150 protein-coding genes and 1 pseudogene (1 of these 151 only partly in view) are annotated in these 165,083 nt (G+C 69.9%); 87 read left to right on the top strand and 64 right to left on the bottom strand.

The window, feature by feature from the left end:
- Positions 1-53: 53 nt before the first annotated feature.
- Positions 54-970: pseudogene (locus AB0B91_RS49215) on the bottom strand (IS5 family transposase).
- 160 nt (positions 971-1,130) lie between these two features.
- On the opposite strand from AB0B91_RS49215, the gene AB0B91_RS49210 reads away from it, so the two are divergent.
- Together AB0B91_RS49210 and AB0B91_RS49205 are read left to right on the top strand one after the other, a co-directional pair.
- Positions 1,131-3,053, top strand: coding sequence for a heparinase II/III family protein (locus AB0B91_RS49210; protein WP_358336604.1), 1,923 nt, complete (start codon positions 1,131-1,133; stop codon positions 3,051-3,053).
- A gap of 2 nt (positions 3,054-3,055) precedes the next feature.
- Complete coding sequence (locus AB0B91_RS49205) at positions 3,056-4,198, top strand: substrate-binding domain-containing protein (protein WP_358336601.1); 1,143 nt, start codon at positions 3,056-3,058, stop codon at positions 4,196-4,198.
- A gap of 146 nt (positions 4,199-4,344) precedes the next feature.
- Here AB0B91_RS49205 and AB0B91_RS49200 read toward each other — a convergent pair whose 3' ends face one another.
- Entirely contained in the window at positions 4,345-6,330 is a 1,986-nt protein-coding gene (locus AB0B91_RS49200) for a DUF2264 domain-containing protein (RefSeq protein ID WP_358336598.1), read from the bottom strand.
- A gap of 198 nt (positions 6,331-6,528) precedes the next feature.
- Between AB0B91_RS49200 and AB0B91_RS49195 the strand changes: the two genes are divergently transcribed.
- From AB0B91_RS49195 to AB0B91_RS49170, 6 genes are all read left to right on the top strand, one after another.
- Complete coding sequence (locus AB0B91_RS49195) at positions 6,529-7,536, top strand: hydroxyacid dehydrogenase (RefSeq protein WP_358336595.1); 1,008 nt, start codon at positions 6,529-6,531, stop codon at positions 7,534-7,536.
- 37 nt (positions 7,537-7,573) lie between these two features.
- Positions 7,574-8,878 carry a sugar ABC transporter substrate-binding protein gene (locus tag AB0B91_RS49190; protein WP_358336592.1) on the top strand — a complete coding sequence of 435 codons (1,305 nt, stop codon included), beginning with the start codon at positions 7,574-7,576 and terminating at the stop codon, positions 8,876-8,878.
- Positions 8,879-8,944: 66 nt separating this feature from the next.
- Positions 8,945-9,865 (top strand): sugar ABC transporter permease, encoded by a 921-nt coding sequence (locus AB0B91_RS49185; protein WP_358336588.1) that lies wholly within the window; start codon positions 8,945-8,947, stop codon positions 9,863-9,865.
- Entirely contained in the window at positions 9,862-10,758 is an 897-nt protein-coding gene (locus AB0B91_RS49180) for a carbohydrate ABC transporter permease (protein WP_358336585.1), read from the top strand. The genes AB0B91_RS49185 and AB0B91_RS49180 overlap by 4 nt, the downstream gene beginning before the upstream one ends.
- Positions 10,758-11,435 (top strand): hypothetical protein, encoded by a 678-nt coding sequence (locus AB0B91_RS49175; protein ID WP_358336582.1) that lies wholly within the window; start codon positions 10,758-10,760, stop codon positions 11,433-11,435. Before AB0B91_RS49180 ends, AB0B91_RS49175 begins: the two co-directional genes overlap by 1 nt.
- Positions 11,436-11,489: 54 nt before the next feature.
- The gene (locus tag AB0B91_RS49170) at positions 11,490-12,305 is read left to right on the top strand and encodes a trypsin-like serine protease (RefSeq protein WP_358336628.1); all 816 of its coding nucleotides are present in this window, start codon (positions 11,490-11,492) and stop codon (positions 12,303-12,305) included.
- Between the two features lie 12 nt (positions 12,306-12,317).
- Here the strand turns inward: AB0B91_RS49170 and AB0B91_RS49165 are convergent, their stop codons facing one another.
- Genes AB0B91_RS49165 through AB0B91_RS49155 form a run of 3 tightly spaced genes read right to left on the bottom strand, consistent with a single transcriptional unit; the run spans position 12,318 to position 14,469 of the window.
- Entirely contained in the window at positions 12,318-13,205 is an 888-nt protein-coding gene (locus AB0B91_RS49165) for a Gfo/Idh/MocA family oxidoreductase (RefSeq protein WP_358336579.1), read from the bottom strand.
- A complete protein-coding gene (locus AB0B91_RS49160) occupies positions 13,202-14,113 on the bottom strand; it encodes an NAD-dependent epimerase/dehydratase family protein (protein ID WP_358336576.1) in 912 nt (303 codons plus the stop codon). The genes AB0B91_RS49165 and AB0B91_RS49160 overlap by 4 nt, the downstream gene beginning before the upstream one ends.
- A gap of 2 nt (positions 14,114-14,115) precedes the next feature.
- Positions 14,116-14,469 (bottom strand): YrdB family protein, encoded by a 354-nt coding sequence (locus AB0B91_RS49155; RefSeq protein WP_358336573.1) that lies wholly within the window; start codon positions 14,467-14,469, stop codon positions 14,116-14,118.
- Between the two features lie 115 nt (positions 14,470-14,584).
- On the opposite strand from AB0B91_RS49155, the gene AB0B91_RS49150 reads away from it, so the two are divergent.
- The 3 genes from AB0B91_RS49150 (at position 14,585) to AB0B91_RS49140 (ending at position 18,305) form a co-directional block, all read left to right on the top strand.
- Positions 14,585-15,286: a TetR/AcrR family transcriptional regulator gene (locus AB0B91_RS49150; protein ID WP_358336570.1), complete on the top strand. Its 702-nt coding sequence runs from the start codon at positions 14,585-14,587 to the stop codon at positions 15,284-15,286.
- A gap of 80 nt (positions 15,287-15,366) precedes the next feature.
- Positions 15,367-16,857, top strand: a complete 1,491-nt coding sequence (locus AB0B91_RS49145) for a serine/threonine-protein kinase (RefSeq protein WP_358336567.1) — start codon at positions 15,367-15,369, stop codon at positions 16,855-16,857.
- On the top strand, positions 16,857-18,305 hold the full coding sequence (locus tag AB0B91_RS49140) for a serine/threonine-protein kinase (protein WP_358336564.1): 1,449 nt from the start codon (positions 16,857-16,859) through the stop codon (positions 18,303-18,305). Before AB0B91_RS49145 ends, AB0B91_RS49140 begins: the two co-directional genes overlap by 1 nt.
- Here AB0B91_RS49140 and AB0B91_RS49135 read toward each other — a convergent pair.
- Positions 18,302-19,216, bottom strand: coding sequence for a LysR family transcriptional regulator (locus AB0B91_RS49135; protein WP_358336561.1), 915 nt, complete (start codon positions 19,214-19,216; stop codon positions 18,302-18,304). The genes AB0B91_RS49140 and AB0B91_RS49135 overlap by 4 nt on opposite strands.
- A gap of 160 nt (positions 19,217-19,376) precedes the next feature.
- Here AB0B91_RS49135 and AB0B91_RS49130 point away from each other — a divergent pair, with 160 nt between their 5' ends.
- Positions 19,377-19,994 carry a TMEM175 family protein gene (locus tag AB0B91_RS49130; RefSeq protein WP_358336558.1) on the top strand — a complete coding sequence of 206 codons (618 nt, stop codon included), beginning with the start codon at positions 19,377-19,379 and terminating at the stop codon, positions 19,992-19,994.
- Positions 19,991-20,851, top strand: a complete 861-nt coding sequence (locus AB0B91_RS49125) for an aminoglycoside phosphotransferase family protein (protein WP_358336555.1) — start codon at positions 19,991-19,993, stop codon at positions 20,849-20,851. The genes AB0B91_RS49130 and AB0B91_RS49125 overlap by 4 nt, the downstream gene beginning before the upstream one ends.
- A 116-nt stretch (positions 20,852-20,967) precedes the next feature.
- Here AB0B91_RS49125 and AB0B91_RS49120 read toward each other — a convergent pair whose 3' ends face one another.
- The 3 genes from AB0B91_RS49120 to AB0B91_RS49110 form a co-directional block, all read right to left on the bottom strand.
- Complete coding sequence (locus AB0B91_RS49120; protein ID WP_358336552.1) at positions 20,968-21,348, bottom strand: GntR family transcriptional regulator; 381 nt, start codon at positions 21,346-21,348, stop codon at positions 20,968-20,970.
- A complete protein-coding gene (locus tag AB0B91_RS49115) occupies positions 21,345-22,172 on the bottom strand; it encodes a hypothetical protein (RefSeq protein ID WP_358336549.1) in 828 nt (275 codons plus the stop codon). Before AB0B91_RS49115 ends, AB0B91_RS49120 begins: the two co-directional genes overlap by 4 nt.
- A gap of 442 nt (positions 22,173-22,614) precedes the next feature.
- On the bottom strand, positions 22,615-23,106 hold the full coding sequence (locus AB0B91_RS49110; protein WP_358336547.1) for an ATP-binding protein: 492 nt from the start codon (positions 23,104-23,106) through the stop codon (positions 22,615-22,617).
- A gap of 150 nt (positions 23,107-23,256) precedes the next feature.
- Here AB0B91_RS49110 and AB0B91_RS49105 point away from each other — a divergent pair, with 150 nt between their 5' ends.
- Positions 23,257-24,084 (top strand): helix-turn-helix transcriptional regulator, encoded by an 828-nt coding sequence (locus tag AB0B91_RS49105; RefSeq protein ID WP_358336544.1) that lies wholly within the window; start codon positions 23,257-23,259, stop codon positions 24,082-24,084.
- Positions 24,072-24,284, top strand: a complete 213-nt coding sequence (locus AB0B91_RS49100; protein WP_358336541.1) for a DUF397 domain-containing protein — start codon at positions 24,072-24,074, stop codon at positions 24,282-24,284. Before AB0B91_RS49105 ends, AB0B91_RS49100 begins: the two co-directional genes overlap by 13 nt.
- Before the next feature lie 93 nt (positions 24,285-24,377).
- On the opposite strand, the gene AB0B91_RS49095 is transcribed toward AB0B91_RS49100, so the two are convergent.
- Positions 24,378-24,656, bottom strand: a complete 279-nt coding sequence (locus AB0B91_RS49095) for a hypothetical protein (RefSeq protein WP_358336538.1) — start codon at positions 24,654-24,656, stop codon at positions 24,378-24,380.
- Between the two features lie 578 nt (positions 24,657-25,234).
- Between AB0B91_RS49095 and AB0B91_RS49090 the strand changes: the two genes are divergently transcribed.
- The 6 genes from AB0B91_RS49090 to AB0B91_RS49065 all read left to right on the top strand — a co-directional run bounded on the left by AB0B91_RS49090 (position 25,235) and on the right by AB0B91_RS49065 (position 31,053).
- The gene (locus AB0B91_RS49090) at positions 25,235-25,735 is read left to right on the top strand and encodes a SigE family RNA polymerase sigma factor (RefSeq protein ID WP_358336535.1); all 501 of its coding nucleotides are present in this window, start codon (positions 25,235-25,237) and stop codon (positions 25,733-25,735) included.
- Complete coding sequence (locus tag AB0B91_RS49085) at positions 25,732-26,916, top strand: hypothetical protein (protein ID WP_358336532.1); 1,185 nt, start codon at positions 25,732-25,734, stop codon at positions 26,914-26,916. The genes AB0B91_RS49090 and AB0B91_RS49085 overlap by 4 nt, the downstream gene beginning before the upstream one ends.
- 463 nt (positions 26,917-27,379) lie before the next feature.
- Positions 27,380-27,622 (top strand): hypothetical protein, encoded by a 243-nt coding sequence (locus tag AB0B91_RS49080; RefSeq protein ID WP_358336529.1) that lies wholly within the window; start codon positions 27,380-27,382, stop codon positions 27,620-27,622.
- A complete protein-coding gene (locus AB0B91_RS49075; protein WP_358336526.1) occupies positions 27,619-29,826 on the top strand; it encodes a hypothetical protein in 2,208 nt (735 codons plus the stop codon). Before AB0B91_RS49080 ends, AB0B91_RS49075 begins: the two co-directional genes overlap by 4 nt.
- 284 nt (positions 29,827-30,110) lie before the next feature.
- The gene (locus AB0B91_RS49070) at positions 30,111-30,413 is read left to right on the top strand and encodes a hypothetical protein (RefSeq protein ID WP_358336524.1); all 303 of its coding nucleotides are present in this window, start codon (positions 30,111-30,113) and stop codon (positions 30,411-30,413) included.
- A 433-nt stretch (positions 30,414-30,846) separates the two neighbouring features.
- Positions 30,847-31,053 carry a hypothetical protein gene (locus AB0B91_RS49065; protein WP_358336521.1) on the top strand — a complete coding sequence of 69 codons (207 nt, stop codon included), beginning with the start codon at positions 30,847-30,849 and terminating at the stop codon, positions 31,051-31,053.
- A 57-nt stretch (positions 31,054-31,110) separates the two neighbouring features.
- On the opposite strand, the gene leuA is transcribed toward AB0B91_RS49065, so the two are convergent.
- Positions 31,111-32,817 (bottom strand): 2-isopropylmalate synthase, encoded by a 1,707-nt coding sequence (gene leuA / locus AB0B91_RS49060; RefSeq protein WP_358336518.1) that lies wholly within the window; start codon positions 32,815-32,817, stop codon positions 31,111-31,113.
- A gap of 161 nt (positions 32,818-32,978) precedes the next feature.
- Entirely contained in the window at positions 32,979-33,722 is a 744-nt protein-coding gene (ddaH, locus tag AB0B91_RS49055; protein WP_358336516.1) for a dimethylargininase, read from the bottom strand.
- Between the two features lie 38 nt (positions 33,723-33,760).
- Here ddaH and AB0B91_RS49050 point away from each other — a divergent pair, with 38 nt between their 5' ends.
- The 4 genes from AB0B91_RS49050 to AB0B91_RS49035 all read left to right on the top strand — a co-directional run bounded on the left by AB0B91_RS49050 (position 33,761) and on the right by AB0B91_RS49035 (position 37,474).
- Positions 33,761-34,006, top strand: coding sequence for a DUF2630 family protein (locus tag AB0B91_RS49050; RefSeq protein WP_358336514.1), 246 nt, complete (start codon positions 33,761-33,763; stop codon positions 34,004-34,006).
- A 136-nt stretch (positions 34,007-34,142) separates the two neighbouring features.
- The gene (locus tag AB0B91_RS49045) at positions 34,143-35,465 is read left to right on the top strand and encodes an MFS transporter (RefSeq protein WP_358336511.1); all 1,323 of its coding nucleotides are present in this window, start codon (positions 34,143-34,145) and stop codon (positions 35,463-35,465) included.
- 9 nt (positions 35,466-35,474) lie between these two features.
- Entirely contained in the window at positions 35,475-36,140 is a 666-nt protein-coding gene (locus AB0B91_RS49040) for a response regulator transcription factor (RefSeq protein ID WP_214638399.1), read from the top strand.
- Positions 36,137-37,474, top strand: a complete 1,338-nt coding sequence (locus AB0B91_RS49035; RefSeq protein ID WP_358336508.1) for a HAMP domain-containing sensor histidine kinase — start codon at positions 36,137-36,139, stop codon at positions 37,472-37,474. The genes AB0B91_RS49040 and AB0B91_RS49035 overlap by 4 nt, the downstream gene beginning before the upstream one ends.
- Here the strand turns inward: AB0B91_RS49035 and AB0B91_RS49030 are convergent.
- Positions 37,453-38,352: a TAXI family TRAP transporter solute-binding subunit gene (locus AB0B91_RS49030; protein ID WP_358336505.1), complete on the bottom strand. Its 900-nt coding sequence runs from the start codon at positions 38,350-38,352 to the stop codon at positions 37,453-37,455. The two genes, AB0B91_RS49035 and AB0B91_RS49030, sit on opposite strands and share 22 nt — an antisense overlap.
- A 32-nt stretch (positions 38,353-38,384) precedes the next feature.
- Between AB0B91_RS49030 and AB0B91_RS49025 the strand changes: the two genes are divergently transcribed.
- On the top strand, positions 38,385-39,116 hold the full coding sequence (locus AB0B91_RS49025) for a Mut7-C RNAse domain-containing protein (protein WP_358336503.1): 732 nt from the start codon (positions 38,385-38,387) through the stop codon (positions 39,114-39,116).
- Between the two features lie 440 nt (positions 39,117-39,556).
- On the opposite strand, the gene AB0B91_RS49020 is transcribed toward AB0B91_RS49025, so the two are convergent.
- Positions 39,557-42,994 (bottom strand): serine/threonine-protein kinase, encoded by a 3,438-nt coding sequence (locus AB0B91_RS49020; protein ID WP_358336625.1) that lies wholly within the window; start codon positions 42,992-42,994, stop codon positions 39,557-39,559.
- Between the two features lie 46 nt (positions 42,995-43,040).
- On the opposite strand from AB0B91_RS49020, the gene AB0B91_RS49015 reads away from it, so the two are divergent.
- The 8 genes from AB0B91_RS49015 to AB0B91_RS48980 all read left to right on the top strand — a co-directional run bounded on the left by AB0B91_RS49015 (position 43,041) and on the right by AB0B91_RS48980 (position 51,188).
- The gene (locus AB0B91_RS49015) at positions 43,041-45,602 is read left to right on the top strand and encodes a BTAD domain-containing putative transcriptional regulator (protein ID WP_358336500.1); all 2,562 of its coding nucleotides are present in this window, start codon (positions 43,041-43,043) and stop codon (positions 45,600-45,602) included.
- Positions 45,603-45,683: 81 nt separating this feature from the next.
- Positions 45,684-45,986, top strand: a complete 303-nt coding sequence (locus AB0B91_RS49010; RefSeq protein WP_219527543.1) for an urease subunit gamma — start codon at positions 45,684-45,686, stop codon at positions 45,984-45,986.
- Positions 45,987-46,015: 29 nt separating this feature from the next.
- Positions 46,016-46,327, top strand: a complete 312-nt coding sequence (locus AB0B91_RS49005; RefSeq protein WP_358336622.1) for an urease subunit beta — start codon at positions 46,016-46,018, stop codon at positions 46,325-46,327.
- Entirely contained in the window at positions 46,320-48,026 is a 1,707-nt protein-coding gene (locus AB0B91_RS49000) for an urease subunit alpha (RefSeq protein ID WP_358336497.1), read from the top strand. Before AB0B91_RS49005 ends, AB0B91_RS49000 begins: the two co-directional genes overlap by 8 nt.
- A 2-nt stretch (positions 48,027-48,028) precedes the next feature.
- Positions 48,029-49,012 (top strand): urease accessory UreF family protein, encoded by a 984-nt coding sequence (locus AB0B91_RS48995; RefSeq protein WP_358336495.1) that lies wholly within the window; start codon positions 48,029-48,031, stop codon positions 49,010-49,012.
- A 12-nt stretch (positions 49,013-49,024) separates the two neighbouring features.
- Positions 49,025-49,696, top strand: coding sequence for an urease accessory protein UreG (ureG, locus tag AB0B91_RS48990; RefSeq protein ID WP_358336492.1), 672 nt, complete (start codon positions 49,025-49,027; stop codon positions 49,694-49,696).
- 13 nt (positions 49,697-49,709) lie between these two features.
- Positions 49,710-50,708, top strand: a complete 999-nt coding sequence (locus AB0B91_RS48985) for an urease accessory protein UreD (RefSeq protein ID WP_358336489.1) — start codon at positions 49,710-49,712, stop codon at positions 50,706-50,708.
- A 9-nt stretch (positions 50,709-50,717) separates the two neighbouring features.
- The gene (locus AB0B91_RS48980) at positions 50,718-51,188 is read left to right on the top strand and encodes a hypothetical protein (RefSeq protein WP_358336486.1); all 471 of its coding nucleotides are present in this window, start codon (positions 50,718-50,720) and stop codon (positions 51,186-51,188) included.
- 4 nt (positions 51,189-51,192) lie between these two features.
- Here the strand turns inward: AB0B91_RS48980 and era are convergent, their stop codons facing one another.
- From era to AB0B91_RS48930, 10 genes are all read right to left on the bottom strand, one after another.
- Positions 51,193-52,101, bottom strand: a complete 909-nt coding sequence (gene era, locus AB0B91_RS48975; protein ID WP_358336483.1) for a GTPase Era — start codon at positions 52,099-52,101, stop codon at positions 51,193-51,195.
- 18 nt (positions 52,102-52,119) lie between these two features.
- The gene (locus tag AB0B91_RS48970; RefSeq protein WP_358336480.1) at positions 52,120-52,596 is read right to left on the bottom strand and encodes an NUDIX domain-containing protein; all 477 of its coding nucleotides are present in this window, start codon (positions 52,594-52,596) and stop codon (positions 52,120-52,122) included.
- A 1-nt stretch (position 52,597) separates the two neighbouring features.
- Positions 52,598-52,918 carry a cytidine deaminase gene (locus tag AB0B91_RS48965; RefSeq protein ID WP_358336477.1) on the bottom strand — a complete coding sequence of 107 codons (321 nt, stop codon included), beginning with the start codon at positions 52,916-52,918 and terminating at the stop codon, positions 52,598-52,600.
- Between the two features lie 10 nt (positions 52,919-52,928).
- Complete coding sequence (locus tag AB0B91_RS48960) at positions 52,929-53,552, bottom strand: hypothetical protein (protein WP_358336474.1); 624 nt, start codon at positions 53,550-53,552, stop codon at positions 52,929-52,931.
- A gap of 319 nt (positions 53,553-53,871) precedes the next feature.
- Positions 53,872-55,167 carry a hemolysin family protein gene (locus AB0B91_RS48955; RefSeq protein WP_358336471.1) on the bottom strand — a complete coding sequence of 432 codons (1,296 nt, stop codon included), beginning with the start codon at positions 55,165-55,167 and terminating at the stop codon, positions 53,872-53,874.
- A complete protein-coding gene (gene ybeY, locus AB0B91_RS48950; protein ID WP_358336468.1) occupies positions 55,164-55,640 on the bottom strand; it encodes an rRNA maturation RNase YbeY in 477 nt (158 codons plus the stop codon). The genes AB0B91_RS48955 and ybeY overlap by 4 nt, the downstream gene beginning before the upstream one ends.
- A complete protein-coding gene (locus AB0B91_RS48945) occupies positions 55,637-56,665 on the bottom strand; it encodes a PhoH family protein (protein WP_219527553.1) in 1,029 nt (342 codons plus the stop codon). Before AB0B91_RS48945 ends, ybeY begins: the two co-directional genes overlap by 4 nt.
- 104 nt (positions 56,666-56,769) lie before the next feature.
- Complete coding sequence (locus AB0B91_RS48940) at positions 56,770-57,120, bottom strand: histidine triad nucleotide-binding protein (RefSeq protein WP_358336619.1); 351 nt, start codon at positions 57,118-57,120, stop codon at positions 56,770-56,772.
- Positions 57,121-57,124: 4 nt separating this feature from the next.
- Positions 57,125-58,438: an extracellular solute-binding protein gene (locus AB0B91_RS48935; protein WP_358336466.1), complete on the bottom strand. Its 1,314-nt coding sequence runs from the start codon at positions 58,436-58,438 to the stop codon at positions 57,125-57,127.
- Positions 58,420-60,456, bottom strand: a complete 2,037-nt coding sequence (locus tag AB0B91_RS48930) for a vWA domain-containing protein (protein WP_358336464.1) — start codon at positions 60,454-60,456, stop codon at positions 58,420-58,422. Before AB0B91_RS48930 ends, AB0B91_RS48935 begins: the two co-directional genes overlap by 19 nt.
- 294 nt (positions 60,457-60,750) lie before the next feature.
- Here AB0B91_RS48930 and AB0B91_RS48925 point away from each other — a divergent pair, with 294 nt between their 5' ends.
- Positions 60,751-61,230, top strand: a complete 480-nt coding sequence (locus tag AB0B91_RS48925; protein ID WP_214638568.1) for a SigE family RNA polymerase sigma factor — start codon at positions 60,751-60,753, stop codon at positions 61,228-61,230.
- Entirely contained in the window at positions 61,227-61,883 is a 657-nt protein-coding gene (locus AB0B91_RS48920; RefSeq protein WP_358336461.1) for a hypothetical protein, read from the top strand. The genes AB0B91_RS48925 and AB0B91_RS48920 overlap by 4 nt, the downstream gene beginning before the upstream one ends.
- 16 nt (positions 61,884-61,899) lie before the next feature.
- Here the strand turns inward: AB0B91_RS48920 and AB0B91_RS48915 are convergent, their stop codons facing one another.
- Positions 61,900-62,634 carry a 16S rRNA (uracil(1498)-N(3))-methyltransferase gene (locus tag AB0B91_RS48915; protein ID WP_358336459.1) on the bottom strand — a complete coding sequence of 245 codons (735 nt, stop codon included), beginning with the start codon at positions 62,632-62,634 and terminating at the stop codon, positions 61,900-61,902.
- A gap of 348 nt (positions 62,635-62,982) precedes the next feature.
- Here AB0B91_RS48915 and iscB point away from each other — a divergent pair, with 348 nt between their 5' ends.
- On the top strand, positions 62,983-63,567 hold the full coding sequence (iscB, locus tag AB0B91_RS48910) for an RNA-guided endonuclease IscB (protein WP_358336456.1): 585 nt from the start codon (positions 62,983-62,985) through the stop codon (positions 63,565-63,567).
- Positions 63,568-63,603: 36 nt separating this feature from the next.
- The gene (locus AB0B91_RS48905) at positions 63,604-64,257 is read left to right on the top strand and encodes an ATP-binding protein (RefSeq protein ID WP_358336453.1); all 654 of its coding nucleotides are present in this window, start codon (positions 63,604-63,606) and stop codon (positions 64,255-64,257) included.
- On the opposite strand, the gene dnaJ is transcribed toward AB0B91_RS48905, so the two are convergent.
- Both dnaJ and hrcA read right to left on the bottom strand, forming a co-directional pair.
- Positions 64,244-65,383 carry a molecular chaperone DnaJ gene (dnaJ, locus tag AB0B91_RS48900; RefSeq protein WP_358336451.1) on the bottom strand — a complete coding sequence of 380 codons (1,140 nt, stop codon included), beginning with the start codon at positions 65,381-65,383 and terminating at the stop codon, positions 64,244-64,246. The genes AB0B91_RS48905 and dnaJ overlap by 14 nt on opposite strands.
- Positions 65,384-65,394: 11 nt before the next feature.
- Positions 65,395-66,408, bottom strand: a complete 1,014-nt coding sequence (hrcA, locus tag AB0B91_RS48895) for a heat-inducible transcriptional repressor HrcA (RefSeq protein ID WP_214638424.1) — start codon at positions 66,406-66,408, stop codon at positions 65,395-65,397.
- A gap of 366 nt (positions 66,409-66,774) precedes the next feature.
- On the opposite strand from hrcA, the gene AB0B91_RS48890 reads away from it, so the two are divergent.
- The 3 genes from AB0B91_RS48890 to AB0B91_RS48880 are packed head-to-tail and all read left to right on the top strand — an operon-like array spanning position 66,775 to position 68,881.
- Positions 66,775-67,359 (top strand): hypothetical protein, encoded by a 585-nt coding sequence (locus AB0B91_RS48890; protein WP_358336448.1) that lies wholly within the window; start codon positions 66,775-66,777, stop codon positions 67,357-67,359.
- Positions 67,360-67,376: 17 nt separating this feature from the next.
- Positions 67,377-68,186 carry a DUF3097 domain-containing protein gene (locus tag AB0B91_RS48885; RefSeq protein ID WP_358336445.1) on the top strand — a complete coding sequence of 270 codons (810 nt, stop codon included), beginning with the start codon at positions 67,377-67,379 and terminating at the stop codon, positions 68,184-68,186.
- Positions 68,183-68,881 carry a DUF4870 domain-containing protein gene (locus tag AB0B91_RS48880; RefSeq protein WP_358336443.1) on the top strand — a complete coding sequence of 233 codons (699 nt, stop codon included), beginning with the start codon at positions 68,183-68,185 and terminating at the stop codon, positions 68,879-68,881. Before AB0B91_RS48885 ends, AB0B91_RS48880 begins: the two co-directional genes overlap by 4 nt.
- Here AB0B91_RS48880 and hemW read toward each other — a convergent pair.
- Positions 68,874-70,094, bottom strand: a complete 1,221-nt coding sequence (gene hemW, locus AB0B91_RS48875) for a radical SAM family heme chaperone HemW (RefSeq protein ID WP_358336440.1) — start codon at positions 70,092-70,094, stop codon at positions 68,874-68,876. The genes AB0B91_RS48880 and hemW overlap by 8 nt on opposite strands.
- Positions 70,095-70,187: 93 nt before the next feature.
- On the opposite strand from hemW, the gene AB0B91_RS48870 reads away from it, so the two are divergent.
- The 4 genes from AB0B91_RS48870 (at position 70,188) to AB0B91_RS48855 (ending at position 74,496) form a co-directional block, all read left to right on the top strand.
- A complete protein-coding gene (locus AB0B91_RS48870; protein ID WP_358336437.1) occupies positions 70,188-71,435 on the top strand; it encodes a glycoside hydrolase family 18 protein in 1,248 nt (415 codons plus the stop codon).
- A gap of 268 nt (positions 71,436-71,703) precedes the next feature.
- A complete protein-coding gene (locus tag AB0B91_RS48865; RefSeq protein ID WP_358336434.1) occupies positions 71,704-72,192 on the top strand; it encodes a hypothetical protein in 489 nt (162 codons plus the stop codon).
- A 254-nt stretch (positions 72,193-72,446) separates the two neighbouring features.
- Complete coding sequence (locus AB0B91_RS48860) at positions 72,447-73,547, top strand: sensor histidine kinase (RefSeq protein WP_358336431.1); 1,101 nt, start codon at positions 72,447-72,449, stop codon at positions 73,545-73,547.
- 100 nt (positions 73,548-73,647) lie between these two features.
- Positions 73,648-74,496, top strand: a complete 849-nt coding sequence (locus AB0B91_RS48855; RefSeq protein ID WP_358336428.1) for a response regulator transcription factor — start codon at positions 73,648-73,650, stop codon at positions 74,494-74,496.
- Here the strand turns inward: AB0B91_RS48855 and AB0B91_RS48850 are convergent.
- Together AB0B91_RS48850 and AB0B91_RS48845 are read right to left on the bottom strand one after the other, a co-directional pair.
- A complete protein-coding gene (locus AB0B91_RS48850; protein WP_358336425.1) occupies positions 74,453-74,788 on the bottom strand; it encodes a hypothetical protein in 336 nt (111 codons plus the stop codon). The genes AB0B91_RS48855 and AB0B91_RS48850 overlap by 44 nt on opposite strands.
- A gap of 115 nt (positions 74,789-74,903) precedes the next feature.
- A complete protein-coding gene (locus AB0B91_RS48845; protein WP_358336422.1) occupies positions 74,904-75,989 on the bottom strand; it encodes a helix-turn-helix domain-containing protein in 1,086 nt (361 codons plus the stop codon).
- Positions 75,990-76,088: 99 nt separating this feature from the next.
- Between AB0B91_RS48845 and AB0B91_RS48840 the strand changes: the two genes are divergently transcribed.
- The gene (locus tag AB0B91_RS48840) at positions 76,089-77,333 is read left to right on the top strand and encodes an MFS transporter (protein WP_358336419.1); all 1,245 of its coding nucleotides are present in this window, start codon (positions 76,089-76,091) and stop codon (positions 77,331-77,333) included.
- On the opposite strand, the gene AB0B91_RS48835 is transcribed toward AB0B91_RS48840, so the two are convergent.
- Entirely contained in the window at positions 77,296-77,475 is a 180-nt protein-coding gene (locus AB0B91_RS48835; protein ID WP_358336416.1) for a hypothetical protein, read from the bottom strand. The genes AB0B91_RS48840 and AB0B91_RS48835 overlap by 38 nt on opposite strands.
- A gap of 197 nt (positions 77,476-77,672) precedes the next feature.
- On the opposite strand from AB0B91_RS48835, the gene AB0B91_RS48830 reads away from it, so the two are divergent.
- Positions 77,673-77,987 (top strand): hypothetical protein, encoded by a 315-nt coding sequence (locus AB0B91_RS48830; protein ID WP_358336414.1) that lies wholly within the window; start codon positions 77,673-77,675, stop codon positions 77,985-77,987.
- 18 nt (positions 77,988-78,005) lie between these two features.
- Here AB0B91_RS48830 and AB0B91_RS48825 read toward each other — a convergent pair whose 3' ends face one another.
- Entirely contained in the window at positions 78,006-78,536 is a 531-nt protein-coding gene (locus AB0B91_RS48825) for a hypothetical protein (RefSeq protein WP_358336411.1), read from the bottom strand.
- A gap of 137 nt (positions 78,537-78,673) precedes the next feature.
- Between AB0B91_RS48825 and AB0B91_RS48820 the strand changes: the two genes are divergently transcribed.
- Both AB0B91_RS48820 and AB0B91_RS48815 read left to right on the top strand, forming a co-directional pair.
- Entirely contained in the window at positions 78,674-78,967 is a 294-nt protein-coding gene (locus tag AB0B91_RS48820; RefSeq protein WP_358336408.1) for a hypothetical protein, read from the top strand.
- A complete protein-coding gene (locus AB0B91_RS48815; RefSeq protein WP_358336406.1) occupies positions 78,964-79,380 on the top strand; it encodes an acyl-CoA thioesterase in 417 nt (138 codons plus the stop codon). Before AB0B91_RS48820 ends, AB0B91_RS48815 begins: the two co-directional genes overlap by 4 nt.
- Positions 79,381-79,595: 215 nt before the next feature.
- Here AB0B91_RS48815 and AB0B91_RS48810 read toward each other — a convergent pair whose 3' ends face one another.
- Positions 79,596-79,826 (bottom strand): DUF397 domain-containing protein, encoded by a 231-nt coding sequence (locus tag AB0B91_RS48810; RefSeq protein ID WP_358336616.1) that lies wholly within the window; start codon positions 79,824-79,826, stop codon positions 79,596-79,598.
- Between the two features lie 26 nt (positions 79,827-79,852).
- Between AB0B91_RS48810 and AB0B91_RS48805 the strand changes: the two genes are divergently transcribed.
- The 3 genes from AB0B91_RS48805 to AB0B91_RS48795 all read left to right on the top strand — a co-directional run bounded on the left by AB0B91_RS48805 (position 79,853) and on the right by AB0B91_RS48795 (position 84,022).
- Positions 79,853-81,151 carry a hypothetical protein gene (locus AB0B91_RS48805; protein ID WP_358336404.1) on the top strand — a complete coding sequence of 433 codons (1,299 nt, stop codon included), beginning with the start codon at positions 79,853-79,855 and terminating at the stop codon, positions 81,149-81,151.
- Positions 81,152-81,180: 29 nt separating this feature from the next.
- On the top strand, positions 81,181-81,594 hold the full coding sequence (locus AB0B91_RS48800) for a DUF4259 domain-containing protein (RefSeq protein WP_358336401.1): 414 nt from the start codon (positions 81,181-81,183) through the stop codon (positions 81,592-81,594).
- 655 nt (positions 81,595-82,249) lie between these two features.
- Entirely contained in the window at positions 82,250-84,022 is a 1,773-nt protein-coding gene (locus AB0B91_RS48795) for a hypothetical protein (protein WP_358336399.1), read from the top strand.
- 364 nt (positions 84,023-84,386) lie between these two features.
- On the opposite strand, the gene AB0B91_RS48790 is transcribed toward AB0B91_RS48795, so the two are convergent.
- On the bottom strand, positions 84,387-84,902 hold the full coding sequence (locus tag AB0B91_RS48790; protein WP_358336396.1) for a DUF3841 domain-containing protein: 516 nt from the start codon (positions 84,900-84,902) through the stop codon (positions 84,387-84,389).
- A gap of 450 nt (positions 84,903-85,352) precedes the next feature.
- A complete protein-coding gene (gene lepA, locus AB0B91_RS48785; protein WP_358336393.1) occupies positions 85,353-87,182 on the bottom strand; it encodes a translation elongation factor 4 in 1,830 nt (609 codons plus the stop codon).
- Positions 87,183-87,237: 55 nt separating this feature from the next.
- Here lepA and AB0B91_RS48780 point away from each other — a divergent pair, with 55 nt between their 5' ends.
- The 6 genes from AB0B91_RS48780 (at position 87,238) to AB0B91_RS48755 (ending at position 96,082) form a co-directional block, all read left to right on the top strand.
- Entirely contained in the window at positions 87,238-88,227 is a 990-nt protein-coding gene (locus AB0B91_RS48780) for a glycosyl hydrolase family 18 protein (protein ID WP_358336390.1), read from the top strand.
- A 149-nt stretch (positions 88,228-88,376) separates the two neighbouring features.
- Positions 88,377-88,646: a 30S ribosomal protein S20 gene (gene rpsT / locus AB0B91_RS48775; RefSeq protein ID WP_358034663.1), complete on the top strand. Its 270-nt coding sequence runs from the start codon at positions 88,377-88,379 to the stop codon at positions 88,644-88,646.
- 171 nt (positions 88,647-88,817) lie between these two features.
- Positions 88,818-91,862, top strand: coding sequence for an FtsX-like permease family protein (locus tag AB0B91_RS48770; RefSeq protein ID WP_358336387.1), 3,045 nt, complete (start codon positions 88,818-88,820; stop codon positions 91,860-91,862).
- Complete coding sequence (locus AB0B91_RS48765; protein ID WP_358336384.1) at positions 91,859-94,459, top strand: FtsX-like permease family protein; 2,601 nt, start codon at positions 91,859-91,861, stop codon at positions 94,457-94,459. The genes AB0B91_RS48770 and AB0B91_RS48765 overlap by 4 nt, the downstream gene beginning before the upstream one ends.
- Positions 94,456-95,364, top strand: coding sequence for an ABC transporter ATP-binding protein (locus AB0B91_RS48760; RefSeq protein WP_358336382.1), 909 nt, complete (start codon positions 94,456-94,458; stop codon positions 95,362-95,364). Before AB0B91_RS48765 ends, AB0B91_RS48760 begins: the two co-directional genes overlap by 4 nt.
- Positions 95,354-96,082 (top strand): ABC transporter ATP-binding protein, encoded by a 729-nt coding sequence (locus AB0B91_RS48755; RefSeq protein ID WP_358336379.1) that lies wholly within the window; start codon positions 95,354-95,356, stop codon positions 96,080-96,082. The genes AB0B91_RS48760 and AB0B91_RS48755 overlap by 11 nt, the downstream gene beginning before the upstream one ends.
- Here AB0B91_RS48755 and AB0B91_RS48750 read toward each other — a convergent pair.
- Positions 96,009-97,208, bottom strand: coding sequence for an MFS transporter (locus AB0B91_RS48750; protein ID WP_358336376.1), 1,200 nt, complete (start codon positions 97,206-97,208; stop codon positions 96,009-96,011). The two genes, AB0B91_RS48755 and AB0B91_RS48750, sit on opposite strands and share 74 nt — an antisense overlap.
- 76 nt (positions 97,209-97,284) lie before the next feature.
- Between AB0B91_RS48750 and AB0B91_RS48745 the strand changes: the two genes are divergently transcribed.
- The gene (locus AB0B91_RS48745) at positions 97,285-97,785 is read left to right on the top strand and encodes a MarR family transcriptional regulator (protein WP_358336613.1); all 501 of its coding nucleotides are present in this window, start codon (positions 97,285-97,287) and stop codon (positions 97,783-97,785) included.
- Here the strand turns inward: AB0B91_RS48745 and AB0B91_RS48740 are convergent.
- Positions 97,748-100,585 (bottom strand): BTAD domain-containing putative transcriptional regulator, encoded by a 2,838-nt coding sequence (locus AB0B91_RS48740; protein WP_358336373.1) that lies wholly within the window; start codon positions 100,583-100,585, stop codon positions 97,748-97,750. The genes AB0B91_RS48745 and AB0B91_RS48740 overlap by 38 nt on opposite strands.
- A 61-nt stretch (positions 100,586-100,646) precedes the next feature.
- Complete coding sequence (locus AB0B91_RS48735) at positions 100,647-101,432, bottom strand: acetoacetate decarboxylase family protein (protein ID WP_358336370.1); 786 nt, start codon at positions 101,430-101,432, stop codon at positions 100,647-100,649.
- A 90-nt stretch (positions 101,433-101,522) separates the two neighbouring features.
- Between AB0B91_RS48735 and AB0B91_RS48730 the strand changes: the two genes are divergently transcribed.
- Positions 101,523-102,110: a TetR/AcrR family transcriptional regulator gene (locus AB0B91_RS48730; RefSeq protein WP_358336368.1), complete on the top strand. Its 588-nt coding sequence runs from the start codon at positions 101,523-101,525 to the stop codon at positions 102,108-102,110.
- Positions 102,111-102,273: 163 nt separating this feature from the next.
- Here the strand turns inward: AB0B91_RS48730 and AB0B91_RS48725 are convergent, their stop codons facing one another.
- From AB0B91_RS48725 to AB0B91_RS48705, 5 genes are all read right to left on the bottom strand, one after another.
- On the bottom strand, positions 102,274-103,413 hold the full coding sequence (locus tag AB0B91_RS48725; RefSeq protein ID WP_358336365.1) for an epoxide hydrolase family protein: 1,140 nt from the start codon (positions 103,411-103,413) through the stop codon (positions 102,274-102,276).
- A 28-nt stretch (positions 103,414-103,441) separates the two neighbouring features.
- Entirely contained in the window at positions 103,442-104,425 is a 984-nt protein-coding gene (holA, locus tag AB0B91_RS48720) for a DNA polymerase III subunit delta (RefSeq protein ID WP_358336610.1), read from the bottom strand.
- A 79-nt stretch (positions 104,426-104,504) separates the two neighbouring features.
- A complete protein-coding gene (locus AB0B91_RS48715) occupies positions 104,505-105,284 on the bottom strand; it encodes a class I SAM-dependent methyltransferase (RefSeq protein WP_358336362.1) in 780 nt (259 codons plus the stop codon).
- A gap of 190 nt (positions 105,285-105,474) precedes the next feature.
- Complete coding sequence (locus AB0B91_RS48710) at positions 105,475-106,671, bottom strand: cytochrome P450 (protein WP_358336359.1); 1,197 nt, start codon at positions 106,669-106,671, stop codon at positions 105,475-105,477.
- 1,074 nt (positions 106,672-107,745) lie between these two features.
- On the bottom strand, positions 107,746-107,874 hold the full coding sequence (locus tag AB0B91_RS48705; RefSeq protein WP_358336356.1) for a hypothetical protein: 129 nt from the start codon (positions 107,872-107,874) through the stop codon (positions 107,746-107,748).
- 39 nt (positions 107,875-107,913) lie between these two features.
- Here AB0B91_RS48705 and AB0B91_RS48700 point away from each other — a divergent pair, with 39 nt between their 5' ends.
- From AB0B91_RS48700 to AB0B91_RS48675, 6 genes are all read left to right on the top strand, one after another.
- Positions 107,914-108,042, top strand: a complete 129-nt coding sequence (locus tag AB0B91_RS48700) for a hypothetical protein (protein WP_358336353.1) — start codon at positions 107,914-107,916, stop codon at positions 108,040-108,042.
- Between the two features lie 302 nt (positions 108,043-108,344).
- Positions 108,345-113,228: an amino acid adenylation domain-containing protein gene (locus tag AB0B91_RS48695; protein WP_358336350.1), complete on the top strand. Its 4,884-nt coding sequence runs from the start codon at positions 108,345-108,347 to the stop codon at positions 113,226-113,228.
- On the top strand, positions 113,225-118,585 hold the full coding sequence (locus AB0B91_RS48690) for an amino acid adenylation domain-containing protein (protein WP_358336347.1): 5,361 nt from the start codon (positions 113,225-113,227) through the stop codon (positions 118,583-118,585). The genes AB0B91_RS48695 and AB0B91_RS48690 overlap by 4 nt, the downstream gene beginning before the upstream one ends.
- 292 nt (positions 118,586-118,877) lie before the next feature.
- The gene (locus AB0B91_RS48685; protein ID WP_358336344.1) at positions 118,878-119,738 is read left to right on the top strand and encodes a helix-turn-helix transcriptional regulator; all 861 of its coding nucleotides are present in this window, start codon (positions 118,878-118,880) and stop codon (positions 119,736-119,738) included.
- A gap of 368 nt (positions 119,739-120,106) precedes the next feature.
- Positions 120,107-120,568 (top strand): hypothetical protein, encoded by a 462-nt coding sequence (locus AB0B91_RS48680; RefSeq protein ID WP_358336341.1) that lies wholly within the window; start codon positions 120,107-120,109, stop codon positions 120,566-120,568.
- A 2-nt stretch (positions 120,569-120,570) separates the two neighbouring features.
- A complete protein-coding gene (locus AB0B91_RS48675; RefSeq protein ID WP_358336338.1) occupies positions 120,571-121,461 on the top strand; it encodes a phosphotransferase in 891 nt (296 codons plus the stop codon).
- Positions 121,462-121,885: 424 nt separating this feature from the next.
- Here the strand turns inward: AB0B91_RS48675 and AB0B91_RS48670 are convergent, their stop codons facing one another.
- From AB0B91_RS48670 to AB0B91_RS48645, 6 genes are all read right to left on the bottom strand, one after another.
- Entirely contained in the window at positions 121,886-124,531 is a 2,646-nt protein-coding gene (locus AB0B91_RS48670; RefSeq protein WP_358336335.1) for a ComEC/Rec2 family competence protein, read from the bottom strand.
- 484 nt (positions 124,532-125,015) lie between these two features.
- The gene (locus tag AB0B91_RS48665; protein ID WP_358336332.1) at positions 125,016-125,507 is read right to left on the bottom strand and encodes a ComEA family DNA-binding protein; all 492 of its coding nucleotides are present in this window, start codon (positions 125,505-125,507) and stop codon (positions 125,016-125,018) included.
- Between the two features lie 561 nt (positions 125,508-126,068).
- Complete coding sequence (locus tag AB0B91_RS48660) at positions 126,069-126,881, bottom strand: DegV family protein (protein ID WP_358336329.1); 813 nt, start codon at positions 126,879-126,881, stop codon at positions 126,069-126,071.
- A 13-nt stretch (positions 126,882-126,894) separates the two neighbouring features.
- Positions 126,895-128,103, bottom strand: a complete 1,209-nt coding sequence (hutI, locus tag AB0B91_RS48655) for an imidazolonepropionase (protein WP_219527611.1) — start codon at positions 128,101-128,103, stop codon at positions 126,895-126,897.
- A 428-nt stretch (positions 128,104-128,531) separates the two neighbouring features.
- Positions 128,532-129,944 carry a GTPase HflX gene (gene hflX, locus AB0B91_RS48650; protein ID WP_358336607.1) on the bottom strand — a complete coding sequence of 471 codons (1,413 nt, stop codon included), beginning with the start codon at positions 129,942-129,944 and terminating at the stop codon, positions 128,532-128,534.
- Positions 129,945-130,027: 83 nt separating this feature from the next.
- Complete coding sequence (locus AB0B91_RS48645) at positions 130,028-130,717, bottom strand: DUF4097 family beta strand repeat-containing protein (RefSeq protein ID WP_358336326.1); 690 nt, start codon at positions 130,715-130,717, stop codon at positions 130,028-130,030.
- A 156-nt stretch (positions 130,718-130,873) separates the two neighbouring features.
- Here AB0B91_RS48645 and aceB point away from each other — a divergent pair, with 156 nt between their 5' ends.
- The 5 genes from aceB to AB0B91_RS48620 are packed head-to-tail and all read left to right on the top strand — an operon-like array spanning position 130,874 to position 137,104.
- On the top strand, positions 130,874-132,451 hold the full coding sequence (aceB, locus tag AB0B91_RS48640; protein ID WP_358336323.1) for a malate synthase A: 1,578 nt from the start codon (positions 130,874-130,876) through the stop codon (positions 132,449-132,451).
- A 26-nt stretch (positions 132,452-132,477) separates the two neighbouring features.
- On the top strand, positions 132,478-133,929 hold the full coding sequence (locus AB0B91_RS48635; protein WP_358336320.1) for an FAD-linked oxidase C-terminal domain-containing protein: 1,452 nt from the start codon (positions 132,478-132,480) through the stop codon (positions 133,927-133,929).
- Positions 133,929-135,116, top strand: a complete 1,188-nt coding sequence (locus tag AB0B91_RS48630) for an FAD-binding oxidoreductase (protein ID WP_358336317.1) — start codon at positions 133,929-133,931, stop codon at positions 135,114-135,116. Before AB0B91_RS48635 ends, AB0B91_RS48630 begins: the two co-directional genes overlap by 1 nt.
- Position 135,117: 1 nt before the next feature.
- Positions 135,118-136,332 (top strand): heterodisulfide reductase-related iron-sulfur binding cluster, encoded by a 1,215-nt coding sequence (locus AB0B91_RS48625; RefSeq protein WP_358336314.1) that lies wholly within the window; start codon positions 135,118-135,120, stop codon positions 136,330-136,332.
- Between the two features lie 19 nt (positions 136,333-136,351).
- Entirely contained in the window at positions 136,352-137,104 is a 753-nt protein-coding gene (locus AB0B91_RS48620; RefSeq protein ID WP_358336312.1) for an IclR family transcriptional regulator, read from the top strand.
- On the opposite strand, the gene AB0B91_RS48615 is transcribed toward AB0B91_RS48620, so the two are convergent.
- Entirely contained in the window at positions 137,079-137,816 is a 738-nt protein-coding gene (locus tag AB0B91_RS48615; RefSeq protein WP_358336309.1) for a VOC family protein, read from the bottom strand. The two genes, AB0B91_RS48620 and AB0B91_RS48615, sit on opposite strands and share 26 nt — an antisense overlap.
- A gap of 68 nt (positions 137,817-137,884) precedes the next feature.
- Between AB0B91_RS48615 and AB0B91_RS48610 the strand changes: the two genes are divergently transcribed.
- Both AB0B91_RS48610 and AB0B91_RS48605 read left to right on the top strand, forming a co-directional pair.
- Positions 137,885-138,097: a DUF2277 domain-containing protein gene (locus AB0B91_RS48610; protein ID WP_214638472.1), complete on the top strand. Its 213-nt coding sequence runs from the start codon at positions 137,885-137,887 to the stop codon at positions 138,095-138,097.
- Positions 138,098-138,159: 62 nt separating this feature from the next.
- Complete coding sequence (locus tag AB0B91_RS48605) at positions 138,160-140,073, top strand: hypothetical protein (protein WP_358336306.1); 1,914 nt, start codon at positions 138,160-138,162, stop codon at positions 140,071-140,073.
- On the opposite strand, the gene AB0B91_RS48600 is transcribed toward AB0B91_RS48605, so the two are convergent.
- A complete protein-coding gene (locus tag AB0B91_RS48600) occupies positions 140,057-140,497 on the bottom strand; it encodes a hypothetical protein (RefSeq protein WP_358336304.1) in 441 nt (146 codons plus the stop codon). The genes AB0B91_RS48605 and AB0B91_RS48600 overlap by 17 nt on opposite strands.
- 93 nt (positions 140,498-140,590) lie before the next feature.
- On the opposite strand from AB0B91_RS48600, the gene AB0B91_RS48595 reads away from it, so the two are divergent.
- From AB0B91_RS48595 to AB0B91_RS48585, 3 genes are read left to right on the top strand one after another with little or no spacing between them, the layout of a single operon-like run.
- Positions 140,591-141,268: a response regulator transcription factor gene (locus tag AB0B91_RS48595; protein WP_358336302.1), complete on the top strand. Its 678-nt coding sequence runs from the start codon at positions 140,591-140,593 to the stop codon at positions 141,266-141,268.
- On the top strand, positions 141,265-142,503 hold the full coding sequence (locus AB0B91_RS48590) for a HAMP domain-containing sensor histidine kinase (protein WP_358336299.1): 1,239 nt from the start codon (positions 141,265-141,267) through the stop codon (positions 142,501-142,503). Before AB0B91_RS48595 ends, AB0B91_RS48590 begins: the two co-directional genes overlap by 4 nt.
- A gap of 35 nt (positions 142,504-142,538) precedes the next feature.
- A complete protein-coding gene (locus AB0B91_RS48585; RefSeq protein WP_358336296.1) occupies positions 142,539-142,862 on the top strand; it encodes a PepSY domain-containing protein in 324 nt (107 codons plus the stop codon).
- Positions 142,863-142,926: 64 nt separating this feature from the next.
- Here AB0B91_RS48585 and AB0B91_RS48580 read toward each other — a convergent pair whose 3' ends face one another.
- From AB0B91_RS48580 to AB0B91_RS48545, 8 genes are all read right to left on the bottom strand, one after another.
- Positions 142,927-143,595 (bottom strand): HNH endonuclease family protein, encoded by a 669-nt coding sequence (locus AB0B91_RS48580; RefSeq protein WP_358336293.1) that lies wholly within the window; start codon positions 143,593-143,595, stop codon positions 142,927-142,929.
- A 200-nt stretch (positions 143,596-143,795) separates the two neighbouring features.
- Positions 143,796-144,158, bottom strand: a complete 363-nt coding sequence (locus AB0B91_RS48575) for a phosphomannose isomerase type II C-terminal cupin domain (protein ID WP_214638474.1) — start codon at positions 144,156-144,158, stop codon at positions 143,796-143,798.
- 130 nt (positions 144,159-144,288) lie between these two features.
- Positions 144,289-145,047: a glucose 1-dehydrogenase gene (locus AB0B91_RS48570; protein WP_358336290.1), complete on the bottom strand. Its 759-nt coding sequence runs from the start codon at positions 145,045-145,047 to the stop codon at positions 144,289-144,291.
- 1 nt (position 145,048) lies between these two features.
- Positions 145,049-147,325 (bottom strand): tetratricopeptide repeat protein, encoded by a 2,277-nt coding sequence (locus tag AB0B91_RS48565; RefSeq protein WP_358336287.1) that lies wholly within the window; start codon positions 147,323-147,325, stop codon positions 145,049-145,051.
- 19 nt (positions 147,326-147,344) lie between these two features.
- A complete protein-coding gene (locus AB0B91_RS48560) occupies positions 147,345-148,097 on the bottom strand; it encodes a hypothetical protein (RefSeq protein ID WP_358336284.1) in 753 nt (250 codons plus the stop codon).
- Between the two features lie 50 nt (positions 148,098-148,147).
- On the bottom strand, positions 148,148-148,960 hold the full coding sequence (gene dapF / locus AB0B91_RS48555; protein ID WP_358336281.1) for a diaminopimelate epimerase: 813 nt from the start codon (positions 148,958-148,960) through the stop codon (positions 148,148-148,150).
- Between the two features lie 9 nt (positions 148,961-148,969).
- Positions 148,970-149,875 carry a tRNA (adenosine(37)-N6)-dimethylallyltransferase MiaA gene (gene miaA / locus AB0B91_RS48550; protein WP_358336278.1) on the bottom strand — a complete coding sequence of 302 codons (906 nt, stop codon included), beginning with the start codon at positions 149,873-149,875 and terminating at the stop codon, positions 148,970-148,972.
- A 40-nt stretch (positions 149,876-149,915) separates the two neighbouring features.
- On the bottom strand, positions 149,916-150,431 hold the full coding sequence (locus tag AB0B91_RS48545; RefSeq protein WP_358336275.1) for a methylated-DNA--[protein]-cysteine S-methyltransferase: 516 nt from the start codon (positions 150,429-150,431) through the stop codon (positions 149,916-149,918).
- 108 nt (positions 150,432-150,539) lie between these two features.
- On the opposite strand from AB0B91_RS48545, the gene AB0B91_RS48540 reads away from it, so the two are divergent.
- A complete protein-coding gene (locus tag AB0B91_RS48540; RefSeq protein WP_358336272.1) occupies positions 150,540-151,451 on the top strand; it encodes a class I SAM-dependent methyltransferase in 912 nt (303 codons plus the stop codon).
- A gap of 26 nt (positions 151,452-151,477) precedes the next feature.
- Positions 151,478-152,380, top strand: a complete 903-nt coding sequence (locus AB0B91_RS48535; protein WP_358336270.1) for a ribonuclease Z — start codon at positions 151,478-151,480, stop codon at positions 152,378-152,380.
- A 1-nt stretch (position 152,381) separates the two neighbouring features.
- On the opposite strand, the gene AB0B91_RS48530 is transcribed toward AB0B91_RS48535, so the two are convergent.
- Together AB0B91_RS48530 and AB0B91_RS48525 are read right to left on the bottom strand one after the other, a co-directional pair.
- Entirely contained in the window at positions 152,382-153,254 is an 873-nt protein-coding gene (locus AB0B91_RS48530) for an LLM class flavin-dependent oxidoreductase (protein ID WP_358336267.1), read from the bottom strand.
- 42 nt (positions 153,255-153,296) lie between these two features.
- Positions 153,297-153,722, bottom strand: coding sequence for a MarR family winged helix-turn-helix transcriptional regulator (locus AB0B91_RS48525; RefSeq protein ID WP_358336264.1), 426 nt, complete (start codon positions 153,720-153,722; stop codon positions 153,297-153,299).
- Positions 153,723-153,785: 63 nt separating this feature from the next.
- Between AB0B91_RS48525 and AB0B91_RS48520 the strand changes: the two genes are divergently transcribed.
- A complete protein-coding gene (locus AB0B91_RS48520; protein WP_358336261.1) occupies positions 153,786-154,184 on the top strand; it encodes a VOC family protein in 399 nt (132 codons plus the stop codon).
- Between the two features lie 45 nt (positions 154,185-154,229).
- Complete coding sequence (locus AB0B91_RS48515) at positions 154,230-155,096, top strand: hypothetical protein (protein ID WP_358336259.1); 867 nt, start codon at positions 154,230-154,232, stop codon at positions 155,094-155,096.
- A 25-nt stretch (positions 155,097-155,121) separates the two neighbouring features.
- Here the strand turns inward: AB0B91_RS48515 and AB0B91_RS48510 are convergent, their stop codons facing one another.
- Positions 155,122-155,865, bottom strand: coding sequence for an isocitrate lyase/phosphoenolpyruvate mutase family protein (locus tag AB0B91_RS48510; protein ID WP_358336256.1), 744 nt, complete (start codon positions 155,863-155,865; stop codon positions 155,122-155,124).
- Positions 155,866-155,938: 73 nt separating this feature from the next.
- Entirely contained in the window at positions 155,939-156,487 is a 549-nt protein-coding gene (locus AB0B91_RS48505) for a hypothetical protein (protein WP_358336253.1), read from the bottom strand.
- Positions 156,488-156,670: 183 nt separating this feature from the next.
- On the opposite strand from AB0B91_RS48505, the gene AB0B91_RS48500 reads away from it, so the two are divergent.
- Positions 156,671-157,264 carry a hypothetical protein gene (locus AB0B91_RS48500; RefSeq protein WP_358336250.1) on the top strand — a complete coding sequence of 198 codons (594 nt, stop codon included), beginning with the start codon at positions 156,671-156,673 and terminating at the stop codon, positions 157,262-157,264.
- Positions 157,265-157,355: 91 nt separating this feature from the next.
- Here the strand turns inward: AB0B91_RS48500 and miaB are convergent, their stop codons facing one another.
- Complete coding sequence (miaB, locus tag AB0B91_RS48495) at positions 157,356-158,843, bottom strand: tRNA (N6-isopentenyl adenosine(37)-C2)-methylthiotransferase MiaB (RefSeq protein ID WP_358336247.1); 1,488 nt, start codon at positions 158,841-158,843, stop codon at positions 157,356-157,358.
- Positions 158,844-158,977: 134 nt separating this feature from the next.
- Here miaB and AB0B91_RS48490 point away from each other — a divergent pair, with 134 nt between their 5' ends.
- The 6 genes from AB0B91_RS48490 to AB0B91_RS48465 all read left to right on the top strand — a co-directional run.
- Entirely contained in the window at positions 158,978-159,733 is a 756-nt protein-coding gene (locus AB0B91_RS48490) for an amino acid ABC transporter ATP-binding protein (protein ID WP_219527635.1), read from the top strand.
- Positions 159,734-159,774: 41 nt separating this feature from the next.
- Entirely contained in the window at positions 159,775-160,626 is an 852-nt protein-coding gene (locus tag AB0B91_RS48485; protein ID WP_358336244.1) for a glutamate ABC transporter substrate-binding protein, read from the top strand.
- 61 nt (positions 160,627-160,687) lie between these two features.
- Positions 160,688-161,359, top strand: a complete 672-nt coding sequence (locus AB0B91_RS48480) for an amino acid ABC transporter permease (RefSeq protein WP_358336241.1) — start codon at positions 160,688-160,690, stop codon at positions 161,357-161,359.
- Positions 161,356-162,255: an amino acid ABC transporter permease gene (locus AB0B91_RS48475; RefSeq protein ID WP_358336239.1), complete on the top strand. Its 900-nt coding sequence runs from the start codon at positions 161,356-161,358 to the stop codon at positions 162,253-162,255. The genes AB0B91_RS48480 and AB0B91_RS48475 overlap by 4 nt, the downstream gene beginning before the upstream one ends.
- A 143-nt stretch (positions 162,256-162,398) precedes the next feature.
- Positions 162,399-164,225, top strand: a complete 1,827-nt coding sequence (locus tag AB0B91_RS48470) for a prolyl oligopeptidase family serine peptidase (RefSeq protein ID WP_358336236.1) — start codon at positions 162,399-162,401, stop codon at positions 164,223-164,225.
- A 209-nt stretch (positions 164,226-164,434) separates the two neighbouring features.
- Positions 164,435-165,083, top strand: partial view of an ABC transporter substrate-binding protein gene (locus tag AB0B91_RS48465; protein WP_358336233.1) — the start only. It continues 1,178 nt past the right edge of the window; only the first 649 of its 1,827 coding nucleotides appear in the window; the start codon lies at positions 164,435-164,437; the stop codon falls past the right edge of the window.

The raw sequence follows: 165,083 nt of genomic DNA, 5'->3' as shown, positions 1-165,083 counted from the left end.
GAACCGTGGTCGACAGATCAAACGAAGGACACCCTGGTCAGTCGTAGCGCGGGTCAGACCACGGCCCGAGGCGGCACCCTTAGATCCTCACAGTCATAGCGTGTGGCCACCGCCCGGAAGTTCTTCAGCCGGTTGATCGCCCGTTCGACGACGTTTCTGCCCTTGTAGCGTTCGGTGTCGAAGCCGGTGGGTCGTCCTCCGGCCGAGCCGCGCCGGCGGCGGTGGGCGCGTTGATCGCGTGGTTCGGGGATGGTGTGACGGATCTTGCGGCGGCGCAGGTAGGCACGGTTGGCGCGACAGGAGTAAGCCTTGTCCGCGGCCAGGCTGTCGGGCCGGGTGCGTGGGCGTCCCGGCCCCGGCCGGGGCACCCGGATGGCCTCCAGCACCCGCCGGAACTGCGGGCTGTCACCGTACTGGCCCGGCGTCAGAACCAACGACAGCACCCGGCAGCGGCCGTCCGCCGACAGGTGGATCTTGGCGGTGAACCCACCTCGGGAACGGCCTAAACACTCCCCAGTCTGACCACCTCCGCCAGCCGGTCGGCCAGAGCGGCCAGCACCGGATCGCCCCGGTTTGTCCCCGCAGCGTCCCCCTTTTGCCGCCCCGCGGCGGGAGACGGCGGGGGCGGAGTCCGGGGCGCACCAGCGGCGTGCTGGTGCGCCCGCACAGTGGTGGAGTCCACGGAGATGTCCCAGTCCACCCGGCCCTCGGCGTCCTGCTTGGCCTGGATCGCGGTCAGCAGCATCTGCCAGGTGCCATCGGCCGACCAACGGCGATGCCGCTTGTAGACCGTGATCCAAGAGCCGAACCGTTCGGGCAGGTCACGCCACGGCAGCCCGGTCCGGGCCCGATACAACACACCGTCGATCGTCCTGCGATGGTCATTCCACCGCCCGCCCCGCCGGCCACCCTCGGGCAGCAGCGGCTCGAGCCGTTCCCATTCTGCGTTCGTTAAATCACCACGACCCATACACCAATCGTGACAACATCACCACAATTAGTCAGCAGATCTAAGAAACAGCTCTTAGCCGCTGGTCACGCGCGTTTCGATCATTTCCTCGCTGAATGCCCATTTGATTCAACTTCGATCACTTTCGATCGCTACTATAGGGGTGTCGGCGAGGAGGATCATGACGAACACCGCAACCGCGGAGAGCACCCCGGGGAGTTTGACGACCGGCCCCCTGCTCACCGTCTGGGGGGCCGCGATGTCGCCGGAGGCCCTGGTCCGCGGCCTGTTGCCGCCCGAAGCAGCGCTGCCGGTCCCGGCCGCCGGGGACGCCGTCTGGGATCGTGCCGCGGAGTCCGGCGCCCTGCTCGCCGTCCGTGAGCGGGCGGAGGCGGAGCTGGGCACGCCATGGCCGCAGCCGCTGGCCTCGCAGTACGCGCGTTACTTCCGCGACGGCAACCGCACCGGCTACGAGAGCCAGGTGTTCGAGCGCCAGGACCGGCTGACCCGGACGGTGCTCATGGCACTGGCGAGCGGTGCGGACGCGTGGCTGGACGAGGCCGCCGACGGGATCGTCCAGCTGTGCGAGCAGAGCTCGTGGTGCTGGCCGGCGCACGAGGACACGTGCCGGCCCCGCGGGACGGTCCTGCCCGATGTGGCCACGCCCTGTCTCGACCTCGGCGCCGCCGATGTCGCCGCCCAGCTGGCCTGGGCCGACCAGGTGCTCGGGGACCGGCTGGCCGAACGCTTCCCAGGGTTGCGGGAACGCGTCCGGGCGGAGGTGCGCGCGCGAGTGCTCGACCCGTTCGTCCAGCGGCGCGACTGGCACTGGCTGGGGCTGGACGGCGATCCGAGCAACTGGTGCCCGTGGATCTGCGGCAACGTGCTCGTCGCCGCGCTGCGCCTGACCGAGCCGGGGCAGGAGCGGGCGCGCCAGGTCGCCCTGGCCGTGGCGGGCATCGATCACTACCTGGCGGCGCTGCCGAGTGATGGCTCCGTCGATGAAGGCTACGAATACTGGTGGAACGGGGCATGCCGCGCGCTCGAAGCGCTCGACGTCCTGGAGCACGCCACATCGGGACGGCTCGACGCGGCGGAGATCCCGGTCGTGCGGGAGACGGTCCGGTTCCCGCACCGCATGCATCTGGGCGGGCCGTGGTATCTCAACCTCGCCGACGCGCGGGCCCGGCCGCCGGCTGACCAGCCGTGGCAGGTGCTGCACCGCTGGGCTCGCCGGCTCGGCGCGCACGACGCCCGACGGCACGCGGAGTCGCAGCGCGCGGCCGGGATCCCCGCCGCCGCCGAGCTCGGGCGGGCGCTCCGCGAGCTGGTCGACGTGGAGTGGCAGGGCGCCGGGTCCGGCGAGCCGCCTCTGGTCGCCGGGGTCTGGTTGCCGGGGACGCAGATCGGCCTCGCGCGTACGGCCGGCGGGACGGCGCGCGGTCTTACGCTCGCGATCAAGGGCGGGCACAACGGGGAGCACCACAACCACAACGACGTGGGGTCCGTCGTCGTCGCCGTGGACGGGGTTCCCGTGCTGGTCGACGCGGGGCGGCCGACGTACACGGCGCAGACGTTCGGGCCGGACCGCTACGCGATCTGGACGATGCGGAGCGACTGGCACAACGTCCCCGAGGTACGGGGTGCGCCACAGGGGCAGGGGCGCCGGTTCCGCGCCCGTGACGTCGAGGTGGTGGATGAGCCCGGCCGCTTCGAGGCGCGGCTGGACCTGGCCGCCGCCTATCCCGTACCCGAGCTGGAGCGATGGTGGCGGACGGCGGCGCTCGACCGGCGCGAGTCACGCGTGACGATCGGGGACGCCTGGAGCTTCACCGGCGACGGCGACCCGAGTGTGCTGCACTTCCTGCTGAACGGGCAGGTGGAGCAGCCGTCCGCCGGGCAGGCCGTCGTCCGGCCGCCGGGCGGTGGGCGGGCCGTGCTCGTGGCGTGGGACCCCGGGGTCGCGACAGCCGCGTTCACCGTCCGTACGCTGGCGGACCCCATGCTCTCCGAGGTGTGGGGCGACCGCCTGACCAGGCTGGAGCTGCGTCTGCCCGGTACGGCGCGGAGCGCTTTCGAGATTCGTGTAGGGGTGTGGGAGTGAGCATGTCCGAATCGCCGGGTCCGCTGCCGGACGAGCGCCGCGCCCAGGTGGTGGAGCTGCTGCGCCAGCGCGGCGTCGTGCGCGTCGGCGACCTGGCGACCGAGCTGGACGTCTCGGTCATCACCATCCGGCGCGACATCGCGCTGCTCTCGTCCCAGGGCCTGATCCGCCGGGTTCGCGGCGGCGCCGTGCTCCGCGGTGGGCCGGTGGCCGACACACTGGCCGGCGGGGAAACGGAGGACTCGCCCGCCCCGCAGCCGAGGCCCGACGCGGCCGGCGCCGAGCAGCCGCAGGTCACGATCGGCATGGTGGTGCCGTCGCTGAACTACTACTGGCCCGACGTGATCCGTGGCGTGCGCGAGGCGGCCGCGGCGGCCGGCGCGCGCGTCGTCCTGCGTGGCGCAACCTACCGGGCCGCCGACGAGCGCCGCCATCTCTCCCGGCTGATCGAGTCCGCGGGCATCGACGGCCTCCTGGTCGCGCCCACCACGACCGGCGACGACGGGCAGGCGCTGGTGCGCTGGCTGCAGGAGGCCGACATGCCCATGGTGCTCATCGAGCGCACCGCCGCCTCCGGTCCCTATCACGAGGCGATGGAGTCGGTGGTCAGCGATCACGCGCTGGGGGCCGGCATGGCCATACGGCACCTGGTCGAGCTCGGTCACCGGCGGATCGGACTGATCACCACCATTCAGAGCCCGACGGGACCGCACGTGCGGCACGGCTGGCGGCAGGCGTGCGAGGAGTTCGGACTGCCGCTGGAGGGCATGCTGGACGTCAGTACGGTCGATCAGTGGCATCCCGAGTGGCCCAAGGCGCTCGAGGGCGTGATCGACCAGTGCGTCGCCTCGGGGACGACGGCGCTGCTCGTCCACTCCGACCCGGAGGCGATCAACCTGGTCGAGCGTTGTCAGGAGCGCGGCATCCGGGTGCCGGGTGATCTCGCCATCGTGGCCTACGACGACGAGGTGGCCGAGCTGTGCGACCCGCCGCTGACCGCTGTCCGGCCACCCAAGATGGCCATCGGGCGGGCGGCGTTCGGGCTGCTCGCGGCGCGCCTGGCCGACCCGGACCCGGAGCGGCCCACCCACCGCGTCGTCGTCGAGCCCACCCTGATCGTGCGCTCCTCCTCGGTGTCATCGTGACCCGCCGAACGCGTCATGGTGACCCGCCGCCGAACGCGTCACGGCGGCCCGCCGCCGAACGCGTCACGGCGGCCCGCCGCCGAACGCATCACGGCGGCCCGCCGCCACCGGACAGCGTCATCGTGACCGGCCGCCGCCGAACGGCGTCATAGCGGCGGCGTGCCTGGCCCGCTGAGCGCGACGGCCGTGTCCAGGAGGTCGTCCGTCCCGTCCGGCCAGGCCACGCGGGCGAGCGCCGGGCCGTCCCAGGACAGGACCGGCGCCCGGTCCGGCTCCTGCCCGCCGAGGAACACCGCCACGTCGTACCACGTGTCCGGCAGCGCCGACGTGGTGGTGGCGCACCAGGGGACAAGCGTCCACGGGGCCAGCGGCGAGGAGTTCTGGGCGGCGACCACGCCGCGCAGGTCCAGCCCCCGGCCCGCGACCACGCAGGAGTGCATGGTGCCGTTCGACACGGCGGCCGTATCGGTATGGACGGCTTCTGAAGCCGGCAGCGGCCATCCCCCGACGCGCAGCGGGCCACGCTCCTCCGCCGCCTCCGCAAGCGGACCACGCTCCACCGCTGTGGCGGGCAGCCGGACCAGGCGCACCTCCCAAGGACCGCGCACCGCGGAGATCAGGTCGATCCACGGGCCTAGGCGTACCGTCCCGGCCCGCCCGTAACCGTGGTCCGGGCTGCCGGTCTCAGGGGTGACCCAGTGGGCCTGCCAGCGCGAGGCCCCGATCGCCGTTCCGGAGGGGAGGTGGTCGAGGAGGAGCGTCTCGAATCCCGTGCGATGGCTGGGGCGCCCGCCCTCGTCGAGGAGCACGACCGCCTGGTCGAGGGGGTCGGCGGCGTGGACACCGGCGAGCACGGGCGAGGTGGCGGTCGAGTAGCCCAGACGCGCGTACAGGGGCGAGTCGGTCAGGTGCGTCCCGGGATGGGAGTGGTCGGTGCCGTGGTTGATCACCCGCACGACACCGTCGGCACGGGTGCCGCTGACCAGCCAGCCGGGCGCGCGGACGACGCGTCGGTAGTCGCCGGACTCGACCGGCAGCGGCTCCTCGACGGCCGTCCACACCGGGTGGTCGGCGGGCAGGGACAGGCCGAAGAAGCCCTTGGCCGCCCAGTACGGCGAGCCGGGCCCGGAGTAGGACTGGGCGAGCGGCGGCCAGGCTCCGTGCCAGCCCGGGGTCAGGACTCCGTCCGCGTCCGGCGCTCCGCGTTCGGTGAAGTGGCGGGCGATGCCGGAGGCGGCACGGCGCAGCAACCCTGGGGCGGGCGTCGCCGTCCCGGCGCGGGCCCCGGCCCAGAACTGGGTGGCGGCGGCGAACCGGTAGATCAGGCTGCGCCCCTGGATGAGGGGGGATCCGTCGGCGCCGACGAGGTGGACGGCGTCGCCCAGGTAGCGTTCGAGCCGCTCCAGGTAGCGCGGTCGCCGTGAGTCCGCCGCCGGATCGCCGGCGGCCATCTCGCTCCACATGAGCGGGTAGAACTGCAGCGCCCATCCCGCGTAGTGGTCGTAGGCGCGTTCGGCGCCGTCGGCGTACCAGCCGTTCTCCCTGGCGAAGCCGTCGGTGAACGAGAGCCCCTCCTCGATGTCCTTGCGCTCGAAGGGGCCGCCGACGGAGGCGAGGAACTGCTCGACCACGATCTGGAACCAGATCCAGTTGATCGGCGGGTAGTCCGCGCCGACCGCGGGCGCGAGGTAGTCGACGACCCGCTCTCGCACGATCGGGTCGAGCCGGTCCCACAGCCACGGCCGCGTCAGGTGGAGGACCAGCGCGATCGACGCGGCCTCGACCTTCGCCTGGTCATGCTCGTCGAGGCGTACCCAGCGCTCGGGTGAGCGGGGATCCGTCCCGGCGGCCAGGCCCTGCGCGTACCACTCCATCAGGCCCAGCGGATCGCGCCCGTCCTCCCCCGCCACCCGGAATCCGGCCGCCAGGAACGTACGCGCGAACCCTTCCAGCGCGTCGACGTCGGGCCCGTAACCGCCCGGCGGGCCGGGGAAGGAGACGCGCGCGTGCGAGGCCGACGCGTACCGCCTGGCGGACAGGAGGAGATGGTCGGCGAGTGCCGCCCAGTGGTTCCGGGTCCATCCGGTGTAGGGCGAGAGCCGCAGGTCGTCGAACTCCCGCAGCATGAGCATGGCTCCCCCTGGTCGTGATCTCGTGAGTGTGTCCCGGAGTTAACGCGAAGGTTTCCTCCCACGTCAAGACACACCATACGATAACGATCAATATCGATCACATAACGTGATCGATCCGATTAACAAGGCATTGACGTGATTGAAATGATCGGACATGATCGGCGGCACTGGTAAGCGCTTGCCGCCGAAGGGAACCTGGTGAGAAGACCCCCTGCCCTGCTGGTCATGGACCCAGCGAAGTTCGGCGTGCAGTTTCAGGAGGCGCAGCTTCGCCGGTTGCACGACCTGGTCGAGCTGGGAGAGCCGATCGTGACCGCCGACCTCGACGAGCCCTCCGTACGCCGCCGGCTGCGCGACGTCGAGGTGCTGGTGACCTCCTGGGGCTGCCCGCCACTGACGACCGAGCGACTGGCCGACGCGCCGCGGCTGAAGGCGATCTTCCACTGCGCGGGGACAGTGCGTACGTTCGTCACCGACGAGGTCTGGCGACGCGGGATCCTCGTCACCAACGCCGCCGACGAGAACGCGATCCCGGTGGCCGAGTTCACCCTGGCCGCGGTCATCTTCGCCGGGAAGAAGGCCCCGTTCCTCGCCCAGGACGCGCGCACGAACCGCGGTGACTGGTCCTTCGCCGCCGGCCGCGGCGAGCTGACCAACCGCGGGCGCACGATCGGCGTCATCGGCTTCTCGCGCGTGGGGCGCCGGGTGGTCGAACGGCTCCGCGCTCTGGAGGTGGACGTCCTGGTCGCCGATCCCTATGCCGACCCGGCCGAGGTGAGCGCGGCGGGCGCCCGGCTGCTCCCGCTGCCCGAGCTGCTGCCGCGCTGTGACGTGCTCACCCTGCACGTCCCGGAACTGCCGTCCACCCACCACCTCATCGGAGCGGCCGAACTGGCCCTCCTGCGTGACGGGACGACCCTCATCAACACCGCCCGCGGCTCCGTCCTGGACACCGCCGCCCTGGAACGAGAGTGCGCCCAGGGCCGGCTCGACGCGATCCTCGACGTCACCGACCCGGAGCCGTTGCCGAGCACGTCACCGCTGTACGACCTGCCCAACGTCATGATCACCCCCCACGTCGCCGGATCTCTGGGATCAGAGACCCGGCGGATGAGTGAGAGCGCGCTCGACGAGCTCGAACGCTACCTGTCCGGTCAGCCGCCCCGTGCGGCCGTGACCGCCGACGAGTTCATGGTGAGCGCCTGAGCCCTGAGACCGGCTCGAAAGAAAGGAGTCCGGATCAATGATCGCTTCGAACATGTCAGGAAGGGCCGGAGTGCGACGCCACCTCATGAAGACCCTGGGAGTCGCGGCAGCGCTCTCACTCGCCGTGACCGCCTGCGGCGGCTCCGCCAAGTCGGCGGACGGCGGCGGCGGGAACGTCACACTGACCGTCACGGTGTGGAACCTCGCCAAGACCCCCGAGTTCAAGGCGCTCTTCGACGCCTTCCAGCAGGCGAACCCCACCATCAAGATCCAGCCGGTGGACATCCTCGCCGATGACTACGCCGAGAAGGTCACCACCATGCTCGCCGGTGGTGACGACACCGACGTGATCACGATGAAGAACGTCACGGACTACTCGCGCTACTCCAGCCGCGGGCAGCTCCTAGAGCTCACCGACCTGGCCAAGTCGGCCGACACCGCGAAGCTGGCGGGCCTGGACGCCTTCAAGGTCAGCGACAAGTACTTCGCGCTGCCGTACCGGCAGGACTTCTGGCTGCTGTACTACAACAAGACGTACTTCGACAAGGCAGGCGTCAAGGCTCCGGCCGCCCTCACCTGGGACGAGTACGCCAAGCTCGCGCAGCAGCTCACGAAGACCGAGGGCGGCAAGAAGGTCTACGGCACCTACCAGCACACCTGGCGGTCCGTGGTGCAGGCCATCTCGGCGGCCCAGACGGGTGGCGACCAGCTCAGTGGCGACTACTCCTTCTTCGCCGACCAGTACGCGACCGCGCTTGGGCTGCAGAAGGCCGGCGCGGCCCTCGACTTCGGCACCGCGACCTCGCAGAAGTCGGACTACCGGACGATGTTCGAGACCGGGGCGACGGCCATGATGCCCATGGGCACGTGGTACATCTCCGGCATCCTGGAGGCCAAGGCCAACGGCAAGACCGACGTCGACTGGGCGCTGGCCCCGATGCCGCAGCGCCCCGGCGGCTCGGGCGTGACGACCTTCGGCTCGCCGACCGCCTTCGCCGTCAACAAGAAGGCCGAGCACGCCGACGCGGCCAAGAAGTTCGTGCAGTTCGCCGCCGGCAAGGCGGGCGCCGAAGCCATCACCAAGGTGGGCGTGGTGCCGGCGCTGCAGAGCCCGGAGATCACCGACACCTACTTCTCGATCAAGGGCATGCCCACCGACGAGGTGTCCAAGAAGGCGTTCTCGCCGGACAAGGTGGTGCTGGAGATGCCGGTCAGCGAGCACTCCTCTGACATCGACACGATCCTCAAGGAGGAGCACGAGCTCATCATGGTCGGCGACAAGTCGGCCGCCGACGGCATCCGCTCGATGAACGAGCGGGTCAAGAGCGAAGTGCTCAACTAGGGACCGGCCCGTGGGCCCGGACGCGTCCGGGCCCACGGCGTACCGCGCAGGATCCGAAGGACGGCCATGGCTCACGTTGCAACACGACCGGCGCCCACCGCCCCGCCGCACCGGCGACGGGCCTGGCGCGACATTCTCATCGGGTGGAGCTTCATCCTCCCGAACTTCGTCGGCTTCGCCCTGTTCACGCTCATTCCGATGGTCGCGGCGTTCGCCCTGGCGTTCCTGGACTGGGACTCCTACAGCACGCCGGAATGGGTGGGGCTGAAGAACTTCCAGCGGCTGTTCTCCGACGAGAACTTCCACGTCGCCCTGCGTAACACCCTCTACTACGCGCTCGGCCACATCCCGCTGACGCTGGTCGCCGCGCTCGGCCTGGCCATCGCGCTCAACCGGAAGCTGCGCGGGGTGGCGTTCTTCCGCACCGCGGCGTTCTTCCCGTACATCACCTCGCTGGTCGCCGTGGCCATCGTGTGGAACATGCTCTTCAACCCGACGGCTGGACCGATCAACCAGCTCCTCGAAGCGCTCGGCGTGGCGCACCCGCCCAGGTGGGTGGCCAGCACGGACTGGGCGATGCCGGCCGTGATCGTCACCAGCGTGTGGCGGGACATGGGCTACTACATGGTGCTCTACCTCGCCGGGCTGCAGACGATCCCCAAGGAGTACTACGAGGCCGCGCGGGTGGACGGCGCCAACGCCTGGCAGCGGTTCTGGGGCATCACTCTGCCGTGCCTGCGGCCCACGACGTTCTTCGTCCTCGTCATGCTGACGATCCAGAGCTTCAAGGTCCTCGACCTCATCGTGGTCATGACCGACGGCGGACCGGGCCGCAGCACGCTGGTGCTGAGCCAGCTCATCTACCGGGAAGGCATCACCGAGGGCAAGTTCGGCTACTCGTCGGCGATCGCCCTGGTGCTGTTCGTCATCGTGCTGACCGTCACCGTCGTCCAGTTCCGTATCAACGAGCGGAGGAGCGCCCGATGACCGCACTGCACGATGCTCCCCCGGCCGCCGCCCAGCGGCGGCCGCCGGCGGCCGCCGAGGACGGGGACCGTTCGGGCGGGAGCCCGCTCCGCCGGGCGCTGACCTATCTCACGCTCACCGTGCTCGCCGTGCTGGTGCTCGTGCCGTTCGCCTGGATGGTGTCGTCCGCGCTGAAGCGCGACAACGAGGTCTTCACGGTGCCCATCCAGTGGATCCCCCGGGAACTGCGCTGGTCGAACTTCGTGGAGATCTGGGAACGCATCCCGCTGCTCACCTACCTGGGCAACTCGGCGTTCCTGTCCGTGACGATCACGCTGCTGCAACTGCTCACCGGGAGCTTCGCGGCCTACGGGTTCGCCAAGGTGCGCTTTCCTGGCCGGGACGCGTTGTTCCTCGCCTACATCGCCACCATCGCCGTGCCCTGGCAGGCGTACATGGTGCCGCAGTACATCATGATGCAGAAAGCCGACCTGACGAACACCTATTGGGCGATCATCCTGCTGCAGGCGTTCGGCGCGTTCGGCGTCTTCCTCATGCGCCAGTACTACATGTCCATCCCGGACGACCTGTGCGAGGCGGCCCGGATCGACGGGCTGAGTGAGTACGGCATCTACTGGCGGATCATCCTGCCGCTGTCCAAACCGGCGCTGGCCAGCCTGGCCCTGCTCACCTTCGTCAACACGTGGAACGATTACATGGGGCCGTTCATCTACCTGACGAGCAACGAGCTGTGGACCGTGCAGCTCGGCCTGCGCTCGTTCGTCGGGCAGTACGACGCCGAGTACGCGATGATGATGACCGGCGCGGTGCTGTCGGTGCTGCCGATCCTGGTCATCTTCCTGCTGGGGCAGCGCTACTTCATCCGGGGCATCGCGACGAGCGGGCTGAAGTGATGCGGAACCTGTTCCGCCCGGCCGAGCAGGCGACATACGAGAAGGTCTTCGGCACCGTGTACGTCGGCCTCATGACGAACGTCCTGCTCGCCGTCGCCTGCGTGCCGCTCCTGGTCGCGCTCGCGGTCGTCCGGGACCCGCTGGCGTCGTGGCCGTTCTTCGTCGCGCTGTCGTCGCTGTGCGCGCCCGCTCTGACCGGGGTGTTCGGCTGCTTCGCCGCGCTGGGCGATGGCTCGACCGCCGTCTTCCGTACGTTCTGGGCCGGCTACCGCCGCGGCGGCGCCCGCGCGCTCGCCCTCTGGGCGGCCGGTGCCGTGGCCGTGAGCGTGCTGGCCCTGGACGCCGTCGTGGTCGCGCGCACCGCCTGGGGACCGGCGTTCGTGCCGTTCTTCGCCACGGCGGCGGCGCTGGTGGTGGCCGTGGTCGTGGCCTCGCTCGTGCTGCTGGCCGAGCCGCGGCCCGAGCCGCCGCGGCTGCGAGACCTCGTGCGGCCCAGCCTCTACCTGGTGGCGCGGCGGTGGTACCTGGCCGCCACCAGCCTCGCCGTGCTCGTCCTGGCCGTGGCAGTCATCCTGGTCAAGCCGGTGATCGGTGTCCTGATGCTGTGCTCACCCCTGTTGTACGTCGTGTGGTCCACGATCAGGTTCATCGTCGCCCCGGCCTTCGGTAAACCTTGATGTCGCAGGTCAGGGCAGTGATCACCGGCGGCTTAGAGTGTACGGGTGCTCAGGATGGTGCTGTCGTTGACCCTGCTCGACCCGACCGGCCTCGCGGAGGTCCCCCAGCGATCGGTGGCCCCGCGCAGGGTGCTGACACCGGACGGCGACCGCCTGGGGTACGCGCCGGTCGCCCGTCCCTACACCGGCGCGCAGCGGCTCACCGGGGTGCTGCTCGGGCATGATCCGGTCAGCAGGACGACCGTGCTGTGCGGGGGCGCGGTGATCAGGTCGCGCAGCCGCAGTCTGGTGCTGACGGCCGCGCACTGCCTCTACCACGACGGGCGGCCGCTGCCGCAGGTGGCCTTCCTGCCGGGGTTCGACCAGGGCCGGCCGCCGCTCGGAGTCTGGCCCGCCCGGCGGACCTGGGTGCCCGAACAGTGGCAGGGGCGGCCGTACTCGGCGGACATGCTGCCGTACGACGTCGGGCTGGTCGGGGTGCGGCGGCGTGGGGCCACGCTGGAGGCCACGACCGGGCGCGGGCTGCGTCCGCTGGCCACCCGCAGGGGTACGCCGCTGCGCGGGCTCGACCTGCTCGGCTACCCTGCTGGGCGGCGCTATCCCGGCACGCGGATGTACCACTGTGTGGGGGACGCCGAAGAGGCCACCGCCCAGGGGCCGGGGGTGCTGGTGACGCGGAACTGCCACGCGCCGGCCGGCGGCAGCGGCGGACCGGCCGTGTACGGGAACGAGGTGGCCGGCGTGGTGTCGTCCTCCAGCCCGATGAGTGACACGGGCGGGTTCACGGTGCTGGCCCGGCTCGGCCGGCGGTCGTTCGGCCGCCTGCTGACCACCGCCGACTCCTGGATGCGCCGCCGGCAACGCTCGTGAGCCGTCCCGTGGTCAGGAGGCGTTCGCGACGATGTCCTCGCAGATGGCGTGGCTGATCAGGGCGTCGTCCGCGCTGATCGTCCGGCCGTCGCGGACCGCGGCGAGGAACTCCAGGCAGATCCGCTCGATGCCGCGCTGCCGCCCGACCGGCACCCAGTCGGGCCGCCGGGTGAGCGTCTCGCCGCCCACGTAGTCGACCACGTCGCCCAGGTTGACCACCCGGCGCTTGACGCCGTCGCCCATGACCTCGCAGGTCTCCTCGGTGGCGCCGCTGACCCGGTTCATGAGTCCGATGGCGGTGAAGCCGTCACCGGACAGCTCCAGCACGATGTGCTCGATCAGACCGTCCCGGACGCGGGTCCTGATCCGGGTCCCGGTCACCTCACCGGGGGCGAGGAACCGCAGCGTGTCGACCACATGAATGAAGTCATCAAATATCGCCCGGCGCGGGACGTCAGGGTAATTTTCGCGGTTCTTCGCCATCAGCACGAGATGCCGGGGAAGGTCGAGCAGCCCGGCGTATCCGGGGGCGTAGCGGCGGTTGAAGCCGACCATCAGTGACCGCCGCTCCGCCTTGGCCAGTCGTACGAGAGCCTCGCAGTCGGCCAGGTTGTCGGCGATCGGCTTGTCCACGTAGACGTGCACCCCGGCGTCGAGCAGCGGCTCGACGAGCTCGCGGTGGGCCCCGGTGGCGGCGTGCACGAACGCGGCCTCGACCCCGCTCTTGATCACGTCATCCACGGAGGTGGACCGGTCGGCGATCCGGTAGGTGTCGCCGAGCCGGTCCAGGGTCTTGCTGTTGCGGGTACAGAGGTGCAGGTCGAGGCCCGGCTGGGCGGCGAGCACCGGCAGGTAGGCCTTCTCCGCGATGTCGCCCAGGCCGATCATGGCTATCTTCACGCCTTGAGCGTAGCCGCGAGCGCCTCGTCGATCGGGGTGGGCGCGACACCGAACGTCCGCTGGAAGGCCGACGAGTCCATCTCGTACGGTGCGACGAACTGGTAGCGGATGTGCTTCAGCTCCCTGAGCATCGGCGAGAACAGGCCCGCCGCCTGGATCGCCGGCCACGGCAGCGTGGCCAGCTTGGGCACCGGGCGCCCCGCGATGGCCGCCATCCGCTCGCCGATCTGGCGGAAGGTCAGCGGGTCGGTGGTGGGCACGTGCCACGGCCGCCCCCAGGCCCGCTCGTCGGTGCCCGCGACGATCAGTGCGTCGGCCACGTCGGGCAGGTACGTCCAGCTGTGCGGAATGTCGGCGGGCCAGGGGATCTGGATGGTCTTGCCGGCCCGGAACGGCACCAGGAACCGGTCACCCAGGTAGGACTGGTCGGTGGCGCCGGGGCCGAAGTAGTCGGAGCCGCGCACCTCGGTCGCCCTGATCCGGCCCGCCTTGTGCGCGGCCAGCGCGTCGTTCCAGATCTTCGCCCGCACCTGAGCCTTCGGGCTGGTCGAGGCGAGCGGCAGGTCCTCGGTCATCGGGCCCGTGACCGGGCCGTAGGGGTAGAGGTTGCCCAGGATGACCAGCGGCGCACCCGTGGCCTCGGCGGCGGCGAGGAACGACGCGGCCATCGGCGGCCAGTCGGTCAGCCAGCGGTGATACTTCGGGTTGACGCAGTTGTAGAGAGCGTCGGCGCCCTTGGCGACCTCGGTCAGCCGCGCCTTGTCGGTGACGTCGGCCGCCACCTTCTCGGCCCCGGCGGGGCCGCTGCCCGAGCGGGTCACCACGATGACCTGGTGCCCCTGTGCCAGCAGCTTGGTGGCCAGATGCGTGCCAACCTGACCGGAACCCACGACGACGTGCTTACCCATGATCAGACCTGCTTCCAGATGATGCGGAGAACCGCGTTGATGATGAAGAGCGCCGCGAAGACGGCAGCCGGTGTGACCAGGCCCGCGGCGTAGAGCGCCAGGGCGCCGCCACCGAACCAGAGGATCTCCAGGGCGGCCCTGGCCAGGCCGGTCAACGGGAAGGTGGCGTTGGCGCCGCCACCCGCACCGAACAGGGCCCACGCGGCGATGAACAAGGCGGGCCCGCCGAGCCCGGCGAGCAGCTTGATCGCCCAGTTCGGGCTCACCGTGAAGCCCCAATAGCCTACGGAGGCGAGGACCCCGAGCTCCAGGAAGAACATCAGGGCCGCGTTGGCGCCTTTGGCGATGGCCAGCATGTCGAACCTCCGTGTGACTGCCGTTCTCTTACAAGAGCAATGCTCTCTCAAAGAGTCCGTATTCGTCAAGAGCGGTGCTCTCGTTTCTTCGCAGTGCTCTGATATGGTCGGTGACATGACAGCTAGCCGTACCGCGAGAGAACGCGTCAGGGCCGAGCTCACCCGGGAGATCACCGACATCGCCCGCCGTCAGCTGGCCATCGAGGGCGCGGGCGGTCTCTCCCTGCGCGCCGTGGCCCGCGAGATGGGCATGGTGTCATCGGCCATCTACCGCTATTTCCCCAGCCGGGATGACCTGCTGACCGCGCTGATCATCGACGGCTACAACGCGCTCGGCGCGGCGGTGGAGGCCGCCGACGCGGCCGGCGCGCCCGCCGGCTTCGCGGGGCGCTGGCTGGCCGTCTGCCATGCCGTACGCGACTGGGCGCTGGCCCATCCGCACGAGTACACACTGCTGTACGGCTCGCCGGTGCCCGGCTACCAGGCGCCGGAGGAGACGATCGAGGCTCGACTGCGCGATGTGACGGTGTTCGGCCGGATCGTCTCGCAGGCGTACGAGGCGGGCGCGCTGACCCCGCCCGACCTCGCCCCGCCCGTTCCCGCCGCGCTGTCGGGCGACGCCGACAACCTGCGCCAGATCATGCCCGGGGTGCCCGATGACCTGATCTTCCGCGGCCTCACCGCGTGGACCGGCCTGTACGGCTGGGTCAACTTCGAGGTGTTCGGCCAGTTCGAGAACACGATCGAGGACAGACGCGGCGGCTTCGAGCAGTCGATGGGCACCCTGGGCGCGCTCCTGGGCCTCCGCCCCGCGTGAACACTTACCCGACTGGCTCACAAAATCTGACATTTCCCGCTATGGTGCCGAAGATCCCCTAGCTTTGGCACAGGAGCCCCATGTCGCACGTCGAACCCCTCCGGGAAGGCGATCCCACTGCCGTGGGGCCCTACCGGCTGTTCGGGCGGCTGGGCGCGGGCGGTCAAGGGGTGGTCTACCTGAGCCAGGGGCCCGACGGCAGGCAGGTCGCGGTCAAAGTGCTGCGCGAAGGGCTCGCCGACGAGCGCTTCGCCAAGGAGATCGACGCGGCGCGCCGGGTGGAGCCGTTCTGCATCGCCCAGGTGCTCGACGCCTCACTGGGCGCCCGGCCGTACATCGTGACCGAGTACGTCGAAGGCCCCTCGCTCCAGCAGGCCGGCCGCCACGTCGGCGCCGACCTGCAGCGGCTCGCGGTGGCGACCGCGACCGCGCTGGCGGCCATTCATCAGGCGGGCATCGTTCATCGCGACTTCAAGCCCGCCAACGTGCTGCTCGGACAGGGCGGACCCCGGGTGATCGACTTCGGGATCGCCCGGTCCGTCGAATCGGGGATGACGGCTACCAGCGGCATCGTGGGGACGCCCGCGTACATGGCGCCGGAGCAGCTCGCGGGCGCCTCACTCGGTCCCGCGGTGGACGTCTTCGCGTGGGCGTCGGTGATCGTGTTCGCCGCCACCGGGGTGCCCCCGTTCGGCGAGGACTCACTGCCCGCGGTGATCAATCGGATCCTGCACAACGAACCGCAGCTCGGCGACCTGCCGCAACCGTTACGCGCGATCGTGCTGGGGTGCCTGGCCAAGGATCCGGCGCGCCGGCCGGCCATGCGGGACGTGTTGCTGCAGCTCCTGGGCGGACAGCCCCCCATGCTTCCGGACGGTGGCCACGCTCCGTCCACGGTTCCCGGGCGGCGGCGCGGGAACCGGACGGCGGTCATCGCGAGTGCCTCCGGCGTGGGGGCGCTGGCGGTCGCGGGCGCCGTCGCCTGGGGCGCCACGAGCGCCTGGAGTGTCTGGGGACCGCAGCCGAGTACACAGCCACTGGCGATCGCCACTACCGGGACGCCCACCCCGACGAAGACGAAAACGTCTCAGCGCCCGAAGACCAAGAACCCGGCGACCACGAAGAAGCCGACCGTGAAGCCGACCGTGAAGCCAACTGTGAAACCGACCGTGAAACCGACCGTGAAGTCGACGCCGACCGTGAAACCGACGCGGACAACTCCCAAACCCACGACCGCGTCGTCGAAACCCGCATCGGGCAGCGGTACCTTCCGGATCGTGTGGGTGCGCGTCATCGGCCCCCGGCACGCCGACTCCCCGGACTGCGTGTTCAACCACGGCAACATCTCCGGCCTGGTCGAGGGGACCAAGCTGGCCACCGACTTCCGCTACGAATGGATCCTGGACGGGAAGGTGGTGTCGCGCTCTCAGAGCGTCATCGCCGAGAGCCACACCCAGACGGTCTTCGGCCCGCTCGTACAGACGGACGGCCCTCACCGGGTCACCCTCCGCCTCACCTCCCCCCAGTCGGTGTCGAAGCCCTTCTCGTTCACCATCTGCCCGAGCGATTGATGAACCCTCTCCTGCCAGAAGATCCCCCGGGTGTGGGCCCTTACCGGCTGCTCGGGCGGCTGGGCGCGGGCGGCCAAGGGGTGGTCTACCTGGGCCAGGGGCCCGACGGGCGGCCGGTGGCGGTCAAGCTGCTGGCGGACGGGCTGGCCGACGATCACCGCTTCGCCAAGGAGATCGACGCGGCGCGCCGGGTGGAGCCGTTCTGCATCGCTCAGGTGCTCGACGCCTCGCTGGGCGGCCGGCCGTACATCGTGACCGAATACGTCGAGGGACCCACCCTCCACCAGGCCGGCCGCCACTTCGGCGCCGACCTGCAGCGGCTCGCGGTGGCGACCGCGACCGCGCTGGCGGCGATCCACCGGGCCGGGGTGGTGCATCGCGACTTCAAACCCGCCAACGTGCTGCTGGGGAGGGATGGGCCGCGGGTCATCGACTTCGGCATCGCCCGCGCGTCCGGCCATTCGCTGACAGTGACGAGCAGCATCGTCGGCACACCCGCCTACATGGCGCCGGAGCAGATCGCGGGCGCCCCGCTCGGTCCCGCGGTGGACGTCTTCGCGTGGGCGTCGGTGATCGTGTTCGCCGCGACGGGAAGTCCGCCGTTCGGCAACGACTCGCTGCCCGCGGTGATCCGCCGCATCCTCCACGACGAGCCGTACCTGGGCGACCTGCCCGGCCCGCTGCACCCGATCGTGCTGTCCTGCCTGGCCAAGGACCCGGCCGCCCGGCCCGCCATGCAGGACGTCCTGCTCCGGCTCATCGGCGCCCCGCCCACCGGTATGCCAGGCGACCTGACGGGCCCTCGAGGCGGTATGGCGACTCATGCCGTGAGCCGCCCGCGCTGGAAGGCGCTGCTGGCGGGCGCCGGGGCGCTGGCGGTGTCCGCCGCCCTGGTCACCGGGGCGATCATCTTGCTGCCCGACCCGGCGCCGACGGCCGCGCCTACTGCGCCGGCCACCGAACAAGGCCCCACCAGGACACCCGCCGCACCGGCCAAGAAGCAGGACACCGGCAAGACACCCAGCACGCGGCCCACGAAGACCCGCGCCACCAGGACCAGCGGCCCGAAGCCCACGTTCTCCCGCAGGCAGTCCACGCCCGAACCCACGACCGCCCCGTCAAAAGCCCGGACCACGACCGCGTCCGCGGGGACCGTGCGCCTGGCGTCGTTGACCCTGGAGGGGCAGCAGACCGGGAACAACTGCTATTCGCCCAGCCTCTTCCCCGTCGCCCTGCTCACGGGCCCATCGGGCAAGCAGGTGGAGTACGGCTACCGCTGGGTCGTGGACGGCCAGGACGAGGGATGGAAGACGGACTGGGTGACCGGCACGACCAAGAACCGGCGCAACCCCTTCGGCGCCTTCGATCCGGGCCGGCACACGATCGTCTTCCACCTGCTGACACCCTCGAAGGCCAGCAAAGGAGTGTCGTTCACGGTGTGCTCCTAGGTACGTTCGTTGTCCCCGGTCAACACCACCGGCCCGTGATCCGCGACGGTCTGGGCGAAGGCGCGGATGAGCGGAGTCTCCGCGGCGGCCCGCCAGGCGAGGACCCACTCCGAGGGCGGGGCATCACGGATGGGCACGAAAGCCAGGCTGGGCCAGGGGTAGAAGCGGGCCATCTCGGCGACGACCCCGGCGACGGCTTGGCCGGAAGATACGGCGCTGAGCACCTCCTGCCAGGTGGAGACCTTGGCCCCACGAGGGATGGGGCGGCCCGCCGGGGTGCGGTGCGGGACGATGGCCGCCTCCATGGACGCCGGAATCGACCGGGGCGACACCTGGGCGCAGTGGTCGCCGAGATCTTCCAGACAGATCGAGTCGCGCGTGGCGTAGGGATGGGTGGCGGCGACCATCAGCAGCACCGGCGAGGTGTGCGTCACCGGGCCGACGATCAGGTCAGGCTCACGGACCGGCATCCACAGCACCGCCACGTCGACCTCCGCTGATCGCAGCAGGTCCAGCGGAGCGGGCGGCTGGATCTCGCGATGCTGGAGGCGGGCGCCCGGATAACGGGTCTGGAACAGTTCGAGGGCGCCGCTGATGATCTGGGTGTGCGGGCCCATCGTGCCCAGCGTCAGCGTCCCCGACGGGCCGTGGACGGCCTCGGCCGCGGCCTCGATCCCGGCGGTGATCTGCCGGTATCCAGCACTGAGGTCACGCTGCAGCTGCTCGCCCAACGGGGTGAGCCGCACCGTCCTGGAGGTGCGGTCGAACAGGGGCGCGCCGATGCGGCGTTCCTGCTTCTTGATCGCCTGACTGACCCGGGAAGGGGTGATGTGGAGCCGCTCGGCGGTCCTGCCGAAGTGCAGCAGCTCGGCCAAGGTCAAAAAGATCTCGATGTCCCGTAATTCCATCATCCCTCCTGATCGTGAATCTATCGGTAAACGGTGCGTTGCCGAGATTGTCATTGTTCAGGGGAACGGGTTCGGCCGAGGCTGGCGGGATGAACATCCTGATCTCCGATGACGTCACTCGGAGCGAACCGAGTTGACCGGAAAGACCCACAGCCTCGAACGCATGATCTTCTTCTCGGACGCGGTCATCGCGATCATGCTCACGCTGCTGGCCATCGAGTTACCTGTGCCGGAGGTTCATGACCCCATGGACCTGCTGGAAGGGCTCGCGGCGCACGGCTCGCAGTACATCGCGTTCCTGATCTCGTTCTGCGTGATCGCCGCCACGTGGACCGCGCACCACATGCTCTTCATGCACGTCAGCCGCACCGACCCGCCCCTCATCTCCCTGAACCTGCTGGCCCTCTTCGGCTACGTACTGATCCCCTGGGCGAGCAAGACCCTCGGCGAGGTGCCGAACGGAGCGGGAGTGGTCGTCTACGCGGCAGCCATGACGTACGTGGGCGGCACCATACTCCTCATCCTTCGACACGTCGTCCGCTCCGGCCTTCTGGACCTCGCGGCCCCCCTTGGCGTGATCATGGGGATCCGGGCATGGTCAGCGATGACGACGATCATGTTCGCACTGTCCGTCCCGGCCGGCTTCGTCTTCGGACGATGGACCCTGGTCGCCTGGCCGGTGGGCTACCTCGGGTTGCGGCTCGCCGGTGAGTACTACATCCGCAAGAACCGAGCGCCAGGGGCCTCCCCTGAGGTGTCCCCCTCTATCGTTGCGGAATGACCACCCCGGCGGCGGAAGCCGACATCGACGACGACCTCGTCAACCGCCTGATCCGCACGCAGCACCCGGACCTGGCGGGCCCGCTGACCCTCGTCGCCAACGGCTGGGACAACGTCATCTATCGCCTGGGCACGGACCTGTCCGTACGCCTGCCGCGCCGCCAGGTCGCCGTCGACCTCATCGTCAACGAGCAACGCTGGCTGCCGGTCTTGGCCGAGCACGTCGAAGTCGCGCTGCCCGTACCCGTCAGGGTCGGCGTGCCCGGCGAGGGCTACCCGTGGCCGTGGACGATCGCGCCCTGGTTCGACGGCCGCACGGTCACCGACGTGCCGCCGTCCGCGCGCTCCGGCATCGCCGTCCCACTGGCCGACTTCATGACCGCCCTCCACCGCCCCGCACCACCTGACGCGCCGCACAACCCTGTCCGCGGCGTCCCGCTCGCCGCCCGCGACGAAGCGGTACGGCACCGCCTGCGATCCATCCCCCGATCAGCCGATCTCCTCCCCCTCTGGGAGAAGCTGGCCGCCCTCCCGTCCTGGCACGGACCCGCGCTCTGGCTCCACGGCGACCCGCACCCAGGGAACCTGCTGCTCAACGGGGAAGGCTTGGCGGCCGTCCTGGACTTCGGCGACCTCACCAGCGGTGATCCCGCCACCGACCTGGCCGCCGCGTGGCTGGTGTTCGACGAGAACGCGCGCGAGGTCTTCCGATCACGCGTGGACGTCGACGCGGTGACCTGGGAGCGGGCAAGGGGTTGGGCCCTCGCCATAGGTTCTGCTCTGGCCGCCCACTCGGCCGACAACCCCAGCATGGCGGCCATCGGCGAGCACGTCCTCGACCAGGTGCTTCTCACCTAGCAGACGTGGCCGGCAGTCGCCATGGTCGTGCTTTCCGAAGCCCTGGGCTGTGGAATCTCGGAAGTCCGGCCAGGAGGGGCCGTCCTGCGCGTACCTCAAAACCTGGCGAAGCCGAGTCAGAGTGAGGCGGGGGCCGCCGCGTCGCCGGATCTCAGGGCCGCCTCGACGATGGTGAGTGCCTCGCTCTCATCGATGCCGACGCTCGCCACGACGGCCGCATAGTCGGCGGCGGCCTGGCGGGCTCGTTCGCGGGCCTGCTCGCCGGCCGCTGACACGAACGACCCGGCCCGCCCCCGAGTCTCGATCAGCCCGGCCTCCTCAAGCTCCCGGTAAGCCCGGCCGACCGTGTTGACGGCCAGACCGAGGTCGGCCGCGAGCCGGCGGATGGTCGGCAGCCTGGAGCCCACGGCCAGCGTACGGTCGTGGATCTGCCGGGCGAGCTGGGCCCGCAACTGCTCGAACGGCGGCACCGGCGAGCCCGCGTCGATGACGATCATCCGACGCCGACCACGTGCCGCGCCGTGGCCGCGCACGACGGCGTCCTGGCCTGGACGGCGATGACGGCGGCCAGACCGAGCACCATGAAGGTGAGGGCGGCGGCGTTCCACCAGCCGGGCGCGGAGCCGAGCAGCAACACCACCGGCAGCCCCAGGAACACGGACGGCGCGTTGCTGTCGCGCGCGTCCTCGACGCGCATGATGACGTCGGCCGTCAGCGACACCTCGTCCTCGGCCACGACCGGCCGGGCCAGCAGCTCGCGCAGCTGCAGGGCCGCGCCCAGGCCGACCCCGGCCACGGCGACCAGCAGCACGACGGCCGCGTACCGCACGGTGCCCTCATCGAGAGTCAGTGCGCTCACCCCCAGCGCGAAGGCACCGGCGAAGGTGCCGACCAACAGGACGGCGTACCTCCATCCGAGGAGGGTCCGCCAGCCGAGCTGCACCGGATGGGCCACTCGCCGCGCCAGCGCCGCCCCGGCCTGCCGGTCGACACGCCGTACCCAGGCGTCAAGCAGCGTCCGGGCCAGCACCAGCCCGATGATCAACGCGCTCAGGACCAGCACCAGCGTCGGCCGGTACGGCCAAAGTTCGCCGAATGCGGCAGTGGCCAGCCGATCAGTGGCCTGTGCCAGCGCGGCCGCGATGTACAGCGCGGCCAGCAGGACACTGCCGAGGAGCCGCGCCCGCCGCCGCACTGCCAGTCGCGCGGTCAGTAACGGCGTCGGTGGACCGTCGCCGAGACCGTGTCGCAGCAGCCAGGTGCCCGCGCTTCGAACGTCCGCCTGCCGCGGCCCGGCGCCCGGCATGGAGCTGTTCGTCATACCCTCCTCCTTTTGTCGCAACCTTTGTATCAATATGTTGCGTCATAGCTTGCGACAAAGTCAACAGAGCCGGCGGGGCGGGTGTGCCTGCGGCCACCGCATCCGCCCGTATCTTCAGTGGATCGACACTGACCAAGTCGCAGAACCACAGATGATCTCGAGCGCCAGATCGCACCTTGATCGCGTTCGGCGCGCGCCCGATCTTGGCCGTGAACTGCAGCCACCGCCGCGTGCACCCCTGCCGCCGACCAGGAGGCACTTGTCCCAGACGTTCTCCAGCGTGGGCGACAACATTGGTCGCCCAGCCGCATAGGGCCCCCGATGAGCGCGCTCATCGGGGGCCGGGTCCGGCTTGGAGCTACGGGGGGGAGAGATCCTCGCCGGACGTTTCGTCGGCGACTCCGCCACTCCCCTTCGGCGAGAAAACGGAGCCGCCTAGCCCTCATTGGTTGCGCGTTCCGCCGGGGCCGCGTCCGCCTGCCGTTCCGGAGACCGGTTCGGGAGCGGACGAGTCAGGGGAAGATGGGACCGCCCGGATGGCGCACCAGACGGTACGGCCAAGCCCACGGCCGCGCTCCCGGATCCCCCAGTCCTGGGAGATCTCACGGACGATCAGCAGCCCACGACCGTCCTCCGCCTCCGGCTCCTGCCGGATGTGCGGGCTGGAAAAGGCGGAGCCGGGATCACGCACCTCCACATAGACCATCTCCTCCGTCGCGGTGACGGTGAGGCTGATGAAGTCGTACGGCCTGGCGTCGGAGCGCCGGAGCGCGTTGGTCACGAACTCGGACGCCGCCAGCACTGCGTCGTCGGCAGAAGGGTGATCGTCTCCGAGCCATCTGCGTACTTCGGAGCGGGCGTGCGAGACAGACTCGCGAATGCCCACGAGATGGATCGAACCGATGACCTTCGGCTCCGCGCTCGCTGCTTTCATAGCTTCACCCACTTGAAGAAGTCGGGCTGGATCGGCCTTCCGACCATCCCAAGCCTCAGCTACATTGAGTAGTCAATCGACTTCAACCGGTCATCAACGGTTTCGCTGGCTATCCGTTGAAACCTTGATGAGAGCCCCATCGGAGGTCAGATGCCGAAGGAAAGCGATCTTTATCCCTCTGATTCACCGACTGCGCTTTTCGGTTTCGAGCTGCGGCGACACCGCAAAGCCCGAGGTTGGTCCCAGCTTCGGCTCTCGAGGACGGTGCCCTACTCCGTAGGCACCATCAGCATGATCGAGACCGCACAACGGTCACCCTCGGAAGAGTTCGCCCGTTACTGCGACGAAGCACTGGAAGCGGAGGGAGCACTGACGCGGCTCTGGCCGATGGTCAGTCGCACTGCGGCCCCGATGTGGTTCCGGCCGTGGCTGGATGTGGAGGCCACAGCAGAGGCGATCCGTGCCTGGGAGCCATTGATGGTTCCCGGCCTGTTTCAGACCGAGGATTACGCCAGGGCCATCCTGAGCGGTGAACCAGGCGTAGAGCCAGAACAGATAGAAGAGCAGGTCACCGCTCGAATGGAGCGCCAAAGCATCCTCAAGCGCACCAAACCCCCGATGCTCTGGGTGGTCCTCGACGAAGGGATCCTCCATCGTCCGATCGGTAGCTCCGCCATGATGTCGGCGCAGCTCAACCACCTGATCGAGCTCGCACAGGCGCCACGGATCACCATTCAAATCCTCCCCCTCAACGCCTATTCCACCCCTGGACTTCTGGGAGGGTTCGCCATCGCCCGAACACAGGGAACGCCTGACACGGCCTACGTCGAATCCGCCGGAATCTTGGGCCGCGTGACGGAGCGACCAGAAGACGTCAGCGCTCTAACATTCAGATATGAGGGGATTCGCGCCGAAGCACTGTCACAGCGCGAATCCATGAAGATGATCAAGGAGGCAACGCAACGATGGACGAGCTGACCCAGGAACTCAGCACGGCTACATGGCGTAAGTCCACTCGATCCGGAAGCGATGGGGGCAACTGCGTTGAAGTTGCCGAACTGTCCGGCGGACGTCGAGGCGTCCGCAACAGCAAAAACCCCACCGGCCCGGCCCTCATCTTCACTCCCGGCGAATGGAGCGCCTTCATCGGCGGCGTGAAGGACGGCGAGTTCGACTAATAAATAAGCCCCACGCTCAGGAAGGGGAGGCTCTCAACTCATGCGGGGAGTCTTCCCTTGACCCGTAAGACGACGGAATCCACCGCGAGGAATTTAGAACATCCCGCCGAACGCAGCGTTTAGCCACAATCCTGCAAGGATTACACGACGCTCGACAATCCGGTTGGCCACGAGACCCTCCCTGCGGTGGTGGCCACTCAACTCGCGCACCTTCTCAAAGTCGGTCAGGCGCCCAGAATCACCATCCAGCATCCAGATGAGGCGGTTCAGGCACTCTATCTCTCGTGGCATGTCGCCCCAATCATCGAGGCTGCGCAGGCGCTCGCTCTCAATACGGTCGGGAGGATCCGCTCTGGTCTGCCGCCCATGCATTGAGCGCCGTCTGCGACGACGACCGGGTGTTGCTCCTGCGGTTGCGGTTTGCCGCCGACACGGACTCCGACGTTCGGCGGCAGGTGGCGGTCGGAATCCCAGTGGGGGTCGATCGGTTACCTGACGAGGCGATGAGGGTGCTGCTGAGGCTCATGCGCGTCCCAGAGGCTTCGGTTCACAACTGTCCACCATGATGCTGGGCGGTTCTATACGTGGAAGTCGCGGCCGAAGCAGAGGCGTGGTCACGGCGATCGCCGGCTTCGTGTACGACGGTTCGACGGCTCCTGGGACCGGCAGGCTCGCCGATGCCGGATGCATGGCATGTCCCTTCGACGCCAGCCCGTACGAGCAGGCGGCCGGGGCGTTCCGTCAGCACGGACCGCCGGGCGGCCGTTCATCGAGCAGCGCGAGCATACGAGAGAGGGCATAGCCACTGGTCAGGCGCACCCGCGCTCATCTCGCTCGGCCGGCGTACGGCCTTTGCAGCGAGATGAAACCAACTCTTGCCAGAAGCGATTCAACAAAATCGGCGCCGCATTCGTCTGGGTTGTGACGGACGAAGGAAAGGCGAAGGTCTAGTGGAAGACGACTCCCAATTTGCGGAGTTCGTCGCTGAACGCGCCGACGCGTTACTGCGATACGGCTACGCGCTTAGCGGCAATCCCCATGATGCGGCCGACCTGGCCCAGGAGGCGCTGATCAAACTGCATCGGGCGTGGGCGCGGGTGCGCAGGAAGGAGGACCCGGAGAGCTATACCAGGGTGATCATGGCCAGGTTGCACATCAGCGCCTGGCGGCGACGCCGTCGCGAGCATCTCGCCTGGGCCCTGCTTGAGATGCCCCTTCCGGAGGTGCTGCCATCCGAAGCCGACCAGGAACTGTGGCAGGCGCTCGAAGGACTACCCAGCAAGCAACGAGCCGTCATCGTGCTGCGCTTCTACGAGCGGCTCAGCGACGCGGAGATCGCGGGCATTCTCAAGATCTCCCAAGGGACGGTGCGCAGCCACGCCTCACTCGGCATGAGCAAGCTGCGCACCGCAGTGGCCCACCTCACGCCCGCCAGAAGGGGCTCCAAATGACCAGGAAGCTGGAAGACGACCTGCACAGGGTCATCGGTAGCGCCTCCGAGTGCGCGCCGCACGCCCCGATCGACTTCTCCGCGCGGATCGCCGCCCGTTCCCGGCGACGCCGAACCCGCGGACAGGCGCTGGTCGCGGCGGTCGCCGTGGTGATCGTCGCGGGTGGAACCGGGCTGGCCGCACGCGGCACAAGCGATGACAGCGCTCCGATAGCGGTGCGGCCCGCTCGGACGCCGTCGTCCCCCAGCACGCTGCCCGACCCCGTCGAAAAGGTCTGGCCGTCGGCGGTACGGAAGATCCCGGCCAAGCTCCCCGGCGGCCGGAAGTTCCAGCCGAGGACCTTCATCGACGATCACACGCTGCTGCTGGAGACGTGGGAGAGCTTCGAGAAGGCCGACGCCGTCTACGCGTACGACCTCGACACCGGCCAGACCCGCAAGATCACCGAGATCAGCACGCCGAAGGGGGTGTACGCCTCAGGGTATGCGATCGGCGGGGGCCGGATCGTCTGGCAGACGATCGAGAACATGCGTACCCGCTTCTGGTATGTGCCCATCTCGGGAGGGGAGCCCGCCGCCATCGACACCGGTCGCGCCGTCAAGGGAAGGGTCGACGAGCTGTCCGTGGCGGGCGACAAGCTGGCGTTCTCGCTGTTCGAAGGCGGCGTCTTCACAGTGCCCCTCGAAGGCGGGACCGTGACGCCCGTCGCGGGCGCCGACCGGCATCACATCCTGCGCTGGCCGTGGGTGGGGTCTCCGGGCCAGTACACGCCGGACAACGAGCCCAGCTTCGAGGAACTGCTCAACGTTGAGACCGGGCAGACGAGCAAGGCGGTCATCCACCCAGGGGAGCAGAACGTCAGGTGCGGAGTGTTGACCTGCGTTGGCAGAAGGCCTGACCAACCGTCCTTCTACCGGCTGCGCGATGGCTCGCAGGAGCGGGATCTGCCCGACTCCACACTCGGACTGGCGTTCGACCGCCTCATGACCGTAAGCCTGGACCAGCCCCGCGGTGCTCAGGCGTTGCTCGACCTGGCCAGCGGCAAGTCGGCCGACCTGGGCCTGCGCCAAGACGCGAAGGGACAAGGGATCAGCATCCATCCGGGGCTCACCTACGAACCCCTGATGGCCTATGAGCTGAAAGATCAGTACGTAATCATAAATCTCACCAAGATTCGCTGACTCCATCCAACGAGACGCAACTCCTGGACCTTGAGCCCATTCGTCACGCGGGCGGACGGCACCTGGAGCTTCCTGGCGTATCGCTTGGCCTGCTCAATGCCATCGTCGGTATTGAGGAGCGCCGGCTCGACCTCCACCACCGCACAAGGGCGGACCCGGACGGCATCCGAGCACGCAATCGGCTCGCTGTCGACCATCCGGTCTCCGCCGTTTCGGTTAATGGTCAACGAGCGTCCGCTGGGGTTCCTTCTCATAGGGAGAAAGAAATCCATAGGCCACAGTCAATTCTTGGAGCCATACTCGAGTCCGGCAAACACCCCATTTTCGAACAAAACTCGAACGCGCTATGCCTTTCACCGCGTTTAAGCTTGTTTGTTGATGTGATGTTGATTACCGTGTGACCACGTGAGGGACGCCGCCTCCTGATCTGTTCTGGTGCAGCGAGCCGTACAAGGGGATCATCTTGGCCAACCTCGATCGCGAGGCGGTGCGGGCCGTGGCGGAGCGGATCCAGCGGCTTTCGGACGAGCACTGGTGGGCACTCGATCCCTCCTGTCGTCTGATGGAGAAGGACGCGTGGGTGGGTCCGACAGGTGCCCGGTTCGACGCCCAGGTCCACGCCGACCAGCGTGAACTGCGGGACATGCTCGCGGAGGCTGTACACAGCGCAAACCAGAAGCTGGCCTCGCTTCAGGACAAGCCATGACGGAGTTCACCGGCGTCAAGCAGCCCGACTTCGACACGATGGCGAGCAAACACACTGAGGCTGCCAGGCGGCTGGAGGAGTTGGCGCAGGCTCTGCACAGTGAGTTGCAGAGCGCCGGGCTGGACACGTCTCCGGCGGCGCGGCTGCGGCAGTTGGCCGGACGGGTGACGACGCAGGCTGAGGATCTGCGGCGGCGGCAGAAGCTGGTCCACGAGCTGCAGCGGCAGAAGGTCACCTTCGGGAGGAGTACGCCTGCCGGGAGCTTCCTGGAGATGCCTGATGGCCTGGAAGCCGCCAAGGGGCTACTGGACGGGACAATGGCTGGTCGCGCTGCGCTGAACGCTGGGGACGGGGATGCCACGGCGCTGGCCGAGCTGGAGAAATATGCGTCTCGAGCTGGGGATGCGGAGTTCGTCAAGGCGTTCCTGGGCACGCTGGGTGCCCGAGGTATGACGCAGTTGCCCGGCTCGCTCGCTGCGCAGTTGCGCGATGCCCGGGCTCACGAGGACTCCGATCGCGTGGCCCAGTTGTCCAGCCAAGGCAAGAAGGCCCTGCGCATGCTGAGCACGGCTCTGGCCAAGGCGACCGATCCGAAGAATCCCGCGTATATGGGTGCCGGCTTCACCGAGGACCTGGTCAAGGAGGGTCGGGCTGAGCACAAGGCCGGTGACACGAAGTACTCGGGATACCAGGCTCAGGCGCTTATCTGGCGTGCCCACGATGGGAAGCCGCCGTTCTCGAAGGAGTTCATGGAGATCGTCGGGCGTGACGTGATCGTCTATGAGCACGAGCAGCGCAAGGACCAGTGGGCGGCGAGCCAGGACCTGCTGGGCCGTACCTTTGCAGGAAGCCAGATCCCCATATTCGACCTGGCCGGCTCGTTTGGCCTCGGCACTCTGTTGAGACCGGAAGCGTATGTGCGCAGTCCAGGTATGAGGGCCGAATCATCGGTGGTGGACGATCTGTTTCACGCGGCTAAGTCGAGTCGAGAGGCGTCCCAGGCGCTACTGGACCACACCCCGGCCGGGTGGAAGGAGTCTGTGCTCGACTATCTGCTGACGACCCGGTGGGGCGCTTCCCGGTATTTGGGCGACTACAAGCCGATCAGAGACATGCTGGTGATCGCGACGACTGGCCAGGATGCGACTTCCAGGAAGCTGGCCGCCGAGATGATCAAAGTCGTCGCCGATGATGTACGCGGCGCCTTCGGCAAAGGCCAGGACGGCAATCTGGAGATCAAGAACAGAGATACATTCGATCGTCTCGCTCCCCTGCGTTATCCCCTGGGCCGCGCGATCGCCGCCAATATCGACGAGCTCTCCCGGCTGATCCTGAACCATGCGACCTTCGACAAGGTCGCGGCCCAGGACATGGACTACGCCCTGGCGCTGGCGACCGCCGACGACGACGCGTTTGAGGTACTGGTGAGGGCGCAGACCGAACACATGCGGGCGGCGCTTGGCACTGTGCCTCCGGTCGGTCTTGACGCCTCTAACGCTGAGCGGCTCGGTTTCACGAAGTCCGACGTCAAGGAATACGACTTGGACCAGGATGGGCGGGTCACCAAGGCCGACATTCTGCAGTTTCTGAAAGACCGAACCGTGGCGGAGGCACGCCCCTTCACTCACATCGTTGAAATTCGCCGCCAAGTGCTGATCGCCCAGGGGTTGGACGACAAGAAGGCGGACGAGGCGCTGAAGACCATGGTGGGCGATGCGCTAGGGCTGCTCCCGGTGCCGGGAGCCAGACAGGCGGGCCAACTGGCCACGGGAGCCTTCGGCCAGCTGATCGGTAAGGAGTACGACAAGCTCGCCGGCGCCGGGTACGACGAGATCGCCAAACAGGTCGCCCAGCAGATGTCCGAACACGGGCGGGGCCTGGACGAGACGCAAGCGACGCTGGCGGACAACCGACTGGCGGTGGAGAGGCTGGGCGAGCAGATGCTCGCCACAGCCATGCTCAACAAGGGTTTGCTTGACGGACTGAACCTGCGTAAGCAACCATTCGCGACCGGAACTCCACCGACGCTAAAGCCCTTCAACGAGATGACCCCACACGAATACAGCCAGTTCCTCGAGTGGACTCGCGCAAGGGGAGGAAGTAACGAACTGCTGGAAAGTTTCAGCGGCACTTTCCGCCGAACCAGCGAGGTGGACGACTATCTCGGCCTTCGGATCCCATCTTCCTCCGGAGGTGCCAAATGAGGCCTTCTCACCTGCACGTCGCTCTGGCTGCTCTCGTGTTGCTCGCCGCGGCCTGTACCTCAGAGAAGCAAATCGTCTCCACACCGGCACCAGCTCCACAGCCGGTCGTGGATTCCGCACCGTACGTCTGCAAACTCATCCCCGAGCAGGCATTTCGCTTCGTCAGTGGTGCGACCGGGCCTCTCGTCGAGAGAACCAACGGCACTGAGAAGGACGGCGACTGCAGAGCTCCTGATACAACGCCTCGGACTCTCCAGGTGTGGTGGGTACAGGAGGGCCCGGGAATGTCTCGAGACCATCTGGACTTCCTGATGAACGACAGGCGTCAGGTATACGCCACGCACGGCGGAGTCACTCTCCCCAAGGATCTCGGCGACGGCCTAGCCGCATACGTGCAGAGTGCCCCGTTCGCCAACCAGCCGTACCGAGTGAGCGCGAAGTTCCACTGCGGCAGTAAAGAGCGATTGATCGACATCTATCTGCCCCAGGTCACCAAAGGCAGGGACGCGATCAAAGACATGACCGAGCTCATGCGCATCGCCCAAAAACGCTACGGCCACCTCTACAACTGCACCCCTGGCAAGTAGCAAGCCGAGCTAAGCCCAAGCCAGACGCCCAGAACGTCCCACCAAGGCACACTCCCCCGCCCTCCACCATCACCCACCGGTCGATCTTTGCCACACCGAGACGAACAAAACCACACCCGCCTCTCGACTCCCAACCGCCAAAACCATTGACCGCTTGCGACTATGTGCTCACACAAAGTGGGACCGGCCGTCAGCGGCCGAGATCCCTTCCAGCCACCAGCAAAGGTCGGGGTACATGAACGAAGAGGCGGAGACGAGCGACGCGAAACTCCGCGTGGAAGCCCCCAAGGCGACAACGCGTCCCACCAATGCAGCCTCCAGCGGCCCCCGGGCCCGCCGCCGACATGCCAACCTCCCAACACACACCTGCAGCTGCTCATGCATGGAAGGCATCCACGCCGCCATCCTCTCAACGGCAATCGCCGTCGCCCAGGTGAGAGTCGAAATCGCCGGCATCCAGGCCGGGATCTCCCAGGACCTCGCAGCCTTCGGCGACGAGGTCGCAGGTCTTCGCCGGCACGCGAACGAGCACCTCACGTCCGCTCAGTCCCTGATGGTGCGCAGATTCGACTCCCTGCAGTGCTCAGTGATCGACCTGGGACTCAGGCTCGATCGGCTGCTGGAGAAGAACGGCGCCTAGGACCGGCGTGAGTCCCCGATCTGTACGGGGACTCACGTGAAAAGCCCCAACGACGGGTCAGCGGGACGCGCGGTTGACCGCCGAGATGATCGCCTTGAGCGAGGCCGTCGTGGTGTTGGCGTCGACGCCCACCCCCCACAGCACCCGCCCGTCAACGTCGCACTCCAGGTATGAAGCCGCCTTGGCGTCGGAGCCGGCGCTCATCGCGTGCTCCACGTAGTCGAGCACCCGCACCCGGATGCCCACCTTGGCGATCGCGTCGATGAAGGCCGAGATCGGGCCGTTTCCGACGCCTTCGATCTCCCGGATCTCACCGTCGAGCCGTACGTCGGCGCCGATGCGGTCCTTGTCGTCGCCCGCCGACTCGTGGCGGTGCGCCATGAGGCTGAGACGGCCCCAGCGGTTGCCCGGGTTGGGCAGGTATTCGTCGGAGAAGATGGCGTACATCGCAGCCGGGCTGATCTCGCCGCCTTCGGCGTCGGTGCGCGCCTGGACGACCTTGGAGAACTCGATCTGCAGCCGGCGCGGCAGCTCGAGCTGGTGGTCGGCCTTCATGATGTAGGCGACGCCGCCCTTGCCCGACTGGCTGTTGACCCGGATGACCGCCTCGTAGCTGCGGCCGATGTCCTTGGGGTCGATGGGCAGGTAGGGGACGGCCCACGTGAAGGAGTCGACCGGCACGCCGGCCGCGGCGGCGTCGGCCTCCAGGTGGTCGAAGCCCTTCTTGATGGCGTCCTGGTGGGATCCGGAGAAGGCGGTGTAGACCAGCTCGCCGCCCCACGGGTGGCGCGGGTGGACGGGCAGCTGGTTGCAGTATTCGACGATGCGGCGGACCTCGTCGATGTCGCCGAAGTCGATCTGCGGGTCGATGCCCTGGGAGAACAGGTTCATGCCCAGGGTGACCAGGCAAACGTTGCCGGTGCGCTCACCGTTGCCGAACAGGCAGCCCTCGATGCGGTCGGCGCCGGCCATGTAGCCCAGCTCGGCGGCGGCGACGGCGCTGCCGCGGTCGTTGTGCGGGTGCAGCGACAGGACGATCGAGTCGCGGTACTTCAGGTGGCGGTGCATCCACTCGATCTGGTCGGCGTAGATGTTGGGCGTGGCCATCTCGACCGTGGCCGGCAGGTTGACGATGACCTTGCGGTCGGGCGTGGGCTGCCACACGTCGTTGACCGCGTCGCAGACCTCGACGGCGTAGTCGAGCTCGGTGCCGGTGAAGGACTCGGGAGAGTACTGGAAACGTACGTCCACGTCGGTCGCGTCGGCGAGCTTCTTGACCAGCTTGGCGCCCTCGACGGCGATGGCGGTGATGCCTTCGCGGTCCTGCCCGAACACCACCCGGCGCTGCAGCGTGGAGGTGGAGTTGTACAGGTGCACGATGGCCTGCTTGGCGCCCTCGATCGACTCGAAGGTGCGCTCGATCAGCTCGGGTCGGGCCTGGGTCAGGACCTGGATCACCACGTCGCCGGGGATCCGGTCCTCTTCGATGATCTGCCGGATGAAGTCGAAGTCGGTCTGGCTGGCGGCCGGGAAGCCTACCTCGATCTCCTTGTAACCCATCTTCACCAGCAGCTCGAACATCTTCAGCTTGCGGTGGGCGTCCATCGGGTCGATCAGTGCCTGGTTGCCGTCGCGCAGGTCCACGGCGCACCATCGCGGCGCTTCGGTGATGACCTGATCAGGCCAGGTGCGATCGGTCAGACGGATCGGCTCGAACGCCTGATAGCGCTGGAAAGGCATGGGGCTGGGCTGCTGAGCGGTCATGTCGGGAGCTCCTCGTCGGTCGAAAGAAAGCGGCCGACGCGCATGGCTCGCTCCGCGGCGAGGGAGCCGGCCTTAGTGGCCCCCGCCGCGGCAGCTAAGAAGGAGGCCACGCAGCATGTCTTGCACGTTACCAGAGGTCTCGCCGTTACCTGTCCCTGATCTCAGATGATGAGAACCGACAGGCAGGTGACGCAGCCCTCCAGCTTCTCGAATTCCGAGATGTCCACCAGCGTCACGTCCAGTCCGCGTTCCTGGAGCATCGCGCAGGTTCGGGGCGCGGAGGCGGCCATCAGCACGCGGTCGCCGCCCAGCAGCACCACGTGCGCCCCCGACTCCTCGGCGGGCACCAGCAGGCCCGGCAGGTCCACGCGGGCGGGGTCGCCGATGAGCGTGCCGTCGGGCAGCGCCGTGACGGCCGACTTCAGGTGCAGCACGCCGTTCAGGTTGACGGGCACTACTTGCCGCTCCGGCAGCAACGCGCTGAGCTGGGTGATCCCCTCGTCGTTGGTCCTGCCCGACCTGCCGACGTACACGGTCCTGCCGACCTGGAGGACGTCGCCGCCGTCGAGCGTGCCCGGCTGCGCGATCCTGACGGACTTGATTCCGAGCTCCCGTACGAGGGCCGCCACGGAGACCACCTCGGGCCGCCGCTCCTTGGCCCCCGGCCTGGTCAGTACGGCCAGCCGGTCGGAGACCACGACCATGTCCTCGACGAAGGGCCCGTCGGGCAGGTCGTCGGCCGGCTCCACGTGACGCGCCTCCCAGCCGGCCCCCTCCAGCGCGGCGACGTAGCGTTCGTGCTGCTCCAGGGCCCGTTGGTGATCGACCGGCTCGCGCTCCAGGTGCGTGACGATGCCCTCGGAGATCCGGGGCCCGGGCTTTCTTACCAGCGCGATACCAGGCATAGGGCGTGTTCTATCACGTAGTCACTAAAGTCTTGGACATGCGGGATAACGAGATTCTCACCAGGATCAGTGATCTGGTCACCGAAGAGCACGAGCTGCGGAGCAAGCTGTCGGCGGGCGAGGTCAGCTCGGACGAGGAGCACGCGCGGGTCAGGGAGCTGGAGGTGGCTCTCGACCAATGCTGGGACCTGCTCAGGCAGCGCAGGGCGAGGAGGGACGCGGGCGAGAACCCGGACGGAGCCCAGGCCCGCCCGGCCGGCGAGGTGGAGAACTACCGGCAGTGACCGGGAAAGGGCCGGATCTCACGCTCGAGTTTCCCTGATGTTAAGCGAACGTTAGATCTAGCCCGTCTCCTCTTGTCGGAACAACCTTCTGCGGAGAGGCTCTGGCCTGCACCTACTCCCCCCAGGAGGTAAAACCGTGAGCCAACCCCGCGTGCCGTGGAAAGCAGTCATCGGCGGTTCTGTCGGCAATCTGGTCGAGTGGTACGACTGGTTCGTCTACAGCAGTTTCGCCGTGTACTTCGCCGCCTCCTTCTTCCCTGAAGGCAACAGCACGGCCCAGTTGCTCAACACCGCGGGCATCTTCGCCGTGGGCTTCTTCATGCGCCCGATCGGCGGCTGGCTGCTCGGCAAGTACGCCGACACCAAGGGCCGCAAGGCCGCGCTGACCATGACGGTCACGCTGATGTCGCTGAGCGCCCTGCTGATCGCCATCGCCCCGACGTACGCGTCGGTCGGCTACTTCGGCGCCGTGGTGTTGCTGATCGCCCGCCTCCTGCAGGGCATCTCCGTGGGTGGTGAGTACGCGGCCAGCGCCACGTACCTGACGGAGGCCACTCCGGCGGGCAAGCGTGGCTTCGCCTCCAGCTTCCAGTACGTCTCGATGACCGCGGGCCAGCTCGTCGGCCTGGGCCTGCAGATCATCCTGCAGAACACGATGACCAAGGAGGCGCTCAACTCCTACGGCTGGCGCATCCCGTTCGTCGTCGGCGCCCTGGGCGCGGCGGTCGTGTTCTACCTGCGGCGCAACCTCCTGGAGACCGAGGCGTACGACGAGGAGGAGCAGGGCAAGGAGGTCGACAAAAGCGAGCGCGGCACCATCAAGGCCCTGCTGGCGCACAAGAAGGAAGCGATGCTGGTCATCGCCCTGACCATGGGCGGCACGGTCGCGTACTACACCTACACGACCTACCTCACCAAGTACCTGGTCAACACGGCGCACCTGCCGAAGGAGACCGCGTCGCTGGTCAGCTTCTCCGCGCTGTTCATCTTCATGTGCATCCAGCCGCTCGCCGGCGGGCTCTCCGACCGGATCGGCCGCAGGCCGCTGCTGATCACGTTCGGCATCGGGTCGATGCTCGGCACCGTGCCGCTGATGACCGGGCTGTCCAGCGTCTCCGGCTTCACCGGCGCGTTCGTCCTGTCGCTCATCGGCCTGATCATCATCACCGGCTACACCTCGATCAACGCGGTGGTCAAGGCGGAGCTGTTCCCGACGCACATCCGGGCGCTCGGCGTGGCGCTGCCGTACGCGATCGCGAACGCCCTGTTCGGCGGCACGGCGGAGTACGTCGCGCTGTGGTTCAAGTCGGCCGGCATCGAGTCGGGCTTCTACTGGTACGTCTCCGGTTGCGCGGCCGTGTCGCTTGTGGTCTACCTGACCATGCGTGAGACCCGCGACGCGGCACTCACCCGCTCGGAGCGGGAGGGAGCGGCGGAGTCGGTCCCCGTCCGGGCCTAATCTGGCCTGATGCGAGTTCTTCTGGTCGAAGACGACGATCGGCTCGCCTCCGCGCTCACCACGGCCCTCGCGCGCCACGGCCACCAGGTCGTGCGCGCGGGGCTGGCAGTCGACGCCCTCCGCCTGGCGGGGGGCGTCGACTTCGTCCTGCTGGATCTGGGCCTGCCCGACATGGACGGGCTTGAGGTGCTGCGCCGCCTGCGCCGGGTGTCGGCCGTACCGGTCATCGTGGTGACCGCCCGCACGGAGGAGCGCGAGGTGCTCCGCGGCCTGCGGTCCGGGGCCGACGACTACCTGGTCAAGCCGTTCCGCACGGTCGAGCTGATGGCGCGCATGGAGGCCGTGATGCGCAGGGGCACCCGGCCGATGCCGACCCGCGACAACGTGGTGAGCGTCGGCGACGTTCGCATCGACCTGGAGTCCAGGCAGGTCACCGTGTCGGGTGAGCACGTGACGCTGACCAGGCGCGAGTTCGACGTGCTCGCTCTGCTGGCCCGCGAGCCGGGCGTGGTGCGCAGCCGCGAGGAGATCCTGGACGAGGTCTGGGGCGACCCGCTGCTGTCGGCCTCCCGCTCCCTCGACGTGCACGTGGCCGGGCTGCGGTCGAAGACCGGCCGCCCGCACCTGGTCGAGACGCTGCGCGGCACGGGCTACCGCCTGGGGTCCACGGCGTGAACTCCCGCTTGGTGGTCACGTTCACCACGCTGATCGTGTTCCTCATCGCGGCGCTGGCGGTGCCGCTCGGCTTCGCCTACGCCTCGCACCGCACGAACCGTCTGCTGCTCGACCGCCGCGCCGACGCCACCCGTTTCGCGGAACTGGCCGACCAGGCCGCGCGCGACGGCGACCGTACGGCGCTGACGGCCGAGGTCGTCCGCTACGCCGACCTGTACGGCGCGGCCATCCGCGTACGCGACAGGGACGGCACGATCCTCGTCACGGCCGGCCACTTCGACGGCGACGACCAGGAGGCGACCCGGCTGGCCCTGAGCGGCCGGACGACCGAGGACCTGCCCACGATCAGCCCGTTCGGCCCCTCGACGGTGCTGCTGGCCGAGCCGGCGGGCCGGGACGCGCAGCTGTCCGGCGTGGTGCTGCTCCAGGCCGGCACCGACCAGTCGCGGCTGGACGTCTCGCTCGTCTGGGGCGCGCTGGCGCTGGGCGCGCTGATCGCCCTGGGCTACTCCGTGCTGGCGGCCAGGCAGCTGGCCCGCTGGATCCTGCGCCCGGTGACCGAGCTCGACCGCACCACCCGGGCCATCGCGGAAGGCCACCTCGACGCGCGGGCCCATCCGGGCGCGGGGCCCTCGGAGCTGCAGCGGCTGGAGGAGCGCTTCAACGCGATGGCCGACGCCGTGTCGGGCGCGATGGAGCGGCAGCGGGCGTTCGTGGCCGACGCCTCGCACGAGCTGCGTACGCCGCTGACCGTGCTCGGGCTGCGGCTGGAGAACCTGGAGCCGCACCTGCGCGCGGACGGCACCACCGAGTTCGAGGAGGCCATGGCCGAGCTCGACCGGCTGGCGCTGCTGGTGGAGGACCTGCTGGCGCTGGCCAGGGTGGAGGCGGGTGTGGGCAGCGAGACGAAGGAGATCGAGCTGCGGCCCCGGCTGGCGGTGTGGCGGGAGGTCTATCCGGCCAAGGATCTCACCCTGCGGGTGGAGGTGCCGGAGATGTCACTCGTGCCGGAGGCGGCGGCCAGGGTGGCGGACATCGCGCTGGACAACGCGCAGAAGTTCGTGCCCGCGGGCGGCACGGTGACGGTCACGCTCTCCGACGGCGTGCTGCGGGTCGCCGACGACGGGCCGGGGCTGGGCGAGGAGGAGCGGGGCGACGCGCTGGGCCGGTTCTGGCGGTCGGGCGCGCACGCCAACGTGCCGGGAAGTGGGCTGGGACTGGCCATCGCCACCGAGCTGGCCAAGTCGTGCGGGGCCACGTTGAGCCTGCTGGCCGCCGTACCTCATGGGCTGGTCGTGGAGTTGCGGCTGGCTCAGCCGTACACCGATCTGTAGTAGCGGGCGGCGCCGGGGTGCAGGGGGACGACGCCGGTGCCGATGGCGTAGCGCTTGTCGAGGCGGCCTCCGGGCGCGGAGGGGGCCTGGAGGCGGTCGCGGGCGTCGAAGAGCGTCTCGGTGACCGCGAAGGCGACCTCGTCCGGCAGGGTCCTGCGGCAGACCAGGTAGCTGGGCGTGCCGACGGTGGGGATCGGTTTCGCGCCGCCGTACGCGCCCGCGGGGACGGCCGCGTTCTCGTACACCGGCCCGTAGACGCGGCGCAGCACGGGCACCAGCGGTTCGAGCGGGACCAGCTTGATGTCGTCGAGCGAGGCGAGCGCCGGGGTCGGCACGCCGCCCGACCAGAAGAACGCGTCGATCGCGCGGTCGGCGAGCGCCTTGATCGACATGTCCAGGCCCAGCCTGACGACGGTGTGACCACGCACGCCCGCGGCCTCGAGCACCCGTACGGCGGTCACGGCCGTGCCGGACCCGTCCGCTCCGATGGACACCTTCCGCCCGGCCAGGTCCTTGGCCGCCGAGATGACGGAACCCGCGCGCACGACCAGGTGCACGTAGTTCATGTACATCCTGGCCAGCGCGGCGACGGGCTGGTGGCGCATGCTCACGGCGTCGTCGGCGCTGTCGGCGAGCGAGAACCCGAGGTCGGCCCGGCCGTCGGTGAGCATGGTGAGGTTCTGGACACTGGCCGCGGTCTGGAGCACCTCCACGGTGAACCCGTCGCGCCGCAGCTCGGCCGCGAACCGGTCGCCGAGCGCCCCGTACGGCCCGCCGGCCAGCCCGGTCGCCAGCCGCAGCGACGGCTGCCCCGAAACGGTGTCCGAGCAGCCCGCAGCACCCGTCGCGACGAGCGCGATAAAGACACGGCGGGACATTGGCACAGGTTCACGTTATCGAATCAAGCAGAATGGACAATGTGACCGAACGGGACGCGCACCTTCGAATCTCCGCAGAGTTGATGATGTTCCTGCCCGTGAGCCGGCGCCGCGAGCGCCAGCGGATCGCCATCGGCGGCAGCTCGACCCTGGGACACCACGTGGAGTCGGCCGGCATCCCGCTGACCGAGGTCGGGCCGATGACCGTCGCCGGGCGCGGAGTCGGACCCTCCTACCAGCCCGCCGCGGGCGACGTCATCGAGGTGCGGCCGGTGCCCAGGCCGCAGCCGCTGCCGCGCGAGCCGCGCTTCCTGCTGGACGTGCACCTGGGCACGCTGTCGCGGCGGCTGCGGCTGCTCGGCCTCGACGCGGCCTACCACAACGACATGGACGATCCGGCCCTGGTGGTGCAGGCGAACGAGGAGCACCGGGTGCTGCTGACCCAGGACCGCGGCCTGCTGCGCCGCCGCGCGCTGTGGCTGGGCGCCTACGTCCGCGGCTCACGCCCCCAGGACCAGCTACGCGACCTGCTCGAACGATTCACCCCGCCGCTGCGCCCGTGGACCAGGTGTACGGCCTGCAACGGCGAACTGGCCCCGGTGCCGAAGGGCGAGGTGCTGCCGCTGCTGGAGGCGGGCACCCGGCACGGCTACGACGCCTACGGGCAGTGCGGGGACTGCGGTCACGTCTACTGGCACGGCGCCCACAGCGGCCACCTGGAGGAGATCGTCCGGTCGGCGCGGGAGTGGGCGGCTACGGGCTGATGCAGGGGTCGAGTCCTTACCTACAGAAGGGCGAAGGTAATGCGAAAGCGGTTCACGGCTATCGGAATTTTCCTCTCAGCGCTCCTGCTCGTACTGCCGACGACTTCATACGCAGCCTCTCCCACTCCAGCCGCTGAGAGCCAGCGGATAGCAAGGAGCCTGATGCCCAGCTATGGCTGGAGCCCTTCGTCGCAATTCGGTTGCCTGGTCTCGCTGTGGAATCGCGTCAGCCGCTGGAGCACCACAGCGGGAACGCCGTCAGGGCCATACGGAATACCTGGAGCGAATCCCGGGAGGCTCATGGCGTCCGCCGGCTCAAACTGGAAGACCAACGCCAGGACCCAGATTAAATGGGGATTTCGCTACATCAAGAAGCACTACAGCACGCCCTGCGCCGCATGGAGCCACTACCAAAGCTCCGGCCGATACTGATCAGGTGTTTACGGGGTGACGCAGGGGTCGAACTGCTCGATCTCGGGCAGGTACCGCCGCCAGTCGGCCACGCTCAGTGTGCCGCCCGCCCTGCGGCAGACCTCAGCCAGCGCCCGGTCGCCGTCGAGCGCGAACCGCTTGATCACCCCTTCCGGAGTGGCGGTGTAGAGCGTCCGCCCGTCCCGGCTGAAGGCGATCGACGCGTTCGCCGACTCTCCCTGCCAGTCCAGGCCGTCGTACACGACTCCCAGGTACCCGCGGCCGGCGACGTCCCAGAGCCGGATCCGCTCGTCGCCGCCGTAGGTGGCGATCGTGCTCCCGTCGGGCGACCAGATGGGGATCCCGGCGCCGCCCTGGATCGCGGGGAAAGACGCGATGGCCCTGGTGAAGGCGGAGTCCCACAGCGTCATTCGCTCGGGCCCGCTGATGACCGCATACCTGCCGTCGGGGCTGAAGGCGGTGATCCCGCCGGGCACCCCGCCCGGCCCTGCGGGAGCGCCGCCGACCGGATCGACGATCGTGAGGTAGGGATCGAACGCTGTGATCAGCGCCTTCCCGTCGGGTCTGAAGGCCATCCAGGCCGAGCCCGGCGCTGTGGTCCGGCTGACGGATCCGGTGCGGAGGTTCCACAGCTCCACCGGGGCCGCCTGTTCCGTGCGCTCGGGGGCCACGGCCAGTGTCCCGCCGTCCGGGCTGAACGCCATCCCCTTCACTCCTCCCGCGTTCTTGTCAGCGAGGGTAAAGGCCGTGCGCACGGCCCCTGTGCGCGCATCGAGCACGGTGACCCGCGTCTTGGCCGCTCCCCCCACTGCCAGGAGGGAGCCGTCGGAAGAGAAGGAGAGCACCGCTCCGTCGCCCGTCTGTCCGCCGACATCGATGGGCCGGGCAACCTCCTTGCCGCCCGCCCAGAGCCGGGCCCGGCCGGCGGAGTAGACGGCCAGCCCGCCGCCGCCCGGCGCCAGGCGCGCGAATTCACTGGGGGTTCGCCGGACCAGGGCGGTGTCCGACAGCCAGGAGACGTCGACCGTGTAGACGGTGCCCGGGTCTGTCATGATGCGCAGGGCAGCGCCGTCGAACCGCAGCTGGTCGATCGACGCGTGGAGGTGCCGGTCGGCCATCACCCACCCATCGGAGCGCCGCAGGACGACCAGCCTGGCGGCGGCCCACATCGCGATGAACCTGTCGTTGAAGGCGATGGCGCCCGCCATGGGCCCCGCATGGTCACCTGGCAGCGGCTTGCCCGAGGGCACGCTCCTGAGCAGCAAACTGATCCCCCCGCCGAGCTCGGGATGGAAGACGGCGACGGCGAGCTCTCGGCCGTCAGGATCGAATTCGGCACCCTTGATCCGCGTCTTCACCGGCAGCCATGACGCGGGGAGCTGTCGCCGCCTGCGCAGGTCCCAGAGCTCGGCCCGGCCGCCGCCGGTGGAGTAGCGGACGCCCAGGGAACCGTCCGAGCTCACGGCGTCCATTCCGAGCGATCTCCGGGTCTCCAGGTCCCACCAGGCGCCATCGCGGCCTCTGTCGATGCCTTGGGGGATGAACAGGCGCCGCCCGTCCGGAGAGAAGCGCAGCGAGTCGGTGTGGGTCGGCAGCACGCCCGCCGCGAAAGGCGTGCCCTTCATGGTTCCGCTGGACACGTCCCAGAGGCGTACGTGCCGCTCATCCTGTACGGCCAGCGTCCGGCCGTCGTAGCTGAGCGCTAGCTTCGACACCGGACCGACTCCTGAGAGCACCCTCGTCCGCCGATGCCGCGGAACGTCCCAGAACACCACCTGCTCGCCCGCCGAGGCGAGGAACGTCCGGCCATCGGGGCTCAGGGAGTATTCGGTGTCCGCGCGCGCCGCGGGGTCGGTGAAGGAGTCGAGCGTGGTCTGCGACAACGAGTCATACAGCGCGCCTCTCGACTCGGGCAGAGGGGCCAGCCGCCAGGCGGCGGCGCTCATCATCATGCTCACCCTCGGCCAGGTGTCGCGCAGATCGGCCGCGCGCAACACCAGCGATCTGGCGAGAGCGTCATCGCGCTGCCGCTCGCTCACCTCGCGCCGGTACTCGGCCAGGCCCAGCCCGCCCAGTGTGGTCGCCAGCAGCACGGCGAGCGCGGCGGCGATCATGCCGCGCCGGCGGGACTGCCGCCGGGACTGCCGGGCCGCGGCGTCGAGGAACTCGCGTTCCTTCCTGGCCAGCGTGAGGTCCTTGCGCTCGGTGGCCGCCCAGTGGAGTGTCCGGTCGAGGCTGGAGCCGTGCAGCAGGTCGCCGGGTTTCCGGCCGTGGCCGTCCCAGAGCCGGGCCGCCTCCACCAGCCGCCGGTGTACGGCCAGGCCGTCGCGGTTGTCGGCCACCCAGGTCCGCAGCCTGGGCCACGCCTGGACCAGGGCGGGTTTGGCCAGCTCGTACGTGTCGCCGGTCCGCCGCACCAGGCCCGCCGCGCCGAAGAAGGTGAGCAGCGCGTCGACGGCCTCGGTCTCGGGCAGTTCGTCGCGGGTGACCGGCCGGAGCGAGCCGTCGCCGTCGAGCATGCGCAGGAGGACCTCGGGCGCGGTCGCCCGTTCGGCCTCGGAGAGCTCGGCGTACAGCTCCTCCGCGATGGCGCCCAGGTCGGGCTCGGCGGTGCTCCTGAGCGGGCTGGCCAGCGAGCCGCCGCGGGACAGCGGGTCGCCGCCGGTTTCGCCGCTCTCGCCCAGCAGGCTCAGGAGGACGTCGCGGGCCGAAGGCCGGTCGGCGGCCTCCCGTACGAGCACGGCGGACACCAGCGGCCCGAGCGGATCGGCGAGGCCGACGAGGTCGCCGGGGTGGAAGTCCATCACGTCGGCGACCACCGCGACCGGGTCGCGTACCGCGATCGCGTCCTCACCCCGGGCGGCGAACAGCACCACCAGCCCCCACGCCCACAGATCCGCCGCGGCCGTCGCGCCCCGCCCGGTCAGGACCTCCGGCGCCATGTAGTTGGGCGTGCCCATGACCGGGCCGGTGGTCGTCGGCCCGATCTCGCGCGCCACGCCGAAGTCGATCACCCGGGGACCGTCGGGCCCGAGGATGATGTTGTCCGGCTTGAGGTCGCGGTGCACGACGCCGGCCTGGTGGATGGCCGTCAGCGCGGTCGCCACACCGATCGCCAGGCGCCGCAGCGTGTCACCCTCGTAGGGCCCGTGCTCGGCGATCACCTGCCGCAGGTTGGGGCCGGGCACGAACTCGCTGACGATGTACGGCTCGGCCACCTCGATGACCCTGGCCGTGCAGAACGAGGCCACCCGTTCGGCCGCCGCCGCTTCCTTGGCCAGCCTGGCCCGCGACTCGGGATCGTCGACCCTGGGCACCTTGACGGCGACGCGCTCCCCCGCCTCGCCGTACGCCTCGTAGACGACGCCCTGGCCACCGGCGCCCAGCCGCCCGGCGAGCCAGTACGTGCCCAACCGGTGGGGGTCGGAGGGAGTCAAAGGGATCATCAAGTGTGTAATTCTTGTCGATACTCCCCTCGTTGAGGAAGGCCGCGTGGAATTTCGCATCATGGGTCCGCTCGAGGTGCGTGACGGCAACGGCGACCGCACCCCGACCGCGCCCAAGCACCGTGACCTGCTGGCGATGTTCGTGCTCAACGCGCGCCGCCCGCTCACCGTCGGACGGCTGCGCCACCTGCTGTGGCCGCGTGAGGGCGGCGACCGGTCCGACTCGCTGGTCCGCGGGTACGTCGGGCAGCTGCGCCAGCTCATCGGCAAGGATGTGATCACCACGGTGTCCGGCACGTACACGCTGGCCATCGGCGAGGAACAGCTCGACGTCGACCGCTTCAGATCGCTGGTGGAGCGGGGCGCGTACGAGCAGGCGCTGGCCCTGTGGCGCGGCCCGGCGCTCGAAGACCTCGACCCCGACGGCGAACGCTGGGTGGAGACGCGGCGGCTGCGCGAGGAGCTGGAGGAGCTGCGGCTGCTCGCCCTGGAGCGCAGGGTGCAGCTCGACCTCGACGCGGGCCGCCACCGGGAGCTGCTGTCCGAGCTGCGGCGGCTGGCCGGGCAGTATCCGCTCTGGCAGCGCTTCCGGGGCCAGTACATGCTCGCGCTCTACCGGAGCGGGCGGCGGGTGGAGGCCCTCGACGCGTACGCGGCATTGCGGGAGGCGCTCGACGACGGCCACGCGATCGAGCCCGATTCCGATCTGCAGCTGCTCTATCACCGCATGCTGCACGACGACGTGTCGCTGCACGTCTCGGCGGGACCGCCGGTGCTGCTACCACACGACGTGACCGGCTTCACCGGGCGCGCCGACCTGCTCGATCAGGTGGTGGGCGGGCAGGTCGTGGTGCACGGACAGGCGGGCGCGGGAAAGTCGGCGCTGGCCGTACATGCCGCCTGGCGGGAGCGCGAGCGCTTCCCCGACGGGATCCTCTACGCCGACCTGCGCGAGACGACGGCGCCCTCGGCGGTCCTCGAGGACTTCCTGCGCTGGCTGGGCTGCCCGGCCCAGGCCGTCCCCGCCTCGCTCGACGGGCGGGAGCGACTCTTCCGTACGTACGCGGCCAACCGCCGGCTGCTGGTACTGCTCGACAACGCGTCGTCCGAGAGCCAGGTGCGGCCGCTGCTGACCTCCTGCCCCACGGTCGTCACCAGCCGCTCCTCGCTCGGCGGGCTGGCCGACGCGACCCGCGTGTCCGTGGGCGTGCTCGGCGAGGGCGACGCGCTCGACCTGCTCGTCCACACCTCCGGCCGGGCGGCGGACGAGGCGCTGCGCAGGCTGGCCAGGTTCTGCGGCGGGCTGCCGATCGCGCTGCGCATCGCCGGGTCCCGGCTGGCCACCCGGCCGGGCTGGACCGTCGACTACCTGGTCGGCCTGCTCGAAGACGAGCACGAGCGGCTCGACGGGCTGCGCTCCGGCGACCAGGCCGTGCGCAGCGTGCTCGCCATCGGCTACGACGGCCTGCCCGAACCCGCCAAGGCCACGCTTCGCGGGCTCGGCGCGCTGTCGGCGCCCGACTTCGCGGACTGGGTGGCCGAGTTGTTCGGCGGGCAGGCCGAGGCGCTGGTCGACGCCGGGCTGCTGGAGACGCACGTGGTCGACGTGGCGGGTCAGGTGCGCTACCGGCTGCACGACCTGACCCGGCTGTTCGCCCGCGAGCAGCCCGCGCCCGGCGGGCTCGAACGGCTGCTGGACGTGGTCCTGGCCCGGGTACGGTCCTCGCGCTTCTCGCTGGTCTCCGGCGATCCGGGCACATTCGTGGCGACCAGGGACATCAGGGAGTCGGTCGAGTGGCTCGCCGCCGAGCGGGCCTTCCTGGTCAGCCTGGTCTCCGACCTCCGTCAGGCCGGTTTCGACGACGGCTGCCGCCGGCTCGCCCACCTGCTCGGGCCGTACCTCGAACGCCACCGCTTCCTCGACGACTGGCGGCACGTCATCGAAGCGGCGCTGGCATCGGCGCGACGCGCGGGCGACGCGATGGGCGAGGCGCTGATCCTGCGCGACCAGGGCGACCTGCACCTGGCCGAGCGGGAGTGGGACCTGGCGCACGACCGGCTCAGGCTGGCGCTAGGCATGTTCCTGGGCGCCGGCCGTACCCGCGACGTCAACCAGACCAGGCGGCGCCTCGGCCGCGTCCACCTCGAACGCGGCCGGCTGCCCGAGGCCGAGCGCGCTCTGCTCAGCTGCCTCAAGGCGGCCGAGAACGATCGCGACGCCGCCGACGTGCTCCGCGTGCTGGGCGCGGTCCTGCACCGCGCGGGCCGCCTCGACGAGGCCGCGGACCGCCTCCAGACCGCCGCCGGCCACCTCGCCGCGCTCGGCGACCGCTACCGGCAGGCCGACACGCTCCTGGACCTCTCCTCGGTACAGCTGGCGCAGCGCGCGGTCCCCGACGCCAGGACGGCCGCCGAGACGGCCAGAGGCATCGCCATACGGCTCGGCGACCGGCTCCTCGACGCGTACGCCCTGCTGGCCCTCGCCCGGGTGAACCACGCGGAGGGCGCGGCGGAGCGGGCCGGAGAGCTGGCGGGGGCGGCGCTGACGGTCTTCGAGGCGCTGGGGGACGATCTCGGCCGGTCGCAGGCGCTTCCCCTGGTGGGATAGCGCGGCCTGCAGGTATCACCAGAAACCAATTCGACATTCTCCCGCAACATCATGGAAACGGCCGGTTCCTAGGGTCCGGCCATGCGGCTAACCCCACACGAGCAGGAGCGCCTGCTCATCCACGTCGCTGCCGGGGTGGCGCGGCAGCGTCAGGCCAGGGGCCTGCGGCTCAACCATCCCGAGGCCACCGCGATCATCGCGTCGTTCCTGATGGAGGGCGCCAGGGACGGGCGGACCGTGGCCGATCTGATGGAGGCGGGACGCTCGGTGCTCGGCCGGGACGACGTCATGGAGGGGGTGCCCGAGATGCTCGACTCCGTACAGATCGAGGCGACCTTCCCCGACGGCACCAAACTGGTCACCGTACACAGGCCGATCCCGTGACCGCGGACGCGGCCGGTGGCCGCAGGCCGCTGATCCCGGGCGAATATCTGCATCCCGCCGACGACATCCCGTTGAATCCGGGGCGGCCGCGGGTGACGGTCCGGGTGGTCAACACCGCGGACCGGCCGATACAGGTCGGGTCGCACTACCACTTCGCCGCCGCCAACCCCGGGCTGGACTTCGATCGCGACGCCGCCTGGGGGATGCGGCTCGACGTGCCCGCGGGCACCGCGATCAGGTTCGAGCCGGGGGTCGAGCGCGATGTGACCCTGGTGCCGATCGCCGGGCGCCGCGTGGTGCCCGGCCTGCGACCGGAATGGGCGGGCCCCCTCGATGGCTGACATCTCCCGTACGCGCTACGCCGCCCTGTACGGCCCCACCACGGGCGACCGCATCAGGCTGGCCGACACCGACCTGTTCATCGAGGTCACCGAGGACCTGTCCGTGGGCCCGGCTGGGGCCGGGGACGAGGCGGTGTTCGGCGGCGGCAAGGTGATCCGCGAGTCGATGGGACAGGCCAGGACGACCCGGGCCGAGGGCGCGCCGGACCTGGTCATCACGGGCGCGGTGATCCTCGACCACTGGGGAGTGGTCAAGGCCGACATCGGCGTCACCGACGGCCGGATCTCCGCCATCGGCAAGGCCGGCAACCCCGACACCATGGACGGCGTCGACATCGTCATCGGCCCGTCCACCGAGATCCTGAGCGGCAACGGCAAGATCCTCACCGCGGGCGCCGTCGACTCCCACGTACACCTCATCTGCCCGCAGATCCTCGACGAGGCGATCGGCGCGGGCGTCACCACGATCGTCGGCGGCGGCACCGGACCGGTCGAGGGCACCAAGGCCACCACGGTCACCGGCACCTGGTACCTGTCCCGGATGCTCGAGTCGCTCGACTCCTACCCGCTCAACTTCGCCCTGCTCGGCAAGGGCAACACGGTGAGCGCCGAGGGCCTGCTCGAACAGCTTGCGGCGGGCGCCTCGGGGTTCAAGCTGCACGAGGACTGGGGCACCACGCCGTCGGCGATCGACGCCTGCCTGACCGTGGCCGACGCGAACGGCGTACAGGTGACGATCCACACCGACACCCTCAACGAGGCCGGGTTCGTGGAGTCGACGCTGGCCGCCATCGGCGATCGGACGATCCACGCCTACCACACGGAAGGGGCGGGAGGCGGGCACGCGCCCGACATCATCAGGATGGCGTCGTTCGCCAACGTCCTGCCCTCCTCCACGAACCCCACCAGGCCCCACACCGTCAACACGCTCGACGAGCACCTCGACATGCTGATGGTCTGCCACCACCTGAACCCGTCGATCCCCGAGGACCTGGCCTTCGCCGAGTCCCGCATCCGGCCCACCACGATGGCGGCCGAAGACGTCCTGCACGACCTGGGTGCGATCTCGATGATCGGCTCGGACTCGCAGGCGATGGGCCGGGTCGGCGAGACGATCATCCGCACCTGGCAGACGGCGCACGTCATGAAGCGCCGCCGCGGCGCGCTGACCGGCCCTGCGGACAACCTCCGCGCCCGCCGCTACGTCGCGAAATATACGATCTGCCCGGCCGTCGCCCACGGCCTCGACGCCGAACTCGGCTCCGTCGAACCCGGCAAGCTCGCCGACCTCGTCCTCTGGGACCCGGCGTTCTTCGGCGTCAAACCCACCCTCGTGCTCAAGGGCGGCGTGGTGGCCTGGGCCCAGATGGGCGACGCGAACGCCTCCATCCCCACGCCGCAGCCGGTGCTGCCGCGCCCGATGTTCGGCGCCGCCCCCGTCACGGCCGCCGCCACCTCGCTGCACTTCGTCTCTCCGCTCGCCCTCGACGCCGGCCTCGCCGACCGCCTCGCGGTCCGCCGCCGCCTCGTCCCCGTGGCGGACGTACGGGGGCGCGGCAAGGACACGATGCCGCTCAACGACGCGCTCCCCCGCATCGAGGTGGCCTCGGACACGTTCGAGGTCCGCGTGGACGGCGACCTGATCGAGCCCGCACCCGTCGAGACGCTCCCGATGACCCAGCGCTACTTCCTCTTCTGACGATGAACCCCGCGCTCCTGCTTCTCACCGACTCCCGGCTCCCGGCCGGCGGCCACGCCCACTCGGGCGGCACCGAACAGGCGATCGCCACGGGCGCGGTCCACGACCTGGCGTCTCTTGCCGCCTTCCTGCGGGGCCGTCTGCACACGTCCGGGCACGTCGCCGCCGCCCTCGCCGCCGCAGCCTGCGCCTTGAGCGCCACCCACTCACCCGACACCGCCCCCGACCCCGTCGCCGCCCCCGACCCCACCTCCGGCCCCGTCCCCACCTGCGGCCCCGGCCCCGTCTCCACTTCCGCCCTCGTCTCCGGCATCGGCATGGCAGATGCCCGGCGAGCTCGGGAGGCGGCCGGGCGGGCTCGGACGGAGGCGGCCGGAGCGTCGTGGGACTTGCTGGATGCGGAGGCCGACGCCAGGACCGCCTCCCCCGCCCAACGGGACGCCTCCAGGATCCAGGGCAGGCTGCTCCTGCGGGTGGCTCGACGCCTGTGGCCGTCGTCCGTGCTCGACGGGCTGGCGCAGGCCGTACCGAATCCCCATCACCCCATCGCGCTCGGCGCGGCGGCACAGGCGGCGGGAGCGTCGCCCGGGGACGCCGCCCTGGCGGCGGCCTACCACGCGATCACCGGTCCGGCCACGGCGGCGGTACGCCTGCTCGGCCTGGATCCGGTAGCGGTCCACGGCCTGCTGGCCGACCTGACCCCGGACCTCGCCACCACAGCCGCCACAGTCACCGCAGCCGCCACCACATTGGCCACAGCGGCCACGACCGCCACAGCAGCCACGACCGCCACGCTGGTCGCAGCGGCCACGACGGCCACAGCCGACATGGCCGACATGGCAGCCCGGGCCGCCGAGTCCCCTGGGACCCCGGGCACCTCCCTGGCCGACCGGCTATGGGCCGAGCTGCCCGCGAGGTCCGCCCCGGCCCTGGACCTGCTCGCCGAGCGGCATGCGGGCGCCAAGGTCAGATTGTTCGTCTCCTAGGAAGGATCCGCCATGGGCGCCAATCACGACGACCATCACCACGCCCCGGACCACCACGACAGGGCGCTCCGCCTCGGGGTGGGCGGGCCGGTGGGCAGCGGCAAAACGGCCCTGGTCGCCGCCCTGTGCCGGACGCTCGGCGGCTCCCTGCGGCTGGGTGTGGTGACCAACGACATCTACACCACCGAGGACGCCGACTTCCTGCGCCGGGCCGGAGTGCTCGACCAGGAACGCATCCTGGCCGTCGAGACCGGCTGCTGCCCCCACACCGCCATCCGCGACGACATCGCCGCGAACCTCGACGCCGTGGAGACCCTGGAGGACAGGTTCGGACCGCTCGACCTGGTGATCGTGGAGAGTGGCGGGGACAATCTGACGGCGACGTTCAGCCGTGGCCTGGCCGACAGGCAGATCTTCGTTCTGGACGTGTCCGGTGGCGACAAGGTGCCCCGCAAGGGCGGCCCGGGGGTGACCTCGGCCGACCTGCTGGTGATCAACAAAACGGACCTGGCGCCGCTGGTGGACGCCGACCTGGACGTGATGGCCCGGGACGCGGCGGCGGTCCGCGGGGACAAGCCGGTCCTGTTCACATCGATCAGACAGGACCCCTCGGCGGCGGCTGTGGCGGCCTGGGTCTCGGAACAGGCCCGTTCCTGGCCCCACGAGCCCGTACCAGCGGCATGACCCACCCCACCCCATGACCAGCAGCGCACCCCTGCCGAACACCGCGGCAGAGACCACGTCAGCCGCCCAGACAGCCACGTCGGCAGCCCCCGGCGCGGCCGGCGCCGCAGCGGCGGGTGTTCGCGCGGCCGGTACCGGCCCGGCCGATGCCGACGTGGCGAATGCCGACGGGGCCGGTGCCGAGGGGGCCGTCCTACCCAATGGCGGCGCGGCCCGTGCCGTCGGCGTTGTCGGGCGGCGGGCGATGGTGGCTCGGGCGGCTGTCGGGACCTCGCTGGCCGGGGGTCGGACGGTAGTCAGCCGGCTCGGTTCGGCGCCGCCACTGACGTTGCGGCAGACCGGTCCGCGGACCGTGCACCTGGTCTCCACGGCGGCCGGCCCGCTCGGCGGCGACCGGCTCGAACTCGACCTCGACATAGCCCCCGGCACCAGTCTCGAGGTCGGCTCGGTGGCGAGCACGCTGGTGCTGCCCGGCGACGGCGAGTCCGTCATGGTGATCACCGCCCGCGTCGGCGCGGGGGCCACGCTCCGCTTCGCACCCCAGCCAACGGTGCTCGCCGCCGGGTGCTTCCACCGCCTGGTGGTACGGCTGACGTTGGCGGCGGGCGCGCACGTGTTCTGGCGCGAGGAGATCGTCTTCGGCCGGTACGGCGAGGCACCGGGCCGCTGCCACGCCCGCTTCGACGCCACCTACGACGGCCGCCCCCTGCTCAGACAGGAGTACACGGTCGGCGACCCGGCCTTGGACGCCTCCCCAGCCGTCTACGGCGACGCCCGCTGCATCGGCACCACCCTCATCACCCCGAAACCCACCCCCACCGCACCAGAACCGGCCACACAGGGACTCGCTTCAAGGGCCGTGGTCGCGGACGGTGTCGCCGTGTTGCCGCTGGCCGGGCCCGGGGTGCTGGTGTCCGCGCTGGGCGCCGACGCCGTCGAGTTGCGGCGGCGTCTGGAGTGGGGTGAGGGTGTGGCCTTCGGTGACCTGGCAGGAGCCACGTGCCCGTCCTAAGGTGATCGTGTGGCCGACCATCTCCCGCAGAGCCCCGCGAAGCCCAAGGCGCGGCGCGGCTACGCGTTCGTCATCGCGGTCGCCGGAGCGCTGCTGGTGTTCTGCGCGTTCCTGCCGTGGACGGGGGTCGAGGCCAAGATCGGTGCCCTCGGCGGGGTGTCCGACGACATGCGGGGCATCGACGACAGCCTCGGCGTCTACACGCTCGTCGCCGGGCTCGTCACGCTGGTGTTCGGGGCCGCGGGGCTGTTCGCCCGGCCGCGGGTGGCCGCGCTGGCCGTCATTCCGGGGGTGCTGGCGACGGTCTGGCTGTTGATGTTCGTCGTCGATCCGCCCGGGGTCGGCAACGGGGTCTCCGTCGATCTCGGGTTCCTGTCGATCGAGCCGGGGATCCGCTACGGCTGGTTCGCCGCCCTGGCCTGTGCGCTGGCCGTGGTCGCCCTCGCCGTCCTGTCGCTCGTACGCGGCCGTCGAACGTAGAAACTCAGTCGTAGAAGCCCAGGCGCCGCAACTGCTTGGGGTCGCGCTGCCAATCCTTGGCCACGCTGATCCGCAGATCGAGATAGACCCGAGTGCCCAGCAGCGCCTCGATCTGCTTGCGCGCCCGCGTCCCGACGTCCCGCAGCCGTTCGCCCTTGTGCCCGATCACGATCGCCTTCTGCGACGGCCGTTCGACGAACATGTGCGCGTAGATGTCGAGCAGATCGTCCCGCCCCTCGCGCGGCATCATCTCGTCGACCACCACCGCGATCGAGTGCGGCAGCTCGTCGCGTACCCCCTCCAGCGCCGCCTCCCGGATCAGCTCCCCGACCAGCACCTGCTCGGGTTCGTCGGTGAGCTGCCCGCCCGGGTACAGCGGCGGCGACTCCGGCAGGTATTCGGTCAGCACCTCGGCCAGCACGTCGAGCTGGTCGCCCGACTGCGCCGACACCGGGACGATCGCCGCGAACTCCGCCACCTGCGACAGCGCCAGCAACTGCTGCGCGATCTGCTCCTTGGAGGCCAGGTCACACTTGGTGAGCACGGCGACGACCGGCGTCTTCTTCACCGCCGCGAGCTTGTCGGCGATGAAGCGGTCGCCCTTGCCGATGGGCTCGTTCGCGGGAACGCAGAAGCCGATCACGTCGACCTCGGTCAGCGTGGACAGCACGAGGCTGTCGAGCCGCTCGCCGAGCAGCGTGCGCGGTCGGTGCAGGCCCGGCGTGTCGACGATGACGATCTGGGCCTCGGGGCGGTGCACGATGCCCCGGATGACGCGCCGGGTCGTCTGCGGTTTGGAGGAGGTGATCGCCACTTTGGTGCCGACCAGGGCGTTCATGAGCGTGGACTTGCCGACGTTCGGCCTCCCCACGAAGCAGGCGAATCCGGCGCGATGGTTGTCTGGCGAAGTCACATAGTGCATTGTGGCCTATCAAACTCCCTGGTGACGCCACCAGGCAAACGCCTCGGGCACCACCAGCGGTGTCCAGGCGGTCGTGGTCAGGCCGGCGATCTCCGGCTCGGTCACCCATCGGGCGTCGGTGATCTCGTCGCCGTCGGGGGTGGGCGTGCCCGACTCGATCACGCAGCCGTACACGGCGATGACGTACGCGCACTGATGCCCGTTGGGGTAGACGGTCCGGAATTCGGGCCCGCCGTACACGCCGATCAGGCCACGTACGGCGACGTCGATGGTGAGTTCCTCCTGGAGCTCCCTGACCAGGGCCTCCTCGGGGCGCTCGTCGGGGTCGACGCCGCCGCCGGGCGAGGCCCACAGGCCCACGTCGCCGTGCCGCGCCATGAGCGCCCTGCCCGCGGAGTCGAACACGAAGCCGCTGACCGACGGAAGCATCAGCAGGTCGGACCCGACCTTCGCGCGTACCCCGGCCAGATGGGGCGAGATCGGCATGTCAGCCCCGCACCGTGCCGTCGGGCCCGGCCACCAGCAGCGCCTTGATGCCCAGCTCGGCGGCCACCGCCTCGTCCGCGGCGCTCGGCCCGTCGCCCGCCGTGACCAGCGCGACGGCCTCCAGCGACTGCGCGCCGCTCGAGACGGCCGTGGCGACCGCCACCTGCACCGCGGAGAGCGTGAGCGAGGAGAGCGCGACGTTCGTGGCCGAGTAGGTGCGCCCGGTCTCGTCGCGTACGGCGGCGCCCTCCACGGAGCCGTTGCGCGCCCTGGCCGCCCGCGCGAGCGTAATGATCTTGCTGTCTTCTGGATCGAGAGTCACGTGCTCTAGGTTAGGCGCTGGCCATCCCGACGACGGCGCTGAGCACCTGCCGCGTACGCTCCGTGTCCACCTTGGCGATGCCCGTGTGCACGACGGACACCAGCGTGTCGCCCGAGCGGGCGAGCATCACGTCCAGCGCGTACGGGTAACCGTTCAACCGCCCGCGCAGCTCCGCGCCCACGGCCTCGTCGCCCACGTCCTCGACCGGCAGCATCGTCAGCCGCAGCCGAGTGCCGCCGCCCGACCGCACGGTGCGGCACGCCTCCAGCGCGTCGGCCAGGTCGTCGATGTGCCCCGCGGCCTCCGAGCCCGCGTAGCGCGCCAGGCCCACCCCGGCCACCTCGCCCAGTTCGTCCCCCTCGAAGCTGGCCGCCGCCTGCGCCGTCAGCGCCCGCCCGGGTGCCCGGCCCGCCGCCGGATCGAGTACGGCCCGGCAGTTGCGGTCCGCCGGTGTGAACGGCACCCGCCACGGCTCCTCCGACCGGGCCGAGAAGCCGTCGGGCAGCCGCGGGTTCTTGTTGAGCACCTCACGCAGCCGGGCCGTGGCCTGGGCATCGACGTAACTCTCGACCGGTCCGCCGCATCCGGCAAGGAGCCCGCACACGATGGCCAGGACAACGATCACGCGTTCCATGATTCCCCCTGGACCGCGATGTCCCCGGGCGACGAATACGGCAATCCACCAGAGTCATCAACAAAGCCCCAAACGCAAAAGGGGGTCCTCGCCTGAACGAGAACCCCCTTTACGCCGAGCAACGTCACGATCGGCTAGCTGACCGAGACGTTGTCGTCCCCCCCAGGGGGCATCCTCACGCCGCGAACCCCACCCGGCGTTCGGATGCTTCCCCAGTGACACCCACCGCACCGGGTGTCGAGATCAAGACTGGCGCAGGCCGCTTGCAACAGACTTGTAGAACACTTGCCACATCTCTCTCAAAACGGTCAGCGCCCCGTCAGTCCTGCTCCGCGGCGGCGGGCACCACGTCACCCGCCTGCGGGACGACCCGGCGGACGACCACGGTGCTGATCCGGTTGCGCCGCCCCGCGAGGCTCTCGGCGGTCAGCCGGAGCCCGGCCACCTCCGCCTCGGAGCCCGCGATCGGCACCCGCCCGAGCGCGTGCGCGAGCAGGCCCCCGACGGTCTCGACGTCGTCCACCTCGATCTCGGTGTGGAACAGCTCGGCGAGCTCGTCGACCGGCATCCGGGCCGTGACCCTGACCCCGCCGTCGGGCATCTCCTCGACGCGGGGCGCCTCGCGGTCGTACTCGTCGGCGATCTCGCCCACGATCTCCTCGAGGACGTCCTCGATCGTGACCAGGCCGGCCGTCCCGCCGTACTCGTCGATGACGATGGCCAGGTGGCTCTGCCTGGCCTGCATCTCGCGCAGGAGCTGGTCGATCGGCTTGCTCTCGGGGACGTAGGTGCCCGGGCGCATGATCGACTCGACCTTCTCCTCGCCGCCGTCCTCGCCCGACTCGTGCACCCTGCGGGTGATGTCCTTGAGATAGGCGATGCCGATGACGTCGTCCTCGTTCTCGCCCACGACGGGGATGCGGGAGAAGCCGCTGCGCAGCGCCAGCGACAGCGCCTGGCTGAGCGTCTTGCCCCGCTCGATGAAGACCATGTCGGTGCGGGGCACCATGACCTCGCGTACGAGCGTGTCACCCAGCTCGAAGACCGAGTGGATCATCTCGCGCTCGTCGGGCTCGATCATCCGCCGTTCCTCGGCCAGGTCGACCAGGTCGCGCAGCTCCGCCTCGGAGGTGAACGGGCCGTCGCGGAACCCCTTGCCGGGGGTCAGCGCGTTGCCGAGCAGGATGAGCAGCTTGGGCAGCGGGCCGAAGATCCTGGTCAGGCCGTAGACGATGGGAGCGCCGGCCAGCGCGATCGGCTCGGCGTGCTGGCGGCCCAGGGTACGCGGCGAGACGCCGACGATCACGTAGCTGACCACGATCATGACGGCGGCCGCGCACACGTACGCCCAGCCCTGGTCGTGCATGAGATCGATGAACAGCAGCGTCGCGATCACCGTGGCGATCAGCTCGCAGCTCAGCCGGAGCAGGAGCAGCAGGTTGAGATAGCGCGGCGGGTCGTTGACGATGGCCCGCAGCCGCAGGGCGCCGCGGCGCCCCTCGCGTACGAACTCCTCCGCACGCACCCTGGAGATGCGCGTCAGTGCCGTTTCCGCACTGGCGATCAGGCCACCGATCACCACGAGGGCGATGGCCAGAGGCAACCAGGCGTTCACCGCGGGCTGCGCACCTCCCGCCACGACTCGAGGAGCCGGGCCTGCAGGCCGAACATCTCCTTGTGCTCCTCAGGCTCGGCATGGTCGTAGCCGAGCAGGTGGAGGATGCCGTGCGTGCACAGCAGCTCCAGCTCGTCCTGAGCGCTGTGGCCGGCCTCCTCCGCCTGCCGGACGGCCACCGGCGGGCAGAGCACCACGTCGCCGAGCAGCGCCGGGTCGGTGGCGGTGTCGGCGTCGCCGCGGGCCCCGCCGCCCGGTCGCAGCTCGTCCATGGGGAAGGCGAGCACGTCGGTCGGGCCCGGCTCGCCCATCCACTTCTCGTGCAGCTCCGCCATGGTGCGCTCGTCGACCACCACGATCGACAGCTCGGCGAGCGGGTTGATGCCCATCTCGCCGAGCACGTGGGTGGCCAGCTCGACGAGATTCTGCTCGCCGACGTCCGCGCCCGACTCGTTGTTGATCTCGATGCTCATCGCCGCTTCCCCCGGTGCTGGATCTGGTTCGGCTCCTGAAGCGCGTCGTAGCGGCCGTAGGCGTCGACGATCTCGCTCACCAGCTTGTGGCGTACCACGTCGGCGCTGGTCAGCCGGGAGAAGTGGATGTCGTTGATGCCGTCGAGGATCTCCTGCACCACCCGCAGGCCGCTGACCGTGCCCGAGGGCAGGTCGACCTGCGTGACGTCACCGGTCACCACGATCTTGGAATTGAAGCCGAGCCTGGTCAGGAACATCTTCATCTGCTCGGCCGAAGAGTTTTGCGCCTCGTCGAGGATGATGAAGGCGTCGTTGAGGGTGCGACCACGCATGTACGCCAGTGGTGCCACCTCGATCGTGCCCGCCGCCATCAGCTTCGGGATCGAGTCGGGGTCGACCATGTCGTGCAGCGCGTCGTACAGGGGGCGCAGGTAGGGGTCGATCTTCTCGTAGAGCGTGCCCGGCAGGAAGCCGAGCCGCTCCCCCGCCTCGACGGCGGGCCGCGTCAGGATGATGCGGTTGACCCGCTTCTCCTGCAGCGCCCGCACGGCCTTGGCCATCGCGAGGTAGGTCTTGCCGGTGCCCGCGGGGCCGATGCCGAACACGACCGTGTGCCGGTCGATGGCGTCGACGTAACGCTTCTGGTTGACGGTCTTGGGGCGGATCGTCCGGCCGCGTGAGGACAGGATGTCGAGCGACAACACCTCGGCCGGGCGGTCCGACGTCATGCGCAGCATGGCGATGCTCCGCTCGACGGCGTCGGGGGTCAGCTCGCCGCCGTTGCGCAGCACCTCCACCAGCTCCTCGAAGAGGCGCACCACGGTGCCGCTCTCGTCGGGGCTGCCGGTGACGGTGATCTCGTTGCCACGCACGTGGATGTCAGCCCTGAACGCACCCTCGATGACGCGCAGCAACTCGTCGCGGGAGCCCAGGAGGCTGACCATTGGGTATTCGTCCGGTATCAGCACCTTGGCTTGAGTGCGCGAGGGAGGTGCCGTTCTTCGGGATTCATGTAGTTCGGACATGGGCAGGCCAGCGGCCTGATGCCTCCCGGTCTGTTCGGGTGTACTTCTCCGCCCATCGTAGCCGGGACCAGGCCGATTGCTCGCGTCAATATCACCGGGGCGGATCAGCCGGGCGGCCACGTCAGAGCGCGCCCGCCGAGCACGTGGGCGTGCACGTGGAAGACCGTCTGCCCGGCCCCCGGCCCGGTGTTGAAGACCACCCGGTAGCCGCCCTCGGCCACGCCCTCCTGCACGGCCACGGCGTGCGCGGCCTTGAGCACGTCGTCGGCCAGGCCGTCGTCCGCCGCGGCCAGCGCGGCCGCGTCGGCGTGATGCTCCTTCGGGACGACCAGCACGTGCATGGGGGCCTGCGGGTTGATGTCGCGGAACGCCAGCGCCCTGTCGTTCTCAAGGACGATCTCGGCCGGAATCTCCTTGGCCACGATCTTGCAGAAGAGGCAGTCGGTCACAGGCAGCACCTTACCCACAGGGCTCGCTCCTCTCCGTCCTGCCCAGCTTGGCCGCCTCCAGCCGGTCGGCGATCATCTGGATGTCGTCGAGGGTCGGATCCTCCGCGGAGTGGACATACTTCGTCACGCATTGCCGGAACACCTCGCTGAACTGGGTGTAGTGCTCCAGTTTGGGCCGCGCGGCCGTCGGCAGCGAGTCCTTGATCGCGGTCGCCAGTTCTCGCAGGTCCTTCTCCGACGGTACGACCGCCGTCCCGTCCTCGGCTTCCCTGGGACAGACCCGCACGTCCTCGTAGGCGGCCTCGACGACCGGGGCGTAGCCACCACACGCGAACAGCGCCTGCTGGTTGTCCGGCCGAAGCAGGAATTTCACGAACTTGAGTACGCGGTCGTACTTGTTGGATCTGGCGGTTATGGCGAGGTTCGAGCCGCCGAGCGTCGCCGGGCCCGGCAGCTTCGACACGTGGAAGGGCACCCTGCCGCCAGAGATCAACTGCAGATCCGCGTACGGCCAGTGCCGGAGGTACCCGGCGCCCCCCTCGGCGAAGGCGGCCAGGCTCTCCGCCTCCTTGTCCGACCAGGAGTCCCCCAGCGTCTGGTCGCGCTGCCCCTGCCGCATCCGTAGCAACGCGTTGAGCGCCCGCTGGTTGTTGGGCGGCCGGCCGAGCACGATCTCACCGTCGTCGTCCACCACGGCGGCGCCGTCGGCCCTCAGCAGTTCGAGCAACCCCACAGTCTGGCCCTCGTAGTCGGCGAGCTGCGCCAGGTACCCGCCGTGCGGGAAATCGACCCTGGCGACGCGCGCCGCCTGCCAGAGTTCGTCCCAGCTCTCCGGCACCCGCTCGTCCCTGCGGTACAGCAGCCCCACGTCCAACGCGAACGGCAACGCGTACTGCTTGCCGTCCCACTGACCGCTCTCACTCGCCTGCCGCACCAGACCGGACGGTATGTCCTCGGGTCTGATCTCGCTGAGCAGGCCGGCGGCGGCGAACTCGGGCGTCGAGGCGCTGTCGATGATCAGCAGGTCATAGGTCTGACAGGGGTCGGACTGGGCCGCGGCCATCATCTCGTCGTGCTTGAAATCGGCCACCCTGGAGATCTCGATCAGCAGGACGGGCGTGTCCCGCCAGCCGCTGATCAGCGCCCTGCGCGCGCCGCCGACGCTCACGTCGTCGCCGGTGGCGACCCTGATCACGCCATCGTCCACGCACTCCTCCGCGGGCGTCGCCCGGTCCGCGACGACCACCGCCCCCAACGTGAACAGTGCCCCCGCCATCGCGCCCGCGGCGGCCACCCGCCTCGCCGTCACGGACTCTCCCGCCACAGCTTCGTCAGCTCCTTGTCTACCTCGCTGACCTGATCCTGGTACGGCGTCGCGGGGTCGGACCCGATGCGGGCGCATCGGATGAGCTCGCCGACCGCCGCGAGCAGCCGCTTGATGTGCGGCGCGCCGCACTCCTGCTCGCCGGTGAGCAGCAGCCGGATCCTGAGCCCCTGCACCTTCGCCAGTGCGGCCACCGTCTTGCCGAGGTCGCCCGACTGGCTGCCGCCGTCGGTCAGCATGACGATGACCGGGTTCGGGGCGTCCTCGAGTTGGGGCGCCGCCAGCGCCAGCACATCCCCGAGCGGAGCGTCACTCCCGTGTACGGCCAGCGTCCCCAGCCGCCTGTTCACCTGGTCCATGCCCGTGACCACGGTCTGGCCGGCCCCGCCAGGAGAGGAGAAAGTGGCCAGCTTGACCGTGTCGGGGCTGTCACGCAGCCGTCTGAGCAGGGTCTTGGCCCCGGAACTTGCCGTCTGCAGCGCGGTGCCGCCCGTGATCGGGTTGTCCATCGAGCCCGACTCGTCGACCAGCAGGAGCAGCGAAGTCTCCGGATGCGCCTTGCCGAGGCGGTCGATCAGGCCGGCGATCGGGTCGCCAGGCCCGTCCTTGGCCGATGCGCCGCTGTCCGCCTTCCGCGACGGCAGCGCCTTGCCGAGCGGCATGGGCTCGTTGCGGTGGAACACACCCGCCGGGTCGCGGTAGCCGTACTCGGAGAGCTTGTCCTGGGCGAGCCAGTCATGGAAGTCGATCGCCGCCTGCTCACGCCGTTCGTTCCACTGGTTGGCCCACTTCAGGCGGACGAACGGGTAGCTGAGGGCGGGCAGTTCGGTGAGCGGGGACCAGGACAGGTTCGGGCCCTGGTGACCCGGGCCGCAGGCGCCCAGGACCTGACGCTTGTTGACCGCGTAGACGAGGTGCTCGGGCACGATCATGGCGAGCGACTCCTTCTCGGTGTCGAAGCGGTCGCGAACGTCACAGAGAAGGCCGGCGGCGTCGGAGAGCGGCAGATCGGGCGGGGTATAGGCGATCTCGTCGGCGATGTCCTGCGAGGTGTCGGAACCGTAGAGCCCGCTGCTCGCGATGAGCCCGATCTCCGACAGGTCGGCGCGCGGCCTGGCCAGGGGCGCCTTGACGCTCTTCAGCCATTTGCGCAGGCCGGGCAGGCTCGTGGGCAGGGACTGCGTGCCCCGCCGCCGCTCCAGCGTGGGCGTGAACGCGACCACCAGGGCGGAGGTGGCCACCGGGGACATCCTGTCGAACCTCACCTGCCCGAGATTGGCGAAGGCCCGCTCGAGGTAGTCCGCGGTGGCCGCGCTGGAGGCGAGCCAGATGTCGGGGTGGAGCGCGATCAGCGCGCGGTAGTCCTTGCCGTTCCAGGAGACGGGGTCGTTCCAGTCCCTGTTGGCCGCCCGGGCCATGGTGGCGAGCGGCGGCTGGGGTGTCACGGACAACCGCACGCGCGGGCAGCCGCGCAGGTCGGCGCTCTCTCTGGCGTAGCGGCGGCCCGCCTCCCGCAACCCCACCACGTTCTCGGCCGAGGTGAGCGCGCGCAGCTCCAACGGCTGGCCACAAGGGCTGGAGGTCACCCAGCCCAGCCCGAGCCGCACCGCCGACGTACCGGCCAGCACGAGCACGACCGCGAGCACCCCGGCGGCGAATCCGGCCGCGCCCGCGGTCAGAGGGTCCGCCCGCTTCCTGACCCCCTTCGCGATCCACTTGACGGGGGACACGATCAGGCTCCACACCCCGCGGAAAAACGCCCTGAGCGTGGTGCCGAGCCAGACTACGGCCCTCCCGATACGGCCGAGCCGGACACCGCGCTGGACCACCACCACGAGAACGGTCAGGATCACGATCGCCACGACGGCCGCGATGAACGCCCCAAGCCCGATCTCCAGCAGCGGCGTCGCGACAGCCCCCAGGAAGGCCCAGAGCGGCGTCACTATGGCGGCAACGTCCTTGAGCCACCCCCACGGGTCTTCAGGGGCGGTCTTGTCGTGCGATGAAGGGCGCGACATTCTGCCTTGATCCTAGATCGGACGGAACCCCCTGTCTCCGTTGCGAATCGGTAATCCGCCGTGCCGTGCTTCTGAAGATCCACGCGGTTAGGGTTAGTGTGCAAGACTGCCGAAAAATAAGACGATTCAGGGTCGGGCGAGGCCACCTGGCGAGGACACGACTGGGTAATGCCCCCTAAGGAACCGCAAGAGCGTAAACCCTCTGGGAAGGCCGCGCGTCCCAATGATGTGACCACCGAAACCCTCTTGGCCGACAGGTCGCTGGGGGCGGTGCCGGTCGGGTGGGACGCCGACATGGCCGTGACCGCGCTGTACAGCGCGCATTTTCGGTCATTAGTGCGTCTCGCGGTGCTGCTTGTGCGAGACATGGCAACCGCGGAAGAAGTCGTGCAGGACACGTTCGTCGCCATCCATGGCGCATGGCGTAGACTGCGCGATCCCGACAAAGCACTTGCCTACCTGCGGCAATCCGTCGTCAACCGGTCCCGTTCCGTGCTGCGTCACCGCGCGGTCGTCGAGAAGTACGCCCCCAAAGGCCTGCCCGATGCTCCGAGCGCCGAGAACGGCGCGATCGGCGAGCTCGAACGCACCGCCGTCATCGAAGCGCTAAGGTCCCTGCCAACACGTCAGAGAGAGGCACTCGTCCTTCGCTACTACGGTGATCTGTCCGAGGCTGAGATCGCCCACGCCATGGGCATCAGCAAGGGTGCGGTCAAGAGCCACACAGCTCGTGGCATGGCCGCCTTGCGATCCGTCCTGGAGAAAATGTCATGACCCAGTCCCCCGACGAGTACGGCGACGTCCTGCGCCGTGTGCTCCGCGCGGAGGCGGACACGGTCGTGCCCTCGCCGGAAGGACTGGAGATCATCCGCGCCCGCATCGAGCGGCGCGGCGTGCGCAACCTGTTCTGGTGGCGAGCGGGCGCCGCCGCCGCCAGCGCGGTGCTGGTGGCGGGCACGATCGTGATGGTCATTCCCGACCTGCGGCACAAGGTCATGCAGCAGGACACCATCGAGCCGGTGAAGGACTTCACGTCCAAGCCGCCGGCCAACTCCTCGACCAGCCGGCCGGCCTCACCCAAGCCGACCCGGCCGCCGGACGATCCCCCGGCCGTGGTGCCCGACCCCGTCACCTCCGCGCCCTTGCCCGCCTCGGAGACCGCCAAGTCCACCAGCAAGCCGACACCCAAGGCGACCCCGACGCCTACGCCGACGCCGACCAAGTGCCCGACCCCGGTCGAGGAGCAGCCGCCGGAGGACTGCCCCACGGACGAGGCGACACCGACCCCGACGCCCAAGCCGTCCTCACCGGAGACGAGCACGCCCGCCGCGACCTGCCCGGCCGAGGAGTGCCCGCCGGATGACGTCGACACGACGCCGAACACCTTCGCCAGCCCGCTCGGCGACACCGTGATCTCCACCCCGTAAGGGGCGGTGGACGGCCTTACCAGCGACCGGTCCGGGCCAGGAGCACGGCCGCCGCCGCCACCCCCGCCGTCGAGGTACGCAGCACCGTCGGGCCGAGCAGCACCGGCACCGCCTTCGCCGCCCTGAACCCGGCCAGCTCCGCGTCCGAGACACCCCCCTCGGGCCCCACCACGACGACGACGTCGCCCCCGGCGGGCAACGCCACGCCCGACAGCGGCTCGGCGGCCTCCTCGTGCAGCACGAGCCCGAGCGCCGCCCCGCCGAGCAGCGCCTCGACCCCGGCCGTGGACACCGGCTCGGCCACCTCCGGCAGGTGGAACCTGCGCGCCTGCTTGCCCGCCTCCCGGGCCGTCGCACGCCACTTGGCCAGCGACTTGGCCGCCCTGTCGCCCTTCCACTGGGTGACGCTGCGAGCCGCCGCCCAGGGCACGATCACGTCGACGCCCGCCTCGGTCATCATCTCGACGGCCAGCTCGCCCCTGTCGCCCTTGGGCAGCCCCTGGACGACGACCAGCCGGGGCTCGGGCGGCGGCACCGCGTAGCGGCCCAGCACGTCCAGCCTGAGCGCGTCCTTCAGCGCCTCACGCACCACGCACTCGGCGACCGTACCGGCGCCGTCCGTCAGGTCGAGCCGCTCGCCCGCGCGCAGGCGCCGGACGGAGGCCGCGTGACGCCCTTCGGGGCCGTCGAGGACCAGCTCCGGCCCGCCGAGGTCGGCGAGGCCGGGGGCCAGGAAAACCGGCACGGTCACCGGCGATCACCCCAAAGTTTTTCACGTCTAGTAGTCAAGCGATCACGAAACGATTAAGGTTGGCCGAGATCGCACCTTCCTGACGTCACTCTACGAGGGGTCAGAGCGGTCAACGACCCCCTCCTGAAGGAGAAGGCTTGAGGTGCCGCCAGGTGCTTTGAAGCCCCGCGTTGACCAGCCCTAGTCATCACCGTTGGAGGTGTAATCCGGATGGCTACCTTTCACGCAGGACCGCAGACCCACCAGCGAATGCTTCCTCAGTTCGCTGCTCTGGAATCCGTGGGAGCAGACACGCCCGAGGGTGGGTACGAAACGGCTCACGGATGCGCGGCAGGTCGCGCACCCGGTGTGGAAGTTGGGCGAGGGGAGATCCGCGACAAGCTCGCCGCCCGCTCGCAGTACCGGCGCGGCAGGAGGTCGCGCAAGCTGCGCTACCGCGCTCCTCGATTCCTCAACCGCACCAGACCCAAAGGCTGGCTCGCGCCGTCCCTCCAACACCGGGTGGACACCACCCTGTCGTGGCTGGCCCGGCTGAGACGGTGGGCACCCGTGCGCGCCGTCCACGTCGAGCGCGTCTCCTTCGACACACACGCCATGTCGGCGGGCAAGCCGCTGGAAGGCATCGAATACCAGCAGGGGACGCTGGCCGGATACGAGATCCGCCAGTACCTGCTGAAGAAATGGGGCCGGACCTGCGCGTACTGCGGCGCGGCGGGTACGCCGTTGCAGGTCGAGCACACCGGACGTCGCCGTCCGCACCAAAGGATCCTTCGACATCACCACCGCAACCGGCACCCGCCAAACATCCGCCTGCTCCAGAGAGCCGACGGCTACGGCTACACCACAAGGCAGGAGAACACCACTGAACGGCGAACCTCAGGGCACGCTCAAGCCCTCAAGGACCTTCCCGCTCCCGTTCTCTCCCCGGCGTGAACGCCCGGATATCCACGGGTGGTTCTGATGACGTTCATGTCCAGGAACACCCGCCGCACGCGGCGCTGGCCGTGCGCGCTGAAGACCCGGCTGACCGTCCTGCTCACCGTCCCTGCCACGATCGCCCGCTCGGCGCCGCGCCGGCTCGCCGGCAAGGCCCCGGACAGGACGGATCCCGGATCCGATGAGCCTCACCGTCCCGCCACCGGCCGTCCCCGCCGCCCGCCTGATCCCGTCGCCGTACGCGACGTGCTCCGCTCGGCGGTGACCGCGGCCGGGTCGGGCCGCGCGGTGCTGGGCGAAGTCGACGACGCCATGCTAAGAGGCACGGTCGTCGCGGAGATCGCGCACCTGGTGACCGAGCTGGTCGACAACGCGCTGACCTGCTCGGCCCCCGACACAGAGGTGGAGATCCGGGCCAGCACCCGGGAGGGCGAGTGTCACATCGCGATCGTCGACCAGGGCGTGGGCATGACCGAGGGCGAGCGCGCCGCCGCCAACGCCCGGCTACGCGGCGAGCGGCGCTTCTTCGCCGCCCCCACCCGCTATCTCGGCCACTACGTGGTCGGCAGGCTGGCCGAGCGGCTCGGCGCGCGGGTGTGGCTCGACGCATCGCCGCCACACGGCATCACCGCCCGGGTGGCCCTCCCGCGCAAGCTTCTAGTGCCACGACGGGTCAGCGGCCGTTGAAGGCGTCCCTCAGCCGCGAGAAGAACCCCTGTGTCCCCGGGGCGAACTTACCGGGCGGCCGCTCCTCGCCACGCTGCTTGGCCAGCTCGCGCAGCAGCTCCTCCTGCGCCTCGTCGAGCCGCAGCGGAGTCTCCACGTTGACGTGGATGAGCAGGTCGCCGCGGCCCGTCTCGTTGAGCCGCTGCACGCCCCTGCCGTACATCGTGATGACCTGGCCCGACTGCGTGCCCGGCCGCACGTCGACCTCCTCGGAACCGTCGAGCGTCTCCACGGCGAGGTTGGTGCCGAGCGCGGCGGCCGTCATCGGGATCTGGACCGTGCAGTGCAGGTCGTCGCCACGCCGCTCGAAGATCTCGTGCGGGCGCTCGACGATCTCCAGGAAGAGGTCTCCGGGCGGGCCGCCGCCGGGGCCGACCTCGCCCTCACCGGCGAGCTGGATGTGCGTGCCGTCCTCGACGCCCGCGGGGATGCGGACCTTGATCGTACGGCGGGTGCGCACACGGCCGTCGCCCGAGCACTCCTGGCACGGGTGCCGGATGATCGTCCCGAAGCCGCCACACTGGGGGCACGGCCTGGAGGTCATGACCTGGCCCAGGAACGACCGGGTGACCTGGGAGATCTCGCCACGCCCGTTGCACATGTCACAGGTGTCGGGGTGGGTGCCCGACGCGGCGCCCGCGCCCTGGCAGACCTCGCAGAGCACGGCCGTGTCGACGACCAGCTCGCGGGTGGTGCCGAACGCGGTCTCGCGCAGGTCGAGCTCGACGCGGATGGTCGCGTTGCGCCCTCTCCTGGCCCGCGAGCGGGGGCCTCGGGCGCCGCCGGCCGTACCGAAGAAGGCGTCCATGATGTCGCTGAACGGGAAGCCCGCGCCGAAGCCGGCCGCGCCCTGGCCCGCGGCCGCGCCGCCGAAGGGGTCGGCGCCCAGGTCGTACATCTGGCGCTTGTTCGCGTCGGACAGGACCTCGTAGGCCTGCGTGATCTCCTTGAACCGCTCCTGGGTCGCGGGGTCCGGATTGACGTCAGGGTGGAGTTCGCGGGCCAGCCTGCGGTAGGCCTTCTTGATCTCTTCCGGACTGGCGTCACGGCGCACCCCGAGGGTGGCGTAGTAGTCGCTGTTTGCCACTTATCGACCTCTTATGATGCAGCCAGGATCTGGCTGACGTAGCGTGCCACCGCGCGCACGGCGCCCATCGTCACGGGGTAGTCCATCCTCGTGGGACCCAGCACGCCGAGCCGGGCCAGTTCGTTGTCACCAGAACCGTATCCGGTTGCGACGATCGACGTGCCACGGAGGAACGGGTTCTCGGAACCGATGCGCACGGTGAGCGTGGACGGGGTGTCTGTGGAAGTCTCGCCGAGCAGCCGCATGAGCACGACCTGCTCCTCCAGTGCTTCGAGCACGTCGCGCAGCCCGGTCGAGAAGTCGGCTCCGGCGAGGTTGGCCGCACCGGCGAACACGATCTTCTCGTCGTGGCGCTCGACGAGTGTCTCGAGCAGCACCGACAGAATCGTGGCCACCACCGGACGGTCCTCGACGGGCAGCCGCTCCGGCAGGTCGGCGACCAACTCGGGCACGTTGACCAGGCCGCAGCCGTCGAGGCAGGCGTTGAGCACCGCACGCAGGTGCGCGATGCGGGTGTCCTCCACCACCTCGGGCAGCTCGACCACGCGCTGCTCGACGCGGCCCGTATTGGTGATCAGCACGAGCATGATCCGCCGGTCGTGCAGCGGCACGAGCTCGACGTGCCGGACCGTCGAACGGGTCAGCGTCGGGTATTGCACGACCGCGACCTGCCTGGTGAGCTGCGCGAGCAGCCGCACCGTGCGGGTGACCACGTCGTCGAGGTCGACCGCGCCCGCGAGGAACGTCTCGATCGCCCGGCGCTCCGCCCCGGAGAGCGGCTTGACCTGCGAGAGCCGGTCGACGAACAGGCGATAGCCCTTGTCCGTCGGCACGCGGCCCGCGCTGGTGTGCGGCTGGGTGATGTAGCCCTCCTCCTCCAGCGCGGCCATGTCGTTCCTGACCGTTGCCGGGGAGACCTTCAGGTTGTGGCGTTCGGCGAGGGCCCTGGAGCCCACCGGCTCGTTGGTGGACACGTAGTCTTCGACAATGGCGCGGAGCACCGCCAGCTTTCTATCGTCGAGCACGCGCTCACCTCCTACCTGTGCCTTTCAAGAAACGACAGGTCTAGCACTCTGTGTTCCCGAGTGCCAAGTGTACGGCTCTCGCCCACAAGGTGCGATAACGCCGGTGCTAGCGAGTGGCCGCCCATAGGGCTCACACTGGCCGATATGACCGACGATTCCCAGCCCCCTTCCTACGGTCCGCCGCCGGGCCAGGGTCCTTACCAGGGTCAGCCTCCCCAGTACGGCCCTCCGCCGCCGCCCCCATACGGTCAGCCGCAATACGGTCAACCTCAGTACGGTCAACCTCAGTACGGCCAGCCCCAGTATGGCCAGCAGCCCTACCAGACCGGCCCCTACGGGCAGCCGTACCAGCCAGGACCTTACGGGATGCCGCAGCGGTCCGGCCCGCAGGTTGACCCGAAGCAGATCAGGCCGCGGATGCGGTGGATCGCGGTCGCGTGGGGGCTGGCCCTGCTCAGCGTGGTGGCCGGGGTGGGATTGTTCGTGGGCGGCGTGTTCAACACGGTGACCGCGGCGGCTCCGTCCAAGACGTTCGCGGCAGGCGAGAGCATCACCGTGCCGCTGGATCCGGCGGACAAGCCGGCGGTGTACCTGTCCAGCACGAGCCAGGTCCATTACACGTGCCGCATCGACGGCGGCTCCGGCCAGGCCAAGCTCGCCAAGGTCTCCGGCACCGAGACCGTCTCCGAGGGCGCCACCAAGTGGCAGCTCATCCTCGTGGTCAACGCGCCGGCCAAGGGCGACTACCAGCTCACCTGCGCGACCCAGGAGCCGGCGAGCGCGCGCTTCGGCGTCGGCCGCGACCTCGTGGCCTCCGCGGGCGGCCTGGTGGGCGGCGTGGCGGCGCTGGTGGTGATCCCGGGGCTGGGCGTGCTGGCCGCCATCATCACGACGATCATGGTCGTGACCCGCCGCAGCTCTCACCGCAAGCGCCTTGCGTCGGGCGGGTGATTTGCTACGGTCCCCGTGTGTACGAGGGTGATGTTCTCGCGGGGAATTGGCGGCGGCCGGGCAAAGGCAAGATCCCCCAGGTGCCCGCCGAACTCGATCTGGTCGTGGAGGACGCCGAGAGCGGCTTCTGCGGCGCCGTGGTGGCCTGCGACAAGGAGGCCGTCACGCTGGAGGACCGCTTCGGCAAACGCCGCCTGTTCCCGCTCGCGCCGGCCGCGTTCCTGCTGGACGGCAAGGTCGTGACGCTCGTACGCCCGGCCGCCACGCCCGCCGCCGGGCCCAGGCGTACCGCGTCCGGCTCGATAGCCGTGGAGGGGCTGCGGGCCAGGGTGGCCAAGGAGAGCCGCATCTACGTGGAAGGGGTGCACGACGCCGCCCTCGTGGAGAAGATCTGGGGCCACGACCTCCGGGTGGAGGGCGTCGTGGTCGAGTACCTGGAGGGTGTCGACGACCTGCCCGCGATCGTGGCCGAGTTCGGCCCTTCGCCGGGACGTAGGCTGGGTGTGCTGGTCGACCATCTCGTCCCGGGTTCCAAGGAGAGCCGGATCGCCGCTCAGGTGACCTCGCCCCACGTGCTCGTCGTGGGGCATCCGTACGTGGACATCTGGCAGGCGGTCAAGCCCTCCGTGGTGCGGATCCCGGCCTGGCCGGACGTACCGCGCGGGGTGCCATGGAAGGAAGGCGTCATCGCCGCCCTGGGCTGGCGGGTGGAACCGGCCGACGCGTGGCGGCGGATCCTCGGCGCCGTGTCGGCTTACACAGACTTGGAGCCCGAGCTGCTCGGCCGGGTCGAGGAACTGATCGACTTCGTTACGGAGGCGTCATGAGCCAGGATCCCCCGCAGCCACCGCCGGACGACGATGCCACGCGGCGCATCTCGCAGTCGGACATCAACCCCGAACCCCCACAACCGGAGTATGGCGCCCAGCCCGGCTCGCAGCCGGGGTACGGGGCTCAGCCCGGTTACGGTCCCGGGCCCGGATCTGGTCCCGCACCCGGTTACGGTCCCGGGCCTGGGTCAGGTCCCGCACCCGGTTACGGTCCCGGGCCTGGGTCAGGTCCCGGTTATGGCTCCGGGCCACAGGGCGGTTACGCCTACGGGCAGCCGCCCACGCCGCCGCCCGGCTACCAGCAGCCCGGGTACGGCTACGCGGGCCCGCAGCAGCGGCCGCCGCACGTCCCCGGCGTCTACGGCCCGCGTCCGGGCAGCGACGACACCACGATGGCCATGCTGGCCCACCTGCTCGGCCTGCTCGTCTCGTGGATCGGTCCGCTGATCATCTACCTGATGAAGCGGGACGAGTCCCCCTATGTCCGCGACCAGTCGGCCGAGGCACTGAACTTCCAGATCACGATGTTCATCGGCTACATCGTCGCGGGCGCGCTGAGCATCATCATCATCGGGATCTTCCTGTTCCCGATCATCTGGATCGTGTCGCTGATCTTCCACATCCAGGCCGCCCTCGCCGCCAACAGGGGCGAGAACTACCGCTACCCGATCTCCATCCGCATGGTCAGCTGAGCAGATCGCGTACGAGCGCGTCGGCCAGAAGCCGCCCGCGCAGGGTGAGGACCAGCCGGCCCGCCTTGAACGGCTCCGGCTCCAGCAGTCCGCCGCCCAGCGCCGCCGCGACGGCCGTACGCGCGCCCGGAGCGACGTCGGCGACCGGATAGCCGGACGACAGCCGGAGCTCCAGCATCAGGCGCTCGGCGTCGCGGTCGTCGTCGGCGAGCACTTCGCGCGCGTGCGCGGGCGAAGTGCCCGCGGCCAGACGCTGCGCGTAGGCGGCCGGGTGCTTGACGTTCCACCAGCGGGTGCCGCCCACGTGGCTGTGCGCGCCGGGGCCGGCGGCCCACCAGTCGCCGCCGGTCCAGTAGAGCAGGTTGTGCCGGCACCGCGCGTCGTCGCCGGTGGCCCAGTTGGACACCTCGTACCAGCGGAACCCGGCCTGCGCCAGCAGCGAGTCGGCGATCTGGTAGCGGTCGGCGGCCACGTCGTCGTCGGGCATCGGCAGCTCACCGCGCCTGATCCTGGCGGCCAGCCGCGTGCCGTCCTCCACGATCAGTGAGTAGGCGGAGACATGGTCGGGCTCGGCGGCGATCGCCGCCTCCAGCGACGCCCGCCAGTCGTCGTCGGACTCCCCGGGCGTGCTGTAGATCAGATCCAGGTTGACGTGCTCGAAGCCCGCCTTCTTGGCTTCCTGTACGGCCTGCGCCGCCCGGCCCGGCGTGTGCTGCCGGTCGAGCACCTTGAGCACGTGCTCCCTGGCGCTCTGCATGCCGAAGCTGACCCGGTTGAAGCCGCCGTCCAGCAGCCTGCCGAGGTAGGCAGGGTCGACCGACTCGGGGTTGGCCTCCGTGGTCACCTCGGCGCCCGCCTTGAGCCCGAACTCCGCGTCGATCGCGCCGAGGATCCGGCCGAGGTCCTCCGCGGGCAGCAGAGTGGGCGTGCCGCCACCGAAGAACACCGTCTCGACCGGGAGCTCCACGTCACCGAGGACGCGCCGTGCCAGCCGTACCTCCTCGATGGCCGTGTCGGCGTAGTCACGATGCGACGCACCGGGGCCAAGCTCGGCGGCGGTGTAGGTGTTGAAGTCGCAGTAGCCGCAGCGCGTCACGCAGAACGGGACGTGCACGTAGAAGCCGAACGGACGCTCACCGAGGCCGCGTAGCGCGCTCTCGGGCAGGTCGCCGGACGGGGGCGCGGCGTCGCCGTCGGGCAGGGTGGATGGCACGCCTCCAGTCTGCCCGTTGCCATTGACTGCCTGATCCAGCGGCTCTACGATCCGGAGAAATTATTAGGAAAGTTTCCTATCTGGAGACACCTTGTGAAAAAGAAGATCCTGATCGCACTCTCACTCCTCCTGGGCCTGTCAGCGGTAGCCGTGCCCGCTGAAGCCCATACCGGCTTCAAACGCGTCGCCTACTTCATCCAGTGGGGCATCTACGGCCGCAACTACCACGTCAAGGACGTCGAGGCCAGCGGCGCCGCCGCCAAGCTGACGCACCTCAACTACGCCTTCGGCTTCGTCAACGCCGAGGGAACCTGCTACTCGGCCGACCCCTGGGCGGACTGGCAGCGCCCGGTGCCCGCCGAGCAGAGCGTGGACGGCGTGGCCGACGCGCCCGGGCAGGCCCTGAACGGCAACCTCAACCAGCTGCGCAAGCTCAAGGCCAAGCACCCAGGGCTAAAGGTGCTGATCTCTCTGGGCGGCTGGACCGGATCCGGCCACTTCTCCGACGCCGTCCTCACTCCCGAGTCACGCGCGAAACTGGCGCAATCGTGCGTCGACCTGTGGCTGCGTGGCAACCTGCCGGGGCTGGAGCCGGGTGCCGGGGCCGGGGTGTTCGACGGCATCGACCTCGACTGGGAATGGCCCGGTTCGTCCGGCGCCGACGGGAACGTCATCAGGCCCGAGGACAAGCGGAACTACACCCTCTTCGCGACGGAACTACGGTCGCGGCTGCGGGCGTTCTCCGCGTCGTCGCAGCTGACGGCCTTCCTGCCGGCCGCGACTGCCAAGATCGACGCCGGGTTCGAGGTGCAGCAGGTGTTCAGGCAGCTCGACTTCGCCACCGTCCAGGGGTACGACCTGCGAGGCAGCTGGGAACTCCAGACCGGCCACAACGGCAACCTGCTGACGGACCGGCGCGACCCGAACCCGACCCGGTACAGCGTCGACCAGACCGTAAGCGACTACCTGTCACGCGGCGCGCCCGCGAACAAGATCGTGGTCGGCGTCCCCGCGTACGGCCAGGGCTGGACCGGGGTCACGGCCGGCGGCGACGGCCTCTACAAGCCCGCAACCGGACCGGCGCCGGGCAAGTGGGGTGCGGGGACGGAGGACTACAAGGACCTGGTGACCAAGCCCGGCAAGCGGTACCGGGACCTGCGCACGGGGACGTTGTGGCTGTACGACGGGAACGAGTTCTGGTCGTACGACGATCCGAAGGTGATGCTGCAGAAGGCGGCCTACATCCGGCTCAAGGGGCTGGGCGGGTCGATGATGTGGTCAATCGACGAGGACGACTCCCGGGCCTCACTCACGTCGGCGCTGTACTCGATACTGCGATGATCACGACGCTGCTCGCGGGCCCAGCTGACCACCGGATGCGGATCACCGGATCTCCGGACCATGGAGCCGCGTGATCGTGGTGACTCCGCTCGATTCGGACCGCGTGATCGCGGCGCTGCGGTGATCGTGGTGTGCGGGCGCGTTTCCTGCCGCGCCCGCACGCCGCCCATTCGTCGGAAGTGCCAGTGCCTCCACCCCAGGGTGGAGATCCACGGCTCAACCCCCAGTCCGATCCGCAGCCACATCCTTCCTCCCTACCGTCAAGCCCATGGAGCCCACACAGAGCGCCCTGCTCATCCTCGCCGCCGCCGTCTTCATCGTTTATCGGCAGATGATGACCCGCCCAACGGCCAGAAACGGCATCGTCTACGTTTCCGTTGCCATGATCGTCCTGGGCGTGTTCACCGGCGGCCTCATCGATGGCGACCACCTGGCCCTCAGCTTGGCCCTGGGGGTCGTGGAGGCCGTCGCCGCCGTGGTCTTCGGCGCCATCCGCGCCGCGACCGTGCGCGTCTGGATGGACGAGGCCGGAGTGACCTGGTCGAAAGCCACCCCCTTGACCCTTCTGGCCTGGCTGGCCTCGCTCGCGAGCCGCGTGGGCCTCTACTTCGCCGGCGCCGCCCTCGGTCTGCCCGTCTCGACCTCCGGCCTCCTGTTCTTCATCGGCCTGACCATCGGCACCCAGGCTCTCCTCGTCGCCCGTCGCGGCCGCGCCCTTTCCGCTACGACCGTGCGGGCGGATAACTTCGTGGAGTGATGCCCGACCCGTCAAAGATCGTCCCCTTCATCTTGCGGTGGGGGGCGATCGTGGTGTTCGTATGGGCACAAATACGGGCCAAGCCCACGCTTGGTTTGACCGGCGCCAGCCTGACGGCCACCACACTGACCTCGGCCATAGTGATCATGCTCCTCGTCGTCCAACTCCCTCTGGTCCGCAAGACGCCCACACTCCGACAGGACCACAAGGCCACGCCAGGCCAAGCGCCATCCCGACAGCCTCAGGACCAAGTGATGCCCCAACCACCGCTGGACCACATGGCGTCGCGCCCGTCCGAGCCCGTCGGTGTATCGCGAGCCGCCTTCGGCGTACTGGCCAGAGCGATCACCTCCCGCCTGGCCAGAGCGATCACCTCCCGCGTGTCCCGCATGACGACCGCGTCCCGCCGGCCCGTCAGATGGATCGCGTCCCGAGCGCCTGTCGCGGCGGTCACGTCCCGGGCGCCGGTCATGGCGATCGCGCTGGGCTTGTCGGTCGTTTTCGCGATCATCCTCGACGCGGTGGTCGACGGCGGTCCGGCGCTCGCCGTACTGCTCTACTGCCTCGGCATTGCGGCGGTCCGGCTGCCGCTGCGCCACTCGGTGCCGATCGGGGTCCTGGCCATCGGCGGGCTGCTCGTGGAGGGGGCGATCTACGGGCGGCTGGGTCGCGATCTCAGCCTCATCCTCAGCGCCTGCCTGGTATTCCTGGTGGCGTACTCGGTCAAGGAACGCCGGGCGGCCCGAGCCGCCGAAGCCCGCGAGGCCGTACTCGCCGAACGAGCGCGGATCGCCAGAGAGATCCACGACATCCTCGCCCACTCGCTGTCGGCACAACTCGTACACCTGGAGGGCGCCAAGCTGCTGCTCCGCGCAAACAAAACCGACGAAGCGCTCGACCGTGTGGTCCACGCCCGCGACCTGGCCAAATCCGGGCTGGAGGAGGCCCGGCGGGCGGTGTCGGCCCTGCGCGAAGACTCACCGGCCCTTCCACAGGCGCTGCGGACGCTGGTGGAGGACTTCCAGGCGGCCACCGACCGTCCGTGCACCCTGCACATCTCGGGCGCGGAACACCGACTGCCCCCGGAGGCAGAGCTCGCCCTGCTGCGCACGGCCCAGGAGGCTCTGACGAACGTACGGCGGCACGCGCCCGGCTCTCCGGCCACGGTCAGGCTGATGTACGAGCCCGGCTCATGCGGCCTGCGCATCACCAACCCCGTCAGCGCCGAGCCAGGCACACCTGGGGGAGGATATGGCCTCGTGGGTATGCGCGAACGAGCCGAGCTTCTCGGCGGCACCCTGTCAGCGGGCGAGACGCACGACGGCTTCCAGGTCCACTTGTGGGTCCCGGCATGAGCCGGTGTGTGGACGAGACGAACGGCGGCTTCCGCGTCCACCTGCGGAGCGCCCGCATGGCTTCCCTCATGTCCGACAGCCCCGCCACGGTGACCGGATCATGAGCGTCACGGTGATCGTCGTCGATGACCAGGCGGTCGTCCGTGAGGGGCTGGTACTGCTGCTCGGGCTCCTGCCGGGCATCGAGGTGGTCGGTTCGGCTGGGGACGGCGAGGCGGCGCTCCGCCTGGTCGCGGAGCGGCAGCCCGATGTGGCGCTGATGGACCTCCGGATGCCGCGCATGGACGGCGTCGAGGCCACCCGCCGCATCCGCGCCGAACACCCTGACACCCAGGTGGTGGTGCTCACGACGTATTCGGATGACGAGTCGGTGTTCGCCGCGCTCAGGGCGGGGGCACGCGGCTTCCTCACCAAGAGCGCGGACTCGGACGAGATCGCCAAGGCCATCACCACCGTCGTACGCGGCAACGCCCAGCTCGACCCCACCGTCCAACGCCGCCTCCTCGACGCCATGACGGCTCCCGACGACGGCAGACCCTGGGGCGAACACCCACACCGGACCGCGCCCGACGGCGGCCGACCGGCGGGTGAGCGACCTGATCTCGACCCGCACGAACAGCCTGATCTCGCCGATGGCCCCGCTGCTCCCCGGCCCGCACCTGCCCTTGGCAGGCCGGACGCGACAATCGACCGGCGCACTCCCGGCAGCGCGGACACCGCAAGGAACACCGGCGACGAAGCGCGCGACGGCCTGACGCCACGCGAGGTCGAGGTGCTGCGGCTCATCGCCGACGGCCTGTCGAACACCGAGATCGCCACCCGGCTCTTCATCAGCGAGGCCACCGTCAAGACCCACATCAACAACCTCTTCGCCAAGGCCCGCCTGAGAGACCGAGCGCAGGCTGTCACATACGCGTACCGCCACGGTCTCGTCCGCCCGAACCCCTGACCTCGGCGCGGTTGAGCTGGGAGTCGTCGTCGAAGCCCGCAAGCTGTAAGACCGTCTCCAGGGCGGCCTGCCGGGTCTCCTCGACCGAGCCGCCGCGTTCGCCGAAACAGTCGGCGGCCACATCGAGCACGGCCACCACCACGGCCGCATCGGGATAGGGCACGTCGACCAGGACGGTGCCGTCACCCGCCTCCTCGGCCGGAACCGCGTGCAGTCTCAGCAACCGCCGCATCTCTTCCGCCACGGCGACCCCCAGCACAGCAGCACGCTCGAATTGCTCAGCGGCAAGCATGTCACCCTCCTATCGCACAGGTGTTCGGACAGAAAGGTAGCGGGCGGCACCGACAGAATCCCCGGCGTACACGGGGATACTGCTTGTCGCCCGCCTTCTGGCAGACCGAAGCTGCTCAGCGCAGTACGGCCGCCAGCAGGTCGGCGCCCAGCGCCGTCAGATCGGGGAGATTGAGGGTGTGACGGACGTAACGACCGTGCCGCCGGGCCGTGAGCAGGCCCGCGCGGCGCAGGACAGCGAGGTGGCGGGAAACCTCCGGGGGTGAAAGTTCCCAGGCGTGGGCCAGCTCACCGGTGGTGTGCGGGCCGCGGGCGAGGGTGCGCAGCAGCCGCAGCCGTACCGGATGCGCGAGTGCCTCCAGCCGTAGCGTGACCGTTTCCAGCGATACCGGCTCCGATGGACTCGCCTCGGCCACGGGGTACTGCACCACCGGCTGCCACCCGGGCGCGTGGACCACCACCAGGTGCGGGCGGCCGAAGACGCTGGGGAGGAAGGTGACCCCGCTACCGTGGGCGGCGGTCGCGTTGTCCTGCAGCTTGTCCACGATGATGCGGTTGCCGTCTGGCGCCAGGGTGACGGCGCTGGAGACCGACGCGAGTGCCGCCCCGATGCCCTGGCGCTTCAGCAGGTCGTTCTTCAGGCGCAGGTCGGTGGCGAGCTGCACGGCGACGCCCGTCCAGGCGGCGTCGAAGAAGGCCTCGGCGCACTGTTCGAGGGTGTGACGCACCCGCGCCCGCACGCCGGCCGGGTCCGCGAGCAGCCGTTCCGCGAAGGCCTCCTGAAGCGCGCCGCGGGCCTGGGCCAGGTCCAGGGCCCGCTCGCGCGCCGTCGCGTCGGCGAGCGGCGACGGCGCGGCGAAGTGGACCCGGTTGCTGCCGCACGTGGTGACGAGCGCGGCGGTCACATAGGTTTCATCGTCGATCAGGTCCACATCGTCCAGCTCCTCGGCGAGGGTCGGCCGAGGACGAGCGGGGACCAGAAAGTCGGCTCGTGAGGAACGCCAGAGGAACTCCGCCTCCCGCAACCGCTCGGCCAGCTCCGGCCGCAGCCCGGTCCAGACGTCCCCGGCCCAGCCGGCGAGCTGCGGGTGATGCCCGGGTTCGGCCAGCACGTGCAGCATCGCGGTCAGCTCGGCCAGCGGGGAGGCAGCGAACCGCAGTCGCCCGGACGGCAGGCCGCTGATGTCGATCCTCAACGTCATCCCCTCATCATCGCTGGTCGGATGGCTGGCGACGGCGTCGATTGACGGTGTCCGTCAACCGACACAGTCGGCCCGGCGGCCGAACGCATCGTTGACGCCATGGCAACCACCACCACCAAGATCCAGCCGCGCGCCCTCGTCCGTGCCTCCGGAGGCCCCCGCTATGCCGTCGCCCTGGCCGTGGACGCGCTCGGCACCGGCCTGCTGCGGCCCTTTCTGTTGCTTTACGGGGTGATGGTGCTGAGGCTGTCCACGTCGGCCACCGGCATCGCCATGACGGTCGGCGTCGTCATGGGTCTGGTGTGCATGCCCGCGGTGGGCCGATGGCTGGACCGGGGCGCACGCAGCACGGTGGTGGCAGCGTCGATGCTGGTGCGGGTGCTGGGCGTGGCGCTGCTGCTGGCCGCCCCGGTGGGGCACGTCTGGCTGTTCGCGACGGCGGCACTCTTCCTCGGCATCGGCAACCAGGCATGGCCGGCCGCCCATGCGGCCCTCGTGGCCACGGTCGCCCACGGCCGCGAACGTGACGTCGCTCTCGCGGGAGGCCGCGCCCTGCGCAACGCCGGCCTGGGCGTGGGCGCCCTCCTCGCCACCGCATGCCTGGCGGGCGGCACCACCGCATTGCAGGCGCTGGCAGCCGTCACCGGGCTCGCCTATCTCGCTGCGGCGGCCTTGGCATGGTCGGTCCGCCTGCGCACACATCCGGCCGCTACTCCGGCCACGGACAGGGCCGGCGGGCCCGCACCTCGAATGGGCGCGCTGCTGGCCGCCAACGTGATCTACGTCTTCTGCCTCAACGTCCCCGAAATCGCGCTCCCCTTGATCCTGGTGACACAGGTGCACGCATCCCCGGTGTGGCCGGCAGCCATCTTCGTGGCGAACACGGTGCTGGTGGTCACCCTGCAGGTTCCGGTCACCGTCCTGATGTCCCGCTTCTCCCGGCGGACCGTGCTGGCTCTCGCCGGCGTGGTACTCGCCGCGTCTTACCTCGGCTTCCTCGCGGCCACCTCACTGGGACACGGCTGGAGTGCCCCGGCCGTCGCCGCGGTGTCCGTGGTCTGCACGATCGGCGAGATCATCTATGCCGGCAGCGCCACCGCGCTCGTCACCGCCCTCACCCCGGCCCATGTCCTGGGACGCGCCCTCGCCCGCTTCCAGCTCTCCACGGGCTTCGGCCTCGCCGTCTCCCCGGCGGTCATCACCGCTCTCGCCGCCCACGGCTCGGCCGCCCTCTGGGGCAGCCTCTCCGCTGCGACACTCCTCTCCGCCTCCGCCGTTGCCACCGAGAAGGATCGAGGAACGCGGCTCAGCGGTTGCCGCCGCCGGGCGCGAGCAGGCTCGTGAGCTCGGCGATCGCCTCGGGGGACGGCTTGAAGCAGCGGCGGACGTTCTCCGGCTTCTTGTGCCGGGATTTCGTCATCAGCATCATCAGCGAGGTGCCCTGTAGCCACCAGGACAGGGCCTGCTCGGTCAGGTCGAAGGCCACACCGCCCGGACCCGATGGTCGACGACCTGCTGGCGCCCAGGGCGCGGGTCGGAAGGCCGGTCATAGCCGCGTGGAACGCCAAGGAGGACCTGCCGGCGCTGGCCACGAGCTGCTGACTGCTGCTTGAGGGTGACAGCGGACGGGGTGAACGTGCTGGTAGCGGCGACAAGCGTGTCACCATGTGCGACGCTGAACGCATGCACCTTCCTGGCCGCAAGCGGGCCCCGCAGCACGGGCACGTGTTCGTGCGGCGGCTCTGGTGGTCTCGCCGCCGAGGCACCCCCGCGGACCACGCGAACGCAACCGAGCTGGATGAGGGGCGGCAAGTGTGGCGGGTTGCCTGGTGGGGTGAGGGCTGGGGCGTGTGGCCCGGCCGGAAGCCGGACGTCACGGCAGTGCCCGCCTACAGCACTGAGGACATCCCCCAGGCCAAACCTGAGGTTGCGGCTCATTGGGCGTTTGAGGTGGTGCCGCCGCTCGGCCGTACGGTGATCGAATGCCCGCCGTGGTGAGCGGGAGCCGGCAGGCCCTCAGGTGATCGGTTCGGGGTGGTCGCAGTCTACGTGGCTGCTGGAACTCTCGTCCTGCACCTTGTAGGGCTCGCCGTTGGTGAACGTGCCGACGATGGAGGCACGCGCCCGGTAGCTGCCATCCCGGCAGGGGGCCACCAGAGTGTAAGACTTCGCCAGGCCAGGTAGCTGTTCGTAGTAGTCGTGGTCCACCTCGTACCAGTCGGCGAACAGGCCGTCTTTGTGGTCGATGGCGATCCGGGCGTGGAACGTGGTGAGGACTTCCTGGTCGCATGTGACGCGCAGGCTCGCTCTGACTCGGGGCGCGACTGATGCGAACTGGACGGCGGTGAGTGGTCCCCAGGAGTTTTCGCAGCCATGGCGGCCTTCAGGCTGGGTGGTGCTGCGGTTGCCGCAGTCTGCTGGGGTGGTGGCCAGAGTGAGAGCTGTAGCGATGACGGCGGGGTGTTTGGTCCACGCAGCGAGGGCTCCATGGGTGCGGGTGATCCATCGTCTGGAACGGTAGACGCGCCAGACACATCGTATACTCAATCGCTCACTTTCCGAAGGCGGGTTCGCGTTCGGAGGCGGGCGCCAACGACCCGGCGTAGGGCCGTTGTGGAGACACTCGGCGGAGCTGACGAGGTAGGATCGGTTAGCAATCGGGGTCGATTGGTAGGCGATGAGAGATGGACGTAGCACGCACGCAGGCCGCACTCCGGCTGATCGCCCGTGGGTTCGAGGAGCTCGCCGCCGCCCTGGGCGAGGAGGAGGCCGGGGAGGACGAGCGGACCGCCCGGGTCATCGAGGAGTGGGGGCGGCGGGGGCTGACGCAGAAGGAGGCGTCGGTGTTGTTCCAGCGGCACGGGTTCGCCCCGCAGACGACCGGGGGGTGGGCCCGGGGCGACTGGATCGAGATCGGCGACGACGGCCTGCGCTATCTCACCGCGAAATCGCACACCTGGCTGGAGGAGCGGACATGACCTTTTCCGTGCGCATCGCCGTACGCGGCTACGAGCTCGACACGCAGGGCCACGTCAACAGCGCCGTCTACCACCAGTACGGCGACCACGCCCGCTGGGAGTGCCTGCGTGCGGCGGGCATCTCGGTCGACGACATGCGAAGCTCGGGCGTCGGCCCGGTCACCCTGGAGAACACCATCCGCTACCTCGGCGAGTTGCGCGGCGGCGACGAGGTGGAGGTGACGTGCGCGTTCGTGTGGGGCAAGGGAAAGACGTTCACCATCGCACAGGAGTTCAGGCACGCCGACGGGCGGGTGGCGGCCGAGATGACCAGCGTGGGCGGGCTGCTCGATCTGGAAGCCCGCCGCCTGGTAGACGACCCGGCAGCCCGCTGGCGCTCCCTGGCCGCCACACCAGACGTCCTCGGCCTCTGAAACCACCGACACACCGGACATACTCGGCCGCCAAGAAAGGAATGATCAGACCCCACGGCACCACTTGCGGCGCGGCCTGGGTCGTGAGGCCATCATTCCGGAGCGGCGCCCCGCCGGAGCATGATCAAATCCCTGTGGGGCCACCACTGCATGCACATGACGAACGCCCGATCACCACAGGTGACCGGGCGTTCTTCTTCGTCCGACGCCTTTGTTCAGGCGGACGGCAAGTCGAATTCACCCGCCTTGGCTCCATCGATGAACGCAACCCACTCGGACGCGCTGAACCGGAGCTGGCGCCCTTGAGGGTCCTTGCTGTCACGCACAGCAGCTCCGCCTCTGGGCAAAGTGGTGACCTCTACGCAATCGCCGCTGGCATTGCTAAACCCCGACTTGCGCCAGACGAGGGCTATGTCGTCATTGTCGATGCTGGGGGCATTGCTCACTCTCTCCGGAAGGATCTCCAACGGCAATGCTGGCGATGCTGGTCATAATGGACGCGGTGGGGCTCGTCAGCACCGTGTGGATCGCGGCGACCGCCCGTGAACTGCCCGCTGAGGACCGCCTGGCGGACCCTCCGCCCGCGCGGCGGCGCGTGATCCGCATCGCGGTGGCGGCCGTAACCGTACTGCCGATGGTCGTCGTGTTCCCGGGTGCGTCGAAGAAGGGGCTCAAGCTGAAGATGGACGAGATCGGACCCCTTTTGGCGCTTGCGCGGGAGACACTCCGTGCGCACGTCAAGAGACGCGACCAAGAGCGTCGAACCAGGCTCATCCAGGAGTGGAAGATCGAGGGGGTCTATCCCTACTCTGAGGAGCCTGCCGAGCCCGCGCAGGCTGTCGAACGTGAGATGTTCGACGAGGTGGCCACGCGGATCTCCCGGCGACTGCCAGGCGTGACGCAGAGCAAGAAGACCACCTTGCGGCTGCTCAGAGAGATCATTTCCCGTGATCCAAGTGGGCTCTACCCGGTACTTGACGAACTGTTCCAGCTACCTCAGTCCGAACAGGAGGAACTCAAGCGGATCCTTCAGCGGACGAGCCTGTCTGAAGTGATCAAGGCAACAGGACAGGTCAGTGACCGGCTCGATTTCCTGGCCGCGCTGAAAAGGCTGGTCTTCGAGCCGGAGATCAGCCGGACGGTCAAGAAACGGAGCGAGCTGCACAAGATCCTTGAGCGCGAGACCTGGATCTTCGGCGACGCCTACGCGTTGATGGTCAGCGACCAGAGCCTGGATGCGATCCTCGTTCGCCATCTCCAAGAGCTTGGCCGGGAGTCAGAAGACGGCAAGCTCAATCCGGTCCGCCGTGAGGACGGTCGGACGGGCATCGTCGATCTCCTGCTGGGGCGTGTTCACCGGGGAAGCTCCGGGCGAGAGCACCTCATAGTCGAACTCAAGGCTCCCAGGGTCAAGATCGGCCAGGCGGAGGTCGCCCAGATCAAGAGCTATGCGGAGGCGGTCGTCAGCGATCCACAGTTCCGCGATGCCCGCGTTTCCTGGGACTTCTGGGTCGTATCCACCGAGATGGCGGAGATCGTCAGACGTGATGCCAACGCGCCGAACCGTCCGCCAGGCTGCATCGCCGAGTGGGAGGGAGGAGTTCGCATCTGGGCCCGTACGTGGAGCGAGATCATCGATGATTGCGAGGAACGGCTCCATTTCTACCGGGAACGGCTGAACCATGACCCGGCCACGGAACACGCTGTGGAATACCTTCGGCGAGTGCATGGGGAGGTCGCACCCGAAGCGGTCGTGGTGGTGGGGGGCTAAATGTCGGTGAGGTCCGATATGAATCGGCCATGGGCACATGGGATGTGGGACCGTTCGACAACGACTCGGCCGCCGACTGGTGCGGTGATCTGCACAACGCAGCCCCTAAGCGGCGTCCGGCTCTGATCCGCAAGGCGCTCAAAGGCGCTGCGGGTCGTGCGAAATATCTGGACAGCGATGAGGCAGTGGAGGCGATCGCGGCAGCGGCCATTGTCGCCTCTCAACGCAGCGGCGTGCCGATCACCTCGCCTTATGCGCCGGATTTCCTGCTGGAAGGCGGCAGGGTGGAGGTCGATGACGAACTCGTGGCGTTGGCCGCGCGGGCGCTGGACCGGGTGATGGGCGAAGGCTCGGAGTGGCTGGAACTCTGGGAGGAGAGCGGCTCCTCTTCGGAGGCCGTGGCCGTCATAGAAGGCATTCGCGGTGCCCTGAGGAGCATGTGAGCGACCTCTGAATGCCTTCCGCATGCGACGGTCGCCTGTCGCTCTGCGGTGACGGTTCCCCACAGCGGCTTTGTCGGCGGGGTGTTCCGATGAGATCGAGGCTCGCCGGCCGGAGAGCGTCGATCCCATCTCGGAAGGCGAGAGGTTCCTCGTTCCGGGTGTGAGCGTGACGTGACCGCCGATCACCCACGTGGAAGCGATCATTGCCGCGTTGCGCCGCCGCCTGGATGGCCCGGTTGGACGCACTGCTGATGTCACGCTGGCCCGACCAACCGCGGGCGCGTGGTTCCACGAACTGCGGACTGCCGCTTGAGGGTGACAGCGGACGGGTGAACGTGCTGGTAGCGGCGACCCGCCGCAGACTTGCCTCGTTGAGGACGAAGGAAAGCTTGCGGGCGTCGTCTTGGAGCATCCGCTCCTGTCCGGAAGGCGATTTTTCGATCAATCTCGTCACTGCCGAAATCGGTTGGCTGGGTCGCGAGGTATGCGCAGTAGTAATCGGCCGTCTGAAGTAGGCCAGGAATTAGCAGCTCTTCGAAGTTAAACGGGCGCCCACGGCCCTCGCGAGTGGCGGCGTAGCGGGTACATAACCTTCTGGGATCACTAGTTCTGCTGTGTCCGCCCATACGGCGGTGCCGCGCTAAGATCGCGTCCCGTGCTTTCGGATAGTTTCTGGCGGATTATAAGGATTGTATTAGTAGGTCTGGCTCTTGCGGCGGCGGGCGCAGGCCTGATGCTCGGCGACACCTGGCTTTGGGTGGCCGTCGATTGGTCGCCGCCGGCCTATGCGGAGTTCTATACGCGCGCCGGGTTTGACACCCCGACGACTGTGGCACTACTCGTGGCCGCCCTGGTGAAGGCCGCACTCCTGTGGCTGATCCTGCGTGCCCCCGCGCCGGGACCGCTGGACCGCCGGGCGAAGGCGCTGCGCCGACTGCTGTATCTGGCGGTGGCCTACACCCTCGTACTGTGGTACACGATCGAACTGCTCCCCGACGGGGTCAACGCGGCATTCCAGCTCGCGCTGTGGACCGCGATTGACGTGCTCTTCCTGCTCGTTATCCGCTGGCGGTCCCGCATGCTGCGCGCGGCGGCCGGAGCGATGTTCGCGGTCGAGCTGGCCGGGATGGCCAACGAACTGCTGGACGAACTCGACCTCCCAGACCTTGGCTCGGGCGACATCGTCGAACTGGGCTTGATGCTGAGCGGATTGGCGGCGACCATCATCACGGTCGTCGGGCAGCGGCGCGACGGCCGGTGGAGCCGCGGCACGCAGGCCGCCGGGTGGTTGTCGGTGGGCGTCTACGCGTTGGTGATCCCGCTCTACCTTCTCATTGGAAGGATCTCCAGCGGCAATCCGGCGATGACGGTCATGTTGGACGCGGTAGGGCTCGTCAGCGCCGTGTGGATAGCGGCGACCGCCCGTGAACTGCCCACTGAGGAGCACCTGGCGGACCCTCCGCCCGCGCGGCGGCGCGTGATCCGCGTCGCGGTGGCGGCCGTAACCGTACTGCCGATCATCGCACTGATCCACCCGGAGCAGACTGCGCACCTCACCTACACCAGCTGGTCGATGGGCTGCTATGACCGCCCCAGTTTCGGCGACCTGAAACCTGAGGAACGCGACGCCGCGTTCCTGTGCCGAGCGCGGAGCAGAGAGGGCGGAGTCCCGCCCATGTTCCCGGACAGCCTGTCGGACCAGGCGGTCCTCGCGTACGGGCGGGCGCTGTGCCGTACAGAGGACCGCGACGAGCAGAAGGCGATTCTGACGCAGGCCGGGAGCGCGCGGCCCGCCTGGCGCGTGGACCCGTGGGATCTCGTCTACGTGTGCCCGGAGACCGTCGGCGCAACCCATCCCGAGCTGCTGCGGTCGACCACGGAGACGGAGGCGGCGAACGCGGCCTACATCGCCGAGAAGAACGCGAAGTGCCGCGACCCGTGGCCCCGGACGAAGGGTGTCGCCCAGGCCACGGCCAAATACTTCCTGTTCGTCGACGGCGATCCCGGCTATCTGGTCCACGACCCCGAAGACGAAGCGACCGACGAGGCGGCGGAGCAGGCGATGGACAAGGTCTTCGACGACAACACCCAAATCGGGGTGGCCGGCAGCGCCGTGCTCATCGGGCACGTCGAAGACGTCAGTGATCTGTGCCTTACGGTGAAGGCCTTCCGCACCGCGCCGCCACCGCGGACGGCCGGGTGGGAGCAGGTCAACGAGGTGCCGATCGTCAGCCGCAGCGGCCGGCTCACCGTGCCGGAGATGGGCGGCGGAGAAGTGGGCGCGGGTGCCCCGATGCCGAACCTGGCGATCGCGGGGAAGGGCCGCTACCGGCTCCGTGTCTACGTGCGGGTCGCCGATGCAGGTGAGGAGCACCTGGTCGTCGTGTTCCCGGGTGCGTCGAGGAAGAGGCTCAAGCTGAAATCGTGAACGGGTCCGGGGCGCACACTCTCCTCCGTCGCCCTTCTACGGGCGGCCGGAGATAGCCACCAGGACAGGGTCTGCTCGGTCAGGTCGAAGGCGATACCGCCCGGACAGTGGGTGGTCGACTGGCTGGACGCGCGGTGCGGTGTGGAAGGAGGCGGGAACTACGCAACCGGCTGACGCGCTCGGCCCGCCCCGGATGCACGGCGATCACCCGGAGCCGATGGTCGACGACCTGCTGGTACCCAAGCTGCCGCCATCCCGGCATGGGGACACGAGGGTGTAAGACTTGGCCAGGCCAGGTAGCTGTTCGTAGTAGTCGTGGTCCACCTCGTACCAGGTCGGCGAATAGGCCGTCCGCAGCGCACGGTCAGGAGCTGATTCCGCCTTCCTCGTCCTCCTCTTCCGGCCTGAACGGCTCCAACGGACGGACGCCGAGAACCCATCCGGCTGCGACACGCGTAAGGCACGCCTGCACCCCGTTGGGCTCCTCTTGGCCGATCGCCCAATCCATGTCCGGCGATCCCTCGCCCATCATGATCACGTTCATGAAGTCGTTCCAGCGCCCGCACGAGCTGAGCAGGACGACCTCGTCCGGCACGTCCAGGTCGAGCACCACATAGCGGGCGTACTCCTCCGGAGTCTGCGGGCAGAGGAGCATTTCCGCCGCCAGCGCCACGCTGTTGTCGCGAGTGTCCGGCCCGACCCACGCCCACACCGGCGGCCGGCCTCCACCGTCGAGGCCACGCCGTGCCATCTCCGCCACCATCTCCTCGTAGCAGGCCCGGTAGCTTCGGACCATGATCCGGTCCCAGTCACCGACCAGGCCGCTGGCATCCTCCAGCGACCTGAGAACCGCTCGATGCTGGACCGTCCACAAACGCATCGGGCAATTGTGCCAGCGTGGGGACAGAACGATCTACGCGATTATTCGGGAGCAGCGGCGACGGTCCACCGGGGCCGGACACGGAGTTGGGGTTGGGAGCGTCGGGGGCTGGCGGCATGACCGTAGGCCACCCGAAGGGCGAACGAAGCGAGTGCGGCCCGCGCTGGCGCGAGGTGGCAGGAGTCGGTGCCGGTCTCGATGATGTTGCCGCCAAGGCCAATCCACTCCACTCCCATCAGCCAACCCGGCGAGGCGTGCTTGGGAGGGCGGTTCGAGCGTAGCGAGGTCCTTCAGGGGGCGGGCGTCAGCCCGCCTGGAAGGACGTCCGGAGCGAAGCGGAGGGCCTTTTTGGACGGGCGGGCATCAGACGGCCAACCACCGAATCGGGTAAGGGGTGGGCTGAAAAGGTCGTCCGGAGCGTAGCGAAGGTCCTTTGCGGCGAGCAGTCGGCTACTTCTTGGTCTTGTCGGCGCTCGAATCGGTCGACAGCGCCGCGACGAACGCCTCCTGAGGCACCTCGACCCGGCCGACCATCTTCATCCGCTTCTTGCCTTCCTTCTGCTTCTCCAGCAGCTTGCGCTTACGCGTGATGTCGCCGCCGTAGCACTTGGCCAGAACGTCCTTTCGGATCGCGCGGATGTTCTCCCGGGCGATCACACGGGCCCCGATGGCCGCCTGGATCGGCACCTCGAACTGCTGCCTCGGGATGAGCTCACGCAGCTTCTTGGCCATGTCCACGCCGTACGCATAAGCCTTGTCCTTGTGGACGATGGCGCTGAAGGCGTCGACCGGCTCGCCCTGGAGCAGGATGTCGACCTTGACCAGCTCGGACTCCAGCTCCCCGTCGGGCTCGTAGTCGAGCGAGGCGTAGCCGCGGGTGCGCGACTTGAGCTGGTCGAAGAAGTCGAAGATGATCTCGCCGAGCGGCAGTGTGTAGCGGATCTCGACCCGGTCTTCCGACAGGTAGTCCATGCCGCGGAGCTGACCGCGCCGCCCCTGGCAGATCTCCATGATCACGCCGATGAACTCGGCCGGGGCCAGGATGGTCGACTTGGTCACCGGCTCGAAGACCTGCGCGATCTTGCCACCGGTGGGGAACTCCGACGGGTTGGTGACGGTCAGTTCGCTGCCGTCCTCCATGACCACGCGGTAGACGACGTTGGGCGCGGTGGAGATCAGCGACAGGCCGAACTCGCGCTCCAGGCGTTCGCGGACGATCTCCATGTGCAGCAGGCCGAGGAAGCCGACGCGGAAGCCGAAGCCGAGCGCGGCCGAGGTCTCCGGCTCGTAGATCAGCGCGGCGTCGTTGAGCTGCAGCTTGTCGAGGGCTTCGCGCAGCTCGGGGTATTGGTCGCCGTCGATCGGATAGAGGCCGGAGAACACCATCGGCTTGGGGTGGTCGTAGCCCGCCAGCATCTCGGTGGCGCCCTTGGCGACCGAGGTGACGGTGTCACCGACGCGCGACTGGCGCACGTCCTTGACGCCGGTGATCAGGTAGCCCACCTCGCCGACGCCCAGCCCCAGCTCCGACACCTTGGGCTCGGGCGAGATGACGCCGATCTCCAGCGTCTCGTGGGCGGCCTGGGTCGACATCATCAGGATGCGCTCGCGCTTGCCCAGGTGGCCGTCGAAGACCCGGACGTACGTGACGACGCCCCGGTAGGTGTCGTAGACCGAGTCGAAGATCAGCGCGCGGGCGGGCTCGTCGGCGGCGCCCACCGGTGCGGGGACGGTCTGCACCACGTGGTCGAGCAGCTCGCGCACACCGTCGCCGGTCTTGCCGGAGACCCTGAGCACCTCGGACGGGTCGCAGCCGATCAGGCCCGCGAGCTCCTCGGCGAACTTCTCCGGCTGCGCGGCGGGCAGGTCGATCTTGTTGAGCACCGGGATGATGTGCAGGTCGTTGTTCATGGCCAGGTAGAGGTTGGCCAGCGTCTGCGCCTCGATGCCCTGGGCGGCGTCGACCAGCAGGATCGCGCCCTCGCACGCCTGCAGCGACCGGGACACCTCGTAGGTGAAGTCGACGTGGCCCGGCGTGTCGATCATGTTGAGCACGTGGCCGTCCCACGGCAACCGGACGGCCTGCGACTTGATCGTGATGCCGCGCTCTCGCTCGATGTCCATCCGGTCGAGGTATTGGGCACGCATGGACCGGTCGTCGACCACGCCGGTGATCTGCAGCATCCGATCGGCAAGGGTCGACTTGCCGTGGTCGATATGCGCGATGATGCAGAAGTTGCGGATCAACGCGGGGTCGGTCTGGCCAGGCTGAGTGCGCACCGAAGTCCGTTTCGACAGGGTTGAGGTCAAGCGTCTTTCATGGTGACATGCCCGGGTGATTGCCCGAACCGCCATTCGCCGTGGCCTGCGCCTTGTCGCGCTGGCCCTGGCCATCGTCGTCGCGCTGATCGGCCTCCTGGCCGGCGCGCTCCGTCTTCAGTTTACCGGTGCCCCGGCGGCCTGGGCGAAGAGCACAGGTAACGACGCCCTCTGGCTCGGCCACGCATGGGTCGACGGCCGTCGTACGGAGGCAGACGTGGAGCGGCTCGCGGTACGCCTGCGCGCCACGGGCATCAAGGATCTGTACGTCCATTCGGGACCGTTCGAGAAGGACGGCCGCCTAGATCCCGCAAAATACCCCAGCGCCCGAAATTTCGTCCAATGGGTTCGCGAGCGCCTCCCCGGCGTCCGCGTCTCCGCCTGGCTCGGCCAGAAGGTCGACGGCCTCCTCGACCTCGACGACGCCACATCCCGCGAGAACGTCCTGGCCGGAGCCGCCGCCATCATGCAGACCGGCTTCGACGGCATCCACTACGACTTCGAGCCGATCGGCGACGGCGACCGCAACTTCCTCGACCTCCTCGAGAAGACCCGCCTGCGCACCAGGCTCCTGTCCATCTCGACGCCCCAGATCGAGCCGTACCCCCTGATGCGCCTGCCCGCCCGGGCCATCATCGGCCACGACAAGTACTGGTCGAGCGGCTACTTCCAGCAGGCCGCCGACCGCGTCGACCAGGTCGCCATCATGACGTACGACTCCTTCACCCCCGCACAGTCCCTTTACGGGGGGTATGTCGCACGGCAGGCCACACTCGCTCTCGACCTGGTCCCCGAGACGAAGCTGGTCCTCGTGGGCGCCCCCGCCTACCACGACCATGGCGTCGGCTGGAGCGACTCCGCCGAGAGCGTCGCCATGGCCGCCCAGGGCGCCAAGCTGGCCCTGACGGACCATGGCAGGCGGGAGCGGTTCGGCCTGGCGCTGTACGTCGATTTCGCGGCAACTGAGGAGGATTGGCGCGAATACACCACCGAGTGGTTCTCCTGAGCGCGTACACTAGGCCGAGACTCCAATTACCCAGGGTGTTGATTTGAGCTGCCGCCTGGGTTATTGGTAACCTGTTCAACTGCGTGTGGCGCGCCCTCTCTCGAGCCCGCGCGCCCCATCCATCACCAGACTTTCACCGAGGCTTCTTCGTGGCGAACATCAAGTCCCAGATCAAGCGCAACAAGCAGAACGAGAAGGCTCGCCTGCGCAACAAGGCCGTCAAGTCTTCGCTGAAGACGGCTGTGCGCAAGTTCCGCGAGGCTGCCGAGCAGGGCGACGCCCAGCAGGCCGCCGAGCTGCAGCGGGCTGCCGCCCGTCAGCTCGACAAGGCCGTCAGCAAGGGTGTCATCCACAAGAACCAGGCCGCCAACCGCAAGTCGGCGATCGCCAAGCAGGCCGCCGGCCTGGCTGCCAAGTAGGACGTCAGAGGCAAGGCACCACAGCGCCGCACCGCCGTCAAGGGGTGCGGCGTTTTTTGTGTCACGGTTTCGATATCACACCGGCGTTTCGGGTCCGTCACCGTTCTGAAGATCACCTTGCCTCCCCCGCCTGAATGCCCAAAGGTTCACTAAACGGGGCAAGGGGGGCGTATGCGGGGGCCGTTGGTCGTCAAACGGGCGTTCAGCGAGCCGCTGCTGTTACTGGCCGCGTTCGGGTCGATCCTGCTGGCCACCACGACGCTGGTAGCGCTGACGATGTACGCCTCCACCATCGCCGAGGTGGGCGTGCGCCGCACGATGGAGACCGCGTCGCTGGGCCAGGTGGCCGCCACCATCGCCACGCCCGTCAACACCGAGACGTTCCCGGCGCTCGACCGGGCGATCCGCGCCGAGCTCGCCAGGGCCTACGCGGGCGCGCCCGCCGCCATCACGACCGCCTTCCGCTCCGACTCCTACGTCCTGCCGGGCCAGGAGCGCCGCAAGACCCCCGAACTGCTCAGGTTCGGTAGCTATGACGGCCTCGACACCCACGCCAAGCTGATCTCCGGCACCTGGCCGGGAGCCGGAAGCGACGTCGTCGAGGCCGCGATCTCGCTGTCGGCGGCCTCGGCGAGCGGCCTCAAGTCCGGTCAGGAGATCACCACCGAGGGCCGCCTCGACCACAAGGCGGTCAAGGTCCGCATCACCGGCGTCTTCCAGCTCAACGACCCGTTCGGCGACCGCTGGACCGGTGAGCAACTGCTCACCAGGGGCGTCGAGACGGGCGAGTACACCACCTACGGCCCGCTGATGGTCCCCCGCCAGACGTTCCTGAGCCGCTTCGCCACGAACGTCAACGCCACCTGGACCGCAGTCCCCGACCTGCGCACGCTGTCGCCGGAGCAGCTACGGCCGTTCGCCGGCCGGGTGAGCGAGCTACGCGACCGGCTGCGGGCGAACGGCTGCGCGAGCTGCACCGCCACCAGCCGCCTGCCGGAGATCCTCACCCAGCTCGGCACCGCCGCCCTGGTGGCCCGCTCCACCATGCTCATCCCGGTGCTCCAGCTTCTGCTGCTGGCCGCGTACGCGCTCATGCTCACCGCCCGCCTGCTCGCCGACCACCGCCGCATGGAGGTGGCGCTGCTGCGCTCGCGCGGCGCGGGCACGCTGCGGCTGGCCGCGCTGGCGGGTGGCGAGGCGCTGCTGGTGGCCGTCCCGTGCGCGATCGTCGCGCCGTTCCTCGGCCCGCCGCTGCTGGCCCTGGTCAACGCGCTGCCCTGGATCAAGGCCTCCGGTGTACGGCTGGCGCCCTCGGCCGATCTCGGCACGTTCGCGGTCTCGATCGGCGTGGCCCTGGCCTCGGCCGTACTCCTCATGCTGCCGGCCCTCGCGGGCGCCCGGCGTACCTACGTGGAGGAGCAGTCGACGCGCGGCCGGAGCGGCGGGCGCGGGCTGATCGAGCGGGCCGGGGCGGACCTGGCGCTGCTGCTGGTCGCGGCGCTGGCCATCTGGCAGCTGCGGCGCTATGGCGCGCCCGTCACCGCGACCGCCGCCGGCGACCTCGGCATCGACCCGCTCATCGTCTCGGGCCCGGCGCTGGCGCTGCTCACCGGCGGCATGCTGGGCCTGCGCCTGGTGCCCCGCGTCTCGAAGCTGGCCGAGCGACTCACCGCCCGGCGGCCCACGCTGGCTCCGGCGCTCGGCGTCTGGCAGGTCAGCAGGCGGCCGCTCAGGTACGCGGGGCCCGCGCTGCTACTGACCATGGCCATCGCGATCGGCATCGTGTCCATGGCCACGGCCGCCACCTGGCGCGGCTCCCAGGAGGACCAGGCCCGTCACCAGATCGGGGCCGATCTGCGGATCTCCGGGCCACCGGACGGTCCCGAGCTGGGCATGTTCGGGCGGGGCACCGCGTTCGCGGCGCTGCCGGGCGTCACAACGGTCTCCCCCGCCTTCCGCGGCCAGGTGGACCTCAGCGGCGAGGACGCGGTCCTGCTCGGCCTCGACGCCGGCAAGCTCGACCGGCTCCTCCAGTTGCGGCCCGACCTGTCGGCGCGATCGGTCGGGGAGATGGCGCGGGAACTGCGCTCGGGCCGGCCGCGAGGTGGCCCGCTGGAGCTGCCGGGCAGGCCCACCACGCTCACGGTACGGGCCCACGCCGACGCCGAGGTGCCGCTGCGGATGATGATCTCGGACGCGCTCGGCGTCTGGCGCGAGCTGTCCCTGGGCCGGCTCCATCGGGGCGACAACCAGATCGACCTGGATCTCGGGGCGTCGGCCGGGCGGACCGGGAAGATCGCCTACCCGCTGTCCGTCCGCGGCCTGGTCGCCAATCCGCCCGAGAGCGGCGACGCGCAGGTCACGGTGACCGGTCTGAGCCCTGGCGACGCGATTTCGCTGAAGGTGACCGGATCGCGGCCGGCCGTGGTCGCCTTCGGCGAGCCGACCGGTCCGCTGCCGGTGGTGCTCACCACCGACCTGGCCGCCTCGCTCAAGCTCTCGCCGGGCCAGGTGAGCCGGGTCAGCCTGGATCGGCAGGTCGTCGAGGTCAAGGTCGCCGGCCTGGTCGATCGCATGCCGACGACCGCCGCGGACCAGCCGGCCGTACTGGCCGACTGGGGCACCCTCCAGGCATACGGCCTGGCGGCGGGACAGATACCCAAACCGGCCACCGAATGGTGGCTCGCCACCGACGGCGGCGACACCGAGCCCGCGCTCGCGGCGCTGAAGAAGCGGCCGGAGTGGAACGTCACGGCCGTCGACCAGCGCGAACTCGCCGAGCGGCTGCGGGACGACCCGCTGGCCAGCGGGCTGCAGGGGGCGCTGATCCTGGGCTTCGTGGCCGCGCTGGCGTTCGCGGTGCTGGGCTTCCTGGTGAACGCCAGCGTCGCGGCCCGGGAGCGGATGGCCGAGTTCACGATCCTGCGGGCGCTCGGGGTGAGCTCACGGCAGGTGTTCGGGATGCTGGCGATCGAGCAGGCGTTCGTCATCGGGCTGTCGCTGGTGGCGGGCACGGCCCTGGCGGTCGTCGTGGGCGTTCTGGTCGTGCCGCACATCGTGCTCACCGGGCAGGCCGCGGCGGTCACGCCCGACGTGCTGCTCGACATCCCATGGGCGGCGACCGCGGCCATGCTGGCGCTGGTGGCCGCGCTGCTGCTCGGCATCGTCGCGGTGCTGGCCCGCAACCTGCGCGGGCAGGGTGGGGAGGACTTGTGAGGATCCTGCTGCTCGCCCGGGTGCGGCTCGGCGTGGTCGCCGTGCTGTCCCTGCTGACGTTGAGCGCCTGCCTGCTCGTGGCGGGGCTGCCACGGGTGCTGCAGGGCTCGTACGACGACGCGCTTCACGGGGCCCTCCAGAAAGCGTCCGCGTCGCAGGCCGACCTGACCGTACAGACCCAGACGCGCGGGCAGCAGGCGGATCTGCGCGACCCCGGCCAGTTCGCCACCAAGGACGCCAGGCTCCGCTCGCTCCTGCCGCCGCGGCTGCGGCCGCTGGTCTCGGCCTCCGGCCAGATGAGCGCGAAGACGTACGACACGCCGGTCTACCAGTCGAACGGGCTCACCTACATCAACCTCGCCTGGCTGTCCGACGGCGACCGGCGGGTCGAGTGGATCGACGGCCGGGCGCCGGGCAAACCGGGTGTCCTTCGCTGGAACGGGTCGGAGATTCCGCTGTTCGAGGTGGGCATCGTCGACGAGGCCCGCACCACGATGCCGCTGGAGGTCGGCGACGTGCGGATCCTCGGCGAGAGCAACCAGATCGCCGCCAAGGTCGTCGGGGTGTTCAGGGCGAAGGATTCCGCCGCCCGTTACTGGAGCCACGACGTCGACGTCCTGCACGTCACGCAGGTCCAGCCGCCCGGCAAGCAGGAGATGGAGCGGCGCACGACCGCGCTGATCCCGGCTAGCGGCCTGGCCGTTCTGAGCGGCGCCACCCGCAACCTGGTCTACAGCTGGATCCTGCCGGTCGATCCCACCGCGCCCGCCTCTCTCGACGTGCCCGAACTGAGCGCCGCCGTCGAGGACTACGGGCGGTTGATCCCGCTGCAGCTGGCGGGCGACGGGAGCCCGTACGAGCTGGCGACGGATCTGCCGGGGGTGCTGGCCGGGTTCGGGACCGCGCTGGGCGCCGCGCAGACCGTGATGTTCCTGGTGCTCGGCGGCCTGCTGGTCGTGGCGCTCGGGGTGCTCGTGCTGGCCGTACAACTGCTGATCGAGCGGATCGACCACCCGCTGGCGCTGGCGCGGGCGCGCGGCGGGTCGCTGCGGCAGGTGGCGGGGACCGGCGCGGCGCTCGTCGCGATCGCGGTGGCGCCCGCGGCGCTGGCCGGATGGGCGCTGGCCTTCCTGGTGCCGGGGCCGGTGCCGTGGATCGCCCATGCCGGGCCCGCTCTCGTGCCGCTCACGGCGGTCGGTTACGCGGCCGCGCGGCTGGCCGTGACGCACCGGACGCCGCTGCACGAGCGGCGCGACGACGTGGCCGCCGCCCGCCCGTCGGCTCGGCGGATCACGCTGGAGGTGCTGGTCGTCGGCCTCGCGCTGGCCGGCGCGTACCTGCTGCGCACCCGTGGCCTGACGACCGGCGGGCAGGACCCGTTCCTAGTCCTCGTACCGGTCGCGCTGACCGTCGCCGCCGCGCTGATCACCATCCGCTGCTATCCCCTCCCCCTCAAGCTCCTCGTACGCCTGGCCGCCCGCGGCCGGCTCGCCGTGCCCTTCCTGGGCCTGACCAGGGCGGCCCGGGCGCGATCCGCCAGCGCGCTGCCGGTGCTGATCCTGCTGCCCGCGCTGGCCGTGTCGGTGTTCGGGGCGGTGATCTCCGGCGGGCTGTCGGCCACGCAGCGCCTGGCGTCCTGGCAGAGCGTCGGCGCGCCGATCAAGCTGACCTCACCCGTGGAGCTGCCTCCCGACGCCATCGATCGGGTGCGTAAGGTACCCGGCGTGCGGCTGCTCGTGCCCGCGCAGACCGCCAGCGCGCAGCTCGGCTACAGCGGCGAGCGGGCCCAGGTCATCGCCGTCGACCTGGCCCAATGGCGGCGGCTGCTGGACGACGCGCCGATCAGCGTGCCCGCCCTCGCCTCCGGAACCTCCGGGATCCCGGTGCTGGTCTCCCACGAGCTGCGCGGGCGCGGCACGTTCGAGATCGGCTGGTACGAGCGGATGAAGGTCACCACGGCCGGCGAGATCGCCGCTCTGCCCGGCTTCTACCCGAGCGGCAAGTTCATCGTGCTGCCGTTCGAGACCAACAAGCGGCCCGGCGTCAACACCCTGCTGATCAAGGGCGACGCAGATCCGGCGGCCTTGCTGGCGGCCACCGGCCAGCCGGCGGCCGAGCTGACCTCGCAGGAGCGGGCCCTGGCCGCGATCGAGGACGACCCGCTGACCGGTACCGTCCAGGACGTCCTGCTCATCACCACCGTCGCGCTGGCGGTCTACGCGCTCATCGCCGTGGTCGTGACGCTGGTGATCGGCGCGGCCGACCGGGCCAGGGCGCTGTCGTTCCTGCGCACGCTGGGGCTGTCGGACCGGCAGGCGCGGGGCCTGACCGTGCTGGAGATCCTGCCGCTGATCCTCATCACCTCGCTCGCCGGGCTCGCGCTCGGCCTCGGCCTGCCCCCGGCGCTCGGGCCCGCGATCGACCTGTCCGCCTACACCGGTGACCTGACCGTCGGCGGCTACTCCGCCGATCCGGTCATGCCGGCCCTCCTGGCGGCCGGGCTGGCCGCCGTCGCCGTGCTCGGCGTCTACGCGCACACCGCCATCAGCCGCCGCCGCAACCTCGGCGCCGTACTCCGAGTGGGTGACCTCACATGAGTCCTACGTTGTCCGAACTGGAGGCCAGGGCCGCCGAGCAGAAGGCCGCCTTCGGCGCCGACGCGCACATCGTGTGCGACAACCTGGTCCGCATCTACAAGACCGAGGGCGTCGAGGTGGTCGCCCTGCAGGGCCTCGACCTGCTCATCCAGAAGGGCGAACTGGTCGCCGTCGTCGGGGCCTCCGGGTCGGGCAAGTCGACGCTGCTGAACGTCCTGTCCGGCCTGGACGTGCCGACGGCGGGGGTGGCCCGGGTGGCGGGCACGGACCTGCTGTCGATGACCGCGAAGGACCGGCTGCGTTACCGGCGCGACATCGTCGGGTTCGTCTGGCAGCAGACCGCGCGCAACCTGCTCCCCTACCTGACCGCGCGCGAGAACGTCGAGCTGCCGATGAAGCTGGCCGGTAAGGCCCGCCGGGGCCGCGCGGCCGAACTGCTCGACCTGATGGGCGTCGGCTCCTGCGCCGGCCGGAAGGTGCCCGAGATGTCCGGCGGCGAGCAGCAGCGGGTGGCCATCGCCGTCGCCCTGGCCAACTCCCCGCAGCTCGTCCTGGCCGACGAACCCACCGGCGAACTGGACAGCGAGACGTCGGAGGAGGTGTTCGGTTCGCTGCGCAAGGCCAACGGTGAGCTGGGCGTGACCGTGGTGATCGTGACCCACGACCCGCTGGTGTCCGAGCGCGTCGACCGGACGATCGGCATCCGCGACGGGCGTACCAGCAGCGAGACGCTCCGCCGCGAGGGCGTCGCCGAGGAGTACGCCGTGCTCGACCGTGTCGGGCGGCTGCAACTGCCCCGCGACTTCATGAACGCCCTGGACATGGAGCGCCGGGTGCGCCTCGAACTCGAATCCGACCACATCGGCGTGTGGCCGGCCCGGGAGGAGCCCTCCGATGAGCAGTGAGCCCTTGGTCGTCGTCGAAGGGGTGCGCCGGGTCTACCGGAGCGGGCCGAAGGAGGTCGTGGCGCTGCGGGAGGTGTCGTTCTCGGCGTACCCCGGCGAGCTGATCGCCGTCCGCGGCCGGTCGGGGTCCGGCAAGACGACCCTGCTGAACCAGATCGGCGGGCTCGACCGGCCCGACGCCGGGCGGGTCGTGGTGGCCGGGGCCGAGGTCACCTCGATGTCCGAGGACGACCTGCTGGCGCTCCGCCGCGACGTGGTCGGGTTCGTGTTCCAGTCGTTCGGGCTGATCCCGGTGCTGTCGGCGGCCGAGAACGTCGGCGTGCCGATGCGGCTGGCCCGCACGCCGGTCGCGGAGCGAGATGCGCGGGTGCGCCTGCTGCTCTCCCTGGTGGGGCTGGAACAGCACGCCAACCAGCGGCCGTACGAGCTGTCGGGCGGGCAACGGCAGCGCGTGGCGATCGCCAGGTCGCTGGCCAACCGGCCCCGGCTGCTGGTCGCCGACGAGCCCACCGGGCAGCTCGACTCGCAGACCGGGCGGCAGATCATGGAGCTGCTGCGGGCCCTGGTACGCAGCGAGGGCGTCACCGCGCTCGTCGCCACCCACGACCCGAGCCTCATCACGCTGGCCGACCGGGTGCTGGAGATCAGCGACGGAGTTCTCCGGGAGACTCCGCCGCTGGATGGGGCTCTTCCGGCTTCGAAGCCGGCAGGCCGGTGATCGCGGCCAGGTTCGCCCCGGCCACGGCGACCGCTCCCGCCACCAGCAGCCCGGTCATGCCCACGAGCCCCGCGAGCGGCGCCGCGACGGCCAGCCCGAACGGCCGCGACGCGAACGAGATGAGCTGATCGAAGGCCCGCACCCGCCCTATCGCGCCCTCTGGGATCTCCTCGGCGACGACCGTCTCCCACAGCGGGCTGAGCACCCCGAGCCCGAACATCGCCACGAAGTAGGCCACCGCGATCACCACCGCGTTCGCCGCCACCGCCAGCGCCACCAGCGGCAGCAGGTACAGCGCGGCGGCCACCTGGACGGCGACCAGCGGCCTGCGGATGGGCAGCCGCGGCACCACGAACACCCCCGCCACCAGGCCGACCGTGCCGCACTGCACGATCAGCACCCAACTGGCCTCACCACCGAGCTGCTTGACCGCGGTCAGCGGGCCAAGCGTGAGGAACAATCCGGCCATGAAGTGCCATACGCCGTGACCGAGCACCGACTTCAGGAACCACGGCCGCGTCCTGACTTCGCGCCAGCCCTCGGCCAGGTCCTTCGCGAACGTGGCCCGAGGTTTCGTGGGCTGCTCGGCCGTACGGACTCCGCCCAGGGTGAGTGCCGAGCAGGCGAACAACACGGCGGTGAGCAGCGCCGCCCACCCCGGGCCCGCCACCAGCACCACACCGCCCGACAAGGCCGGGGCGAGCACGCTGGACGCGCTCGTGGCCACACCGAGGCGCGCGTTCACCCGCAGCCGCTCCGGGCCCGGCACCACGGCCACGACCAGCCTCGGCACGGCCGGCATGCCGAACGCGATCGCCACCCCGGCGACGGCGGACAGCACGGCCAGGTCGAGCACACGACCAGCGCCCATCAGCAGCTCGATCCCCATCGCGGCCTGGGACAGGCCCCGGACCAGGTCGGCCACCAAGGCCACCCGCTCGGGCCGGAACCTGTCGGCCAGCACCCCGCCGACCGGGAGGAGCAGGAGGAGGGGGATCATCTCGCAGGCCAGTACGGTGCCGAGGGCCTCGGCCGAGCCGGTGGAGCGAAGGACGGCGAGCGTGAGGGTGGTAGGGATCAAGGCGGTGGCCAGAGCGGAGATGGCTCGGCCGATCAGCAGTCTCATGGAGGGTGAGATTAATTCGCTGGCTAATGTTTCGTCAACAAAATACTTGCTGGCGTACGATTGGCCCGTGGACTCGATGAACGCGGCCGGCGCTGAAGACTCTGTTGATCGGCACCTGGCTCGGTGGCGGGGCAAGGCGCCGTACGACGAGCGGGTGGAGGGTGTCGTGACGCGCATGCAGTTCCTCGTCAAGCACCTGCGTCAGACGAAGGAGACGGCGCTGGCGCAGGTGGGGATGCAGGACTTCGAGTTCGAGACGCTGCATCGGCTGGTGGCCGGATCCGGTTCGGCGACGCCTTCGGAGCTGGCCGCGGAGCTGATGCTGTCGCCCGCGGGGATGACCGGCCGCCTCGACACGCTGGAGAAGTCGGGCCTGATCCGACGTCTGCGCAGCACGGACGACCGGCGCCGGGTCGACGTGGAGCTGACGGACAAGGGGCACGAGCTGTGGCTGGAGGCCATGCGGATCCGGGCGGAAGTGGAGGCCGGGATGGTGTGCGCACTGGATCCGGCGGAACAGGCGGTCCTGGACGGCCTGCTCAAACGGCTCCTTGCGAATGTGGAAGCCAACCGTTGACCTGAGGAAAGGCCCGGGACGCGGAGGCGGCGAGCCTCGTGTTCACGTTCTTGATCTTCGCGGTGTGGTGCTGGGCCCGGTAGATGGCGAGTGCCTGGTTCCAGGCTCGGGCGGCTTCGGCGTGCCGGCCGAGGGCGTGATAGGTGTCACCGAGGTGGGAGAGCGTCTCGGCCTCTTGGCTGGTGTTGCCGTTCTCCCGCCGCAATCTCAGGGCTTGGTGGTAGTAGTCGAGGGATCGGGCGTGCTGACCGGTGTGACCGGCGATATAGCCGAGGCTGTCGAGGACCGCCGCCTCGCCGACCCGATCACCATGACGGCGGAGCAGGGCCAGGGCCTGCTCGCAATGAGCCCGGGCATTGCCGAAGTCGGCGAGCAGCGCTTGGTTCCAGCCCAGGGAATTGAGCGCGTTGGCCTCCGCCACGTCGTCGTCGAGGTCCTCGTACAGTCGCAGCGCCTGCTCCAGCTGGAACAACGCCCGCTCATGCTCGTGCTGGTCTCCCCAGGCGATCCCTAGCGAATGGCGAACATACGCCTGGCCGGCGATGTCTCCGGATCGCTCGTACAGATCGAGGGCTTCGGCGAAATGGGACTGGGACTCCTCATGCAGCCCCGCTCCGGCGCAGGCTCGGCCGAGCATCTGGTGGACCAGGGCATGGACGGCCGGACCCGGCAGGTGCTCAGCGGCGCTTGACGCGATCCGCCAGGTCGAGACGGAGTTCTGGAGCAGGTTGTGGCGTTGGTGGAAGGTGTTGAGCGTCCAGGCCAGTTGCCACACGGCGACGTGCAGATCATGCTTGACGGCCAGTTCCTGAACGGCGAGCAGGCCGGCGTGCTCGGCTCTGAACCAGGCCTGCGCCGCCGCCGCGTCGGCCAAGGCGTGCGGGAGACGAGCAGGAGCCGGCGGATCGAGTGCCCTGGCGCCCAGACGGTAGGGGGAGATCAGCCGGTCGGCCGCGTACGACGTGTGCAGGAAGAAGGCCACCAGACGATGCACCGCGGCGGCACGGTCATCCACGCTCAGATCGAGGATCGCGCGTTCGATGGCGTAGAGGCGGACGAGGTCGTGCATCCGATAGCGGCCGGGCACGTGCTGATGCAGCAGATGGGCGGTTTCCAGCGTGCGCAGGAGCGTGCGCGTACGAGAAACGGGTTGGCCGATGAGGTTGGCGGCGGCGAGCAGGCTGATGTCGGGGCCCGGCACCAGGCCCAGATAGGCGAAGGTCTCGGCTGTCTCAGGGGCCAGCACGCGATAGGAGGAGCCGAACACTTCCCGTAGGTCGGTTCTGACCTCTTCGGTGCGCAGAGCGTCCAATCGGGTGGTCTCCGCTTGGAGTTCTTCAGCCAGCGCGGCGAGGGAGAGGCCTTCGTCGACGATGGCCCGTGCGGCGACGATGCCCAGGGCCAGCGGCAGTCCGGCGCACGCTCTGATGATGTCGTCCGCCGCCTCGCGTTCGTCCGCTATCCGGTCTTTCCCGAGGCGGTGTTTGAGCAGCTCGCCGGCCTGAGCGGCGGAGAGCGGCGCCAGCCGCAGCAGTTGGGCGCCCTCGGCCGCGATCAGGCCGGTGAGCACGGTCCTGCTGGTCACCAGAGTGAGGCTTTCCGGTGATGGAGGGAGCAGCGGGCGTACCTGATCGGGCTCTCGGGCGTTGTCCAGGAGGATGAGGACCCGCTTGCCGGTCAGTAAGTTGCGATAGAGCATGATCTGCTCGTCGAAGGCGGACGGTATCCGGCTGTGGGGCGGCTGGAGGAACCCCAGCAGGATCCGTACGGCCTCCGTCCGAGAGAGGGGCGTCGCGGCGGAGCTGAAGCCCTGGAGGTCCACATAGAGCTGACCATCGGGAAAGCGTTCACGTACGCTGTGGGCCCAGCGCACGGCGAGTGAGGTCTTCCCGACCCCGCCGGTACCGCTGATCACACAGGTCGTGGCGGCGCGCGGCGGCTCCTCCTCGGCGCGGGGAAGGAGCTCGTCCAGAGTGGCCAGTTCGGCCTGCCTGCCACTGAAATGCCTGACGTCTGACGGGAGCCGACAGATCGGCGTCCCCGGTGCGGTCCCGTTCAGCGGAACGGTGCCGGCCAGGATCGCGGCCTGGAGCTGTTGGAGTTCCGCGCCGGGTTCGAGGCCCAACTCGTCGATGAGCACCGACCGGGCGTGCCGGAAGGCTTCGAGGGCCTTGTCACGTTGTCCCGCTCGTGAATGCGCGAGCATGAGTAATCGCCAGGCGCTCTCGCGTAGTGGCTGCTCGGCGAGGAAGAGGCGGAGGTCTTCGATCACCTCCATGGGCATGCCGAGGGCGAGCTTCGCTTCGGCCCAGTCCAGTCTCGCCGCGGCCAGCCGTTCCTCCAGTTCGGCCACGCGGGCGAGGACGGGACCGGCGAGCTTGGTGCCTTCGGCGGGTCTCCCCCGCCACATCGACAGAGCTCTTTCGAACTCGCGGACGGCCGCGCGGACGTCGCCCTGCTCGGTCCTGTCTCGGGCCAGCCGTACCGCCTGCTCGAACTCCAGGAGATCGAGCTCTTCGGTGGCCGCCGCGAGGATGTAGCCCGCTTCCTCCGTCAGAAGCCGCGCGCCGGTGGGCAGTGCCCTGCGCAGCTGCGCGACATGGGTGTGCAGGTTGGAGATGGCCGAGGCGGGAGGGTCCTCCCACAGTGCCGCCATCAGCCGCTCTTGGGACACCAGCGTGTTGACGTTGAGGAGCAGGCTGGCGAGTACGGCGCGTTGCTTGCCGCTCAGCTGAACCTGCCGCCCATCGGGCCAGCACACCCGCACTGGCCCCAAGACTTTGAAAATCGCATCAGCCATGTCCTGCTCCTCTCCGTTGGTGCCCGGTTCTTCGCCTCTGAAGGGCGGTCGGGCTGCGGGATCAGCTGCCGAGGATGTGCAGATCGTTGACGGTGTAGGACAGCGAGGCGCGGAAGCCCATGCCGGTGCGCGTGGGCGCCAGCGCGTCGAGCTCCTCGCCGCGGGCGGGCAGGAAGGACAACTCGCCGGTCCCCACCCAGGCGTTGTCGATGCGCGGGTTGTCGAAGACGGCCATGACCAGCTCGTGTACGGCGGGCTCCTCGTGCTGGCCGGAGGTCAAGCGCGGGAAGTGGCGCAGGTTGACCGTGGGCCTGGTCAACAGCGCCGTCGCGTCGGGCACCGGCTGGCCGAGGGTGACCAGGGCCTCGGCGATGCGTTGCCCGGCGGTCGAGGCGGTGGCGGCGAACCGGCCGCCCGGACCGGCCTGCGGTGTGGCCGGGCCCTGCGCGGCGAAGGTCCTGGTCTGGTGGACGGCCCCGAGCTTCTTGGGGAAGCCCTGGATCCATCCGCGGGCCAGGGCGGCATCGTTGTCGACGTAGATGTAGGGGCACCAGGCGACGGGCTTGTCCTGCCAGAACGCGTCGATGAGCACCATGAACTCGCGGTACTGGCTGCGTACGGGGTCGAGGTAGTCCTGGTCGGCGGCGGAGAACTGCCAGTCGATGAACATCGCGACCCCGCGGCCGGACGGGTCCGGGTCCAGCCCCTGCGGCAGGGACGCGGCCGCGGCCTCAGGAGCGGCCCAGAACTCCACACCGAGCACGTCGCCGGCGTAGTGCCAGGGCGGCGCCGGGGCCAGGCCGGCCTCGCCGCGCGGGGACAGGGGAAGGGTGTAGCCGTGCAGCATGAGATCTCCCGAATGGGACGATACGTTTCGTTTCATTTCGAGAGTAGCGCGATTTGCCGAAGAATGAAACGGGTCGTATCGTTTCGTTTCATGGAAAATGTGACCACTGCCGAGCCACCGGGGCCGCGCGCGGCCTCCCGGATCCGTCAGTCCGCACGTGACGTCCTGGCCGAACGCGGCTATGCGGACCTCACCGTCGAGGCGGTCGCGGCGAAGGCGGGCGTGGGCAAGTCGACCATCTACCGGTGGTGGCCGAACCGGGAGGCCTTGCTGGCCGACGCGCTGGCCGAGGTCTTCAAAGGTGACGAGATCCCGGATCTCGGTGACACCCGGGCCGAGTTGCGCCTCGCCGTGGACATGACCATCGACAACTACGCGGACGCCGACCTGGCGATCGCCGTGCCCGCACTGGCCGCCGATCTGGCACGCAGCCCTGAGTTGCTGGCGCGCTTCCGTGAGACGTTCCTGTTGCGCAAGCGCGACAACATCGCCGTCGCCCTGCGCCGCGGCATCGACCGTGGCGACCTGCCCGCCACCCTCGACACCGGCTTGGTTCAGGACCTGTGGGCGGGCACCATCCTCTACCGCAGGCTGCTGAGCGGCTCCCCCTTGGATGACGAGCTCGCCGAACGCCTGGTCCAACTGGTCTTCGACGCCTCAGCGACGCTGAGTTCCTGACCATGGGGCGGGTCCATGCGCTCACGCCGGGCGGCCCCCGCCCGCCCGTGAAATCCGGCCGCTCCAGGCGTCCATGAGATTCACCGCATCAGGCATATGTGAGAGCCGCCACGCCAGGCGCCCGTGAGAGCCGCCACGTCGGGCGCAGGAGAAGACCTCTGCGTCAGGCGTGCCGGAGTTTCCGGAAGAAGGTCGTCAGCTCGTCCTGGAGGAGTGCGGGCTCTTCGATGGGCAGGAAGTGGCCGCCTGTTCCGGGTTCGCTCCAGTGCCGGATGTCCGGGCAGGCGCGCTCGGCGAGCGTCCGCGGAAACCCCGCCAGCACCGGCTCGTGGCTCAGCGTGATCGCCGTCGGCACGGTGATGGCCGGCCGCGCGGAGTTGTGTTCGAAGTCGAAGTATTGCCGGAACGAGGTGCCGATCGAGCCCGTCGCCCAGTAGAGGGTGAGGACCGTCAGCAGGGTGTCGCGGTCGAACCGCGTCTCCACGTCGCCCTGACAGTCGCTCCAGTCCCGGTACTTGTCGACGATCCACGCGGCCAGCCCGACCGGCGAGTCGAGCAGAGCGGCGGCGATGGTGTCGGGCCGCGTGCCCATGATGGCGCTGTAGCCGCCGTCACCCTCGTCATAGACGGTTTCCGCGTCGATGAACGCCTGCTCCGCCGCCGACAGCGGCGGGTCCTCCATCGAGGCCGGGAACGGCGGATGGATCAGATGAATCCCGATCACCTGCTCCGGATAAAGCGCCCCAAGCCACCCGGTCGCCGCCCCGCCGATGTCACCGCCGAACGCGCCGTAACGCTCGTACCCCAGGACCTCGGTCATCAGGGCGTGCAGTGTCCGCGCCATCGATACCCTGGTCAGCGGCTCGGCAGGCAGGTCAGAATAGAGGAAGCCGGGCATGGACGGGATCACCACGTCGAACGCGTCGGCCGGATCTCCCCCGTATCGCCCTGGATCGGCGAGCCGTGCCGCCAGCGGCAGCATCTCCACGAAGCTGCTCGGCCAACCATGGCTCAGCAGCAACGGCATGGGCGCGGGCCCGTTGCCGGGGATCTTCAGGAAGTGCGTACGCGTGCCGTCGATGTGGGCCATGCCGTGCGGCAGGGCGTTCAGCTCCGCCTCACGTGCCCGATAGTCGAATCCATCGGCCCAATAGCCGATCAGGTCCCGCAGATAGCCGAGATCCACGCCGCCCTGCCACGCCGGCCCACCCGCCGGGTCGCCGAACCGAGTGTTACGCAGCCGACGGCGCAGATCATCGAGCACGTCGTCCGGCACGTCGATCCGAAACGGCGACCAGGTCACGCTTCCTCCACTGCTCAGGTTGTCATGGCTAGCGGCCGGTGCGGCTGGCGACGATCACCTGCACCGTGTGTTCAAGAGCGTACGCCGGGTCGGCTCCGCCGCCCTTGACCTGCTCATCGGCGTCGGCCACCGCCTGGATGGCCCGTGACAGGCCTTCCGGGCCCCAGCCGTTCAGCTGCCGCTTGACGCGGTCGATCTTCCACGGCGGCATGCCGAGATGGCTCGCCAGCTGCCCGCCCCTGAGGTTGCGCGGCGCTCCACCGACCTTGGCCAGGCCCCGCAGCCCTCCCGCCAGCGCGCTCACCAGGAGCACGGGGGCCACTCCGGTGCCGAGCGCCCAGCGGAGCTGCTCCAGTGCCTCGGCCAGCCGCCCCTCGACCGCCGAATCGGCCACGTTGAACCCGGTGACCTCCGCCCGGCCCTTGTGATAGCGGGCCACGGCCGCCGCGTTGATCGTCTTGTCTTCCGTGTCGAACACCAGCTGATTGCACGCCGCGGCCAGCTCCCGCAGATCGTTGCCCACCGCCTCGAGCAGCGCCTGCGCGGCATCGGGTGAAATGCCGCGCCCCGCCCGCTTGATCTCGTTCTTGAGGAAGTCGAGCCGTTCGCCGGCCTTGGTGACCTTGCTGACGGTGACGACGCTCGCCCCCGCCTTCTTGACCCCGTCGACCAGCGCCTTGCCCTTCACCCCACCCGGGTGGACCAGGACGAGCACGGTGTCGTCGGAGGGGCGCGCGGCATACTTCACGACCTCCGCGATGACGTCCTTGACGAGATCCTGCGCGGACCGGATCACCACCACCGAACGATCACCGAACAGCGACGGCGAGGTCAGCTGGGTCAACTCCCCCGGCGTCACCTTCCCGCCGATGAGATCGTGCACGTCCGCGCCGCCGTCGGCCGCCCGCGCCGCCGCGATCACACCGCTGACCGCCCGCTCGGCCAGCAGCTCTTCGTCACCGACGACCAAGGTCACGAGTGCTGGATGGGTTCCCGCCATGTCGAGCAGCATGCCATGCGCCACCGACAAGCCGGTACTCGACGATCCACACGCCCGCACGTTCGAGTCTGAGTGCGATAGACGGCCGGCTTCAGCCGACCCGGCGGGCGACGTACAGAATCCGGTCGTGGTCGTCCTCGTCGGCCGGCTCCCGCGCCGACGTCCCCACCAGCCCGTAAGCAGCCACGACGCACAGCCCGGCCCGCTCGGCCACGCGGCGCACCGTCCGGTCGGAGTGGTGCCGCTGCACGTGCTGCATCGACACCCGCTCCCAGCCCGCGCCGGCCCGTTCGAACAGGTCGAACTGAGTGACCACGACCGCGTCGGCCTCGATCCGCGGGGACACCGCGAACCAGGCCACGTACCGGTCTCCCTGGTCGACGACTGCGGGGACGCTGAACGTACGCCGGTAGTAGCCGATGGTGTTCAGGTCGAAGACCAGCACCCCGTCCTCAGCGAGCTGATCGCGCGCGGCCGCCAGCGACCGCCGCAGCTGGTCTGTAGTGGTCAGGTACGTCACTGGCACATCCACGCAAGCGACCACGTCGAAGCCCGTCAGCCCGGGCGGGGGCTGCTGCAGCCGTCCCACCAGGAACCGGATCCCCTCGGCGCCAGGCCGGCGCCGGGCCATCGCCACCATCGCCGGGGACAGGTCGTAGCCGGTCACCTCGAAGTCCCGCTCGCGAAAGGCCACGCTGCTGCGGCCGGTACCGCACCCGGCGTCCAGCAGCCGCCGCCCGCCCGGCCCGTACCGATCCACCGCCTCCACGAAGCGGTCTACCAGTCCGGCGGTGTCCATCCGCGCGTTCAGCTCGTCGTACCGGACCGCGATGCTCTCGTACGCCGCCAGCGTCTCATCCACATGCGCCATGCGCGCCTCCTGAGCTCACGTATCCCGTCGGCCGCGCCACGTCGGGAGCCGCGCCGGGCTGTTGGCCCGGCACGGCCGACGGGATACGGCTTACCAGATGAACCATGCCTGCCGGTTGATCCGGCGGCTGGTAACGCGGCGCAGCAGCTTCCTCACGTGGCTCACCTCCTCTCTTGGTGACCGATGGTGGTCAAACCTGGCGTGGGATCCGGCGCAACTGGAACGGCGGAGGGGTGATGATGCCCGCCACGTGGGGGTATCCGTGGCCGCCCCGCACCTCCAGACGGGCGCCGTCGGTCACGGCGGCGAGCAGCTCGGTGGCCAGGGTGTGGGCGACGGCGGCGCCGGCGCAGGTGAACGGGCCGCCACCGAACGGAAGGTAGGGCCCGCGAGGACCGGGGCCGTCCCACCGGTCGGGCCGAAACCGGGTGGCCTGCGGCCATTGCCGCTCGTCGCGATGTAACAGGTAGGTGCAGACCGACACGCTTTCCCCGGGCTCCAGCCGCACGCCGCCGACCTGATGGGCGCGATGTACCGGGCGGCCCAGCAGCCACGCCACCGGCCACAGCCGCAGCGACTCCCGTACGGCTGACTCTGCGGGCACGGCCGCCAGGTCGACGCCGTGGGTCGCGGCCGCCAGCAGCGCCCAGGCGACCACGTGGCCTACCGGCGCCACCGAGGTTCGGAACAGCAGCAGGTATACCTGGGCGACCTGCGTGGCAGGCGTATCGGGCGGAGTTACCCTGAGCATGGCGTCCAGCAGGTCGCCGGGCCCGCCTGGTTGTGGCCCGGCCCGCCGGACGAGCACCTCGCCGGTGACCGCCCGCACCACGCGCGCCCCCAGCGCCCACCGCGCCGCGCGCGCCAGCCGGCCGCTGGGACGGATCAGGACATCGTGCCGCATCACTTGCGTCATCAGCTCCCGCAGGGCTGGCGAGCTGTCCGGGCGCAGCAGCGCCTCTGCCAGAAACCGGTGCACGGCGGCGCGTCCGGCCGAGGGCCACTCGCTGACCTCCCCCAGCTCCGCCACGACGGCGGGCAGCCGCTCGCGGTGCGCGGCCAGGTGGGCGCGCAACGTCGCGCGGGCCGCCCGCCCGATCGCGACCTGCGGCGCCCGCGGTCCCAGCCGGCCGCCGCGGACGTGGAAGAAGTCGGACACCTGGTCGTAGTTGCCCTCCTCGTCGTGCAGCACCCGCAAGGCCTCCACCGGATCGGCCACGCAGAGCGATCCATCGTCGGGCAGCCGGAACACTGTGCCCCGCTCACGGGCCGCCTGTTCGACGAACCCCAGCGGGTCCCGGCGGTACCACCGCGCCGCCCCGCCGCCGCCCGCCCACGGCAGGCTCCCGCCGGGAGCGGCCCGATCCGGTTCTCCGACCGTCGTCATCCCCACCTGCCCAATGCCATCCGTGATCGCGGGTGTACGCGCAGGTGGTGCCGTTCGCGTGTCCCGGCAGGAGAGCGGCGTCACCCGCCGCCTCTCCAGGCCTGCCTGTGCGCGGTAGCGGCGGCAAGAATGGCGATAGTTTATCGCCATCGACTGCCATTGTTGATTATCAAGTGGACAAAGGGGAGTGTCAATACTGTTCTGACAGGATTTGCGGAATGCCATGGCGAGAGCATTTCGGGAATTATGTGAGTGCCGAAATTGCCTCTCTGTTCTACCCGGGGCTCTCTGAACTTCGAAGCGTGATTGTGAGCACACGCTTAATGAAGCCGAGCAGTCGCTTCACCAGCGGAGCGTCTGTGTGAGTGACGCCCGATTGCGGGTTCGAAACCTGCAGGGCGCGCTTCCATAACCAGAAGAAATTCCGCCTCGGCCTGCGGCAATGCCTGCTCCGCGGTATTCGGCCGGCGCCGGCGGCAGGCCCAGGAGTGCCACCGCCGACGGAATACACAGGGAACGATCCCGCCTCCGAGACCGCCTCTCGCCTGGGCGGGGCCATGTGCCGGCGGCCGAACTCTCGGCGAGTCCCGTCGCCCGAAACACCCTTCGGCGGCGGCGCGCATCCCTGCCGCCTCCGCTTCCGGCTGCGTTCTGCAGGGCAGACGAAAGCACAGATCAGGCGCGATCAGACGGCGCATCTCACCCTTCTTGACGGTGCCCCTAATTCGTGGACCGACATGGCGAACGGGAAACCGGAGAACGTGATCGTTCCGAAGATACGGGAACTCCCGCCAACAGAACCAAGAAATCCTGGCGACCCCGCATATTGACCTCTCCCTCGTCGCCATCTACCGCCGGTGGTCGCACACTGAGAGACCTTTAGTGCGACTTTGTGTCGCCATCGCGAGTCTCGCCGGCTGCTCCGGCGCTCTCTGTGAGACGAAGGAGGCATGACTGATTTGGTCATCCACCCCTCGCAGCAGGGGAGGAAGACCTCTTCGAATCCTTGCCCGATCCCGGGCTGGTCGGCTTTCCTGGCCGGCTCGAATTCCGCCCCGAGTCCGACGGATCACGCTAGGGACCCTGGCCCTGCTGCGGCACCCCGAGCAGCTGGTCCTCCTCCGTGACGGCGACGATCCGTGCGACCCGTCCGTCTTCCCCGACCCGGACCGGCTCGACCTCCAGCGCAACGCCCGGCTCCACGTGAGTTTCGGGTACGGGGCGCACCAGCCCCTGGCGCGGATGGAACTGCAAGTCGCCTACCCCGCCCTCCTGCGGCGGATCCCCACCCTGGCGCTCGCCGCCGCGGTGGAGCAGATCCCCTTCACGCACGACGGGTTCGTCTACGGAGCCTACGAGCTGCGCGGGTAGCCACCGCGCAACTCGTCCAACGAGAGGCGCAACTGCCCGGTCCAGGCTTCGCCGCATGATTGAGTTACGGCGTTGACGCCGCTATGCGGGCCCCCTTACCGATGCGGGAGGTGGGCGCTCTGCTGGACGCCCGCGCAGGAGTGTCGTCAACCATCTGCCGAGCCGGGCACTACCATCCGGGCATATAGGCTCACCCAATGCCATGATCATTGTTACGGTAACGGAACCTGACAAAAACCCTCCCCACCTCACGATCTGTCAGTCTTGCCGCGATCAGTTCGCCCCTGACTGGGAGAAGCGTGGTGGGTACCATCCTCAAGACCGATCGGGTTCATGAGGCCCTTGCAGAGCAGGTGCGGCGCACCCCTGACCGCATCGCTGTGGTGGCGGGCACGACCCGCGTGACGTATGCCGATCTCGACTCACGCGCTGAGCGGATCGCCGGCGAATTACGTGCCCGGGGCGCAGGCCCCGGTGACTCGGTGGGCGTTTGCCTGGACAGAGACGATTCGCTGATCGCGGCGCTGCTGGGAGTGTGGAAGGCGGGCGCCGCCTACGTGCCGCTCGACCCGGCCTATCCCGCCGACCGGCTGGAGTTCATCGCCGCCGACGCCGGGATGGCCCACCTCATCACCTCGGAGCCGGTGGCCCGGAGGCAGGAGGCGGTGCTGCGGGCCTCTGGCGCCGAAGCCCTGCTGATCGAGTCCGTGGGCGACGGCGCCGGAGCCACGGGCCGGACCGCGCCTTCGGTCCCCGGCAAGCCGACGGACGCCGCCTACGTGATCTACACCTCCGGCTCGACCGGTCGCCCCAAGGGCGTGGTCATCGAGCATCGCAACGCCATGGCGCTGCTGCGTTACGAGGCAGGGCGGTACCCCGACGAGCTGGGCGGCATGCTGTTCGCCACGTCGGTGTGTTTCGACCCCTCGGTGACGCAGATGTTCCTGCCGCTGCTCTGCGGCGGGACCGTGATCGTGGCCGACAACCTGCTGGCGCTGTCCGCGCTCCCTGCCCGCGACGAGGTGACGGCCGTGTACGGCGCGCCCTCCGCACTGGTAGCGCTGCTGAGCGAGCCGCTCCCCGCCAGTGTGCGCATGGTGATCGCCGGAGGTGAGCCGTTCACCAGGGCTCTGGCCGATCGCATCTACGCCAACCCTGGCGTGCACCGCGTGGTAAACGTATACGGGCCGACCGAATGCACGGTGACCTGCACTTCCTCCGAGGTGCTCCGCGACGGACAGGGCGAGCCGCCGATCGGCTCCGCCTATGCCGGTTCCGTGCTCAGCGCACGCGACACCGCTGGGCGGCCGCTGCCCGAGGGCGAGATCGGGGAGCTGTGGGTGGCGGGGCCATTGGTCGGCAGAGGCTATCTGAACCGGCCCGAGCTGACCGCCGAGCGGTTCGTGACCGACGACGATGGCGTGCGGCACTACCGCACCGGCGACCTCGTCCGCCGCGAGAACGGGATCTACCACTACGCGGGCCGCAACGACGACCAGGTCAAGGTGGCCGGGTTCCGGGTGGAGCTGGGCGAGGTGCAGGGCACCCTGACCCGGCATCCAGGCGTGAACCACGCCGTCGTGCTGACCCAGGTTGACGCACGCGACGTACGGCGCCTGGTCTCCTACGTGCAGCCGGTCGCAGGGGATGAGGCCGGGCCCACCGGGGCGGAACTGAGTGAGGCGGGGCTACGCGAATGGATGCGCGAGCGGCTGCCCGACTACATGGTGCCGTCCAGAATCGCGATCCTGGACCGTATCCCGCTCGGGCCAACAGGGAAGATCGACCGCGCCGCTCTGCCCGTACTGGAGTTCGCCCCCGAGCTGGGCGCCTACGTCGCGCCGCGGAACGACATCGAGCGGCGGCTCGCTGAGATCATCGGTGCGGTGCTCGGCGTCGAGCGGGTGGGCATCCACCATCACTTCATCGACCTGGGCGGTCACTCCCTGGCCGCGGCCCGGATCTGCGCGGTCATCGAGCGGGAACTGGGCGCGCGGGTGGCGCTCACCACGTTCCTCGGCCGGCCCACGATCGCCGAGCTGTCCCCGCTCGTGGAGGCCGCCGAGGCCACGCCATCCGGATCCGGCGCACCCCGGCTGGCCCGCCACCCGGGCAGGGACCGCTACCCGCTCACCTCCGCGCAGTACGGCATGTGGCTGCTGCGTGAGGTCAGCCGCACCAGGAACGCCACAACGCTCGCCTTCCGCCTGCGCCTGACAGGACTCGGCTCGGCCGAGCCCGTCAGGGCCGCACTGGACGCGCTGGTCCGTGAACACGAGGTGCTGCGCACCGTCACGGTGGTCGGCGAGGACGGCGAGCCGGTGGCCGAGGTACGGTCACCCGCGCCGGTCCCGCTGGAGGAGCACCGCTACTCCCCCGGCCTGGCCGAGCAGCTCTCCGTCCACGGCTTCGACCTGTCCGCGGACGTCCCGCTACTGCGCGCGGCCCTGCTCTGGCACGACGAGCGGACCGCCGAGCTGATCATCGTCACCGACCACACCGCCTACGACGGCTGGTCCAACGCCACGCTCATGGCGGCGCTGACCGGCACCGTCGCCGAGCAGCCCGTCCAGGTCGGAGACGTGGCGCTGCTGGAGCAGGAGCTGACCGCCGACCCGGCCAGGATGGAGCGCCTGCGCGCGTTCTGGGCCGAGGAGCTGGCCGGGGCGGCGCCTCCGTACGACCTGTCGGCCCGCGCGCAGAGCGGCCCCAGCCGCTTCCGCGGCACCCGGCTGGTGCGCGGAGTGCCGCCGCGGATGGCGGCCAGGGTGGGTGAGCTGGCCGCGGCGACTGGCACTACCCCGTTCGCGATCTACTTCACCGTGCTCGGCCTGCTGGTGGCCGCGCAGACCGACCGGCCTGACGTGCTGCTCGGCGCGGCCGTCGCCGACCGCGCCCATCCCGAACTGGAAGGGCTCGTCGGCCCACTGGTCGACGTGCTTCCCGTACGCCTTCGCATCGACGGCGACTTGTCCGTACGGCAAGCCGTCACCCAGGCGGCGGTCGCCACGGCCCGCTCGCTCGATCACGTCGGCCTGCCCCCCGAGGAACGTCTGGCCGTCTCCGGCATCGAGCGTCCTCGCGGCACGATGCTCACCCCGGTTGTGCTCTCCTACCAGCCGCCTGCCGTACCGGTGCGGCTGGAGCGCGACGGGCTCGGCGTGGAGCTGCTCGGCGAGCTGAGCGGCGGCGGGGCTCAGGCGCCGCTCACACTGTTCGTCAACACCACGGTCGAGGGCGTCGAGGTCCAGGTCGAGTACGACATCGACCACTTCAGCCGGGAGGAGGCCGAGTCCTTCGCCGACCGGTTCATGCGACTACTGGAGGCCGCGGCAACCGGTCCTGAACTGCCGCTGTCGGCGTTCGAGCTGGTCACCGCCGAAGAGCGGGCCACGCTGCTGGCCTGGGGCACCGGCGCGCCTCTGGCTGAGGCCGGCTCGGCCACCGTCGTGCACGAGGTGTTGGAGCAGGCTGCCCGCCACCCCCGGCGGGTCGCGGTGGCGGACGCCGCGGGCGAGCTGACGTACGCCGAGCTGGCGGAGGCGTCGGCCCGCGTCGCCGCCGCCCTGCGCGAACCACTCGCCGTTGATCCCGCCCCCGAAGGCGGCCACGTCGTGGCCGTGTGCCTGCCGCGTGACCGGCATCTGCCCGCCGCGCTGGTCGGCGTGGGCAGAGCGGGCGCGGCCTACGTGCCGCTCGAACCGGGCCATCCGGCCGAGCGGCTGCGACACCAGCTCGCCGACTCGGGCGCCGGCGTCGTGCTCGCGGCCGGGGACACCGTCCCGGTCGCGCGCGGGCTGGCGGAGTCCACCGGGGCGACCCTGCTGGACCTGACCGACCTCGCTACCCTGCCGGACGGCGACGCGGCCCCCGCCACCACGTCTGATGGGCTGGCCTATGTGCTCTACACGTCCGGCTCGACCGGCCGGCCCAAGGGCGTCGAGGTCACCCATGCCAACCTGACGGCGTTCGTGGCGGCCATGCGGGTCACGCCCGGCATCCGCGACGACGACATCATGCTCGGCCTCACCCCGTTCTCCTTCGACGTCTTCGGCTTCGACCTGTGGGTCAGCCTGTGCAACGGGCTCCGCCTGGAACTGCTCGACCGCGATTCAGCCGTCGACGGCCGCGCCGTGGCCCGGCGTATCGACGGCTCCGGCGTCACGCTGCTCACCGCCACTCCCACCACGCTGCGCATGCTGGTCGCCGCCGGCTGGTCGGGCGGCGCCGACGTCCGCGTGGTCAGCATCGGCGAGGTCCTCGACCCTGCGCTGGCCGGCGCCCTGCTGGCCCGCGTGGGTGAGTTGTGGAACTCCTACGGCCCGACCGAGACGACCATCTACTCCACCATGACCAGGATCACCGCTCCCGTCGGCGACAGCGTGCCCATCGGCGGGCCGCTGCCCGGCGAGCGGGCCTGCGTGCTCGACCAGGTGGGTCGGCTCGTCCCGCCGGGCGTGCCCGGTGAGCTGTGGATCGGCGGCGCGGGCGTGGCAAGGGGCTACCGCGGCGCCCCGGCGACCGCGTTCGCCGACGATCCGCTCGCGCCAGGCGAGCGCCGCTACCGCACCGGTGACCTGGCGTGCTGGCGCCCTGACGGCACGCTCCACTTCCTCGGCCGCCGCGACCATCAGGTGAAGGTCCGCGGTCACCGGATCGAGCTGGGCGAGATAGAGGCCGCGCTGCGCGAGAGCGCACCCGACGCGGTGGTCACCGTGCACGAGGAGCACCTCGTCGGCTACCTGGTCGGCGTGACAGGCGACAGGGTGGCCGACACCGGGGCGCTGGAGGCCGCGCTGGGCGAGCGGCTGCCCGACTACATGATCCCGCGCCGGTGGATGGCGCTCGACACGCTGCCCACCACCTCGTCGGGCAAGGTCGACAGGAGCGCGCTGCCCAAGCCGGACCACGCCACCACCCGGACCCTGATCCCGCCGAGCAGCGACGCCGAACTGCTGGTCGCCGAGATCTGGCAGGCGGTCCTCCAACTGGAGACGGTCGGCGTCGACGACGACTTCTTCCGGCTCGGCGGCCATTCGCTGGCAGCCCTGCTGGTCACCGGACGTCTCACGGAGGCGCTGGCCATAGAGGTGCCGGTGCGGCTGCTGTTCGAGCGGCCGGTGCTCGCCGCGCTCGCCTCGGCCGTCGAGACGCTGCTGATGGCGGAGCTGGAGGCGGACAGATGACCGAGGCGCGGCAGAGCCTGCAAGACCGGCTGGCGGTACGGCTGGCCGCCGCCCGCCGTACCGCGGCCCGTACCGTGCCCGGCATCCCCGCCAGGACCGGGGAATCGCCCGCCCCGCCGTCACCCGCGCAGGCCCGGCTGTGGTTCCTGGATCAGCTCGCCGAGCCGGGCAACGCGGGCGCCTACAACGTCCCGACGGCCGTCCGGCTGCGCGGCCCGCTGGACACCGCAGCGATGCTGACCGCCGTGCGCGAGCTGGCCGAGCGTCACGAGGTGCTGCGCACGCTGGTCGACCAGGACCACACCACCGTGGTCGGCGCCGACCTGGTGCCGATCACGGTCGAGGACGTGGCCGACCGGGAACTGCTGGCGGGACGGCTGGAGCGGGAGGCGTACCGGCCGTTCGCGCTGGGTGCCGAGCCGCCGACCAGAGCGGTGCTGTACCGCATGGACGGCGACGAGCACGTGCTCCTGCTGACCGTGCACCACATCGCCTTCGACGCCTGGTCGAGGGACGTGGCGATGGCCGAGCTGGCGGCGCTCTACACCGCCGGGCTCGGCCTGGGCGAGCGCCCGGCGCAGCCGCGGGTGCAATACGGCGACTACGCGCAGTGGCTCGCCGGGCAGCCGGAGAGCGACGTGAGCTGGTGGACCGACCGGCTCGTGGGCCTCGAACCAGTGCTCGACCTGCCCACTGACCGCCCGCGCCCGTCCATCGCGGACTGGGCGGGCGACGAGGTGCCCGTCCAGCTCGGCCCGGAGCTGGCCGCAAGGGTGCGGGCGGCGGCCGCCGAGATCGGGGGTACGCCGTTCATGGTGCTGCTGGCGGCCTGGCAGGAACTGCTCGGCCGGGTGTCGGCCACCGACGACGTGCCGGTGGGCGTCCTGGAAGCGGGCCGCCTGCACCCCGACACCGAGAGGATACTGGGCTGCTTCGTCAATACGCTGGTCATGCGGGGTGACCGGTCAGGCGAGCCGACTGGCCGCGAGCTGCTCGCTCGGGTCCGCGACACGGCACTGGACGCGTTCGGGCACCGGGAGACGCAGTTCGAGCGTGTGGTGGAGGTGCTGCACCCGGATCGCAACCTGGCCACCACGCCGATCTTCCAGGCGGTGCTGAACGTCGTGGACACCTCGCCGGAGCCGCCGCGCTTCGCCGGGCTGGAGGTCGAGGTCTTCGAGCCGCCGCTGCGGATCGCCAAGTACGACCTCAACCTGGCGCTGGCCAAAGCCGGCGACGGCTACGAGGGCTCGCTGGCCTACCGCGCCGACCTCTTCGACGCGGGCACGGCACAACGGGTCGCCGGCTGGTATGTGACGCTGCTGAAAGGGATGCTCGATGATCTCGACTCCCCTGCCGCCGCGGTGCCCCTGGAGCCGGTGACCGGGCCGCTGATCGCGGGACCGCGCCGGGACTACGACCTGTCCAGGCCGCTGCACGCGTGGTTCGAGGACTGGGCGGCGCGTACGCCTGAGGCCGTCGCCGTCACCGACCCGGCGGGCACGCTGACCTATGCCGAGGTCGACTGGCAGGCCAACCGGATCGCGCACCGGCTGCTCGCGGCCGGCGTCGGGGCCGACGACGTGGTCGGCGTCCTCGCCGAGAGGCACGGACCGCTCGTCCCGGCGATTCTGGGCGTGCTCAAGGCGGGCGCCGCCTACATGCCGCTCGAACCGGCCTACCCGGACGACCGGTTGGCGTACATGGTGTCCTGCGGAGCCCGGCTGGTGCTGGCCGAGCGGGCGCTGGCCGCGCGGTTGCCCGGCGCTCTGGTCCTGGAGGACGTGCTGGCCGAGGACCTGCCGGAGACCTCTCCTGACGTGCCGGTCCTGCCGGAGCACCTGGCCCACGTACTGTTCACGTCGGGCTCGACCGGGCGGCCAAAGGGTGCGGCGGTGGAGCACCGGGCGGTCCTGCACTACCTGAGGGCGGTGGCCGAGCGGATCGACGGCGAGTACGCCTCTTGGGGTGTGGTCTCCACGATGGCCTCGGACCTGGTGATGACCTGCCTGTTCGGGGCGCTCATCAGCGGCGCCACCGTGCACCTGGTGGACCAGGACACCGGCACCGACCCCGACGCCTACACGCGCTACCTCGCCGCCCATCCGGTCGAGGTGATCAAGATGGTGCCCAGCCATCTGGAGCTGCTGGGGGCGCACGGCGACCTGGCCGCCATGCTGCCGTCGGAGTTACTCATCCTGGCGGGCGAGGCCACCTCATGGGAGCTGGCCGAGCGCATCAGGGCGGCCAGACCGGACCTGGAGCTGCAGATCCACTGCGGTCCCACGGAGACCACGGTGTCCGTGCTGAGCTGCACCGCGCCGGAGGCGCCCACGGGCACAGCGGCCGTCCCGCTGGGCCGGCCGCTGGCGAACGTCGACTGCTACGTGGTGGACCCGGCCGGCAGGCCGCTGCCCGCGGGCGTGCCGGGAGACCTGTGGATCGGGGGTCCCAGTCTGGCGCGCGGCTATCTCGGCCGTCCCGATCTGACGGACGAGCGTTTCGTGCCCGACCCGGTCACCGGCATCACCCGGTGCTATCGGACCGGTGACCGGGTACGGCTCAACGCGGAGGGCCTGGTCGAGTTCCTCGGGCGGGTCGACGACCAGGTCAAGATCCGCGGCTTCAGGGTGGAGCTGGGCGAGGTCAAGGCGGCGCTGCACGACCAGCCGGGCGTGCTGGAGGCGGCGGTCCTGCCGATCGGCGAGGCGCACAACCGCCGCTTGGCCGCGTGGATCGCACCCGCCACCGTCGACCTCGCGGCGGTCCGGGCTGGTCTGCGGGAGCGGCTGCCCGAATACATGGTGCCGCCGGCGATCGTCGTCCTCGACACGCTCCCGCTCACCCCGCTCGGCAAGGTCAACCGGGCCGCGCTGCCGATGCCCGAGGTGGCCACGGCGGGCGAACGGGTGGCCCCGAGCACGCCGACGGAGCTGCGCGTCGCCGCGGTCTGGGCGGGCGTGCTGGGCACGGAGGACTTCGGCATCGAGGACGACTTCTTCGCCCTCGGCGGCGACTCCTTCATGGCCGTGCGCGCGGTGAGGGAGATCGATCCGGCGCTGCGCGTGATCGACCTGTTCACCCGGCCGACGATCCGCGAGCTGGCCACCCATCTCGACTCGGACGACGGGGCCGAGCCCGGGCTGCTGCACCGGCTGGCGGGGCCCGCCGTGGCGAGCCGTACCGTACTGTGCGTGCCGTACGGCGGTGGCTCGGCCGCCGCCTACGGGCCGCTGGCGACCGAGCTGGCGACCCGGCATCCCGGCACCGCGGTGCTGGCCGTAGAGCTGCCCGGCCACGACCCGGCCCGGCCCGAGGAGCCGATGCTCTCCCTGCCCGAGCTGGTCGATCGGGTGATGGCGGAGCTCGCCCCGCTGACCACCGGGCCGATCGCGCTCTACGGACACTGCGTCGGCTCGGCTTCGGCCACCGAACTGGCGCTGCGCCTGGAGGAGTCGGGCGTGCCGGTGGCCGGGCTGTTCATCGGCGGCAGTTTCCCCGACGCCCGGTTACCCGGCCGGATCTCCGCCTGGTGGAACCGGAAGTTCCCGGCGAACAGGTGGTCATCCGACCGGTCGCAGCGCGACTTCCTGCGCACGCTTGGCGCGCTCGACGAGGACACCGGCGACACCGCGATCATGCTACGCGGCCTGCGGCATGACGTGGAGGAGGCACAGGCCTGGTTCAGCGGGGAGCTGGCCGCTGCGGGCACGCGCCGAAGCGACGAGAACGGCGTGATCGACGGCGCGCGCAAGCTGGCCGCGCCGGTGCTGTGCGTGATCGGCGAGCGCGACCGCTCCACCGAGCTCTATCAGGAGCGCTACCGGGAGTGGGGCGCCTTCGCCGAGCGTGTGGAGCTCGCCACCATCCCCCGCGCGGGCCACTACTTCCTCAAGCACCAGGCACCACTCCTGGCCGAGCTGATCGACGGTCACCTCGACGGCTGGGCGGCGGGTCGGATGCCGCCACCGATCGGCGAGGTCGAGGTGGTCGGCGAGCGTGCCCGCAGGGACCTGCGCCGCTTCTACACCATGGCGGTCGGGCAGACCGCTTCGCTGCTGGGCAGCGCGCTCACCGCGTTCGCCCTGGGCGTGTGGGCCTATCAGGAGAGCGGGCGGGTGTCGGACTACGCGCTGGTCTCGATGCTGGCAACGCTGCCGTCGCTGCTGGCCTCCCCGCTGGGCGGGGCCGTGGCGGACCGGGTGGACCGCCGGCTGGTGATGCTGGCCTGCGACACCATGTCCGCCGTCGCGACGGCCGTGCTGGTGGCGCTGCTGGTCATCGGGCGGCTGGAGGTGTGGCAGGTCGGTGTGATCTCCGGCGTGCTGTCGCTGGTCACGGCCTTCCATCGGCCCGCCTACCTGGCGGCCGTGGCGCAGCTCGTGCCCAAGCCGTACCTCATGCAGGCCAACGCGGTCGCCAACCTCGGTACCGGGCTCGGCATGCTGCTCGCCCCGCTGGCCGGGGCGGCCCTGATCACGCTGATCGGCGTGCACGGCGTGGTGGCCGTGAACATCGCCACCTTCGTCATCGGCCTGTCCACACTGCTACTGGTGCGCTTCCCCGACCGGATGTTCCACCGGCTGGAGGAGACGTTCACGCAGGCCATGGTGGGCGGCTGGCGCTTCCTCGTACGGCGCCGCCCGCTGATGATCATGATCGGGTTCTTCGTCGTGGAGAACTACCTCGGGATGCTCGCCCTGGCGGTGACCGTACCCACCGTGCTGTCGTTCGGCGACGTGGCGGCCGTCGGCACGGTGACCGCGGCGCAGGGTATGGGCGCGGTGCTCGGGGCGCTGGTCATGGTGTTCTGGGGCGGCACGGAGCGGCGGGCGATCGGCATGGTCGGCTTCGTCAGCGGCTTCGGCCTGGGCGTCCTGCTGATCGGACTACGCCCGTCGGTCGCCCTGGCGGCGGCCGGCGGCTTGCTGTCGTGGCTGTTCCTCAGCATCCTCAACGCGCACTGGCTGTCGATCATCCAGCTCAAGGTAGGACTGGAGCTGCAGGGGCGGGTCCTGGCCACCAACCAGATGCTGGCGGTGTCCATGACGCCGCTGGCCTTCCTCACCGCACCGGCCCTGTCCGACCTCTTCGGCCCGCTGCTGGAGCCTGGCGGGGCGCTGGACGGCACGATCGTCGCTCAGCTCGTCGGCGTCGGCCCGGGCCGGGGCGTGGGGCTGCTCCTGGCGGTGACGGGCGCGCTGCTGGTGGTGTGGGGCGCCCTGGGCCTGTGGTATCGGCCACTGCGGCTGATGGAGGACCACCTGCCGGACGCGGTGGCGGGTGCCGAGATCGCGGACGATCTTGACGGTGTGCAGGAGGAGGCGGACAGGGAGCTGGCGCGCGGCCACGCGTGACCACCTTTCCCGCCGTACCGAACAGCTCGCCACAGCCGGTCCCGGCGGGGGCGAATCCACGTATTTGCCCCCACCGCGCTCACTCGATCATCGACGGCGTCGGCGATTGAGCTATGGGCCTGAAATGTGAACGACTGATGGGCCGGCCGCGTGGCACATCCGACGCAGCGGCCACATCCGACGAAATCCTACTCAGTAGGGTTTCGTCATGATTTTCAAGAAACCCTACTGACGCGATGCCGAACCCGGGCGTAGCTTCGAAGCAACTCCATCGCCCGAGCCGAGGTGACCCATGACAAGTCACAGCACGATCATGGAAGCGCGGATGTCGCTCGCCACCCGGCTCAAGGACCTCCGCACCGCCCATACGGGGGACGGCCGGCGGATGACCGGCGAACGCCTGGCCGAGGCCATGGGGTGGCACGGACGTAAGGCCCGCATCTCCAAGATCGAGAACGGGCAGCAGGTCCCGAGCGAGGACGACATCCGCGCCTGGGCCACCGCCTGCGGCGCCGAACACGAGATCCCCGACCTGCTCGCCGCCGCCCGTCATATCGACACGCTGTACACCGAATGGCGCCGCCTGGAGCGGAACGGACTCGGTCAGGTCCAGGAAACGTTCATCCCCCTGTACGAGCGGACGACCCGGTTACGCGTGTGGCAGCACTCCACGGTGCCCGGCCTGCTGCAGACCGAGGCGTACGCCCGCGCCCACCTGTCCACGATCATCTCCTTCCGCGGCATACCCGACGACCTGGACCGGGCCGTGGCCGCGCGCATGGCGCAGCAGCAGTCGCTCGGCGGCGTGCGGCGCTTCGTGTTCGTGCTCGGCGAGCAGACGCTGCGCACGCCCATGGTGAACCCCGCAGGGATGAACGCCCAGCTCGACAGACTGGCCACCTACACCCGGGACAATCCATACGTCAGCCTCGGCATCCTCCCGTACACCCGCAAACCCCCCGTCATGCCGCCGGAGAACTTCTGGCTGTACGACGCCAGCGAGGTCCGGGTGGATGGGGTGGCGGCGCAGTTCCGGATCAAGAAACCGGATGACGTCGCCGTCTACGAGAAGGCGTTCACGGCACTGGCCGAGGTAGCGGTGTACGGGCAGCCCGCGCTGGCTTGTATCGACGCGGCTCGCCGAGATCTTTAAGAAACTTTTCGAAACTTACTTGAGCTGCGGCGACGCTGGTTCGTACCTTCAAGTCGGACCACTTCGCGGCGGTCGGAAGGCTCCCGGACTTCCAAAACCCCGGCCGCCGCAAGCAAAGAACCACCTCTGTGAGGAACCCGCTGTGTCACCCACCGCCTTATCTGCGGTCGTCTCCACATGCCGGCCCGCGACTTCACCGCCGTCCGCGCTCCGCGACCGCACTTTCGGCGTATCACCCCCCGCACCGCGTCCTCACAGCTCTCACCCGCTGTCCGCCGGCTCCCCGAACCACCGCCAGGCGTCCCGCGGGTCATTTTGGCAGCGCCCATCCCTTCGTGTAGCCCCCACCTCACGATTGGAGCACGGCAATGATCCCCCTGCTGGATCGGTCGACCCTGACCGATCCGTGCGACCTCGTCGACGTGGGCCTGCTCGATCGGCTGATCGAGCGAGTCGCACGCGACTACTGCACCACCACCGCCTACGCCGAGCGAATCATGCGGCAGACACTCGGTTTTCTTGCCACATGTGCCCTCAATCCGGACGCCGGTCTGCCACCCTCGGAAGAGGTGGACAAGGGCTGGCACGCCTTCCTGCTTCACACCCGCGAGTACGCGGCGTTCTGCGAGCAGGTGGCCGGACGGTTCATCCATCACAGGCCCGACGACCCGGCAGGGGAAGCGCTCCGCCCCGCGGCTGAGCGAGTCGGCGCCACCGTACAAGCCATGCGTGCCGCCGGTCTCCCGGTGGACGTCGAGTTGTGGATCCCCGACGGCAGATGCGGTCAGTGCTACTCCGGCTGCGCCGACGACTCCGGAAGTGGAGGATGACGATGACCCGCCAGCAATGGGAAGACCTGCCGGTCAGCGTACGCGAAAGGGTAGAGCTCGAATGCGGCGGCCCGGTGATCAAGGCGGAGCCCGCCGGCGAAGGCATCATGCCCGGCATCGCGGCCCGGCTCCAGACCGAGAACCACAGTGTGTTCATCAAGGCCGTCGAGGCAGCCGGTATCGCTGCCAAGGCACACCGTACGGAGTCCTGGGCGGCGAGCGTCCTGCCCGACGAGGCTCCCGCACCGCACCTGCTGTGGCGAGGGCAGCAGGACGGCTGGCTGGTGACGGTGTTCGAGTACATCAACGACAACAGCCGCCACGTCGACCTGACACCCGGCTCCCCCGACCTGCCCGTCGTCCTGGACACGGTCTCCCTGCTCGGCGCCCTTCTCACGCCCTGCCCCCGGGGAGGGGCGCCGGTCATCGACAACATCCTGCCGCTCCTGGCCAAGGACTCCCACCTACGCGACAAAGGCATCCCGGCCGACCGCGACCTGTACGACACCGCGATCGAACGCTTCGAGCCAAGCGACCTCCGCGGCAACACCCTGCTGCACTACGACCTCGGTTCGAGCAACATGCTCATCTCACAGGGGAGCGTGTACGTGATCGACTGGTCGTACGCCGCTCGGGGCGCGGCCTGGATCGACGCGGCCATGCTCGCCCCACGCCTCGTCGAAGCCGGACACACCCCACCGGAGGTGGACGAGCTACTGTCCCGCGTACCGTCGTGGACGTCCGCCCCGCCCGACGCGGTGATCGGGCTGGCGGCGCTGTGGACACGGTTCCGCATCTACAAGGCCCGGTACGGGCCGGAGGAGATGCGCGAGTTCCGGGCCAGGGCGGCGGTCGCGGGGAAGACGTGGCTCGCGTACCGACAATCCTTGTGACGTGCTGAGCCACTGAGGTGCTCGGCCGCCACTGACGTGCCGAGCACCGCTCACCCGCCAAACCGCCACTGACCTGCTGAGCACCGCTGACGTGCTGAGTCGTCACCACTATGCGCTTAGCACCGCCTGCTGCTGAGCCACCGCTTATGCGCTGAGCCACAAACGTGAGCCGCAGCCGGGATCTCGGGCGGGGATTCCAGACGGGGGCCACAGATGTGGTGCGCCACCAGCCCCCTGGGCCCGCGTCGAAGGCGCCCGCTCAGACAAGGGGCGCTCGCCGGGAGGGGGGCGAGCGCCCCTTGCCTGGGCGGGCGACTTCGCCTGAGCGGGGCGCCTTCACCTCGCAGTCCTGCCGCCGCCCACTCGTCGACCACTGCCTGCCCTGGAACGCTGGTGAAGGACGCCACCGACAGCAGACCGTTGGCTACGGGCCACGGGCGACCACCGCCAGCCGTCCGTCCTGGTCGATCACCGCGAGGTCGCCTGACTGGTCGGTGCGGTAGACGCGGGCACCGAGGCGTTGCAGGAGCGCGATCGTGGACGGCGCTGGATGGCCGTAGTCGTTGTCGGCGCCCACGCTGATCAGTGCCGCCCGAGCGCCGACGGATGCGGAAGAGGCCGGGTCCAGCCGGCGCGAGCCGTGGTGCGGGACCTTGAGTACGTCTGCTCGCGGGGCGAGGCGGCGCAGCAGTTCGTCTTGGGCCTCGGTCTCGATGTCGCCGCTCAGGAGGGCCGAGCCCGCTCGCCAGCGTACGCAGGCCACGACGCTGGCATTATTGATCAAGCTGCCTTCCCCCTGGCCACCGGCCTTACCCTGCGACGGATCGGGGGCGAGGATGGTCACCTCGGAGGGGCCCAGCTGCCAGCGGCTGCCCGCGGGCGGTGTCCACTCCGAGATCCGGTGGCGGGCGAGGATGGTCGCGATGCGGTTGCTCTCCTGCTGGGCGACGCGTTGCGGGCTGACGACGACCGCGCCGACGTGCCTGTTCTTGAGTACGCCGGGGAGTCCGTCCACGTGGTCGGCGTGCGGGTGCGTGAGGAGCAGCAGGGGTACGTCGCGTACGTCCAGTCTGCGAAGGCAGCGGTCCATGACGACGGGGTCCGGGCCGGTGTCGACGACGATCCCCCGGCCGGGACCGGCCGCCAGCACAATGCCGTCACCCTGTCCGACGTCGCAGACCACCATCAGCCAGTTCGGAGGCGGCCATGGCTTGGCCACGGGACGAACGACGAGCACGACCACGAGTGCCACGCCGGCCATCGTGAGAGCCACCGTCCGCCAGGCACGGCGTCGAAGTACGGGAATCGCCACAGCCACGGCGATCACCAGGAGGCCGAGCCCAGGAAGCCCGCCCGGCCACGGAAGTGTGGCGAGCGGCACGCCCACGGCCCACTGGGCGACCATGATGATCCAGCCGACCGCGTACCCGGCCGGGATGACCAGCCATTGAGCCGCCTGAGGCCAAAGGGGAGCCACCAGCGCGGCAACGAACCCGAGGATGGTCGCGGGCGCCACTGCCGGGCCCGCGAGCAGGTTGGCGGGGATCGCCACCAGGGTGAGCTGGCCGGACATCAGCACGAGAACCGGTGTCACAGCGACCTGCGCCGCCGCAGACACGGCCACCGCCTCCGCCGCCCATCGAGGAAGCCGTAGACGACCCTTCGGCGGAGAACGGATCGGTGCAGAGGGCGACGCCGCCGACGCCAGGACATCATCGGATGTGGCTGCACCGTCGAACGCCGTATCGAGCGTGGCGGCACCACGAAGTACCGAGCCGGAGGCGACAGCTCCACAGACCGCCGAGCCGAATGTGGCAGAACCACAAGTCGCCGAATTGGACACGGCACCCCACCGCACCGGATCCGACGTCACAGCACCACGAAGCGCCGCAGCGCACGCGATACCACCACCACATGCCGGAACGGAGGCACCACCACCACACCACGCCGAATCCGACGCCACAGCACCACCAAGCACTGCACCGGACGTGACACCACCGCCACATGCCGGATCAGAGGCGACGGCGCCACGGGATGCCGAGTCGCTGTGACGCCCGGCGTCGCCGGCCCGGGTGGAGACGGGCCTCTCGGGGTCCGAGGCGTCGTGGATGGCGGCACTGGTCGGGGTCTCCGCCGGGTCAGGGCCGGTGAGGCGGGTTCGCCAGCGGGGAGCGAGCAGGAGGATGCCGGCGGTGGCGGATGCCGACAGGGCGAAGCCGTACGAGTGGGCCAGTTCGGGGTCGAACAGGATGAGCAGCAGGATCGACGCCGACAGGGCCGCCACGCCATCCTTTGTCCGGCCGGTGCCGAGGGCTACGGCGGCGGTCAGGCCCATGAGCAGAGCTCGGAGGACACTCGGCGAGGGCCGTGCGACCACGGCGAACGCGATCATGGCGACGGCCGCGAGGACGGCTCTCAGGGCGAGCGGGAGGCCTGCCAGGCGGGAGACGGCCAGGACGGCGCTTGCGACGATCGCCAGGTTCGCCCCGCTCACCGCGTTCAAGTGGCTCAAGCCTGCTTCGGTGAGATCGGCGGTGAGTTGTCGGTCCATGCGGGAGACGTCGCCTACGACCAAGCCCGGAAGGAGGCCGCGCTGGTCTACCGGGAGTACGTCCGCGGCCGTCCGTAGACCCGCTCGGAGGGTGCCTGCCGCGGCTTGGATCCATGACGGGGATGTGAGGACATGTGGTGGACCTCGGACGAGGAGAACGGCGCTTGTCAGGTCGCCCGGGGTCGCCTGGGCGAGGCGGGCGGTCACTTCCAGGCGCTGGCTTGGGAGGAGGCGGGTCCATTCGGCGCCTTGGGCGAAGACGATCACGGGGGTGTTCACGGCGAGTCGGGTTGCCGGGGTTTGGAGCAGGGTCAGGGTGGCGGGAACGATTATTCGGTCTTGGGTGAAGCGTCCGCCTCGGTGGCGTCTGACCTTCGGGTCGTCGGTGAGGGTGATCTGTGCGGTGACCTGTGCTCCGCGGGCCGCCAGGGCGACCACCGGGCCTGTGCTCACGGCGTGGACGCGCAGGGCTACCGAAGCCGAGGTCGCGGCGACGCAGGTGAGGGTCGCGATCGCCACGTTGCGCCAGAGCCGTCGAACGGCGCCGGGAACCGGTCCCGAGGACGGACGAGCGCACACGATCCGCCTGAGCACGGAGAGGGAACGGGCGGCTCGGAAGCGTGCGGCAAGCGGGTGTCCAGGCCAGAAGCGCGCGAGGGCGCGCGTAGGTGAGAGGCACGTTAGGGCCGTGCGGGTAAACGGTGAGCGCGTACGAGCGGGCGAGGAAGGCGTCGCGGGCACGCGGGTGGGCGAGGAGGGCGTCAGACGCGGCCTGGTGGGTGAGGAAGGTGTCAGGGGCGGGCGGGTGAGCAAGGGGTGTCTGCGTATGCGCGCGAATCTGGAGCCTGCCAGAAGGGCCGCTGCGGACCCGATGGCCAGGATGGAGACGATCAGGCTCGTTGTTGGGGAGAAGCTCAGCAGGGTGAGGGCGGTGGCCCAGGCGGCCAGACCGGGGAGAGTCAGGGACCAGGAGTGGGGGGAGGCGGGAAGGTCGTGGGGCATATCAGACGCGTACCTTTCCCTTGATTTCCTCGTACTTCTTCGCGCCGATGCCGCTGACCTCGCGCAGCTGGTCGATGCTGGTGAAGCCGCCGTGCGTGGTACGGAAGTCGGCGATGCGGGCCGCCAGGACCTCGCCCACCCCGGGGAGTTGCTCCAGTTGGTCGGGGGTGGCCGAGTTGAGGTCGAGTGTTGTGGTGGCGGGGTCTGCTTGGGTGGGGGCGGATGGGGCGCCTATGACGATCTGTTCGCCGTCTACGAGACGTCTGGCCAGGTTGACCGAGGATGTGGCGGTGCCGCGCTGGGGTCCACCGGCGGCTGTCACGGCGTCGGCCACTCTGGCTCCCATGGCGAGGGTGTAGAGGCCCGGCTTGCGGACCTTCCCGGTGATGTGGACGGTCACCTTGGCCGTGGGAGATGGATTGGAGGGCACCGGTGGGCTGGGGATCGGGGCGGGGAGGGGCTCCGGGGTGGGTTGGGAGCGCCACGCGATCACGCCTGCCACCACTGCGGCCAGGACGGCCAGGGCAATCAGGATGCGCAGACCTGGCTTGCCAGGGTCGAGGGAGGCGGGGGGCCTGGTGGTGACGGCCTGGCGGAAGGCTTCGAACGAGGGTGGGATGGGGGCCCAACCTGGCCTCAGGGTCGGGTCATGCGGCAGCGAAGGTGGGCCTGATCCCAGGGGCGGGTCGTGCGGGGGCAGCGGGCGATCCGACCCTGGTGGCGGGTCGTGTGGGAGCGGTGCGCGGCCTGATCCCAGAGGTGACTCAGGCGGGAGCGGGGGCCGGCCTGAGCCCATGGGCGGGTCATGCGGATCTTGGAGTGCGCCGCCGGGCAGGCTGGGGCTGGTGATCGACCGTAGGCGGGACTCGGCGATGGTCCGCTCGGCTGTCGCATCGTGGTTGCGCACGGCAGCGAAGGTACGAGACCGGCTGGGGGTCGCAGAGCGGTGAACGAGGTTCTGGGGACAACCGAGGCATGGCGGGCCAGCCTGTGGACGACATGGTGAACGGCCTGAAGGAAGTGGCGGGTGGTCAGGCGTCCGTGGTCAGTACGGCTAGTCGGCTGAGGTGACCGTCAGTCCCAGCATCCCTGGCCCCACATGTACCCCGATAACCGCCCCAACCTCCACCACCCGCATCTCCACGATCCCGGGCAGCCGCTTGGCCAGTCGTTCCGCCAGCCCCTCCGCCCGTCCCAGCGCCCCCAGGTGCTGCACCGCCACCCGCACCTCCGCCTCGCCCTCAGCGGCCGCCACCGCCAGATCCTCCAGCCGCGCGATGGCCCTGCCCGCCGTCCGTACCTTCTCCAGCAGCGTGACCCGCCCGTCCACAAGGTGCAGCAGGGGCTTGATCATCAGCGCCGAACCCACCAGCGAGGCCGCCGTCCCGATGCGCCCGCCGCGCCGCAGGTACTCCAGCGTGTCGGCGTAGAAGTACGTCCGGGTACGCGCAACGCACCGCCGGGCGGCAGCCGCCACCTCCGCGAGCGATCCGCCCGCCGCGGCCGTACGGGCGGCGGCGAGCACCGGGTAGCCGAGCCCCATGGCGATCGACCGGCTGTCGATGACCTCCACCGGCACCGGGCACTCCGCGGCGGCCAGCAGCGCGGCGGAGGCCGTACCGGAGAACTCACCCGACAGGTGGATCGAGACCACGCCCGAAGCGCCGCCGGCCGCCAGCGACGCGTAGCACGAGGCGAAGTGAGCGGGTGCGGGTCTGGAGGTGGTCGCCGACGACAGGTCTCCGGTGAATAAGTTCTCGTCGTATGACAAACCACCGGAAGTCACCTGTACAGGAACAAAAGCGACACCAGGCATCGGAGGTAGGTAAGCAGTTGAATCTGTGACCACGAGCACCGATGGCGGCATAGTCCGAGATTAACTACTGAACCGGGGTTCCACCCCGCCAGACCCGGCGCGGCTTGAGGCCGAAGGACCAGGCGAAGGCGCCCTCGTGGTCGGCGTCCCACTGGACGATGTCGGCCAGGCGGCCGGGAGCCAGGACGCCGCGGTCGGGCGCGCCCAGCACAGTGGCGCCGCCGAGCGTGGCCGCCCGCAGCGCGTCGTTGACGCTCATCCCGAACGCCGACACCGCCATCGCGATGACCAGGGACATCGAGGTGATGCCGCAGTAGCCGGGGTTGTGGTCGCTGCCGAGCGCGATCTGCACTCCGTGCTTGATCATCTGGCGGACCGGCGGCAGGTGGCCGCGCTGGAGCGCCGTCGCGGGGCAGACCACGGCGGGCACGCCGTAGCGGGACATGATCGCGATGTCCTCTTCGGACATGTGGTGCAGCCCGTCGGCGGAGGCGCAGCCGAGCTCGGCGGCCAGTTGGACGGCGCCGCGGCGGCTGAAGAGGCCGGCGTGGATGCGCGGCAGCAGGCCGACGTTGCGGCCCGAGGCGAGCACCCAGCGGGACTCTTCGGTGGTGAAGTGGCCCTCGTCGCAGTAGACGTCCACGCTGTCGGCACCGGCGGCGGCCGCGTCGGCGCACCAGGCGCCCACGGCCTCGACGTATTCGCGCTGCCGGCCGAAGTATTCCGGTGGCACCACGTGCGCCGCGAGGAAGGTGACGTGCACCCGCGGCATCATCGGCTCCTTCTCCAGCTCGCGCAGGAGCCGCACGTCGGCGAGCTCGCCGTCGCGGGTGAGGTGATAGCCGGTCTTGGCCTCGACGGTCGTGGTGCCGCTGAGCAGCCAGCCGCGCAGCCGCTCACGGACGCCGTTGCACAGGGTCCACGGGTCGGTGCCGCGGGTCACGGTGACGGTCGAGCCCACGCCGCCGCCCGCCGCGGTGATCGCCGACGAGGTGGAGCCGCCGGTGCGGATCGCCAGCTCGGCGTAGCGGTTGCCCGCGTAGACCGGGTGGGTGTGCGCGTCGATGAGGCCGGGCGTGACGAGCGCGCCACCCAGGTTTTCGACGTGGTCCACGTCGACGATGTCGTCAACGACACCGGGCACGCTCTGCGGCAGATCGGGCGCCCGCCCGACCCACGCGATCCGGTCGTTGTGTACGAGGATGGCCGCGTTGCTGAGAACCTCGTTGCCGGTCCAGAGGCGGCCGATATTGGTCAGAAGCCGAACGGTCACCGCATCACCGCCCCGCGGGATCCCCCAGGCGAGCACAGCACCCAGCAGCGCACGGCTGACGCCGCGCCCACTGAGTCGGCTCCGGGTCCGGACGACATGGGGGGTCTCCTGCTCTCATCCGCTATGGCTGTGCGGTGACCGTATCGCCGGACTCATGATCCGGCGATTTCAGTTCAGTTACGTTATTTCACAGGTGGGCTTGCTGTACAGGGTTATTCGGAAGAAAGCCCACTCTTCCCAACCGCCACTCGACCCCATTGAACCCCTGTGGCCCCCGCACGCGACCTCACTCACAGCAGCGATCATGCGAAACCCGCGCCATTAGTGTCGTAAGACTCGGCTTATCCTAGCAATCCCAGCGTTCAGGGACCACTGCCGCCTTTGGGCAGCCCTGCAGTGATTTTGGCGGAGCTGCCCGCTTGCGACGCCTAAGAGACGCGTTCGACAGGCTTGCCGGCCCGCTCCAGTTCCTGGAACAGGCTCGGGAGCACGCGTGCGTGCAGGATCGTGCCGTCCGCCACGTGGTCCACCGAGAGCACCTCGCCCTCCTTGTGGGCCCGCGAGATCAGGTCGCTCCTGTCGTACGGCATGAGCAACAGGACCTCGTGGTCGAGCCTGGGCAGCTCGCGTTCGATGAGCGCCATCAGCTCGGCGATGCCGGCACCGGTGCGCGCCGAGACCACGATGCTGTCGCGCTCGCGCCTGGCGATGCGGTCCAGCACTTCCTGGTCGGCCGCGTCGGCCTTGTTGATCACCACGATCTCGGGCACGTCGGAGGCGCCCTCGATGTCGGCGAAGACCTCGCGTACGGCGGCGAGCTGGCCTTCCGGATCGGGGTGCGCGCCGTCGACCACGTGCAGGATCAGGTCGGCGTCGGCGACCTCCTCCAGCGTGGAGCGGAACGCCTCGATCAGCTGGTGCGGCAGGTGGCGCACGAAGCCGACCGTGTCGGCGATCGTGAACAGCCTGCCGTCAGGCGTGTGCGCCCGGCGTACGGTCGGGTCGAGGGTGGCGAACAGCGCGTCCTCCACCAGCACTCCCGCACCGGTGATCCGGTTGAGCAGGGAGGACTTGCCGGCGTTGGTGTAACCCGCGATCGCCACGGCCGGGACCTCGCGCCGGGTGCGCCGGTGGCGCATCGTGTCGCGCGAGGTGGACATGCCGCTGATCTGGCGCCGCAGCTTGGCCATGCGCTCGCGGATGCGGCGCCGGTCCAGCTCGATCTTGGTCTCACCGGGGCCGCGGCCGCCGATGCCGACACCGCCCGCGGCGCGTCCACCCACCTGCCTGGACAGGTTGCCACCCCAGCCGCGCAGGCGGGGCAGCAGGTATTGGAGCTGGGCCAGCTCGACCTGAGCCTTGCCCTCACGGCTCTTGGCGTGCTGCGCGAAGATGTCGAGGATCAGCGCGGTGCGGTCGATGACCTTCACCTTGACCGTCTCCTCCAGCTGGCGGAGCTGGCCAGGGGCCAGCTCGCCGTCGCAGATCACGGTGTCGGCGCCGGTCGAGTCGACCACGTCGCGGAGTTCGAGCGCCTTGCCCGAGCCGATGTACGTGGCCGGGTCGGGCTTCTGGCGGCGCTGGATGAGGCCCTCGAGGACCTCGGAGCCCGCCGTCTCGGCCAGGAGCTTGAGCTCCAGCAGGGAGTTTTCAGCGTCTTCGGCCGTGCCTGAGGTCCAGACGCCGACCAGGACGACCCGCTCGAGCCGCAGCTGCCGGTATTCGACCTCGGAGACGTCTTGGAGTTCGGTGGAGAGGCCCGCCACGCGGCGTAGCGCCTGGCGCTCCTCGAGGTCCATCTCGCCGGTCTCGAACTCGTCGCGCGCGGAGTATTCGTGCATTCGTGTCATCTCTAATAGGCAACGTCTGAACACCGGAGTGTCTTCCCCGATGGTGACATGACATCCCTGACGCCATCACCTGGTTATCCGGGCAACACGCTCGCGTCCCCCGAGCCCGTGGTCAGCGACACCTTGTGCGGAGAGGACGGGTCCTTCTTGACCGAAACCGTCGCCTCACCCGATCCGACCTCGGTCTTCACATCATAGGCACCGTCCGGAACGTGCAGGATGGCCTCGCCGGAGCCGCTCTCCATCTCGACGCTGTCGGGCACGGTGGCGAACTTCACCTCGACGTCGCCAGAGCCGGCCTCAGCGAAGATCTTCTTGCCCCCGAGGCCGGTGGCGTCCACGTCGCCCGAGCCGGCGGACGCCTCGATCTGCCCGGTCAGCTGCCGCATCGTGATGTTGCCCGAGCCCGCGTCGGCGTCGATCTGCAGACCCTTGGGGACCTCGATCTTGTAGTCGACGCTGCAACTGCCCCAGTCCTTGTTGCAGTCGTAATACACAGAGAGCGTGTCACCGTCGACCTTGTGCTGGGCCCTCGGCTTCTCGTTGCGCCACTGGAGGGTCTCGGTGACCCGCACGGCCGCCCCGTCGTACTCCGTGATCACGGAGTCGCCGGACTCGTTCCTGACGTGCAGCTTGGCCACCTTGTCCGTGACCTGGTACGTGACGGTGTCCTGATTGGTCGGGCCACCGAGACTCTTGAGCCCGCAGCCCGTCAGCAGCAGCGCCGAGGCGAGAAGGCCGCCCGCGATCACGATTGTCTTCATGCCGCAGATCCTCGCGCGCGCAGGCCTTGGCGCACATCGGGGTTTCCCCCCGAACCCCTCCCAGGGGAACCCCCACCTTTGACCCGGGACCACCCATGAAGTAATTTCGCTTCCATAATCCAGAACTGATTTTCCACATCATGGAAGAAGGGGCTCATGGAGATCACCGGCCCGATGCTCGACCGGTTCGACGAGGTCCTCACGCCGGAGGCGCTCGCCTTCGTGGAGAGCCTCCAGCGGGAGTTCGACGCGACGCGCCAGGAGCTGCTGGAAGCCCGGCAGGTACGGCAGGCGGAGCTGTCGGCGGGCGGCCGGCTCGACTTCCTGCCGGAGACCAAGGCGGTCAGGGAGGGCGACTGGAGCGTCGCGCCCCCGGCTCCGGGCCTCGAGGACCGCCGGGTCGAGATCACCGGCCCGGTCGACCGCAAGATGACGATCAACGCGCTCAACTCCGGTGCCAAGGTCTGGCTCGCCGACTTCGAGGACGCCAACTCCCCGCTCTGGGCGAACTGCGTCAGCGGCCACCTCAACCTGCGCGCCGCCCTCGACCGGACGATCGACTTCGAGACCGGTGGAAAGTCCTACTCGCTCAAGCCCGACGCCGAGCTGGCCACGATCGTGGTCCGGCCGCGCGGCTGGCACCTCGACGAGAAACACGCCCTGGTGGACGGGCGGCCGGTGTCGGCCTCGCTGTTCGACTTCGGGCTCTACTTCTTCCACTGCGCCCAGCGGCAGCTGGACAAGGGCCGCGGCCCGTACTTCTACCTGCCGAAGATGGAGTCGCACCTGGAGGCGCGGCTCTGGAACGAGGTGTTCGTCCGCGCGCAGGACCTGCTGGGCATCCCGCAGGGGACGATCAGGGCGACCGTGCTGATCGAGACGTACCCGGCGGCGTTCGAGATGGAGGAGATCCTCTACGAGCTGCGCGAGCACTCGGCGGGGCTCAACGCGGGCCGCTGGGACTACCTGTTCAGCGTGATCAAGAAGTTCCGCACCAGGGGCCGCGAGTTCCTGCTGCCCGAGCGCAACGCGGTCACGATGACCGCGCCGTTCATGCGCGCGTACACCGAGCTGCTGGTGCGCACCTGCCACAAGCGCGGCGCGCACGCGATCGGGGGGATGGCGGCGTTCATCCCCTCGCGGCGCGATGCCGAGGTGAACGCCATGGCCCTGGAGAAGGTGCGCGCCGACAAGACGCGCGAGTCGGGCGACGGCTTCGACGGCTCCTGGGTGGCGCACCCCGACCTGGTGCCGATCTGCCGCGAGGTGTTCGACGGCGTGCTGGGCTCGCGGCCCAACCAGCTCGACAGGACGCGCGAGGAGGTCTCGGTCTCGGCCGCCGATCTGCTGGCGGTCTCCGAGACGCCGGGCGTGATCACCGAGACCGGGCTGCGCGGCAACGTGGACGTGGCGCTGCGCTACCTGGCCGCCTGGATGGGCGGGCTCGGGGCGGTGGCGATCCACAACCTCATGGAGGACGCGGCCACGGCGGAGATCTCCCGCTCGCAGATCTGGCAGTGGATCCACAACGACATCACGCTGTCCGACACGGGCGCGACGGTGACGAAGGAGCTGGTCGAGCAGATCATCGCGGAGGAGCTGGCGAAGATCGCGGCCGAGCCCGGCTACGACGAGCGGCTGTACGAGCAGGCCACGGCGCTGTTCAAGGAGGTCGCGCTGGACGACGACTTTGCCGAATTCCTGACACTCCCGGCGTACGCCCGCATGCCGTAAAGGATGATGATAAGAAGGGGGGCGCCATGGTCGACAAGCTGCTCGACGAGCTGACGGCCGCGCTGCACGCGCTGCTGCCCGCCGACTCGGTTATCACCGACCCGGTACGCCTGCGCACCTACGAGTGCGACGGCCTGACCTACCACCGGGCCACGCCGGGCGTGGTCGTGCTGCCGGAGACCGCCGAGCAGATCTCCGGCGTGGTCCGCGCCTGCAACGACTTCGGGGTGCCGTTCGTGGCCCGCGGCTCCGGCACCGGGTTGTCGGGCGGCGCGCTCCCCCGCGAGGACGGCGTACTGATCGTCACCTCCAAGATGCGCCGCGTCCTGGAGATCGACCTGCCCAACCGCAGGGCCGTCGTCGAGCCGGGCGTCACGAACCTGGCGATCACCGAGGCCGTCCGCGACCAGGGCTATTACTACGCCCCCGACCCGTCCAGCCAGCAGATCTGCTCGATCGGCGGCAACGTGGCGGAGAACTCCGGCGGCGCCCACTGCCTGAAATACGGCTTCACGGTCAACCACATCGAAGCCTGCGAGATCGTCACCCCCGACGGTGACCTGGTGACGCTCGACCGCATGGACCCCGGCTACGACCTGCTCGGCGCGTTCATCGGCTCCGAGGGCACGCTGGGCATTGCGACCAAGATCACGGTACGGCTGAGCCGTACCCCCGAGTCCGTCATCACCGTGCTGGCCGCGTTCGAGAGCATCGAGCAGGGCGGGCAGGCCGTGTCGGCGATCATCGGCGCGGGCATCGTGCCGGCCGCGATCGAGATGATGGACGCGCTGTCCATCGAGGCGGCCGAGGCGGCGGTGTCCTGCTCCTATCCCGAGGGTGCGGGCGCGGTGCTGATCGTCGAGCTCGACGGGCCGGAGCAGGAGGTCGTCCGGCAGTTCGAGCGGCTTCAGGAGATCTGCTCGGGGGCGTTCGAGCTGCGGGTGGCCGACGACCCGGCCGAGCGGGCGGCGATCTGGCGGGGCCGCAAGTCGGCGTTCGCGGCCGTCGGCCGGATCAGCCCGGCCTACATCGTGCAGGACGGCGTGGTGCCGCGCACTTCCCTGCCCAAGGTGCTGGCCGCCATCGACCGGCTGTCGCAGGAGTACGGGATCAGGGTGGCCAACGTCTTCCACGCGGGCGACGGCAACCTGCATCCGCTGGTGCTGTTCGACGACGCGGAGCCGGGGGCGGGCGAGCGGGCCGAGGCGGTCTCCGGCGCGATCCTCGACCTGTGCATCGAGCACGGCGGGTCGATCACCGGTGAGCACGGGGTGGGCACGGACAAGGCGAAGTACATGCCGAAGATGTTCTCGGCGGACGATCTCGACACCATGCAGCTCGTCCGCTGCGCCTTCGACCCGAAGAGCCTGTCGAACCCGGGCAAGATCTTCCCCACTCCGCGGCTGTGCGGGGAGGTGCCCGGCGTGCGCAAGGGCGTCCATCCGCTGGTCGCCTCGGGGCAGGCGGAGCAGTTCTGATGGAGGCGCTGCGGAAGACCGGCGTGACGGTCAGGGAGGCCGGGCCGGACGACGCCGTGGGCGGGGTGCGCCCGAGCGTGGTGGCGCTGCCCGAGTCGGTCGAGGAGATCGCGGCCGTGCTGCGGGCCTGCGCCGAGCAGGACCTGGCGGTCGTGCCCGCGGGCGGCGGCACCAAGCTGCACTGGGGCCCGCCGCCCGAACGGTGTGACGTCCTGCTCGACCTGTGCTGCCTGAACGAGGTCATCGAGCACGCCGCGGGCGACCTCGTGGTGAAGGCCCAGGCCGGGGTGACGATGGACGCGCTGGCTGACGCGCTCGCCACGCAGGGCCAGGAGCTGGCGCTGGACGTGCCGTTCGCCGACGGCGCGACGGTCGGCGGCACGCTGGCCGCCGCGACGGCCGGGCCGCGTGCCTTCCGCTACGGTACGGCCCGCGACCTGCTCATCGGCATCACCGTCGTCCTGCCGGACGGGACCGTGGCCAAGTCGGGCGGCCGGGTGGTCAAGAACGTCGCGGGCTACGACCTGGGCAAGCTGTTCACCGGCTCGTACGGCACGCTGGGCGTCATCGCCGAGGCCACGTTCCGGCTGCACCCGCTGCCCGCCGACCGGCGCTATGTCGTGGCCGCGTTCGAGTCGCACGAGCGCGTCCAGGAGGTGGCCGCGCTGCTCGCCGCGTCGCAGGCCGAGCCGAGCGCGGTCGAGCTCGACTGGCCCGGTGGGGACGCGCCGTTCACCCTGGCCGCACTGGTCGAGGGCACGGCCGCCGGGCAGCGGGCGGAGGCGCTGCGCGAGGCGATGGGCGCGGGCACCGTCACGGACGAGGCGCCGGCCTGGTGGGGGCTGATCACGGACGACGAGGTCCTGCTTGAGCTGCGCTTCCCGCCGGCGCGGGCGGGCGAGGTCCTGGAGGCGGTACGCGGCACCGGGTTCGCGCTGCGCGGCTCGCCGGTCGCGGGCCGGGTCCGGCTGGAGCCCGGAGGACACGCCACAGGCTTCGCGGGTGTCGTGTCCGGCCTGCGGGAGCGCCTGGCGCCGCTGGGCGGCCGGGTGACCGTGCTGGCCGCGCCGGAGGAGAGTGTGGACCGGTGGGGACCGGTGAGCGCGCTGCCGCTGATGCGGCGGGTCAAGGAACGGTTCGACCCGGGGCGCAGGATGTCTCCCGGCCGGTTCGTGGGAGGCATCTGACATGACATCCGGCATCGACCCCAAGCTGATCAACGACTGCGTGCACTGCGGTTTCTGCCTGCCCACCTGCCCGACGTACGTGCTGTGGGGCGAGGAGATGGACTCGCCGCGCGGCCGGATCCACCTGATGAAACAGCACGTCGAGGGCACCCCGGTGACCCCGGCGATGGCCGGCCACTTCGACGCCTGCCTCGGCTGCATGGCCTGCGTCACCGCCTGCCCGTCGGGCGTCCAGTACGACCAGCTGATCGAGCAGACGCGGGCCGAGGTCGAGCGGGTCCACGTGCGCGACCCACGTGAGCGGGCGGTCAGGGAGATCGTGTTCAGCCTGTTCCCCTACCCGCGCAGGCTGCGGCTGCTGCGCCCGGGGATGTGGCTGGCCGAGCGGATGGCGCCGTTCCTGGCGCGGGTGCATCCCAGCCTCGGGGCGATGGCCGGGTTGGCGCCCAGGGTCGAGCGCAGGCAGCGGCTGCCGCGGCTGGTCCGGGCCAGGGGGCCGCGCCGGGCCGTGGTCGGCATGCTCACCGGGTGCGTGCAGGGCGAGTTCTTCCCGCAGGTCAACGCGGCCACCGCGCGGGTGCTCGCGCTGGAGGGCTGCGACGTGGTCATCCCGCCAGGACAGGGCTGCTGCGGGGCGCTGAGCGTGCACTCGGGTCGCGAGGAGCAGGCCAGGCGGCTCGCGCGGCGCACGGTCAGGACGTTCACCAGGGCCGGCGTGGACACGGTCGTGGTCAACGCGGCCGGGTGCGGGTCGTCGATGAAGGAGTACGGCCGGCTGCTGGGCAGGGAGCCGGGGTTCCGGGTGCTGGACCTGTCGGAATACCTTGCCGAGCTGGGACCGGTGGCGGACCGGCATCCGCTGCCCGTGACGGTGGCCTACCACGACGCCTGCCACCTGGCCCACGCGCAGGGGATCCGGACCCAGCCGCGCGAGTTGCTGAAGGCGATCCCGGGGCTGGACCTGCGCGAGGTGCCGGAGTCGGCCATCTGCTGCGGTTCGGCGGGCACGTACAACATCTTCCAGCCCGAGGCGGCCCGCGACCTGGGCGACAGGAAGGCCAGGTCGGTGGCCTCGACGGGCGCGGAGCTGCTGGTGTCGGCCAATCCGGGCTGCACGATGCAGATAGCCGCCGCGATGCGGCGCGGCGGCGCGCAGATCAGGGTGGCGCACACGGCCGAGGTGCTGGACGCGTCGCTGCGCGGGGTGTCCCTTTGACCGGACGGGGGTTGGGCGGGTGAGCGTGCAGTCGGTCGAGCGGGCGCTCGACGTGCTGGAGGCGCTGGCCGAGCACGGTGGTGAGGCGGGGCTGTCGGAGATCGCGGCCAAGACCGGGCTGCCGTTCGGGACGATCCACCGGCTGCTGCAGACGCTGCTGGCCCGCGGCTACGTACGTCAGGAGTCGGACCGGCGCTACGCGCTGGGCGGCGGCCTGGTGCGACTGGGTGGCATCGCCGAGAGCATGGTCGGCGTGTGGGCGCGGCCCTACCTGTCGAAGCTGGTGTCGCTGTCGGGAGAGACGGCGAACCTGGCGGTGCTGGAGGGTGACTTCATCGTCTATGTGGCGCAGGTGCCCTCGCCGCGCAGGCTGCGGATGTTCGCGGAGGTCGGCAGGCGGGTGCTGCCGCACAGCACGGCCGTGGGCAAGGTGCTGCTGGCGGGGCGGCCGGCCGATGAGGCGGTCGCGGTGTTCGTACGGACCGGCATGCCGCGCCGCACCCCGAACACGATCACCGACACCGAGGGCATGCTCACCGAGCTCGGCCGGGTCAGGGACCGGGGTTATGCGATGGACCTGGGCGAGGAGGAGCTGGGCGTGCACTGCCTGGCCGTGCCCGTGCACGACGGGAACCGGGTGGTGGCGGCCATGTCGGTGTCGGGCCCGGCGGAGCGGATCGACGCCCTCGACCGGGACGAGCTGGCCGCGGCCATGCGCAAGCTCGCGCTCGACTTCGGCGCCGAGCTCAGCCCCATGGCTGGCGCAGGCTGAAGAAGCCGCCGCCGCCCGCGTGGTGGACGACCGCGATGCGCCCGTGGGGCGTGTCGAACGGCGGCACGGGCACCTCCCCGCCGAGCTCGGTGACCTTCGCGGCGGCCGCGTCGAGGTCGGCCACGTCGAAGTAGACCATCCAGTGCGGGGGCACGCCCACCCAGTGCTCGTCCATCTGGAGCCGGCCGCAGACGGCCTCGCCGCCCGCCTTGTAGACGGTGTAGTCGATGCCGCCCTCGACCCGCTGCGGCACGTAGGGGAAGAGCGTGGTGTAGAAGGCGTCGGCCGCCGCGCCGTCGGGGGCGTTGACCTCGGCCCAGCTCATCGCGCCCGGCTCGGCCTGCACACCGGCGCCGATGAACGAGTCCGGCTGGTAGAGCGCGAACCTGGCGCCGGCCGGGTCGGTGGCCAGGGCGTAACTCTCGAAGGGGCCTTCGAGGATCTTGCCGCCCGCGGCCTCGACCTTCGCCATCGAGGCGGTGAGGTCCGAGGTGGACAGATAGACGGTCCAGGCCGCCGGGTCGGCCGCCTCGGGGTCGGGGGTGATCGCCGCCACGGGCTTGCCCTCGACGTGGCACATGCTCCAGCCGCCCTGGTCGCGGCAGTCCCAGCCGAGGAGCTCGCCGTAGAAGCGCTGGGCTGCGGCGGCGTCTCGGGTGAGGAGCTGGGCCCAGCAGGGCGCACCGTCGGGATAAGCGGTTCTCTCTGCCATGAACGCAGCGTGGCACAGGGCTCCGACATATTGCCTGAGCCGGCGCATCGGCCATTACCGTTGACCGCATGTGTAGAAGCATCAAGACCCTGCGCCCGCCGTACACCGAGGACGTGACGGAAGACGACGTACGGGCGGCGGCGCTGCAGTACGTACGCAAGATCTCCGGCTTCCGCGCGCCCGCCGCGCACAACGCCGAGGCGTTCGACCGGGCGGTCGAGACGATCACCCGGGCGTCGGAGGAGTTGCTGGCGGCGCTACAGGTTCGCGGAGGGCGTTGACACGGTCGCTCTGTGCAGGAAGTGTCCCCGGTGTAACCGCATCGATCGCCAGGGGGCATCCCATGATCAGTGGGCTGTATCAGGGTAGGGACGGGGACTCGCGCCTCGAACTCCGGGTGGACGTCGACGGGGCGCGGCCCACGGGGAGGGTGAGCGGAGATCTGTTCTCCGTGGCGGGCGCGACCACGTCATACGCCGGCTCGTTCGTGGTGAACACGGCCTCGGCAACGGCCGAGGGCGCCGGGACGAAGATCACGGGGCGGGGTGCGTTCTCGTTCGACACCCCGGCGAAGGACGTGACGGTCACGATCAGCGGCACGGTGGGCACCGCCAGGATCGCCGGGCAGACCTACGAGCTGACGTTCTCCGGCCGCCACTTCCGTACCGTGCTCCTGGAGCAGGACTCGGTGGCGGGCACCCGGCCGTTCGAGAAGTACGGCACCGGGACGCTGCCCGGCCCGGCGGGCTCACCGGCGAGGGAGCTGAGCGTGGCCGCCGCCTACGACGAGGCGGGGATCCGCCTGACCGTCAACCCGCCCGGGGTGATCCCGGTCGACGGGTCGGGCGCGGACCTGGCGTGGGACGACGCCGAGCTGCATCACGCGATGACGCAGCAGTTCAGCGCGTTCGGGGAGGCTCCGGCCTGGCGGGTGTGGCTGCTGGTGGCCAGCAAGCACGTGGGCGGTTACCGGGGCATCATGTTCGACTACGACGACGCGCACCAGCGGCAGGGGTCCGCGGTCTTCTACGACGCGATCAAGGGCGACACTCCGCAGGCGCAGCGCGCGCAACTGCGTACGTACGTGCACGAACTCGGCCACGCCTTCAACCTGCTGCACTCCTGGCAGAAGAACCTGGGCAACCCACCCCAGCCGCTCGGCCCGAACGGCGGCTTCGGCGACCTGTCCTGGATGAACTACGTCCAGAACTACCAACCCGGTGGCGAGCAGGGCTACTGGGCCGCCTTCCCCTTCCAGTTCACCGACTCCGAGCTCGTCCACCTCCGTCACGGTTTCTACCGGGAGGTGGCCATGGGCGCGAACGCCTTCGGCACGGGCGCCGCCGACATCGCGCCCTTCGAACAGCCGATCGTGGACCGGTCCGGGCTGCTGCTCGAACTGCGGGCCAAGGAGTCGTTCGGCTTCGGCGAGCCCGTCGTGGTGGAGCTGAAGCTGTCCACGACCGGCGAGCCGCGCACCACGCACGGCCACCTCCATCCCGACACCGAGTTCACCCAGATCACCATCACCCAGCCGACCGGCCGGACCGTGCTGTACCGGCCGATGATGCGGCACTGCGTCGACACCTCACCCGATATCCGGCTCGACTCGGGCAACCCGGCCATGTACCGGAGCGCGTACATCGGGCACGGCCGCGACGGGCACTACTTCCAGCAGCCCGGCGAGTACCAGGTGCGCGGGCAGTACATCGCCGCCGACGGCTCACGCATCGTCTCCCCCGCCTGCCTGGTCAGGGTCCGTTACCCGGTCGGCGCGGACGATCACCGGGTGGCGGAGCTGATGCTGGGCGACGAGCAGGGCAAGCTGTTCTCGCTGCTCGGCTCCGACTCGCCGACGCTGAGCTCGGGCAACCGGGCGCTGGACGAGGTGATCGGCAGGTACGGCGGCCACCCGCTGGCCGTCTACGCCCGCATGGTCAAGGGGCTCAACGCCGAGCGCGAGTTCAAGGCGATCACCACCGACAAGCAGGTTGAAGTCCGGCTGCCGGACCTCAAACAGGGCATCGAGCAGCTCACCGCGGTGGCCCGGGACGCCAGCGTCGACAACATCACCCTGAACATGGTGATGCGCCGCCTGGCCAGAGCCGAAGCCCGCCAGGGCGACCTGGAACGGGCCAACGCGGTGATGGACAAGATGGTCGCCCTGTTCCAGTCCAAGGGGGTCAACCAGATCGTCATGGGACAGATCAGGCGCCAGGCCGAGCTCACGAAGGCGGCGCTCAGCGCGGAAGCGTGACCGGCTCGCCGCCTGAGCAGCCGATCCGTACCTCGACGTCCTCGCGCCCGTCGGCCTCGAACTCGACCTTGGCCTCCGGCCGGGGACCTGGATCGACGTCGTCGACCGAGTAGCCCTGGGCGGGGCTCCACGACCGCAGCGTCACCTGGCCGCCCGCGCAGGAGGCGATCACGGTGCCGCCGGCCGTACGGATGAACTTGCCGACATGCGGACTCACGGAGGCCGTCGGAGCGGCGGAAGCCGTCGGGGCGGCGGTCCTGGACGCCTGGACGGTGGCGGTGGCGAGAGCGGCGCGGATCTCGCCCTGGCTCAGCACCCGCCCGGACGTGCCGGTGAGCACGCCGCCGAGCAACCCGAGCACCGCCACGGCCGCGCCCGTCGCGGCGAGCGCGGTGACAGCCCAGGCCAGCACGAATCGCTTCACCGTGCCAGCTTCCCCCATCTCCGGATAAGGCCGGGTTAACGCCACGATAAGGCGGCCCTGCGCATCTCCCTACAGCGTCTACCGTTGCCGTATATGGCTGACATCCTCCTCATCGAGGACGACGTGGCGATCCGCACGGCGCTGAGCCGCGGTCTGCGGGAGCTCGGCCACGCCGTCTCCTCCTCCCCCACGGCCCTCGACGGGTTACGGCTGGCCGTCGAGAACCGGCCCGACCTGATCGTGCTCGACCTGGGGCTGCCCGATCTCGACGGTGTGGACCTGCTGCGCATGCTGCGCGCGGTGAGCCGGGTGCCGGTGATCGTCGCCACCGCGCATGACGGGGACGCCGAGATGGTGCCGGTGCTCGACGCGGGTGCCGACGACTACGTGGTCAAGCCGTACAGCTCGGCGCAGCTCGACGCCCGGATCAGGGCCGTGCTGCGGCGCGCGGGCAACTCCGCGCCCGAGCCGCTGGAGGTCGGCGAGCTGCGCATCGACCCGCGTGCGCGGGTGGCCACGCTCGGCGGCGAGGCTCTGGACCTGACGCCGCGCGAGTTCGACGTGCTGCGTTACCTCGCCGCCCGGCCCGGCGAGGTGGTCACCAAGCGGGAGCTGCTGACCGAGGTGTGGCAGCTCCCGTACGGCGGGGCCGACAAGACCGTCGATGTGCACCTGTCGTGGCTGCGCAGGAAGCTCGGCGAGACCGCTGCGGAGCCGCGTTACCTGCACACGGTGAGAGGTGTCGGGGTCAAGCTGGTCGGACCGTCGTGAGGCGCTGGCTGGCGCTGCTGGTGGCCGCGACCACCTCGGTCGTGCTGATCGCGCTGCTGGTGCCGATGGCGTTGCTGATCCGCTCCGTGGCGGAGAACGGCGCCATGAACCGCGCCACCGCCGCCGCCGAGTCGGTCGCCGTCGCGGTCGGCGCGCCCGACCTGGAGCTCGCGGTGGCGCAGGTCTCCCGCCCCGTGACGGTGTTCCTGCCCGACGGGCGGACGCTCGGCCCGGCCGCGCCCCGCTCCGACGCGGTACGGCTGGCCATGACCGGCCGCAGCGTCACCGCCGAGGCCCCGGGCGGCAGAGAGGTGCTCGTCTCGGTGCGTTCGCCGGAGGGCACGGTGGTGATCAGGGCGTTCGCCGACAACGCGGAACTGCTGCGCGGGGTCCGCGAGGCGTGGCTGGCGCTGCTGGTGCTCGGCCTGGCGCTGGTTGTGCTGGGCATCGTCCTGGCCGACCGGCTGGCGCTCGCGGTCACCAGACCGGTCGACGGACTGGCCAAGGTCTCACACCGGCTGGCCGGTGGCGACCTGGCCGCGCGGGCCGAGCCGGGCGGGCCGCCGGAGGTGCGGTCGGTGGCGCTCGCGCTGAACCACCTGGCCGGGCGGATCGACGACCTGCTGGCCGCCGAGCGCGAGTCGGTGGCAGACCTGTCACACCGGCTGCGCACGCCCCTGACCGGTCTCAGGCTGGACGCGGAGTCGCTGCGTGACCCTGAGGAGGCGGAACGCGTCGGGGCCCGCGTTGACGCCCTGGAGCGGGCCGTGAGCGCGGTCATCACCGATGCCCGCCGCCGTGCCGCCGATCGGGAGGGCTGCGACGCGACGGCGGTCGTGCGGAAGCGGGTGCGGTTCTGGTCGGTGCTCGCGGAGGACCAGGGACGGGCCGTCGAGGTGGAACTGCCGCCCGGAGCGCTCCCGGTGGCGGTCCGCGCGGAGGAGCTCGCCGCCTGCGTGGACGCGCTGCTCGGCAACGTGTTCGCGCACACTCCCGAAGGAGCCGCCCTGTCCATACGGCTGGCCGCCCGCCCGCCCGGAGCTGTGCTGACCATCGCCGACGAGGGCCCCGGCTTCGACCGGGCGCTCCTGGAGCGTGGCCACAGCGGGGGCGGATCCACCGGGCTCGGCCTGGACATCGCGCGGCGTACGGCCGAGGACGCGGGCGGACGGCTGTCCGTGTCATCCCCGTCCGGGGGCGGGGCGGTGGTGGAGGTGACGTTAACCGGGGCTTAGCGCGGCCTTACCGGTGATCGCGATTGCGTAGAGGCATGAACACAATCACCAAGTTCGTCGCAGCAGGTGCCGGTGCCGTCGTGCTCGTCGCGGGTGGTGGCGCCGCCTACGCCGCCGCCACGGCCACCGCTCCGAAGGTCACGGCCGAGCGGGCCATCGAGATCGCGCACAAGCAGGTCCCCGGCGCGTGGGTCAAGGAGGTCTCGTACGACGGTCGCGGGACTCGGCCTGACGTGTGGGAGGTGGGACTGGTCAAGGGCGCTGAGGACCATGACCTCGACGTCGACGCGGCCACGGGGAAGGTCCTGAGCCAGAGCACCGACCGCAAGGACGACGACCGCAAGGACGACGACGACTGACGACAAGATCCGGGCGCGCCTCCCCATCCGCGGAGAGGCGTGCCCGGATCGTCGGCACCGGTGGTCAGCAGGAGTCCAGGATGCCGTCCATGGCGTCCTTCTCACCGGTGGTCAGCCACAGGCCGTACTTCGCCTTCACGTCGATCTGCTTGACGATGTAGGTGCAGCGGTACGCCTTGCGCGGCGGCAGCCAGGTCGCGGCGTCGGAGTCGCTCTTCTGGCCGTTGAGCGGCCCGTCCACGGCCATCAGGTTCATCGGGTCGTTGGCGAACTCCTTGCGCTTGTCCGCCGTCCACTGCTGCGCGCCCTTCTGCCAGGCGTCGGACAACGGGATCAGGTGGTCGATCTGCACGGCGGTGCTGGTGTCCTGGCCGCGCTTGAAGGTGATGGTCTTGCCGCTGTACGGGTCGTCGAGCACGCCGCTGAGGACGATGCAGTCGTGGGTGCCCGACTTGAACTTCTCGTCGTGCAGGTCACGCTTCAAGATGTCGTTGCGGGTGTCACAGCCGTTGTGGTCGACGTCCGACCAGGCCGGCCCGAACTTCTCCCGCTCGAAGCCGGTCTTCGGCGCACGGCCTTTGACGGCGAGTTTGGCCAGCTTCTTGCGGGCGTCCCCCACGTCGGCCGATGGCGCCTTGCCCTTGTCGGCTTGAGGTGTCTGCGCTTCCAGTTGCCCACATCCGGCGAGCAATCCCACTGTGGCCAAACCGGCCAAAACCACACGAAACCGCACGCTCTACCCCTTGACTTAAGTTTTAGCAAAGTCTAGGTAGAGCAATTACCCCTAAGGCACGATTTATCCCTCAAGGACGTTAAGCAACGCCCAGCGCGCTCCACCGGAGGAGACTGGGGCTCACCGGGCCGGCCCGGGCCGGCCGCAAAAAAGATCCCGCCTGTAGGGACGGGATCGGTCACGATCGGAAATAGAGACGCCTACGAGCGCCCGTACGAGTCTTCAAGGCGCTCGATGTCGTCCTCGTCGAAGTGGCCGAAGGCGATCTCGAGAATCCGCGTCGCGGGCCCGGACGAGCTGAGCCGGTGCGTCTGGCCCTGCTGGATCAGGACCCGATCCCCCACGGCGGGCTCGATCCGCTTCCCGTCCACCTCGAACACACACCCAGGGTCGAGCGCCACCCACAGCTCGGAGCGGTGCTCATGACGCTGCAGGCTCAACCTCTGCCCCGGCGAGACCTCGATGATCTTGACGGTGGACACCTCGTTGAGGGTGAACCGCTCGAACCCACCCCACGGCCGCTCGTCACGGATCACAGCCGCCAGCCTGTCGATGTCCTGCATCGCCCCTCCAAGGTCCCGAAAAATCACGCCATCAACCAGCGCTCAAACTACCAGGCACCACGGACCTCCAGGTCAGGTGGTGCACAGCCAACCGACGCACGGCCAACCGACCCGCGGCCAGGCGATTCGCTCAGGTGATGAGGATGCCGCCGTCGACGGGGAGGACGACGCCGGTGATGTACGAGGACGCGTCACTCGCCAGGAAGACCGCCGCGGCCACCAACTCCGCCGGATCCCCCACCCGTCCCATGACCACCCGCTGCGCCAGCATCCGCTCCAGATATGCGGGGTTGTACTGCTCCGTCATCTCCGAGGCGAAGAACCCCGGCTCCAGGCAGTTGACCCGGATCCCCCGCCGCCCCGTCCACTGTTGCGCCAGGTCCCGGGTCAGCCCGATCACCGCCGCCTTCGACGCGCTGTAAGCGGCCTGCGGCAGCCCCGCCGTCGTCTCGCCCAGGATGCTGCCGATGTTGACGATCGACGAGCCGGGCCGCATCACCCGCGCGCACGCCTGCGCCATCCAGTAGGTGCCGTGCAGGTTGATGTCGACCACCTGCCGGAACTCCTCCGGTGTCTCCCGCAGCGCGGGCACGGCGGTGCCGACCCCGGCGTTGTTGATCAGCACGTCGACCGAGCCCATGGTCTCCACGGCCGCGGCGACCAGCGCCTGGCAGTCCTCGACCCGCGTCACGTCGGTCTTGACGGCCAGGCACCGGCGGCCGGTCTCCTCGACCAGCCGCCGCGTCTCATCCAGCCGGTCCTGCCGCCGGGCGCCGATCACGATGTCGGCCCCGGCCTCGGCCAGCCCGCGGGCGAAGGCCACGCCCAGTCCCGACGACGCGCCGGTGACGACGGCGACCTTCCCCTCGAGGCTGAACCGCTGGAGCATGTTAGAGACCGTATTCCTTGACGATCCGCTCGTGGCGCTCGACCTCCACGTCGACCTCCTTGGCCAGGTCGAGCCAGGCCAGCGGGTGCGACCACCGCTCGGTGGCGTCGTCGAGCAGCGCGTCGACCTCGGTCGCCGAGACGTCCGGCGGCACCGCGACCCAGCCGAACACCCCGGGCAGCGCCTCGCCGCCGGTCGGGTGGGTGACCGTGTAGTTCTCGTCGCTGTAGACCCACATCGGCCAGCCGCGCTCGGCCATGACCTCGGTGAACTCCGCCCAGTCCTCCTCGCTCGGCGCGGCGCCGTCGAAGAAGTAGCTGGTGTAGCCGCCGGGCCGCAGGATGCGCACCGCTGCGAACGGCGGCACGAAGTTCTGCTGCTCTTCGGGGTCGTCGGGGACCGGCTCCAGCAACTGTGGGTCGAACACGACCAGGTCGCCGGCGTTGTAGTCCATGCCGCGGGGCTGCGGCAGGGCGAGCCGGGCGGTGGCCGGGCCGGTGCGGATGGACAGGATCTGCCGCTGACCGCCGTCGGGCGCGGGGAGGATGACCCGGATGAGGCCCATCTCCTCCTCGATCGGGCCTTCGGTCGACTTGACCGGCATGCCGATCTTGGCGGTGCCCTTGCGGACGATGTCCCAGTCCTCGCTCGAGGTGGCCATGACGATCATGCGCCAGGTGTCCTCTTCGGTGATCTCGTCGATCACTTCGAGCAGCGCCTGGGCGCCCTTGGCGTTCTCGTCGAGCTGCTGGGCCGCGGTGGCCACCAGGCGGCGCGCCTCGAGACCGCCGCCGGCCGCCACGGCGTGCTCGGCCGCCTCCAGCGCCTCCGGCCAACGCTCGCGGGCGCTGTGCAGCCGCGCCAGCGCGAGGTATTGGGTGTCGTGCGGCAGCAGCGCCGCCAGCTGCTCCAGCCGCTCGTCCTGGCGGGCCTCGACGAGCAGCGTGGTCAGGGTGGAGATGTCGTCGGGCTCGGCGGCGGCGAGGTCGCCGGAGTCGACCAGCAGCTTCCAGTAGATGTCGGCGCCCGTCGCCGGGTAGCCGAGGAAGCCGAGCGTGGTGGTGTGGCGGCGGGTGGTCTCCAGGTCCTCGCCGGAGCGCGGGGCCAGCCAGCCGACCCACCGCTCGGGGTCGGCGTTGTGGCCGTCGGCGGCGTCGAAGTAGGCCACCCGCTCCTCGACCGGACCCGGCGCGGGCGGCTCGGCCGTCGCGTCGGCGGCGGCGCGCAGGGCGGCGATCCGCTCGGCCACTCCCGCGCTCTCGCGCAGCTCGGCGGCGGCCGACTGGGCCTGGTCGGCCAGCAGCCGCGCCTGCCAGACGCCCTGCCTGGCGATGGCCAGCTCACCCGCGACCAGCGAGAGCTCGAAGCGGGCGCGGTAGCCGCCCATCATGCCGAAGTAGTCGATCCACTGGCGCAGCACGCGGCCGAGCTGCCAGGTGTTGGTGATCTGCGAGGAGCCGGCCAGCTTGGCGACCGCCTGCGACCACTCCACCCACGAGTGCGGGTGCTCGCCGACCACGTCGAGGTCGGGCAGCGCGTCGACGGCCTCGGCGATGCGGCCGAGCGTGGCCAGAATCAGCGCCCGGCGTACGCCGTCGCGGTGTGCCTTGGCCACCGGGTCGTCGGCCTGGAAGTCGGCCGCGGCCTGGAGCGCGGCCAGCGCGTCCTCTCCGCGTCCGGCGGCGAGCAGCGCGCGGGCGCTCTCGGCGCCGAGCTCCCAGCTCGCCTCACGGTCGGCGGCGCGCAGCCGCTCGACGGCGGTCTCGGCGTAGGTCACGGCCTCGCCGGCCCGGCCCGCGTCGATGAGCGCGGCGATGTACTGCGTCACCAGCCCGGTGTAGGCGGGGTTGGCCGGCTGGAGGTCCTCGATGACCGCGTTGAGCGTCTCCAGGCGTTCGGCCGCGTAGCCCGGGCCGTCGGCGTTGGCCCACGCCAGCGCGAGCGCCTCGACCGCGGCCGGTGTGGCCGGGCAGTCGCGCACCTCTTCGCGCTGAGCGAACGACAGCAACTGCTCGGCGTCACCGATCGCGACGGCACCCTGCGCGCGGTCGCCCACGCGGCCGAGCAGGTGCCAGTAGCGGGCGTAGAACTCGAGCCACGGGAGCTCCAGGGCCTCCGCCTGCTGTGCGATGGCCGGAGCCATCACGTCTAGCTGGGGGTATCGCCCCTCATAGGCCTGTGCGGGCAGGTCTCCCAGCGCCATGGCGAGGCCCACATTGCCCGCCTCAGAAAGCTGCTGCTGGGTTTCACCGACCCAGGCCCAGATGTCCACGTCCATGAGCAGTCAGTCTGCCAGGTCAATGAGCGTGCCCAAAACGCAGAAGCTCGATGAGCTCGTCCGATTCGTCATTGTCCAATACCGAAAATACCGATGCCAGCAGATCATCGGTCGTGTCTTCGACCGCGGCCCGCTTCGCGACCACCTCGGGACCCGGCTTCTGGTACGGCTCCGGCCAATTGCAGAACCGCGCCATCGCCTCACCGGGCGTGTGTCCGAAAGGTGCGTCATGTTCGGCCGCCAGCATCGCCTCCAGCGGGTGGAGGCCCGCCGCGAGCACCGCGTTGGCGTGCAGCCCCCCTCGCAGCTCCCGTACGACGTGCATGAGCTGCGTGGCCCGCGCGGGCGGGTCGTCGGGCAGGGGTACGGCCCGCCACCCGGCGAACAGCGGCGCCCCGGCGACCGGGGCCTGGGCGACGACCCGTTCGAGCAGTTCGGCGAGCCTGGCGCAGCCGTCGAAGTCGCCGAGCCGGCGCCGTCCCCACTCCTGGCAGGCTTCGGCGTAGCTCTCGACGGCCCGCTCGACGCTCAGCTTGCGCCCGCCGTACCAGCTCTCCTCGACGTGGGCGGCGGGGAAGAAGACCGCGACGGAGGTGACCACGTCGGCCTCGCACTCGCCGAGAACCCCGCAGCGCCCGCGGAAGTAGAACTCACGCGGGCCGAGACCGTACTCCTCGCAGCGGGTCTTGGCCTCCCTGGAGATCATGAATCCGCCGCCGTACTGGCCGATCGGGGTCTTGACCAGCACGGCCGTGGTTCTCGGGTCCGCCATGTCCAGCCCTCTCGGTTCGGGAAGTGGACCCAGGATCTCTCAGGAGAACATCATTCTGCAAGCGTCAGGGTGCCGCTCGCGAGGATCACGGCGGGGCCGGTCAGATAGCTGGTCTCCTCGTCGAGCGTGACGACGACCGTGCCGCCGGGCACCTCGATCGTCCAGGTGCCGGTGGTCTCGCCGGACAGGGCCGCGGCCGCGACGGCGGTGGCGATCGTGCCGGTGCCGCAGGAGCGGGTCTCGCCCGAGCCGCGCTCGTAGACGCGCATGACCGCGCGGCTGGCGCCGACCGCGTTGAACAGCTCGATGTTGACGCCCCTGGGGAAGACACCCGGGTCGAAGCCGGGCTGGTGGGTCAGGTCGAGCTGCGCGACCGGGTCGCCGATGGCGCAGGCCAGGTGCGGGTTGCCTATGTCGACGTGGACGCCTTCGTACTCCTGCCCGGTGACGGTGGTGACACTCGTGCCGCGGACGACGGGCTTGCCCATGTCGACGGTGACGTCGCCGTTGTCCTCGATGCGGATCCTCCGGACGCCGCCCCTGGTCGCCACGTCGAACTCGCTCTCACCGGCCAGCCCGGTCTCGACGAGGTAGCGGGCGAAGACGCGCGCGCCGTTGCCGCACATCTCGGCCATGCTGCCGTCGGCGTTGCGGTAGTCCATGAACCACTCGGCGGTGGTGGCCTGGTCGGCGACCTCGGGGCTGAGCTTGGTGCGCACCACGCGCAGGACGCCGTCGGCGCCGATCCCGGACCGCCGTTCGCAGATCGCGGCGACCAGCGCGGCGGACAGGTCGAGCTCGCCATCGGGGTCGGGGAGGATGACGAAATCGTTCTCGGTGCCGTGCCCCTTGAGAAAACGCATAGGACGATTTTATCCGGAGCCTTGGTCGGCGATTCGCGCCAGGGATCGTTCCAGCAGGTCGGGGGCGTCGTAGGGCAACCACTGGACCCGCGGGTCGCGGCGGAACCACGACTCCTGGCGGCGGGCGAAACGCCTGGTCGCCCTGACGGTCTCGGCGAACGCCTGCTCCTCTGTCCACTCGCCGTCGAGGTAGCGCGCCACCTGGGCGTACCCCAGCGCTCGGCCGGCCGTACGCCCCTCGGCCAAGCCCTGCCCGAGCAGCCCCCGCACCTCATCGACCAGGCCAGCCGCCCACATGCGCCCGACCCTGATCTCGATCCGCTCGTCGAGCTCCGGCCGGGGCACCGCCAGCCCGATCTGCACACTCGGGTAGATCGCCTCGAACGACGGCATGGTCGCGGAGAACGGGCGCCCCGAGTGCTCGATCACCTCCAGCGCGCGGACGATCCGGCGGCCGTTGCTCGGCAGGATCGCCGCCGCCGCGGCCGGATCGGCCTCTCGCAGCCGCTCGTACAGCGGTGCCGGGCCGCGTTCGGCCAACTCGGCCTCCAACCTGGCCCTGATCTCCGGGTCGGTGCCGGGGAAGTCCAGGTCGTCGATGGCCGCGCGTACGTACAGCCCGCTGCCGCCGACCAGCACGGGCGCCGCCAGCGACTCGATGAGCGACCTGGCCAGCTTCTGGTATTCGGCCACGCTGGCGGTCACCGTGACGTCCCAGATGTCGAGCAGGTGATGCGGCACCCCCCGCTGCTCGGCCAGGGAAAGCTTTGCCGTGCCTATATCCATTCCTCGATAAAGCTGCATCGAGTCGGCATTGATGCATTCGCCCCCCAGCCGGAGGGCGAGATCCACGGCTAGATCCGACTTTCCGGCTGCCGTGGGACCCACGACGGCGATGACTGGCTGCTGACGCACACCGACAAGTGTGTCAACTGTCTGGGTATGGACGAACCGCTTAGAGGTCCAGCAGTGTTGGCTGCAGGTATCCCTCGTGGGTCAGCAGCCAGCGCTTGGTCTCCACACCCTCGCCGCCGCTGAATCCGCCCAGCCCGTTGCCCGCGACCACCCGGTGGCAGGGCACCACGATCGGGATCGGGTTGGAGCCCATGATCGAACCGATGCCGCGGGCCGGCACCCGCGATCCGCTCCGCTCGGCCAGCTCGCCGTAGGTGACGGCGGTGCCGTACGGGATGCCGTGCAGGGTCTTCAGCACCTGGCGCCGCGACCCCGAGGTCAGCCGCCAGTCGATCGGGGTCTCGAAGGTACGCAGGTCACCGGCGAAGTAGGCGTTCAGCTCGGCGACGGCGAAGGCCATGCGCCCGGGATCATCCACCTCGGTCAGATCCGAGAGCCGCTCACCCGGATGCGTCCTTGCGCCCCACCCCGTGGCGGCCAGGCCGACCTCGGTCACGGCCAGCACGAACGGTCCTACCGGCGTCGGCACCTCGGCGAACGCGACCGTACCCATCATGTCCTCCCCTGGGGGATTTACTCCCGGGCATAAACACTAGGCGACTCCCGGATGGCCATGTGGCGAAGCCTCTTCAGGGCCGGGTATCCGAGTTGTTACCGTCCGAACATGCCAGCACCGACTGCCGCCGCACTGGACCGGATCCCCGGCTGGTTCTGGCCTGCCGACCAGCGCCTGTTCGCGTGGTTCCTGTCGACGGGCACGCAGGGCGATCTCCTGGAGCTCGGGACGTACCTCGGCAAGAGCGCGGTCCTGATCGGCGGGCACCTTCGTCCGGGAGAGTCGTTCACGGTCTGCGACCTGTTCGAGCTGGAGGCGCCCGACGCCGCCAACGAGGCGGAGACCACCGGCTCCTACTCCACGCTCACCCGGGAACGGTTCGAGCAGAACTACCTGAGCGTCCACGACAGCCTGCCGGAGATCGTGCACGGGCCGACCTCGGTGATCCTGGACCACGTCAAGGCGGACTCCTGCCGGTTCGTCCACGTTGATGCCTCGCATCTCTACACCCACGTCAAGGCGGACGTCCTGGCGGCGCGGGCGGTGCTGCGGGAGGACGGGATCGTCGCCTTCGACGACTACCGCAGCGAGCACACGCCGGGCGTCGCGCTCGCGGTCTGGGAGGCGGTCGCCGGGCTCGGGCTGTCCCCGATCTGCGTCAGCTCGCAGAAGCTGTACGCCACGTGGGGCGACCCCGCGCCCGTCCAGCGGCGCCTGCTCGACTGGCTGGCCGCCACCCCCGAGCTCTGGCACACCACGGACGTGCTCGGCGAACGGGAACTCGTCCGCGTCAACCAGCGCAAGAAGCCCGCCCCGGCGGGCGACCTGGGCGAGCTGGGCCGGCTCAGCGCCGAACTCCGGCGCACGGCGGCGGACCTGAAGAAGACCGCGGCGGAATCCCGTACCGCCGTCCAGAACCTGAAGACCGCCACCAGGGAGATCAGCCTGGCCGGACCCGTCGTCCAGCGCGCGGTCCGCTGGACCCGCAGACACCTCACCCGCCGCAAAGCCCCCGTCTAGGCATCGAACGGTTTAACATCGCGCTCGTGTCATCCCGTGAACTCGTCATCCTGGGAACGTCCAGCGCGGTGCCCACGCGCCACCGAAACCACAACGGGTACCTGCTGCGCTGGGACGGCCAGGGCTACCTGTTCGACCCGGGTGAGGGCACGCAGCGGCAGATGGTGCACGCCGGGGTCAGCGCCAACGACGTCCACTGGCTGTGCCTGACGCACTTCCACGGCGACCACTGCCTGGGCGTGCCCGGCGTGGTGCAGCGCATCGCGCGCGACAAGGTCCGGCATCCCGTACGAGCCGTCTTCCCGGCCTCCGGCGCCGAATACTGGCAACGGCTCCGTCACGCCGCCGTCTTCGCCGACACCGGCGTCATCGAAGAGCAGCCGGTCAGCGGCGATCACGCCACCATCGGCCCGTTGACCGCGCGCCGCCTGTCCCACCCCGTCGAGTCCTACGGCTACCGCCTCCAAGAACCGTCCAGCCGCCGCATGCTGCCCGACAAGCTCGCATTTTTCGGTATTCGCGGACCTGAAATCAGCGAGCTCCAGCGCACCGGGTCCGTCCGCGGCATCACGCTCGACCAGTGCAGCGTCCCCAGAACCGGGCAGAGCGCCGCCGTCATCATGGACACCCGCCTGTGCGATGCCGTCTTCGAACTCGCCGCCGGCACCGACCTGCTGGTGATCGAGTCGACGTTCCTGTCCGCCGAGAGCACCCTGGCCAAGGAGTACGGCCACCTCACCGCGGCCGAGGCCGGTCAGGTCGCGGCCGAGGCGGGGGCGCGCCGTCTGGTGCTGACCCACTTCTCCGAACGCTACGGCTTCGCCGACGAACCCGCCTTCCTCGGCGAGGCACGGCGCGACTACGACGGCGAGATCATCCTGGCCCGCGATCTGATGAAGATCCCCGTGCCCCGGCGACGGCACCCGTAGGTCAGGGGACCAGCGGGCGCACTTCTTCGGCCACGAACCGTACGAAGCCTTCGAGATCGGGCTCGTCGGCCGTCGGCTGGAGCACCACGGTGTCGGCCCCGGCGTCCGCCAGCCGTTGGACGGCCTTGGCGACCGTGCCCGCGTCCCCGGCGACTCCGGCGTCCGGTTTGCCGGCGTCGCCCCAGCGCTCGAGTTCGGCCTTGAGGCGTTCGGCACTGTCCGGGCCGATCGCCGTGTGGAGGCCGGCGATCAGCTCGTGGTGGTCGGTACGCCCGGCCCCCACCCGCCCCTCGTCGATCAGCCCTCGGGCCTGTCGTACCTGGTCGGGCGGGGTTCCGGCGACGAGGATGGTGCCGTCGGCGGCCTCGCCGGACAGCCGCAGCGACCGCGGCCCGATCGCGCCGGCGAGCACCGGTGGCGCCGTCTCCGGCGGCCAGTCGAGTGCGACGTCGTCGAGCCGCACGTAACGGCCGTCCACGGTGACCCGCTCGCCACGCAGCAGCGCCCGTAGCGCCGCGAGGTGCTCGCGCAGCAGCGTCAGGGGCGAGTCCACCCGCGCGCCCGCCTGGGCCATCCACTCCTGAACGCCGTGACCGACACCCAGGACGACCCGCCCCGGGAACAGCCGGTACAGCGTGGCCACCTCCATCGCGGTCAGGGCGACGTTCCGCAGGGGCACCGGGAGCAGGCCGACACCGATGCGCAGCCGTTCGGTCCAGGCCAGGGCCGCGGCCGCGCTGGCGATGCCGCTCTGGGAGAAGCAGTCCTCCCAGAGCCAGAGTTCGTCCAGCCCGGCCTCCTCCGCCGCGCGGGCCACGCCGCGCATCCGTTCGGGAGGGAGCTGAGGCCGGAACACGGCGCCGAGAGCAGTCATGAGATCTGTCCTACCTGCTCCGCCCCGAACGGACAACAGGAGCTAGACCAGGATCCGGGTGAGCAGGTCGTGGAGCTGGTCGCGTTCGGCGGCGTCGAGTGGGGCGAGGAGCTCGTCCTGGATGGCTCGCGCCTCCTGTGTCAGGCGGGTGAGTTCGCACCGTCCGGCGGCGGTGATGGTGGCGGTGACCCTGCGGCGGTCGGCGGGGTCGCGGGCGCGGTCGACGAAGCCGGGCGCAGAGAGCTCGTCCAGGACCTTGACCACGTCGCTCGGGTCGATGCCGAGCCTGGCCGACAGGTCACGCTGGGCGTGCGGCCCGAAGTCCGCCAACGCCGCCAGCACGGCCATGTGCCACATGCGCAGCCCGTCTGCCGCCAGCCGCGCGGCCAGCCGGCCTCTGGCCGCCTTCCCGGTCTTCGACAGCAGGTACGTGGTGAGTCCGAGCAGGCTCGGCGGCAGCGTTTCCATCCTCGATATTGTATGGTCGGACCCAATAATAGGTCTCGACCCACTATTTCAGGAGATTTCCGGATGGACGTGCTACATCCCCGACTGCTGGTTTCGGCGTTCGCGGAGTGCTTCGCCTTCTATGACGCGGTCCTGCCAGAGGTGCTCGGGGCGAACCTCGCGAAGGGCGGCCCGGACGGCCCCTACGCGCACTGGGACGTGGGGTCGGAGGGCGTGCTGTCGATGCTCGACCGCGGCTTCATGAGCGAGATCGCGGGCACGGGCGCCCTGCCGGCGAACGCCGTCGCACAGGACCACGTCATGCTCGTCAGCCGGGTGGCCGACGTCGACCGGGCGTACGCGATCTGCCTGGCCCACGGTGGCCGGTCGGTCGCGGAGCCCGCGGACCGGCCCGGCTGGGGCCTGCGAGCCGCGCACGTCCGTGACCCGGAGGGCAATCTGGTGGAGTTCCAGTCCTACTGAGCTACGATTGACAATACTACGTTTAACGAATTATGGTCCCAGGTCATGCCAAAGAGATCATTGGCGCTGGCGGCGCTCGCTGTCATCGTCTCCGGTTGCGGGACGACCAGCACCGCACAGCCGTCTCCATCGGCCGCCACGGCCGGCCAGGGGCTTGGCGAGAACCAGCGAATCGAGCTGGCCAAAGCCGACTGCATGAAAGCGAATGGCTTCAAATACGTAGTGTGGATCCCTCCTGAGCTGCCCGAGACGGAGCAATCCAAAATGGCCTCCGCCCGCGACTACGAGGGCATGAAGGCGTACCGCGCCAAATACGGCTTCGGGGTGTCCGCCACGCTCGTCTACCCACCGACCGGCGAGACCGGAGCACAGGAGCACGAGCCCAAGAACCCGAACGTCGCCCTCGTCAAGGCCCTCTCGCCCGCACAGCGCCGTTCGTACGGGACCAAGTTCGAAAAATGTCAGATCGATGCGATCAAGCAGGTCACGGGCAAGGACGTGAAGTCGGCTGATGAGTGGAGCCGGTTCCGTGAACAGGCGTACGTCGCGCGCAGGAAGCGCGAGCTCAACGGCGATGCCCGGCTCACAGAACTGGCTACGGGCATGGCCGATTGCATGACCGCCAAAGGCTACCGGGTCACCTTGCACAGCCCGATAGCCATGCGGGACTGGGGGTTCACGACGTTCACCAGGGAATTGCACGAGCTCGCGAAGAAAGAAGACAAGAGCGTTCCCGACTTCGACCCGGAGTCCGGCACGGGCTACATCCCGGCGCACCTCACGGACGGCGAGAAGCGCGCCATTCTGAACCGAGAGATCAAGGCGGCGCTCGACGACCTCGAATGCGGCAAGGACTTCCACCTTGCCGCGGCAGCGAAGGATGACCAGCTCAGCACCGAGCTGACAGAGTAACCCGGCCCGGTCCTCTTGAACGCGGTCACTCGTACGGGCTGCGGCCCTCGTCGATCGCTTGGATCAGGCCGCGAGCGTACTCGTACGCGGCCCGGTGCAGCCCGCCCCCGTAGCTGACCCTGGCCACGCCCAGCTCGGCCAGCCGGGCCAGATCCGGAACACCGGGCCTGAACAGCACGTTCACCGGGCCACCGACCTCGCTCACCAGGGCCCGGATCTCCTCCGCGTCACCGAGGACGATCGGGTACACGCAGTCGGCGCCGGCCTCCAGGTAGCGCCGTGCCCGCGTCACGGCCGCCTCCCGCGTCCGGTCGCCGTACAGATAGGTGTCCACCCTGGCGTTGATCACGAGCCCCGGCCCGGCGGCGGCCCGCACGTCCGCCAGGAACTCGGCCTGCGCCGCCACGTCCATGAGCACATGGGTACGGGGGTCGGAGTCCTCCAGGTTGCAGCCGACGGCACCGGCCGCGAGCAGGCGTTCGACCAGCTCGGCCGGCTTCAGGCCGTACCCGCGCTCGATGTCCGCCGTCACGGGCACGTCCACGACGCGCGTGATGCGGGCCACGGCGGCCATCATCTCGGCGACGGGGGTCTCCTCGCCGTCCTCGTAGCCCAGCACCTGGGAGACGGCCGCGCTTCCGGTGGCGATCACCGGAAACCCGGCCTCCTGTACGGCCCGCGCGGACGCCGCGTCCCAGACGTTGGGCAGCACCAGCGGGTTGCCGGGCACGTGGAGAGCCCGCAGCAGGGCGGCCTTGTCAGTGGTCATAGGGCCAGCTTAGGAAGGGGGTGGCTCCCGCCAAAGGGCCAATGCCACGAGGAACCACCAAACCACTTGGCCGTCAGCAACCGCTCTTCGCGCACTGCCCGATGACCTCGCCCGCCGGGCCGTCCGCCGGGTTGTCGCCCGCCGACTCCTGCGTCGGCTTGGTCGGCGAGGATGTGGGCTTCTTGCCGTTCTTGGCCGGAGGCGTGGCCGTGGTGCGTGAATCGGTGCCCGCCGCCCCCTTGTCCGTATTCGTGCTCGTCTCCGGGTCCGTGGCCGCGTCACCCATGTCGGCGGCGGGTTCGTCGGACGAGAGTCCTTCGTCAGGGGCGTCCGTCTCGGCGTCGCCCATGGACGCCTCTTCATCCTGCAGCTCGTCGGCGGCGGTCTGAGTGGGGCTCGCCTGCCCGGCTTGGCCGGTGGACGGCGCGGGCCGGGCGGGGCCGCCGGGGCCACCCGCCAGCGCGAAGCCGATGCCGCCCGCCGCGAGCACGGCGACGAGGGCCGACGCGGCGATGATGACGGTCTTCTTGTTGGTGCCGGACCTGCCATTTCTGGCGGCTCTCGGCATATCGCCCGGCCCGGTGAGGATCTCCTGGCGATCCGGTTCCATCGGATCTTGCATGGTGGTGCGACTCCCTGCGGTCGTATCGGGAAAGCTCGCCGGCTTCCGCGGGTGATGGACCACACTAGCCGCAGGAGTCGAATGCTCGCGCACCAATCACAAAGGAATCACGACTTGTCACCGCATAAAGCTATTCGCCCAGGTGGTCGTGACCGCCTGGCAGCCGCGGCAGGTGTGGCCGGGGTGATCGTCGTCGCCGCGCTCGGGGTTTTCCTGTCGCTCATGGGATCCCAAAGTCCCGAGCCAAGAAAGGGCCCGGAAAATGATCAGGAAAGCGGGCTTTCTGATCTATCAAGCATTCCTTCGCCGAGCCCGAGCCCGCCTCCGCCTCTAACTTCGGCTACGCCCCCGGACGACAGCCAGGCCGCCGCCGACACCGATGACGCCGACGCCGACGACCCAGATCCCGACGGCGGCCCGCCCCCGGAGAACGGCCCGACGCCCGAGAAGGGCCTGACGCCCAAAGTGATCGAGGCGCGCCCGCAGCCCGTGCCTTCCCCGAGCCCGGGAGTGGGCGAAGCGCTGCCACCGCCCCCGCGGCGGGACAGCCCCACGCCGAGCGGACCGCCGGAGAGGTCGCGGGCACCCCGGCCCTTGCCGACCCCGCAGAAACCCACGGACCCCCTGCCGGACGCACCGGCGGCCCAGGCCACCGCCCCCAGCGAGCAGACCGAACGACACGAGCCTTCGACACCCCTGGGGGCCAACCCGTGCGCGACCTTCTTCGATTTCCGCCGCGACTACTGCAACCGACTGCTCGACCGCCTCGGCAGATGACCTCTCGGCAGGTCGCCCCGCGACAAGCCAGGCCTCTGACAAGGCGCGCCGTGACGGGCGGCCCCATAACAAGGGGCCCGTGACGAGGGGGCTAAGAAGCGGAGCACGCCCCCGCTGTCGGTACGGACGGCGGGCGGCCGATGGTGGGCATGCCGAGGGAGACGCCCTTGGCCGGAGCCGGGGCGCCCTGCCGCGCCTCCCAGGCGTCGCCCGCCCGGGTACGGCGGACGGAGACCGGCCCGTCGGCCACCAGGTGGTGCGGAGCCGCGTACGTGACCTCGACCGTGACCATGTCACCGGGCCGCGGCACGTGGTCGCCGACCGCGAAGTGCACCAGCCGGTTGTCGGCGGCGCGCCCGGACAGCCGGCGCGTGGCGTCGTCCTTGCGGCCCTCGCCCTCGGCGACCAGCACCTCCAGCGTCCGGCCCACCTGCTTGCGGTTCTCCGCCCAGGAGATCTCCTCCTGGAGGGCGACCAGGCGCTCGTAACGCTCCTGGACGACCTGCTTGGGGATCTGGTCGTCCATGGTCGCCGCGGGCGTGCCGGGCCGGATGGAGTACTGGAAGGTGAAGGCGTTGGCGAAGCGGCTCTGCCGGACGACGTCGAGGGTGGCCTGGAAGTCCTCCTCCGTCTCGCCGGGGAAGCCGACGATGATGTCGGTGGAGATGGCCGCGTCCGGCATGGCGGCGCGGACCCGCTCGATGATGCCGAGGTAGCGTTCGGCCCGGTAGGAGCGGCGCATCTCCTTCAGCAGGCGCGAGGAGCCCGACTGCAGCGGCATGTGGAGCTGGTGCATGACGTTGGGCGTCTCGGCCATGGCGGCGATCACGTCGTCGGTGAAGGCGGCCGGGTGCGGCGAGGTGAAGCGGACCCGCTCCAGCCCGTCGATGTCGCCGCAGGCGCGCAGCAGCTTGCCGAACGCCAGCCGGTCGCCGAACTCGACGCCGTAGGTGTTGACGTTCTGGCCGAGCAGCGTGACCTCAAGAACGCCCTGATCCACCAATGTCTGGACTTCGGCGAGAACGTCGCCGGGCCGCCGGTCCTTCTCCTTGCCCCGCAGCGACGGCACGATGCAGAACGTACAGGTGTTGTTGCAGCCGACCGAGATCGCGACCCAGGCGGCATAGGCGGACTCGCGCTTGGTGGGCAGCGTCGAGGGGAAGACCTCGAGCGACTCCTTGAGCTCGACCTGCGCCTCGCCCTGGATGCGGGCCCGCTCCAGCAGCACCGGCAGCGCCCCGAGGTTGTGGGTGCCGAACACCACGTCGACCCACGGCGCCTTGCGGACGATCTCGCCCTGGTCCTTCTGCGCCAGGCAGCCGCCCACGGCGATCTGCATGCGGGGGTTGCTCACCTTGGCCGGTCGTAGGTGGCCGAGGTTGCCGTAGAGGCGGTTGTCGGCGTTCTCGCGCACGGCGCACGTGTTGAACACCACAACGTCGGCGGTCTCGCCGTCGGCCGCGGCCACATAACCGGCGTCCTCCAGCAGACCGGAAAGACGCTCGGAATCGTGCACATTCATCTGGCACCCGTATGTGCGCACTTCATAGGTGCGGGCGCTCTCCTGGGTCACAGTCATCGCACGTCCAAGGGTAGTCCTTGTCCGGCTTGCGACGGTCGTAGGATTTAAAACACCAGCTTGACGGCACGATGTGATCGGATCGGTACCGCTCGGTTAGTGACCAGCGTCCTATCGACCCCTAGGTTTTGACCATGACGGAGAACGGGGACGTCACTCCACTGGTGAAGTTGGAGCACGTCAACAAGCACTTCGGGGCATTGCACGTCCTGAAGGACATCAACCTGACCGTTTCCCGTGGCGAGGTCCTGGTCGTGATCGGCCCTTCGGGTGGTGGCAAGTCCACCCTGTGCCGGGCCGTCAACCGGCTGGAGACCATCGACGGCGGGCAGATCATCTTCGACGGTCAGCCGTTGCCCGAAGAGGGCAAGGCACTGGCCAAGCTCCGCTCCGAAGTGGGCATGGTCTTCCAGTCGTTCAACCTGTTCGCCCACAAGACGATTCGCGAGAACGTCACACTGGGACCGATCAAGGTGCGCAAGAAGGCCCGTGACGCCGCGGACACGCGCGCCATGGAGCTGCTCGAACGGGTGGGCATCGCCGCGCAGGCGGACAAGTACCCGGCGCAGCTCTCCGGCGGCCAGCAGCAGCGCGTCGCGATCGCCAGGGCATTGGCCATGGACCCGAAGATGATCCTCTTCGACGAGCCGACGTCGGCGCTGGACCCGGAGATGGTCCAGGAGGTGCTCGACGTGATGATCGGGCTCGCTCGCGACGGCATGACGATGATGGTCGTCACGCACGAGATGGGGTTCGCCCGAAGGGCCGCGAACCGGGTGGTGTTCATGGCCGACGGTCAGATCGTCGAAGAGAACACACCGGATGAGTTCTTCACCAACGCCCAGACAGACCGGGCCAAGGACTTCCTCTCGAAGATCCTCACGCATTGATCCCAGTCCGCAGCAGGAAGATTGAGGTAACCACTATGCAGATGCGTCGAACTGGGGCCGTGCTCGCCGTCACGGCCATGGCGGCCGGTCTTGCCGCGTGTGGCGGTGGAGACAGCTACACCAACGTCATGGACAAGCTCAAGGGTGCCAAGGAAATCACCGTCGGCACCAAATGGGACCAGCCCAGCCTGGGTCTGAAAAAGGGTGGCGGCGATCCTGAGGGCTTCGACGTCGATGTCGCCAAGTACATCGTGAAGGAGCTGGCCGGCGGCCAGGATGTGAAGATCACGTGGAAGGAGTCGCCCTCGTCCAACCGCGAGGCGCTGCTCGCCAACGGCACCGTGGACATCATCTTCGCCACATACTCCATCACCGACGCGCGCAAGCCGAAGGTCACCTTCGGCGGTCCGTACGTCATCGTCCACCAGGACACCATGGTCCGCGCGGACGCCGCGGACATCACCAAGGCGACGGACCTGAAGGACAAGAGGATCTGCCAGGCGCAGGGCTCCAACTCCTACAAGCGGATCACCGACCCGCCGCCGGACGGCAAGCTCAACCTGCCCGCCAAGCTCGTCGGAGCCAGCAACTACTCCGAGTGCGTGCAGAAGCTCAGCGGTGGCAACCTCGACGCGGTCACCACCGACAACCTGATCCTCGCCGGCTTCGCCAGCCAGGACCCGGGCAAGTACAAGCTGCTCAACGACCCGTTCACGGACGAGAAGTACGGCATCGGCCTGAAGAAGGGCGACAAGACGACCTGCGAGGCCGTCAACAAGGCCGTCGCCAAGATGTGGCAGGACGGCACGGCCACCCAGCTCCTCACGAAGTGGTACGGCAAGACCGGCCTGGAGCTGCCCAAGGAGGCCCCACCGGCCGAGGGTTGCGCCTGATCCTCAACCTCGCGGCGGCCGGTAACCCGGCCGCCGCAGCCGTTCTCACTGGTGGAGCACGATGGACGAACTAATTCAGTACGGCCCTGACCTGGCCGTCGGGTTCCTGAACAACATTAAGCTCTCGTTGGTCATCGCGGTGTTCTCGCTGATCGTCGGCACAATCCTGGCCGCCATGCGGGTCTCACCCACCCCGGTCCTGCGGGCCGCGGGCACGATGTATGTCAACCTGGTGCGCAACACCCCGCTGACACTGGTACTCGCCTTCTGCTACCTCGGGCTCAGCGACACCCTCGGCCTGATCTTCTCCACCGAGGACCCGCTGATGAACTCGTTCTGGCTGGCCGTGCTGGGCATGTCGGCCTACACCGCGGCGTTCGTCTGCGAGGCCCTGCGGTCCGGCATCAACACGGTGCCAATGGGACAGGCGGAGGCGGCCCGCGCGATCGGGCTCACCTTCAGCCAGTCGATCACGCTCGTCATCTTCCCGCAGGCGTTCAGGGCGGTCATCGCCCCGCTGGGCAGCGTCCTGATCGCCATGATCAAGAACACGACCGTGGTGGCGGCTGCGGGTTACACCGTGGAAACCTCCAACACCATGCGGACGATCTTCGACACCACCGGCACCTCGATTCCCATCTTCCTCGGCATCGTGGCCTCGTTCCTGATACTCATCCTGCCGATCGGCTGGTACACCGGCCGACTGGCCAGGAAATTGGCGGTGGCCCGATGAGCTCGTCCGTCCTCTTCGACACACCGGGCCCGCGCGGCCGGGTGCGCAATCACCTGATCACCGGGATCTCCGCGCTGGTCCTGCTGGCGGCCCTCGCCTGGGTGCTGCTGAAGTTCAACGAGAAGGGCCAGTTCGAGGGCAAGATCTGGGCGCCGTTCACCACCCAGGTCGTCTGGGTGGACTTCATCCTGCCCGGACTGGTGGGCACGCTCACGGCCGCCGCGCTGGGCGCGGTCTTCGCGCTGCTGTTCGGTGCGGTCTTCGGCATCGCCAGGCTCTCCGACCACCGGTGGATCAGGATTCCCGCCGCCTGGATCGTGGAGCTCTTCCGGGCGATCCCGCTGCTCCTGCTGATCTTCTTCATCTGGTTCCTGTCGCCCGACCTGTTCGGCGGCGGGGACTACGCGCTGTTCGCGATCGTGCTCGGGCTCACCCTCTACAACGGCTCGGTGCTGGCCGAGGTGGTCAGGGCGGGCATCAACTCGATCCCGAAGGGCCAGTCGGAGGCGGCGTACGCGGTCGGGCTGCGCAAGGGCGGCGTGATGCGGTTGATCCTGCTGCCGCAGGGCCTCACCGTGATGATGCCCGCGGTGGTCAGCCAGCTCGTGGTCCTGCTCAAGGACACCGCGCTGGGCTACTTCATCGTCTACGTCGACCTCCTGAACATGGGCTTCAAGACGCTGCCGTCGGTCTACCCCGGTACGAAGCTGGTGTCGGCGATCGTCATCGGCGTCATCTACATCCTCATGGCCATGGCGCTCAGCGCGTTCGCCACCTGGCTGGAGAAGCGCAGCCGCCGCAGCCGCAAGACCACGGCCAGGCCGATCGAGCCGCCGGGTGCGGTGGCGGGCCTGCCGTCGGGCCAGCCGACTCCCGACGGAGCCGTGGTGGCCTAGGGCTGAGGTCAGCGAAGCCGGTCACCGCGGTTGGACGAGTGGCGGTAGTGGGGTGGTCACCGGGCTACGGTGATCGAGCGGGGTGGTCACCGGAGTGAGGTGATCACCCCGCACTCTTGCCGATCTTCCGGCAGGATGCGTCTATGCCCTTCTGGCGCTCCCCCATCTCGACCACCGACGTCGCCCGGTCCGGCCGGCGGCTCGGCTGGCCGACCGCGCTCGACGGCCAGGTGTGGTGGACGGAGGACCGTCCTGACCAGGTCGGACGCACCACGATCATGCATCGCGCCGCCGACGGCTCCTGCCGCGAGCTGCTGCCCGCACCGTGGAGCGCCCGCACCCGCGTGCACGAGTACGGAGGCCGCCCCTACGCGGTGACCCCCGAAGGCGACGTGATCTTCGCCTGCTTCGCCGACCAGCGCCTCTACCTGCTTGACCAGCGCGCAGGCGAGCCCGTCCCGCTCACTCCCGACGGCGACCGCTACGCCGACCTGCTGATCCGCGACGGCCAGATCTGGTGCGTACGCGAACGGCACACCGACGACGGGAAGGTCACCAGGGCCGTCGTCTCCGTGCTGGTCGACGGTGGCGAGACCCGCGAATGGGTCACCGGCGGCGACTTCTACGCCTCCCCCACCCTCTCCCCCGATGGGCGGCATCTCGCTTACATCACCTGGAACCATCCGCTCATGCCGTGGATCGGCACCGAGCTCCGCGTCACCCGCCTGTCCGACGGCGCCGCGTGGACCGTACGGGGCGGCCCGTCCGAGTCCGTGCTGGCTCCCAGCTGGAAGGACGACGAGCACCTCTACCTGATCTCCGACCACTCCGGCTGGTGGAACCTCTACCAGACCGGCCTGCACGACGCCTCGCCCCAGCCGCTCCATCCCCTGGAGGAGGAGTTCGCCTGGCCGCCGTGGACGCTGGGCGGCCTGCCCTACCTCGTGCTCGGCGACGGCCGGCTCGCGGTGCTGCACGGGCGCGGCGACCTGCGGCTCGGGGTGCTCGACCCCGAGACGGGCGAACTCGCCGACCTCGACCTGCCATGTGGGGGGTGGGATCCGGCGCTGGCCGCCGACGGCACCTCCGTGACCGGCATCGCGTACGGCGCCGCGGTGCCGAAGTCGGTGCTGCGCGTCGACACCGTGACCGGCCAGGCCGAGGAGCTCAGACTCGACATCGAGGAGCTGCCCGACCTCGCCTGCCTGCCGACGCCACGACCGGTGGAGGTGGGGCGCCGGGTGCATGGTTTCCTCTACCCGCCGTCCAACCCGGCCGCCGAGGACTCGGAGGACGCTCCGCCGTACGTGGTCTTCGTGCACGGCGGCCCGACGGCCCACGCGGACACGGCGCTCGACCTGGAGAAGGCGTACCTCACCTCGCGCGGCATCGGCGTGCTCGACGTCAACTACGGCGGGTCCACCGGCTACGGCCGGGCCTATCGCGATCGGCTGAAGGGGCAGTGGGGCGTCGTCGACGTCGAGGACACGATCATGGCCGCCGAATGGCTGGCGGCCGAGGGGCTGGCCGACCCCGGGCGCATCGCGGTACGCGGCCGCAGCGCGGGCGGCTGGACCGTGATGGCGGCCTGCTGCCGCTCTGACGTGTTCGCGGGGGGTGTGTCCTACTACGGCGTCAGCGCGCTGGCCCCGCTCAACGCCCACACGCACGATTTCGAGTCGCGTTACGTGGAGTGGCTGGTCGGCCCGGAGGACCCACGGCTGGACGCCGAGCGCGAGCCACTGGCGCTGGTCGGCGGCGTGTCCTGCCCGATGCTGCTGCTCCAGGGTCTCGACGATCCCGCGGTGCCGCCCGAGCAGTCGGCGGCCTTCGCCGACGCGCTGGCCGAGCGCGGTGTCTCGTGCACGTATCTGGCGTTCGAGGGCGAGTCACATGGTTTCCGGCGCACCGAGACGCGGGCCACCGCGCTGGCCGCGGAACTGGCGTTCTACCAGCAGGTTTTCAGCTGAATCTCGCTCTCGTCGTCATCTCTCACGGTTCCTTGACAGAACCGGCATCACTCGGCGGTCGCTACTCGCCAACGGTTGAATAACCGTCCTCGACACCGGGCCCTCCAAAGTGGGTTGCTCGAAAGAGCGAACGTGGGGTGCGCGTCGCGGCCACGAAGCGCACCCCACTGGCCAGCCACACATCCCATCTCGGCACGAGGGAGGGCCAGATGGCCAGCTTGCGCTATCTCAGCATTGCCGTGGTGGCGGCGGCAAGTCTGCTCGCCGCCGCATGCGCCACGGACACCGGTACGAACGGTTCCGCGCCCCCGACAGCCGCCCAGAAGCCCGGCAATCCGTTATCGGGCGGCACGCTCCGGCTGGTCGGCGGCGGCGACGTCGACCACCTCGATCCCACCAGCGCCTACTACACGGTCACCAACGGCATCCTGCGCGGTTACGCGCGCCAGCTGTTCAACCTGAACGGCGTCACCAAGGAGGCCGAGACCACCAAGGGCTTCGCCGTCGTCCCCGACGTCGCCGCCGAGCTGCCGACGACCGCGAACGGCGGCCTCAGCGCCGACAACCTCACCTACACGATCAAGCTGCGGGACGGCGTCCAGTGGGACACCCAGCCGCCGCGGGCGGTGACCGCGGGCGACTTCGTCCGCGGCTTCAAGCGGATCTGCAACCCGGTGGCCGGAGCGGGCGCGCCCGGCTACTACACCAGCACGATCAAGGGCATGGCCGCCTACTGCGCGGCCTATGCCAAGGCGTTCGAGAAGGCCAAGCCCACTGCGGCGGCGCTGGCGGCCTTCCAGAACTCGCACGACATCGCCGGGGTCCGCGCCAAGGATGACAAGACGGTCGTGTTCACGC

This window comes from Nonomuraea sp. NPDC049141 (genome assembly GCF_040648415.1).
In the GTDB taxonomy this organism is placed as follows: Bacteria; Actinomycetota; Actinomycetes; order Streptosporangiales; family Streptosporangiaceae; genus Nonomuraea.
This window is presented reverse-complemented; position numbering and strand designations above follow the sequence as displayed.

Bases quoted from the DNA above. Each gene is read 5' to 3' on its own strand.
- AB0B91_RS48505 (WP_358336253.1), bottom strand. From the start codon at position 156,487: ATGCAAGATCCGATGGAACCGGATCGCCAGGAGATCCTCACCGGGCCG.
- AB0B91_RS48945 (WP_219527553.1), bottom strand. From the start codon at position 56,665: ATGTCCGAACTACATGAATCCCGAAGAACGGCACCTCCCTCGCGCACT.
- AB0B91_RS48635 (WP_358336320.1), top strand. From the start codon at position 132,478: ATGGTCGACAAGCTGCTCGACGAGCTGACGGCCGCGCTGCACGCGCTG.
- AB0B91_RS48745 (WP_358336613.1), top strand. From the start codon at position 97,285: ATGAACGCGGCCGGCGCTGAAGACTCTGTTGATCGGCACCTGGCTCGG.
- AB0B91_RS49100 (WP_358336541.1), top strand. From the start codon at position 24,072: ATGGACGAGCTGACCCAGGAACTCAGCACGGCTACATGGCGTAAGTCC.
- AB0B91_RS49145 (WP_358336567.1), top strand. From the start codon at position 15,367: ATGTCGCACGTCGAACCCCTCCGGGAAGGCGATCCCACTGCCGTGGGG.
- AB0B91_RS48755 (WP_358336379.1), top strand. From the start codon at position 95,354: ATGAGCAGTGAGCCCTTGGTCGTCGTCGAAGGGGTGCGCCGGGTCTAC.
- AB0B91_RS49170 (WP_358336628.1), top strand. From the start codon at position 11,490: ATGGTGCTGTCGTTGACCCTGCTCGACCCGACCGGCCTCGCGGAGGTC.
- AB0B91_RS48700 (WP_358336353.1), top strand. From the start codon at position 107,914: ATGGAACTGCAAGTCGCCTACCCCGCCCTCCTGCGGCGGATCCCCACC.
- AB0B91_RS48675 (WP_358336338.1), top strand. From the start codon at position 120,571: ATGACCCGCCAGCAATGGGAAGACCTGCCGGTCAGCGTACGCGAAAGG.
- ureG (WP_358336492.1), top strand. From the start codon at position 49,025: ATGGGCGCCAATCACGACGACCATCACCACGCCCCGGACCACCACGAC.
- AB0B91_RS48515 (WP_358336259.1), top strand. From the start codon at position 154,230: ATGCCAAAGAGATCATTGGCGCTGGCGGCGCTCGCTGTCATCGTCTCC.
- AB0B91_RS48605 (WP_358336306.1), top strand. From the start codon at position 138,160: ATGATCAGTGGGCTGTATCAGGGTAGGGACGGGGACTCGCGCCTCGAA.
- AB0B91_RS48890 (WP_358336448.1), top strand. From the start codon at position 66,775: ATGCCGCAGCGGTCCGGCCCGCAGGTTGACCCGAAGCAGATCAGGCCG.
- AB0B91_RS48820 (WP_358336408.1), top strand. From the start codon at position 78,674: ATGGACGTAGCACGCACGCAGGCCGCACTCCGGCTGATCGCCCGTGGG.
- AB0B91_RS48880 (WP_358336443.1), top strand. From the start codon at position 68,183: ATGAGCCAGGATCCCCCGCAGCCACCGCCGGACGACGATGCCACGCGG.
- AB0B91_RS48735 (WP_358336370.1), bottom strand. From the start codon at position 101,432: ATGCTGCACGGCTACACCCTTCCCCTGTCCCCGCGCGGCGAGGCCGGC.
- AB0B91_RS48710 (WP_358336359.1), bottom strand. From the start codon at position 106,671: ATGACGACGGTCGGAGAACCGGATCGGGCCGCTCCCGGCGGGAGCCTG.
- miaB (WP_358336247.1), bottom strand. From the start codon at position 158,843: ATGACTGTGACCCAGGAGAGCGCCCGCACCTATGAAGTGCGCACATAC.
- AB0B91_RS49000 (WP_358336497.1), top strand. From the start codon at position 46,320: ATGGCTGACATCTCCCGTACGCGCTACGCCGCCCTGTACGGCCCCACC.
- dapF (WP_358336281.1), bottom strand. From the start codon at position 148,960: ATGCGTTTTCTCAAGGGGCACGGCACCGAGAACGATTTCGTCATCCTC.
- AB0B91_RS48850 (WP_358336425.1), bottom strand. From the start codon at position 74,788: ATGCTTGCCGCTGAGCAATTCGAGCGTGCTGCTGTGCTGGGGGTCGCC.
- AB0B91_RS49185 (WP_358336588.1), top strand. From the start codon at position 8,945: ATGGCTCACGTTGCAACACGACCGGCGCCCACCGCCCCGCCGCACCGG.
- AB0B91_RS49180 (WP_358336585.1), top strand. From the start codon at position 9,862: ATGACCGCACTGCACGATGCTCCCCCGGCCGCCGCCCAGCGGCGGCCG.
- AB0B91_RS48855 (WP_358336428.1), top strand. From the start codon at position 73,648: ATGAGCGTCACGGTGATCGTCGTCGATGACCAGGCGGTCGTCCGTGAG.
- AB0B91_RS48845 (WP_358336422.1), bottom strand. From the start codon at position 75,989: ATGACGTTGAGGATCGACATCAGCGGCCTGCCGTCCGGGCGACTGCGG.
- AB0B91_RS48680 (WP_358336341.1), top strand. From the start codon at position 120,107: ATGATCCCCCTGCTGGATCGGTCGACCCTGACCGATCCGTGCGACCTC.
- AB0B91_RS48730 (WP_358336368.1), top strand. From the start codon at position 101,523: ATGGAAAATGTGACCACTGCCGAGCCACCGGGGCCGCGCGCGGCCTCC.
- AB0B91_RS48565 (WP_358336287.1), bottom strand. From the start codon at position 147,325: ATGGACGTGGACATCTGGGCCTGGGTCGGTGAAACCCAGCAGCAGCTT.
- AB0B91_RS48560 (WP_358336284.1), bottom strand. From the start codon at position 148,097: ATGGCGGACCCGAGAACCACGGCCGTGCTGGTCAAGACCCCGATCGGC.
- AB0B91_RS49095 (WP_358336538.1), bottom strand. From the start codon at position 24,656: ATGCATGGGCGGCAGACCAGAGCGGATCCTCCCGACCGTATTGAGAGC.
- AB0B91_RS48925 (WP_214638568.1), top strand. From the start codon at position 60,751: ATGGCCGTGACCGCGCTGTACAGCGCGCATTTTCGGTCATTAGTGCGT.
- ddaH (WP_358336516.1), bottom strand. From the start codon at position 33,722: ATGCCTGGTATCGCGCTGGTAAGAAAGCCCGGGCCCCGGATCTCCGAG.
- AB0B91_RS48865 (WP_358336434.1), top strand. From the start codon at position 71,704: ATGGAGCCCACACAGAGCGCCCTGCTCATCCTCGCCGCCGCCGTCTTC.
- AB0B91_RS48715 (WP_358336362.1), bottom strand. From the start codon at position 105,284: ATGGCGCATGTGGATGAGACGCTGGCGGCGTACGAGAGCATCGCGGTC.
- AB0B91_RS48660 (WP_358336329.1), bottom strand. From the start codon at position 126,881: ATGCCGCCATCGGTGCTCGTGGTCACAGATTCAACTGCTTACCTACCT.
- AB0B91_RS48595 (WP_358336302.1), top strand. From the start codon at position 140,591: ATGGCTGACATCCTCCTCATCGAGGACGACGTGGCGATCCGCACGGCG.
- AB0B91_RS48830 (WP_358336414.1), top strand. From the start codon at position 77,673: ATGCACCTTCCTGGCCGCAAGCGGGCCCCGCAGCACGGGCACGTGTTC.
- AB0B91_RS48610 (WP_214638472.1), top strand. From the start codon at position 137,885: ATGTGTAGAAGCATCAAGACCCTGCGCCCGCCGTACACCGAGGACGTG.
- AB0B91_RS49155 (WP_358336573.1), bottom strand. From the start codon at position 14,469: ATGCTGGCCATCGCCAAAGGCGCCAACGCGGCCCTGATGTTCTTCCTG.
- AB0B91_RS48545 (WP_358336275.1), bottom strand. From the start codon at position 150,431: ATGATGGGTACGGTCGCGTTCGCCGAGGTGCCGACGCCGGTAGGACCG.
- AB0B91_RS48520 (WP_358336261.1), top strand. From the start codon at position 153,786: ATGGACGTGCTACATCCCCGACTGCTGGTTTCGGCGTTCGCGGAGTGC.
- aceB (WP_358336323.1), top strand. From the start codon at position 130,874: ATGGAGATCACCGGCCCGATGCTCGACCGGTTCGACGAGGTCCTCACG.
- AB0B91_RS49190 (WP_358336592.1), top strand. From the start codon at position 7,574: ATGATCGCTTCGAACATGTCAGGAAGGGCCGGAGTGCGACGCCACCTC.
- AB0B91_RS48905 (WP_358336453.1), top strand. From the start codon at position 63,604: ATGTCCAGGAACACCCGCCGCACGCGGCGCTGGCCGTGCGCGCTGAAG.
- AB0B91_RS49140 (WP_358336564.1), top strand. From the start codon at position 16,857: ATGAACCCTCTCCTGCCAGAAGATCCCCCGGGTGTGGGCCCTTACCGG.
- AB0B91_RS48805 (WP_358336404.1), top strand. From the start codon at position 79,853: ATGCTGGCGATGCTGGTCATAATGGACGCGGTGGGGCTCGTCAGCACC.
- AB0B91_RS49030 (WP_358336505.1), bottom strand. From the start codon at position 38,352: ATGTCCCGCCGTGTCTTTATCGCGCTCGTCGCGACGGGTGCTGCGGGC.
- AB0B91_RS48575 (WP_214638474.1), bottom strand. From the start codon at position 144,158: ATGCAGGACATCGACAGGCTGGCGGCTGTGATCCGTGACGAGCGGCCG.
- AB0B91_RS48485 (WP_358336244.1), top strand. From the start codon at position 159,775: ATGCGTCGAACTGGGGCCGTGCTCGCCGTCACGGCCATGGCGGCCGGT.
- AB0B91_RS49075 (WP_358336526.1), top strand. From the start codon at position 27,619: ATGACGGAGTTCACCGGCGTCAAGCAGCCCGACTTCGACACGATGGCG.
- AB0B91_RS48530 (WP_358336267.1), bottom strand. From the start codon at position 153,254: ATGACTGCTCTCGGCGCCGTGTTCCGGCCTCAGCTCCCTCCCGAACGG.
- AB0B91_RS49160 (WP_358336576.1), bottom strand. From the start codon at position 14,113: ATGGGTAAGCACGTCGTCGTGGGTTCCGGTCAGGTTGGCACGCATCTG.
- AB0B91_RS48985 (WP_358336489.1), top strand. From the start codon at position 49,710: ATGACCAGCAGCGCACCCCTGCCGAACACCGCGGCAGAGACCACGTCA.
- AB0B91_RS48800 (WP_358336401.1), top strand. From the start codon at position 81,181: ATGGGCACATGGGATGTGGGACCGTTCGACAACGACTCGGCCGCCGAC.
- leuA (WP_358336518.1), bottom strand. From the start codon at position 32,817: ATGACCGCTCAGCAGCCCAGCCCCATGCCTTTCCAGCGCTATCAGGCG.
- AB0B91_RS48970 (WP_358336480.1), bottom strand. From the start codon at position 52,596: ATGCCGATCTCGCCCCATCTGGCCGGGGTACGCGCGAAGGTCGGGTCC.
- AB0B91_RS48750 (WP_358336376.1), bottom strand. From the start codon at position 97,208: ATGAGACTGCTGATCGGCCGAGCCATCTCCGCTCTGGCCACCGCCTTG.
- AB0B91_RS49200 (WP_358336598.1), bottom strand. From the start codon at position 6,330: ATGCTCATGCTGCGGGAGTTCGACGACCTGCGGCTCTCGCCCTACACC.
- AB0B91_RS48585 (WP_358336296.1), top strand. From the start codon at position 142,539: ATGAACACAATCACCAAGTTCGTCGCAGCAGGTGCCGGTGCCGTCGTG.
- AB0B91_RS49135 (WP_358336561.1), bottom strand. From the start codon at position 19,216: ATGATGGAATTACGGGACATCGAGATCTTTTTGACCTTGGCCGAGCTG.
- AB0B91_RS48840 (WP_358336419.1), top strand. From the start codon at position 76,089: ATGGCAACCACCACCACCAAGATCCAGCCGCGCGCCCTCGTCCGTGCC.
- AB0B91_RS48995 (WP_358336495.1), top strand. From the start codon at position 48,029: ATGAACCCCGCGCTCCTGCTTCTCACCGACTCCCGGCTCCCGGCCGGC.
- AB0B91_RS48960 (WP_358336474.1), bottom strand. From the start codon at position 53,552: ATGGAACGCGTGATCGTTGTCCTGGCCATCGTGTGCGGGCTCCTTGCC.
- AB0B91_RS48690 (WP_358336347.1), top strand. From the start codon at position 113,225: ATGACCGAGGCGCGGCAGAGCCTGCAAGACCGGCTGGCGGTACGGCTG.
- ybeY (WP_358336468.1), bottom strand. From the start codon at position 55,640: ATGAGCATCGAGATCAACAACGAGTCGGGCGCGGACGTCGGCGAGCAG.
- AB0B91_RS49125 (WP_358336555.1), top strand. From the start codon at position 19,991: ATGACCACCCCGGCGGCGGAAGCCGACATCGACGACGACCTCGTCAAC.
- AB0B91_RS48480 (WP_358336241.1), top strand. From the start codon at position 160,688: ATGGACGAACTAATTCAGTACGGCCCTGACCTGGCCGTCGGGTTCCTG.
- AB0B91_RS48540 (WP_358336272.1), top strand. From the start codon at position 150,540: ATGCCAGCACCGACTGCCGCCGCACTGGACCGGATCCCCGGCTGGTTC.
- AB0B91_RS49130 (WP_358336558.1), top strand. From the start codon at position 19,377: ATGATCTTCTTCTCGGACGCGGTCATCGCGATCATGCTCACGCTGCTG.
- AB0B91_RS49020 (WP_358336625.1), bottom strand. From the start codon at position 42,994: ATGATCCCTTTGACTCCCTCCGACCCCCACCGGTTGGGCACGTACTGG.
- AB0B91_RS49150 (WP_358336570.1), top strand. From the start codon at position 14,585: ATGACAGCTAGCCGTACCGCGAGAGAACGCGTCAGGGCCGAGCTCACC.
- AB0B91_RS49085 (WP_358336532.1), top strand. From the start codon at position 25,732: ATGACCAGGAAGCTGGAAGACGACCTGCACAGGGTCATCGGTAGCGCC.
- AB0B91_RS48470 (WP_358336236.1), top strand. From the start codon at position 162,399: ATGCCCTTCTGGCGCTCCCCCATCTCGACCACCGACGTCGCCCGGTCC.
- hflX (WP_358336607.1), bottom strand. From the start codon at position 129,944: ATGCACGAATACTCCGCGCGCGACGAGTTCGAGACCGGCGAGATGGAC.
- AB0B91_RS48525 (WP_358336264.1), bottom strand. From the start codon at position 153,722: ATGGAAACGCTGCCGCCGAGCCTGCTCGGACTCACCACGTACCTGCTG.
- AB0B91_RS49120 (WP_358336552.1), bottom strand. From the start codon at position 21,348: ATGATCGTCATCGACGCGGGCTCGCCGGTGCCGCCGTTCGAGCAGTTG.
- AB0B91_RS48860 (WP_358336431.1), top strand. From the start codon at position 72,447: ATGCCCCAACCACCGCTGGACCACATGGCGTCGCGCCCGTCCGAGCCC.
- AB0B91_RS49040 (WP_214638399.1), top strand. From the start codon at position 35,475: ATGCGAGTTCTTCTGGTCGAAGACGACGATCGGCTCGCCTCCGCGCTC.
- AB0B91_RS48920 (WP_358336461.1), top strand. From the start codon at position 61,227: ATGACCCAGTCCCCCGACGAGTACGGCGACGTCCTGCGCCGTGTGCTC.
- AB0B91_RS48740 (WP_358336373.1), bottom strand. From the start codon at position 100,585: ATGGCTGATGCGATTTTCAAAGTCTTGGGGCCAGTGCGGGTGTGCTGG.
- AB0B91_RS49025 (WP_358336503.1), top strand. From the start codon at position 38,385: ATGGACAATGTGACCGAACGGGACGCGCACCTTCGAATCTCCGCAGAG.
- AB0B91_RS49210 (WP_358336604.1), top strand. From the start codon at position 1,131: ATGACGAACACCGCAACCGCGGAGAGCACCCCGGGGAGTTTGACGACC.
- AB0B91_RS49050 (WP_358336514.1), top strand. From the start codon at position 33,761: ATGCGGGATAACGAGATTCTCACCAGGATCAGTGATCTGGTCACCGAA.
- AB0B91_RS48490 (WP_219527635.1), top strand. From the start codon at position 158,978: ATGACGGAGAACGGGGACGTCACTCCACTGGTGAAGTTGGAGCACGTC.
- AB0B91_RS48815 (WP_358336406.1), top strand. From the start codon at position 78,964: ATGACCTTTTCCGTGCGCATCGCCGTACGCGGCTACGAGCTCGACACG.
- AB0B91_RS48570 (WP_358336290.1), bottom strand. From the start codon at position 145,047: ATGCTCCAGCGGTTCAGCCTCGAGGGGAAGGTCGCCGTCGTCACCGGC.
- AB0B91_RS49205 (WP_358336601.1), top strand. From the start codon at position 3,056: ATGTCCGAATCGCCGGGTCCGCTGCCGGACGAGCGCCGCGCCCAGGTG.
- holA (WP_358336610.1), bottom strand. From the start codon at position 104,425: ATGCTGCTCGACATGGCGGGAACCCATCCAGCACTCGTGACCTTGGTC.
- AB0B91_RS48630 (WP_358336317.1), top strand. From the start codon at position 133,929: ATGGAGGCGCTGCGGAAGACCGGCGTGACGGTCAGGGAGGCCGGGCCG.
- AB0B91_RS49115 (WP_358336549.1), bottom strand. From the start codon at position 22,172: ATGACGAACAGCTCCATGCCGGGCGCCGGGCCGCGGCAGGCGGACGTT.
- AB0B91_RS48685 (WP_358336344.1), top strand. From the start codon at position 118,878: ATGACAAGTCACAGCACGATCATGGAAGCGCGGATGTCGCTCGCCACC.
- AB0B91_RS49110 (WP_358336547.1), bottom strand. From the start codon at position 23,106: ATGAAAGCAGCGAGCGCGGAGCCGAAGGTCATCGGTTCGATCCATCTC.
- AB0B91_RS49105 (WP_358336544.1), top strand. From the start codon at position 23,257: ATGCCGAAGGAAAGCGATCTTTATCCCTCTGATTCACCGACTGCGCTT.
- AB0B91_RS48645 (WP_358336326.1), bottom strand. From the start codon at position 130,717: ATGAAGACAATCGTGATCGCGGGCGGCCTTCTCGCCTCGGCGCTGCTG.
- AB0B91_RS49175 (WP_358336582.1), top strand. From the start codon at position 10,758: ATGCGGAACCTGTTCCGCCCGGCCGAGCAGGCGACATACGAGAAGGTC.
- AB0B91_RS48475 (WP_358336239.1), top strand. From the start codon at position 161,356: ATGAGCTCGTCCGTCCTCTTCGACACACCGGGCCCGCGCGGCCGGGTG.
- AB0B91_RS49010 (WP_219527543.1), top strand. From the start codon at position 45,684: ATGCGGCTAACCCCACACGAGCAGGAGCGCCTGCTCATCCACGTCGCT.
- AB0B91_RS48790 (WP_358336396.1), bottom strand. From the start codon at position 84,902: ATGCGTTTGTGGACGGTCCAGCATCGAGCGGTTCTCAGGTCGCTGGAG.
- AB0B91_RS48625 (WP_358336314.1), top strand. From the start codon at position 135,118: ATGACATCCGGCATCGACCCCAAGCTGATCAACGACTGCGTGCACTGC.
- AB0B91_RS49070 (WP_358336524.1), top strand. From the start codon at position 30,111: ATGTCTCGAGACCATCTGGACTTCCTGATGAACGACAGGCGTCAGGTA.
- AB0B91_RS48930 (WP_358336464.1), bottom strand. From the start codon at position 60,456: ATGTCGCGCCCTTCATCGCACGACAAGACCGCCCCTGAAGACCCGTGG.
- AB0B91_RS48510 (WP_358336256.1), bottom strand. From the start codon at position 155,865: ATGACCACTGACAAGGCCGCCCTGCTGCGGGCTCTCCACGTGCCCGGC.
- AB0B91_RS48760 (WP_358336382.1), top strand. From the start codon at position 94,456: ATGAGTCCTACGTTGTCCGAACTGGAGGCCAGGGCCGCCGAGCAGAAG.
- AB0B91_RS48770 (WP_358336387.1), top strand. From the start codon at position 88,818: ATGCGGGGGCCGTTGGTCGTCAAACGGGCGTTCAGCGAGCCGCTGCTG.
- AB0B91_RS48615 (WP_358336309.1), bottom strand. From the start codon at position 137,816: ATGGCAGAGAGAACCGCTTATCCCGACGGTGCGCCCTGCTGGGCCCAG.